Annotated in this window: 209 protein-coding genes, 4 tRNA genes, 5 pseudogenes and 5 other annotated features; of the genes and pseudogenes, 36 read left to right on the top strand and 182 right to left on the bottom strand. The window is 35.7% G+C overall.

The annotated features are described in order from the left end of the window. Positions 1-15: 15 nt before the first annotated feature. The 5 genes from EsVE80_RS04175 to EsVE80_RS04155 all read right to left on the bottom strand — a co-directional run bounded on the left by EsVE80_RS04175 (position 16) and on the right by EsVE80_RS04155 (position 5826). A complete protein-coding gene (locus tag EsVE80_RS04175; protein WP_173102577.1) occupies positions 16-825 on the bottom strand; it encodes a PTS mannose/fructose/sorbose transporter subunit IIC in 810 nt (269 codons plus the stop codon). A gap of 24 nt (positions 826-849) precedes the next feature. Continuing rightward, a complete protein-coding gene (locus EsVE80_RS04170; protein WP_173102576.1) occupies positions 850-1842 on the bottom strand; it encodes a mannose/fructose/sorbose PTS transporter subunit IIB in 993 nt (330 codons plus the stop codon). Positions 1843-1928: 86 nt separating this feature from the next. Further along, the gene (locus tag EsVE80_RS04165) at positions 1929-2420 is read right to left on the bottom strand and encodes a PTS system mannose/fructose/N-acetylgalactosamine-transporter subunit IIB (protein WP_173104118.1); all 492 of its coding nucleotides are present in this window, start codon (positions 2418-2420) and stop codon (positions 1929-1931) included. Between the two features lie 266 nt (positions 2421-2686). Further along, on the bottom strand, positions 2687-5512 hold the full coding sequence (locus tag EsVE80_RS04160) for a sigma-54-dependent transcriptional regulator (RefSeq protein ID WP_173102575.1): 2826 nt from the start codon (positions 5510-5512) through the stop codon (positions 2687-2689). Positions 5513-5652: 140 nt separating this feature from the next. Further along, positions 5653-5826 (bottom strand): hypothetical protein, encoded by a 174-nt coding sequence (locus EsVE80_RS04155; protein ID WP_173102574.1) that lies wholly within the window; start codon positions 5824-5826, stop codon positions 5653-5655. A gap of 199 nt (positions 5827-6025) precedes the next feature. On the opposite strand from EsVE80_RS04155, the gene EsVE80_RS04150 reads away from it, so the two are divergent. Next, positions 6026-6098 (top strand) — tRNA-Glu (locus EsVE80_RS04150). Between the two features lie 21 nt (positions 6099-6119). Here EsVE80_RS04150 and EsVE80_RS04145 read toward each other — a convergent pair. The 5 genes from EsVE80_RS04145 to rplU all read right to left on the bottom strand — a co-directional run bounded on the left by EsVE80_RS04145 (position 6120) and on the right by rplU (position 8065). Next, positions 6120-6674, bottom strand: coding sequence for a GNAT family N-acetyltransferase (locus EsVE80_RS04145; protein WP_173102573.1), 555 nt, complete (start codon positions 6672-6674; stop codon positions 6120-6122). A 77-nt stretch (positions 6675-6751) separates the two neighbouring features. Next, positions 6752-6955 carry a cold-shock protein gene (locus EsVE80_RS04140; protein ID WP_173102572.1) on the bottom strand — a complete coding sequence of 68 codons (204 nt, stop codon included), beginning with the start codon at positions 6953-6955 and terminating at the stop codon, positions 6752-6754. Between the two features lie 127 nt (positions 6956-7082). Continuing rightward, positions 7083-7376, bottom strand: a complete 294-nt coding sequence (gene rpmA, locus EsVE80_RS04135) for a 50S ribosomal protein L27 (RefSeq protein ID WP_016172551.1) — start codon at positions 7374-7376, stop codon at positions 7083-7085. Positions 7377-7388: 12 nt separating this feature from the next. Beyond that, the gene (locus EsVE80_RS04130) at positions 7389-7733 is read right to left on the bottom strand and encodes a ribosomal-processing cysteine protease Prp (RefSeq protein ID WP_173102571.1); all 345 of its coding nucleotides are present in this window, start codon (positions 7731-7733) and stop codon (positions 7389-7391) included. A gap of 23 nt (positions 7734-7756) precedes the next feature. Beyond that, complete coding sequence (gene rplU / locus EsVE80_RS04125; RefSeq protein WP_016172553.1) at positions 7757-8065, bottom strand: 50S ribosomal protein L21; 309 nt, start codon at positions 8063-8065, stop codon at positions 7757-7759. A 19-nt stretch (positions 8066-8084) separates the two neighbouring features. Then, positions 8085-8156 (bottom strand) — a sequence feature (ribosomal protein L21 leader region). A 157-nt stretch (positions 8157-8313) separates the two neighbouring features. On the opposite strand from rplU, the gene EsVE80_RS04120 reads away from it, so the two are divergent. Next, positions 8314-8967, top strand: a complete 654-nt coding sequence (locus tag EsVE80_RS04120; RefSeq protein WP_173102570.1) for a uracil-DNA glycosylase — start codon at positions 8314-8316, stop codon at positions 8965-8967. A gap of 61 nt (positions 8968-9028) precedes the next feature. On the opposite strand, the gene EsVE80_RS04115 is transcribed toward EsVE80_RS04120, so the two are convergent. Then, positions 9029-10072 (bottom strand): glycosyltransferase family 4 protein, encoded by a 1044-nt coding sequence (locus tag EsVE80_RS04115; protein ID WP_173102569.1) that lies wholly within the window; start codon positions 10070-10072, stop codon positions 9029-9031. A 277-nt stretch (positions 10073-10349) separates the two neighbouring features. Here EsVE80_RS04115 and EsVE80_RS04110 point away from each other — a divergent pair, with 277 nt between their 5' ends. The 3 genes from EsVE80_RS04110 (at position 10350) to EsVE80_RS04100 (ending at position 11727) form a co-directional block, all read left to right on the top strand. Then, entirely contained in the window at positions 10350-10997 is a 648-nt protein-coding gene (locus tag EsVE80_RS04110; protein ID WP_173102568.1) for a hypothetical protein, read from the top strand. Positions 10998-11060: 63 nt separating this feature from the next. Beyond that, positions 11061-11405 carry an iron-sulfur cluster biosynthesis family protein gene (locus EsVE80_RS04105; RefSeq protein WP_173102567.1) on the top strand — a complete coding sequence of 115 codons (345 nt, stop codon included), beginning with the start codon at positions 11061-11063 and terminating at the stop codon, positions 11403-11405. Positions 11406-11574: 169 nt separating this feature from the next. After that, complete coding sequence (locus EsVE80_RS04100) at positions 11575-11727, top strand: hypothetical protein (protein ID WP_173102566.1); 153 nt, start codon at positions 11575-11577, stop codon at positions 11725-11727. Positions 11728-11809: 82 nt separating this feature from the next. On the opposite strand, the gene EsVE80_RS04095 is transcribed toward EsVE80_RS04100, so the two are convergent. The 4 genes from EsVE80_RS04095 to EsVE80_RS04080 all read right to left on the bottom strand — a co-directional run bounded on the left by EsVE80_RS04095 (position 11810) and on the right by EsVE80_RS04080 (position 14083). Further along, positions 11810-11883 (bottom strand) — tRNA-Arg (locus EsVE80_RS04095). A 66-nt stretch (positions 11884-11949) separates the two neighbouring features. Further along, positions 11950-12777 carry an alpha/beta hydrolase gene (locus EsVE80_RS04090; RefSeq protein ID WP_173102565.1) on the bottom strand — a complete coding sequence of 276 codons (828 nt, stop codon included), beginning with the start codon at positions 12775-12777 and terminating at the stop codon, positions 11950-11952. A 58-nt stretch (positions 12778-12835) separates the two neighbouring features. Continuing rightward, positions 12836-13516, bottom strand: coding sequence for an O-methyltransferase (locus EsVE80_RS04085; protein ID WP_173102564.1), 681 nt, complete (start codon positions 13514-13516; stop codon positions 12836-12838). A gap of 57 nt (positions 13517-13573) precedes the next feature. After that, complete coding sequence (locus EsVE80_RS04080; RefSeq protein WP_173102563.1) at positions 13574-14083, bottom strand: signal peptidase I; 510 nt, start codon at positions 14081-14083, stop codon at positions 13574-13576. 339 nt (positions 14084-14422) lie between these two features. On the opposite strand from EsVE80_RS04080, the gene EsVE80_RS04075 reads away from it, so the two are divergent. Beyond that, on the top strand, positions 14423-16270 hold the full coding sequence (locus EsVE80_RS04075) for an ATP-binding protein (protein ID WP_232061268.1): 1848 nt from the start codon (positions 14423-14425) through the stop codon (positions 16268-16270). Between the two features lie 39 nt (positions 16271-16309). After that, positions 16310-16513: a binding site (T-box leader), on the top strand. Positions 16514-16588: 75 nt separating this feature from the next. After that, positions 16589-18025, top strand: coding sequence for a proline--tRNA ligase (gene proS / locus EsVE80_RS04070; RefSeq protein WP_173102562.1), 1437 nt, complete (start codon positions 16589-16591; stop codon positions 18023-18025). Between the two features lie 82 nt (positions 18026-18107). On the opposite strand, the gene EsVE80_RS04065 is transcribed toward proS, so the two are convergent. From EsVE80_RS04065 to EsVE80_RS04020, 10 genes are all read right to left on the bottom strand, one after another. Beyond that, on the bottom strand, positions 18108-19112 hold the full coding sequence (locus EsVE80_RS04065; RefSeq protein WP_173102561.1) for a lipoate--protein ligase: 1005 nt from the start codon (positions 19110-19112) through the stop codon (positions 18108-18110). Positions 19113-19164: 52 nt separating this feature from the next. Next, the gene (locus EsVE80_RS04060) at positions 19165-19902 is read right to left on the bottom strand and encodes an MBL fold metallo-hydrolase (protein ID WP_173102560.1); all 738 of its coding nucleotides are present in this window, start codon (positions 19900-19902) and stop codon (positions 19165-19167) included. Between the two features lie 196 nt (positions 19903-20098). After that, positions 20099-21181 (bottom strand): M42 family metallopeptidase, encoded by a 1083-nt coding sequence (locus tag EsVE80_RS04055; protein WP_173102559.1) that lies wholly within the window; start codon positions 21179-21181, stop codon positions 20099-20101. A gap of 99 nt (positions 21182-21280) precedes the next feature. Next, positions 21281-22540, bottom strand: a complete 1260-nt coding sequence (gene dltD / locus EsVE80_RS04050; protein ID WP_173104116.1) for a D-alanyl-lipoteichoic acid biosynthesis protein DltD — start codon at positions 22538-22540, stop codon at positions 21281-21283. 2 nt (positions 22541-22542) lie between these two features. Further along, the gene (gene dltC, locus EsVE80_RS04045; protein WP_173102558.1) at positions 22543-22779 is read right to left on the bottom strand and encodes a D-alanine--poly(phosphoribitol) ligase subunit DltC; all 237 of its coding nucleotides are present in this window, start codon (positions 22777-22779) and stop codon (positions 22543-22545) included. A 16-nt stretch (positions 22780-22795) separates the two neighbouring features. Next, the gene (dltB, locus tag EsVE80_RS04040) at positions 22796-23992 is read right to left on the bottom strand and encodes a D-alanyl-lipoteichoic acid biosynthesis protein DltB (protein WP_173102557.1); all 1197 of its coding nucleotides are present in this window, start codon (positions 23990-23992) and stop codon (positions 22796-22798) included. Further along, positions 23992-25503 (bottom strand): D-alanine--poly(phosphoribitol) ligase subunit DltA, encoded by a 1512-nt coding sequence (gene dltA, locus EsVE80_RS04035; RefSeq protein WP_173102556.1) that lies wholly within the window; start codon positions 25501-25503, stop codon positions 23992-23994. Before dltA ends, dltB begins: the two co-directional genes overlap by 1 nt. 13 nt (positions 25504-25516) lie before the next feature. Next, positions 25517-25666 (bottom strand): teichoic acid D-Ala incorporation-associated protein DltX, encoded by a 150-nt coding sequence (locus tag EsVE80_RS04030; protein ID WP_173102555.1) that lies wholly within the window; start codon positions 25664-25666, stop codon positions 25517-25519. Positions 25667-25982: 316 nt separating this feature from the next. After that, positions 25983-28031: an FtsX-like permease family protein gene (locus tag EsVE80_RS04025; RefSeq protein WP_173102554.1), complete on the bottom strand. Its 2049-nt coding sequence runs from the start codon at positions 28029-28031 to the stop codon at positions 25983-25985. Then, on the bottom strand, positions 28021-28788 hold the full coding sequence (locus tag EsVE80_RS04020; RefSeq protein ID WP_173102553.1) for an ABC transporter ATP-binding protein: 768 nt from the start codon (positions 28786-28788) through the stop codon (positions 28021-28023). The genes EsVE80_RS04025 and EsVE80_RS04020 overlap by 11 nt, the downstream gene beginning before the upstream one ends. Before the next feature lie 405 nt (positions 28789-29193). Between EsVE80_RS04020 and nrdD the strand changes: the two genes are divergently transcribed. Together nrdD and nrdG are read left to right on the top strand one after the other, a co-directional pair. Next, positions 29194-31383, top strand: a complete 2190-nt coding sequence (gene nrdD / locus EsVE80_RS04015) for an anaerobic ribonucleoside-triphosphate reductase (protein WP_173102552.1) — start codon at positions 29194-29196, stop codon at positions 31381-31383. A gap of 130 nt (positions 31384-31513) precedes the next feature. Next, complete coding sequence (nrdG, locus tag EsVE80_RS04010; RefSeq protein ID WP_173102551.1) at positions 31514-32116, top strand: anaerobic ribonucleoside-triphosphate reductase activating protein; 603 nt, start codon at positions 31514-31516, stop codon at positions 32114-32116. Between the two features lie 87 nt (positions 32117-32203). Here nrdG and dinB read toward each other — a convergent pair whose 3' ends face one another. From dinB to dnaX, 10 genes are all read right to left on the bottom strand, one after another. Beyond that, positions 32204-33322: a DNA polymerase IV gene (gene dinB, locus EsVE80_RS04005; RefSeq protein WP_173102550.1), complete on the bottom strand. Its 1119-nt coding sequence runs from the start codon at positions 33320-33322 to the stop codon at positions 32204-32206. 832 nt (positions 33323-34154) lie between these two features. Beyond that, complete coding sequence (gene rsmI, locus EsVE80_RS04000; protein WP_173102549.1) at positions 34155-35045, bottom strand: 16S rRNA (cytidine(1402)-2'-O)-methyltransferase; 891 nt, start codon at positions 35043-35045, stop codon at positions 34155-34157. 80 nt (positions 35046-35125) lie between these two features. Beyond that, the gene (locus EsVE80_RS03995) at positions 35126-35467 is read right to left on the bottom strand and encodes a DNA replication initiation control protein YabA (protein ID WP_173102548.1); all 342 of its coding nucleotides are present in this window, start codon (positions 35465-35467) and stop codon (positions 35126-35128) included. Further along, positions 35454-36335 (bottom strand): PSP1 domain-containing protein, encoded by an 882-nt coding sequence (locus tag EsVE80_RS03990; RefSeq protein ID WP_173102547.1) that lies wholly within the window; start codon positions 36333-36335, stop codon positions 35454-35456. Before EsVE80_RS03990 ends, EsVE80_RS03995 begins: the two co-directional genes overlap by 14 nt. A 52-nt stretch (positions 36336-36387) precedes the next feature. Next, the gene (gene holB, locus EsVE80_RS03985) at positions 36388-37326 is read right to left on the bottom strand and encodes a DNA polymerase III subunit delta' (protein WP_173102546.1); all 939 of its coding nucleotides are present in this window, start codon (positions 37324-37326) and stop codon (positions 36388-36390) included. Positions 37327-37338: 12 nt separating this feature from the next. Continuing rightward, entirely contained in the window at positions 37339-37668 is a 330-nt protein-coding gene (locus EsVE80_RS03980) for a cyclic-di-AMP receptor (RefSeq protein WP_173102545.1), read from the bottom strand. Positions 37669-37802: 134 nt separating this feature from the next. Continuing rightward, complete coding sequence (tmk, locus tag EsVE80_RS03975; protein ID WP_173102544.1) at positions 37803-38441, bottom strand: dTMP kinase; 639 nt, start codon at positions 38439-38441, stop codon at positions 37803-37805. A gap of 61 nt (positions 38442-38502) precedes the next feature. Beyond that, positions 38503-39099, bottom strand: a complete 597-nt coding sequence (recR, locus tag EsVE80_RS03970) for a recombination mediator RecR (RefSeq protein ID WP_173102543.1) — start codon at positions 39097-39099, stop codon at positions 38503-38505. A 42-nt stretch (positions 39100-39141) separates the two neighbouring features. Continuing rightward, positions 39142-39456: a YbaB/EbfC family nucleoid-associated protein gene (locus EsVE80_RS03965; RefSeq protein ID WP_173102542.1), complete on the bottom strand. Its 315-nt coding sequence runs from the start codon at positions 39454-39456 to the stop codon at positions 39142-39144. A 32-nt stretch (positions 39457-39488) separates the two neighbouring features. Then, positions 39489-41366 (bottom strand): DNA polymerase III subunit gamma/tau, encoded by a 1878-nt coding sequence (dnaX, locus tag EsVE80_RS03960; RefSeq protein WP_173102541.1) that lies wholly within the window; start codon positions 41364-41366, stop codon positions 39489-39491. Positions 41367-41573: 207 nt separating this feature from the next. On the opposite strand from dnaX, the gene EsVE80_RS03955 reads away from it, so the two are divergent. Genes EsVE80_RS03955 through EsVE80_RS03945 form a run of 3 tightly spaced genes read left to right on the top strand, consistent with a single transcriptional unit; the run spans position 41574 to position 44795 of the window. After that, the gene (locus EsVE80_RS03955) at positions 41574-42815 is read left to right on the top strand and encodes an SPFH domain-containing protein (RefSeq protein ID WP_173102540.1); all 1242 of its coding nucleotides are present in this window, start codon (positions 41574-41576) and stop codon (positions 42813-42815) included. 43 nt (positions 42816-42858) lie between these two features. Continuing rightward, the gene (locus tag EsVE80_RS03950; RefSeq protein ID WP_173102539.1) at positions 42859-43998 is read left to right on the top strand and encodes a TFIIB-type zinc ribbon-containing protein; all 1140 of its coding nucleotides are present in this window, start codon (positions 42859-42861) and stop codon (positions 43996-43998) included. Further along, positions 43995-44795, top strand: a complete 801-nt coding sequence (locus EsVE80_RS03945; protein ID WP_173102538.1) for a TPM domain-containing protein — start codon at positions 43995-43997, stop codon at positions 44793-44795. Before EsVE80_RS03950 ends, EsVE80_RS03945 begins: the two co-directional genes overlap by 4 nt. Before the next feature lie 43 nt (positions 44796-44838). On the opposite strand, the gene EsVE80_RS03940 is transcribed toward EsVE80_RS03945, so the two are convergent. The 7 genes from EsVE80_RS03940 to ptcA all read right to left on the bottom strand — a co-directional run bounded on the left by EsVE80_RS03940 (position 44839) and on the right by ptcA (position 52626). Further along, a complete protein-coding gene (locus EsVE80_RS03940) occupies positions 44839-45810 on the bottom strand; it encodes a pyridoxal-phosphate dependent enzyme (protein ID WP_173102537.1) in 972 nt (323 codons plus the stop codon). A gap of 143 nt (positions 45811-45953) precedes the next feature. Next, entirely contained in the window at positions 45954-46751 is a 798-nt protein-coding gene (locus tag EsVE80_RS03935) for a MurR/RpiR family transcriptional regulator (RefSeq protein ID WP_173102536.1), read from the bottom strand. A gap of 8 nt (positions 46752-46759) precedes the next feature. Further along, positions 46760-47857: an agmatine deiminase gene (gene aguA, locus EsVE80_RS03930; protein WP_173102535.1), complete on the bottom strand. Its 1098-nt coding sequence runs from the start codon at positions 47855-47857 to the stop codon at positions 46760-46762. A gap of 165 nt (positions 47858-48022) precedes the next feature. Continuing rightward, complete coding sequence (gene arcC, locus EsVE80_RS03925) at positions 48023-49009, bottom strand: carbamate kinase (protein ID WP_173104115.1); 987 nt, start codon at positions 49007-49009, stop codon at positions 48023-48025. Positions 49010-49011: 2 nt separating this feature from the next. Further along, positions 49012-50112 carry an agmatine deiminase gene (gene aguA, locus EsVE80_RS03920; protein WP_173102534.1) on the bottom strand — a complete coding sequence of 367 codons (1101 nt, stop codon included), beginning with the start codon at positions 50110-50112 and terminating at the stop codon, positions 49012-49014. Further along, a complete protein-coding gene (locus EsVE80_RS03915; RefSeq protein WP_173102533.1) occupies positions 50096-51487 on the bottom strand; it encodes an APC family permease in 1392 nt (463 codons plus the stop codon). The genes aguA (EsVE80_RS03920) and EsVE80_RS03915 overlap by 17 nt, the downstream gene beginning before the upstream one ends. 104 nt (positions 51488-51591) lie before the next feature. Further along, a complete protein-coding gene (gene ptcA, locus EsVE80_RS03910; RefSeq protein WP_173102532.1) occupies positions 51592-52626 on the bottom strand; it encodes a putrescine carbamoyltransferase in 1035 nt (344 codons plus the stop codon). A gap of 400 nt (positions 52627-53026) precedes the next feature. Between ptcA and EsVE80_RS03905 the strand changes: the two genes are divergently transcribed. Then, complete coding sequence (locus tag EsVE80_RS03905) at positions 53027-53728, top strand: MgtC/SapB family protein (protein ID WP_173102531.1); 702 nt, start codon at positions 53027-53029, stop codon at positions 53726-53728. A 63-nt stretch (positions 53729-53791) separates the two neighbouring features. Further along, positions 53792-54664, top strand: a complete 873-nt coding sequence (locus EsVE80_RS03900; RefSeq protein ID WP_173102530.1) for a helix-turn-helix domain-containing protein — start codon at positions 53792-53794, stop codon at positions 54662-54664. A gap of 68 nt (positions 54665-54732) precedes the next feature. Here the strand turns inward: EsVE80_RS03900 and EsVE80_RS03895 are convergent, their stop codons facing one another. The 4 genes from EsVE80_RS03895 to EsVE80_RS03880 all read right to left on the bottom strand — a co-directional run bounded on the left by EsVE80_RS03895 (position 54733) and on the right by EsVE80_RS03880 (position 58652). Continuing rightward, on the bottom strand, positions 54733-55941 hold the full coding sequence (locus EsVE80_RS03895; RefSeq protein ID WP_173102529.1) for a M20 family metallopeptidase: 1209 nt from the start codon (positions 55939-55941) through the stop codon (positions 54733-54735). A 90-nt stretch (positions 55942-56031) separates the two neighbouring features. Further along, a complete protein-coding gene (locus EsVE80_RS03890) occupies positions 56032-56874 on the bottom strand; it encodes a MetQ/NlpA family ABC transporter substrate-binding protein (RefSeq protein WP_173102528.1) in 843 nt (280 codons plus the stop codon). Between the two features lie 28 nt (positions 56875-56902). Next, positions 56903-57580 carry a methionine ABC transporter permease gene (locus tag EsVE80_RS03885; protein ID WP_173102527.1) on the bottom strand — a complete coding sequence of 226 codons (678 nt, stop codon included), beginning with the start codon at positions 57578-57580 and terminating at the stop codon, positions 56903-56905. Position 57581: 1 nt separating this feature from the next. Continuing rightward, the gene (locus tag EsVE80_RS03880; RefSeq protein ID WP_173102526.1) at positions 57582-58652 is read right to left on the bottom strand and encodes a methionine ABC transporter ATP-binding protein; all 1071 of its coding nucleotides are present in this window, start codon (positions 58650-58652) and stop codon (positions 57582-57584) included. Positions 58653-58780: 128 nt separating this feature from the next. Then, positions 58781-59018: a binding site (T-box leader), on the bottom strand. Between the two features lie 36 nt (positions 59019-59054). After that, positions 59055-59292, bottom strand: a binding site (T-box leader). A 267-nt stretch (positions 59293-59559) separates the two neighbouring features. On the opposite strand from EsVE80_RS03880, the gene EsVE80_RS03875 reads away from it, so the two are divergent. Continuing rightward, positions 59560-60669 carry an ABC transporter ATP-binding protein gene (locus tag EsVE80_RS03875; protein ID WP_173102525.1) on the top strand — a complete coding sequence of 370 codons (1110 nt, stop codon included), beginning with the start codon at positions 59560-59562 and terminating at the stop codon, positions 60667-60669. Between the two features lie 84 nt (positions 60670-60753). Here EsVE80_RS03875 and EsVE80_RS03870 read toward each other — a convergent pair whose 3' ends face one another. From EsVE80_RS03870 to EsVE80_RS03815, 12 genes are all read right to left on the bottom strand, one after another. Beyond that, positions 60754-62118, bottom strand: a complete 1365-nt coding sequence (locus EsVE80_RS03870) for a gluconokinase (RefSeq protein ID WP_173102524.1) — start codon at positions 62116-62118, stop codon at positions 60754-60756. A gap of 230 nt (positions 62119-62348) precedes the next feature. Continuing rightward, positions 62349-63641, bottom strand: coding sequence for a coiled-coil domain-containing protein (locus EsVE80_RS03865; protein ID WP_173102523.1), 1293 nt, complete (start codon positions 63639-63641; stop codon positions 62349-62351). A gap of 465 nt (positions 63642-64106) precedes the next feature. Beyond that, positions 64107-64577, bottom strand: coding sequence for a glutathione peroxidase (locus EsVE80_RS03860; RefSeq protein ID WP_173102522.1), 471 nt, complete (start codon positions 64575-64577; stop codon positions 64107-64109). Positions 64578-64778: 201 nt separating this feature from the next. Continuing rightward, positions 64779-65420, bottom strand: coding sequence for a bifunctional 2-keto-4-hydroxyglutarate aldolase/2-keto-3-deoxy-6-phosphogluconate aldolase (locus EsVE80_RS03855; RefSeq protein WP_173102521.1), 642 nt, complete (start codon positions 65418-65420; stop codon positions 64779-64781). Between the two features lie 8 nt (positions 65421-65428). After that, positions 65429-65971 carry a 6-phospho-3-hexuloisomerase gene (hxlB, locus tag EsVE80_RS03850; RefSeq protein ID WP_173102520.1) on the bottom strand — a complete coding sequence of 181 codons (543 nt, stop codon included), beginning with the start codon at positions 65969-65971 and terminating at the stop codon, positions 65429-65431. Beyond that, positions 65958-66593 (bottom strand): orotidine 5'-phosphate decarboxylase / HUMPS family protein, encoded by a 636-nt coding sequence (locus EsVE80_RS03845; RefSeq protein WP_173102519.1) that lies wholly within the window; start codon positions 66591-66593, stop codon positions 65958-65960. The genes hxlB and EsVE80_RS03845 overlap by 14 nt, the downstream gene beginning before the upstream one ends. Further along, positions 66594-67553 carry a sugar kinase gene (locus EsVE80_RS03840; protein WP_173102518.1) on the bottom strand — a complete coding sequence of 320 codons (960 nt, stop codon included), beginning with the start codon at positions 67551-67553 and terminating at the stop codon, positions 66594-66596. It lies immediately after the preceding gene. A 24-nt stretch (positions 67554-67577) separates the two neighbouring features. After that, entirely contained in the window at positions 67578-68849 is a 1272-nt protein-coding gene (locus EsVE80_RS03835; RefSeq protein WP_173102517.1) for a gluconate:proton symporter, read from the bottom strand. 12 nt (positions 68850-68861) lie between these two features. Beyond that, a complete protein-coding gene (locus EsVE80_RS03830) occupies positions 68862-69107 on the bottom strand; it encodes a hypothetical protein (protein ID WP_173102516.1) in 246 nt (81 codons plus the stop codon). Continuing rightward, positions 69104-69844 (bottom strand): sugar phosphate isomerase/epimerase family protein, encoded by a 741-nt coding sequence (locus tag EsVE80_RS03825; RefSeq protein ID WP_173102515.1) that lies wholly within the window; start codon positions 69842-69844, stop codon positions 69104-69106. Before EsVE80_RS03825 ends, EsVE80_RS03830 begins: the two co-directional genes overlap by 4 nt. A gap of 183 nt (positions 69845-70027) precedes the next feature. Further along, on the bottom strand, positions 70028-71014 hold the full coding sequence (locus EsVE80_RS03820) for a LacI family DNA-binding transcriptional regulator (protein ID WP_173102514.1): 987 nt from the start codon (positions 71012-71014) through the stop codon (positions 70028-70030). Between the two features lie 82 nt (positions 71015-71096). After that, entirely contained in the window at positions 71097-71411 is a 315-nt protein-coding gene (locus EsVE80_RS03815; RefSeq protein WP_173102513.1) for a DsrE family protein, read from the bottom strand. Positions 71412-71667: 256 nt separating this feature from the next. Between EsVE80_RS03815 and EsVE80_RS03810 the strand changes: the two genes are divergently transcribed. The 5 genes from EsVE80_RS03810 to EsVE80_RS03790 all read left to right on the top strand — a co-directional run bounded on the left by EsVE80_RS03810 (position 71668) and on the right by EsVE80_RS03790 (position 77595). Continuing rightward, complete coding sequence (locus tag EsVE80_RS03810; RefSeq protein ID WP_173102512.1) at positions 71668-72333, top strand: WxL domain-containing protein; 666 nt, start codon at positions 71668-71670, stop codon at positions 72331-72333. Next, positions 72320-73357 (top strand): DUF916 and DUF3324 domain-containing protein, encoded by a 1038-nt coding sequence (locus EsVE80_RS03805; protein WP_173102511.1) that lies wholly within the window; start codon positions 72320-72322, stop codon positions 73355-73357. The genes EsVE80_RS03810 and EsVE80_RS03805 overlap by 14 nt, the downstream gene beginning before the upstream one ends. A gap of 191 nt (positions 73358-73548) precedes the next feature. Continuing rightward, the gene (locus EsVE80_RS03800; protein WP_173102510.1) at positions 73549-73866 is read left to right on the top strand and encodes a hypothetical protein; all 318 of its coding nucleotides are present in this window, start codon (positions 73549-73551) and stop codon (positions 73864-73866) included. A 4-nt stretch (positions 73867-73870) separates the two neighbouring features. Beyond that, positions 73871-75982, top strand: coding sequence for a MucBP domain-containing protein (locus tag EsVE80_RS03795; protein ID WP_173102509.1), 2112 nt, complete (start codon positions 73871-73873; stop codon positions 75980-75982). Positions 75983-76116: 134 nt separating this feature from the next. Continuing rightward, positions 76117-77595, top strand: coding sequence for a helix-turn-helix domain-containing protein (locus EsVE80_RS03790; protein WP_173102508.1), 1479 nt, complete (start codon positions 76117-76119; stop codon positions 77593-77595). 25 nt (positions 77596-77620) lie between these two features. On the opposite strand, the gene EsVE80_RS03785 is transcribed toward EsVE80_RS03790, so the two are convergent. The 16 genes and pseudogenes from EsVE80_RS03785 to EsVE80_RS03710 all read right to left on the bottom strand — a co-directional run bounded on the left by EsVE80_RS03785 (position 77621) and on the right by EsVE80_RS03710 (position 96596). Then, positions 77621-78322: a hypothetical protein gene (locus EsVE80_RS03785; RefSeq protein WP_173102507.1), complete on the bottom strand. Its 702-nt coding sequence runs from the start codon at positions 78320-78322 to the stop codon at positions 77621-77623. Continuing rightward, entirely contained in the window at positions 78319-79170 is an 852-nt protein-coding gene (locus EsVE80_RS03780) for an ABC transporter ATP-binding protein (protein ID WP_173102506.1), read from the bottom strand. Before EsVE80_RS03780 ends, EsVE80_RS03785 begins: the two co-directional genes overlap by 4 nt. Positions 79171-79971: 801 nt before the next feature. Beyond that, entirely contained in the window at positions 79972-80247 is a 276-nt protein-coding gene (locus EsVE80_RS03775) for a hypothetical protein (RefSeq protein WP_173102505.1), read from the bottom strand. Positions 80248-80901: 654 nt separating this feature from the next. Next, positions 80902-81055, bottom strand: a pseudogene (locus EsVE80_RS14050) (DapH/DapD/GlmU-related protein); the annotation flags it as partial. Between the two features lie 342 nt (positions 81056-81397). Continuing rightward, positions 81398-81787, bottom strand: coding sequence for an RrF2 family transcriptional regulator (locus tag EsVE80_RS03765; RefSeq protein WP_173102503.1), 390 nt, complete (start codon positions 81785-81787; stop codon positions 81398-81400). Between the two features lie 848 nt (positions 81788-82635). Next, positions 82636-83367 carry a Qat anti-phage system TatD family nuclease QatD gene (gene qatD, locus EsVE80_RS03760; protein ID WP_173102502.1) on the bottom strand — a complete coding sequence of 244 codons (732 nt, stop codon included), beginning with the start codon at positions 83365-83367 and terminating at the stop codon, positions 82636-82638. Continuing rightward, on the bottom strand, positions 83354-84634 hold the full coding sequence (gene qatC / locus EsVE80_RS03755) for a Qat anti-phage system QueC-like protein QatC (RefSeq protein WP_173102501.1): 1281 nt from the start codon (positions 84632-84634) through the stop codon (positions 83354-83356). Before qatC ends, qatD begins: the two co-directional genes overlap by 14 nt. Next, complete coding sequence (locus tag EsVE80_RS03750) at positions 84627-85349, bottom strand: hypothetical protein (protein WP_173102500.1); 723 nt, start codon at positions 85347-85349, stop codon at positions 84627-84629. Before EsVE80_RS03750 ends, qatC begins: the two co-directional genes overlap by 8 nt. Further along, entirely contained in the window at positions 85350-87185 is a 1836-nt protein-coding gene (locus EsVE80_RS03745; RefSeq protein ID WP_173102499.1) for a KAP family P-loop NTPase fold protein, read from the bottom strand. A 742-nt stretch (positions 87186-87927) separates the two neighbouring features. After that, entirely contained in the window at positions 87928-89685 is a 1758-nt protein-coding gene (locus EsVE80_RS03740) for a DNA methyltransferase (RefSeq protein ID WP_332107355.1), read from the bottom strand. Next, positions 89676-91169, bottom strand: coding sequence for a recombinase family protein (locus EsVE80_RS03735; protein WP_081528343.1), 1494 nt, complete (start codon positions 91167-91169; stop codon positions 89676-89678). Before EsVE80_RS03735 ends, EsVE80_RS03740 begins: the two co-directional genes overlap by 10 nt. Then, positions 91162-92829, bottom strand: a complete 1668-nt coding sequence (locus EsVE80_RS03730) for a recombinase family protein (protein ID WP_173102497.1) — start codon at positions 92827-92829, stop codon at positions 91162-91164. Before EsVE80_RS03730 ends, EsVE80_RS03735 begins: the two co-directional genes overlap by 8 nt. Beyond that, entirely contained in the window at positions 92829-94493 is a 1665-nt protein-coding gene (locus tag EsVE80_RS03725; protein WP_081528341.1) for a recombinase family protein, read from the bottom strand. Before EsVE80_RS03725 ends, EsVE80_RS03730 begins: the two co-directional genes overlap by 1 nt. A gap of 98 nt (positions 94494-94591) precedes the next feature. Next, on the bottom strand, positions 94592-94747 hold the full coding sequence (locus tag EsVE80_RS03720) for a hypothetical protein (RefSeq protein ID WP_001035198.1): 156 nt from the start codon (positions 94745-94747) through the stop codon (positions 94592-94594). Between the two features lie 511 nt (positions 94748-95258). Continuing rightward, positions 95259-96107, bottom strand: coding sequence for a MerR family transcriptional regulator (locus EsVE80_RS03715; RefSeq protein WP_081528340.1), 849 nt, complete (start codon positions 96105-96107; stop codon positions 95259-95261). A 174-nt stretch (positions 96108-96281) separates the two neighbouring features. Beyond that, positions 96282-96596 carry a hypothetical protein gene (locus EsVE80_RS03710; RefSeq protein WP_221735475.1) on the bottom strand — a complete coding sequence of 105 codons (315 nt, stop codon included), beginning with the start codon at positions 96594-96596 and terminating at the stop codon, positions 96282-96284. A gap of 60 nt (positions 96597-96656) precedes the next feature. Between EsVE80_RS03710 and EsVE80_RS03705 the strand changes: the two genes are divergently transcribed. Next, positions 96657-97904, top strand: a complete 1248-nt coding sequence (locus tag EsVE80_RS03705; protein WP_000019067.1) for an ISL3 family transposase — start codon at positions 96657-96659, stop codon at positions 97902-97904. A 256-nt stretch (positions 97905-98160) separates the two neighbouring features. Here the strand turns inward: EsVE80_RS03705 and erm(B) are convergent, their stop codons facing one another. The 12 genes from erm(B) to EsVE80_RS03640 all read right to left on the bottom strand — a co-directional run bounded on the left by erm(B) (position 98161) and on the right by EsVE80_RS03640 (position 106270). Continuing rightward, positions 98161-98898, bottom strand: coding sequence for a 23S rRNA (adenine(2058)-N(6))-methyltransferase Erm(B) (gene erm(B), locus EsVE80_RS03700; protein WP_001038795.1), 738 nt, complete (start codon positions 98896-98898; stop codon positions 98161-98163). 124 nt (positions 98899-99022) lie between these two features. Beyond that, a complete protein-coding gene (locus tag EsVE80_RS03695; RefSeq protein ID WP_001814874.1) occupies positions 99023-99106 on the bottom strand; it encodes a 23S rRNA methyltransferase attenuation leader peptide in 84 nt (27 codons plus the stop codon). 48 nt (positions 99107-99154) lie between these two features. Continuing rightward, the gene (locus EsVE80_RS03690) at positions 99155-99322 is read right to left on the bottom strand and encodes an MLS leader peptide (RefSeq protein WP_000502600.1); all 168 of its coding nucleotides are present in this window, start codon (positions 99320-99322) and stop codon (positions 99155-99157) included. Further along, positions 99312-100574: a MobT family relaxase gene (mobT, locus tag EsVE80_RS03685; protein WP_016397615.1), complete on the bottom strand. Its 1263-nt coding sequence runs from the start codon at positions 100572-100574 to the stop codon at positions 99312-99314. The genes EsVE80_RS03690 and mobT overlap by 11 nt, the downstream gene beginning before the upstream one ends. Positions 100575-100751: 177 nt before the next feature. Then, positions 100752-102137 carry an FtsK/SpoIIIE domain-containing protein gene (locus EsVE80_RS03675; protein ID WP_000813488.1) on the bottom strand — a complete coding sequence of 462 codons (1386 nt, stop codon included), beginning with the start codon at positions 102135-102137 and terminating at the stop codon, positions 100752-100754. Between the two features lie 28 nt (positions 102138-102165). After that, positions 102166-102552 (bottom strand): YdcP family protein, encoded by a 387-nt coding sequence (locus EsVE80_RS03670; RefSeq protein ID WP_000985015.1) that lies wholly within the window; start codon positions 102550-102552, stop codon positions 102166-102168. 15 nt (positions 102553-102567) lie between these two features. After that, the gene (locus tag EsVE80_RS03665) at positions 102568-102882 is read right to left on the bottom strand and encodes a YdcP family protein (RefSeq protein WP_000420682.1); all 315 of its coding nucleotides are present in this window, start codon (positions 102880-102882) and stop codon (positions 102568-102570) included. A 452-nt stretch (positions 102883-103334) separates the two neighbouring features. Further along, positions 103335-103964, bottom strand: a complete 630-nt coding sequence (locus EsVE80_RS03660) for an ABC-2 transporter permease (RefSeq protein WP_081528338.1) — start codon at positions 103962-103964, stop codon at positions 103335-103337. Then, positions 103964-104812 (bottom strand): ABC transporter ATP-binding protein, encoded by an 849-nt coding sequence (locus tag EsVE80_RS03655; protein WP_081528337.1) that lies wholly within the window; start codon positions 104810-104812, stop codon positions 103964-103966. The genes EsVE80_RS03660 and EsVE80_RS03655 overlap by 1 nt, the downstream gene beginning before the upstream one ends. Next, positions 104805-105185 (bottom strand): GntR family transcriptional regulator, encoded by a 381-nt coding sequence (locus EsVE80_RS03650; protein ID WP_081528336.1) that lies wholly within the window; start codon positions 105183-105185, stop codon positions 104805-104807. The genes EsVE80_RS03655 and EsVE80_RS03650 overlap by 8 nt, the downstream gene beginning before the upstream one ends. 117 nt (positions 105186-105302) lie before the next feature. Beyond that, complete coding sequence (locus tag EsVE80_RS03645) at positions 105303-105716, bottom strand: RNA polymerase sigma factor (RefSeq protein WP_081528335.1); 414 nt, start codon at positions 105714-105716, stop codon at positions 105303-105305. Positions 105717-106009: 293 nt separating this feature from the next. Continuing rightward, entirely contained in the window at positions 106010-106270 is a 261-nt protein-coding gene (locus tag EsVE80_RS03640; protein WP_081528334.1) for a metalloregulator ArsR/SmtB family transcription factor, read from the bottom strand. Between the two features lie 331 nt (positions 106271-106601). Here EsVE80_RS03640 and EsVE80_RS03635 point away from each other — a divergent pair, with 331 nt between their 5' ends. Both EsVE80_RS03635 and EsVE80_RS03630 read left to right on the top strand, forming a co-directional pair. Continuing rightward, positions 106602-106961, top strand: coding sequence for a plasmid mobilization protein (locus tag EsVE80_RS03635; RefSeq protein ID WP_081528333.1), 360 nt, complete (start codon positions 106602-106604; stop codon positions 106959-106961). Then, complete coding sequence (locus tag EsVE80_RS03630; RefSeq protein WP_081528332.1) at positions 106962-108293, top strand: relaxase/mobilization nuclease domain-containing protein; 1332 nt, start codon at positions 106962-106964, stop codon at positions 108291-108293. It abuts the gene before it with no gap. A gap of 1 nt (position 108294) precedes the next feature. Here EsVE80_RS03630 and EsVE80_RS03625 read toward each other — a convergent pair whose 3' ends face one another. From EsVE80_RS03625 to EsVE80_RS03500, 27 genes and pseudogenes are all read right to left on the bottom strand, one after another. After that, complete coding sequence (locus EsVE80_RS03625; protein WP_049513415.1) at positions 108295-109548, bottom strand: DNA cytosine methyltransferase; 1254 nt, start codon at positions 109546-109548, stop codon at positions 108295-108297. Positions 109549-109578: 30 nt separating this feature from the next. After that, positions 109579-111462, bottom strand: a complete 1884-nt coding sequence (locus EsVE80_RS03620; protein ID WP_049513486.1) for an ATP-binding protein — start codon at positions 111460-111462, stop codon at positions 109579-109581. Positions 111463-111503: 41 nt separating this feature from the next. Beyond that, entirely contained in the window at positions 111504-112460 is a 957-nt protein-coding gene (locus EsVE80_RS03615; protein ID WP_049513413.1) for a HaeIII family restriction endonuclease, read from the bottom strand. 13 nt (positions 112461-112473) lie between these two features. Continuing rightward, positions 112474-113496, bottom strand: a complete 1023-nt coding sequence (locus tag EsVE80_RS03610; protein WP_001049189.1) for a DNA cytosine methyltransferase — start codon at positions 113494-113496, stop codon at positions 112474-112476. A gap of 1 nt (position 113497) precedes the next feature. Continuing rightward, positions 113498-113719, bottom strand: coding sequence for a helix-turn-helix domain-containing protein (locus EsVE80_RS03605; RefSeq protein ID WP_000033212.1), 222 nt, complete (start codon positions 113717-113719; stop codon positions 113498-113500). Positions 113720-113868: 149 nt separating this feature from the next. Further along, the gene (locus EsVE80_RS03600) at positions 113869-114528 is read right to left on the bottom strand and encodes a DNA-binding protein (protein ID WP_081528331.1); all 660 of its coding nucleotides are present in this window, start codon (positions 114526-114528) and stop codon (positions 113869-113871) included. A 52-nt stretch (positions 114529-114580) separates the two neighbouring features. After that, positions 114581-114868 (bottom strand): annotated as a pseudogene (locus EsVE80_RS14110) (helicase); the annotation flags it as partial. Positions 114869-114978: 110 nt separating this feature from the next. Further along, positions 114979-122971: pseudogene (locus EsVE80_RS03595) on the bottom strand (DEAD/DEAH box helicase family protein); the annotation flags it as partial. Between the two features lie 9 nt (positions 122972-122980). After that, positions 122981-123928 (bottom strand): DNA cytosine methyltransferase, encoded by a 948-nt coding sequence (locus tag EsVE80_RS03590; RefSeq protein WP_197090290.1) that lies wholly within the window; start codon positions 123926-123928, stop codon positions 122981-122983. Positions 123929-123983: 55 nt separating this feature from the next. Next, positions 123984-125690 (bottom strand): DNA topoisomerase 3, encoded by a 1707-nt coding sequence (locus EsVE80_RS03585; protein ID WP_081528329.1) that lies wholly within the window; start codon positions 125688-125690, stop codon positions 123984-123986. A 91-nt stretch (positions 125691-125781) separates the two neighbouring features. Next, positions 125782-127389: a CD1107 family mobile element protein gene (locus tag EsVE80_RS03580; RefSeq protein ID WP_173102496.1), complete on the bottom strand. Its 1608-nt coding sequence runs from the start codon at positions 127387-127389 to the stop codon at positions 125782-125784. Further along, a complete protein-coding gene (locus EsVE80_RS03575) occupies positions 127367-127597 on the bottom strand; it encodes a hypothetical protein (RefSeq protein WP_001901812.1) in 231 nt (76 codons plus the stop codon). The genes EsVE80_RS03580 and EsVE80_RS03575 overlap by 23 nt, the downstream gene beginning before the upstream one ends. 15 nt (positions 127598-127612) lie before the next feature. Further along, positions 127613-129694, bottom strand: coding sequence for a CHAP domain-containing protein (locus EsVE80_RS03570; RefSeq protein ID WP_081528327.1), 2082 nt, complete (start codon positions 129692-129694; stop codon positions 127613-127615). 6 nt (positions 129695-129700) lie between these two features. Next, a complete protein-coding gene (locus EsVE80_RS03565; RefSeq protein WP_001901813.1) occupies positions 129701-132133 on the bottom strand; it encodes a VirB4-like conjugal transfer ATPase, CD1110 family in 2433 nt (810 codons plus the stop codon). Then, complete coding sequence (locus EsVE80_RS03560; RefSeq protein ID WP_000542588.1) at positions 132036-132434, bottom strand: PrgI family protein; 399 nt, start codon at positions 132432-132434, stop codon at positions 132036-132038. Before EsVE80_RS03560 ends, EsVE80_RS03565 begins: the two co-directional genes overlap by 98 nt. 3 nt (positions 132435-132437) lie before the next feature. Then, positions 132438-132704: a hypothetical protein gene (locus EsVE80_RS03555; RefSeq protein ID WP_000573637.1), complete on the bottom strand. Its 267-nt coding sequence runs from the start codon at positions 132702-132704 to the stop codon at positions 132438-132440. 12 nt (positions 132705-132716) lie between these two features. Further along, positions 132717-133580, bottom strand: coding sequence for a VirB6/TrbL-like conjugal transfer protein, CD1112 family (locus EsVE80_RS03550; protein WP_081528326.1), 864 nt, complete (start codon positions 133578-133580; stop codon positions 132717-132719). Between the two features lie 12 nt (positions 133581-133592). Next, positions 133593-133676: pseudogene (locus EsVE80_RS03545) on the bottom strand (Maff2 family mobile element protein); the annotation flags it as partial. Positions 133677-133766: 90 nt separating this feature from the next. Then, the gene (locus EsVE80_RS03540) at positions 133767-135431 is read right to left on the bottom strand and encodes a recombinase family protein (protein WP_456298501.1); all 1665 of its coding nucleotides are present in this window, start codon (positions 135429-135431) and stop codon (positions 133767-133769) included. Positions 135432-135437: 6 nt separating this feature from the next. Further along, positions 135438-135635, bottom strand: coding sequence for a hypothetical protein (locus tag EsVE80_RS03535; RefSeq protein WP_173102494.1), 198 nt, complete (start codon positions 135633-135635; stop codon positions 135438-135440). A gap of 241 nt (positions 135636-135876) precedes the next feature. After that, complete coding sequence (locus EsVE80_RS03530) at positions 135877-137271, bottom strand: virulence-associated E family protein (protein WP_455326612.1); 1395 nt, start codon at positions 137269-137271, stop codon at positions 135877-135879. Continuing rightward, positions 137183-137827 (bottom strand): CHC2 zinc finger domain-containing protein, encoded by a 645-nt coding sequence (locus EsVE80_RS03525; RefSeq protein ID WP_117461919.1) that lies wholly within the window; start codon positions 137825-137827, stop codon positions 137183-137185. The genes EsVE80_RS03530 and EsVE80_RS03525 overlap by 89 nt, the downstream gene beginning before the upstream one ends. A gap of 64 nt (positions 137828-137891) precedes the next feature. After that, complete coding sequence (gene mobQ, locus EsVE80_RS03520) at positions 137892-139472, bottom strand: MobQ family relaxase (RefSeq protein WP_173102493.1); 1581 nt, start codon at positions 139470-139472, stop codon at positions 137892-137894. A gap of 194 nt (positions 139473-139666) precedes the next feature. Continuing rightward, positions 139667-140176 carry a hypothetical protein gene (locus tag EsVE80_RS03515; RefSeq protein WP_006873177.1) on the bottom strand — a complete coding sequence of 170 codons (510 nt, stop codon included), beginning with the start codon at positions 140174-140176 and terminating at the stop codon, positions 139667-139669. Between the two features lie 57 nt (positions 140177-140233). Continuing rightward, entirely contained in the window at positions 140234-140488 is a 255-nt protein-coding gene (locus EsVE80_RS03510; RefSeq protein ID WP_006575072.1) for a CPCC family cysteine-rich protein, read from the bottom strand. 311 nt (positions 140489-140799) lie between these two features. Beyond that, on the bottom strand, positions 140800-141096 hold the full coding sequence (locus EsVE80_RS03505; protein ID WP_009296086.1) for a DUF3847 domain-containing protein: 297 nt from the start codon (positions 141094-141096) through the stop codon (positions 140800-140802). Further along, positions 141089-141430, bottom strand: a complete 342-nt coding sequence (locus EsVE80_RS03500; RefSeq protein WP_054328106.1) for a DeoR family transcriptional regulator — start codon at positions 141428-141430, stop codon at positions 141089-141091. Before EsVE80_RS03500 ends, EsVE80_RS03505 begins: the two co-directional genes overlap by 8 nt. 668 nt (positions 141431-142098) lie before the next feature. Between EsVE80_RS03500 and EsVE80_RS03490 the strand changes: the two genes are divergently transcribed. After that, positions 142099-142905, top strand: coding sequence for a helix-turn-helix domain-containing protein (locus EsVE80_RS03490; protein ID WP_006873172.1), 807 nt, complete (start codon positions 142099-142101; stop codon positions 142903-142905). Positions 142906-142965: 60 nt separating this feature from the next. Here EsVE80_RS03490 and EsVE80_RS03485 read toward each other — a convergent pair whose 3' ends face one another. From EsVE80_RS03485 to EsVE80_RS03415, 15 genes and pseudogenes are all read right to left on the bottom strand, one after another. Continuing rightward, positions 142966-143550 (bottom strand): DUF3658 domain-containing protein, encoded by a 585-nt coding sequence (locus tag EsVE80_RS03485; protein WP_455326613.1) that lies wholly within the window; start codon positions 143548-143550, stop codon positions 142966-142968. 48 nt (positions 143551-143598) lie between these two features. Continuing rightward, positions 143599-144009: a fosfomycin resistance hydrolase FosXCC gene (gene fosXCC, locus EsVE80_RS03480; protein ID WP_024725385.1), complete on the bottom strand. Its 411-nt coding sequence runs from the start codon at positions 144007-144009 to the stop codon at positions 143599-143601. A gap of 120 nt (positions 144010-144129) precedes the next feature. Next, on the bottom strand, positions 144130-144558 hold the full coding sequence (locus EsVE80_RS03475; RefSeq protein WP_455326614.1) for a hypothetical protein: 429 nt from the start codon (positions 144556-144558) through the stop codon (positions 144130-144132). A 16-nt stretch (positions 144559-144574) separates the two neighbouring features. Then, positions 144575-144964, bottom strand: coding sequence for a TnpV protein (locus tag EsVE80_RS03470; protein ID WP_009296082.1), 390 nt, complete (start codon positions 144962-144964; stop codon positions 144575-144577). Next, a complete protein-coding gene (locus tag EsVE80_RS03465; protein WP_022742028.1) occupies positions 144924-145286 on the bottom strand; it encodes a helix-turn-helix domain-containing protein in 363 nt (120 codons plus the stop codon). Before EsVE80_RS03465 ends, EsVE80_RS03470 begins: the two co-directional genes overlap by 41 nt. A gap of 70 nt (positions 145287-145356) precedes the next feature. After that, positions 145357-145509, bottom strand: a pseudogene (locus EsVE80_RS03460) (Maff2 family mobile element protein); the annotation flags it as partial. Positions 145510-145512: 3 nt separating this feature from the next. Beyond that, complete coding sequence (locus tag EsVE80_RS03455) at positions 145513-145824, bottom strand: hypothetical protein (RefSeq protein WP_017645749.1); 312 nt, start codon at positions 145822-145824, stop codon at positions 145513-145515. A 313-nt stretch (positions 145825-146137) separates the two neighbouring features. Continuing rightward, positions 146138-146755: an SAP domain-containing protein gene (locus EsVE80_RS03450; protein ID WP_081528325.1), complete on the bottom strand. Its 618-nt coding sequence runs from the start codon at positions 146753-146755 to the stop codon at positions 146138-146140. A gap of 79 nt (positions 146756-146834) precedes the next feature. Continuing rightward, positions 146835-148616: a VirD4-like conjugal transfer protein, CD1115 family gene (locus EsVE80_RS03445; protein WP_081528324.1), complete on the bottom strand. Its 1782-nt coding sequence runs from the start codon at positions 148614-148616 to the stop codon at positions 146835-146837. Continuing rightward, on the bottom strand, positions 148613-149098 hold the full coding sequence (locus EsVE80_RS03440; protein ID WP_081528323.1) for a PcfB family protein: 486 nt from the start codon (positions 149096-149098) through the stop codon (positions 148613-148615). The genes EsVE80_RS03445 and EsVE80_RS03440 overlap by 4 nt, the downstream gene beginning before the upstream one ends. Beyond that, positions 149098-150135 carry a DUF6017 domain-containing protein gene (locus tag EsVE80_RS03435; protein ID WP_081528322.1) on the bottom strand — a complete coding sequence of 346 codons (1038 nt, stop codon included), beginning with the start codon at positions 150133-150135 and terminating at the stop codon, positions 149098-149100. Before EsVE80_RS03435 ends, EsVE80_RS03440 begins: the two co-directional genes overlap by 1 nt. A gap of 75 nt (positions 150136-150210) precedes the next feature. Next, positions 150211-150492 (bottom strand): CD1845 family protein, encoded by a 282-nt coding sequence (locus tag EsVE80_RS03430; RefSeq protein ID WP_102568195.1) that lies wholly within the window; start codon positions 150490-150492, stop codon positions 150211-150213. A 10-nt stretch (positions 150493-150502) separates the two neighbouring features. Then, positions 150503-151351 carry a KilA-N domain-containing protein gene (locus EsVE80_RS03425; protein WP_000048811.1) on the bottom strand — a complete coding sequence of 283 codons (849 nt, stop codon included), beginning with the start codon at positions 151349-151351 and terminating at the stop codon, positions 150503-150505. 59 nt (positions 151352-151410) lie between these two features. Next, positions 151411-152607, bottom strand: coding sequence for a type IIL restriction-modification enzyme MmeI (locus tag EsVE80_RS13830; protein ID WP_173102491.1), 1197 nt, complete (start codon positions 152605-152607; stop codon positions 151411-151413). A gap of 293 nt (positions 152608-152900) precedes the next feature. Continuing rightward, positions 152901-153764 (bottom strand): helix-turn-helix domain-containing protein, encoded by an 864-nt coding sequence (locus EsVE80_RS03415; protein WP_173102490.1) that lies wholly within the window; start codon positions 153762-153764, stop codon positions 152901-152903. 181 nt (positions 153765-153945) lie between these two features. On the opposite strand from EsVE80_RS03415, the gene EsVE80_RS03410 reads away from it, so the two are divergent. The 4 genes from EsVE80_RS03410 to EsVE80_RS03395 all read left to right on the top strand — a co-directional run bounded on the left by EsVE80_RS03410 (position 153946) and on the right by EsVE80_RS03395 (position 156961). Next, complete coding sequence (locus EsVE80_RS03410) at positions 153946-154296, top strand: hypothetical protein (RefSeq protein WP_173102489.1); 351 nt, start codon at positions 153946-153948, stop codon at positions 154294-154296. A 204-nt stretch (positions 154297-154500) separates the two neighbouring features. Continuing rightward, positions 154501-155346 carry a rolling circle replication-associated protein gene (locus EsVE80_RS03405; RefSeq protein WP_173102488.1) on the top strand — a complete coding sequence of 282 codons (846 nt, stop codon included), beginning with the start codon at positions 154501-154503 and terminating at the stop codon, positions 155344-155346. 21 nt (positions 155347-155367) lie between these two features. After that, complete coding sequence (locus EsVE80_RS03400) at positions 155368-155643, top strand: DNA-binding protein (protein WP_173102487.1); 276 nt, start codon at positions 155368-155370, stop codon at positions 155641-155643. Positions 155644-155737: 94 nt separating this feature from the next. Further along, positions 155738-156961 carry a tyrosine-type recombinase/integrase gene (locus EsVE80_RS03395; RefSeq protein WP_232061265.1) on the top strand — a complete coding sequence of 408 codons (1224 nt, stop codon included), beginning with the start codon at positions 155738-155740 and terminating at the stop codon, positions 156959-156961. 31 nt (positions 156962-156992) lie between these two features. Here EsVE80_RS03395 and EsVE80_RS03390 read toward each other — a convergent pair whose 3' ends face one another. From EsVE80_RS03390 to EsVE80_RS03315, 16 genes are all read right to left on the bottom strand, one after another. Continuing rightward, entirely contained in the window at positions 156993-157256 is a 264-nt protein-coding gene (locus EsVE80_RS03390) for a type B 50S ribosomal protein L31 (protein WP_173102486.1), read from the bottom strand. Positions 157257-157353: 97 nt separating this feature from the next. Beyond that, the gene (gene rho, locus EsVE80_RS03385; protein WP_173102485.1) at positions 157354-158652 is read right to left on the bottom strand and encodes a transcription termination factor Rho; all 1299 of its coding nucleotides are present in this window, start codon (positions 158650-158652) and stop codon (positions 157354-157356) included. Beyond that, on the bottom strand, positions 158649-159926 hold the full coding sequence (locus EsVE80_RS03380) for a UDP-N-acetylglucosamine 1-carboxyvinyltransferase (protein ID WP_173102484.1): 1278 nt from the start codon (positions 159924-159926) through the stop codon (positions 158649-158651). Before EsVE80_RS03380 ends, rho begins: the two co-directional genes overlap by 4 nt. Before the next feature lie 145 nt (positions 159927-160071). Then, positions 160072-162042 (bottom strand): N-acetylglucosamine-specific PTS transporter subunit IIBC, encoded by a 1971-nt coding sequence (gene nagE, locus EsVE80_RS03375; RefSeq protein WP_173102483.1) that lies wholly within the window; start codon positions 162040-162042, stop codon positions 160072-160074. A 2-nt stretch (positions 162043-162044) separates the two neighbouring features. Beyond that, on the bottom strand, positions 162045-162896 hold the full coding sequence (locus EsVE80_RS03370; RefSeq protein WP_173102482.1) for a PRD domain-containing protein: 852 nt from the start codon (positions 162894-162896) through the stop codon (positions 162045-162047). A gap of 304 nt (positions 162897-163200) precedes the next feature. Beyond that, complete coding sequence (locus tag EsVE80_RS03365) at positions 163201-164145, bottom strand: ROK family protein (protein WP_173102481.1); 945 nt, start codon at positions 164143-164145, stop codon at positions 163201-163203. Between the two features lie 4 nt (positions 164146-164149). Further along, positions 164150-164776 (bottom strand): YesL family protein, encoded by a 627-nt coding sequence (locus EsVE80_RS03360; protein WP_173102480.1) that lies wholly within the window; start codon positions 164774-164776, stop codon positions 164150-164152. An 84-nt stretch (positions 164777-164860) separates the two neighbouring features. Continuing rightward, complete coding sequence (locus tag EsVE80_RS03355) at positions 164861-166501, bottom strand: type 2 periplasmic-binding domain-containing protein (protein ID WP_173102479.1); 1641 nt, start codon at positions 166499-166501, stop codon at positions 164861-164863. Between the two features lie 12 nt (positions 166502-166513). Beyond that, complete coding sequence (locus EsVE80_RS03350) at positions 166514-167428, bottom strand: carbohydrate ABC transporter permease (RefSeq protein ID WP_016172678.1); 915 nt, start codon at positions 167426-167428, stop codon at positions 166514-166516. A 14-nt stretch (positions 167429-167442) separates the two neighbouring features. After that, positions 167443-168390, bottom strand: coding sequence for an ABC transporter permease (locus EsVE80_RS03345; protein ID WP_173102478.1), 948 nt, complete (start codon positions 168388-168390; stop codon positions 167443-167445). A 22-nt stretch (positions 168391-168412) separates the two neighbouring features. Next, positions 168413-169426 (bottom strand): LacI family DNA-binding transcriptional regulator, encoded by a 1014-nt coding sequence (locus EsVE80_RS03340; protein WP_173102477.1) that lies wholly within the window; start codon positions 169424-169426, stop codon positions 168413-168415. A gap of 267 nt (positions 169427-169693) precedes the next feature. Further along, entirely contained in the window at positions 169694-171814 is a 2121-nt protein-coding gene (locus EsVE80_RS03335; RefSeq protein ID WP_173102476.1) for a glycoside hydrolase family 3 N-terminal domain-containing protein, read from the bottom strand. A gap of 16 nt (positions 171815-171830) precedes the next feature. Further along, complete coding sequence (locus EsVE80_RS03330) at positions 171831-173255, bottom strand: 6-phospho-beta-glucosidase (protein ID WP_173102475.1); 1425 nt, start codon at positions 173253-173255, stop codon at positions 171831-171833. Between the two features lie 148 nt (positions 173256-173403). Then, a complete protein-coding gene (locus EsVE80_RS03325; RefSeq protein ID WP_173102474.1) occupies positions 173404-174147 on the bottom strand; it encodes a MurR/RpiR family transcriptional regulator in 744 nt (247 codons plus the stop codon). Positions 174148-174404: 257 nt separating this feature from the next. Continuing rightward, on the bottom strand, positions 174405-176204 hold the full coding sequence (locus EsVE80_RS03320; RefSeq protein WP_173102473.1) for an ABC transporter ATP-binding protein: 1800 nt from the start codon (positions 176202-176204) through the stop codon (positions 174405-174407). Next, a complete protein-coding gene (locus EsVE80_RS03315; protein ID WP_173102472.1) occupies positions 176185-177924 on the bottom strand; it encodes an ABC transporter ATP-binding protein in 1740 nt (579 codons plus the stop codon). Before EsVE80_RS03315 ends, EsVE80_RS03320 begins: the two co-directional genes overlap by 20 nt. A gap of 76 nt (positions 177925-178000) precedes the next feature. Between EsVE80_RS03315 and EsVE80_RS03310 the strand changes: the two genes are divergently transcribed. After that, positions 178001-178834, top strand: a complete 834-nt coding sequence (locus EsVE80_RS03310) for a MerR family transcriptional regulator (RefSeq protein ID WP_173102471.1) — start codon at positions 178001-178003, stop codon at positions 178832-178834. 139 nt (positions 178835-178973) lie between these two features. Here the strand turns inward: EsVE80_RS03310 and EsVE80_RS03305 are convergent, their stop codons facing one another. The 15 genes from EsVE80_RS03305 to EsVE80_RS03235 form a co-directional block, all read right to left on the bottom strand. Next, positions 178974-179843 (bottom strand): class II fructose-bisphosphate aldolase, encoded by an 870-nt coding sequence (locus tag EsVE80_RS03305; protein ID WP_173102470.1) that lies wholly within the window; start codon positions 179841-179843, stop codon positions 178974-178976. Between the two features lie 394 nt (positions 179844-180237). Next, positions 180238-181839, bottom strand: coding sequence for a CTP synthase (locus EsVE80_RS03300; protein WP_173102469.1), 1602 nt, complete (start codon positions 181837-181839; stop codon positions 180238-180240). Between the two features lie 240 nt (positions 181840-182079). Next, positions 182080-182850 carry a pyruvate formate-lyase-activating protein gene (pflA, locus tag EsVE80_RS03295; RefSeq protein ID WP_173104113.1) on the bottom strand — a complete coding sequence of 257 codons (771 nt, stop codon included), beginning with the start codon at positions 182848-182850 and terminating at the stop codon, positions 182080-182082. Between the two features lie 117 nt (positions 182851-182967). Beyond that, a complete protein-coding gene (pflB, locus tag EsVE80_RS03290) occupies positions 182968-185220 on the bottom strand; it encodes a formate C-acetyltransferase (protein ID WP_173102468.1) in 2253 nt (750 codons plus the stop codon). A 20-nt stretch (positions 185221-185240) separates the two neighbouring features. Beyond that, positions 185241-185927, bottom strand: coding sequence for an antiholin-like protein LrgB (gene lrgB / locus EsVE80_RS03285; RefSeq protein ID WP_173102467.1), 687 nt, complete (start codon positions 185925-185927; stop codon positions 185241-185243). 1 nt (position 185928) lies between these two features. After that, a complete protein-coding gene (lrgA, locus tag EsVE80_RS03280; protein ID WP_173102466.1) occupies positions 185929-186348 on the bottom strand; it encodes an antiholin-like murein hydrolase modulator LrgA in 420 nt (139 codons plus the stop codon). 142 nt (positions 186349-186490) lie between these two features. Next, positions 186491-187222, bottom strand: coding sequence for a LytR/AlgR family response regulator transcription factor (locus EsVE80_RS03275; RefSeq protein ID WP_173104112.1), 732 nt, complete (start codon positions 187220-187222; stop codon positions 186491-186493). Further along, positions 187222-188964, bottom strand: a complete 1743-nt coding sequence (locus EsVE80_RS03270) for a sensor histidine kinase (RefSeq protein WP_173102465.1) — start codon at positions 188962-188964, stop codon at positions 187222-187224. Before EsVE80_RS03270 ends, EsVE80_RS03275 begins: the two co-directional genes overlap by 1 nt. Before the next feature lie 159 nt (positions 188965-189123). Then, positions 189124-190464 carry a type I glutamate--ammonia ligase gene (gene glnA / locus EsVE80_RS03265; protein WP_173102464.1) on the bottom strand — a complete coding sequence of 447 codons (1341 nt, stop codon included), beginning with the start codon at positions 190462-190464 and terminating at the stop codon, positions 189124-189126. A gap of 41 nt (positions 190465-190505) precedes the next feature. Then, the gene (locus tag EsVE80_RS03260) at positions 190506-190883 is read right to left on the bottom strand and encodes a MerR family transcriptional regulator (RefSeq protein WP_173102463.1); all 378 of its coding nucleotides are present in this window, start codon (positions 190881-190883) and stop codon (positions 190506-190508) included. 164 nt (positions 190884-191047) lie between these two features. After that, on the bottom strand, positions 191048-192310 hold the full coding sequence (locus EsVE80_RS03255; RefSeq protein WP_173102462.1) for a methionine gamma-lyase family protein: 1263 nt from the start codon (positions 192308-192310) through the stop codon (positions 191048-191050). Then, positions 192294-193538, bottom strand: coding sequence for a GTPase HflX (gene hflX, locus EsVE80_RS03250; RefSeq protein WP_173102461.1), 1245 nt, complete (start codon positions 193536-193538; stop codon positions 192294-192296). The genes EsVE80_RS03255 and hflX overlap by 17 nt, the downstream gene beginning before the upstream one ends. Position 193539: 1 nt before the next feature. Then, entirely contained in the window at positions 193540-194463 is a 924-nt protein-coding gene (gene miaA / locus EsVE80_RS03245; RefSeq protein ID WP_173102460.1) for a tRNA (adenosine(37)-N6)-dimethylallyltransferase MiaA, read from the bottom strand. An 8-nt stretch (positions 194464-194471) separates the two neighbouring features. Then, entirely contained in the window at positions 194472-195218 is a 747-nt protein-coding gene (locus EsVE80_RS03240; RefSeq protein ID WP_173102459.1) for a glycerophosphodiester phosphodiesterase family protein, read from the bottom strand. A gap of 151 nt (positions 195219-195369) precedes the next feature. Next, positions 195370-195882, bottom strand: a complete 513-nt coding sequence (locus tag EsVE80_RS03235; RefSeq protein WP_408639872.1) for a hypothetical protein — start codon at positions 195880-195882, stop codon at positions 195370-195372. 268 nt (positions 195883-196150) lie between these two features. Between EsVE80_RS03235 and clpP the strand changes: the two genes are divergently transcribed. Continuing rightward, positions 196151-196732 carry an ATP-dependent Clp endopeptidase proteolytic subunit ClpP gene (clpP, locus tag EsVE80_RS03230; protein ID WP_173102457.1) on the top strand — a complete coding sequence of 194 codons (582 nt, stop codon included), beginning with the start codon at positions 196151-196153 and terminating at the stop codon, positions 196730-196732. A gap of 155 nt (positions 196733-196887) precedes the next feature. On the opposite strand, the gene EsVE80_RS03225 is transcribed toward clpP, so the two are convergent. From EsVE80_RS03225 to EsVE80_RS03210, 4 genes are all read right to left on the bottom strand, one after another. Continuing rightward, positions 196888-197826 (bottom strand): NADP-dependent oxidoreductase, encoded by a 939-nt coding sequence (locus EsVE80_RS03225; RefSeq protein ID WP_173102456.1) that lies wholly within the window; start codon positions 197824-197826, stop codon positions 196888-196890. Positions 197827-198007: 181 nt separating this feature from the next. After that, positions 198008-198496 (bottom strand): gamma carbonic anhydrase family protein, encoded by a 489-nt coding sequence (locus EsVE80_RS03220; RefSeq protein ID WP_173102455.1) that lies wholly within the window; start codon positions 198494-198496, stop codon positions 198008-198010. A 199-nt stretch (positions 198497-198695) separates the two neighbouring features. Next, positions 198696-200459, bottom strand: a complete 1764-nt coding sequence (locus tag EsVE80_RS03215) for an ABC transporter ATP-binding protein (RefSeq protein ID WP_173102454.1) — start codon at positions 200457-200459, stop codon at positions 198696-198698. Further along, positions 200456-202189, bottom strand: a complete 1734-nt coding sequence (locus EsVE80_RS03210) for an ABC transporter ATP-binding protein (RefSeq protein ID WP_173102453.1) — start codon at positions 202187-202189, stop codon at positions 200456-200458. The genes EsVE80_RS03215 and EsVE80_RS03210 overlap by 4 nt, the downstream gene beginning before the upstream one ends. Before the next feature lie 536 nt (positions 202190-202725). On the opposite strand from EsVE80_RS03210, the gene EsVE80_RS03205 reads away from it, so the two are divergent. Both EsVE80_RS03205 and rnjA read left to right on the top strand, forming a co-directional pair. After that, positions 202726-202938, top strand: coding sequence for a DNA-directed RNA polymerase subunit epsilon (locus EsVE80_RS03205; RefSeq protein ID WP_173102452.1), 213 nt, complete (start codon positions 202726-202728; stop codon positions 202936-202938). Between the two features lies 1 nt (position 202939). Continuing rightward, positions 202940-204616, top strand: a complete 1677-nt coding sequence (rnjA, locus tag EsVE80_RS03200) for a ribonuclease J1 (RefSeq protein WP_173102451.1) — start codon at positions 202940-202942, stop codon at positions 204614-204616. Positions 204617-204882: 266 nt separating this feature from the next. On the opposite strand, the gene EsVE80_RS03195 is transcribed toward rnjA, so the two are convergent. From EsVE80_RS03195 to ezrA, 11 genes are all read right to left on the bottom strand, one after another. Beyond that, complete coding sequence (locus tag EsVE80_RS03195) at positions 204883-205083, bottom strand: cold-shock protein (protein WP_016172708.1); 201 nt, start codon at positions 205081-205083, stop codon at positions 204883-204885. A 151-nt stretch (positions 205084-205234) separates the two neighbouring features. Further along, positions 205235-205912, bottom strand: coding sequence for a RadC family protein (radC, locus tag EsVE80_RS03190; protein WP_173102450.1), 678 nt, complete (start codon positions 205910-205912; stop codon positions 205235-205237). 57 nt (positions 205913-205969) lie between these two features. Beyond that, positions 205970-206626, bottom strand: coding sequence for an HAD family hydrolase (locus tag EsVE80_RS03185; RefSeq protein WP_173102449.1), 657 nt, complete (start codon positions 206624-206626; stop codon positions 205970-205972). Then, complete coding sequence (locus EsVE80_RS03180; protein WP_173102448.1) at positions 206616-207935, bottom strand: bifunctional folylpolyglutamate synthase/dihydrofolate synthase; 1320 nt, start codon at positions 207933-207935, stop codon at positions 206616-206618. Before EsVE80_RS03180 ends, EsVE80_RS03185 begins: the two co-directional genes overlap by 11 nt. Before the next feature lie 337 nt (positions 207936-208272). Beyond that, a complete protein-coding gene (locus EsVE80_RS03175; protein ID WP_173102447.1) occupies positions 208273-210912 on the bottom strand; it encodes a valine--tRNA ligase in 2640 nt (879 codons plus the stop codon). Positions 210913-210962: 50 nt separating this feature from the next. Then, positions 210963-211173 (bottom strand) — a binding site (T-box leader). 43 nt (positions 211174-211216) lie between these two features. Continuing rightward, complete coding sequence (tpx, locus tag EsVE80_RS03170) at positions 211217-211708, bottom strand: thiol peroxidase (RefSeq protein ID WP_173102446.1); 492 nt, start codon at positions 211706-211708, stop codon at positions 211217-211219. Positions 211709-211791: 83 nt separating this feature from the next. Next, the gene (locus EsVE80_RS03165) at positions 211792-212457 is read right to left on the bottom strand and encodes a redox-sensing transcriptional repressor Rex (RefSeq protein ID WP_173102445.1); all 666 of its coding nucleotides are present in this window, start codon (positions 212455-212457) and stop codon (positions 211792-211794) included. Positions 212458-212608: 151 nt separating this feature from the next. Beyond that, positions 212609-214189: a SpaH/EbpB family LPXTG-anchored major pilin gene (locus EsVE80_RS03160; RefSeq protein ID WP_173102444.1), complete on the bottom strand. Its 1581-nt coding sequence runs from the start codon at positions 214187-214189 to the stop codon at positions 212609-212611. Between the two features lie 346 nt (positions 214190-214535). Further along, positions 214536-215747: a tRNA uracil 4-sulfurtransferase ThiI gene (gene thiI, locus EsVE80_RS03155; RefSeq protein ID WP_173102443.1), complete on the bottom strand. Its 1212-nt coding sequence runs from the start codon at positions 215745-215747 to the stop codon at positions 214536-214538. Between the two features lie 17 nt (positions 215748-215764). Continuing rightward, the gene (locus EsVE80_RS03150) at positions 215765-216907 is read right to left on the bottom strand and encodes a cysteine desulfurase family protein (RefSeq protein ID WP_173102442.1); all 1143 of its coding nucleotides are present in this window, start codon (positions 216905-216907) and stop codon (positions 215765-215767) included. A 227-nt stretch (positions 216908-217134) separates the two neighbouring features. Beyond that, positions 217135-218859 (bottom strand): septation ring formation regulator EzrA, encoded by a 1725-nt coding sequence (ezrA, locus tag EsVE80_RS03145; protein ID WP_173102441.1) that lies wholly within the window; start codon positions 218857-218859, stop codon positions 217135-217137. A gap of 402 nt (positions 218860-219261) precedes the next feature. On the opposite strand from ezrA, the gene EsVE80_RS03140 reads away from it, so the two are divergent. Next, on the top strand, positions 219262-220611 hold the full coding sequence (locus tag EsVE80_RS03140) for an aspartate kinase (protein WP_173102440.1): 1350 nt from the start codon (positions 219262-219264) through the stop codon (positions 220609-220611). A 27-nt stretch (positions 220612-220638) separates the two neighbouring features. On the opposite strand, the gene EsVE80_RS03135 is transcribed toward EsVE80_RS03140, so the two are convergent. Then, positions 220639-221166 carry a pyrophosphohydrolase domain-containing protein gene (locus EsVE80_RS03135; protein WP_173102439.1) on the bottom strand — a complete coding sequence of 176 codons (528 nt, stop codon included), beginning with the start codon at positions 221164-221166 and terminating at the stop codon, positions 220639-220641. A 39-nt stretch (positions 221167-221205) separates the two neighbouring features. After that, entirely contained in the window at positions 221206-222045 is an 840-nt protein-coding gene (locus EsVE80_RS03130) for a Cof-type HAD-IIB family hydrolase (protein WP_173102438.1), read from the bottom strand. Between the two features lie 168 nt (positions 222046-222213). On the opposite strand from EsVE80_RS03130, the gene EsVE80_RS03125 reads away from it, so the two are divergent. After that, positions 222214-223182 (top strand): asparaginase, encoded by a 969-nt coding sequence (locus EsVE80_RS03125; protein ID WP_173102437.1) that lies wholly within the window; start codon positions 222214-222216, stop codon positions 223180-223182. Positions 223183-223327: 145 nt separating this feature from the next. On the opposite strand, the gene EsVE80_RS03120 is transcribed toward EsVE80_RS03125, so the two are convergent. From EsVE80_RS03120 to EsVE80_RS03095, 6 genes are all read right to left on the bottom strand, one after another. After that, positions 223328-224062: an acyl-ACP thioesterase domain-containing protein gene (locus tag EsVE80_RS03120; RefSeq protein WP_173102436.1), complete on the bottom strand. Its 735-nt coding sequence runs from the start codon at positions 224060-224062 to the stop codon at positions 223328-223330. Between the two features lie 88 nt (positions 224063-224150). Next, positions 224151-224987 carry a fructosamine kinase family protein gene (locus EsVE80_RS03115; RefSeq protein ID WP_173102435.1) on the bottom strand — a complete coding sequence of 279 codons (837 nt, stop codon included), beginning with the start codon at positions 224985-224987 and terminating at the stop codon, positions 224151-224153. Between the two features lie 17 nt (positions 224988-225004). After that, positions 225005-225787 (bottom strand): tyrosine-protein phosphatase, encoded by a 783-nt coding sequence (locus EsVE80_RS03110; RefSeq protein ID WP_173102434.1) that lies wholly within the window; start codon positions 225785-225787, stop codon positions 225005-225007. A gap of 229 nt (positions 225788-226016) precedes the next feature. Next, entirely contained in the window at positions 226017-227345 is a 1329-nt protein-coding gene (locus EsVE80_RS03105; protein WP_173102433.1) for a C1 family peptidase, read from the bottom strand. Positions 227346-227568: 223 nt separating this feature from the next. Beyond that, positions 227569-228573 carry an acyltransferase family protein gene (locus EsVE80_RS03100; protein WP_173102432.1) on the bottom strand — a complete coding sequence of 335 codons (1005 nt, stop codon included), beginning with the start codon at positions 228571-228573 and terminating at the stop codon, positions 227569-227571. 229 nt (positions 228574-228802) lie between these two features. Next, positions 228803-228876 (bottom strand) — tRNA-Asn (locus tag EsVE80_RS03095). 132 nt (positions 228877-229008) lie between these two features. Between EsVE80_RS03095 and EsVE80_RS03090 the strand changes: the two genes are divergently transcribed. Together EsVE80_RS03090 and EsVE80_RS03085 are read left to right on the top strand one after the other, a co-directional pair. Next, a complete protein-coding gene (locus EsVE80_RS03090) occupies positions 229009-230229 on the top strand; it encodes a serine hydrolase domain-containing protein (RefSeq protein ID WP_173102431.1) in 1221 nt (406 codons plus the stop codon). A gap of 196 nt (positions 230230-230425) precedes the next feature. Then, positions 230426-230498, top strand: a tRNA-Thr gene (locus EsVE80_RS03085). Positions 230499-230686: the final 188 nt, after the last annotated feature.

Raw genomic sequence — 230686 nt, 5'->3', positions numbered from 1 at the left:
TCTCCTCCTTCAAGATTAATAGTCGTTTAAGATGTCGCCTAATGGATCACCAGTATTACCGCCACCGCCATTACTTGAACCACCAGTTTCTTCTAAGTGTAAGTAAATCAAAGCGATAGAAATAGCTAATGCACCTAATGCGATCAACGTTAATTGTGAAATAGCTGCTACAACAAAACCAATAGCAAAGAATGGCCATACTTCACGTGTTGCCATCATATTGATAACCATTGCATAACCAACGGCTACAACCATACCACCACCAATTGCCATACCATCTGTTAACCAAGCAGGCATAGATTCTAGGAATCCACGAACTGTATCTGCAGGGATTAACAACAATGCAGCAGCAGGAATTGCGATACGTAAACCTTGCATTGCAATAGCAATTAATTGCCAAATTTCAATTTTACGATAGTTTCCTTCTTCAGCAGCACTGTCCATAATGTGAACAATTGGCACAGCTAAAGTACGAGCAATCATAGTTAAAAATAAACCAGCTACAGCTAGCGGAATAGCAACGGCAACAGCAGATGCAACTCCTGCTTTACCTTGTCCACCTAAAACTAAAATAATTGCGGATGCGACTGCTGCTAAAGCAGCATCTGGTGCAACAGCAGCACCAATATTTGCCCAACCTAGGGCGATCATTTGCAGTGAACCACCTAAGATGATTCCGACTTCTAAGTTACCAGTTACTAAACCGATCAACGTACATGCTACTAGTGGTTGGTGGAATTGCCATTGGTCTAAAATACCTTCCATACCAGCTAAGAAAGCTACGATGACCACTAAAATCATTTGGATTATGTTTAAATCGTGCATGATTAAGCCTCCTCTTTCTTATGTCTAATTGGCGTTTGCCAATTCAGTTTTTGCTTTTTTCAACAATTCGTCGAAGTTTTCTTTTGAGTTACTTGGCACTTTACGTACATCAAAGGTGATACCCTTTTCTTTTAGTGCATCAAAAGTTTTTACATCTTCTGAATTCATTGACAATACTTTGTTGACTTGAACTTTACCAACTGAATGGGCCATAGAACCAACGTTAACTTCTTTAATGTCAACGCCACCTTCAACAGCACGCAATAAATCTTCAGGGTTTTCAAACAACAACAACGCTTTTGTATTACCAAAACGTGGGTCTTTTGCCACTTCAATCATTTTATCGATTGGAATAACATTAGCCTTAACACCTGGAGGAGCAGCCTGTTCAATTAATTTCTTACGTAAATCATCTTTTGCTACTGCATCAGAAACAACGATAATACGATTAGGGCCAACCGCTTTTGTCCAAGCTGTCGCAACTTGTCCATGCAATAAACGTGAGTCAATTCGTGCCAAAACGAATTTAATATGACCGTCACCTAAAACTGTACCAGCAGGGATAGCACCAGTTGGTTGTGCTCCACCAGTTGCTACTGGAGCTGCTGTTTGTGGCTCTAATTCTTCTGGTTTAACCCGGACACCTTCCTTTGCAGTTTCAATGATATGAGCTGCAATTTCTTGTGCAGAGTTCATTGAAAAGCGTGAAGCATAAGCTTCAATGACCATTGGCAAGTTCATGCCGGCAACAATTGCCCATTTGTCTTTGTGTGCTTCAAACAAGTTATTGGCTTGGTTGAATGGAGTTCCACCCCAAAGATCGACCAAGAATAATACTTCATCTTGATCATCAAAAGAACTAATCGCTGCTTCCATTTTGGCTCTTACATCATCGGGACCTTCACTTGGCATTAACGTTACAGCTTTAACGTTTTCTTGTTCTCCGAAAATCATTGCGCCGGATTGCAAGATACCTTCAGCGAATTCTCCATGACTAGCCAGGATAATTCCTACCATCTGTATACCTCCTATTAACATTTTTGTTTTACTAATCGTCTAAATGATAAATAAATAATTTCTTAAAATGCGACGATTAAAACCAACTAGATAAAATTTTCTTTTTCCAACAATTCCATTAAGTAGACTTTACGATCTGCAGGTACCTTTCGCAACTCAAGTTCAATACCTTGAGAAGCAAGATATTGAAAAGATGCAACGTCAGCTTGATTTAAAGAAACAAAATTTGTCAACATCTTCTTTCCAACAGTAAATCGCATACCTCCGATATTGATTGACGTTAACTGAACTCCGCCACGAACCAGCCGTTCTGCAGCTTTAGGATCTGTAAACAGCAACATAACTTTTTGTCCGGCCAATAAATCTTCATGATAAAGCGTAATCATTTTATCAATACTAATTACATTGGACTTAATACCTGGTGGGGATGCCTCTTGTAACAAAAAACGACGCAACTGATCTTGGGCTACTTCATCTGATACAACTAAAATGCGCTCGATTCCACTTTGCTTTGACCAAGCTGTCGCAACCTGTCCGTGAATTAAACGATCATCAATGCGCGCTAAGCGAATATCAATGCTCACAAGCAACCCTCCTACTTAATAAAACAGAGCAGCAAAAATTTTAAATTCTGCTCACGCCAGAGTATTCACCTCCTGTGTCACTTATATATAAGCAAGATGCGTGCCAAATAAAAAAACGACACACAAATTTAAAGATCTTTAAATATAAAGAATTATTTATGAAATTGTGACACACTAAAAAACGACACACTTCAATACAGTGTGTCGTTTTTTAGTATTATTTCGTTTTATTTCCTTTTCAGGAGATACAGTAGTCTGGTTTAATTATTAATTCGTGTTTTAAGTACTTCTAAAACATAATATTCCTCAGCTGGCGGAATGCCTAAACGTAGCATTCGTCCAAATGATTGAATGTGGTTGTGCACTTGCTCATAAAGTGGTTCATTGGTCAATTGTTGAGATTCTAAGTTTGTTATCGCCAATGGTTGTTTTAATAGCACACGTTCTAACAGACCTGCCATATGCAAAGCCAAGTTTACTTCTAAGCCAAATTCAGCATCATTCAAGCCTACATCTTCTACCATATTTTTAACAAAACTCCAAATTGGTTGCGCAAGTTTCTCCCCATTGACAAACGTAAAGTTATCATTAATAAAATGCTTAATCAGTTCTACTGCTTTTTCTTCTTGCATAGCTTCATTTGGATAAGAAATCAACTGATCATGATCCAATAATAATCGATTTAAAATAGCTTTAACGTCTTGATTGATAAAACGATCTAAAGGAATAAAAGGTGCATTAATCTGCGGATCAACGATACCCGTTGCAGCAACTAAGTTATAATCCGTTTGAATCTGCGGTAATTGTTCTGGTAGCGTAACTACTGATTGGGTGAGTACTTGCAATTGTTTTTGATCTCCGCTTAAAGAACGTTGAATAATTTCTTTAATTCGTTGAGCAGTTCCCTCACCAGAAGCGCAAACTGCTAAAATCGCAGTTGGTTTCGTCGTTATACCCTTATTATTTTTCTGAGATGGGATTAAAGTGTAGCCACTAAATCGATGCAAAGATTCAAATAAGCTATCTAAATCCGTTCCTAAAACAGAAGCTTTTCGCACCGTTTCCAATACGATTGCTGTCGTTACCATATCAATAGTACGGACTTCGATACCAGTATTCTGGGTAATTTCGTTTCCGAAAGTGGCTAAAGACCCCATATCTACTAGTAACATCACCCCCGAACCATCATCTACTTCGGTAACAGCTCGGGCAACTTTCTCTAGTGCGACTTTTGGCGGCATATCAAGAGGCATATCCACAGCTTGTACTTGATCAATATCCAATAACTGTGTAACTACTTCAACCATGCTAGTTGCTGTACTATTTCCGTGAGCTGCCACAACTACACCAATTTTTCCCTCTTGTTGATTTGCTCGTAAAGAAATTAACAAAACTGCTAAATAATAGTCTTCGCTTTTTGGAATTTCAACATTAAAACTTTCACTAATGTAATGACGAATTTTTTGCGCAATTTCAAACTCCGCTGGAAAACCAGCTACCATTTGTCGAATATTATCATTTGTACTACGTTCTTCGCCATGTTCCAATTTTTTTAAAAATGAACTGATGTGCAAACTCATTGCATAAACAAAATTTTGCTGAAAAGCATATCCTAACTTTTCACGCACCATATCATAAATATGATTCGTTGTATCAATTACTCTTTGGTCGACAAATTCAGCCAGTTTATTATCTGCATTAAAGGCAAACCCGTGATTTTTATAAAATGATTTCAAATGAACATTAATATCTGTTGAAATAAAATGATTAATCGTTTCTTGGTCCAAACCATCAGCCTTAAGTAGTGCAGCTTTATCGCCGATAATATCATATAAGTTATAAGGTAACTCATACGTATCTTGCTGAATCAAAATTATTTGGTCATTTGGTGTAATCACAATTTTTGGATCTAATACTTTAGATAATTCATTTAAGACTTCTCGCTTATTTGCCAACAATAATAGTCCCGAACGAATTCCCTCTGGTAAATCATCAATCGTGATATTCATTTCTTCACTATTCATGTGATTTAAAAAACCACGCGCACAAACAAGCTGTACATTTGATTTTAACTGCCCAATATTACCATAACTAACACTACCAATTAAAGCCTTAACTACGTCTTCTGTTAAAGAAATCTGCCGATCAATACGACCGGCTTCTTGTGCGACCATCACCTTTACGAGATCAACTTTTTCGCTTGCTGGACGCTGATCAAAAGCTGGTAATTGGATATTAATTGGAATTCTACGGACAAAAGTATCTAATAATGAGGAACTGGGATCTTCTGTAGTTGCCCCTACAATTCGTACATCTGCTTTATGATTTTTACTACTCTCACCCAGACGAGAGAAAGTTCCGTGATCCATAAAATAAAAAACCATTTCTTGACCTTCTGGTGGTAAACGATGAATTTCATCAAGAAACAACATTCCACCGTCTGCTTGATCGATAATTCCGGTCTTGTCTTGTTCAGCTCCCGTAAAAGCACCTTTTACGTAACCAAACAAATGGCTCATTAAAAGTTCCGGATTGTTTGCATAATCTGCGCAATTAAAAACAATTAATTCTTTTTCTGACTCAATAACTTGACTGGTTACAGCAAAACGAAACATGGCGTGAGCAAAATACGTTTTACCAGAACCTGTAGGGCCTGTAATTAAGCAGTTTAAGCCTTTTGGTGGATATAATATAGCAGCTTTTGCTTGTTCCACTGCATTTTTCATACTACCATTAGAGCCAATAATGCGCGAAAAAATATCTCCTCGTCGTAATTCTGACGGGATAACCTGCTTTTTCTCACTAGGTGTATACTCTTTATAACTAGCTACATGTTCAATTTTAGGATATGACTCTTGGGTTATGTCATCTGCTTTTGATAAAGATTCTACTTGGGAAACAGTATAACGCACAGGGCGACCATCAATCTTGATTAAACGTCCCGCCCTTACTAACCGATTTAAATCTTTACTGACATTCGTTCGCTGCAATACAAGTCCTTCTGCCACCTCATTAGTGGTAAGCCCATTTTGAAGTGGGTCATTCATTGCAACAAACTGATAAACACGTTCAATTCTCTTAGTCATTGAATCTCCTCACCTTATTTGTGCTAGTGTGTCATCTGTGTTGCTTTATTATAACTTTTTTCCAATAAAGCGCAAACTAAAAAGCCATCTAAGAAAAAGAGTAACTTAAATGACTTTTCTATTATAGTTATCAATGATGATTAGATACCAAGATGCGGCATAGCTAAAATAAAGGAGCCGACAAAAATCAATAATGCTGCTAATTGAAACGTCTCAGATTGCGTTATCTTTTGTTTAGTAAAATGCTTTTTCACTAACGCAACGAAAAATAAAACAAAACCAAAGATAAAACTACCAACACCAATTAAACTCATTTCTTCACTCCTTTAAAACTAATAATATTTTCTTTAAATAATTTACGAAAGTAACTTACTTGCTTATTTCAGTCTAACAAAATTCTATTTTATCATCCGGTGTTTGACCTATCAGCAATCGAACAATTTTGTAAGATAAAGCAAGTGCTTTTACTTTACAGTAAGAAAAAAAGTGCTAAGATGAATAGCGTAATCCCATGACCTGTTAGTCAAGTGGTTTAAGACGCTGCGTTCTCAGCGCGGAGACACGGGTTCGAATCCCGTACAGGCTATATAAATAAAAGACTTGCGCTTTAAGGCAAGTCTTTTATTTTTGGATAAGGAATAAAATTATCTGGCTCACTTGATACTTCTTGTAATGTTTTTTGCAGCCATAAGATATCATACCATTGGGCAAATTTATAACCCAATTTAGGAAAAATACCAACTTGACGATAGCCGAGTTTTTCGTGAAACTTGATGCTAGCGCCATTTCCCGCAGTAATACAGGCTAATAGTTGAACAACATTTTGTTTTTGTAGCTCTACTTCTAATGCCTGATATAAACGTGTACCCAGCCCTCTGCTTTTAGCGTCTTTAGCTACATAAATCGTCACTTCACAACTCCAATCATAGGCTGGTCGTCCTTTATAAGCACCTGCATATGCATATCCTGTAAGTGTACTATCTTCTTTTTCTGCTACCAAATAAGGATAACGTGCTAACGTTTGTTCAATCCGTTTTTCAAAATCAGCTAAAGTGGGAACTTCATATTCAAATGTAATGGCTGTCTCTTTTACATAAGGCATATAAATTGCTAAAATTGCAGCGGCATCTTTCTTTGTTGCTATACGGATTTTTTCTGTCATAAGCGTCCTCTTTTTTACAGAGCGTAGCACAATCTATTTTGTTTCTGCAAGTCATTTTTGACATGCACTGTCAGTTTTTAATTGATCACTTTCACATGAATCGCCTTTTGCTGCCCCTTTTGATTGGTAACAACCTCATAACTTACCCTTTGTCCCACTAAAAGTACCTTATCTAAGGGTAAAACGATATCTTCTTGATAAACAAACATATCCTGCTTATGGTCGTTTACTAAAAAACCGTAGCCACCTTTTTCATTAAAAGATTTTACAGTGCCTTCCAATGAATCAACCTCTTTTCAAATAAACAATTCAAAACCACGAACTCTTTTACAAAATAGTTCGTGGTAAGATTTTTACAAAACAAAAAAAGTGTCGGCATTCATTCGAATACCGACACTTGATTTTTAATTAAGCTTCTTTCGCTACTGGGTAGACAGATACTTGTTTTTTGTCACGGCCTTTACGTTCGAAACGTACTACACCATCAACTTTAGCAAATAAAGTATCGTCGCCACCTTTACCCACGTTTACACCTGGATAAATTTTAGTACCGCGTTGGCGGTAAAGGATTGAGCCACCTGTAACAGTTTGACCGTCCGCACGTTTAGCGCCTAAACGTTTAGATTCTGAGTCACGACCGTTGGAAGTAGAACCGCCACCTTTTTTATGAGCGAAGAATTGCAAATTCATTTTCATCAACATGAGATGCACCTCCTATTTTTCTGTAATCGTATTAATTTGAATAAACTCACTATTTTCGGCTTCAATTGACTGTAAACCTAACAACAAATTTTCTAAAAGAATTTGTTCAATGTTAGTTTGCTCCTGAGTTAAACCTGATACGACATCCATTTTAAGATAGCCGCCTTCAGATTCGTTTGCTTCAACCTTGGGTGCAACCCCAGCTAAAGCATCAATGCCGTTAATGGTACTGATTGCTAGCGCAGAAACACCAGCACAAACAATGTCACTACCATATGGCCCAGCTTCGGCATGCCCTGTCAATGTGAAAGTAACAATCTGGCCAGAGTCATTGCGTTTGAATGTCCCTTTGATCATTAGTGCGACCTTTCTCGCAAGTATTAAGCGTTAATAGCGTCGATAACCACTTTAGTATATGGTTGACGATGACCTTGCTTGCGGTGAGAGTGTTTTTTAGGTTTATATTTGAAAGTAACAACTTTCTTTTGTTTACCGTGTTTTTCAACAGTTCCTTCAACCGTTGCGCCTGCAACAGTTGGAGCGCCAACTTTCGTTGATTCGCCACCTACTAAGATAACTTCGTCAAAAGTTACTTTGCCACCAGCTTCAACGTCTAATTTTTCAACGTATATTGCTTGACCAACTTCAACTTTAACTTGTTTACCACCAGTTTTGATAATTGCGTACATGCTCTAAAGCACCTCCTTATAATAGACTTAGACTCGCCATCCCAAGTGACATAATGTGCTTAATACTTGTTCTGAGCGGTTGTAGCTGTGGAGTCCACAATTACAACATTTATACTTTACCAAAAAACAGACATGACGTCAATTACTTTTCTTTTAAGTAAGAAAAAGTAATTTTTATTCCTCACACTAATCGTAATTTTTCATACTATTAAAGTAATAGCGTTATACTAAACACAGGAGGGATAGCGATGGAATATCCAAAAGATTTAGTAAAATTAACCAAAGCGCGCTCAAAGAATTACAATTTGGAAGGTTTTGTCACTGGACAAGGTCCTCTGAGACCAAAATTAATGATCGTCGGTGAGGCTCCTGGTCGTAAAGAAATCGAAAACTTTATCCCCTTTAGTGGTCAAGCAGGAAAAGAATTAATGGCTTGTCTTGCAAGTGTCGGATTAACAAGGAAAGATGTTTATATTACAAGTGCAGTTAGAAGTAGACCTTATGCTACGAAAGAACGAATAAATAAAAAAACTGATAAAAAAGAAATTATTTATCCCAATCGGACACCTTTAAAAAAAGAGATTCTCGCTCATGCGCCTCTTTTGGATTATGAAATAAAAAAAGTAAAACCAAAAATAATCGCACCGGTAGGAAATATCGGTCTCCAACGTTTATTAGGAAATAATTACGTCGTTAGTCAAACTCATGGACAAATAATTCACCATCCCATTCAAAAACTAAACGAAAAAATGACAGATTATATTTGGTCTGATTCAAACTACACAATCGTGCCGTTATTTCATCCAGCAGCCATTTTTTATAATCGCCAGTTAGAATCTCTAATAAAGAAAGATTGGCAAATCCTTGGAGAATTACTGCAACTAACTGCTGATAAAAGCTAAAAGCGCAATATCACGTTATAACAAGCTATTGTCAACTTGTTATAACGTGATATTTGCGCTTTTAAAGTTCCACTTTTTCAATTTTCTTTTTTAAAAGTCCTGTATAAAATTCATACCAAATTTCCCCTACATGGGCCTCAGAATAATAATTCGACGCATCATGGGCAAGACAAGCATATTTTTTTAATAACTCCTCATCATTTTGCAAAGCTTTAATATCGCAGTTCATCTCTTCAAAATCATCTGCTCCCAAGTAATAGCCAGAAATGACGGATTCATACAATTCCAAATTTCGAACCATCACTGGTGTTTGACAACTAAAAGACTCCAAAATACTCATTGGAAATAATTCATTATAAGAAGGCAGCAAGAAAATATCTGCCATATTATAGTAATTAACTAACTCACTGCGATCGATAATACCAGTGAAAACTAAGTTAGCCGGTGGATTTTCATAGACTTCTTTGTACTCATCATAACCATCTGTTATTTTGCCAAAAGAAAAGCCTCCCACCCATATAAACGTCACTTCAGGATTTTCATTAGCTAAGCGAATAAAATCATCGACACCTTTGCGCTTTTGAATCTGGCCAACACCGAGAACAATAAATTTATTTGGTTCAATTTGATGTTCTTTTCGTAATCTTTGCTTTTCTTCAGGTTTCATTTGATAAAATTCTTCTGCCGAAACAAAATTAGGAATATAAGTGATTTTTTCTTCTGGTATCCCAGCTTTCCTTAATTCTGGAATAAAACTGGGGTTCACTACTACTAATTTATCCATCCGACGATAAAAAGAAAGTACGTACCAATTAAAAATTTTTTGAATTGGCTTGGCCAAATGAATGCTTCCTTCCAAAGTTTCTGGTAAAAAATGAACATATCCCACAGTAACACCTCGTCTTCTTTTGAAAAAAGTCGACAAATAAAACTCTGGATTAATGGTATGGTAATGGGAAATATCTGATTTTTTATACGTATTAATCTGTATGTCAAAATCATCTTTAAAACGCGCCTTTAGCATCTTGATTAACTCATTATATGCACTTCCCACCCCTTGGCCTTTAACTGTGTCGGCCCGGGAAAACATGGTAATTTTTATCATAATAAAATCCCTTCAAATCTAATTTAAAAGCTCGCCTATACTATCTACCTACTTAGTTTCTAAGCGTAAACCTCTATTTGCAAAACAATAAATAAAATACGTGATTGCAACGTATTTTCCTAAAAAACAAAAAAATTATTTTTTAATCTAACCACAATTATAGCATATGCTTCTTTAGAATAAAATCAGCCCAAAGCCTGACTTCTCGCTTGCACTGATTTACACAAATGTTAAAATTTAATTAAAGAATAATTTTTCTAATGAAAAGAGGATGACAATGAAAAAGATACTGCTTCCCCTACTAATAACTACAGCTTTGTTATTATCTGGTTGCCAAGAAAAAACAAAAAATGATGTACCATCGACAACAAACACAAATAACACGGAAAAAACAACAGCCACTAGTATGGATAAAAATCCCGATTTATTAATTAATCAGGCGCAATATCAGCAATTAGCAGAAAATACGGGTGCTACTAAAGCCCAATTAGTTGGTACCAAAGAATACGATGTCACTTTAAAAGATACCAATTGGGAAAATGTAACGATTATCAGTGATGAATGTAAAATTATTAAAATCAAAGATTATAAAGATAAGAACAATAAGGAATACGAAGGTTATGTTCTAATCCATTTTACCATCGAAACTGGTGATACTGCGGTAAACATAGTTCCGGAAAAAGGAATTTTAACCACCAACACCAGCAGACCAACAATGGGGAATTTAGCTATGGATGAATTTGGCGGAGAGATTGCCGCAAATAAAACTGTGTCAGGAACAGCGGCCTACCCCTTAGAAAGGCTAACTGACGCTGATGACGTTACGCAGCTCGAATTAAAATTTACCGGTAAAAAAATTAAAACAACCTCCACAGATAAAGAATCCACCCATGACTATGATTTCATTTTAAGCAAGAATCGTTAGTAAAAGCATCCTATTTTTCATTTTCGCCGCTAATGCTTATACTAAAGACTAGGAGTTGATAACATGAAAATGAGCATTACAAATGAAGCTGCTCCATACCTAGCAGCAAAATTAGCCGACAATAATTCGTTTATATTAGCATTAAACGATGGATCAAATCAATTTTCATCAGCTCAAGGGTGCTGTATGATTGGCGATCGTTTTTTAATTAAGCCGATTAAAGAAAAAATCGTTCCTTTTATTATCCAACTACAAAATGATCACTATTCCATTTATACATCAAACTATGAAAAAAACTTTTTACCCACTAATATTATACTCGATCGTAATAAAAGTTATGGCAGTTTCGTTTTGCGTTCTGACGAAGGAATTTTAGATATGAACGTTACTTTTCAGCCGGCAGAATAAAAATTTCAATCCTGATATAGATAAACATTGCAGTTAAACTTTATGCCATGTTTATCTTTTTTATTTTTTAAAAGAGGAGTAATGTTCACTAAACCACAAGCAATATCTTCGAAATATAAGAGGTACCGATGATAACCTATTATTATATTAATCATTAGGAGGGATTACTATGAAAACGACAAAAGAAGAAATTTTAGCTCGTCGCATCGATGATTCCAAACAATCGCGTGAAAAAATCATAAAAAGCGCCTTAAAAGAAAACCCACCTAAAAGAAAAAATAAAGCGCTACGTTTTAAATTCACCCGCCGTACAGTCTACTAAACGAATATAAACAACTAACTGCTTATCAGAATATAAAACAAAGAAAAACCACTAGAAATTAATATTTCTAGTGGTTTTTTAGCGTCACAGGAGGGATTCGAACCCCCGACCGTCCGCTTAGAAGGCGGATGCTCTATCCGGCTGAGCTACTATGACATCAGCAACAAAATCAATTATAGAAAACTGACTAACTAATGTCAATCAGTTTTCTTAATAAACACGTTATTTTTTCTCTGACCATAAAAAATCTTGGACAAAATTTACAACAGTTGGGTGAATCACCAACTGACTATGCTTGGCATTTTCTGCCACAACGAATTCTTCATAACTTTGACTTTCGCCATAAATTAACCTTCCCGCTAAAAGACTTGTAACGGGTACTACTCCATCTGAATTGCCCTTGGTGACATTTCCGGCTATGCTAATAACATTTATCTCTTTTAATAGACGCTGCTTCTTACTTAGATAGCGCTGCAAAATCGCACTCCTAGCTTTTACTTTTGTTAAAGAGGTTGCCATTTCGTTATACTTCCATCCCACATCATTAAATGGTGTTCCTAAAAATAGAATTTTAGTCGGTTGAGGATCAACGGTAAGATGAACATACTCCAAATATTCTGTCAAAACCAAGCCGCCATTAGAATGTCCAAGAAAACTATACTTTTCAACGCCATAGCAATGTTGGACATATTCCATTGCCTTTTGAAACCATATCGCTTGCTGCGGAACTGTTTCTTCTGAACTATCAGCAAAACCAATTACAATAATAGGCCGAATATCTTTTTGTGACAGCTCCCCTTTAATGGTTAACTGTCCGTCTGTTTGAACTGTAATTTTCAAAACCTCAACAGCAGCTTTTTTTTGCAATTGAGCAATTAGTTTATCAAAACGATCAACAGTTGCACCAGTTCCTGGTACCATCACCAATGCTTCATTTTTCAACGTCATCGTCGCTTGGTTATTTTCTGCTTTTGCACTTAAATGAAAAGTATTCAATAAAAAGCCCAATAATCCCAACCATAAAACTCCCTTTAACCACTTATTTACCATAGTCAGATTTACCTCTTTTTAATACAAGGTAATCTATCTAACTTAAATGGAAATTAAACTATAACGAAATCGTTTCTTTTTCCTTAGTAATCAATAAAATACCATCGCCTAAAGGTACTAAAGTCGAAGTTAAATCTGGATGTGTCATCACTACATCTAAAAACTGATTCAATTTCCGGTGGATACTGCGATTTTTGCGGGGAATTTCTTCAATTGGATCTAAAATGGTACCTCCTTGGAAAACATCGTCTACCATTAAGACCCCACCAACTTTTAATAGACGTAAACATTCGGGTAAAAAGCTCAGATATTTTGACTTCGCGCTATCCATAAACATAAAGTCATAAGGACCTGTCAAAGTTGGTAAAATTGCAGCCGCATCACCTTCTAATAAAGTCACTTTTTCGGTCAAACCTAATTTTTCATAATTTATTTTTGCCTCTTTAATCATCAAATCAAATCGGTCAATCGTCGTAACGTGGCCCTCTCCTACAAATTGTGCCATCAAACTAGAAGAAAAACCAATTGCCGCACCAATTTCCAAAACTTCCTTTGGCTTTATTTGTCCTAACAAAAACTGTAAAAAAACTACTGTTTCGTGAGGAATTATTGGTACCCGTCTTTTATGGGCAATTTCTTCTAATTCTCCAATTGCACCAGCCAAAGGTTTTTGTTTTGTACGCATATATTCAACTAGTCGTGCATCCACAACTGGCCTATCCATCATTTCATTTAACATTTCTCCACCTCGCTTTTGTCATTATACGTAGGAACAAAAAAGTCCGCAACCTTTAAATTAATAGTTGCGAACTTGTCTATTATGTATCACTTGTTCTATCAAATGCCAAATTGTCGTAAATGTGATAAATCCAGCAATCAACCAAAATATTTGCTGCACTAAATCTAAAAGTTCCCGAGAAACAAAGTGTCCCAAATACGGTAAATGAATAATGGGCTGTCCAATTAAATTCCGACTGCTTACATACCCGATTTCCATTTGTTCATTTCCATCACCTTTTGTATAAAAAACTTGATTATCTTCTTTAGCAACCACTCTACGGGTTTGAATATTTTCACCTTGATTTACATAATAAGTAACCACTTCTCCAACGTAAATGTCTTCTGGTTCTATTTGACGAACAAAAATCAAGCTTCCTTTAGGGTAAGTCGGCTGCATGTCACTATCTTTTACAATTGAAACCGTCATTCCGAATAGATGTGGTAATAATGTAATCAACAAAGCCAGCGCCATTATAATTGTGACAATAACCGAACCAAATAGGCCCATTTGTTTAAAATTCGACATGTCCCCCTCCCTCATACAATTCTTTTTGTTTTCTAATTATAAAACGATTATATCACATATAAAAGATAGTTTAAAAGTAACTAACTCCATTTAAATCCTTTTTATTACCAAATAACTCTCTTTTTAATATAAACTAAAAAATAATTACCGTCGATTATTGACCTATCATTAAATAACATTTAAACTTAATTTAAACTGAAGAATATTGCCGACTAAGCATTCTATTAATTTTAAAAATACGCTGTTATTAAATAACAAAAAAACAATAATAGATATAAAGAAATAAACAAATAATTATTCTTTACCAGATCTTTTGAGCGGTGAAAGGACTTTAACATTATGAAAAGATTAAATAATGAAACCAAAAAGAAATATAATAAGAAAATGATTTGGATTCCTTATCTGCTTGTCATTGCCGTTTTCATTACAGTAGGGATCTTTTTTATTCATGCTTTAAATGCCCCATTCTCACAATCATCCATGGCAGAAATAAAAGACACTTGGGTCTATTACGCTAAAGATGATCCTGTTACTTTATTTAAAAGTCGTTATGTGAAACGCTTAAATAGCGTATCCGCAGGAGAAACAATGGTAATGGAACGAACAATGATTCGTAAAGTTTCCAACCCAACTTTATTAATTCAAGGAAATCATCAGTGGTTAAAAGTGACGGTCGACGGCAAAATCCTCTATCAGCATAGTTCCAAAACTGCAACACCGACTTTTTTAGGCAGAAAAAATCCAGGCAATATCATGACAGAAGTACAATTGCCTAAAAACTACGTGGGCAAAACCTTACGATTAGAAGTAAGTAGCCCATATAAAAACTACGCAGGTATTCCTGCTCGAGTATTCATTGGGGATTCAGACTCACTTTTATCTTATGTCGTCTCTGTTTCCTTACCACAAATTTTAATCTTAATTATTTGCACTTTTATCAGTTTAGCAATAATGATTTTTAGTGGCGCTGAATTAGTTAAGCGAAAAAACTTAAACTGGGAGTTAATTTTATTATCCTGTTTTGCTCTAACTATTGCATTAGAAGCTGCTGCAGGTGATATTCTAGCCGGATTACTGTTTAGCCCCTTAGTTAACTCGACTATGGCTTTGCTTTTAGCAATTTTTACTCCGATTTTCTTGATTTCTTATTATTGTTTAAAAATGAAGCAAAGCCAAAAATACTATCGCCTTTGGGTAATATTTCATATCAGCTTTGATTGTTTAATTTTACTTTGGGCTGTTTTAACCAAAATTGATTTACCTGAAGTAAAATTCTATATTGATGCTGCAAATATTTTTGGAACATTAGCGACAACTATTGCAGCGATCACAGAAGCCCATCAAAAAAATCGTTTTTTTGTCATTTGTACACCCTGGATTGTCTTGGTTGCAATGGCCCACTGTTTTATTTACATTACCAGTGTAGCCCAATCAAATTTTTACCTTGTTAATATTTCGGGTTTATTGTTCGCTATAATTTTACTAGTTATTTTTGTCTATACGCTTGTTGAAGGATTGACTGCTAGCGAGCAAAATAAGCGCCAAATGCATTTTTTAGAGTTAAAAACAGAGTTATTAGAGGATAATCATGAAACGATTATTCATCACCTACAAGAGTTAGAACAGCTACGCCAAGATTTCAAACAAAATCTATTACTCGTAAAAGACCTGAGCAGTGATGGTAATTTACCAGCAGTAAATGAATATTTAGAAAAGCTTTTAGAAGAAACTGATCAGTTAAATATTATTCGCAACTTTTCTGAGCATACTTTAACGAATTTGATTTTAAATCGTTATCAAAAAAATGCTCAACAAAAAAGTATTGCCATTAATTTTCTCGCCAATTTACCCCAAGATGTAAACGTGGCAGATGATGATTTAAGTCAAATTTTAATTCATCTTTTAGAACACGCTACCCGAGAGACTTACGCCATCCATGATCCTAAAAAACGAGAAATTAATTTACGGATTGAATACATGAATGAAAAGTTACAAATTAGCTGCACTCACACTGCTCATTATCATACTAATATTTTTGATCGCGGCATCACAACAAATTTTTCTCAAAAAGAAGAACTGGATCTTTTTGTCATTGAAAAAGTTGCAAAGAAATATCGCGGTCAACTAAAACAATTACAAGATGACTACAAAGATCAGATTACCTTATCTTTATCACTTATAACTTAGAATAATTTTAACTTGCAATTTTTAGTGTTTACTATTAGCATAGAGACAGTCGGATTAGTATTAAGATTATGGTTTAGAGAGCCAATGTTTTGCTGAAAATTTGGTACCCACTAATTTTTTGAACCTCCCGACAGTATTGATTATGAAAATAATCGGGTTAGGGCCCTTATCCTTGTTTTGAGTTGGACTGTTAAAACAGTCAATAAAGGTGGTACCGCGAAATTCACGCATTTCGTCCTTTTATAGGATGAGATGCGTTTTTTATTTTGTCTTTTATAAACAAAGTCAAAAAAAGTAATTTATTTAGGAGGAGACACTATGTCTGAACAAAAAAATGACTTCACTGAATGGTACTTAAAAACCATTCAACAAGCTGAATTAATGGCTTATTCGCCTGTACGTGGCTCAATTATTTTTCGCCCTGATGGTTTTGAATTGTGGGAACATATCCAAGAGGAATTCAATAAATTTTTGAAAACACAAGATATTCGTAATGCCTATTTCCCCATGTTAATTCCAAAAAGCTTCTTTATGAAAGAAGCAGATCACATTGAAGGATTTGCTCCTGAATTGCCTTGGGTAACAGAAGTTGGGGATGAAAAATTAGATGAACCGCTAGCGCTACGACCTACTTCTGAGACTATGATTGGTTCTGCTTTTTCTGATTGGATTAATTCGTATCGTGATCTGCCGTACGAAATCAATCAATGGGCGAATGTTTTTCGCTGGGAGAAGAAAACCTTACCTTTTTTACGCACTTCTGAGTTTTTATGGCAAGAAGGACATACCGCTCATGCAGATGAAGCGGATGCAAGAAAACGGACAATGGCTATTTTAGACGAATATGCGCGTTTAGCAGAAGAATTTTTAGCTATCCCTGTTTACAAAGGACAAAAGACACCTTCTGAACGTTTTGCCGGTGCTGTTGATACGTATTCAATTGAAGCGATGATGCAAGACGGCAAAGCTGTTCAAGCAGGTACTTCTCACTATTTGGGGACTAAATTTGCAGAAGCATTTGATATTACGTATTTGACAAAAGAAAACAAACATACTCACGTGCATACAACTTCTTGGGGCATGTCAACTCGCTTGTTGGGATCTTTAATTATGACTCACGGCGATGACAAGGGACTCGTTTTCCCACCAACTGTCGCACCAACGCAGATTGTTTTAATGCCAGTTGGTCCTTGGAAGAAAAATCCAGCTATTATGGAAAAATTAGATACATTATTTGCTGCCTTTAAACAAGCTGGCTACCGTGTCCGTCTAGACGATACGGATAATTCTCCAGGCTATAAATTCAATGAATGGGAATTAAAAGGCGCTTGCCTACGAATTGAATGTGGTCCTCGTGATTTAGAAAATGGGCACGTGATGGTAAAAGTACGAGATTTAGATGAAAAGAATACGGTGACTTTTGATAACTTAGATGCTTATGTAGCAGAACAATTAGCAATCATGCCAAAACGACTACTAGAAAAAGCAAAAGCTCGTAATAAAGCTAACGAACACTATGATATCAACACACTAGACGAATTGAAAATCCATATTGACAAATGTAATGAAGAAGGTACTACACCAGGCTTTGTTTTAGTTGGCTGGGATGGTAGCGAAGAGACAGAAGCAAAAATCAAAGAAGAAACTGGTTTTACTACTCGAAATATTCCCTTTGAAGTTCCAATGAAAAAAGAATTTGACTTAGTTAGCGGCAAACCAGCAAAACATACACTCTGGATTGCTCGCGCTTATTAACTAAATAGTTTTAAATAACGCTATAAATAAAGGTTCTAGGAAGAGTCGCCACGACTTTTTCCTAGAACCTTTAATGTTTTTATTAATAAAGTAGTTCTAAAAATTCTTCTTGGGTAATGTTACCAAAGTATTTTTTTACATCAATTTGTGTCACAGCTGTTTTTAGTGCTTCTTTTTCATACTTCACGCCTACAAGCGCTGCTTCAACGTCCTTAATATCACCCAAACCAAAGAAATCACCATAAATTTTAGCTTCTGTAATAACACCCTTTTGTACATTTAGTCGGACTTCAATGGAGCCAATTGCAAAGCGTTTTCGACGCTCTAAATCAAATTCTGGAGAACGACCATAGTTCCAATCCCAATTACGGTAATAGTCTTTTGAAATTTGATTAATTTTTTCCCAGTCATCAGCTGTTAATTCGTAAGTTTTTACATCTTTTATGTCATTTACACCAAAGATTTTCAATAAAATTTCTTGCCGGAAATCTTTCGTTGTCATATTTTGTTTATTTGCAGGTAAGAACGGCTTCACATTGGTTACGCGCGAACGAATAGATTTAATTCCTTTTGATTCAATCTTATCTTTACGCACCTTTAAAGCATTGACCACTTCATTAATGTCGCTATCAAACATAATCGTGCCGTGCGCAAACATTCTGCCATTAGTGGCATACATTGCATTCCCCGAGAATTTTTGATCTTCAATCACCAAGTCATTACGCCCTTTTAACTGAGCCCCTTTGACTCCCAGTTCTTGTAAAGCAGCCACAATCGGCTTAGTTAATTTTTCAAAATCTCTAAAGGAGTCGCCATCATCAGGCATGATAAAACTGAAATTTAAGTTCCCTAAATCATGATAAACAGCCCCACCACCACTTAAACGTCGCACAACGTGAATACCATGTTCATCTACATATTCTTGATTGATTTCTTCGATGGTATTTTGATTGCGCCCGATAATAATCGATGGTTCATTAATATAAAACAACAAGATGGGTTCCGTTAAGGGATACTCCTGAACCAAAAAATGTTCAATTGCTAAGTTTACTCTTGGGTCATTGTTTTCATTTGGTACAAAAATCACAGTACATCCTCCTATTCATTAACAACACGTTTTCTTTAAAACTATTCCATCCTTAAATCAATAATTCTTTACCTACTGCTGCTAATTCAACCGAGATGTTCTTCCCAGCTGCAACCTGTGCTTGTTCTTTTAGTAATTGCAAATCACCAAATTGAGGTAAGTGAGTCAAAACTAATTTTTTAACATGTGCATTTTTAGCAAAGGTTCCTGATTCTTGCGCTGTAAAATGTGCTTTATGATGTTCGTGGCCATTAAATAAGTATGTATCCGCTAAAAATAAGTCGGCATCTTTAGCGAATTCATTGAAATCTTCTAAATAACCAGAGTCACCAGTAAATACAAATATCTTACCTGTGTCATTTTCTAAAAAGCGCATTGCATAACACGTTACAGGATGAATCGTCTTCATAAATGTAACAGAAAACGGTCCCAATTCCAACTGTTTTGTTTCGTAATAAGGACGACCTTCAGAAACATTTGCCATCGTTAAATCATTAAAATGAAATTCATCTAAATCATGTCCATAAATTGGTAAAATTTTCTTATTTTCAGCTGGAAATAGTTGGAAATAATATTGCAAAACCCCTAAATCCGCAATATGATCATGATGATAATGAGAGAGGATAACAGCATCTAAATCAAGTGGATCTATTTTCTTCTCCAACTCAACTAAAGTTGTACTGCCACAATCCAATAACAAATTAAAATCATCAGTTTGCAGCAAGTAACCAGTTGTCCCTTGCCCTTTATACGGATAAGCTCCAAGGCAACCTAATACGGTTAATTTCATATTCTTCACACCTTCCTTTTCTTTATGCTAGCACAACCTTTTCTTTTCATAAAATAATAGTTATTTAACAGGCAACATCTTAGCATAAATTAGTTCTAGCAAATTAATAATACGATTACCAAAAAAGGCTTGACCAGCATCGCTGATAAGCCTTTTTAAACATTTCATCTAACAATTGAATAATATGCCATATAAATTAATAGGTTCGAATTTTTTTCACTGCTTCATCATCTAAACGACGAACGACTTCTGTAACTAACTTCACGGTATTTAAGTAATCGTCTTCGTGAATAATGGACGTATGAGAATGTAAGTAACGAACTGGTACTGTAATTGCGAGTGAAGGCACTCCATCACGAGTTAAATGCATTTGTCCTGCATCTGTTCCCCCACCGGTAATCACAGTATATTGGAAAGGAATAGCTAATTCTTCGGCAACATTTACAACGAAATTCAATAATTTCTTATGCGGTACCATCGACGCATCAAAAATCAAGACTTGAGGACCTGCACCTAATTTAGAATCAGCTTCTTTTGGTGTCATTCCTGGTGTATCGCCAGCAGTCCCTGTATCTAATGCAATAGCAATATCTGGATTCACCAAGTGGGTGCTTGTTCGTGCGCCTCTTAAACCAACTTCTTCCATAACATCACTGCCTGCAAATAGACAATTGGGATGGCCCTCTTTTGACAAATTTTCTAAAACTCTTAATGAAACAGCCGTACCGACACGGTTATCCCAAGCTTTTGCAAGTAGAAACTTCCCACCATTTAAACGTTCATATTCAATATAAGGAGTAATCATATCTCCTGGACGAATTCCCCACTCTTTTGCCTCAGCGAGACTTGTTGCACCAATATCAATAAACATATCTTTAATTTCATAAGGTTGTTTGCGCGCTTCTGGTGTTAAAACATGTGGTGGTTTACAACCAATCACACCACGAATTAGTTTACCTGCTTGGGTTTTAATTTCCACTTGCTGAGCCAACATAACCTGACTCCACCAACCACCTAATGTTTGAAATTCAATAAAACCCTGTTCGGTAATTTTTGTCACCATAAAGCCTACTTCATCCATATGACCCGAAATAAAAATTTTCGGCCCACCGCCTTCGCCTACGTGCTTAGCGATAACACTTCCTAGGCCATCAAAAGAAATGTCTTCGGCAAATGGGGCAGCATATTTTTTAAAAACTTCTCTTACTTCATCTTCATTCCCAGGCACGCCTCTCGCTTTGGTTAATTCAATTAGTAACTGCTCTTCATTTTTATCCATCTAGACTGCAACTCCTTGCATTATTTATTACGATTTTGATTATAACATGGCAGTTTATAAAAAACAGTAGCCCAGCCAAAGCCAAACTACTGTTTTAAATTATTTAATTGTCGCTGGATTTTGATTTTGCCAGTCTTGCGTGTAGAAATAATCAGCTATGTGATAAGTTGGCTGTGGCGTTCTTTTTTCCAAAAACGGTTGGATATATTGATCTGCTGCCAACCAACCACGCCATCCTAAGTGGATAGTATCCGTCATAAAATAAGGCTCATGATCTTTATTAGTAAAATCAGCAATCTGGTTAAATCCTTGAGAACGTAATTGATACGTAATTTTTTTGCTAAACTCTTGTAACATATGTTGCGATAAGCCTGTATATTCGCTCCATTTTCCATTAATTGGCGGAATAATGAAGAGAGCTTGTGTATTTTCTTTTGCCAATTGATTTAAAACTAATTGAAAATCCGAAAATTCTTTTGAATAACGATAATCCCACTTAGCTTGCGAAGCATTGAATTTAGTCAAACGTGGTTTAATCCGATGGGTATAAAAACCATTTTCAATACCAAAAGAATTATTTGCAGTTGCTTTTTGACCAATTTTTTTAGCTTGTTCATCTAATTTTTGATCATTGTAAACAGCTGGTAATTTTTTTTCTTGTTGTTCAATTTGGTTATTTTTCGACAACAAACCAATTTCACTAAAAAGTTCATCTTCCCGATTCAACATATTAATATGGAATCGTGCCACATCAACTTGTCTTTTTGTTGGTAATTTACCTTTAGCAATTTCCTTTAACATCAACTTCAATGTTTCATCATGATTGACTTTTTCATAGGCCAGCAATCGTTTCGCTAAATATTTATCAGTTTCAGAAACATTGTCTAACTTAGTGGCCCAAGTATAGGTTTGCAATTCAGAGAAATACGCGTCGAAATACGCCCGCTTTATTCCTCCTTTGACGAACCATTGGGGTGAGATAATAAAAACTACTTTTTTACCTTTTAGGTCACTACCAAATGATTGCATCATCATATACTGTGTTAAAGATTGTGTTCCTGGAGCACCTAGTAAAAAAGGCGTGTAATTTCGTTTGTATTTTTTAGCTAACACAGATGGATGAAATGGACTAATTCGACTTAGCTCTGAAGAACCAAAAAAGGGCACATACTCACCAGATTTTACGGCTTCATTTTTAATTGAATTTCCACGCAAAATATTACCGGACATCGAACTACTAGCTTGGGCCCATAAGCCTTTATCTTCATCATTAATCTTAAAAGGTGAAAAGAAAAATAGCGCTAGCAGGACCGCAGCTGCTATTACCGGCCCAAAAATAGCAAGAAGCTTTTTTTTCATCATTAATTCCCTTTTAGTTCCAAAACTTTAGCAATGATTTTATTTGGTGTGTCCCATTCTTCACGGTCAAATTCTGAAACAGGAACTTGAACATCTAATTGTCCTTCTAATTCTACTAATAATTGCACAGTAGCCATGGAGTCCATTAGTCCTTCATCAAATAAATTAACATCCAAATTTTCTTTTACTTCATCTGTTCCGGTAATTTCTTCTAAAATGTTCAATACTGTATCTTTCATTTTTCATTCTCCTCTTTTAAATTAATTTATCTAAAATTCCTGAAAAAATCATAAAGCTAAAACATACTGCCTGAAAGTTTAAAAAGATTGCCAATCCATGGGTAAACTTATTTGACGGCAAATTCTTATGTTTTTTCTTATAACGTAACCAGGCGTCGGTTAAACAAATCAGCGCTGCGTGGTATAAACCATAGACAATATAATACCAAGCTAGTCCGTGCCAGACTCCCATTATTAAGAAAAGGGCAAAATAACCAACATTTGAAGCAACGATGCGACTTTTGAATACTTTCTTTTTCAACAAAGTAAACATCAGACGCATATAAATATAGTCGCGAAACCAAAAAGACAACGTCATGTGCCAGCGATTCCAAAATTCTTTGATATTCCAAGCTAAAAATGGTTTATTAAAGTTCATTGGTGTTTCATAACCTAAAATATTACTGGTTCCAACAGCAAACAAACTATAGCCGGCAAAGTCAAAGAATAAATACATACTGTAAACATACATATAAGCAACTAACGGCCAGGAAATTCCACCATTGAGGATTGTCGCTCGTTCAATTGGCGGCAGTAAAACTGAACCAAAATAATAGCCAATAATAAACTTGTATAAAAAACCGATAAAAATACGGTGAATCCCCGTGCCCAAAAGATCTACATATTTTTCTGGTGTCGGTGGATTATCTAAGTCCTTATCAAAACGGCGGAAGCGATCAATTGGTCCTGAAGAGATGGTCGGAAAAAATAATAGAAACTGGATGTAATGCCAAACTTTATATGATTTAATCATCCCATCGCGTGTTTCCATAATCATTTGTACTGATTTAAAAGTCAAATATGAAATCCCTAAAAAACCTAAAATTGAACTGTGACCACCGTTAAAAAATGGCACAATTTTGGTGATCGCTAAAGGCAAAATTGCCAAGAATACAGCGGTATAAAAGACACTACTGCTATTTTTTTGCTGCCGATATAAAAAATACAGGTGGACCAATACTGTTTGCCAAATAACATAGCCAATCAGAGCAACTCCTTGATGCCAACTGGCACCACCAAAACTAATATATAAGAAAAACACCGTTACTAAACTTTGGTAAAAGGAAGGTCGTTTTCCTGCAATTAACATACTTAAAATCAGTGGCACAAACGCAATAAACAATAATAAAAAGTACTTCGGATCTGCATAAGGAATACTATGTGGAAAGACCATTAGCCGTTCACCTCATTTATCAGACCCTTACGATCAATTTTACCGTTGGCGGTACGAGGTAATTGTTCAACATAGACAAACCGTTGGGGAATCATGTAATCCATCACACCTTCAGCTAATTCAGCTTTAATTGCTTTTGTTAATTGAAACTCTTTAGCAAATTCATTTTCATTGGGAACTACAAATGCCACTAATTGTTGAACTTTATGATCTTGATACTTTGGTACCACAGTTGCTTGTTTTACTAAGGAAACTTGATTTAAATGGTGATCAACATCTTCCAATTCAATACGATAGCCATGTAGTTTCACCTGAAAATCAATTCGTCCTTCATACCGTAATAGACCATCATCAGGCAGGCTACCTGCATCTCCAGTTCGATAAGCCCAGTTACCATCTAATAAAAGGAAAGCCTGTGCCGTCTTTTCAGGATTATTCAAATAGCCTTTGGAAACACTCGGACCAGAAATTACAATTTCGCCAACTTTGCCAGCTGCTAATACTTGTAGGTCGTCCATGATGGTTACTTTTGTATCCTCTTTTACATATCCGATTGGCAAACGATCAACTTGTTCCAATAAAGTAGAAGTAATTTCAACACTTGAAATCGCGACAGTTGCTTCAGTTGGGCCGTAGGTATTGTAAATATGCGCTGCTGGAAAACGTTCCAATAAACTTCTGGCTGTTTTTTTTGTTAATTCTTCTCCACAAAAAATGAAAGTCGTTAAGCTAGGGATATTTTCCCCATTAAATTCTTTTTCCATTAGGCAAATATCCATAAACGAAGGGGTTGATACCCATACATCTAGTGCCAATTGGGGTAGTGTCGCAAAAAGTGCTTTAAAATCGTTAATAATTTCTTTTTTCAAAGGAACCAAAGAACCGCCTGAACACAAAGCAGGATAGACATCGAAAACAGATAAATCAAAAGAATAAGGCGCTTGTGATAAAAAGCGACTTTGTTTTGGCAAAATAAAATCTGTCAACGTCCAGTTTACAAAAGATAATAAATTTTCATGACTAATTTGTACTCCTTTTGGAACACCGGTTGTACCTGAGGTAAAAATTAAGTAGTAATTTTCATCTTTTTGAACACTTTCAAATTTTGGTAAGATCTGATTTTGGTAGAAAATTTCTTTTAATGCAACTGGGGACAAAACGTCACAAGTAATCGGAATATCGGGCCATTCTTCAACACTAATGATTAACGTAGGTTGTGCAACAGCTAAAATTAATTCTACACGATCATTTGGAGTATTCGCTTCAATAGGAATATACGCATGTCCTGCTTTACTAGCACCTAAAAATGCAACCAACATTTCGAATTCTAAGTCGCCGTAGACAACGATAGGGCCACGATCCATCAGTTTTTCGCTCAAAAAGGCAGCAAGCTGATCAGACCATTTTTTTAACTGACCATAGGTATATTCTTTTTCATCAATATAGGCAATGCGATTAGGTTCAGTTGCCCCCCAAGAATCAATTTGTTCAATAATATTTGTTACAGTCATCTGCTCTCACCTCTTAAAATTCGTTGTAAATAAATGTGCCGCCTTGAATATTTTTGTAATGATACAAATAGACTAAAATTAGCACGACACAGAAGTAAAAGAGCGTTTTTCCAATAAAAGTTAACCAATAGTGGGTATTTTCTTTATGTAACCAATTTTTCATTATCACTCTCTCCTTTTCCTTTGCAGTATAAATTGAATCAAGACTTTCTAACATTTCTTTGGCTTACATAGGATAAGAAAATCTAACACTTTCGTCACTTAAGGGCTTTCAATCAAATTACTTAGTTTACAAGCAGTCTAACATCATTTAGACGTCTATTTTTAACCTTTTAAATTAAGTAAATCTGCATTTTTTAATGTGTTACAAAGGCATAAAGATTTCCAAATGAAAAAGACAATGTTTTAAAATTACTGAAATCAAAATAATACGGCGAAATTTCAGTTTTTTTCTAAAACATTGTCTTTTCTAATTTATATTAATTTTCCCAGCTATGCAGAAAAAACTTAACAGTCAAAATATAAGCAAAAAAGTAAATGACGGCTACAATGCCACAAAACAGATAAGCTAACCAATAACTGCCATTTGTAACAAATTGCGACCAAGTGTAAATAGCAAAGCCAGCATGTCCGGTAATTAGCACAACCGGGGATGCAAAAATCCAAGCATTTCGATAGTAGAGATTGCGTTTCATTTGTTTCCGACTAACGCCTAGTTTCTGTAATAATAGATAATCTCTTCTGCCTTCTTCTACTTCTGAAAGTTGTCGCAGCATTAAAATTGCAGCTGTTGTAATGGAAGCAATCATCCCCAAAAAGATGGCAACATACATAAATATTCCTGCTTCTCGTGTAGCTCGTCTAACAATGGGATAGCGACTAGTATGATTTAAGCGAGAATAGTTTCCAGTAAAATCATGAACTGTTTTATTTTCTAATTCTTTTGTTGAAATGGTTCCTTTTAAACTTTTATTTTTATAAGTAAAGTCATAATAAATATCATTTCCCCAATCTGACTTTAATTCTTTTTCAACAATAGTAGCAAGTCTCTCCTCATCTTTTGCCTTCACATCAACCATTGCAATGGTAAATTCTACCCCTTGTATCAATTCAAATTGTTCATCCGGTACTACCAAAACTCCCGTGTCATACCGTAACAACGAGTCTCCTAACAAATCAGAATAAAAATGTTGTACCGTAAAATCAAGCCCATTTGGCAAGGTAAACTTTCGACTTAACTCGCTAACCCCGTTAAACACCACGTAATCATAATCAAATAAAACACCTTTATTTTTTGACAAGTTGTCAATGATTGGTAGTGTTGGATGTGCTTTTTGAAATTTTTGATAATCGCTATAACGCAACACATTCATCAAGTTAAGTTGTTCCACTTCTTCGCTGCTAAAAAGTTTTAAAGCAAACTGTGTTGCCGTTACTTTGTAGCGAAGGCTTTGGACATTTTTAATTTCCCCATCATTTTCTGCAATGATCTTTGTTAACTTCGGCAATTCATTACTGTGAACTTGAAAATCTACTGGTGTTTCGTTTTCACTTACTTTACTTTGGATGCTAACAAGTGAAATAGCTCCACCGATTAAAGCAAGTGCCAATGCTGTTAAAATAGTCAATAACGCCATAGAACGCCAATTTTTTAAGATAGAAACAATTGTACGACTACGCTCGTAATAATTTAAACCATGATAGTGAGATTTCTTTTTATCTAATAAATAAAAAATAGTTTTTATACCATAACGATAAAAAAGATAGGTGGCAATAATACATGTTAATAAAATTCCTCCTGGTAGCCAAAATAAAATCGTGAAACTTTGCGTCATCATTACAAAACGAAAAATTAAGGGACGAATAAAAAAAGCCGCTGTATAGGCTGCTATAATTAGCATCACACTGAAAAAACCCAATTTTAATTCATACGGTTTTGTCTTTAACTTTTGTAAATCCGATTGTTGTTTAGTAGCAAAAAGCCCATCTACTCTTTTTTTAGATAAAACGATAATATTTTGAAAAGCACTTAGAATAAAAACAAAGATAAAAACAGCCGCGGTCACTTGAACAGATTGCCATGAAAAAAAGAGGGTGCTATTGACATCGAGTGCCATCGCTTTTACCAGTATCATAGAAAAAAGTTTTGAAAAGATGACACCAGATCCGATTCCTAACAAAAAAGCTACTAAATTCAAAGTGAAAATTTCTGCTAAAGATTGAAAAATAATGCGGCGCCTTTTTAGACCAAAAAGTTGATAAAGTGCTACTTCTTGTTGGCGTCTAGCAATAAAAAAACGATTGGCACTTAAAACAAAAAAGACCAACATAATAATGACAAAAAAACTGCCTACATTTAAAATGTTTTCAATTTTTATATCTTGACTGGCTCTTTTGGTCAAAGGTTGATCATGGGTCATGGCATTAAATGAATAATAAATCATAACGGCCATTGTAATACTAATTAAGTACACGCCATAGTTCCTAGCTTGTTTAATAAAGCTACGCCACGTTAATTTATAAAGCATTGCGTCGTCCCCCACCGCCTAAAGTTGCCTGCATGTCAATTACCCGTTCAAAGAAATCCTGCCTAGAGCCTCGTTTAACAACTTCAGCAAAAAAAACACCATCTTTGATGAATAAAATACGATTACAATAACTCGCTGTATACGGATCATGGGTTACCATTAAAATCGTTTTATTTTCTTTTTGATTAATTTCACTCAAATAATAGAGTAATTCTGTCGCAGATTTTGAATCCAATGCTCCAGTCGGTTCATCGGCAAAAATAATTTTTGGTCGCACGACCAATGCTCTAGCAGCAGCAACTCGCTGCCGTTGACCTACTGATAATTCTTCTGGATAACGTTGCATAATTTCTTTTATTCCAAGTAAAGTTGTGGCGTGTTGCACACGTAGTTCAATCTCATCATCTTTAATGTGATCAATTGCTAAAGGTAAAATAATATTATCTTTAGCCGTTAACGTTGGTAATAAATTAAACTCTTGAAAAATAAAGCCTAGTTCTTTACGGCGAAAATCACTTAGTTGATCTTCTTTTAACGCTGTTAAATCATGGCCATCCACTGTTACACTACCAAAAGTAGGTAAAGCAATTGATGCTAAAATATTCATAAGCGTTGTTTTACCGGCCCCACTAGGACCCATAATACCTACAAACTCACCTTCATCCACACTAAAAGAAAGATTATCTAACACCTTCATTTGATTAAAGCGATTGCCATATGTTTTACTTAAATGTTTTACTTCAATTATTTTTTTCATTGGATAACCTCTAATAACAAGCCCGAAAAGAGTTTGTCTATTTTTATATTTACATGGTAGCATAAGCTGTTTTAAAAGCGCAGTTTTTAACTTAAGTCAGGAATAAAATTTAAACAAAATTTTTTATCTCATCTTATACTTTTTTATACAAAATTCAATTTTTTATAAATCCCAAAAGCCTATTGTTATCAGTTTTCAATTTTTTTACATATTTTTTATACACCATATATAGTGTTTTTTTGTTATAGATCAAAACGACACCACTATATATAGGTTGCATACGACTTGCTTTTCAGCTATCATATTATGTGAGTTCAGACACAAGTTAATGTCTGGTTAAAGCTAGCCTTTCGTAAAATAATTCACAGCAAAGGACTTGGTTTAAGAAATAAAGGAGTGAGCAAAATGATGGATTTAAAAAGTGATCAGGTAGCAAGTGAGGTTCAGCCACAGCTACAAACGATTAAAATCATTAAACGTGACGGTCGCCTAATGGACTTTGATGACCAAAAGATTTACGATGCATTGGTTAAAGCAAAACAGCAAATACACGGAGAATTATCACCGATTGATCATGAACGCCTATTAGAAATAGTCGAACGAATAGATGCCGAAATTGGGCAACGTTTTACCACAGATGTCAAAATCTATGAAATCCAAAATATTGTCGAACATATCCTTTTAGAAAAAGGTGAATATGAAATCGCTGAGGCTTATATTAACTACCGTACCCGCCGCGATTTTGATCGCAGCAAAGCGACTGATATTAATTTTACAATTGGTCGTTTAATCAATAAAGATCAAAGCGTTGTAAATGAAAATGCTAATAAAGACAGCAATGTTTTTAATACCCAGCGGGATTTAACAGCTGGTATTGTTGGTAAATCAATTGGATTAAAAATGTTACCCAAGCATGTCGCAAATGCTCATCAAAAAGGCGATATTCATTACCACGATTTGGATTATCATCCATATACACCAATGACAAATTGTTGTTTAATTGATTTTAAGGGTATGTTAAATGACGGTTTCAAAATTGGAAATGCCGAAGTCGAATCACCAAAGTCTATTCAAACAGCAACAGCCCAAATTTCACAAATCATTGCTAATGTAGCTTCTAGTCAATATGGTGGTTGTTCCGCTGATCGAACAGATGAATTATTAGCTCCTTTTGCTGAATTAAATTATCAAAAACATATGCAAGATGCCCACGAATGGATTGAAAGCCCTGACCGACGTGAAGAGTATGCCAAAGCAAAAACAAAAAAAGATATTTATGATGCGATGCAAAGTTTAGAATATGAAATTAACACACTATTTACTTCAAATGGACAAACACCTTTTACTTCTCTTGGTTTTGGTCTTGGAACAAGCTGGTTTGAAAGAGAAATTCAACGAGCTATTTTACAGATTCGCATTAATGGATTAGGCAGCGAAAAAAGAACTGCTATTTTTCCTAAATTAATTTTTTCAATTAAAAAAGGAATAAATTCTAATCCAACTGATCCAAATTACGATATTAAACAATTGGCTTTAGAATGTGCTACCAAGCGTATGTATCCAGATATTTTGAACTACGATAAAATTGTGGAATTAACCGGAAGTTTTAAAGTTCCAATGGGCTGCCGTTCTTTCCTACAAGGCTGGCAAGACGAAAACGGTCAAGAAGTAAATGTTGGCCGCATGAATTTAGGCGTTGTTACTTTAAACTTACCTCGTATTGCTTTAGAAGCTGCTGGTGATCAAGATAAATTTTGGACTCTTTTAGAAGAACGATTAGCCACCGTTAAAGATGCTTTAGTATATCGCGTTGAGCGTTGCAAAGAAGCCATTCCTGCCAATGCCCCAATTTTATATATGTATGGTGCCTTTGGGAAACGTTTAAGTCGTACTGATGCAGTAAATGAATTATTTAAAAATAAACGGGCAACTGTTTCTTTAGGTTATATTGGATTATATGAAGTTGCTGCTACTTTCTTTGGAGGAACTTGGGAAAATAATCCAACTGCCAAAGATTTTACGTTAAACATTGTCAAATCATTAAAAGCTCATGCAGATGACTGGGGTAACGAATACGGCTATCACTTTAGTGTCTATTCTACGCCAAGTGAAAGTTTAACTGATCGTTTTTGCCGTTTAGATACTGAAAAATTTGGTACGATTGAAAATGTTACAGATAAAGAATACTATACGAACAGTTTCCATTATGATGTCCGTAAAAACCCAACACCTTTTGAAAAATTAGATTTTGAAAAAGATTATCCAAAATATTGTTCGGGCGGATTTATTCATTATTGTGAATATCCAATGCTCCAACAAAATCCAAAAGCTTTAGAAGCTGTTTGGGATTACTCGTACGATAAAGTTGGGTATTTAGGTACGAATACGCCAATTGATCACTGCTATGAATGTGGTTTTGAAGGAGACTTCACGCCAACAGAACGTGGCTTTGAATGTCCGCAATGTGGCAACCACGATCCTAAAACCTGCGATGTGGTAAAACGGACCTGTGGATACTTGGGAAATCCGCAAGCACGACCAATGGTTCATGGGCGGCATAAAGAAATTTCTTCACGTGTGAAACACATGAAATGATGTCTTTGTATTCGTAATAGCTAAAAAAGCCCGAACGCAGTTAGCTGACGCTCGGGTTTTCTTGCCAGAAAAATGAAAAAACAACCTTGGCACACTTGCCAAGATGCAATATTAGAAAGAAGGCATTTTTATGCGTAATCCAAAACCCAAAGAATGGCAAGCTAGTATGTATAGTAAAAATTATATCGCAGATTATAAAGCGTTTAACTTCGTTGACGGTGAAGGTGTTCGTAACAGTTTGTATGTCAGTGGTTGTCTTTTTGCCTGTGAAGGATGCTTTAATAAAGCTGTCCAAAATTTCAACTATGGTACTCCTTTTACCAAAAAACTAGAAGATCAAATCATTACAGACTTGAGTCATGATTATGTTCAAGGACTAACACTATTAGGTGGCGAACCTTTTTTAAATACTCAAGTCTGCTTACAGGTAGTTAATCGGGTAAAAACAGAGTTTGGAGCGCAAAAAGATATTTGGAGTTGGTCTGGGTATACTTTTGAAGAACTGCTCCAAGAAACTGACGATAAATTAGAATTGCTAAATAAAATTGATATTCTAGTGGATGGACGTTTTGAACTGGCTAAACGTAATCTAAATCTTCAATTTCGTGGTAGCAGCAATCAACGGATTATTGATGTCAAAAAATCTTTAGCATTAGGAAAAGCTGTTATTTGGGATAAATGTCACGATGCAACAGAAAGTTTTGAACAAATAAAAAAGCAAGATTTAATCTAGCAATACTTTAAAAATACTAATTGATAAAAAAGACGAGGCAAATAGACATTTGCCTCGTCTTTTTTGCACGTACGTTCTATTTTTAAACTAACCTTCGTCTCCCCACAAAGGCAAAATCACATTTTCAAAAGTTATTGGATCTAAATTTGTCACTGTTACCCCTAAAAGACGGATGCCCTTTTCAATCCCACCCACTTCTTCCCAAATTAAACTTGCTTGAGAAAAGATAGTATGCTTATCGGCTAAATAAGTTGGGAATGTTTTTCTTTTAGTAACTGTTTCATAACCTGTATATCGAACTTTCAAAACAATAGTTTTACCGTGTTTCCCAACTCTTTTTAAAGAGTCGGCTACATTTTCAGATAACTGTCTAAGTTGTGATAATACTGCTTCTTCAGTTGCAAGAGGATTGCCATAGGTATGTTCTTTTCCCACCGACTTTCGTTCTCTTGTTACACAAACAGGTGAATCATGTATTCCCCGTACTTTCCGATATAAAGAATACCCCATTTTACCAAAGGATTGAATTAATTCCATTTCTGTTTTTTTAAATAAATCAGCTCCCGTAAAGATTCCCATTTCATGCATTTTCGGAACAGTTTTTTTCCCGACGCCATAAAATTTTTCAATTGGTAAGGCCTTTAAAAAAGTCACCGCATCTCGGGGTGGAATAACCGTAATTCCTTGTGGCTTCATAAAGTCAGAGGCTAATTTGGCTAAAAATTTGTTATAACTAACTCCCGCTGAACAAGTCAGTTGCAAATTTTCCCAGACATCGCGTTGAATCAATCGTGCAATTTTTACTGCCGAGACACTACTAACTTTGTTTTTTGTAACATCTAAATACGCTTCATCAATTGAAACTGGTTCAATAATATCGGTATACTTCAAAAATATACTGCGTACTTCTTTTGAAACTGCACGATACTTCTCGTGATTTCCTGGTACAAAAATAGCGTGTGGACACAATTCATAAGCCTTTTGTGCACTCATAGCAGAATGAATACCGTATTTACGTGCCTCATAATTAGCAGTAGTTACGACGCCTCTTCCCCCTGTATCACTGGGATGGCGAGCAATAACCAATGGATGTTTGGCTAATTCAGGATTGTCCCGTTCTTCAACAGAAGCAAAAAAAGCGTCCATGTCGATATGAATAATTTTACGACTCGTATCGTTTCTTAAAGGAAATTGTAACTCTGCCATATTCTCTCCTCGCATTCTTCTCTATTATACAAAGACAAACAAATGTTCGCAACTTTTCTTCATGCTATTTGAGAGTATATTGCCGCTAAATGCTTATATTTTATTCTTAAAAGATAAACATCAACAGATTTTGTTATGCTACAAAGAAATGATGAAGTCTTAGTTATGGCATGATTGCTACAAGAAAGAATAAGGACCACTCAAAGGAATTAAAACTTGAAGCTTTTCTTATTTATTTAGATGGATTGGATAGCCAAAGAAATGTCGTCAAAAAACTTCAAGACTGGATTAAGCTATATAATTCTCATGAAGCCTTCAAATCAGAAAGTGATGGAAGTGAACATGAGACAAACAAGAAAGCCGCACCCTAAAGGAAGACGCGCAAATTAGAATCCCTCAACTCGAAGAACAAGTAAAACACCAACAAAAGGAGATCAACCTGTTAAAAAGGGAGAGGATAAAAAACATAGAATAAGCGAAAGTCATACGAATCATTCGTAATAAATATCTTGAAAAAGGGTATCATGGGAGTAATTCAGAATTTTTATAACAGAATTGTTGAAACTGAACTGACACAAAGTATGTCTTGTGTTGAAAAATGTGTTGATAATGGACCGATGAGATATCACAATCTGTATTGCAAAACAAGCTAATCATTCCTGTATTTCAAATATAAAATATTCTTTATTTTGTATTTGAACCGCATAACCAACTAAGCAGTAATGCGGTTGTTGCGGCTTAGAAAAGTAAAAAAAACTACTCTTCAAGAAGCAAAGAGCAGCTCTAAAAATCATTCATTATTTCATTATCCTATTGACAGTTAGCCCTCCATTTATTCTACTGACTCATTAATTTCATGATAATCTTTATAAACGATTTGTTTCTTTACTTGATTATTTTGTGCAACCACTTTAATTGCTGCATTAGGTTTCATACCACTTTCAATTAAACTTTCCACTTGTTCTTTAAAAGTTAATGCTGGCCTTTCTATAGCTGCCTTTGTGGCATCATCGCTTTTGTTAAAGCCCGCTACAAGTAAGCAACATTCCCCTTTAACTGTATTTTCAGTTAAATACGTGGCCAATTCTTCCAAAGTTCCTCTCAAATACTCTTCATGTACTTTCGTCAACTCACGACATACTACTGCTTGACGACTACCAAAAACCTCAGCTAAATTCATTATGGTCTGTTTTAAACGATACGGTGACTCATAAAATATTAACGTTGCTGTCTCATTTTTCAAAGCAGTTAACACGTTACGCTGTTCACTTTTTTTGCGCGGTAAGAATCCATAAAAATAATTGGGTTGTGGTGTTAAGCCAGAAGCAATCAATGCTGTTAATCCCGCTGTAGGACCTGGTAACGCTACTACAGGAATTGCCGCTGCAATACACGCAACGACCAATTCATGTCCTGGATCGCTAATTGAAGGCATGCCTGCATCACTCACTTGAGCTACACTAACTCCTTGTTGTAACAAGTGAATTAATTCGGGCACCCGTTCTTTAAAGTTATGTTCATGTAAACTTTTTTGTGGTGTCTTAATTTCAAAGTGATTCAATAATTTTTGAGTATTTCGCGTATCCTCACTTGCAATCAATTGCACGGTTCTCAATGTTTCCACACCACGATAGGTCATATCTTGTAAATTACCAATTGGCGTTGGTACTAAATATAATGTCCCGTTTTCCGAGTTACCTTTAAAACTACTTTGCTTTTGCATGTACAATCCCCTTTTCATAAAGTGAAAAAGAATTGATAAGAAAGGTTACAAACGCTACCTCCCAATCAATTCTTTCACCCTTAGTTTTGACTTTCGCGATACAAGACTTCCAAACAAAAAACGCACTGTTCATCATTTTCTCTTCTTGCACCATAGGATTCACGACAAATATGAAAACCTTCTTCATAAATTTTTTCCAAATTCATGCGGGATTTAGACATGCCTTGTTTCACTTCTTCTGCAGCATTTTCTTCTTTTAACTCTTGTAGATATTCCCGTAATTTTTGGTTTTCCAACTCCAAAGTCGTATTTTTTTCAACAATTTCTTGTAACGCTGCTTTCATCGCCGTTAATTGTTGCAAAGAACTTTCTAAATCTAATTCTAAATTACTTAAACCATCATAAATATCACGTTTGTCCATGCTCACTAGCATCACCTGCTTTTTTTGCTTCATCGGCTGAGGTTTTTACTTTGTCTAACTGTTCTGCCTCAAATTCTTTTAGTTCATCATAATGATATTCCACCGGTGTTTCCCGTTGGAATAAACGGATTTTTACAACCCGATTTAATAAATTCAAACCGATAACTTTTCCTCTACCATCTGGCGTATCAATTTCTTTGCCATAATCAGGCAACTCACGTTTCGCCGCTTCGTATTCATCATTTTCGTATTTTAAACAACACATTAAGCGGCCACACAAACCAGAAATTTTGGTTGGATTTAAAGACAGCCCTTGATCTTTGGCCATTTTAATCGAAACAGGAATAAAATCTCCTAAAAAAGTAGTACAGCATAACGCTCTACCACAAGGGCCAATACCACCTAATAACTTAGCTTCATCACGAACGCCAATTTGGCGCAATTCAATTCTAGTTCGAAATTCACTAGCCAAATCTTTTACCAGTTCTCGAAAATCAATCCGTCCGTCAGCAGTAAAATAAAATATCATTTTACTACGGTCAAACGTATATTCCACAGACACTAGTTTCATTGCCAATTCATGGTGTCTTATCTTCTTTTTACCAATTACAAAAGCTGCCTTTGCGTCTTCTTCATTTTGAGCCGCCCGCTGCAACTCCGCACTCGTTGCACTATGTAAAATTGGCAGCACTTGATCTGGCAAATCGGTACTATCAATTTCCACTTTTGGAATGACAACTTCTGCCATTAGTTTCACTTGCTGGGATTCAACAATGACTTTTTCTTCATAACGATATGTCTGATTCTTAGCAGGTCGATAATAGTAAATATGACCTGCTTCTTTATAGCGAACGCCTACTACTTCCATTCTTTTCCCTCCTTTACTATAAAATTAAAATAGCAAACAATAGTAACTCTTTTTATGAAAGACGAACAATTCGTAAAACCAATTGTTCACATACATTTTGAAAGGCAACATTTGCTCTTAGTTTTTGTTCTGCTTGCAAAATTAATTCTAAAATTTCATTAGTCTTTTGCAACTGCAAGCTATTTGTAATTGTTTTTTCTCGTTGCTGACGAAAATAAAACAACAACATTTGTAATAGCGTAAACTGCTGGTCCTTTTCTTTAGCCAAAGGCAACAACTTCTTTTGAACAAAAATAAAAGCTTGTAAATCTGCTTTTTCAAGATAACGATGCCAAGTTAAAACAGCATCCTTAGCACTATTAAACCATTCATCTTGTGAGAATTCAATTGCTTTTTCATAGCTATTGGTAAGGCTTGCAAGTAATGCTGCACTTTTTGCGCCAACACCCTCATTTTTCAATTGTTCTTTGAAATTTTCTTTGGATAACGAAGTAAAATGAATGAGTTGACAACGCGATTGAATTGTCGGTAAAATTCGTCCCAAAGCGCTTGTCTCTAAAATAGCCAAAAGTCCCGGTTGTGGTTCTTCCAAAAACTTCAACAAACTATTTGCTGCGTTAACATTCATTTTTTCCGCTTCTGAAATAATAAAAATTTGTCGCTTCGATTCAAAACCTTTTTTACTAAATTCATTCTGTAGACGCCGCATTTGATCGACTTTAATCGTCTGTCCCTCTGGTTTTATTACCTGAACATTTGGATGCTCATTTAAACTAATCCGAGTACAATTATTGCAAGTGTTGCACGGTTCATTATCAACGACATTCGTACAAAAAAGGCGTTTGGCAAGCCACATACTCATTTGATGTTTACCAGTGCCGCTTTCCCCTTCAAAAAGATAAGCATGAGCCATACGCTCATGCTCCACACTTTTTTTCATTTGGGCAAAGACCAGAGGCTCATTTTCCAACAAAAATTCTCGCTCTGTCATTTTACTTGCTCCTTAATATTGATGGAAACCTTCTACTGGTAGTACAAAAACTGTTGCTCCCCCAACTTCCACTTCTACTGGATAAGGTACTTGCCCATCTAGTGAAATATCTAACGACATAGGTGTCGAAACATATTGCTTTCTTGATTGACAAGTTTTTTTAATTAGCTCAAGTGCTTCTTGCACACGCTCATCTTCAATCCCAATAATGAACGTACTGTTACCAGCTTTTAAAAATCCGCCAGTTGATGATAACTTTGTCGCACGAATATTATTATCAATAAATTCATTAGCCAAACGATTACTATCCTTATCCTGTACAATTGCCATAATTAATTTCATAAAATTGCCTCCTTTTAATGAGAAAGACTTTCCAAACTACTTCAACTACTAAGCTGAAACTTTATCAGCTTGAACAAACGCGTTCATCCAATAATTATATTTACACAAAAACATTGAACGCTTTGATATGCTTTTTAGAAAAATTGAGGATATGCTTCGGTAATAGCTGTAAAACTAGCATCTACGACATCTTGTAAACTCATACGTGCGTCAACTTTATGAATTCGAATCGGATCTTCTTCTGCTAGTTTCAAATAAGCATGCCGCACCCGTTGATGAAATTCCAAACTTTCAATTTCTAATCGGTCTGCTTCTCCCTGACGAGAATTCTCAATCCGTTTTAAACCAGTATCTGAATCAACATCCAGATAAAGTGTGAAGTCTGGTTTCAATCCTTCTGTTGCAAATTCGTTAATTTTGGCAATTTCAGGAATACCAATTCGACGCCCAGCACCTTGGTAAGCCAAAGAGCTATCCACAAAACGATCACAAATCACGATTTTACCAGCATTTAAAGCCGGCATAATAACCTCAACCAAATGTTGTCGTCTAGCTGCTGCATATAATAACGCTTCTGTACGATCATCCATTTCTTCATTACGAGGATCTAAAATAATTTTTCTAATCTTTTCGGCAATTTTTACACCGCCAGGTTCCCGTGTCTTAACAATGCCACGTTTGGCAATCAGCTGAATACGAGGAAATAATTCGTTGACAACACTCGTTTTACCCGCGCCGTCTGGTCCTTCAATCGTGATAAATAATCCGTTCACAAGTTTATCCTCCAATTATCTATTAACATTATTGTACAAAAAAAATCTAAATTTTAAAACTTTATAACTCACGGCGGCCTTCAACAGCTTTTAAAAGTGTTACTTCGTCGGCATATTCAATATCACTACCAACAGACAGACCGTGAGCCAACCGCGTTACTTTAATACCAGCCGGTTTAATTAACCGTGATAAATAAATAGCTGTCGCTTCTCCTTCAGTGGTAGCATTTGTTGCCAGGATTACTTCTTTTACTTCATCATCGTGTAATCGTTCTAATAGACTCGGCACATTAATATCTTCTGGCCCAGTCCCTTCCATTGGAGATAAAACACCGTGTAAAACATGGTACAAACCATGATATTCTCGCATTTTTTCCATAGCCATCACATCTTTTGGCTCTTCAACAACCAAAATTGTACTACGGTCGCGACTTTGATCTGAACAAATTGGACAGGGGTCTTCTTCTGTAATATTGCCGCAAATACTACAAAAATGTAGATCGCGTTTCACACTTAAAAGTGATTTAGCAAATTCATTTACAATCTCGTCTTTCATATCAATTGTATAAAAAGCTAGCCGCGTTGCGGTTTTTTGTCCAATTCCTGGCAGTTTCATGTAGCTGTCAATTAATTTGGCAATTGGTTCTGGATACTGCATAGACATTTCTCCTTAGCTAAAACTGCTGTGACATGTCATTTTCTAAAATCCTGGCATGCCTTTTGTATATTTACCTAAAGTTTGTTCAGTTTCTTTTTCAATTTTACTTAGTGCGTCATTTACTGCCATCATAACTAAATCTTGCAACATCTCACTGTCTTCAGGATCAATAACCTCTGGTACAACTTCTAGTCCAATCATCTTACGATCACCAGTAAACGTTGCTTGTACGTATTCATTTGTAGAAACACCAATAAATTCTTTTTCATTCAAAGCTGCTTGTGCTTTTGTCATTTCCTTTTGCATTTTTTGTACTTGTTTCATCATGCCTTGCATATTTCCCATGCCACGCATCATATTAACCACTCCTTCAGTTTTTAAAATTTAGATTAATCGTCAATTACTTTTACCACATCTGAGCCAAACAAAGCGACTGCCTTTTGTGCGGGGTCTTCTACTTCAGCTGGTTCTGGTGGTAGATGATTCAGTAAATCATCATCCAAAATACCAGTTTCTGTTATATCCACAGTAGGCTGGTTTGCTGGTGTCTTTTCATTGGTAATAGTTTTTTGCTTTTTTTCTTGCTTATTTTCTTTAGAAAGCTCATCTTGCACATCATCATCTAATAGACTACCATTTTTTTGGGCCGTAACGAACTCTCTTCTTAGCTCTTGCCAAGCAGCACTGGTTAAATAGACCGGTTGTGGCGCATAATCAGGAATCATCTTGCTTAAATTGTTGCCAATCAACTGACTCATTTCTTCATCTGCAATCGCTTTTTGGCAGATAATTTCATAATCAAAGGTCACAACGATTCCATTTGCACTAGCAGCCCTGACCTGACCTTGACGTAAAACGGCCTTTTTGGTAATTGGCAAACTCGCCAATAAATCTTCCCAGACATTTTGTGTTTGATGTAAATTATCTTTTGTCGCTGCTTTTAAAACTTGGAAGACTTGATTACGGGGAACGCGTAAATTGTTTTGCTGCCGATTGCGATTTTTTTCAAGTGCCTTTGGCGTTACTGGTTCTTGTTTTTGCACTGAACTTGTTTGAAGTTGCTTTATCTCTTGTGCCATTTGCTCAACTTTTTGCTTTAACGCTGTAATAACAGGATTATCCTTGCTTAACATTGCCTCTGAATTACTGGTATCAGCAACAGCTGAAGGGACAGGTACTATAGCTGTTTGCATTTCAGCTAATTTAACAATACAGACTTCCAAATAAATCGTCGGACTATTTGTAAAGCGTACCTCGTTTTGTGTTTCATTCAAAATTTTAATCCAAGCAAAGATGTGTTGACTACTTAGTTGCTGAGACAACTCTTTAAAAGCAGTAGTTAAGTGTCCTGATTTTTGTTGTAACAACTGTGGCGCTTTTTGGTATAGTAATAAATCGCGACAATAGACCAATAAATTTTCAAGTAAACGCCGTGCTTCTTTTCCTTCAGCTAAGATAGCAGCTAAATCTGTTAGCGCTGCCCCTGCGTCATGCTGGAAACAATGATCTAAAAGTTGATCCATCATTTCATACGTTAGACTGCCCGTGACGGTCATCACATCTGCCAAAGTAACTGTGCCATCGGCAAATGAAATTGCCTGATCTAACATCGACAAAGCATCGCGCATGCCCCCTTCTGCGGCTTGAGCAATAATTTCTAGCGCTTGCTCTTCATAAGGCTGATTGCTTTCTTCTAAGATATACTGCATTCGCCCCACAATAGCATGGGCGTCAATTCGTTTAAAATCAAATCGCTGGGTCCGAGAGATGATTGTTGCAGGAATTTTATGAGGTTCTGTAGTTGCTAAGATAAAAACAAGACTTTCTCTTGGTTCTTCTAGCGTTTTTAATAACGCATTGAAAGCTCCGCTAGAAAGCATATGAACTTCATCGATAATATAAACTTTGTATTTACCCTTGGTTGGGGAATAATTAGCACGTTCGGTTAAAAAGCGAATTTCGTCAACGCCATTATTACTTGCCGCATCGATTTCAATAACATCATCAAATTGACCATTGGTAATAGCACGGCAATTAGCACATTCATTACATGGCTCTCCATCACGACTGTTGGGACAATTGATAGCTTTAGCAAAAATTTTAGCTGCACTGGTCTTTCCTGTCCCTCGTGGCCCAGTAAATAAATATGCGTGGGAAATCTTTTGTTGACTGATCGCATTTTTTAAGGTTTGCGTAATCGCATCTTGTCCAACTACGTCATCAAAACGTTGTGAACGCCAAACACGATATAGGGCTTGATAGGCCATATTTTGCCTCACTCTCTTTAAATTCACTATCTTTCATTATACGCAATTTTTGTTAAAAAAACTAGTTTTGCTCTGTAGTTTTATCAATTCTAAAATCTTGTTTGCTCAAAGCAGGCAGTCTTTTGTTCCTATGCTATAATTTTATTATAAGTAGACACTTTTCCAACAGAAATAAGTGTCAACGACATAAAAAGGAGGATCTTCAATATGGGAATTATTAAAGCTGCAGCTGGAGCTGTAACAGGTGGTTTGGCCGACCAATGGCTTGAGGTAATCGAACCAGCTAATATGGGCGACAATACCGTTTTAACAAAAGGAATCCAAGTTAGAAAAGATGCCAAACGTAATGCTAATAAAAAAGGAACCAGCGACGTAATCACAGATGGCTCTGTCATTCATGTTTATCCAAATATGATGATGCTTTTAGTTGATGGCGGAAAAATCATCGATTATACCGCAGAAGAAGGTTATTATACTGTCAAAAATGATAGCGCTCCCTCTCTTTTTAACGGTTCTTTAAAGGATGCCGTTAAAGAAACATTTAGCCGCTTCAAGTTTGGTGGGACAACGCCTCAAAAGCAACAAGTTTTCTATATTAATTTACAAGAAATTAAGGGGATTAAATTTGGAACACCAGCGCCGTTAAATTATTTTGATAATTTTTACAATGCAGAATTATTTTTAAGAGCTCATGGAACTTACTCCATTAAAATTACTGATCCAATTTTATTTTATACCAACGCTATTCCTAAAAATAAAGATCAAGTGGAAATTGACGACATTAATGAACAATATTTGAATGAATTCTTAACTGCACTTCAAACAACTATTAACCAAATGTCAGCCGATGGTGTGCGCATTTCTTATGTCCCATCAAAAAGTATGGAACTAAGCAAATATATGGCAACTGTCTTAGATAACGACTGGAATACTTTGCGCGGAATAGAAATTGTTGCCGTAGCTGTTGCAAGTATATCTTATACGGATGATTCCACTAAATTAATTAATATGCGGAACGAAGGTGCCATGTTAGGCGATCCTAATATTCGCGAAGGATACGTGCAAGGATCAGTAGCACGTGGCATGGAATCAGCAGGTAAAAATGATGCTGGTGCAGCAACAGGATTCTTTGGTATGGGAATGGGTATGAATGCAAGTGGCGGCTATTTAAATCAAGCCAGTCAAAATAATCAGCAGCAAATAAACAATCAACAATTAAATAAACAAAATGAAAAAAGTGACAGTAAAGTTTGGTCTTGTCCGCAATGTGGCACGGAAAATACTGGTAAATTCTGTAGTAATTGTGGTACACCAAAACCAGCAGCTTCTGGACAAGTGGATTTAAAAATGAAATGTAGTGAATGTGGCACTATTGTCGACTTATCTAATGGAATTCCAAAATTCTGTCCAGAATGTGGAAAGCCATTTAAAGGCGTCCCAATTGACTAACTCATAAAGTTTTACAATATCTGAAAAAATAAGGAGTGACGCTATGGACGCCTTAACCCATAAATGTCCCAATTGTAATGGGGCATTAACTTTTAATCCAGATGATCAGCAGTTTCACTGCCCTTATTGTGGTAGTGTCTTTACTGTCGACGAACTAAGCGCCTTTGAGGCAAAACAAAAAAGTACGCTTGATATAGCAGAAAAGAAAACTGAGGTAAAAGATGTCTCTAATGCAACAGAGTCAAATAGTAGTACTGACACTGTGATAGATGATCTAGATACTTCAGAAGAAATAGGCGCTAAAAATATGGAACTATACCTTTGTCCCAATTGTGGTGCTGAAATTGTGACAGATGCTACTACTGCAGCAACTTATTGTTATTATTGCCATAATCCTGTCGTTCTACAAGGGCGCCTATCCGGTGAATTCTTACCAGACAAAGTTTTACCCTTTGCTATTAGTAAAGAAAAAGCTACTGCAGACTTTTTGAATTGGGCTCAAAAAAAATTCTTTGTACCAAAAGATTTTTTTTCAGCAAGTCAAGTAGAAAAGTTGACTGGTGTTTATTTTCCTTACTGGCAAGTTGACGCAAAAGGTAATGGCAGTTTGATGGGAAATGGTACTTCTATTCGAGTCTGGATTATAGGTGATATTGAATATACGGAAACAAAACAATATGCCATCAGTCGTAAGGGAAACCTCACTTTTAAGGGACTTGTAAAAAACGCGTTGACAAAAAACACACCACAAAAAATGGTTGCAAGCGTTCAACCGTTTCCACTTGAAAAAGCAGTAACATTTCAAAATCAATACCTTGCCGGCTTTCAAGCTGAAAAACGGGATATTGAATATGATACTTTAAAAGACGAGGTAATGGCAGAATTAGCTGATTACGGTGAGAAAAAATTGCAAGAAACAGTAGGTAGTTACGCAACATTTACTAAAACACAACACGATCTCAATTTAACAGAAACTAAGACTTCTTATTTGTTATTGCCAGTTTGGCTCGTTACCTATCGCAGTTCAGAGTCAACTGAAAAGATCTTTTATTATGCTATGAATGGACAGACTGGAAAAGTCAGCGGTATTTTGCCTATTAGTTACAAAAAATTGGGACTTGTATCGGCAGGTATCTTTTTAGGTCTATTCTTGTTGTTTTTATTAGGAGGGTATTTCCTATGAAAAACTTTTATAGCTGTTTTTCTTTCATTATTACTGCTTTCTTTTTTTTAATTGCGTTACCCGCTTATGGTGCACTAGAGAATGTAGAAGATCAAGCAAATGTCTTCCAAACAGAGCAACTAACTCAATTAAATCAAGAAGCTGAAAAATTAGAGGAAAAGATAAAAGGCGGTATTTACATTGTTACAACAGATACCAATGAGAAACAACCGCGTACCTTTGCCAACGAGTATTTACGTGACAAAGTAGGAAATAATCAAAACGGCGCCGTTTTTTTAATTGATCTAAACCAACGAGAAATGTATATTGCAACCTCAGGAAATATGATTGATTATTTAACTGATAGTCGTCGAGAAGCACTGTTTGATAAAGTCAGCTCTGAGATGAGTGGTGGTGATTATTACGCTGCAAGTAAGATATTTTTAGAACAGATGACAAACTATGTAGATGAAGGTGTTCCTGGGGGACATTATCGTATTGATGAAAAGACTGGTAAAATTTCGTATTATAAAACTATTACACTATTGGAAGGAATAATCGCCTTTGCTTTAGCTTTAGTAGGAAGTGTTGCTTTTTTCATTATTGTCAAATCGCGCTATCAACTAAAGTTAGGAACTTATAAATATCCTTTCCGGCAAAATACACAGCTGGAACTAACTGAAAATGAAAATCGCTTAATCAATTCCTTTGTCACTACAAGACGTATCCCTAAAAATAATCCGAGTAGTGGTGGTGGCGGCAGCAGTACCAATTCTAGCGGCGGTGGCACTTTTGGAGGTGGCGGTCGAGGCTTTTAAAAAATGAAAAGTAACGCTTAGTAATTACTAAGCGTTACTTTTTTTAAATAATTTCTTTAAAAACAGAAAAATCAATATTACCGCCAGAGACTACTGCAATCGTTTTTTTACCTTGTAATAAATGATCAATGTGCCCGCTTAAAATTGCGGCTGTACTTAAGGCTCCCGCCCCTTCTGCAATAACTTTTTCTTTTAAAGCTAAATAATGAATCGCTTGCTCAATCTCCTCTTCTTCTACTAGCACCGTTTCATCAATTCGCTCTTTTAATATCTCATAAGTCAATTCACCTGCTAATGCTACATCACAACCATCTGCTAATGTTTTCTGACTTCGATTTGCAATCAATTTTTGCTGCCAAATCGACGAAATCATACCGTGAACATGATAAGATTGTACTCCAATAATTTTGACTTCGGGCCGATAGGCTTTAACAGCTAGTGCAATCCCAGCAATTAAACCGCCGCCTCCAATAGGAACAATAATATTATCAACTTCTGGCAAGTCTTGTAACAATTCAATTCCTATTGTTCCTTGTCCTTGCATAACCGCACAATCATCAAAAGGCGAAACAAAGACTTCCCCACTTTTGGCTACTTCTGCTAGTGTTCTAGCTTTTGTTTCATCAAATGTTTCTCCAACTAGCTCCACCTTAGCACCATAATTTTCGGTTGCCAAAATCTTTGTTTTAGGAGCACTTTCAGGCATGAAAATTCGCGCATTTATCTTCAAAAGAGAGGCCGCCAAAGCTACTCCTTGTGCATGATTTCCAGCCGAACAAGCAATTACCCCACGTTTTTTTTCATCTGGTGTTAAAGTTGCTAATTTATTATAGGCTCCTCTAGCTTTAAAAGAACCAGTGCGTTGCAAATTTTCTAATTTCAAATAAATGTCACCTTGTTTTTTTTGCCCCAAAATATTACTAGGAGCCAACGGTGTATGAATCATTAATGGCTTTAGTCGCTCATAAGCTTTTAAAATACCGTAAAGCGCTTGGTTTTGTGTTTCTGAAATCATTTTTCCACCTTCTTGTTAGCGTTTTCAAACACATTAAAACATGAATTTAAATAAATAGCAATAACCTTGAAAAAACAAAAAAATAACAAGACATTCTAAAAAAGAAAGACTTGTTATCAATTTAGATATATGTAGTTCATAAATTAACGGAATATCAAATGATAGTTTTCACTGCCGCTAGCTTCAATAAACTGATATAAAATCAATTCCATCAAGGCCACCATAGAAATATGGGAGGTGATGTCCAAATGGTTTAAACTGATTTCGTCGGTAAATAAATAGAGATTTAAATCGCTAGAATTTTGTAAAAGATTATTATCTGCACCTGTAATCGAAACAATTAGAGGATGATTTTGATTTTTCATTTTACGCACGCACTCAATTAATTCCAAATCCTCCCCTTTATAACTAAAAATAAAAACAATATCATTCTTTTCAGCTTGTTGTTGGGCAATTGCTCGAGTTTGGTGATCTTCTGGAAAAATGACAAAAAAACCCGCTGTGTTATATAAATACTTAATATAGCGCATAATTTCTTTACTTAAACCTTTAGCAAAAAGAAAAATTTTAGGCCTTTTTTGCAATTGAGCTACAATTTGCGTTACTTTATCTGTATCCATAACCCGGACAGATTCTACCATATTTTTCAAATATTCTTCTCGATAGTCTTTTTGACTCACAACAAAAGGTGAGGAGTCAGGAATCGTCTTTTTATTTAGTAATGTATATTTTATAACTGTTGTAAATTCGCTAAAGCCAGAAAAGCCTAACTTCCGTACGAAGCGTAAAAAAGTTGTAGTCGAAACGAAACAATCATCAGCAACTTCGCGAATACTTTTATTTTTAATGCTGTCAAGATTTGTAATGACATAATCGAACAGCACTTGTTCATTTTTAGTCAATTCGGCAATATGACTGTTGACTATTTCAAAAAAATCCATCGTTTCTCTCACCTTTCATGCTGTGGTATTCCTTGAGCGATACAGTGAATATTTCCGCCACCAAGTAAAATTTCTCGGGCATTAACACCAATAACTTCATAACCAGGATAGAGTTTTTGCAGTAAACTTTTAGCTTTTTTATCGTTAGGGTCATCAAAAAGCGGAAAAACAATACCGTGATTTGCTGTATAATAACTAACATACGTCGCAGACAAGCGATCTCCGGCAAAACGTGGCAACATACCATTGACTGGGTCTACGCCTGCTGCCTCTTCATTAGTAATATACAAAGATTTCGGCAATTCTAATTTATGGATAGTAAACTTTCTACCTTTTGCGTCTTGTTGCTTTTGTAATACAGCTTCAGCTTCGCGTGTAATTTCATACATTGGGTCTTTAGGATCTTCACACCAAGTCAAAACGACTTCTCCTGGTCGAACAACATTTAACAAGTTATCTATGTCGCCATTTGTTTCATCTAGAAAAAAACCTCTTGGAAACCAAATAATTTTCTCAATCCCACAATATTCTTTTAGAATTTCTTCAATTGCTCGTTTTTTAAGCTGTGGGTTACGCCCTTCTGATAACAAGCATTCTTCTGTTGCAAAAAGCGTGCCCTCACCATCCGTATGGATTGAACAGCCTTCTAAAACAAAATCTTTCAATTGATAATAATCAATCCGTTCCAAATCACAAAGTTTACGAGCTAGTAAATCATCTTGATCCCAGGGGAAAAACAAACCATCTAAAAGCCCCCCCCATGCATTAAAGCGAAAATCTACGCCCCGTAATTTCCCCAGAGCGTTCATTACCAATACCGGTCCTGTATCTTTTAACCATGCATCATCGTTACTCATCTCTATGACGCGAATATGATTGGGCAGTTGATGCCGCGCATTTAAAAACTGTTGTCTTGAAACGAGTACAGTAACATTTTCAAAACGGCTAATAGCTTCAGCCACTTGCTGATAATTTTTTTGAGCAGGCTTTCCTCCTAATCGCCAATTATCTGATCGTTCTGGCCAAATTAAGTAACACTCTTTATGAGGTAACCATTCAGGTATTATTTGAAAACCATCTCGCCTTGGTGAAGTTTCTACTAACATCAAAGCTTCCTCCTTCATTCAACTGACTTCCAGTTGAGTTGTCTATCGTAATAACTGTTCTAACATCGCACTTTAAATATACCATAGCTGTAAATTAATTTTTATTTTTTGTCAGAAAAAACCGAACCAAATGGCTCGGCTTTTTCTTGCTAATATTTAAAACACTTAATGGGTAATGTAGTCTTTCAAATGACTCTTTTGCTCTAAACTTTGATTCCCATATATAATTGTACCTGCATCTTCTTTTAACAAAGCGTCTAAATTATCCAAAGAAGTAATCACTGCTCTGGCCTTCGGACGTGCTTTAACAAAAGCTAATGCAGCTTCAACTTTTGGTAACATGCTACCCGGGGCAAACTCACCAGCTGCTTTGTATTTTTCTAAAGTTTCAATATCTACGGTTGTAAGATTTTTTTGTTCCGGTGTATTAAAATGAACTGCAACATTTGGAACCCCAGTTAAAATAATTAATTCATCTGCATTGACAATTTCAGCAATTTTTTCAGAAGCAAAATCTTTATCAATTACTGCCTCTACTCCAACTAACCCTGCATCTGTAGTAATAACTGGAATCCCCCCGCCACCACCTGCGACAACTAAAATATCGGTTGCAAGTAGCGTTTTAATTGTTTGAGCTTCAACGATTCCGATTGGTTTAGGCGAAGCAACAACTTTGCGCCACCCACGTCCTGCATCTTCTTTATAAGTTGCTTCACTCATTTTCATTTCAGCTTCTGCTTTTTCTGCTGTCAAAAAAGGACCAACAGGTTTGGTTGGATTAACAAAACCTTCATCATCAGCTGCAACAATAACTTGCGTTAAAAGAGCTACAACAGGCTTTTTGAGACCTCGTTTTTTTAATTCATTGTCCAAAGCTTGTGTTAACCAATAACCAATGCTACCTTGTGTCATGGCAACACTAGTATCCAATGGCATTTCCGGATTTTCTTTTGACGCTGCTGCTTTTTGTTGCAATAACAAATTTCCTACTTGTGGACCATTGCCATGGGAAATAATCACTTTATACCCCGCTTCAATTAGACTCACTAAAGAAGTTGCAGTTTTTGCTAAGGCTTTTTGCTGTCCAGCAGCTGTTGGATCATCAGTTAAAATTGCGTTGCCACCTAAAGCTACGACAACTGTTTTTGTCATCATTATGCCTCCCCTTTTGGAATTTGTTGGGTGATACAATGAATGTTCCCGCCACCTAATAAAATTTCACGGGCATAAACGCCAACAATTTTACGATCTGGGTATAATTGTTGTAAAGTTTCTTTTGCTTTTTCATCCATTGGATCATCAAACAACGGATAAACAACACCGCCATTAGCAGTATAATAATTCACATAACTGGCTGCTAAACGGTCACCAACTTGACGTGGTAGAGTCCCGTCTACTGCATCAACTCCCCCACTTTCTTCTTCGTTAATTAGAATTGGTTTTGGTACATATAATTTTGTCACATTGATTTTACGACCTTTAGCGTCCGTTTCACTTTCTAAAATATCCAAACACTCTTTTGAAATTTCGTATTGTGGATCACTTTCATCATCTGTCCATGCTAAGGCGACTTCGCCAGGAGCGACAAAATTTGCAATATTATCTACATGACCATTCGTTTCATCTAAATAAATTCCACGTTTTAACCAAATTACTTTTTCGATATTTAGATATTCTTTTAAAATATTTTCAATTTGTTCTTTGGATAACTGTGGATTACGTCCTTCTGATAACAAACATTCTTCTGTTGTAATTAAAGTACCTTCGCCATCTACATGGATAGAACCGCCTTCTAAAACAAAATCATTTAAACGATAGCGATCTTTTCGTTCATTTTCACAAATTTTTTGAGCTACTTGATCGTCTTTATCCCAAGGGAAATATAAACCATCAACTAATCCTCCCCAAGCATTAAAAGTCCAATCAACGCCGCGGGTTTCGCCTTTGCCGTTTGTGACAAAAGTCGGACCACAATCTCGTACCCAAGAATCATCACTTGCGATTTCTACTACGCGAATATTTTCAGGTAACATATGGCGAGCATTGTTATATTGATCTAAATTGACACCCATTGTGACAGGTTCGAATTCAGCAATTGCTTTTGCCACCGCCACAAAAGCTTGTTGGGCAGGTTTACCACCATCCCGCCAGTTATCTGGACGTTGTGGCCATAACATATAAACTCCTTCATGGGGCGCAAACTCACCAGGCATTTTAAATCCATCTTGACGTGGTGAACTATCGATTGTTTTCATCTGTAATAACTCCTTTTTCATGTTTTTCTTTTGCTGAAAAGTGAATAACAATCTCGCCAATAACAAAAGCGATGATTGTACCAACTAAGACTGGAATTTTAGCATTCATTTCTGCAGCACTTGCATCCAGTGGCACAACAGAAAAAATTAAAGTAATGATTAACAAAATCATTGGAATAAATGTTATAACTTTCATTAGCCAGTTTGGACCAGGCACTTTAAAAGGACGCACAGCGTTGGGATCAACTTTGCGTAATTTTAAAAAGGCAGGGAACATCATAATATAAGAAAGTAACAACGCAACTACATTCAATGAGAAGAACGCCCAAAAGATATTTTCGTTTGGAATAAACGGCGCTGCGACAACTAAAATAGATGCAATCACACCATTTACAATCGAAGCACCTACTGGCATATCATTTTTAGGGTTTTCTTTGGCAAAAATTGCTGGCATATCCTGGTTTTTAGCCGCATACAATGCAACATAATTAACGCCAAGCGCCCAAGAAATTAAGTTTGCCGCTAATGTGTACATAAATAAAATACCAATAATCACGACAAATGGATTTAATCCGCCCACTAACAAAATAAAACTATCAATCAAACCGCCTGAAGCTGAAAGTTGATCGGCTGGTACAGCTGCTCCCATCCCAAATGCTGCAAATAGGTAGAAGAAAGCGATTAAAATACCACCATAAATAATAGCCTGTGGAATTTGTTTTTTAGGATTGTCCATGTCACTAGCTAAAGTAGTTACAACTTCAAAACCTAAAAAGTTAAATAAAATAACCGATAAAAAGCTTAAATTTTGAATATCAAATTTAGGTAATAGCGCAGCACCGGAAAAATCGTTGGCCATTCCTTTTGTAACCGCATGATAAATGCCTAAGATACCCAAACAAACCATAATCGCTACTTTGGCAAAGGCCGCTAGATTTAAAATCCATTTACTATCACTAACAGGGTAACAACTAATAATGGTTACAAACCAAATAAAAATTAATTGAATGAAAATTAAAACGGGTGTACTTAAATGTAATTGGAAAATTTGGCTTAAAACTTCTTGGAACAACACAGCTAAACTCGCCATCCAAATTGGAAAATTAATCCAATAAAACCAGGCTACGCGTGCCCCCCAGCGACGTCCATAGGCTTTTTTTACCCAATCGTAAATACCACCTTCATCATCGTAAGTTGTACCAAGTTCTGCTGAAATTAAACCATAAGGGAGGAAAAATAAAATTAATAATAACCCCCACCAGAAGAATTGCGAGGATCCAATTGCCGCAGCTGGCGCTGCTGATTCTACTACTAGAATAACCACAACGGCCATTAAGACCGCATCAAAAAGACGAAATTTTTTCTTTTCCTTCATAATTGTGCTCCTTTCAATGAGCCAAAATGAAAAACTGATGCAAACTTGACATCGTTACTAAAGATGACAAGTTTGCAATGACTTTTCAAATTTTAGAAAATTTTCTAGTCTTTACGTTCGAATTGACGTTTTGGTTGCAACATATATTGCAATTCTCCGTCAAATTTTGCTGCTAAAGCATCGTCAGCATAGTCCAAATATGGGTTTAAGAAGTATACTAACAATGCACGCATAGCTGTTAAACGATTTTCTGCTTCGTCTAAAACAATAGATTGTTTGCCATCCAACACTTCATCAGTCACTTCTTCCCCACGCGTTGCTGGTAAGCAATGTAAGAATTTCGCATGAGGTGCCGCTTTTGCCATTAAATCATCGTTTACTTGATATTTTGGATAAAAAACATTCATCCGTTCTTCTTCTGATAATTCTGCTTCATATAGACCATACCAAACATCTGTGTATACAAAGTCCGCATCTTTCAATGCTTCCTCAGCATTTTCTGTGATTAGAACACTACCACCTGATTTTTTAGCATTTTCTTTGCCGATTGCTAATGTTTCTTCTTTAATTTGGAAACCTTTAGGACCAAATTGCACAAAGTCCATTCCCATCTTAGTTGCCATAAACATAGTAGATACACAAACTTGTGTAGCATCCCCTACAAAAACGATTTTACAATCAGATAATTTTTTACCCGCAGGTAAATGTTCAGTCATTGTAATAATATCCCCTAATTCTTGGGTTGGATGGTTGTAATCACTCATACCATTAATAACAGGAATAGTAGCATCTTTTGCTAGCGCAACAACAGATTCATGTCGCTCTACGCGTGCCATTAAAATATCAACTAAGCGAGATAATACTCGGGCAGTATCCCCTAAGCTCTCATGTCCACCTAATTGAATTTGACCAGGTGCCAAATATTGGGCATGTCCACCAAGTTGTGTCATTGCTGTTTCAAAAGAAACACGCGTACGAGTTGAAGATTGTTCGAAAATCATTCCTAATGTTTTATTTTTAAGTAATAAAGGATAATGACCATGTTTAATACTATCTTTAATTTTTAAAGCTAATGCGATTAAATATTCAATTTCTTCTTTGGTAAATTCATTTGTGTCGATAAAATCTCTTTTTTGCATGGTATAACGCTCCTTTAGATAATTAATATGATTGTCTTTACTCGAGTAATGCTTTTGACATACTCAGCATAACGTTACACCAATAATTTAGAAAGGGGTTTCATCCTTTTAGAAAGCAGCTTGGCGCAAAGAAAACATGTTACATTTCCCGTAACATGTTACAGTACGTTAAAAAAGGTAATTTAAAAGGCTTTTGTATAAAATTGCAATGAAGTAGCGTTGCTTTTGTCCAAATTTTGAATTTTATTTGCGGAATTTTTAACAGAAGATTATAGTGGAAGAAAGGATGCTGTTTATTTTTTTAAGTATTTTTGAAATAATCTGCTACTATCTATTCTTTCAATACACATTAAAAAAATTCGAAATGAGAGCTGCTAAATATAATGAAAGGAGAGATTTTATGTTTCGTGTCAGTGTATGGGAAATTTTATGCCGTCTTGGTTTAGTGATTATAACCAGTGGTATTATCGGTTTTGATCGCGAACAAAAAAACCGCCCCGCTGGAATGCGAACCCATATCTTAGTTGGAATTGGCGCTTGTGTTATTGCCATGATGCAGCAAGAAATTGCTGCGCAAGCTGTTATTTTTGCTAGAAGCAACCCTCAAATTGCAACTGTTATTCGCGCAGATCAAGCCCGCTTAATTGCACAAGTCGTTAGTGGAATTGGTTTTTTAGGAGCAGGTACAATTGTTGTAACCCACCACTCTATTCGTGGATTGACCACCGCAGCTTCTTTATGGGCAACGGCTGGGCTTGGATTAGCAATCGGTATGGGCTATTACGCTATTGCATTATTAAGTTTTGTTGCTGTTATCGCCGTCTTGGTCCTATTGAAAAAAATTGTACATGTACCAACAAATAAAAATTTTCAAATTAAATACATTAATCCAGTTGAAGCCGAAATCTTTATTCATGATTTTTTTAAAGCACGAGGGATAAAAGCCATTACGACAGATTATTATGTTGACACGCAAGATGATGTAAAAGTTTTTCGAAAAAATTATGCTATTGCATTTATTAATGAAGAAACTTCAGCAGAAATTATTGATGGCTTAGCACAAAATAAAAATATTATTGCTGTTCGTGCGTTAGCAAAATAAACGTCTTGGCATTTTTTTAAGCACCTTGTAAAATAAAGACACTGAATGTAAAAGGAGCTTATTATGACGTTTGATAAAATTCAACAAATCTATCCAAATGCTCGTTTTAGCAATACACCACTAGATGATCCAAAATTTTATTGTCTTCGTTTGGATGAAGGCTTTGCCATTTTACTTGCACAAACATTAACAAGCAATGAACGCAATCTTTTACAGCTCTTGGCAAATCCTGTCAAAGAACCTGAAAATTCTACTTCTCACCGCTGGTATCGCATTTTATTCAAGGGAGATAAAACCCCAAATACTCACCAAGTTCGTATTTTGCAAGTAAAAATAAAAAGTGGCAAAGATTTTGAAAAAGAAACTTGGCAGCAAGCTGCAACTGACATCATTCAGGCCGTGGCAGATGCTTTTTGGCTCAGTCAAGATACCTTTATTTTGGTAGAAAATAAAGAAATTAGTAACTTTTCTACCAGCGAACTCTTTAGTATTTTTCAAGCTCTGGATAGTGACTTTAACTGTTACAGTCAAGTTTTTATTGGGAGTTTCCATCAATCGGATGAAAAATTAGCCCCAGATTTCCAGACAGAAAGACAAATATTTTTACAGCAAGCTCATCGTAACAATAGTCAGCAAAATTTCACCTTATCTAATTCGGCTATTGATTATTTTATTTTTGAGCCGATGCAAAAAGTAACACTTTTTAAAAATTTATTTGAATTATGGTTTAGCGATTCCGAAATGACTGCTATCTTAGAAGCTTTATGGCAGGCACAAGGCAATGTTAGTTCTGCTGCTAAAACCTTATTTTTACACCGAAACACGATTAGCTATCGTATTGATAAATTTCAAGAAGCCACAGGTTTAGACTTGAAAAAAATGGATGATTTAATGTTTTGTCACCTACTCATTTCCTCTTTTTCTGATATAAAATGAAATTGTAAACCTGTGCCAAAAAGTTTCTTGGCGCAGGTTTACAATTAGCCCACAATGGTACACAATATTTAGTTTCCTTTGGTTAAACTTTCTTTATGCTCGCGCTTGATTTTAGTCAATAGTTCAGGTTGTTCAAATAAGTCCAATGCCGTTTTAGCTAATAGTTCTGCAGCAATACCAATAGACGCCAACCCTTTCTCACTCTTAGCGGCGGCTTTAAATTCTTCAGAATGTCCCGCAATGTAATCATCAGAAATTGAAACAGTTGGTTGGATTGTTGGCACAACTTGACTGACATTTCCAACATCAGAAGATCCTAAACTTGTCCGTACGTGTGTTTCGATTTTTCCTGCTGGTATCTGAAGCTCTGCGACATGTTGAAAGAATAGTTCGTCAAAACTTGGGGTGACAATCACATCATCCACCGAATTTTGGAAAAGACCAAAGTCATAAGTTGCCCCTGTAACAAGTGCAGCAGCTTTCACAATATTTTCTACTTTTTGATAGACTTCATTTAATGTACCCCGATTTTTTGCCCGTAAATAAAAACGAGCTGCAGCGTATTCAGGAATAACATTAGCAGCAACACCACCATCAGTAATAATTCCGTGAATATTCACATCTTTTGGCAAGTACAATCGCAAGCTATTGATTCCATTAAAAACCTGTAACAGGGCTTCTAACGCACTAATTCCTTTTTCTGGGGCCCCTGCTGCATGGGCGGCGCGTCCATAAAATTTAATATCAACCGGATCATTTGCTAAAGAAGCGGTTGTTTTGCCATAACGATGTGCTGGGTGAACACACAAGGCGGCATCTACATCAGCAAAGAAACCTTCTCGTACAAAACTTCCCTTTGCTGAACCATTTTCTCCTCCTTCTTCACCAGGAGTACCGTAAACTCGTATTTCACCACCCAAGTCTGTAATTAAATCTTTTAATGCACTTGCTGCTAATACAGAATACGTGCCAAAAAGATTGTGCCCACAAGCATGCCCAATCCCCGGCAGCGCATCAAATTCAGCTAAAAAGGCAATCACTGGTCCTGGTTTACCAGTTAAAAAGCGAGCATCAAATCCTGTTCGGTGTCCAGCAACATCTTTTTTAACAGTAAAACCTTCTATTTCTAATTGCTTAATTAGTACATCTGAAGAATAAAATTCATAATTACTAACTTCAGGATGACGATGAATATCTAACGCAATTTCTTTATAAGTTGGTAAACTTGCCGCAATAAATTCTTCAATGTGTTGTGTTCTAGTAGTTGTAGTTGCCATACACTTCACTCCTTAATTTATAGATTATAAGCTAATCTTACTCATTCTAAAGTCAGTCTCATTTTTTCTTTTGTTAAAATATTAAGCTAATTATTTACGACCAAAAGTTTCCCAAGCTGGCACACTAGAGCCTTTAGACGTTTCAGCAATTACTTTTTCCGTTTCTTTTGTTTGATAAGCTGTCACAATTTTTTGATAAACTTTATTATTTGCATCTTCTTTTCGCGCTACAATAATATTGACATAAGGCCGTGCATTGTCGTCTACAGGTTCTAAGAAAATTGCATCTTTTGTTGGTGTAAATCCAGCATCTACGGCAACGCCACTATTAATAACAGAAATAGTAACATCTGATAATGCTCGAGCTGTTTGCGCAGCATCTAATTCCGTGATTTTTAAATCATTTTTGTTTTCCGTAATATCTGAAACTGTTGGTGTTTGTTTTTTAGCAGGATCTACTTTAATTAAACCCGCTGTTTGTAAAAGAAGTAACGCCCGTCCCCCATTTGTTACATCATTTGGAATTGCCACTTTCGCACCATCTTTTAAATTTTTTATATCTTTAATTTTGTCAGAGTAGATTCCCAGTGGTGCATTAACGGTATTGCCAATGGATACAAGATCAGTTTTATGTTCTTTATTGTAGTTATCTAGAAAAAACTGATGTTGAAAAGCATTTAAATCAATCGATTTATCCGCTAACGCTGCATTTGGTTGATTGTAGTCAGTAAATTTTACATATTCCAAATGAATACCTTCTTTTTTGAGACGCTCTTTCACATTATCCCAAACATCTGTATCTGAACCAATTACCCCCAATTTGACCGTCGTCTCTTTTGAGTTATCCTTTGCTTTGGCATTTCCTTTTGAACAGCCTGTGGCAACAAACAACAATGCAACTGCGATAAAGCCTACTTTGATTAATTTTTTCATTTTCTATTCCTCCAAATAAGTTCTTATTCTAATGAGTAATTTTTTTAATAATTTGATTACTTATAAATTGACTGATAAAAACCAAGATTAATATTAATAAGGTTGCGACAATCGTAACATCTGTTTGAAAGCGATTATAGCCTCGAGAAATAGCTAAATTTCCCAAGCCTCCAGCACCCACAGCTCCTGCCATTGTGGTTAGGCCAATCACGTTAATAATTGTTAATGCACTAACCCGGACAATTCCCGGTAATCCCTCTAACAAATACACGCGAAATATTATTCCCGCCGGACTCGTTCCCATCGCTTGCGCTGCTTCCACTACTCCTGGGTCAACTTCTAATAAGGCATTTTCAATTTGACGAGCAAAAAATGGAACTACTCCCACTACTAAAGGAACTAACGCTGCTTTTTCCCCAATCGTTGTTCCCACGACAAAGCGAGTTACCAAAGCTAAAAGAGACAACATAATAATGAAGGGAATAGAACGTACAATATTAATTAATTTATCGAAAATATTGTATAACGGGCGATTTTGTAAGATACCATTAGGACGACTTACTACTAAAACAACACCTAATAAAATTCCTAAAATACCGCCAACTAGCGCCGTCCAAAATGACATGTATAAAGTTTGTTTTGTAGCTTCAATAAACTCGTCTGGTATAGCAAAAACGTTTGGAAAATACTTTTCTACTACCTGCATTCTAAAAACCTCCATTCATAACTCTGGCGCTTTCTTCTGTATATTTTAAAACATTCGTGTAAACTCCTAGTCTTTGTAAATATTTTAAAGCCTGCCGGCGCTGATTTTCTTCACCAGCTAAAGTAACAACCAAACTTCCCAATGGTACATCTTGGATAATTTCCACGTTGCCATATAATATATTGGTCGTCACTTGATAGCGACTGTATAATTGAGCAATCAACGGTTCATTGGTCTGATCTCCTACATACGCCAATTCTACTAACCATTCGCTTTTTGTTAAGTGGCTAAACTTTGCACTATTCAAAATAGTTTCCAAAGCTTGGTCAATATGAGTAGCGGTTCGAATAAAGTCCCGGGTTAACGCTTGCTTTGGCTGGCTAAAAACTTGAATACAGCTCCCTTTTTCAATAATTTCACCTGCCTCCATGACAGCAACTTTGTTACAAATCTCTTTAACTACTTGCATTTCATGGGTGATTAAGATAATTGTTAAGTCCAATTTCTTATTTAAATCTTTTAATAAAGCTAAAATTTGGAGTGTAGTTTTTGGATCAAGGGCACTTGTAGCTTCATCACATAACAAAATATTCGGGTCGTTAGCTAACGCTCTGGCAATCGCCACACGCTGTTTTTGTCCCCCAGATAATTGAGCAGGATAGCTATTGGCTTTATCGCGAATTCCCACCAGATCTAATAGTTCGTTGACTTTTTCTTGACGTTCCTGTTTGGATTTTCCCGTATATTTTAGAGAAAATGCCACGTTTTCAAAAATCGTTCGACTATTCATTAAATTAAAATGTTGGAAAATCATCCCAATTTCTTTACGTTTTTCTCGTAATTTTTTATCTTTCAAGGTAGTTAGCTCTGTGCCATTAACTGTAACCGTGCCGCTGGTTGGGCGTTGCAATAAATTAATAACCCGTACTAAGGTACTTTTCCCTGCTCCAGAATAGCCGACAATTCCATAAACATCTCCTTTTTGGATATGCAAATTTACAGCGGAAACGGCGTGAACTACTTCATTTTTATCTTGCGAAAATGTCACCGAAATATTTTTTAAGTCAATCATATCTTTCCTCCTAAAAATCCGTTTTTTCGTCTTTTTAAAAGTATCACATTCGTTTTTGCCCCATTATTTTCATCCTTTCAAAAAAATTGCGATAAAAAAAGCATCCTCAAACAAAGAAATTTTCTTTGCTTGAGGACGCTTTTTGCGTGTTACCACCTCATTTTAGATTCAGTTCGCACTCAATCCCTCTTCAAGTACTAGCATACTCTAGCGCTTTAGCGGGCGCACCCGTTATTTTCTTACTTTTCAGCTCGAAAATAATTTACTCATAAGCCATTTTCAACAATTTCATTTTTACTTCTTTTCAGCTACCGAAGCTCTCTGTTAAAAAAATTCATTGTCTACTTACTTAATCATTGTAAGTAATATTAAAATAAAAAAATCCTTTTACAGATTAATCTGTAAAAGGACGAATGATCGTGTTACCACCTTAATTTGAAAGCAATGCTTTCCTCTGCCCAACATCTAATATTTATAGAGATTGGTGTTCCTTTTAACGGTGGAACGCTTCCGAAGCTGCCTACTTATCGACAAACTTTTTCTCCAAGGCCATTTTCAGTATTTTGTCCATAACACTTTCCACCAAGCAGTGTCTCTCTAAAATGTCCGCCAAACTTACTTTCCTCATCAACGAATACTATTTACTTGTTGAAATGAAGTTTACGCTAATCAAAATTTTTTGTCAATAAAAAAATAATTTTTTTGTTAACTGCTTTGACAGGCCATAAAAAAGGCTGAAAGTCGAACTTTAAAATCTAGCAGAACACTCCAACATTAAAATGAAACCATTTTCAAAAAAGTGCACAAAAAATAGGACTCCTTTTGTGCACTCTGACCTAACAAATAAAAACGGTTACATATATACTAGGTGCATAGCAAATAATAAAAAGAAAAAGAGGTAATAATCATGGTACAAATGGCTTTAAATCATGTCTATAAAAAATATGATAATGCGGAAAACTATTCCGTTACTGACTTTAATTTAAATATTGCAGATCGCGAATTCATTGTTTTTGTTGGACCTTCAGGTTGTGGTAAATCAACAACTTTACGGATGATTGCAGGTCTAGAAGATATTACAGAAGGTGAACTATCAATTGGCGACAAAGTGATGAATGATGTGGCGCCAAAAGATCGCGATATCGCCATGGTATTCCAAAACTACGCCCTATACCCACATATGACTGTATTTGATAACATGGCATTTGGTTTAAAATTGCGTAAATATGACAAAGCAGATATTAAAACACGTGTTGAAAACGCTGCTGAAATTTTAGGCTTAAAAGAATATTTAGACCGTAAGCCAGCTGCTCTATCTGGTGGTCAACGACAACGGGTTGCTTTAGGTCGTGCCATTGTTCGGGATGCCAAAGTCTTCTTAATGGATGAACCGTTGTCAAACTTAGATGCAAAATTACGGGTTGCCATGCGTGCTGAAATCGCAAAATTACACCAACGCTTAAACACAACGACAATTTATGTTACCCATGACCAAACTGAAGCTATGACAATGGCTGACCGAATTGTTATCATGAAAGATGGTTTTATTCAACAAATCGGAACACCTCAAGAAGTATATGATACACCAGTTAATGTCTTTGTTGCAGGTTTCATTGGCTCTCCTGCTATGAACTTCTTCAACGTTACATTAAATAACGGTGTAATTACAGACGGTTACGGCTTAAAATTACGTATTCCAGAAGGAAAAAATAAAATTTTAGTTGAAAAAGGTTATGAAGGCAAAGAAGTTATCTTTGGTATTCGTCCAGAAGATATTCACTCTGAGCAAGTCGCAATTGACGCTTCACCAGAAGCAACGGTTAACGCAGAAGTCGTTGTATCAGAATTACTTGGTGCAGAATCAATGTTGTATACAAAAACTGGTGAAACTGAATTTGTATCAAAAGTGGATGCTCGAGACTTCCATAAACCAGGTGAATTCATTGACCTTGCTTTCAATATCAATAAAGCACACTTCTTTGATAAAGATAGCGAAAATGTTATCAAATTACCTTAATTTTGTTCATTTCTTATTTTCCCATAAAAGCAAAAAACGTTCGCAAATGCGAGCGTTTTTTGTTTTCGTTTTTTTTAATCGTTTCTAAAAATAATTTTCAGCCAATTTTTCATAAATTACTTGCTCTTTTAGATTAGGTAAAAAATGTACTTCTTCTCTTTGCGATTGTATTTCCGTTTGAAAATATAAATAGTATAAACCAAAAATTGGTTCATTTTCTGGCGCATAAATACATTCTATACCAAAAATCGTGCTAGCTAACTGCGCAAGTTCAGTTGTTTGAAAAAAACCGCCACTAACTGATAATACTTGCTTTGGGGCCACTAAATTTATTAAACGGCGAATATTTAATAACATTCCTTCAATTACACTACGTATTAAATCTTCTCTTGTATGTTTTAATGTCAGACCTGAGAATCCCCCCTTGGCATTTTCATCCCAAATAGGCGCTCTTTCTCCATTTAAATAAGGTTCAAAACGTAAGCCACGGGCACCTATACTAGTTTTTTCGAGAATATTGGGTAATTGGCTGAAAAAAGTGTTTTGATCTTTTGCTAATTGGTTTGCTGTCCATTCCAGTAAAGCAGCTCCGTTATTAGTTGGTGCACCAAGTACAAAGTATTTTTCATTCAAATAGTAACAAAAATTTTGTTTATTTGGTTCTAATTGTACAGTGGTAGTAATTTGCCTTACCGCTGCACTAGTTCCAATTGTTAGACTAGCTGTTCTTTTCGTGCGATAAAAACTGGCATAAGCTGCTAGGGTTCCATCGCTAGCACCAACTGCAACTTTTATCTTTGGTGCAAAACCAAAGTGATTAATTTTATCTGTCTTCATAGGCAGTGTTTTCGTTGTGTCGACAATTTCAGCTAATTGATTTGGGTTAATTGCCAGATAAGATAGAATTTCTGTACTCCACGTTTTCTTTTCCAAATCATAATATCCTGTAGCTGAAGCACAAGCGCGATCAATAATAAATTTTCCAGTGAAATATTCTAACACTAGCTCTTTTAAGCCCGACCACTTCGTCACTTCTTGATATTTATTGGCTTCTTTAAAATAAAGTAGTTTCGCAAAAGGCGACATTGCATGAATTGGTGTGCCTGTTAGTTGATAAAAATGTTTCGCTAATTTTCTTTTAGAGAAATGGGCAATCGTTTTACCAGCCTGTAAGTCTGACCATAAAAAAACTTTTTGACTATTAGCAGGAAGTAAACTGTGCATCGCTGTACTAAAACTGATTATTGAAATTTTTTCACGTAAATTTTTGGGAATTAGAAAAATTCCTTTTTCTAATAAGGCAAGAATTTCTGAGGCATCCTGATATTTTGTCACCTCATCACCATATGTCCTTATTTTCAAGCTTGTTTCAAACAATAGTTTTTGATCACCAATTACTCCTAATTTCATTGCTGTGGTTCCAATATCGATTCCTAAAAATACAGCCAAATTTATCCACCTCTATTTTAGCTCACTTCATGTTATTCTTCTTATTCTAGCATAAGAGTGTTTTTCTCTAAAATAAAGTGACATTAAAAATGCGAACTATACCTGCTAACTTTTAGTCATAACTATTTTATTGCAGTCAAATCAATTTTTTTCATGTGAAAAGTTTATACTTTTTTTACAGAACAAAAAAAGACGTCGAAATATTATCGACGTCTTGAAGGTTCATTAAATTAACGATGAATATAAGTTAAGCCAGATGCGCTTAATGTTTCGATGTTTGGACCAGTTGGTGATGAGAAGCCCATACCACCTTGTGAAATTGTAATTGTGTTGTTGGCTGCATTGTATGATTCAACGTAAGCTACGTGACCATAAACTGGATCAGCATTCCAACTACCAACACTTTGGCCGCCAGCAAATACTACAACAGCACCAGCAGCAGGTGTTCCATCAACGCGATAACCATCAGCCGCTGCTGATGCGCCCCATTGTGCTCCATTGCCCCAATAAGTTCCTACCCAAGGTGCAACTTGTTTTACATACCACGTACATTGGCCTTGTGCATACATATTGCCTGAACCTGAATGGTCGATTCCACTACCTGAACCACCGCCCCAATTGTTGTCATCAGATTCATTGTTATTATTGATATCATTATCATTTGAGTTATTATTATCTGTTTGATTATTTTCAATAGGTTTATTTGTTTCAATAGAACCAGAGCCATTATTAACAGGCGTAGTATTGCTTTCTTGTTGTGCTTGTGCTGCTAATTGTTCTTGACGAGCTGCTTCTTTTGCTGCCGCAGCTTCTTTTGCTTCTTGTTCTTTCCGAATCCGAGCTGCTTCGGCTAGCGCTTGTGCTTTTTGTTTGTTTAATTTATCTTTATCACTTTTAGCAGTTGCTTCTTCAGCCGCTAAGTTCGCTTTTAAAACGTTTAATTCAGCTTGTTTATTCGCAATAGCATTTTTCTGAGTTTCTAACTCTTTTTGATTCGCAGCTAATGCGCTCACTTTTTCTTCATTTTCTTTAACTTTTGTCTCAACTGCTTGTTTATCGCGCTTTTGTTGAGCAACTAAATCATTATTAGCTTTAACAATTGTTGTCATTGCTTGAACACGACCAATAGCGTCTGATAATGAATCAGATTCAACCACCGCATCGATGAAGTTGGTACTTTGACCGTTCACTTGAACATCGCGAGCTTGTTTTTTTATTGCTTCTTCTCGTTTAGCAATTCGTACTTTTAACGTCGCAATTTTATCTTGTAATTTCATTGTTTCTTCATTTAATTTGGCTTGCTTATTTTCTAAGTCACTTACTTTTTCAGCAACTGCTGCAATTTCAGTTTCTAATGAACTAATTTGATTTGAAACATCAGCTTGTTGACCTTGTAAGCTGTTAATTTTTTGATCTTGTGCTTCAATTTTTTCATCAATAGTATCTGCAAAGGCTACATTACTTGGTACGGCTGCAAGTGTTAAGGAGCAAACTAATAATGCTGATAACAAACTCTTCTTCACGTAAAATTCCTCCGAATGGCGTCTTATTTTCTTATTTAATAAATAAAAATTACCGGTTAAAAAGTTCTTTTCTCTTTTAACGCTAAGAGCAGTTTAACATAGTGATATGTCAAACAAATAATAACTATGTTACAAAAATATTTCAAAGCAGCACGTTTTTTTACAAAAAGTAAAAATCTTATCAAAATAAGCTTTATATCTACATATTCAAATGTATTTATCTTAATTTTTGTTTTTTTTAAACAAAAAAAATTAATTTTATTTTTCTACACTTCTTATTTTTCTATATATACTAAAAAAGATTGTCTATACTCTTTACTTCTTATTTCAACTTTTATTTATACCTACCGTAAAAAATGACTTTAAAATTTATAGTAATATTAAAGATAATTTTCTAAACAAAACAGACTCCTAAAATAGAATTTACTCTACTTTAGGAGTCTGTTTTATTTTCATTTCTTAACATCAAAGTAATTGTGTAATTGTATCTGCAATTTTTTCCGGTGTTGTCGCAGAAGCAAAACGTTTTACAATATTGCCGTTACGATCTACCACAAATTTAGTAAAATTCCACTTAATTGCGGAACCGATACCTTTTTTTTCGGTTTTTAAGAATTGGTACAACGGTTCTGCATTTTCACCATTTACCTCAATTTTGGCAAATGTTTTAAATGTTGTATGGTAGCGTAATTGACAAAATTCTTGGATTTCAGCATTACTTCCAGGAGCTTGGTTACCAAACTGATTACAAGGAAAATCTAAAATTTCGAAACCTTTTGCTTGAAATTGCTGATATAAATTTTCAAGTCCTTCATATTGTGGTGTAAAGCCACATCCAGTCGCAGTATTTACAATGAGTAACACTTTACCACGATATGCTTCTAAAGAAACAGGGTTGCCAGTTGCATCTTTAACCGTATAATCGTAAATTGCCATTTTACCCCTCCTCATTTTTCTTACTCTAATTGTAATTTACTTTTCCTTTTTTGAACATTTTTATCAACTAATAGTAATAATAAACGTTGTTTTTTCCAAAAAAAAAGACGGAAAGTTAATGTCTCCATGTAACAACAATCAAATTTTTAAATTTGATTGTTGGGGGAAACTTACCAACTTTTCGTCTATAACGTATTCTTTTTATTTCGTTTCAAACCATCTTTTACTGTAGGCACTGGCCATTTTACTTACTTGCGTATAATCCTTTGTTGCAACACCTTGAAAGAGGTTACCCCCAACACCGACTAATAGCGCTCCCGCTTTTTTCCAAGTAAGAAGATTATCTAAATCAATTCCACCAGTTGGCATAATGTTAATTTGTGGTAGTGGCGCTTTAATACTCTTAATAAATGCTGGGTCAAAATTATTAGCTGGAAACAACTTCACGATTTCTGCCCCACTCATCATTGCTTGCTGCATTTCTGTTATTGTCATACAACCAGGTAGATATGGTACTTGATACAAGTTACATACTTGTGCTGTTTCTTGGTTAAAGGACGGACTTACAATAAATTCGGCTCCCGCTACAATTGCCATACGGGCTGTGATTGCATCAAGTACCGTTCCTGCACCAACAACCACACTTTTTTGTTCAATATATATTTCTTTAAGCTGTGCAATAACAATAGCTGCGTCAGGTATTGAAAAGGTTACTTCTAAGCCAAAGATACCTCCTGCAACGACTGCCCGTGCTGCATCTAATGCTTGTTGTTGTGTTTTCTCTCGGATGACTGCAACAATCCCTGTGTTTTCAAGACGAGCTAAAACTTCTCCTTTTTTCATCACAATTCCTACTCTACATTAACGTGTTCATGTAACGCATCTTCATTAGACGTGTCATCTCGTGCCGCTAATTTCAAAGTTAATGCGTCCAATGTAATGTGCACCGTTTGATCAAAAAGACTCGATAGTAGTTGCACAGACTTAATCCCTGCACCGGTTTTCGTTGCGCCAGGAACTACAATAACTTTATCAGCCAATTTAGCCAAAGGTGATGTAGCATCACTGGTTAAAACAACAATATCCAACCCTAATTTTTTTGCTGCTTGTGTATCCGCCACAATTCCTTTTGTTGTTCCTGAACCTGAGATGGCTACCCATGTATCGCCTTTTTGAATTGACGGCGTGATGGTTTCCCCCATGACAAAATCAGTATACCCAATATGCATTAAACGCATAGCGAATCCTTTTGCTTGAAAACCACTTCGTCCCGCACCGATGATAAAGATACGTTTATTTTTTTGAAATAAAGGTAAAACTTTTTCCAATTGTTTTTCATCAACCAACGTCATCACTTGATTAATTTCAGTCATTATTGTTTCAATTGTTTTCATTGTGAATAGCCTCCATAAACTCACTTACTGCTTTAATTGGATCTTGTGCTTTGACAATTTTGGAGCCAACAATTACTACTTCCAATAAATCTTGTTGTGCCAATTTTTTTACTTGTTCTAAATCAATTCCCCCAGCAATTGCCAATCGTTTAATCTCAGGAAATTTCCTATGAAATGCTGCTACACTGGCTGCAGCTTCCATTTTATCTTTACGATCAATCGAATGATGTAACGCATAAATTGCTTTTGGAAAATCTTTTATAGACGCAATTTTTTCATCACTTACTTCCAACAAATCAATCATCATTGTCTTATTTTCTTTTTGTGCAACTTCATAACAAGCAGCTATCGTGTCATAAGAGGCCGCGCCCATTACGGTAACAATATCACCCCCATAATGAAAAGCTTGATTAAACTCATACGCTCCTTCATCAATGGTTTTGCTATCGACTAATAAAGACGTTTGAGTCAATTTCTGGCGGATACGCTCAATCGCAACATTACCATAATCTTTCACTAAAGATGTGCCAATCTCTAAAATATCTGTTTTACCATTAAGTTGTTGCGCTAATTTCTCCGCTTCTTCTAACGAAATACGGTCAATTGCAGTTTGTAATTTCAATTATTTCACCTTCTGATTTTGTAAAAATTCATTCAATTGTTCAGGCGTGGGATAACCATCGTTGTCACCAGGAGATTGAACAGCCATCGCACCAATTGCATTGGCACGGACTACCGCATCTTTTAAATCTTCTCCTTCCATCAAAGCAGTGATTAGTCCAACAGCAAAACCATCTCCTGCCCCCACTGTGTCCACTACCTCTTCAACTTTAAAACCCGGAACTGTAAAACTCTCACCGCTTTTTACTTTGACATAAGCGCCTTCTGTTCCTAATTTCACGATTACCGTTTTTGTTGCAGACCCATTGTTTAAATAAAAGTCAGCAATTTTTTCCGGATCGCGACTGCCCATTAAAATTTCGCCTTCATTAATCCCAGGTAGAACAATTTCAGCATGAGAAGCTAGATCATTAATTGTATTTACCATTTCTTCTTTACTAGACCACAATTGCGGACGCAAGTTTGGATCAAAGGTTGTCCGAATTTGATTTTTTTCTAAAAGATCAATTAAATAGCGGAATGCTGCTTGCGCTTCAAGGGAAATAGCTGGAAAAATACCGGATAAATGCGCCATTTTCACTTCAGAAAAATCAATTTTATCCAATACTTCTTTTTCAAAATGAGCTGCTGCAGATCCTTTACGAAAATAGAAAATACTTGGATCGCCGTTACTTACTCTATCTTTTAATTGAAAGGCTGTCCAAAAATCTGCAGTTTCTGAAATATAGTCAGTCCCAATCTTATTTTCATGTAATTGATCAATAATAAACTCACCAAAGGGGTCTTTTCCCACTTGTGTAATATATTCACTACTGTGATTTAAACGAGCGACCCCTACAGCTACATTGACCTCTGCTCCTGCTAAAAATTTTTGAAAATGCAAAGCATCTTTTAAAGATTTATCAACTTCTTCTGACCCAAACAATGCAATAGGTTCACCAATTGTTAAAAATTCACTCATATTAAATTCCTCTTTTCTTTTATTTTAAAGTAAAATGTAAGCTGCAATTAAGTTTAAAACCGTCGCAGCCCATGCCCACGGCAGACCTGTTAATAAGAATGTTTTTGTATCTAGACCTGCATATTGAACTGACCATAAGTTCCAAGATTGCGTAATACAAGCAGACACACCCATCATTGAAGGGACCACAAGTAAACCGTATAAGAAATATTGATCAAACATCCCCGTTCCCACTAAAATTGCCGCCGTAGCAGCACCTGCACCATAAAGCATCAGCGGTCCACGGAAATAAGAAAGTGGTGCAATAACTGCTACAATAATAATTAGAGCCAGTTTACTATCTGGAATAATTTGTTGGAAAACACTCGTAAAGCCAGACATTGCATGAACTGCTGCAGATTGAAACATCGTCAAGACAAACAACATAATCAGCAAGCCAGCGATATCACTAATTGCATGTTTTGCAGTTTCATTCATCATCATGACAAATTTCGTATACTTTTTCATATTACCGGTTGCGGCAAAAGCAATAATCGTTGAAAGAAGCAAAGCTGGTACTGCATCCCATTTAGCAAAAATACTTAAAGCCACAGGTAATACTGGCAAAATATAGGTCCAGATTGGTACTTCTACAATTTCCTCTTCACTACTACTTTCAATAATTTCAGGCTTTCCGTTTCGTATTTTTTTTGCATTAAATAAAATAAATAATACTAAGATAACCATCTGAATCCCCATTGCGACAAAACCAAAGCGCTGATAATGAGGGCCCCAAGCTACTTTAGGGAAAAATACTTGAAATTGAACGAATAAAACATTGTTAACATACATAGCCGCACCAATTGCAATTGTAAAAACTGAAACCGCAATATTTCGTGGTACCCCAATAGAGAACATAATTGGAAATAAGATTACACCGACTGCAATTGCTGACCCAACACCATAAGAACTGGTGAATATTAAAGCGATTACAAAAGCAATTAAAATTGTTGCTAATACAGGACTTTTCTTTCCTACTTTTTCTGTTCGGCGGCTAATACTGCCTGCAATACCTGTATCTACTAGCACTCGTCCAAACCAAGAACCAAAAATAATATAAGCTGCTGTTTTTCCGTAATTTAAAACAGGTTCAGTAAAAATTTCTTTAATTGCTTGGTTAAAAGGAACCAAGCCAATAATCGTCCATAAAACTGCCATGACGAAGAAGCCAACGGTCAAGTTTCCGCCTTTCATGGCGTAAATGACAAAAACGATAAAGGTTAATGCAAGTAAAATTCCAGTTATTGCGCCACCCATTTTTTACGCCTCCTAATATTTGTTTAATTCACTTAAAATACGTTGATAATTTGAAACGGGTTTCTTATGGTCTTCGATAAAGAAATCATTTTCTAAATGATTAAATTTTTGAATTAAATAATAAGCTGTTAAGTAAGCAGCTAATGCCTCTTTGGCTGCCCCTTCCATGCTTTCTGTATTAATGTCTGGACGATTAATCGTGTCCATGAAATGATAAGCAAATTTTTCGGCATCTATTTTTGTTTGTTGTTCACTCATTTTACTTCCTCCTCTAAAAGTAATTTTGCTTCAAGGATTTCTTCATCAGTAGTAGTTGGATATTCAATAGCAATCGGAAGATTAGCTGGTAAAATACCTAGTACTTTGCGCCAATCAATAACACCGTGATCTAATCCTGTTGCTTGTGGTTGATCATTTTCATAACGAACATCTTTGACGTGAATGTAATGCACATATTCTGCTAATTCTTCAGCTGCTTTGACTTCATCTTGACCCACAAAACGCCAGTTGCCTAAATCATAGACATAACCAATACCTAAATCTGTTGCTTTTACAGCAGTCATATATTTTTTTATTGCTGCAATAGTCCCCGAGGTTTGGGTTTGATCATTTTCAATTGTAATTGCTACGCCCTTGTCAACAAGCGCTTTCATTTCTTTCAAATGTAGCTCACCTGTAAAATCTCCGATATTCCATTTAATCTGTTTAACACCCATACTATTTGCTTCGTCTATATATCTCTTTAATTTAGGATTTACTTCACCGTTAATATAGACTTCATCTGGTACACTATAAAATAATTCAAGTTGTAGACGTTCCGCTTCTTTTTTAATCAGCGGAATTTCTTTTGTGATATCTTTAAAATATTCTCTGCGGATTTCTACCGCTTGAAATCCTAGAGCAGCTATTTGTGCGAATAATTCATTTTGTTGAGCACCATTCTCAATTTTTTTTGCAAAAGCTAAGAAGTTAAGTACGATTTTATTTTTCTCCATAAAGCCCATCCTTTCAATTAGTTAACCGGTTTCTATATACAGATAGTAAACCGGTTTCTAAAAAATGTCAACGGTTACATTATTAAAAAACAACATTCAAAACTGAATAAAAAGAACAGCCTCTTAGAAACCGGTTTCTAAGAGGCTGTTTTCTTTGTCATCTTCTTTAAAAAAAAACTTAAATTAAACAGATTTGCGCCAACGAATTGTAGAAGGCACAATAATTTCTGTCACATTTTTGTTTCCATTCCGCAATATAGTTAGTAACTCTTCTGCTGCGATTTCTCCAATTTTTCGTGAAGGTTGTTCGATACTTGTAATACCTGGACCCACCAATTCTGTTAAACTCCAATCATCAAAACCTGTAATTCCTATTACATCGGGCATAGTAATCGTTTGATTAATCAAAATGGCTAAACTATCCATTAAAATGCGACCATTTGAAGCAAATAGTAGCTTTTTTTTTGGTTTCAGAAGAATCGCTTCAATCACACTTTTTAGTTCTTCTTTACTATTGGCTTCAATTACTTGAACTTGTTTACCCGCTTTTAAAACACTCTGAATAACCGTTTGCGAACGTACTTCCCGAGTGCTGACATTTTTTATCGGTTCACTAAGAACAAAAAAATCCTCATAACCTTTTTGCAAGGCTTTATTTACTACTTCTTTTGTAGCAGCAACATTGTTTGTCAAAACAGAAGTCCATTCTTCTGGTTCCGTTTGACGATCTACTAATAATAATGGAATATTAAATTTATTGATAAATTCATATTGTTCTGACTGACGTGAAGATGGCTGCAAAATAATTCCTTCAACACTCTGATCAAGTAATCGTTGTAGTAATTCTTTTTCCTTTGTAATCGAGTTACTTGCATCCATAATAATCATTTGATAGCCATTTTTTTCAAGAATTGACCCAATTCCTTTCAGTAATAATGAAGAATACATATTTGAGATATCCGCCACCACAACGCCTATCAAGTAACTGTGTTTTGATTTTAATGCTTGTGCTTGTTTACTTGGTCTATAACCAAGGCGTTTGATGACTTCTTCAATTCTTGCTTTGGTTTCTTTAGACATATTGCCGTAATTATGATTTAAAAAGCGCGAAATGGTCGTCTTTGATACCCCTGCTTCTTGGGCAACCTCATTGATGGTTATTTTTTTCATTTTCTTTCTCCAACTGTCTTTTTAGTTATTGTAGTGAACTTTACTTATAGTGACTAAGAGTTCATACGTCCCTACACTTCTATTATGGTTTGATATAAGTAAATCCAGCTTCTTGTAATTGAATTAAATCTAAAACTCCTGCAGATACAACTGTTACTCCCTCAGGAACTGCATTTTCCATTAAAAATGCTTTTAAAGCATTTTTACAAGCATGAAAGGAAACATTCGGATATTTGGAAATAAACTTTTGGGCATGTTCCAATTGATAGCTTTGAACTCCGCTGCCATTTGCCACTAAAACAATTTCAGCGTCTTGCACTAAGTTAAGTAAATTCTGAATATTTCGTGTTGCTTCTTGCCACTTTTCAACTTCATCTACATGAAATACAACTTTCATTTTAACTACTCCTTTTTAACAACGTTAAATCTATTATCCTTACTATACCACGTTCATTAACAAATCTTAAATACCTCTAATTTGCAACAAAAAAAGTGATGCATTTCACATTTTTTCCTGTATATTTCAATTTTTTTAAAGTACTTTTATTTTTTTTCTAAATATTGGAATTTTTTTGCTATTACGCTTTTATTTTTTGAATGTAAAAATATTAATAGGTCTAAAAAGACTAAAAAATTTAGGAGGAAAAGTTAAAATGAAAAAGAAAATTTTAGCATCACTTACTTTTAGTACTTTGATTTTATCTGTTGCTACACCAACAGTATTTGCCGCAGACAATACTCTCGTAACCAATGAGGCCGATGTGACACTACAACCAGGTTCTGGTACAAACGTAAAACCCGTTGTTGATCCTACAGGCGACACAGATGAAACACCAGAAACCGGCGCAACAGGTGCTCTTACGATTCCATTTGCTTCAAGTATTAGTTTTGGAAGTCAAGAAATACAACCCAATGATACTACCTACTATGCTCAAAACCAGCGACCTTTTGTTCAAGTAAATGATACTCGCGGTGATATGAAAGGTTGGACATTATCAGTTTCAGTTTCTGAATTTAAAGGTGCAAAAAATCAAAAGCCGTTAAAAGGTGCTCAATTAAGTTTTATGAATGGTAAAGTAGTGACACAAAAGAATACTTCCACTCCTCCAACCATTAGTTCAGAAAGAATTGATTTGAATCAATCCTTTCAACCGGTCATGGTTGCTGAAAAAGGACAAGGTGCTGGTGCCTGGGCGACATTATTTGAAGGAAAAAAAGGGCACAACGAAAAAGTAAAATTATTTGTACCACAAGCAGGCGTAGAAGCACAAGCCTATACTGCTAGTTTGACATGGGGATTAACCGATGCACCAATGTAATAACTTTAAAAGGTGGGCGCTTTTCAAGCCCATCTTTTTTCTTAGTTTTATCACCATCATCTGGTTTACTTTTCCTTCAAAAGTCATAGCATCTAAAAACTATGTAAGCTTTCAAGCTGAAGCCATTTTACCGGATAATCAACAATCTCAAGCAAGCTATTACGATTTAAAAGTAGTTGCGGGTAGTAAGCAAGCTTTGCAGTTGCGTTTGAAAAATACTAGTGAGAAAACAGTTACTGTAAAAATAGAAGCCAATAATGGATGTACCAATAAAAATGGCGCTTTAGATTATTCTGATCCTAATCAAAAACTTTTAGGCGGACCTACTTTCAAAGATATGATAAGCCCATCTCAAGTTGTAACACTGAAAAAAGGCGAAACAAAAAAAATATCTTTTCAGCTAACTATACCGAAAAAAGGGTTTAATGGTACGATTTTAGGTGGATTCTACCTTTATGAAATTGAAAAGAAAAATGATGAAAAAAAAGATGGACTTCAGTTGACCAATAAGTTTGCTTATACCATTGGTGTAAAGCTTATAGAAAACGAAGTCAACATCGCACCACAACTACTACTTGCCAAGGTGAAACCAGGACTTGATAACGGCTACCTTACGTTATTTGCAACATTAGAAAATCCCAAAGCTGTGTTGCTGAGCCGGCTCGACATGGATGCCTATGTTACCAAGAAAAATCAAAAAGACAAAATCCAAGAAGTAATAAAAAAAGTCTCTTTTGCTCCACGTTGTACTTTTAATTTACCTCTTTCATGGAAAAATACACCTTTAAAATCCGGAAACTATACTTTAACTGTTCTTTTACAAGATAGCTCTGGCAAAAAGTGGAAATTAGCCAAAGATTTTAAAATTGATCAAAAAGATGAAACATTAAATAAAAAAGCTGTTCGTGTTCCAAAAGAAAAAAGGTCTGTCTGGCTGTATGGTATTATTGCGATCTGCCTTATCGTAATATTTATTTTATTAGCTTACATCTTGAAGTTACGCCAAAAAAAAAGCTTGCCTTAGGAGAATAAAAATGAAAAAAAGAATAATAGTAAGTTTTGTCCTTGCTTATTTGCTGACAACAAAAGCAATAAAAGAAAGACGGTCTCACTCCTACTTTCTTTTCCTTGGTGTATGCTTTTTTATAGTGATGGCGCGATTAGTGTATATTTCTATCCTATTGAAAAGTAAAGATGAACATTAGGAGGATGATGATGAAAAAAATAATGATAACAAGTTGTCTTATAATACTTTTGACGCTATTTTCAATACCTGAAAATGCTTTAGCCAAAACAAATCAAGTTCAAAAAGACGCCACAATTACATTTTACTTTTCTTCGAAATCCAATCAGACCGTCTCTTTAAAAAAGGTCTATCTTGTTAAAAATCACGATTCAAATAGCGTATCAAAAAAAGCAACAGATTCACTACCACAGCTTAATTTAAACGACAATTTATGGTTTTCTTTATCGGGCCTGTTTCTTGTTGGAATACTGTTATTGGTAGTTTCTTTAAGAAGAAAAGAGGTTTAATATAATGAAAAACTCAGTGAAGCTGTATCTATTTTTATTAGGCGTCTTTATTAGTTTGAGTATCACTACCCCAGGGTATGCAACTAAATTGGTTACAAAGCTAACAAATCATACAAATTTGCATGACTATGGTTATTTTATACAATTGCCAGGATCTTATACACCAGCAGAAAATATCTTTATAATGCAACGCGGTGCTAAGACAACCGTTGATTCTTTTACAGGTTCTGCCACCAGTGAACAACTTATAGTTGATGCTAACACGCCTTCAAGTAGTGCAACGATTCATAATGTGGGCTGGTATAACGGTCATAGTGTATCGGTACATGTTTCACTTCATAAAAATCTCGACAATTTTGCTGGAGGCACGCTTTCTCTAGCAAAAGAATCTTTTTTAAATTTAACTATTGATGGCGATGTTGAGGTCTCTTATGAATTTTTTGATGAAACAAATACTCCATTAGCTATCACTACCACCGTTAATTGTAACCAATTAAATAAGCAGTTTTATTTTGGTGTAACGAATGTGTCCTTCAAAACACTTCATGCCTATGAGCCAACTAATATTTTTTCTAGAACTTGGCGCGATGACAAGGGTATTTATTGGGTAACCTATCATAATGAAGTAGACGGTGCTGCTACAGGTGATACAAAACAGCAACTAGAAATCGTGACACAGCCAACAAAAAGTATTCGTTTTATTTATCATAATAATACAAGAAATCCAGTCAATGTTCCCTATCACCCTCAATTTATTGCTAAACCTGAATTTGGAGCGGCATATGCTAATTCTCTGATTTTAGATAAACCAGAATCTGTTCTAACACTTTCGTCGCAACAAATCATTCCAAAAGTACCAGATAATCAGAAACCAAATAAGTTAGCACTTTACTTTGATTTAACCAATATATTGCAGTCACAACAATATCATTTTGAAAATATTAGAATAGATAATTTTGATGGTGAAGATGTAACGAGTCTTTTTACTTCACAATTACAGGGTAATACTCTTGTAGTAACAGCCAATAATCCAACTGATTCCCGTCTTTGTGAAACTACTTTATCTTATCATGTGAATTTTAAGTGGCAACGTTATAAACATCCTGTATCGGATCGTTTTATTGAAAATAATAAGTTATCTCTTTTTTATGCAATAAGAACAGAAATTCAAAATAGTGAACGCGCGTTTGATACTACCACATCAGCTCATTTGGCTATCAATTACCAAGGAAAAGTCCATGTCACTTTTGTTGATGAAAATAATCATTCTCTGCAAAATACTCTAGTTAAGTCCGGCATTTTAACACAGACTTTTGATGTTTCAAAACTTTATCCAGAAATTCCAAACTATATACCAATCAAAAACACAGTTACGGAAGATTCTGGTATCTATACCTTGGATACTCCAACAATTACTCATCGTTATCAAAGAAGTATGATTTTAAGTTTAAAAAATCTCGGGGATACTTTATTAGTTTCCCGCTTTAATAACCAAAGTTTACTACATATTTGGTTCAAACATGAAGCAGGTAAAAATATTAAACTTATGGCAAAACTTCAGAATAAAAAGATAGTAATCAAGCAATACACTGCTGCTCAAAGTGACGTTCAAGATAATGTTTATTTTGATGTACCCAAAAATTGGCTAAATAAGAAAGTTAGTTTTTATTTGGAAGATGATTTAGAAAATATTTCTAATATAGAGCAAAGAACGTTGATTAAAGAAGAAAAACCAACGTTAATCGTGCCTGATAACCTTTCTTTTGGAAATCAAGAAGTTCCTCCTACAGACAGATTTATAAAGCTGTCTAATAATCCTTTGCTCCATATTAAAGATGACAGCCAGTTGGATAAGGGAACATGGAGAATCAAAGTTAAACTCAAAAAAGAAATGACTTCCAAAGACGGTCAACTACTAAAACACGCGCTTTATCTTAACGATGAAAAAACGCAAAATAAAAAGATAATGAATAACGAAGAACAACTTGTCGCTTCTGGTAATGGCAATAAAATAATAAACTTAACAAAACTATTAGAGTTAAAACTATCACCATCTAATTCGTCAGGAAGTTATCAAGGAGAAATTATTTGGTCTTTAGAAGATGCACCTTTATAAAGGAATGAAAAAACTTGTCATAGTAAAAACTATGACAAGTTTTTTTAAGCAAATTTTTTTATCTCATATTTGATTAGCGTATAATAAAAGTAACGAAACCTTAAATTGATATTATTAAAGATGGAGGTGCTTTCATGCAGACTTTCTTAACAAAAACCTCGCAGAAAAAAATACGGATGTTTAATTTTTTACTAGAAGAAAAGAAATGGCGCACTATAAAAGAAATACAAGATTTGCTTGAACTATCAGCAAAATCAATTATTCTCTACGCAGAAGAATTAGAACATTTGTTTAAGAAATATAATGGCCAAATTGAATTAAAAAATGAAAATAATCAACGTTTTTTTCTTTTTAAGGAAGAAGATTTTCCAATTTATAATATTTATTTACACTACTACTATCAGTCTTACAACTATTACTTAATTGATTTTATTTATCATAATCCATATAAAAATTTAGAAGACTTTGCTGATAAACAGTTTACTAGCGTCTCTACTGTTTTTCGCTACGCTAAATTGCTTGTTCCTTATTTTAAACGTTGTAAAATAAAGTTTCATCCATTTGCATTAGAACTTGATGCCAACGAGGCAAATATACGTGCTTTCTTTTATTACTTTTATTGGAATTCTACTAGACGCGGTGGCTGGCCGTTCAAGAGCTCGCAGAAAAAAATATTAAAGTATGTTTCACAGTTTGAAAAAGTCTACAAAATATCCTTGCTTTCTTTACAAAAACGTATATTCAGTTACTGGTTAGCAATCATTTTAGATCGTTTTACCATTTATCCAGTTAAATTGGATACTCATACTGAGAAGATTGCTGCGGCAGATGAAAATTTTTCATTAGTAAATATTTGGCTCTCCCAATGTGATCTTGTTTTTCCAATTCCTGAGCAATTGTTTTTATACCAAGTTCTTTATTCCTTTGGAGTAATTGATGGAAATCGTCTATATGAGAAAAGTCATGCAAAAGCACATCAACTAAATAACAGTACATCTTATGCAGCAGTAACAAACTTGCAACGAGTCATACAAGACGACTTCCAATTCAAACTGGATACAAAGGATTCGGAGTTACTCTTTAATTTCATTGCCTTTCATGAGCGTAGCCAGTTGTTTTTCGGAAATACAGATGTTTTTTTCAATTACTCGTTTATAAAAAAATTGCAACGACAACAAAAAGAAGTGGCACACATTATTTTAGATTTTTATCGGCACTTACAACTTGTTGCACCAGAAAATGTACGACAGCTATTAAAAAACAAAGAGCAGTTATTTCTAAGCTATTATTATATTTTAGATTATTATGACTTACCGCTCAAAAAGCAAGAACCTATAAAAATCCTAATAGCTGACGATTTACATCATACACATCGACTTTGGCTGATGAACAAAGTTAAAAATTACTTTGGCAATGCTTATCCGTTATCCTTTTATGATTATGAACTAGATGTCTCTCGTGCAGATTTAGTAATCTCAAATTATTATTTTGATACGGACCAAACACCACTTTTACTTATGAAAAACTTTCCAACCGAAAGAAACTGGCGCACATTAGAAAAATTACTTTATAAAATTAGTCACAAAAAACAAGCTGAACAGACGTATAAATAAAACGTACTTCAGCTTGTTTTTTACTTTAAAAATCATTTCTTTTAATTTTGAAGAAGCATAGAATATAAAGTAGAACTGTTAACACCAGAGAAATAGAAAAGTCAGACCACGTTATACCATCAACAGCAATAAAACTCAACAAATAAAATGGTGTTCGAAATAAAATTACAAGACCTAACTGAGGTGCTACTAAACTAGTCACAATCGGAAAAATGAAAAGTAGTAATAAATTTATCATCGTCAACGTAACGCCCTCTAAACCAAAATACAAAAATAAAAAGAGCGCTACTGCTAAATAGAACGTCGGTATAAGTAAATACGATATTGCAACGGGTAGTATTTCACTAATCTCTCCATTCACTTGAAATACCATACCGTAGCCAATACATACACTACCAAATAAAAGTGTTGCTATGACCCCAAGAATTAAAGTAGTGGCAATCAAGGAAACTAAGTAGAATATTCTGCCTTGAGAAGATTTGAAAAAATAATTATAGATTTTTGTCCCCTGATCTTCCACCAAAAAATGAACAGCCGTAATAGGAAGTAATAAACTAAAAATAAATGTAGTGGCAGAGACTACTTCCTCAATATCAGGATGATCTCCGATTAAAACACTTAAAATGGGCAAAACTAAACTCAGCAGTAAAAAGACAATTAAATACTTTAAGGCAAATGAAATTACCCGTCGTTTCGTATCTTCTCTAATCAAATTTTGTAGTTTCATCGAGTTCCTCCTTGTCCATCAGCTAATTCAAAATACGCATCAGTTAGACTTTCATGATATTTTCTTATTTCCACAGGAATAATCTCTTGCCGAACTAATTCTCTTATTGCCATTTTTCTATCTCGTTCTTCAATTATCAAAGTATTAGGCCCAAGCTCTTTAAATGAACGATATTGTTGCAATATCTCCTTACCATCAAGCTGTTGATTTTCTGTAAAAATAAACTGAAAACACAAACTACTTTCATTTTTTAAATCTAAATGCCGGACAATTTCACCATTTCTAATAAAATAAACGCGATCACATAGTTTTTCTAAATCGTCTAAAATATGGCTTGAAATAACAATCGTAATCTTCATTTTTTCCGCTAACATTTTCAAAGTTTTAATTGTTTGTTTGACACCATCTGGGTCTAGGCCATTCATTGGCTCATCTAAAATTAGTAACTCACTTTTATTTATTAAAGCCAATCCCATTCCCAGTCTTTGTTTCATCCCCAATGAAAAAGATTTGACCTTCTTTTTCTTATATTCTGTCATATCAAATATCTTCTCAATAAAGTTGAAGTCATAAGAATCTTCAACCATTGAAGCAAAATACTGCAAGTTTTCTCTCGCCGTTTTATTCGGAAAAAATTTCGGTCCGTCAATTAACATTCCAACGTTATTTTTCTGTTGAACTTCTCCTTCAAAATTAACAATTAATCCACTCATAATTTTCATAGTTGTTGTTTTACCTGCTCCATTAGGTCCTACTAAACCCACAATTTCACCAGGGTTTGCTTCAAGATTAATATTTTCTAAAATAAGTTTATTGTTGATTTTTTTTGAAACTCCTATTAATTTCATTTTTTCTCTCCTTATTTATTTTCTTTTCTTTTTTTTCACAATAAATAAACAACGGAATCAGACAAAGTTGAAACAGTGCGCCAAAAATTCCTAAAAATAACATACATCTTGCTCCTTTCATCGATAGCAAGATGCTAACAGCATTATGAACAAAACGTAATGGTAAAAAAATTCTTATTTTCAGAAAAAAATTAGAAATGCTAAATCTTTGATTTCTATTCATCAAAAAAACGTTTGACTAACCATAGTTTATTATAAAATAATTGTATAAAATCAACAAAAAAAATGTCAATTATCAACGAAATTGACATTTATATTTTTATATCGTTATATCTTCATCGTCGTTAAAACCATTCTATATCTTTTTTAAGAGTAACACTCTAGAAAAAATTTTATAGATTATCCAAAACCTTTTTTGTTTTCTTATTGTAACCAAATTTTTCTATGTTCTATTTATAGAAATTTGCTTTAATAAAAAAGAACAACATTATCCTTTTAAAAAAGGCAAAACAACTCTAATGCATTAGTAAATCAACATCTAATAAAGTTAGAATTATTCCTCTTTAAGCCAATAGTACAAGCCTAGATTCTCTTCTGGTAATATTTGACAAGCGTTTAGTTAAAGAGCATAAAATATTATACAGTCTAAAAACTCCGGTAAAATGTGATGAAAAAGGGCAAAAAGTAGGATCAAAAAACACTTACTAGTAACTTTTTAAGGTGAAATCCAACTAACTTCCAAGTTTTCTCTGCAATGAAGTTTAGATTCAATCTGCAACTTACATAGTAAAGAGAGCAAACTCAATAATGTTCATGCTCTAATTTATTTACCCCACAAGTTCCAAAATTCATCTCACGTATGAAGTCATTGTCTGAATTACACATTTCAAGTTTTAAATTGTTTTCGAGATTATCACTATCTAGCTCTCTTTGTTGTGCTACACCTGCTCCGATTATTCTTGAGACCACCATTTTGATGGCCCAAGCTACATCACTACTCGTTTCAACACTCTGAATAACTGCCACTGCTTTATAAGCAACCACACTCAGACCAGCCTTTAGGAATATGGAAGACATTTCTAACTCAATATGAATATTTCCGCTTTTTTTAGCAACTCTATCTCAAACCCGTTTTTGTACTTGCATGGGCTTTGGCATTCCTTCATTTGAAAAGTCGGTACCAGAAGAATCACTCTCTTAAAAATCATCTTTCCACTAGATTTCAGCCGTTTTTTTAATACCTTAATTGTACTTTCAGGATTTGGAAGATACATTACCATAATGACACCCAAAGGCTCAACTGAATAATCCAGCTGATACATCTCAGTAGTGATAAATTGAATATTTTTTATCTTTTTTTCAACTTGTACCTTCTGTACAGAAAGAACCGCTTGCTTTTATCGAAGTTGACAATTTCTACTCATTCACCGAACAACTTGTTCAAAAAAACTATTCCCGTTCTACAAGCGCCATCCAAAATTCACATATCTTTTTATTTCAGCATGAGAAAATAGTAATTGGGTAAAAAGCATTACTGCTAGTTTTCATTCACCTACTCTTTTTAAACAAAGAACTACTTTTCTTTAGCAACAAAATTATTGATTATTTCTGCTAATTCTTTACTATCTTTATTTACATCTAGTGACAAAAGATACGCCCGATTAGTTTTAAAAAAATCTGGAGTCAATTTTGAAAAATCAAGTGTTTCAAGAACGCGAATTGCTTCTTCGTTAAAGCGGTATTTAATGACTTTGGCAGGATTCCCCCCAACTATTGCATATGGGGGAACGTCTTTGGTCACTATGCTACCTGCAGCAATAACCGCTCCTTGACCAATCGCTACGCCGGAGACAATAATCGCGTTAGCTCCAATCCATACATCATCTGCAACATCGATTCCTCCTTTAGCTTTCACATCAGCTTCATAACTGACAAAAAAAGCATCATATGGAAAGCTTAAAAATCGCGAGTAATCATGTTCTCCTCCCATTAAAAAAGTAACACCATCCGCAATTGAACAAAAATTTCCAATGCTTAATTTTTCGTTATCAGCTCCCCAAGAACGTATGGTTAGTTCACCATATGTATAATTACCAACAGTTACTTTATCGATTGGAAATTGGTAATCTTTCACAGTCGTTGTATTATGAAAATTTTTACTTCGCCATATTTTTTCAAATTCTTTAAAATCCATGTCTTGATCCATATTATTTACTCCTTATAAAATTTATAAGCCCTTCAAGTCAGATAACTTTTTGTTTTTTAGTTCTTCCCACATAGCGGTTTGTACTTCTTGCAGTGTTTGCTGGATAGGGCAATCAGTAGGTGATTCTACTAAACAAATCAAAGACTCTGGCATACCTTCAATTGCTTGAATAACATCAAAAAAGGTAATCGTTTCAATTGACTTATTCAAACGATAACCACCTTTTACACCAGAAACAGAAGCGATTAAACCGGCTTTGGATAATTGGGTTAAAATTTTTGATAAATAAGAAGGTGAAACATCAAATTTATCCGAGAGTTCATTAATACTCAGATATTCTTTATTGGTGCTATTCTGAACTAAATAGGTTACTACGTGTAATCCCATATTCGTTGCCTTAGTAAATTTCATTGATTTACTCCCTTCTAATTAAAGATAAACAAAGTCTATAATATCTTTTATTAAATATCTTGTCAATGTTTACAATTCTCCCACCAAAACAATAGCCCCAATACTAAAAAAAGGCATTCGAAACTATTCCAGTAAACAAAAATAAAAAAAGATGCTTTTCAATATAATTACAAAGTACCTAAATGCCTTCCTCATATATAATGGATTTGAACAATTTGATTATCTCTGAACTAAAAACTACTTTCTAGTGATATTTGCTAGCTAAAAATAATATAAATACACTACATCTCAAAAAATCAAAAGAGTAATAAATCTCCCACACATTTGATCGAGAAGTTCAAAAACAAAAAAGCAGACTATCCCTATCAGATAGTCTGCTAAACGTTGGTATATCAGCGTTTTTCTTATTCTGCAGCGTTTGCGTCTTTGAGACCGTATTGAGAGCTGGATTGCTTTCTGGTGGTACCTGATAGGTAGAAAACAGGGTAAGTACGGTATTCTTGCGGAATTATAAAATCTAATGAACCCCAGTAAAATTTGATTGAGAAGGTCAAAAGTATGGTCAAAAAATACTCGTCAGTATATTAATTTTACTTGGTCAACTCTATTATTTCAGCATTTCTAGACTGATCAATAGAGATTACAAATCTCATTTTGATTTATATCCAGCCATTTGTTTTTTTTACGAGGACTCGCGCGCTTTTTTATAGGCAGATTGACCAGAATGCTGTGTAGGTTAGTCATAGGTCTTCGCATCTTGAATTTGTCGTTTAATTTTGTGGACAGTCCCGTATTTAACTACTTTATAGATTGTTTGAATCGACCAACCAATCGAAATAATGTATGAATCATACTTCCAGTAATTTTCTTTGATTTACCATTAATTGTTTGACAAAATCATCTAAATTTACATGTAGTTTTGATGCAATCGTTTTTGTAACGTCCAATAAATACTCTGATAAATATGTTGATTCATTACTAAAGGCAAATGGAAAATCAGATTCTAATAATATCCTTTCCAAAGGAACTTTCTGAACAACTGATAGAGTACTTGAAGATGAGAGCATGCTCTTGTTAATTGAAAAATAGCATCCTAAATCTAATAATTTTTCTAGTTGCTTAATATCTCCACTAAACCAATGCAATATTTTTTTGCTATTTGGATATTTCATTATCATGTCTGTAATCAAATTTTCTGATTTTCTTGAATGGATAGTTAAAACTTTATTAGGCATTTCATCACAAAGCCATAAAATATTCTCAAAAATCTCTATTTGTCTTGATAAACTTGCCTTGTATCGGTTACTTCCATCAATCCCTATCTCACCTATATATCTTGCTTTTGTCAATTGGATTTCAAATTTGTTTAGTTGATTCGGAAACTGCCCAACTAACTCGGGATGATATCCTAGAGCATGTTTCAAGTATTTTGATTCAGGAATTATTACCTTATTTTTTTCGAATAGAGAAGGTAAATTAGAAACGGCGATTGTATAAATCTGCTGTTCATTAATATTTTTAATGAAATTTTTTCTATTTTTAGCTAAATCAACATGACAATGAGTATCAAGATATTTCATTTTTTTCAACCTCATATATCAATTGTTGAATTTCTTTCATTCCAACAGAATAAACTCTAGCATAATCTTTGATGTTAGATCCAACCGGTCCCGAATATTGTACTCTAGCCAATAAATTGGAATTATTATATTTATTTTCTGAGATTCGCAAAGCATTGAAAGTCTCTTTACCAATCTTATTTTCATAATTTTTGTATCGGTACGGCGTGCTATCCTGTATCCCTGACGCCAATATTGATGCTCTTCTTATAGTGCAGGGCACACAATATCCACAATGAATAGGCTCAGAAAAACCACTCCATCTTCCTTGTTCTGGATGCGAACACGACATAGTATTTTGAATATTTTTTTCTAAAAAAACTAAATCACTACAATGAGTAATCATTTCCCCCTTCGTACTGAATTGGTAAGGATTATTAATCGTTATATTTATCCCAATCGAAGAAAGAAGTTCTCCAAATAATTTTATATAATGCGGGTGAGTTGTTCTTGTACTGCTACTTCCATTTCTAGAATAATATAAGGGGACATTCAGGGATACAAAACCATTTTCTGGTATTGTCAGACAACCTCCTTCTGGAACTAATGCAATAGCGTGCGAGAAAAACATAAATGATCTACTTCTCGTGGTTGGTTCATCTTCTCCGGTTAATGATTTAAGTGCCGCTGAATAAAATGAAACAAAATTGTCTGTACTCAGAGATTCAAAACGTTCACATAAATTATGAATTAAGAGTTCTTGATAACTTTTTGTTCCTTTACTACCGCCTCCATAATGACTCACAAAAATAGGATTAGGGTTTCTAGAAGAATTTAAAATATCAATAGCACCTATAAATGAATCCAAACCTCCGGAAAACATACATACATGCTTATTGTCAGCTTTTATATTTTTTTCAAGTAACTTAGTCTCCTGAATATTTAAATCTCTTTGAGAGAATTCAAATTCCCACTTGTCGCCAGTCAAGAAGTCTAAAATTTCTTGTAGTGTTGCTTTTACACTATTCCAACAATCTGGAAGTAGAACTGGGATATTCATTTGAATTTTACGCGTCCATGAATCTAAGGCGCTATTTCTAGGAATACGTCTATCTGCGGCATAGACAAAGTCTGAAATATATAACAAGTCCAAACGTATTTCATTAATTGACACATTTGATAAGCGTAAAATACCTTCAAAAAAAGTATCACGATAAGAATCGGATGCTTTCATATCTATCATAAATTCAAAATTATTTGAAGAAACCGAACCAATATTCTCATTCATAATTTCCACCTACTATCTCCATCGTTGCATTAAAAACTTGATTCACTATTGATCTTGGTTCCTGATTTAACTCTGAATTCTTCAACAGTACATAAATTTTAGCATCCACAAAATCTCGTAAGTCCTGTTCTTTTGCTGCAAGTCTTGATGGATCATCTACAAATTTTTCAACACCATATCCTAAATCCTTCAATAGTAAGCCTGTAATGTAATTTACGAAATACTCACATAGTAAATCATCAAATACTTCCCCAGATATACTATCTAATTGTTCTATACCTAATCCCGACTCCTCAACAACCATGTAGAATGAGGACATTGTATCTAGTGTTGCTTGCCTTGCAACTGATTCTTCTTTTGTACTTCCTTTAGGAGAAATTTGTCCTGCCAGCTCACTGATAATCTCTACTAAAGATTTTCCTTCAGATGAAATACGAAAATTACTCAAAGTTTGTAAGAGGCCCACAGTATTAATATGGTTAAACAAATCAACTAATCCGATGAAGCCAGCCTTCCCCCCCGTTGCTGAATTAGCAAGAGAAGCATGTCCACCGCTAGCTTTAACAAACTTTCCAAATAGTCTTGACGTATTTCCCCCAGTACTATTTAAAAACTTTCCAAATTCTGTTTTTGCATTTTGCCAGCTATTATCATCGAAATCATCTGGTAACAGCGGATTCTTTTCCGGTCCCGTAAATGACGAAGATGTTCCCATCTATTTCACCTCTGATTTTTCTATTGCTTTATCAAGCTCTCCATTTTTATTTCTCCATGATTGAATTATTTTTATAACTCGGTTATCGGGATGACTTTCCAACAAGTACTGGAAAATCACTGGTCCAGCACCGATATTTATCTTTTCTCCATCTAAGCTATTTAAGAAGAAAATTGTTTCATCCAAAATATCAATATTGCTTGTTACCCAAATAAAGAATGATTTAAATTGAGAAAAGTTGTATTTTCCATTATTTATTTTGATATCACTAGAAAGTATTTTTGAAATTTCAACCCTATCAAAAAGAGATAACTGATCTTTGCTTTTAACAGCTGCTTCGAGAGTTGCTGAGCCTCCTGAAGTAAGCATTTGTAACGTTTTTTGAGCGTCTTTACTTAAGTTCAAAGACGAAAGTTTAACAGGATTTCGAAGAGAATCTCTAGTGAAAAATAGATACCCTCTCAAATCTTTATCATTTAAAGATGGATTTATTTTTAACCACTTTTCACTCCAGTCATCTTGGAAAAAGGTCATCAATGCATTTTCATCTTCCTTGCCCACACCATTCTCCAAAAACGAAAACTCATTAACAATACCATTTGATGATTTCCCTGCTAAAATTGTGATTTGCTCATATGCGGCAGGCTTGAAATACTCAACCAGCATAATTTTTGTCAATACATTCCTATTTAATTCGATACCATAAGACTTGGCCATAATTTCACGCATTCTCATAGAGTTTAAAAATCTCTTACATTGTCGAGGATTACCATTTAACCCAACGGCTAACAACCCAGCAAGCTGTTGAGCAGTACTATAAATCCCTGATAATACGTTATAGTAATCTTCTTCTGAAAATTCACTGATTGCATTACTTAATGTAAAATCAAGTATATTGTTTCTTCGTTTTTTATTAATGGTATCGAAAATAGACATGCTCTTTCCAATATCAAATGTATCTTCCAATAAAAGGCAAAAAACGTAAAATTCGACTTCATTAGAATCTAGTTGAGGTATCTTAATTGGATATTGGACAAGTTTTTCTAGATACTCTTTACCAATATCTATCTGGTTACCTTTTATCTCGGAGAATTTTCTTTCTACAGAATAAGAAATATGACGCTCATCCGCTCCAATTATAAAAATAGTATTTCCAGTAAAAACAAAAAGTCTCATAGCTTCTAAAGTTTCAATGATTGTATCTGGACTGCACCGATCCAACTCATCAATAAAAATTACCAATTTATCAATTTTGCTATCCTCTAATAATTCTGCAAAATTCTCTTGAAATAACTTTAAATCTTCCCTTAACTCAGTAAGATTCAACTCTTCACGAATGCTATTCACTGTTTTTTCAATCTGAGATTCCGGTATGTCTTCGCCCGTAATTTCTTTAAACTTGGAAGCAACTTGATCAACGATTATACCTATTCCACCAGTATTTATTAAATCTACAGAATATTTAATTCCTTTGCTCATTAGTTTGAGCTTATCAACACTTCGAAATAATCCCTTTAAAACTTGCTTTCCTTTACTAGTTAATGTTGCGTTTTTCTCAATGGTATCCAAAATACTTTCTAGTAATACAGTTTTAGCATCTTCATACCCTTCAAACATCCATCCATTAAAATTAAGGGTTACAATCTTTTCTTGATCATTTTGATCATTAAGATTTCTAATCGCCATTTTTATTAGACTTGATTTCCCAGAACCCCAGTCACCATATACCCCAATTGTTGCTGGAAGTAACTTATCATTATCGATCAGATTCGTTAATAAATTTGTTAGGTGTCCAAAATTTAAATAGTCAATTTCAGTTTCACTATCTTTCCACATTGCATGTCTCACCTTCTTGATTATTAATAATAATTATATCACGAACTTTCGTTATAATTGCATAACAGAAAATAGTTTATTTATAGAGTGGGAATAAAGAGCAACATTATATGGATGGAGAATCCCTTGACATCAGCATTCTTCAATATCTAAAGTGCTTGATTTTCATTAAATATAAGATGGTTCCCTACCATTTTCCCTACCAAAAAACCCTTGTCAGATTAACGACTGACAAGGGCTTTTTCTTTTGTTCACTACTTTTTAAGACCTGGTTAGACTCCCTATTTTTTGAATTCTTTTAGAAAAGCTTTAATGTCGACGGATTTCGTCTATACAATCAACAAAAATTTTACTTGTTTTTATACTATTTGAAAGCAACGGTGTCAACTTTTACAAAGAAACAGGTACAAATATACTCGACTAATAAAGCCACTGAGACGCGTATTGATTCATTATTGATTCTTCAATTCTTTCTCAGTATCGAAAACCAACTTTTTTATTTGCTCTAATTCGTCAATGCTATCATTATTTTTCAAATTTTTCCTATTCCTCTAAGGCGTTTTTTAATCAGATTATTCTGTCATTCAAAATAATCGTCTTCGAATATGTCGAAAAATAAATCTTCAAAATTAAAATTTGTAATTCGACCGCATAACTATAAAGATTATTGTTCATTTTCGAATTGTAACAGTTTATCTGTAATACCTTACGTATTATTAATACTAATCAACTCAAACTTGTACTAAAATTTCTCTATTTCACGTCTATATAGTTTTAATAAGTATTCAAAACGGTCTTCGTCAGAATTGAACGGCTGTTTTCTATATAATTTTTCAACCTCTCTATCTAATTTATTATGAGCCTTCCTCAAATCTGGGGGCATAAGTTTTGAATATAAATCTTTTATTTTTTCTCCTATTTTAAAATATTTTTCTCTAATAGTAAGAACATTATCAACTAAATTTGCTACCGTTTCTTCTTGCGTTTTATTTGTTTCTGGAAAAACAAAAGTGTTATATACCAAAGTATTTGAATAACTATAATCACTTTTTAGTCTTCCTACTGTAACTTTCATCCAACACATGTGCATTCGCGATTCAAGAATTCCAAAAATGTATTTATCCGCATTAGGCAACTGGAAAGTTTTATTTGTTGCAATTGTAGGATACTTCTCAAATATTATTGGAACATATTCTCGATTACCTGATGTCACGATTGGGATAACTAAGAAATCACCATCTAAAACTCTATCACTATATAAAAGAGTTGGTGTATCTACCATTTGATTTGCAAGTATATCTTTACTATTTTTTCTATCACTTTTGACTTTGTTTAGTCTCTCTAAAACTTCGTTTGTTGAGTTTATCAAAGATGGTTTAGCATCTTTAAGATAAAGTACATATCGCTTAAAATTATTTGTTAATTCTTTAGCACCTATTAATGGTCTCATGTATTCTTTCGTCCATGGTATTTTTCTTATAAACTCTTGGTACTCTTTTTCTTTGAACATTAATGCTGTTCCTGTCGACATATTGGAACCATAGATCATATCGGGTTTCCCCGAAATCTGTTTGTACATAGCAGTTAATTTAACTGATTTCATCGGTAAAAGATACTCATTAATATTTGACACTTCCACAAGTTGTGCCTCTGCTTTTAACGAACTGTACTTATATAATTTTCTCTGCTTCTTTTTGATTTTACTAAAGCCTGTAATAATAACGTGAACTTTTGCACCGTTATTATCCCATTCAAAGGTTTGATGAGCAAAATTAATATTAAATCCCTTATTAAATAATTCAGAAAATAAATTTATGGCTTGTGTTCCTTGAGCAATAGAATTAGTCGATACAAAAGCTGTTTCGATTAAAGGATTATATTCCATCATTTTACTTGCTTTTATAAACCATCCAGAAACGTAATCTAAATTTGATATACCTTTCCATTTAGGAGCGACAGACTTTAATTCTTTTTGATTATCAACTGATTTCGCATTATGCCCAATAAAGGGTGGATTTCCTAAAATATAGCTTAATTTTGTTACTGGTACTATATCTTTCCAATCTACTTTTAAAGCATTGTCTACATATATATTAGCTCCAGCATGTAAGGGTAGCCTTACAAAATATTGCCCAAATTTATTTGAAGCTTCCATGTTCATTAAATGATCGATTAACCATAAACCTAATTTAGCTATTGAAGCAGCGTAAGGTTGTAACTCAACTCCATAAAATTGACTGACTTCTACTATTATTCTGTCTTCAATAGTTAATAAAGTATCTTGATATTCTGCACCCATTGTTCCTCTGTTATCCTGTTTCCATTCCTGAATAAGTACTTCACTAACAACTTCATGCTCTAGCCTCCTCAATTCTCTATAAGCTAACATTAGAAAATTTCCAGATCCCTCTCGTGTCAAGCGACTGACACAAAATATATTGTCTATTTTTAGATAGCAAAAAGAGAGTGATTTCTCACTCCCTCTTGCGTCTATTTCCATATGATTTTTTGAACTATACTGCCTTCACAGATAACCGACTCAACATACTTTTCCATAAGTTCTCGTGTAAGTTCATTATCTGTTACTACTTCTGTTTCGTTAGAAGATAGTTTTATCTTTTCTTCTAGCTTACTAATTTCATTATCTATCTGATTTTTACTTTCTACAAACTTAACTTTCGTCATTTTCCCAAGTTTATATTTTTCAAAATCAGACATCTTTTTTGCCTGAAGCTTTTCTATCTTTTTCTCTATATCTTTAATGCTTATTTTTTCTTTGAGCTTTACTTCTACTTCACCATATTTCTCTTTAATAAGCGAAAGCACCTGTTCCTCTAATTTATCAACTCTTGAGTTTTTATGTTCAACATTATTACACTTGCAGATCCTACAATGAAAATACTTGTGTATTCTCATGCTTCCATCCGGTCGTTTAAACTTTGATTGAGTAAGTCCCAGAATATGGTTACAAGTAGGACATCTTGCGAAGCCTTGTAATGGGGAATGCTTTCTCCATGTATAGTCAGTATTTTTCCCTTTTAAGAAACTATTATTTTCTTTGATAGCTTGAACCCTTTCAAACTCTTCTCTTGAAACGATAGCTTCATGGTGGTCATAAACTCTACCCCATTCTTCTTTAGGATTAAATTTAAAACTACCAGGAGTCAATACCGACTTTTCTTGCATATTGAAGACATAAGTGCCTGTGTAATTTTCATTGGATAAAATATCTACCACTGTACCATTTGTCCATGTTGGTGCATCTCTTGTATCTGATGATACTATGTTATATTCATAATCCATATTTGTAAGTTCTTTTTTACGTTCGTTTGGTGTTGGTATATTCTCTTCATTCATAACTGCTGCAATCTTTCTTGATGCAAGTCCTGTAAGTGCTAAGTCATATACCTTCCTCACAATCCAAGCTGTCTTATCATCAATAATGATGTTGTGCTTATCATCTGGATCTTTCATATAACCAAATGCTGGACTCCATGCAAGAAACTTTCCTTGCTTCTTAAGTTCTGTAGTAACTGTCTTTACTTTCTGCGAAATATCTTTTGTATAAAAGTCATATAGCAAACCTTTAAACTGAATATCAAGGTCTGTTCCATTCCCTTTTTCCTTATCACTATCATAGCCATCATTAATCGCAATAAATCTAATACCAAGAAAAGGAAATATATTCTCCAGATAATCACCGAGCGAAATATAATCCCTCATAAATCTCGATAAGTCTTTTACAATTATGGCATTGATTTTACCATTCTTAACTCCTTCTAGCATTCTTTGAAAAGATGGTCTTTTCTCATTTGTACCTGTATATCCGTCATCAATGTATTCTTCTCTTTGAAAACTTTTAAATTCATCATTTCTATCAAGAAAATCATTCAGGAAATACCTTTGATTGATGATACTTTCGCTCTCATCTTTCTTCATCTGATCTTCTACAGATAATCTAATGTAAAGTGCAATTTTACTCAATATTAACACCTCCCATCAAACTATCCATATTAAATTTAAAGATTATTTCAAAGTTATGATTGCCATAGACAATTATCTTTTCCACTAAGCTATGAATTAAATCAGATGGTAATTTTTCAACCTTTTTTGCCGAAAATACGTCCTTAATCCACTTAATAGATATTTTCTTATCCCTTTCAAGGTCTTTTACAACCTTTTCAATAGCAATAACTTCATTATTGATTGTTGCAATATGGCTAAGAGTAATCTCTCTTTTAAGGCTATATACTTCCCTATCAATCTTGCCTAAGCTATATTCTTCATAAGCTTTTTGAATTAGGAATTCTTCCTTCTCTGTCTTAATTTTAAGCTTTGAAATATCTTCGTTTAGCTTATCTATACTTTCAAAAAACCTAGCAGACACTCTTTCTATTAGCTTTGCCTTGCTTGTAGCCTTAGTAATAAACTTTGCTACCTTTTCAGACATTGCCTTATCAAGCTCTCTTTCCATAATAAATACTCCTACTTCGTTATCTATCTTGCCTGTGCAAGTATCGTTTTGAAAAGAGTAATAAAGCCTATCATGGTTTGTCCCGTAAATTCTGGTTCTTCGATAAAGTTCCTTACCTGTTGCATTATTAAAAATCAAGCCCTTATATCTATTCTCATAATCTCTTTCAAAGTTATGCATCTCTGCACCAAAAGCATTGTTCTTTAATCTATTTGCTCGCCCTTGCAGCACTTTTTCAAAGTCTTCTTTTGAGATAATAGGTTCATGAGCATTTTCATATATAATATGCTGGCTTTCATCTACAAATTGTTGCTTCATTCCTTTTGCAAGATTTTGTTGCTTAACGCCTTGCACCAAAGTTCCTGTATAAGTTCTATTAGTAAGCATTTTGGAAATAGTACCTTTATTCCACTGCGGATCACCATCCCGTCTATAAATTCTACCTGTTTTGTAATAGACCATTCCTGTAGCATAACCCATAGTATTAAAGTGTTTTGCAACCTCATATTGGCTTTTCCCTCCAAGTGTTAGTCGGAACATTTCTTCAACAATGAATCGAACATTCTCATCAACTTCTAACTTCTGTCCCTCTTTTAATTTCACTACCTTATATCCATAGGGCGGAACAGAACCAATAAAATATCCATTTCTTGCCCTATTATGTTTGCTTGTCTTTATCTTTACAGAAATGTCTTTAGCATACATATCATTGACGATATTCTTAAGAGTTACTTCAAATGACTTCTTTGAGTCTAAATCCTTAACGGTATCAACCTTATCATTAACAGAAATAAACCTTACTCCCAAGAACGGAAATACCTTGTCTATGAGTCTTCCCATCTCAAGATATTCTCTTCCAAGTCTTGATAAGTCCCTTATGATAATACAATTAATTCTTCTTTCACGAATATCTTGCATCATTTCCTGGAACTGTGGTCTTTCAAAATTTGTCCCACTATATTCATAGTCTGTGTAAATATTTACGACTTTGATATTTTCCTTTAAAGCATACTCTTTACAACAAAGCACCTGTGTTTCGATAGACGATGATTTCTCACGCCATTCTTCTTTTCTTTCACTGGATAATCTTGTATATACTCCTGCTTTATAGAATACTTTTTGTGCTTGTTCTTCGTTTTTTCTTATATATCTTTTGGAAGTCCTTGCCATTAACAAACACCTCCAACTGCAAGCTTAGGTTCAACTCTTTCTAAATGCTCACCAAATAACTTGCCCATTGATATTAGTCTTGCATTATGTGTATCCTTAGCTTCGACCTTATCACTATCTACAATCGCTTGAAGCAGATTCACTGTTTCAATATTGTTGAAGACAAAGTTAATTGCATTATCCTCTCCAATCTCAATACGATCTATAAAAGACACTAAAGACAATCGATTCAGTTCACCATTTTCAGGATTAGGAACTATCTCAGAAACGAAACTACCTTTATCGTTTATCTTCATTTTCAGTTCATCTACGATATTTTGCTTTGTAATAATTTGTTTCTCAATTTCTCTAATCTTGATAAGATAATTTTTTCTAAATCGTTCAAATTCCTCAGTCGTAATAAGTTCTTCTTCTAAATCCATGTAAAGAGATTGTCTAAGTCTTTCATGCTTTCTTTTTTCTGCATATAATGACTCAAAATCAACTTTTAATTTAAACTTTGACACATCTATTTCGCTAACTTTTTTAAGCAGTTCATTGTACTTAGATAGATATTCATTTAATGCATGAATAGTTGCATGAGTAACATAGTCTTCTTTTACACTATGTCTTGAACACTCTCCAGCATTGTTATATTCAGAGCAAATGTAGAAAATCTTATCTCTTACTTTTCGCCTAATCATAGGACTTTCACAATCTTTGCAATAAAGCATACCTGATAATATATATGGCTTATCTTTAGACTGTTTCACATCACGAAGTAGCATTTTGTTTGCAAGTGCAAAGATGGATTTTGATACTATGCTTTCATGAGCATTTTCTATTGTTATCCAGTCTTCTTTGGAAACATCGACTTCGTGCTTTGATTTATAATTTAACTTTGTGGTTTTTCCTTGTTCCAGGACACCAATATAAACCTTATTTGAAATAATACGGTTTACCATCTTAGCATCCCACTTTGCTTTTTTCACAACAAAACCAGTATTGAAGTTATCACCATTATTTTCTTTGTGCTTTGATGGTGTAACTGTTCCAATACTGTTTAGAAAGTCGGCAATAGCCTTTGAGGAATAACCCTCTATTTTCATATTAAATATTCGCTCAATGATATGAGCTACTTCTGTATCAACTACAAGCTGATGTTTGTTCTTATCATCTTTCTTATATCCAAAAGGAGCAAATGATCCAATAAACTCGCCATTCTTCCTTTTCACCTCTTTTGATGATTTCACTTTCATAGAAATATCTCGACAATAACTGTCATTGATAAAATTTCTAATTGGAAGTATTAAATGTGTATCACTAACATCTGCATTATCACTATCATAGTTATCATTTACAGATATGAAGCGAATACCTTTTTCAGGAAATATCTTTTGCAGATACTTCCCAGACTCAATATAATCTCTACCAAAACGAGATAAGTCTTTTACCATAATGATAGAAAACTTTCCTTTATTCAGGTCATCAATCATATTCTTGAAATTTGGACGCTCAAAATTAGAACCACTATATCCATCATCTACATATTCATAAGATAGATCTATGTTCTTTTCTTTAGCGTAAGATTTGATTATTTGTCTTTGATTTGAAATAGAGTTACTTTCATTACTGTCCCCATCTTCTCTTGAAAGACGAAGATACATACACGCAGTATTTCTCATAACAATCCTCCTAAAATGATATTTTGGCAAATAGTCATTTCGGAAGATTACTTCTACCACCTATATTTTACCGCACCCTATTTCTCTTTGTCAGCCCCTCAAATTCTGACACAAGATTTACATAGATACATCTCAACAATATCAAGTAAATCAAGCTTTTCACTTTCGCTCGTAGAGTAGGTTATTTTCTTAGAATAATCATCGGCTATTTGCTTCTTATCCTTATCTTTCTTAACTTCTTTTTTCTTATTCATAGTCTTAACCTCACTATTTTTATAATAAGTTTTATGACATTGGTAGGTGCATTGGCTGCTACATTGGAATCTCACCACCGCCCCTTATTAAGACGAGCCGGCTTAAACTATTGAAGTATCATTATCACCATTCGTATCACAGAGATAGATTGCCACACCTATCCTTTATGTATTCCTATTTATCGCTCTTTTTCTTTTATCCTTGGCACTTACCAGTATTCATTTAAACCAATTTCTCAGCAGAAAAGTCTTGGCGTAGGTCATAATTCTCCACAAATGGATAACGTCCCACCTTGGTCTATTCAGTTGTCAAAGATCAATTAGCTTTCTGCTATGTAGGATTCTTTGCTTAATAACGGAATAGATTTTCTCTTCTACCTCAAAAGCAAAAAGGATAAATTTCCCCCTACACTTTAATAGTGAAAATTTATCCCTCTTGGTAACCAGATTTATGAAATTTTAAAAAAAAGAAAAGCACCCACTATTTACAAGTAGATACTTTTCAATACCATTAACATTTAATTTCTAAGTACTTATCATTTGCTACGATTAGTTTCTTATAATAATCATCATAGCTTTTACTAAATTTTCTAATAAGTGGAATCGCAATTTCATAATACTTGTTGTCTTTCATAAAGTTTTGTAATTTATCTTGAATTTGCTTCATTAGGCTCTTTTGATATTCTTCACTGTTTTTATATTCTTCATATTGAGAAATAGTATTATCATTTTCTTTTAGCCATTTTTCAACATTTTCAATAGCGTTAATTTTATCTTTATTAACTTTTTTTAGTATCTGCATATCAAAAGTAGAACTTATCTTTTCAATATAATTTTGCTCATCCTTACTTAACTGAAATAATGGTAAATTATCTAAGTAATCTACATATTTTTCAAATGCTTCTTCCTCATCTTTTCCTAATGATTCATTTAAAAATGGTTGATATGCTGCAAATAACATTTGTCCAAAATATCCTGGAAATAATCTCTCTAATCTTTCGTAGATTGATTCCTCTGCTTCAATCAATTTAATTTTTTCATTTATAAGTTCCTGATTTTCACCTTTAACTACAAGTTCAAGGACTTCTTTTCTTTTCTCTTCAACATCTAATTGATGTTGCTTTCTTCTTAAAACAGATGATAATGCACTAATGCCAGTGGTTAGATACCCTTCTATTTCAGTTACACTAATTCCAAGTTTTCTAAATAAAGATATTTGAATTAAAACCTCTAAATCATTCTCGCTGTAATCTCTATAACCGTTTTCAGTTTTTTGAGGATTTATAAGTCCTTTCTCCTCATAATATTCAATTGCTTTTCTTGTTAAACCTGTTTTGTTTTGAATTTCATTTCTTAACATGGTTTGCCACCTCCTTTAATTAAAAGATAGCACTGTCCCCAACGGACAGGTCAAGCAAAAAACTTACTCGTATTTTTTTCTTTTTTATAGCCAAATAAATTAATCTTATTATCGGAATACATATCATACAAAAGACTACAAGCGATGGAATTTTAGGCATATTAATCACCTCCACTAAAACAACTTAAATTTAGCAATTATAAATAAAACAATTGCAACGATAAAAAGAATACATGCTCTTTTTACTGAAAACCCATAAATTTTTTCAGGATTTCTTTTATCATATTTTATTTGCTTTAAGTCTCCTACTTTCGTATTCATAGAAACCTGTATTCTGTTACTAGATATATATTGTTTACCATCAACTAAGTACATAAAATTTGCCCATTTGGAATTTCCTTTTTTCACAGCCTCCGGATTTGGTTGCCATATAGATACAACCTCTGCTTTTACATAATCTGTATTACTTTTATACAAAAAAGAGGACATTTGCTGTCCCCTCGTTATACAATCAATTCACCACAAAAATCATGAAAGAAGGTTAAACAAATGTCCCATAATGATTCTATCCTAAATATTCTTGGAATTAAAGATAAAAATATTAAAATTATTTCTGTTGAAGAAGCTGAACACAACAACGATTCTGTTAAAGAGTATATAACGCTAATAACAGCTACTCTTTCTTATCCGATTAATCGTTGTCGTAACTGTGGCTTTCCCACAGTTAATAAGGATGGCTTTCGCAAAACTCATGTACGACTGGCAAGTTTAAATGGGAGAAGATATGAACTAGAGCTTCGTAAACAACGCTATAAATGTAAATCATGCCATACTACTTTTGGTGCTATTACTAATTTAACCAAAGAAAATCAAACCTTATCCAGTGATCTCAAAAATCAAATCATGCTTTTAGCTCGTAAAGGCTTATCTGGTCAGCTTATTGCTGAAATGTGTCACTGCTCTCCTAGCAGTGTTCGTCGAACAATCTTAGAGCGCATGGAACCACACTATCGTGTGGCTAAGTTGCCTAAGCATCTATGTTTTGACGAGTTTCGTTCAATTAAGTCTGTGATGTCCTTTATCTGTTGTGACGCTGAAACCCACCAAATTGTCACAAAGTTACAGGATCGTCTATCACCTACCATTGTTGATTATTTTGAAAGTCGTTATTCAAAAGCCGAACGCGAATGCGTTCAATCAGTTGTAATTGATTTAAATGCTCAATATCAAAGTTTTATCTATCGCCTTTTCCCTAATGCCAATATCATTATTGATCGCTTCCACCTTGTACAATTAGCTGGTCGCGCTTTGGACAATTGTCGTATCTCTATCCTAAAGCAACTTGATAAACAGAGCCAAGAATATAAAATTATGAAGTCACATTGGAAGCTATTCCATAAAAAAGCTGAAGATCTTCACCCTGAAGAAGTAGTTTTTCTTCGCGGCGTTAAACAATATATGACTCGCCAAAATGCTGTTGATCTCATTACTAGTAAATTTTCCAAGTTCGCTGAAGTATACCAAACTTACCAAGATATCACGAAAGCCCTAAACGAGCGCAATAGTGAATTACTAGAGTCAACCATCTTAGACTACCAAAAAACCAATACAGAAATGGATACTGCTATTCAAACCCTTCGTCAAAACAGAAAATATGTCTTAAATAGCGCTAAATTTGAATACTCTAATGGTCCTTTAGAAGGCATCAATCGCAAAATCAAAACCCTAAAACGAACTTGTTATGGTTTTGCCAATCAAAAATTTTTCTTTTTAAGAATCGATTGTATTTTTTCGTAAAAAAATACCCCCTACATTTTCGTAGGAAGTATTTTTAGTCAACCATACCAGTTGACAGATATCCCACTTAGGACATTTTCCTACAAGGGGTCCCGAGCGCTTAGTGGGAATTTGTACCCCTTATCGATACAAATTCCCCGTAGGCGCTAGGGACCTCTTTAGCTTCTTGGAAGCTGTCAGTAGTATATCTAATAATTTATCTCCATTCCCTTTAGTAACGTGTAACTTTCCAAATTTAAAAAAGCGACTCATAGAATTATTTCCTCCCGTTAAATAATAGATAACTATTAAAAATAGACAATACTTGCTCATAAGTAATGGTACTTAAATTGTTTACTTTGGCGTGTTTCATTGCTTGATGAAACTGATTTTTAGTAAACAGTTGACGATATTCTCGATTGACCCATTTTGAAACAAAGTACGTATATAGCTTCCAATATTTATCTGGAACATCTGTGGTATGGCGGGTAAGTTTTATTAAGACACTGTTTACTTTTGGTTTAGGATGAAAGCATTCCGCTGGCAGCTTAAGCAATTGCTGAATCGAGACTTGAGTGTGCAAGAGCAACCCTAGTGTTCGGTGAATATCCAAGGTACGCTTGTAGAATCCTTCTTCAACAATCAGATAGATGTCAGACGCACGGCTTTCAAAAACCACTTTTTTAATAATTTGTGTGCTTAAATGGTAAGGAATATTCCCAACAATTTTATACCTCTGTTTGTTAGGGAATTGAAACTGTAGAATATCTTGGTGAATTAAAGTGACACGAGTATTCAGTTTTAATTTTTCTGACGATAAGTTGAATAGATGACTGTCTAATTCAATAGACGTTACCTGTTTACTTATTTTAGCCAGTTTCGTCGTTAAATGCCCTTTACCTGTTCCAATTTCGTAAACGGTATCGGTTTCTTTTAAATTCAATTGTTTTATTATTTGGTTGAGTACTTTTTCACTCGTTAAAAAGTTTTGAGAATATTTTATATTTTTGTTCATGTAATCTCTCCTGAAGTGATTACATCTATAAACAAATACAGAAGTTAAACGATTTGTTTGTAATTTTAGTTATCTGTTTAAAAAGTCATAAGATTAGTCACTGGTAGGAATTAATCTAACGTATTTATTTATCTGCGTAATCACTGTTTTTAGTCTGTTTCAAAACAGTAGATGTTTTATCTACATTACGCATTTGGAATACCAACATGACGAATCCCTCCTTCTTAATTACAAATTTTTAGCATCTAATTTAACTTCAATTCCTATTATACAAAATTTTAAGATAATGCACTATCAACACACTCTTAAGTTTGCTTCTAAGTCTTATTTCCATAACTTCTTTTACGTTTCCGCCATTCTTTGCTGTTTCGATTTTTATGATATGGTGCAAGTCAGCACGAACACGAACCGTCTTATCTCCCATTATATCTTTTTTTTGGATATCTGTCAACTGGTATGGTTGACAGATATCCTTTTTTTGTTGTTATCACGTCCTGTTCTTTTACTGACTGTTGCTTCAAAATCTGCTTGTGTCGGTCTGTCAGTTTCGCATGGTCGAGAATGTCTTTTACAACCTGCGTCTGGTTGATTTCATCAAGTTTAATCGCAACCTTTAAGGTCGGGGCAACTTGATGAGATAGCCAGTTCAGCGTCCTTTGGAAGGAGTAAGGCTCTGGTTTTGTGGTTAGTTTTAATCGTTCACGATTGTTCCCAATAAACCAAGCCCATTCTTCATTCAGTTTCCAATCAGAACGAGGTTTGGAATCGTCTTTATCTACAAAACGGATATACCGATTGATAATTTTAAAGGCGGTATGCTCTGGATTGTCATAGACGAGTAAATCACGGACTGCATAATAGGCACGCTCATTTTTCAATCGAATCTCAAAACGGTTTTTTACTTCTGCGTCTTCAATGGGAATATCATTTTTCTTGTACTGCTCGTAGTCCTTTTCATAGATACAGAAATAAACTTCACTTTGTAATGAACCGATATAGAGGGTGTTTCCCATACATTCCTTTTCCTCTTTGCGTACCAGTTCGCCACTGCGATAGCTTTTAAAACTGCGGAAGACGGATATACATTCTTCCTGTTGGCACTTTTCAGTGAGTACAGGGATATTTAAAATCCCTGTCTTATCGTTAATGGCAAGGTCAAGGCGTTTCATCACACCGCCAGCCACCAAAACGTCCATAAAGAACTCATACCAGCTTCTTTGTTGTGCCAGAAGATAGCTTTCAAATTGTCTGCACCCACGACCTTTCAATTCCACCAGAACTCCTTTGTCCAGTTCATGGGAGCAAAGGACGAATATGTCGCCTAAAGCATAATGCTCTGAATAAGAATAGAAACCATAGTCCTCATGAAGAAAATAGGACAGTTTCAGTTGTAAGATGTTTTCGACCACCTGCTGTACGTCTGTTGTCGGAAAGCGAATTCTTACATAATCAAACAGCATTTCAAGGGGAGCGTCGGGATTGAAGCGTTCCAGAGCTTCCCAAAGGGACTGCTGTAAATCCTCTGATGGCTTGACTTTTCCTGTTTCAATATCGCTTAGATACTGCCTTGTAATACCAGTCGCAACAGCTAAACGGTTTTGAGATAGTCCATAAGCCAAGCGTTTTTCTTTTAAATGCTGTAACCAAGTTTGTTCATTCAGTAAAAATCCCTCCAATCAAAAAGGCGTATGTCAACTTTTAAAGCCCATTTGACATACGCTGAAATTTTGTAAATCCCTTGTAACCAAAGGATTTTCTAATGTTTTTTTGACTGTTTCCTGTCGATTTGTACCCCCCTGTTAGATACGGGGGGTTAAGTGCTGGCGTGGCTATTGCCACACCAGCCAGCAAGATCAGTCCACACCTGCGACTTCCGCTTCGCACGTCGCCTGCGTGGACTGTCTGCTGTTGGATAACTTTTTAATTTCCTCCAAGAAATCATATCCTTTTGGTACAAGGGGAGTATAAAACTCTGATATGACACTTGTTCCTACATCAACATAGCCACGACCTTTGATTCGCTTTAAGAAGAAATCCTTTTGTACGTCACTGCCAAACATCATGCCATAGCCCATTTCAGACATACGACCTAAAGCCACTCTGAAATTAAACTGATCACGGATTCCGTCGCCTAAATATTTTGCGTCTGGACGTTGACAAGCCAGTATTAGAAAGAAGCCAGCTTGACGACCTAACATGACAATCTGTTTCAGCTTATTCATAACTGCGGTGTTTTCTTTTGTTCCCAGCATTTCCATGAAAGCGACGTATTCATCAAAGATTAAGAAGTGTGCCGGGAGACCTAAGTAAGCATAATTTTTGCCAGTCTTATAGTTCTTCATCTGCTTCATTTCCTCACTACGTTTCATCATTTCTTCATAGAATGTTTCAATGCAAGAAAGCAAGTCTTCTTTTCTATAGTAGACATTTGCCATCACAGAACCTAAGTCCGCAAGGTCAGCATTTTTCGGGTCAAGAATATACAGTTTTGAATCTGTATGAAGCAAGGCTTCAATCAGTGTCAGTATAAAGTAAGTTTTACCGCCACCTGTACCACCAGCAATCAACATATGAGGGAGCTTATCATATTCCCACCATACGTTTTTCATTAAGCGAAGTTTACCATCTTTAGCTTCTACTTCATCAATAGAAATACGACTGGCTATGGTGTCATAGAGCAAAGTATATTCCACATAGGAATCCTTTAACTCTTTATCCGTCAGCTCACAGTACAAGCCACTCTCTAATTTCTTTTCCAAGTGTAAGAGTTGGTCTTGATATTTTCCCAGCGTGATTTCCACCCGTATCTGTATCAAGCCATTTTTAAGTCGATAATACATTTTAGGGAAGTAGGTTATCTTTTCCTTTGTACGACCAGCACTATCTTTAAAGAAACCCTCTGTTTTGACCTGTTCAGATTCATACCACTTGTTTTCAAGTATCATCTTTGCCAGTTTTTGACGGTGGTAAAGTTGTTTAACCGTATCATAGCGAACCCGTTTGAATACAAACGCTACCAGCAAGCAGATAAGAATTGCGACACTGAAACTGATAATTAAATAGGGAATGTCAATCTTATCTGCTTGTGATAGGTTAAAATCCTGCCAGTTGATCTGCTGGATTGTCTTCACATGAAACAGTCCGACAACCAGCAGGAAAACAGGCAGGAGTGACGCTATCGTAAAATGAAAGACTAAATCTTTACCAGATGGGCGAATCCTTTTACCACGCTGTTTCATGCGAAAAAGTCTCCTTTCTACCTAGCGACTATTTGTCTTGTGTCGGTTCTTTCTTTGCTTGTGGTTGAGCTTTGAATGAACTAGAATCCTTTGTCAGCACAATATCGTCTGCCTTGATATACCAGTCAACATCTGCTCCTTGATAGGTGGCAGTAGCAACGGTGTCCGCAATGGGATTGATAAGTTCCACCCGTGCGTTATAATCAAACTCTTTCAAAGGCACGCTGGCAGGAATACTTACTTGAATCATGCGTCCTTGTCCTTTGGATTTTAAGTCATAGGTACGTTCCTTGATTTCATCTGAAACCGACCCGTCTTCATTTTGGATTCTCACTTCACGACGTAGAGCAGAGAATTTCAATTCTCCAAAAGTCGTGTCTTTATCTAATACAATGCCATTTGCTAATCTCATCATTTTTCCTCTCTTTCTTTATTCTTTTATCATGTCGTCAGCATGTAAAAGGTAATTTGTAAAACCACGAGTGCCGATTTTGTAGCCCTCTGCGGTAATACGTGGATTGACTAACTTCACACGTTCCTCAAAGCCGAAATGTTTTTCGCCAGCTTCAGCAGGAAGCACCACCACAATATCATCTGCTCTTTGAACATCAGAATAGAGATTATAGCTTCTTGATAAGACAGTTAGCCGTCCGTTGATTCTTCGCTGAACGACTTTATCCTCGCCAGCAAATTCTAAATTGCCGAATGTTTTTTCCATGTTGGGAATCACAAATTTAAGTTCCATATTTTTACCTATCCTTTCTTTTTTATTGGCTGAATGAATGTTTGATGGTCTTAAAGAGTGGGGAACGACCTTTTGATTCTTGATTTTTTGTTTTCATAAGTTCACTTCCTTTCAAAATCGGGTAAAAAAATAGACACCTCATTTTTTGAAGTGTCTACCTATTAAATATTCAAATTTTATTGGAAGTATCTTTATATCTTCACTTTTCAAGGATAAATCGTCGTATCAAAGCTCATTCATAAGTAGTAAATTAGTAGTAAATTGAGTGGTTTTGACCTTGATAAAGTGTGATAAGTCCAGTTTTTATGCGGATAACTAGATTTTTATGCTATTTTTAAGCATAAAACTTTTACTTAAGTCCGCTAAACCTAATACTAAAAATATAATAGCAGCTATATAAAAAAATTGTTTTTCCATCTCTACCACCTAACTACAAATTAAATAATTTATAACTAGTATTCTTTTTTCTCCATAATCATAACGGACAATTTTACTGCAACCCCTATGATTAATATGCTTACAACTAAAATTCCTAAGCAAATCATTGATATAGAATTCTTACTAAAAATCTCCATTAGTTCTGCAAGAAAATCCGACTTTTCTTTTAACAGTGTTGATAAAGCAAATATTAAGAAATAAGTGATTACCATAATGAGTCTACCCTTTTCAGCACCATATTTAAGAATAAATGGTAATTGAATGGCAGACATAAGTATACTAGCAGCTAATGTAATTAAAGCAATAAACACTATATTATCCAATGACATTTGATTTTTTGTCATCAACAGTACAAAAATGCAGATTGAACCGACCAAACCAAAGGCAAATGCAAAGAAAAGCTTGCTCAACACATAACTGCTCTTTTTTATTGGCATCGAAAATGCAAACTGTTCGAAATTTGATTTTGTATCATAACCAAAGGCGATTGCAGTAAGTATGAGCGGAATCATTGCACATATTAACGGAACCATAAACAATTCATTTTCATAAATTCCATATACAGCCAGTGCAATACTGATAGTAACCGTTAATAATAATGTCTTTTTTAAAGTAGCTATATCTTTCAAAATTAATGCTATCATTATTGTCTCACTCCTTTCACAAAGTAAATCATAATATCCTCAATTGACGGTTTTTGTAACTTGATACCATCAGGTACAAGACTCTTTTTAACAAGTAACTCTTGCCCAAAAGAATGTATTCTTCTTCCTACAATGGCTTCTTCATCAAAGTTATTTACTTCTTCATTGGATAAAGTACATATACCGTAGTTTTCTTTTAACTCATCTTTTGTTTCCATAAATAAGATTTTTCCATTGTGAATAAAAGCAATGTAATCTGCCACTTTTTCTAAGTCAGATAAAATATGGGAAGAAATAAGAATTGTATGATTTTCATCTTGCATAAAATCTAATAACAAATCCAAGATTTCCTCTCTTACAATTGGATCAAGCCCACTTGTTGCTTCATCTAAAATCAAAAGTTCAGCATTGTGAGATAAAGCAACAGCCATTGAAAGTTTCATTTTCATACCACGAGAATAATTTTTAATCATCTTTTTATGTGGTAAATTGAATTTTTCAACGAATCCATAAAACTGCTTTTTATCCCATTTTGAATAAACTCTATAACAAAACTTTTCAACATCGATTAATGTCATTTCTTCCGGCACTAACAAATCATCAAATACCACTCCAAGTTTATCTTTCAGTTCAACACTATTAGGATTTTCCTCATCTAAAAGTCTTATATCGCCAGAGTCTTTTCTTAAAAGCCCAAGTAACAATTTTATAGTTGTACTTTTACCAGCTCCATTCTGTCCGATATATCCAACTATTGTTCCTTTCGGAATAGTAAGATTTACCGGTCCTAGTTTAAAACTGTCAAATGTTTTTACTAAATCTTTAATTTCAATAGCATATTTACTCATATTCACCCTCCACATAACTCTTTAACATTTCTATCAATTCATCACTGGATACATCTGCAATTTCTGAAAGTTCAACTACTTCTTGAAGCTTCGATTCAATTTTCTTTAAGTATTCTTCTCGAATTAGTTCTTTATTTTGTGCTGCAACAAAATTACCTTTTCCTTGTACCGAATTTATAAACCCGTCTAACTCTAATTCATCAAAAGCTCTTTTTGCAGTTAACATGCTTACTCTTAATTCTTTCGCTAAGAATCTTATCGAAGGTAGTTGTTCTCCCACTTTCAAATCTCCAGAAATGATTTGTGCTTTAATTTGATTTTTTATTTGCAGATATATTGGATCATCACTGGAATTATTTATCTGTATATTCATCCTCAACCCCCTACTGTTATTTGTGTTTTAACTGTTATTATTATAGCATAACAGTTAAAACATTTCAATATCTAAAAAGAAGCAGACAAAATTTTCTTTGCCCGCTTCTTCTCATTACTACCTAAAGTCTTTCAGCAATTCTCTTAACTTGTCCAATATCTTATTTCTTCTCTTTATGAGAGCTGGATGAGATATTTTTTTCGTTTCAGCTACCGAACGAATAGTTTCATCATTAAAATAAAGTCTATCAATTATTTCTCTTTCTTCATCATTTAATTTTGATAGTGCATCTCGCACTGCCTCTATCATCATTTGTGTCTGAACAATCTTATCTACATCAAATCCCTCATCAACGATACTATCTTCAAAATGCCCATCATGGTCAAAAGAAGAAAATAAAAGCAGTTGATTTTTTCGATCTATCTGCTTCAAGTAATTCTCATGATTTTTCTCTTGCCAATAGACTTTATAAATCTCCTCGCTAACTTTGATCTTCTTTCCGTTTACAAACAAGAAATATTCTTTATTCATTCTTCGTCCTCCTTTTCGTTTCAAAATCTTGTTTGAAGACAAAAAAGGAGGACTACGGCATGATGTCACACCGAGTCCTCGCAAATGAACAAAAACAGTTCTACTATTTAATTTATTAAGTTTAGAATTAGGTAAAGGATAAATGCAATAAGGAAAATTTTCCGCACAAAAAATTATGAATCCCTTTTATTAAATCGTGCGTAACCCATCCCATGCACATCATCCTCCTAATTAACAGTTAAATCTTCATCTCCTTGTAATTGCTAATTTTAGAAAGCTTATTTATGCGAATTTTATTTTTGAAATCTATCAAACCAAGTTGAAGCTTCCTGAATACCATTTCGATTTAGGCTATAAAAAATAAAATTCTTATATTTTCTTTCTGTAACCATATCTACTTTTTTTAGTATCGCTAAATGATACGAAATTTTTGAATTTGGTAGAGCAAATTTTTCTGCAATATCCCCTGCAGATAACTCTCCATTATTCAATTCATTTAATATATCCAGTCTTATCGGATCGGATAGAGCTTTAAACTTATCATAATAATCCATTAGCTTAGCCTTTCCATAATCTATTTCAAATTTTTTCAAAATAATTATAACATCACCACAAGGATGAACTCAATAACTATTTCAATTTTTTTAGAAATAGTTTCTTAAATACGCTGACATTAACTTCTATACTTGGTATAATTAAGACACAAACTCATATCTCGCTTAACGCTTGTTTTACAAATCATTCTTATGTAGCAAGCACAGTAAGTGTGTACCCACTTACGAAAAATCGATGAAGCAGCCCCTCGTGGAGTTGCTTCTTTTTTTATCAATTTTAGCTTGTTAGGGAGTACCCTAAGACCCCATTTTTTGAAAGGAAGTAACAGACATGGCAAATAGAATTAGAAATGTTCAGCTGAAAATAAACTTAACAGAAGAAGAAAAAGCACTCTTTGAAAAGAAAATGAAGATGTCAAAGTGTAAGACCATGAACCATTTTCTAAGAAAAGTAGTATCTGAATCAGATATTTATGTTGTCGATTTAGAACCATTTAGAGATATACAAGGATTACTTTTTAGATATGCAAGTAGCGTCAACCAAATTGCTAAACGAGTTAATTCTACTGGTGTTATCTATAGCGATGACATCAAATATATACAATCCCACATTGAACATCTATCAAAAGAAATATGGCAAATACATTCCCTACTACTTAATAAAACTACTAACAAAGGAGATGAGGTTTAAATGGCAATCACAAAAATACATCCAATAAAATCAACACTTAACCTCGCTATTGCCTATATAACAAATGAAGAAAAGACAGACGAAAAAATATTGGTAAGCACAAATAAGTGCTTTGCTTCTACTGCCCATGCTGCTTTTATGAAGACTAGAGAAGATAATAAAGTTAATGGAACAGTACTTGCAAGACACCTTATTCAGTCATTTATGCCTGGTGAAGCAACGCCCGAAATGGCACATCAAATCGGTCTTGAACTGTGTAAAAAGATATTAAAGGACGAATATGAATTTGTACTATCTACTCACATAGATAAAGGGCATATCCACAATCACATCATATTCAATAATGTAAATATGGTTACAGGCAAGTGCTATCAATCCAACAAGAGAAGCTATCATCAAATTAGGTATCAAAGTGATAAACTATGCAAAGAAAACAACCTATCTGTTATTGATGAGTTCTACGAAACTTATAGGAAGAAATATAAAACTAATGGTAAGTCATGGTATGAAAATGACCAACTTAAGAAAGGTACTTCTTGGAAAAGTAGACTTCAATTTGATATAGATAGAGCTATTAAACAATCCAAAGATTGGGCTGATTTTATAAAGAGAATGGCTACCCTTAATTATGAAATCAAATATGGAAAACATATTGCATTTAAGCACAAGGACAAAGAAAGATTTACAAGAGCTAAGACTATTGGAGAAGATTATACTGAGGATAGATTAAAAGAGCGTATCTTAGATAATGCTAATCAAAGAACCTATGCTGTTAAAAAACGTATCGGAAATATAATTGATATTGAGAATAATGAAAAGATAAAATCAAGTAAAGGCTATGAGTATTGGGCTACAAAACATAATTTGAAAACTGCAGCCGATACTGTACTTTTGATGCGTGAAAAAAGATTTAAGTCTATCTCCCAGCTGGATGAATACATTAAAGAGAGTGCATTAAAAAGACAAGATTTACAGGATCAAATCAAAGTTGTTGATAACAAAATTTCAACTCTATCAAATATTATGGAACAAGTTCATACCGTAAAATTGTATCGTCAAATCTATTTAGAATATAAGAAAGATCCATCTGATAAGGCTTTTTCTGAAGAACATAAATCAGAAATAACGCTCTATGAAAATGCCCTTTCAGACCTAAAAAAATCTTACTCAAAACTTCCAAACTCCAAGGATATTTTGAAAGAGCTTGATTCATTGCATGAAAAAAAGAATACCCTGATGCAAGAGTATTCTTCTTCAAAATCCGATATGAAAGAACTATATCAAATCAGAAAAAATTATGAAAAATATATGGGTAAGGAGATTGAAAGGTAATTCATTCTCCTTTTTCTCCTCTCAAAAAATCTATAACGGCCATTGCAATTTTTTTAGATAAAATTGGTGGAACAGCATTGCCTATCTGTTTAAATGCAGCTGTTCGTGAATGTTCAAAATAAAAATCATCTGGAAATCCTTGTATTCTAGCTGCTTCTCTTACTGTAATTGAACGATTCTGTCTTAAATCTGGATGAATATAGTAATGTCCATCTTTCGCTATATGAGCAACAACTGTATGACTAACAGAGCCATAATCCAAAGCTTTATATCTATCTAAAAAAGATGTTGTATTAGAATGCGTTTGTAGTTCTTCAGGTATATCGATATACCTTAAATTCTTACCTTTTTTCTTAGCTCTTAGTACCAATTTATATATCTTCAAATCATTTTCATTATGAGGTCTTGCAGCATGTTGTGTTAAAATATCATCTTTTTTACGAATATATTTTTCAACGAACTGACTCGAAACATCACAACGATACTTATGAGAACTTCCTCCAGACTTTATACTTGGCAAGTCCTCAAACAATTCTTTTATAGTTGGAGCAGCCTCAACATATTCAGCCAAACTGTCAAAAAATGAGTTATCGAACACTAAATCTTTTCGATGTCCGACAAGTATTAAACGTTCTCTTTTTTGTACTACACCATAATTACTTGCATCTACTATTTGATAATCTACCTCATATCCGCACTTATCAAATTCGCAAATTATTTTTGGCAAGAGTAACTCTCCTGATAAATCTTTAAAAGAAAGCAACCCTTTAACATTTTCAAAAACAAAGAACTTTGGTTTATATTTATCCAGAAAATCTAAATAATGTTTATACAGATAAATTCTTTTATCTGTAGATTTTTTCGACTTGTTATTGGCTCTACCGATTGTAGAGTATGCCTGACACGGTGGTCCACCAATAATACCATCTAACTCATTATTGCCTAATCTTTGGTCAATAAATTCAAAAATCGAAGGTATAGTATCTTTACTTATTTCCTTATTCAATATATCTTTAGTTAGATTTCTTGGTATAATCGAGTACAAATCATCTCTCGAGATTTTTCCTTGAATATATTCAAAATATGGAGATAGGTTATTTTCTTTTTTTAAATAGTAATATATGTTTCTTAATTCTAAAGAAGAGCAAGCATCTTTGTCCATTTCTATATGACAAATAAAATTATAATAGTCTTTATACCTAAAGCCTTCGGTTAATCCACCTGCTCCCGAAAACACATCTACTATATTGAGCATAACCACACCTCCTTTCAAGTTGTTTTATCACTATACTTCTTTATCTGGTTTATAAATGCTCTCAATCTCTTTATACCTAGTTATATAATCTTTATTATATTGCTTTGCCTGCTGCAGTAAATCTGAATACGATTTAATATAGAGTTTGCCTGTATCTTCCAAAGACGAATAAAAATCTGTCGTCTCATCGTCCATCACAAAACTATCTGAAATCAAAAATGTTTTAACACCGTTTGCAATACTCTCTTTATGATTTTTCAGCAAAAATCTTTCGTATTCCCTTGCTTGTCTAATTTCTTTTAACGAAATTTTTATTCTTGGTCTCTTTAATTCAATTATTATCAATTCGCCATTTACTAAATTGCAAAGAAAATCTAGTCTTCTATTTTTTTCTTCAAGTTCTGTATCTGGAAAATTTTCTTTTAATATCTTCTTGAAGGTAACTTCTCGTTCAAATGTTGTAATCCTTGGATCCAATATCCATGGAAATTTTTCTAAGAAAGGTTGAATAACTTTTGTTTCACTTGCATCATTTCTTACATACTTTTCGAACTGTTCAATTGCCTTAATACGTCCGATTGATATTTTAGCCAACTCTTTAGATTCTATATATTCCCAATCTGTAGTAATTTTTTCCACTTTATCAACCGTTAAATCTTCATCATCTAACTCGGCAATATAATTTTGAAAACTTTCAAATTTATATAATGTTTTCATGCTATCTAAGATTCGTTTCAACGAGTCAATATTATCAGTTTCTATCGAGTTAGCAATTAAAGTATCTTTAACTTTATTTATACTAGATATTTCGAGTTTTGACATTCCTTCAAAAAAATCTTCAGGAAGTTGCAACTGTTCTTCTTTCTTATCTTTTCTCTTTTTTCTCCAAGAATTTGAAACTTTAGATACTAATTTATTAAGATATTGTTTTAATTTAGCTGTATCTTCATCCGCTTCCCATAAAATGTTTTTTCTATCTGTGGATATAAAATCAGCTTCATTTGAATCATCAATAAAATCTATATTAAAATATCCAGTAACATATCCATTAAACGTATCATTCGCTCTGTCATCAAAAAAATCATTCTCAGCAGCAAGTTTATTTCTTACATAAATGTAAAAACCTGCTTCCGATTTGTTCAATGGTGTTTTTTTTGTAAAAATTTTACCTGAAACATTATGAGATTTCAACCATTCAAACCATTCTGTTTGACTTAACTCGCTTTCAAAATCATCTGGGAAATTCCAGTCAAATTCTTTATCTAATTTCTCAAAATATATGGATTTAGTTATTTCAATGCGTCTATCCGATGTTAAATCAACTAACTCCACTTTAAAATCAGAATCATAGAACGAAAATCTTTTTGATAAATTATATGCCAGAGTGTCTATATCCATAATATTTTTTTGAGTTATCTCTTTAATAATTACTTGTGTTTGATGTAGCTCATCTGTTTTTTCATTTTCATATAATGCCTTTGGCTTATATTCATCCTTGATTTCAGCCTTAAGTTCATCGTAGTTCATACTAAAGGCGTTTTTTATTCCTTCTTTTATCGAATGAACTTCAATTGTGTTTGCTATTCCAAATACTGCTAATTTCCCAAGTCCCTTTTTACCGGTTACTTTTCTGCCTTTAATTTTAGATAATCCAGTTCCCTCGGCTTTTCTTCTATTTCTACCAATTTTCAAGAAATTTTCATTCAATTCCTCGTGATTCATTCCAATTCCATCATCTGTAACTGTAACAATTTTATTATTGTAATCTATTTCTATTACAACATTTTCAGCATCTGCATCATATGAGTTAGAAATAAGTTCAGCAATTACTGGGGGAAATTTGCTATACAACTTAATACCTAGATGATCAATTGTATTCTTATCAAATTTTATTTTAAATCCACTATTTTCCATAATATTACATCTGATAAAACTATCAGACCCTCCTAGCATTCCTATTTCCATCTACAATCTATCGATATAATTGTTGTAGGCATACCTATAATTTGTATATCAAACTTCAAACTTGATTCAACCTTAGTCGAAGCATTATGAATTCTGAAACTAAATTGCCAACCGCCATCAAGGTATAGTTCCAATGTATTCTTACTGTCTGGTTTATATTCCAAGCTAACAATCCTTGTTGGAAGTGTTGATATTGGCAATTCAACACTTCTTTTACGCTTTTTACCCTGTCTATTCAACGTTCCTCTCAAATTGTAGCTTTGAATTTGAGTTATCTTTTTATTATCAATCCCAATTACTTTATAAAAATCAAATTCTCCGAGCAAATACTCAACCATCAATCTAGGAATATCTTTACTAAACAAGCAATTTTGTCTCTCCAGTTCCCCTTTAAATGCATTTAATAAAGGAACATATACATCGTCTTCTTTGTTAGGTAATTCACTCCACTTAGAACCCTTTTGTTTTTCAGAATCAAGATATTCAAATATTGGTTTAATATCTTTCCAATATTGTTCAGAACAATCTATTCCATACCACTTTTTTCCAAAATCTAAATTTTTAGATAATCTACTATGTTTTACAGCAAAATGGTTGTGTTTTACGCTAAGACCAATTTCCCACTCAATACCTCGTCTAATAATCAGTACATCTCTTACATCGCCTTCTTTACCTTTATCATCTGATTGAATTTTCAATTCCAACTCATCTAATCCATCATCTAAAATCAACGGTTCAAGTTCAAATATAGTATTTACTCCAGCTAATGCACTAATCTTGTATATAGCTTTTTCAGAATCGGTTAAAGTATTCCATGCACGTTCTGCAGCATAAAAACTACTGTTTTTTTCTATCTTTGCCGGACGAACTTTTGATATTTCTTCAAACAATGTAGTTAAATAAGAAAACTCATATGCCCTTCCTTGATTATTACTTTTTTCACTCATAGATTACCTCCGCCTAATTATCTGTGCCTGTTTTTAAGAGACTCAAATTTGAACTAGAATTACGCAAAGCTTCTAAAATTGACTCAGCCATAACATACGCTAAGTTCACAGGAACAGCATTACCAATCATTTTATATGCATCGTTCAAATTCGTATAATAGAATTTAAAATTATCTGGGAATCCTTGTATTCTTGCACACTCTCTCACGGTTAATCTTCTATATAGTGCTTCCTTACCAGGTTCAAATATATTTTTATTTTTTTCTACTTTAGGCATAACTGGTGCTTGCGGATGTAGTTGACACTGTCTACCAGATGCCTGGACCGTAAATGCCTGTTCATCCCATTGTCTAACTCTATTTCTACTCATAAATATTGGCGAATAGGCACCAATAAAGTATTCATGATTCAAAACTTTACAGTTATCACCATTTGTCTTATTTTTTTCTAATGCTGGAATTGCCGAATCTTTTAAATCAAATATCGCATCTTTAAAAGTCAACTTTGACTCGTATGGTTTAGGTGGTTCAAATTTGATGTTTAAATCCTTTCTAAATCCAACATAGAAAACTCTTTTTCTATCTTGAGGAACACCATAATCACTAGCATTTAACAAATGAATGAAAACATCGTAACCAGCTTCCTCAAATTGAGAAACAATATTTTCAACAGCACTATTATGCCTTTTCGCCATCATGCCCTTAACATTTTCTGCTAAGAAGAACTTCGGCTTTTTATCTTTCAAAATGCGTATGTACTGATAAAATAATTGTCCTCTAGGATCATCAATCCCCTTTAATGACCCTGCCTCACTCCAAGACTGGCATGGCGGACCTCCGATAATACCATCACATTCAGGAAACATCTCTGAAGGAATACCACAAATATCTCCCTTAATAAGTTTTGTATCATGATTTTTTTCATATGTTTCCCAAATTGTTTTATCGTATTCATTAGCAGCTACAACATTAAACCCTGCTTTTTCAAAGCCTAAGTCTAATCCTCCCGCTCCTGAAAACAAGCTAATTAAATTCATTTTATATTTCCTCCGAAGAATCATTAACACATTCTACAATCTCTGAAATATCACATTCCAATACATTACAGATTCTTAGTAACACGTCAGTTGTGACATTATCACCATTTTTAATTTTATAGAATGTACTTTTACTCACTTTTGCTTTTTTCATAAGTTCAGTATTTTTCATATCTTTATCTATCAATTTTTTAAACAATTTTTTATAGCTGAATTTTGACATGACTAACCTCCAGTCATTTTCTTGTTAAAATCATATCGCTTCTATTATACCACAAAACTAGTACTTATAGTACACTTTTATTCCCTTTTCTCGAACTAGTTTTGCAAAAAAAAATAATCGGTGCAGCCCGAAGACTACACCGACATATCTTATCTCTCAGTTTCCTTTAGAGATTCTTTCTTTTCTACAGGTTTTGCTTTTTCTTCAGCCTTATATTTCTTTATTGCTCCAAGTACCGATTCTTTCTTTTCTTCTTGCTTCTTCATCTGTTCCTTTGCTTTTAAAAGCTTAGACGATAGTATTCTAACATTAGTATGTTCCTTTCCGTTATCGTCAATGGATGTTCTTACCTGACCAAAAATCTTTACAAAGTCACCTTGCTTAAAATTCTTTGGTATATCTCCCTTATCTCCATAAGCCGAACAATTTATATAAGTCTTATTTCCCTCATCATCTTTTGACACAACCGAGAAATTAACTACTTTAAAGGCTTCTCCATTTTTGTTTTCTCTTTCAATTGTTTCAATCTCACCTACGACATTCCCAACAATGTTCACCAGATTATTATCTTCTTTTTCAATTGCTGCACTTTCTTTAATCTGTCCATTTTCTCTAAGTTCATCAATCAAATAATCAAACTCATCATTAAGTAAGCTCATACTGTCATTATCCATATACTCCTGGTACAACCTATCCAAGGCATTTTTATCATTGATACCTTTTTCAAAACTAATTAGTGCCTTTGCAAAATCTTCGTGTTTTTCGTTTGCCATTTGTTCTAGTGTATTTCTCATTTCTTTGTAGTTCATAATATACCTCCATTTTTCTACTAAAAATGAAAAGGAGCTTGTAATAAGCCCCTTAACGTTCATCGTGTTCTTTTGATTTATTTTCTCGTGTTTCTGCTTGTTTTTCTTGTGACTGATATGACTTAATTTGCCCTAAAATAGATGGTTTTTCTTTGCTTTCTGCCCTTGCATTAAGATTATCCTCTACATCATAAGTAGTTTCAAAATAGTCACTATCTCTAAAGTCATTATCGTATCTATCTGGCACACCATCATTGTCCAAATCTTCTGCAAGCGGATCATAGATATTACCATCGTCATCTCTTTCAAGACCTAATGCTTTTTTAAGGTCATTATCATCAATAGATACAAACTCTCCAAAGTCTCCATATTCCATTTCTTGTTTTAGAAATTCCAATGCCTTTTCTTCACTTCCAAGGTCTTTGAGATAATCAATCTTTGTGATTGATTCTCCATTGATATATTGAGTAGCTGTAAAATCTTCTAAGCTAATTTCATATTGGATTTCATGCTTTTCATCTGGTGTAGTAGTATATGCAATTCCAATATGAGCAAGGTCAGGAAATAGATTATTAAAATTCTCATAGGTATAACTATCATCTTCATATTCCCTTTTGCAAAAATCTACAATAGCCCTCTTTACATCTTCAAGTAATGGATTAGGATTTTCTTTTTCTTCTACTTCTCCCATATCAAGTAGCTTGTTTAATTCTGTAAGCCTTAATACTTTTGTCTTTAGTTCATCTGCTTTTTCAAAAGGCTTTATTACTTCTTCTTTTGCATTTTCCAGTTGTTCCTTTGTGCTAACGAGTTTTTCTTCAAGACGATTTAACCTTTCAGGTATTTTATCAATAGCATTGTCTAATCTTGTAATATTACCATCTGAACTTGTACCAAGCTCTCCTGAATGGTTTGTAGCACCTTTTAAAGTGAAATTATGCTCATTGGTGAAGAAGTTATAGCTTACCTCTAAATCCATATTTCGATACTGTCCGATAACCTTACTTTCATTAAGTTTTACAGTTTTAATCGCTTCTAAAAGCTTTTCTCCAGCTATCTTTTTATCTCGAATTATCTCGCCATTAATCGTGATAGAAGTGAATTTATTTTCACCACTTCCTTGTGGTTCAACATTTTCTATATCTCTTTTCACTGCTTCAATTAGCTTTTCTGTTCTTGCAATTTCTTCCGGGTAGGTTTTCACCACCTTGTCCTCTAATCTGTAACGGTTGGACTTATAGTTTGCTTCCAACATTTTAAGTTTTGTAACTTCATTATCTAAATCCATCTTTTCTTTTATCTTTGGATCACCAGTAGCAAGTGCTTTAATCTCAGCATAGTTCAAACTACTTTCATCTACATCTTCTGCAACACGAACAGGTGTCTTTGAAGTCATAATCTGTGAAATAAATTTCTGCTTATTCTCTATTGTCTGCCACAAGTAGCTGTCAAATGTATTCTCTGTAACATAACGATAGATACTAACTTCCTTATTTTCATTGCCTTGGCGAACAATTCTACCACTTCTCTGCTCAAGGTCAGCAGGTCTCCATGGTACATCTAAATCGTGCATTGCAATTAGTTTATTTTGCACATTTGTACCAGCACCCATTTTCTGAGTAGAACCCATTAAAATACGAATTTCTCCATTTCTTACCTTTGCAAAGAGTTCATCTTTTTGCTTATCAGTATTGGCTTCATGTATAAAGGCAATTTCTTCCTTTCGTATTCCTAAATCTACAAGTTTATCCCTAATATCATCATAGATATTAAAGCTGCCATCACCTTTAGGTGTAGACATATCTGAAAATAGAAGTTGTGTTGATTTTTCTTCTTTTGTCTTATCCCAAATAGAAAATACATTTTTAACACATACATTAACCTTTGAGTTTTCATCATCTGGAAGTAAAGGATTGATTAAACGCTGATCTAAGGCAAGTTTCTTACCATCATTAGTAATCTTAAGCATATTATCTTCTTCAGGCTCTACGGACTTATTACGCACCTTATCAGCCCTTTCAGACAAGCTCTTTAGTATTTCTTTTTGTTCTTCACTTGGCTCAGTCTTAATGACCTTAAAATGAGCTTCTGGAACAGGAAGATTGAGCATATCTGCAGTTTGAATATCCGCTACTTCCTTAAACATACTCATAAGCTCAGGTAGGTTATAAAACTTAGAGAAACGAGTCTTCACTCTGTAGCCTGTTCCCTCTGGAGATAACTCGAAAGCAGATTGTGTTTCTCCAAAGGTTGATGCCCATGAATCAAAATGCTCTAATCCATTCTTTTTTAAAGTGTCGTACTGTAAATATCTTTGCATAGTATAAAGCTCTGTCATTGAATTCGATACTGGAGTACCTGTAGCAAATACAATTCCTTTGCCACCAGTCATTTCATCCATGTATCGACATTTCATAAACATATCCGATGATTTAAAAGCTTCAGATTGCCCAATACCTGCAACATTTCTCATTTTTGTATAAAGATATAGGTTCTTATAATTATGAGCTTCATCAACAATCAGCTTATCTACGCCAAGCTCTTCAAAAGTAATAACATCATCCTTTTTGAAATCATCATTTAACTTTTCAAGTCTTGTTTCTAGTTTTTTTCTGGTCTTTTGAAGCTCTTTTACTGTAAAATTTTGATTTCTGTCATGCTTATACTCTTCTACATAATTGATAATCTCATCAATCTGGTCTTGAATGTGCTTTTGTTGATATTCCTTAGACATTGGAATTTTTTCAAACTGACTATGCCCAATAATAACTGCATCATATTCACCTGTTGCAATTTTCCCTATAAATCTCTTTCGATTCTTTGGCTCAAAGTCTTTTTTATCAGCCACCATAATATTAGCTGATGGGTATAGTTGCATAAATTCACGACCAATTTGCCCTGTAAGATGATTTGGCACAACAAATAATGACTTAGTACACATTCCAAGTTTCTTTGCTTCCATTGAGCTTGCCACCATTTCAAAAGTCTTGCCGGCTCCTACTACATGGGCAAGCAAGCTATTACCACCATAAAGTATTCTTGCAATTGCGTTCTTTTGATGTGGGCGAAGCGAAATATCTGTACTCATTCCATCAAAACTTAAATTAGATCCGTCATATTCTCGATTACGAATAGAATTAAATTTTTCATTATAGGCTTTTACAAGTCTATTTCTTCTATCCTGATCGTTAAATATCCAATTCTTAAACTCTTCTTTTATAAGCTCTTGTTTCTGTCCTGCAAGCATAGTTTCTTTTTTATTTAGTACCGAAGTCTTTGAACCATCTAGATTAATAATTTGGTCAAACACCTTTGTTTCTTTTAGGTTTAAAGCATCTTCAATAAGCTTATAGGCACTTACTCTGTTTGTGCCATAAGTCATTTCTGCTAGGTCATTTCCCCTGTCTTTGCTCTTACCCTCAACATTCCATTCACTGGTTAAATGTGAAAATTTGACTTTAATATCCCATCTTGCATATCCTGGAGTTTTTAATGTTTCAAATATGAATCTTTCAATATCTTTAGGTGGAATCCATGTTGCACCAAGCCTTACATTGATTTCACTGGCTTCAAGTTCTTTTGGCATTACTCTTTGAAGTTCTGCTTTTTGATATTCCAGTCTGCTTAGTTCGTTTACAAGTGTTTCCCTTTCGTTTTCACTTTCTTCTGAAAGTATTCGTTCTGCTTGTCGCAACCTATTGATATAGCTATCTACAACACCTATTTTTTCTCTAATATTTCCACTTAAGTATTCATCTTTCGTTACATAGGTATACTTAAAGGAGTTAGTTTCATCGCTACAAGCAAATGGTAAATCCCCATCTCCCAAGTCAAAAGAAAGCTTCTGATTAAAACTAACATTCTCTTCCCTAATGTTTAAAAAGATTTCTCCTCTAAGTTCTTCTATAAGAGTGTTTCTATCCTTATCCGTTAGATTTGTCATGTAATCAAAATCTACATAACCTTTTTGTGAAATAGATAGTACCAATGCTTCAAGTGAAGAATCCACATGGTCAATAACTTTCGCTTTTGTGATAGTTCGTTTAGAAAAAATATCGCCTTTTGCCTTGAAGTTTTCTTCTTCATCAAGTATCTCGATAGAAGATACCAGTGGGAAGTTACTATCCTCTCTTAAAGCTCTGGTGTTACTTAAATTATTAACAAAACCATGTTTCTTAGAAAAGTTATCATAAACAGCGTTTAATTTATCCTGAGACTCTTTAATTTCAGCTTCACTAAAATCTTCTTTTTGCTTGTATATTACATCCTTTAGTGCGTCATTTAATTCGAGATAATCCTTAATCTTTTCCTTGTTTTTGTCCGATACTTCTTTCTTAACAAAAAGTGAATTTTCCCTGTAATATACCTCCTCATCTATGATTGCGTAGGAAAAGTTTTTTACATCATCTGTTGCTGGGATTGCTGTTACTTCATCATCTAATAACTCTATCTCTTCATACTTCGCATCTTTTGATATTCTTTCACCTGCAGCTTCAATACGATCTTTTAAAGAAGACGTATTTATTTCATGAGGTAAAAATGCTATTGGCTCACAAGTAAGAGTTTTTCCAAATCTTCCACTTACTTCTCTCATGTTTCCAAGAACTTGTTCTGGATGGTCTACAAAATATTTATTATATACAAGACCATTTTCATCTTCCGCTAAATGAACCCAGTCATCATCACGCTCAAGTACACTATCTCTTTTCTTCAGGAATATAATATCTGAAGTTACTTCTGTACCGGCAACACCCTTAAAGGTATCGTTAGGAAGTCTTATTGCACCTAAAAATTCTGCTCTTGCATTTATATATTTACGGATACTTTCGTCTTTCTTATCCATAGTTCCAGATGATGTGACAAATGCTATAACACCACCATTTCTCACCTTATCAATAGATTTAGCAAAGAAATAGTCATGAATTAGAAAGTTATTACGATTGTATTCCCTATCATTAACCTTAAATTCGCCAAACGGAACATTACCAATTGCTACATCAAAGAAGTTATTTGAAAAACTTGTCTCTTCAAAGCCTTTAACTTGCACATCACTTTCAGGATAAAGAAGTTTTGCAATTCTACCACTAACAGAATCAAGCTCAATGCCATAAAACTTTGACTTGCTCATTTCATCTGGAAGATTACCGATAAAATTACCTACGCCCATCGATGGTTCTAAAATATTTCCATTCTTAAATCCCATTTCTGAAAGTGTCTTATATACTCCATCAATTATAATTTTAGGCGTATAAAAAGCTGTTAATGTAGATTCCTTAGCAGTCTCATATTCTGGTAATGTTAAGTTTTCTTTTAAGAAAGCTCTTGCTTCTTTCCATTGACCGTCTTTACTTTCATCAAAGACATCAGATAGTCCACCCCAACCTACATATTTTGCTAAAACTTCCTGAGCTGTAATATCAAGCTCTAGTTCTCCGCTCTCCACTCTGTTAAGCATAGAGATTGCTTCAAGATTATTGTTTAACCTCTCACTTGGCGACAACTTTTCAGGTAGTGTTTCTTTTGTGATTTTAAAGTTTGAAGCTTTTGTCTTTTCACTAATTCTTGTTGTTTCTTCTAAACCGAAAAGTCTATCTAAATCGCTATCTTGTCTGTAGGCAATAACTTCTGAACCTGTAATCATTCCGCCAAGATATTCCACATTATCCTTTATGGTTACTGTCTTTAGACCCTTTCCCGTGTCATCAAATCTTGTAATGGTAAAGTCCTTATTCTTATATTGAACTTCATCTCCAACCATAAGTTTTGGTCTATCAAAAGAGATTTTTTCTAAAAGCTCCTTATCATCAGCAAAACTCACAATCGGCATCATAAAGTTACCTTTTCTAAGTGGTGCAAGTCTTAAATCATTCTTTTGTAAAATGTTATTAAAAGTAATCTCTGAATCAATCCTATATGCTTCGTGATCCATATATACAGTTTTTCCGATGGATAAATCAAGGGGCTTTTCATTGATATTATCTACATTACTATCCGCTTGGTTTAGATAATCAAAAAGTGTTTCCTGCCTTGTTTGTGGCTCTTTCATTTGCGTATTTTCAGCTTCTTTTTCATCTAAAGCATATTCAGAAATTTCAAGAGCCTTATATTTTCCGCTATCAATGAGCTTATCGACTTTCGTACTTTCCTTAAAAGTAGTGCCACGATGAAGTGGATACTCTATTCTTTCAACTTTCACTTTTCTTCCAGTCTCTTCAAGGCTGATGGCAAAGCTATCTTGTTTACTTGCAAGTATAAATTCATTGCCGACTTTAACTGCTACTTTCTCATTCTGATTGTTATATGCGTAATCTTTAAGACTATCAACAAACTCACTCATCGTAACAAAGTCAATGTTATCCTTAAATTCTTCAATTTGACTTATGCTTACTTCATCATTCATTAGATAACCTTTAAGCACATTAAACTTAGCAAGTTCAATGTCTAACTCTTTCAGATATTTTATCTTTTCTGATGTAACACCATCCAGACCTTTGTTCCAATCATCAATAAGCCATTTTAAATGTTCCATCTTCCATACAGGAAGTTTAGGATCTGCAATCTCAGTAATTTCATTTCCATAAAAGTCATACTCTTTTATAGCACTCATAATCTGTTCTAATTGTTCAAAATTAAAATCATCAATCCCAATGTTTGTTCCTTGAAGAGCTTCTTCTAATTTACTAGTGGCAAGTCTGCTAATTGCAACATCTCTTGGGACTTCGTATTCTTCCATAATAGAGCCAACTTCTTCAGCAAAATTAGGACTTAATTCTTCTTCAAATTCATCTGTTATTTTACTGGTAGCTTCTTTAGGAATTACCTCATTTTCAAAACTAAGTTCTCCATTAAATACCATTTGAAGTTCATGTTCATCCATCTGCTTTTTTAATTCTCTGTCTTTAAGCTCTCTAAAAGTCTTTGGGAAATCTTCTAAAATAAGTCTTTGAGCATTTAGTTCTTCAAGCTCACGGATGTTAAAATATCCCCACTCTGGTTCAATTCCTAAAGCAAGACCAAATGCATCTCCTGTTTCCCTATCATATTCCGTCATATACCATGTCCAATTGCTTCTAAATGGAATGATATATGCTGCATGAACCTGAGTATCTGCCAGATCAGTGTGTTCTTGGTCATAAAGTTTTGGAACACGCTCAAGCATTTCATCAGTCATTAAATTGTATGGATCTTCTTTAGAATAGAAAAAGGAAGCATTTTCTGCTCCCTCGTTTGTTTTTTCAATGCTATTTTCTAAGCTTCCACTATTTCCTTGATTGTCATCTCTTTCAAGGCTGAAATCATTGCCTTGTATTTTGGATTCGTTTCGCTCTCTATTTTCCAAGCTTCCATCATATTCGGCTTTTCCTTCCTCATAAAGTCTATGGCTCTCTTTTGAACTTCCATCAAGTGTTTCACTAGGCTCTTCTCTTTGTAAAGGTCTATTAGCATTTGATAGTGTTTCTCCTCGCTGCTCTCTGTTAGAAAGTCCAATCTCATCACTGCGTAAATTGGATTCGGAAATTCTTCCATGAATTTCTTCTCTTCCTCCAGTTTGTTCAAAGTCTTCTCCTTGATTATCAAAATTATCTCGTCTGTATTCTCCAGCTCTGAAAATTCGGTTTCCGTCATTATCATCTCTTTCGTCATTTGATCGAATAGCATTCGCCATACCTCCTAATTCTTTATTATTTTCATTAAGCTTATTATAATCGGCACCTATACTCTTTGTCAGGTCTCTACCCACAGATAAATTTCTTGTTCTAACCATCGTAGCTTCAATAATATTGCTACAAGCATTGGAAATACAGTTACCAACACTCATTAAAGAAATTCTATCTAGGTACTTAAAATTTTCTTGTAAGTTATCCATTGGAATATGATAATCCAGATTAAATCTATTTGAAATTGCAAAGCTAATAGAATTTCTCATAAAATTTATAAATGAGTTTCTATCTTCATCAGCAATCCTCAGATTATTTGCAAGCTCATATATGCTTTCATCTGCGTATATTCTGCTAAGAGAATATAGATTCTCTGATAGGTTTTCACTTGAATCATACCCTTGCAGCTCAATCATATCTTTTAATGCATTTTCATGCTTTTCTCTATCAAAAGACCATAGTTCCACTTCATTAACATTTCTATCCATCGATACCGTCTGACTAATATCGAAGATATATCCTACCTTTTGGAAAGCATTACTGTCATTTAGAATAGGTATCCCTTTTTGCCCTCTCATAACAGTTCGATTAAATCTTTCTCTCCACATATCAAAGCTTGCACAAGCAGTTGCATTGGGATTTTTATCATAGATACTAAGTTGACTTAAAAAGTCATATCTTTGATTATTTCCAATGACCTTTAAGAGTTTTAGATATTCTCTTTCACTATCTAAAACATCTCTTTTTACAAGCTCAATTATGTTGTAAAAATCATTCGTCCTCATCTTTACCTCCTAGTTCTTCAAAATTTCTCTTAATATTGCTTCTAACACATTCACGACAATGCTATTTCCAGCTTGTTTATATAGTATTGACGATAATTTCCCTTTTCTTCCTGGATAAATAGCTTTTAGCCTATTAAAGTTTTCATCATCAAATCCCATAAGTCTAAAACACTCTCGCTCAGTTAAATATCTATATTTACCATTACTTAAATCAATAATTCCTGAGTTAGGAATACGCACTTGCTTGGTGGAAATGGTGTAGGCAAACTTATCTATCACTTTAAGTCTTCCTCTAAAATTATTATTCTTAGGTTTTCCTCTTATATATCGAAGCATTGACTCTTGCCTTACTTCATAAAGATTTGAAGCGTCTTTCTCAAGAAATTCAGATATATCCCTTGCTTGTGTTTTTTCGAGCTTGGCAAAATCAAAAGAATTATTCCCCAAGATGCTTACAACAAAGATACGCTCTCTTTTCTGTGGTATTCCAAACTCCATAGCATTTAGAATTTCATATTTGTTCTCATATCCTAGTCTCTCCATTTCTTTTAAGTAATGAAAAAAGGAAGTTCTCAAATTTCTATCGAGAACTCCCTTTACATTTTCCCAAAGCACAACCTTGGGCTTTATATTCATTTCTTCTATTATTCGTATTGTTTCAAAAAGAAGACTACTTCTTGTACCGCTACCTTTTGTGCCACCTTTCTTTAAGCCACTTCGACTAAAATCTTGACATGGACTACCATGCATTAGTAAATCTATTTTTTCATCTGGCGGATGATAATCTACTATACTCTTAGGCTCAAATTCTTCGCCATAAAGTGCATTATAACTTTTAACACAATTCTTATCTATCTCTACATAATCCACCGTCTTATGAGATATTTTTTGCCTTATTAAAGCTTTTCTAATGGCACCTATACCACCAAACAGTTCTAATACATTTAGCTCATCTATTTTAATCACCTCCAATAAAATAAGGGAACAAGATTAGCTCTCATTCCCCCAAAAATTATTTACGATATATCCCTACTGTTTCTCTTATTTCATTCTCAATACATTTTAAGAAATCATCCTTATTCGCCTTTCCATTAGCAATATCAGATAGTTTCATTTCCCATTCAGCAGTAGTTTCTGCCGATTTAAGAGTATCTGAAACAATAGTCACCAAACTAATTCCTTTATTGGTTGCAATTAGATTCTTTTTATCTCTTTCGATAAAACCTTTGAAAATCAAGTTTTCAATAATACCTGCACGAGTTGCCGGTGTACCAAGTCCTTTTCTTTCTACCTCAATGCCTTTTTCTAAGGCGTCATTACCCGCTACTTCCATAGCCTTTAAAAGTGTATCTTCCGTAAAATGCTTAGGTGGTGATGTATATTTCTCTTTTACTTCTTTATTTCTTATCTCAAATACTTCGCCTACCTTTACACCTGGTAGTAATGTATCTTCAGTTTTCTTAGTTTTATATTCTTTTAAATACTTAGTGAATCCCTCATCAATAATCACTTTGCCACTACTACTAAATTCAAAACCATCAAACTCAGCAACAATTTTTGTAGTATTTTCTACTAAAGGGTATCCAACACTTGCGTGAAGTTTATTTGTTATAAGTCTATATACCTTTGCTTCACTTTCTGGAAGAGTTGAAATATCTTCTTTTAATGAGCTGATTGTTGGTATAATCGCATGGTGATCCGTAACTTTTTTAGAATTAAACACTATCTTAATTCTTTCAGTATCAAAGTCATTCTTGCCTAAGATATTATTAATGACGCTTGTAATCATATCTTCAGTCAGGCATCTACTATCAGTTCTTGGATATGTTATAAACTTCTTCTCATAAAGACTTTGAGCATAATCAAGTGTCTGTTTCGCACTATATCCAAAATACTTGTTGCATTCTCTTTGAAGTGTTGTAAGGTCAAAAGGTAACTCAGGTTTTGTTATCTTTTCTTTTTGAAAGACATCAGTAATTTCTATGGAATTACCTACTAAATTGATAAGCTGCTCTGTGGTAGTCTTGTCATCAATTCTGTCTGTAGAAAGTGAAAATTTATCTAAAGAAAGCTCAACTGTATAATATTTTTCTTTCTTGAAATTACTGATTTCATCATCCCTATTTACAATCATTGCAAGTGTAGGTGTTTGTACTCTTCCCACACTATAATTTTGCTTATACAGGCAAGAATAAAGCCTACTAATATTCATCCCGACTAGCCAATCTGCAATCGCTCTTGCCTTGGCGGATTCAAATAAATCATCGTAGTAACTTCCATCTTTTAAGTTATTGAAACCATCTTTAATTGCACTATCTTCCATTGATGAAATCCAAAGTCGTTTCATCTTCTTTTTACAATTTGCTTGATTATAGACAAGTCTAAAAATGCTTTCTCCTTCACGACCAGCATCACAAGCATTTATTACATTCTCTATTTCTTTATCATTCAATAGTTTCTTCAAGACACTAAATTGTTTCTTAGTAGATTTTGAAACCTCATACTTATACTCACTTGGAACAATCGGTAAATCTTCCATATTCCACTTAGCATACTTTTCATCATAGCTATCGGGATTTGCCATCTGAATCAGATGACCTACGCACCATGATACCCTATATCCACTTCCCTCATAGTATCCATCTTTCTTTTTTGTAGCTCCTATCACCTTTGCAATTGATATAGCTACACTTGGTTTTTCTGCAATAACTAAATCCATATTATCTCCAATCTTTCAAATAAAATAAGGCGAAAGATAATACTCCCTCGCCTTTAACTTGCACCCAAAATCATATAATTTATGATGCATTTTATTCTTCATCTTCTTCGATTTCTTCAACCTCTATTTCTGATGTTTCTTCACTTTCATCAGCTTCTGAGAAAAAATCATCGTCATCATCTTCTAATGCTTCAAGTTCTTCATTCTCTTTCTTTTTAACAACCTTAAAGTAATAACCTGCACCTAATGCTCCAGCTACTACAAGAATCAGAATTAAGTATGTTCCCATATTACTACTTTCATATTTTTTCACTGGTTTAGGCTCTTCTTTTATTTGATCTTCCTTTACAATCTCCTTTTGTGTTTCTTTCTTTTCAACCATATTTAACAAATCATCTTCTGAAACTTCTGTTAAAAGCATTACATTCTCGCTATCTTCATCATGATTAATGATTAGATGAAAAGTCTTTCCATTTTTAGTTGTAAAAGTTACAAACTGTCTTGCGTCTGCTGAATACATATCCGTAGACTTATTATCTTTACCATCGTTGTGGTGAATTGGATAATCTTTGTTTGCATTATCCTTATTCTCTGTAACGGTTCCTCTTGCTTTTGACGGTGCTGACGCTACTCCTTTATTGGTATTTGCTGACTTGCTTGTTCCATCCATAGAAGACGTATCTCCATTACTTGAAGTTTGTTTAGGTGTTAGCTTATTCGGATAACGTATTTCCTGTCTCTCCTCTTTTTTATCCGACTTAGTTTCTACCTTATTTTCTATTTTAGATGTTGGCGTTGAAGCATTACCAGAAGCATCGCTACCTTTTCCTGTATTTATAGGTGTGCTTGGAATAAATTTGCTAAAAGATTCGTTATTTTTCGGTACTGGATTTGAGATAGTTGAATTAGAATTAGTCCCTATCTTATTCATAGAATTGAGCTTTTCCTGTAGTTCCTTAGTCTTCTTTTCTAACTCTTCAATAGATTTTTTAAGCTCAATATTTTCTTTCGATGAATCAACAGAGTCCTTGTCCTTTTTGATTTTCTTTTCCAAAGCTTCAATTTCATCTTCAAGATTTTTGATTTTATCTTTTTGCTTATCACTTAACTTATCTTTATCCTTAAGTTCCTTGCTAAGATTATCTACCTTTTCTTTTAAGTCCTTAGACTCCTTATCCATCTTATCTAAATCATTTTTAGTAATATCAGTTTGAGTTGATGAATCTTTCTTAGGCTCTTCTGTTTGAGTGGCTTTATCCTGTTTTGCTTCATCAGACTTCTTTTCTTTATCTTTATCATTTTCAGTCTGAGTTGCTTCATCTTTTACAATCTTTTCTACCTTACGGATAATCTCATCTTTCCCATCGCCTTTTACTCCATAATAAAGAAAATCATCAATGAATTTCATATCGTCAGGTAACATTGGCAAATCACCACTATCAAGGATTTGTCCTTTATCTGCCTTTACAACTTCTTCCTTAAATACTTTCTCGTCTGAAAATACATACTTAATCTTTACTTCAAATTTCTCTTCCGTTTCTGCAAGAGCTTCAATCGGATTAAGCATTGAAAGTACAGTTCCATCTTTTGCAAATACAATCTGCTTATTTACAGTCATCACACCTATAATTGAAACCAAAAGTAACGCTGCTCCAATAAGTGCGGCCAATACTTTCTTATTCTTCAATTTGCTTTTCATTACTATATTTCTCCTTTTCTTTTTTCTCTTTGAACATCTTCACTAATTCTTCAAGAGTGATATTGTTCTCTCTACAAATCACTACATACTCCTGGTCTAATAGTTCATCTTTACGAATAAATAAAGGCTCTAAATCTTTATCGATCTGAACCTTCTTATCTAATAACTTTTGAATTTTTTTATTAACAGTATTCAGTTCCCTATTCACATTTTCCACTCCCTTCTATCTTTGTACGTTTGGTGGAAATCCAAATCCTACTGGATGGTGTTTACAGAATGTTGCAATCCAATCATCTAAGGTTGTTACCCTAACTACTCCGATATTATCCATTACCTTACCATCACCAATATAAATTCCGACATGACCATAAGTAAGTCCGGCTTGTCCACCACTACTGCTACTTTCAACTGCTACAAGCATTCCTACTTTTAACTTTGATCTATCAGAAGTAAATGTATGGTTTCGGTACATATCATTAGCATTACCTCCGATATATCCAAGACCTGCATTTTGATAAACCTGAGAAACCCACATTGCACACCAACCTGCTCCAGGTGATGGAGTAATATATGCTGCATTTACAATTTTCTTTTGAACATCAGACGATGCTTCGTATTCTTTTCCTCCACCTATGCCACCATTTGCAGTAATGAGATTCGTGTTGCCAAACATTTCGCCCATATTCCCCTGTGCAAGGAATAGTGCTTCATAATGCTTTAAATTGTCTGGATACTTAACGAAGACTTCTCGAACCACGCTATCCATTTCTCTTTTACTTAAAGTAACAATGAGCTTTCTATACTCATAAGGTTCTTCATGGCTCTCGGTATATTCGTTCCCCTCTTCATCAGTGTAAGTTCCAGTTACAGTCTTATACCTTATCTCTATTTCCTCTTTATAATCGACATGGTACATAGTCTTAAATAAGTCATCTAAAATATTACTAACTTCAGATAAACTCTTTACTTCACCATATCTTGAAGTGATATAGGATAAAAGTTCATGAACATTATGACCAATATCTCCATTTTTTCTTACGATATATTCATCGTATCTGGGATTATTCTTTTCTACATTTTCAAGCTCGCTATATAAGTCATTCTCCTTGTTTGAAAAACTTTGGTTAATCTCAGTTAAAACATTTGGTCTTGATAAATATGATGTTGTTAAAACACTGCTCGTAGAATTAGCAAATCCACCCATTGTCATGCTTGCAAAGTTAAATACAAAAGTTCCAAAAATAATTATGGCAGCTACTACTATTGCTGCCACTTTTGCTTTTCTTATGATGAAGTCTTTAGATACCTTGAATGTATCCATCAGTGTCTTTTTAACTCTATCTCTAATTCTTGTCTTCTTTTGTTTATAGATAGCTGACTTCATCTGTTTCTTCTTTTGAAACTTCTTATAAGCATTTGCTTTTTTATATTGGTCGGTCTTCTCAACCTCGTCCATGCTCTTTCTAAACTCAAGCTTGGACTTTCTACTTTTGATTTTCCTATTGCTCTTTTCTAAATCATATATCTTCTTACTTTTTCTCTTATCCGAATAATTTTTTACGCCATGAATAAGTTTAGAGGAACTTCCTAAGCCTTTTTCAGCAGCTTCAACAGATGCATTTTCATCACTACCAGATGATAGATAAGCACTTGTAACCTCACCAAGTTTTGCGGCTCCAATCACACTTCCACCGACTAAGGTTTCTTTGTTATACCTTTTATAAAGCTGATTTTTCTTTTCCCTATCTCTGATGACTTCTTTACCAGTTTTAGAAGCTTTAGTGTTATCTTCCTTTTTCTTATCCATCTCTTTTCTTGTAAAGAGCTTATCAGAATAGTTCTTTCTTTTAAGTGACCTTTTCTGCTTTTCATGAAGTTTGGATTTTTTATTACCTAAAGGCTCATATGATACATCGCTATCTCTAAAATCATTATCATATCTATCAATAACACCATCACCATCTTGGTCTTTTGCTAAAGGATCATAGATACGATTTTCTTTAACCTCTGTTTGATAATCTGACTTGGCTACTTCGGCTTGAAAACTGTTACTTCGAATATTTCTTTTTATAGCATTTTTGCTCTTGTTACTTGTTTCTATTTCACTAGTAATATCCGTTCTTTTACTTATCTTCTCATGAATTTTATCTTGAAACCTGTTTTCTTCTTTAACTACCTTATCCCTGTAATCATCTCCAGTTTTTCTTTTATAATCTAGGACATCATCTGTTTCAGATTTTGTGATGATTTTCTCTTCTCTTGCCCTTAACTTTTCATTCAAATCTCGCTTTCTTTTTTTACTCATAAGACGCTACCTCACTTCTTCAGGTTTTGTAGTCATCTTTTGATATAGGATTGTGTCTTTAGGGAAGTTATCTACAAATGGAACAATGGTGTTTCCAAAGAAAATCAAACCTTCACCTGCTCTTGAATTGGTAACGAATTTTTCCTGATCCTTTGAGATTTTAAGCTTTACAACAAGCCAATCTCTATCACCTGTTGCTTGATTAAGCATTAGAATAAAATCCGTATTGTCAAAAATATTTTCAATTTCTTTACTTGCAAGTAGATCTTTGACATTTTGTGTAATTCCTGTTGGAATGCCGCCCCATTTTCTAAATCTCTTCCAAATTTCAACAGAATACTGAGAAGTTTGCTCGTCTTTTAAAAGCAAGTGAAACTCGTCAATGTAGTATCTTGTGCTTTTTCCTGTGTTTCTATTTTGCGACACCTTATTCCACACCTGATCTTGAATAACAAGCATTCCTATCTTTTTAAGCTGTGTTCCAAGTTCTTTAATATCAAAGCAAATGAGCTGCTTGTTTAAGTCAACATTTGACCTGTGATTAAAGACATTAAGACTTCCTGAAACATAGATTTCCATTTCTGTTGCAAGTTTCTTTCCCACCTTTTCTTCTTGCCCTCTTAACATATTGTAAAGGTCTTGAAGTATAGGCATATTCTCTGGAACTGGATTTTCAAAATATTTCTCGTAAATCTTAGGTAAGCACCTATCTATAACAGACTTTTCTTCTGCTGTAAGTCCACTACCACCAACCACAAGTTCAAGCATAGACATAATAAAATTTGCCTTATCCTTAAGTGGTGCATCTCCATCTCCATAATTCATATTTATATCTAGGGGATTAAGATAGTCTTTACTCTTTGCACTAACCTTTATGACTTCTCCCTTAAACTGTTTAACAAGATTGCCATATTCACCCTCTGGATCACAGATAATGACATCATCATCGGTTGTAAGAATAGCATTTGCCATTTCACGCTTTGCAGAAAATGACTTACCAGAACCAGGCGTACCTAAAATTAAGCCATTTGGATTTTTAAGCATTTTTCTATCAGCCATAATAAGATTATGGCTTAAGGCATTTAATCCATAGTACAAGCTATTTGATGAGTTTATGAAAAGCTCCTCTGTTGTAAATGGTAAAAAGACTGCTGTAGATGATGAGGTTAACCCTCTATCTATTTCAATCTTATTTACGCCAAGAGGTAATACACTGATAAAACCTTGTTCTTGACTATGATCTAAGCGTTTAATCTTACAATTATGCTTACTTGCAATAGATGAAATCTGAGAAATAGTCGTATCTAGCTTTTGTACTGTCTTTGCAAAATTCATAAAGACAATCGTTACGATAAACATACGCTCATCTCTTGTCTGAAGGTCTTTTAAAAGCATCTTGATATTATCACCATAGGTAATTAAATCACTTGGCAATATGTCCATGTCATAGCCACTTCTAACTGCCTTTTTATTTTCCTCAATCTTCATCTTATCAATATCTGTATTTTTTCTTTTCACCATCTTAATCGCTTCTGTCTGTTCAACTGCCTTGATATGAAAAGAAATATTGATGTTATCATCTATATCTAAAAATTCTGCAAGCATTCTATCCGACAGCTCGCTTGCAAGTATTTGAAGATGACTAACAGCTCCAATATATTTTCCAAACTTAAAATACTTACTTGGTACAAAATTAAAAGAATCTGGTGCAATAACAGTCTTTGTACTTTCTCTTGGTTTTAAGTCTTTATAGGAAAAAGAAAAGAGCTTATCTGGATTTAAAATATCATGCAATACCTTTAATCTTTCTTCTCCAGTTAAGCCCTCAGCACGAACTCCCATACTCTTTAGATTTGATAATATATCAATCTCAAGTCGCTCAAGTTTTGCAGTCGCTTGCTCCAAACTATCCGCTTCAACTCCAAAGGTGATATACTTCGATTTCTTTAAACCATTATTTCCCTTTGCAAGCTGACTTTTTAACATCTCACGAAACTCTAATCGAATATCATCATAACCATCATTTTTATCCGGTATCTGAATAGCTGCTTTTAATTCATTATTTCTTCCAAGCTGATTGATATATGAAAACTCAATATCTACACTTGGATCAAAAGAGTTTAAGACATTCGCAAATTGATTGAAAATCAAATCCTTATCTTCTTCTAAGGCAAGCTGATAGTTTATATCCTGAAATGCAATACACTTATTATAGTGCTTTTCATCAAGCTGGCATATTCCACTTTTTAGCATTCTCAGATAAGGTATTGTGTCTTCAACAGTATATCTCTTAGGCTCTTTCTTAAATATTAAGTCGATTAGAGAAGCTTTTTTCTTCTGCTTAGTCAGCTTTTCTTTTTTCAGGTTTCTTTTGTTTTCCTTTAATACCTTTTGATTTTTTTCTAATTGAATTTGCTGTAATTTTCTTTTCTTGTTCAAGGTAAACCTCCTTTCTCACTCGCTTCTGTGGTTGATAAAACTTGTGTAGATATATGTGCTTAAAATATTTCTCAAAGGTAAGTCCATCTTTTTCAAATAGTGTTACAAAGAAGATTGGAAGCGTTGATACAATTAAAAACAGTATCGCTATATCATTTGGCATAAACTTTCTCATAAATAAATAGACTGGTATACCAACCAGTCCAGCAAGTGTAAATCCAATTAATTGTCTTCTTGTAAGGTTAAAGGCTACCTTTGTTTTTACCTTTTTTAAATCTTTGGGAATTGGTACATAGCCCATAGCTTACCTCCCATCTTCTTTTTCCTTTGAAAATGCTTCAAAATGTTCATAGCATGAAGCAACTTCATTTCTCATCTCTTCTAATTCTGACTCAATGAATGCATTTTTCTGCTCTTGATAACAAAGAATAGATTTCACATCATCTCTTGTACTTTTTACTTCATCTTCTAAATTCTTTAATTTGTTCCTGTTAAAAATCGAGATAGCAAATGCTCCAATTCCTACTGCAATAATTGAAACAGGAAACAACTTTTTCTTTACTTCTATCATTAAAAATCCTCCTTAATGTGCGTTTAATACACTCTTTGCAAGCGTTCCACTCTTTAGCATCATTAGACCAAGAAGTAATGCATAGCCTAATATCATAAAGGTACTTGCATGAATGTCCGTTATCTTTATCGTCTTTACTAAAACTGCATAAATACCCAAGCATATAATCAAGAATAAGCCTTGAAGCCCAATAGCAAATAGACCTTTGATATAGTTTGTTCCAATTTGTCCCCACTCCTTATTTCCCATAGTGGCAAATGGAATTGCTGAAACTGAACAGTAAACATATATCTCAAACATTCTGCCATAGACAACTAGCATTATGACTACCGACATAACCTGTATTGCAACTTTAACAAGCGAGGTTTCAAAGAGTATCATCACCAGTTCTCCAAGTCCTTTGTCTTTTAATCCCTCAACCATCTGAACAATTTGATCACCTGAAACGGCAGCAGAAGTATTGATTACTCCTGCCGCCTGATTTACAAGGTGTTGTGCAACATCAAATACTGCCATTGAGAATGTAAAGGCATGAGATACTAGCCATACCGCTATCCACATCTTTATCATGTATTTAAAAAACTCAAAGGTATCTGTATCGTGCATATTATTCTTTTGCATAACCATATTTATCAGTTCAATACATAAAACTGCTGTAATGATTAAACCTGCAATTGGAATAATGACACTATCATTGATACTCTTAATAAAGTTAAATACCTCTGAGTTCCATCCCATTGGTGTCTTGCCTATATCGGTTGCTACTGCTCCGACTTTATCATTAATGTCGATAAACATTGACTCAAGATTTGCTTGGATACCTCCGAGAAGAAGCTCTTTAAAAAATTCCTCTATCTTATCGAAAATACCAAACATAAGCTACTCTCCTTACTTCAATACATTTGAAAGTAATGGGATTAGTTTTAAGCCGATTAGAACGATGCCTCCACCAGCCATTAGCTGTTTTATCCCCAATTAGGTGTAAAACTCTGCTCGATGGCGGGCGGCGGCGTACAAAAAATCTATATGGTGTTTTTAAGAGAACCGTCCCGGTAGGACAGGTCAGGCAGTGACCTGTTCCACCTCTGGGATGGGTTTGAGATTAAAATGAATTTCGATAGAAATGTGTCTTGTTTTATCTTCGTCAATGCGCTCATGCACGACGATTTCTTTGATTAAGCGGTTAAGGGTGGCTGCGTCCAGCTCTGTGATGTTGGCATATTCCTGAATGGCTTCCACCCATTGTTTTGCGTCATTGGCAAGCTGGGCTTCATCGGACAGCCGCTTCCTGCCCTCGGACACTTTTGCTTTAAGCTCCGTCTGCTCGGTCTGTGTCTTTTCCAGCATGGTGTTGAAATTCTGCTCACTGATACGCCCTGCAATCATATCCTCATAAAGCCGCATGACCATTTTATCCAGAACCTCAATCCGTTCCTCGTCCCTTGTAAGGGAGCGTTCCATTGCTTCCCGCTGTTCCCGCTGCTCGGCTTCACAGGTATTAGTCAGGCGGTCGGCAACCGCTTTCCCGTCCATCAGGGCAGCTCTGGCACATTCCCTGATTTTCCGCAGCACATGGCTGCAAAGGGTGTCATAGTCAATCCGGTGCTGGGTGCAGTGGTTCTTTCCAAAGGCATTGTAGGTCTTGCAGGAATAAATCTGCTGGGGATGTTTTGCGTTTGTGTAGCGTATCGTCAGCGACTTCCCACACTCGCCGCATTTTATCAATCCGGCAAACAGGCTGATTTCATTGGTCTGCCCCGGACGCTGGCGGGATTTCAGCTTGTTCTGCACAATGTCAAAGCTCATGCGGTCAATCAGCGGTTCATGCTGTCCCTCCACCACAATCCAGTCCTCCGGCTTCTTTTCCCCAATCGTGCCGATTTTGAAACGGTAGTCTTTTTTCTGGGAAGCAATCGCCCCGGTGTAGACGGGATTCATCAAAAGGTCTTTGATAACGGAGAAGTCCCACATATACCGTCCTTTTTCTGGGTCTTTCTTTTCCCATTTGGTGCGGGTATTGCGAAGCCCCCGTTCCCGGTTCCACCATGTGGGGCAGGGGATTTTTTCTTCCTCCAGCCGTCTGCGGATATAGTTCGGACCATGACCGTTCAGGGCATATCCGAAAATCAGTCGCACAATCGGGGCGGTTTCCTCGTCAATGAGCAGATGGTTTTTGTCCTCCGGGTCTTTCCGATACCCAAACGGGGCAAGACACCCGGTAAACTGTCCTTTCTGCGCTTTCAGAAGATAAGAGGAATGGACTTTCTTGGAAATATCCTTGCTGTACATCTCGTTCAGGATATTCTTGAACGGGGCAATATCGTTGTTATCCCGCAGGGTGTCGATACCGTCATTCATGGCGATATAGCGGACACCGTTTCTTGGGAAAAAGTCCTCAATCAAATGCCCGGTTTGCAGATAGTTCCGCCCCAGTCGGCTGAGGTCTTTCGTGATGACAAGGTTGATTTGCCTGCGCTCAATGGCTCTCAACATTCTCTGTAAATCAGGACGCTCCATATTAAGACCTGTGAAGCCATCGTCCTGATAGACTGCCACAACCTCCCATCCCTGCTTTTCGCAGTATTTTTCCAGCATATCACGCTGGTTTGCGATACTGGCACTTTCGCCTTGCAGGTCATCGTCCTTTGACAGCCTGCAATAGACCGCTGCACGATACCCTCCGGCAAGTGCCGAACCGATTGTTCTGTATTCCATTTCGTTCATCATAGCCATTTACCCACACAATCCAGACGGTATCTGGCTCTTTTGAACCTCATCTTCATTATAGCTCATATCTTTCCTTTTAGCAAGATATTCTTTCGTATTTGTCTTACCGTATTTCTGGGAAATCAGGCTGACGAACACATCGGTTGCGTCCAGCTCCCCGTCAAACATCGTTGTAACATGAATCTCTGTTTTGTTTTTTGCCATAGGCAGTTATCCTCCATACATGAAAATAGCCAGACAGAGGGTGTCGGCAACGAAGTCCGGCAACGGGCTTCAAAAGACCTTGCAAACAATCTCAATCTGGCGATGGTTACTATTTATACTTTTCTTTTATTTTTCTGTTGTTTTGGTTGTCATAGGGGAGAAAAGCCGATAGTTTCGGGATTTTCCCCGGCAACCGGCTCGGCAACGGGATAGCAACAGGGGGTGCAACGGGCTGCCATTTTCAGAACGGAAGCTCCATCTGTTCTGTGACCTCCACAAAACCGTCCATCGTTTTTTCAGACGGGTTGCCGGAGTCCGTTGCCGGGTTTTCACGCTCCCAGCCCTTTTGTCTGCCATATTCGGAAAACATTCTTGGGTTCGGGAAGTACCGCCAGCCAGAAATGCACTGGTTCATAATCTCGTTGATTTCCCGGATTTCCCATTGCTTCGGCTCGTCAAAGGCATGGTTCAAGGCTTCCTTATAGAGCTGCTTGGAGCAGACCATGCTCCCGGTGTACCTATCAAGATACGCCTGTATCATTCCGGCTTTGGTGTCCTCCGGCATAAAATCCCGCTGGTGTTCTTTCAGATACCGCTGCATGTCGGGGCTGAAAGCCAGCTTGAACCTGCCGCTTCGGTAAATCTCCATCGCTTCCGCCCACATCTGCTCGATATAGGCTCTGGAAGCGGCTTCGTCCTCCAAAATGTGAACCTCGGCTTGCTCCGGGTACACCATGACGGGGATAAAGCGGCGGTTGCCGGAACGGTCAAGGGGCAGGAAGTCAAGGGCATTGGAAGTGCCGCCAAACACGCACTGACGGGGGCGGTCTGCTGGGTGGGTTTCATAGGGTATCTTGTAAACCTCTTTCTGCCGGCTTAAAAATGACTTGATTTCCTCAATGCTCTTGGCGTTTGCGGTTGCCATCATTTCCGACATTTCGATAATCCAGTGACCTTGCAGCTTACGGTACACATTGTCATCGTCCAGCTTCCGCAAATCATCGGAGAACCACTCGTCCCGGACTGCCAGCAGACGGAAGAAGGTGGACTTTCCAGCCCCCTGACCGCCTACCAGACAAAGCATGATTTCAAACTTGCACCCCGGCTGAAAGGCTCGTGAGATTGCACCCAGCAGGAACAGCTTCAACGCTTCATAGGTGTAATCGTCTGCGTCAGCCCCCAGAAAGTGCCGCAGACAGAAACGGATTCGTTCTGTCCCGTCCCACACAAGGGCACTTAGGTAGTCCCGGATGGGATGGTACTTGTTTTCATTCGCCACAATCCCGATGGCATTATCAATCTTTTTCTCATTGGTAAGCCCATAGGTTTCTTCCAGATAGAGAAGCAGATACTTCATATCCGTATCGTTCAGGGCTGTGCTTTCTCTGTGAAAACCGATGGGCTTTATGATGTCCTTGCGGTCGGTCAGGATGTTGTATGCGATAGCCCCGGAAAGCAGAGGGTCACGCTGGAATACGGTCAGGCAGTTCCGTATGCTCTGGCGGACACCGCCTTTCTCGGTGGTTTCCAGCCCCGCCTTGATTTCCTCAATGCTCTGGGGCGGCTGCATGGCGTTCATGGTGTTTTTTAGTTCTTGCTGCGTCTGCGGCTGCAAGCTCTGCCATTCGCTGTTCAAGCTGTATCACATCCTTTCCGTAGTCCGCAATCAAAGCCGCTTTTTCCTCTGTCTCCCCGAACAGCAGCACATCCAGCAGATATTCCACATGGGCTTGCTTTTGTAAGGCTTCCACAAACCGGGGATGAAAGGCTTCCTCTGGGGAGTGCGGGGCATATTCCGTTCTCCATGCCCGAAGCAGGTGGAGATAATCGGCAAGGATACGGAAGCAGCGGTTCTTTGCTTCCTGAAACTGTTCCTCCGGGGATTTCTGCCGGGGCTTGGGCTTTTTTGCCTTTCCCGGCGGTTTCCAGTCCTCATAGGAAAGCCCAAAGTCATTTGCCAGTTGTACGGCGGCTTCTTTCTTTGCCAGCCCATACAGGGCGGCGGCAAAATCAATCACATCCCCATCCGCACCGCAGCCGAAGCAGTGGTAACGCCGATCCAGCTTCATGCTTGGGGTTTTATCATTATGGAACGGGCAGCAAGCCATCCCGTTCCGACCTACATGGATTCCATAATGCTCCGCAGCCTGTCTTGTTGTGACGGACTGCTTCACAGCTTCAAATACATTCAAATCTATCCCTCCTTGAAAACAAAAAAGCACCTGACATTCTCTGATTGAAAATGGCAAGTGCCTGTTAAAGTTCCATATCCTGTTGTTTGTGTTTCGTCTGTGCCGGGACAGTTCTTTGTGCTTTTTTCTCGTCAGCCTTATCCTGCAAGACTTCCTTGATAGGCTGCTTCTTGGGCGGCTCTTTGCTTTCTTCTGTGCCGGGTGTAGCTTTCCGTACCCAGTAGCGGATGTCCCGCAACTTCTTCAAATCAGCCTGTACCTCGGTCAAAGGTTCTTTCAGCTCTGCGATTTCGCTGAGAAGTTTTTCCTGCTCCTCTTGCAGCTCCTTTTGGGTACTGTCCTTATCGTCTGGGTGCTTGGCAAGGTAGGCGGCGGCTTTCGCATACCGGGCAACCTCCGGGTGTTCCTGTTTGAATTTCTCCTTTGTTTTCTTAAAAAATATCTTCTGGTACTTCTCATAGACAGGCTTACATTCCTTGCAGGCTGTCTGGCTGGCAAGAATCCCGTCAATCACTTTGCTGCGGGCTTCCTTTGGCTTCATCTGATTGCGGTAATCTGCGGCTGATTTCCCGGAAGATTCCAGAAATGCTTCTAAGTCCTCCACAGTGGAAAGCCCCTTTTGCCGAAGATAGGACAGGGCTTCGCTGACTGCCTTTAAGTCCTGTGAAGTCCCCCGGTTCTGTCCAGCCCTTGTCCAGTCCTTCCGTTCTTCCTTTCGTATCTCCATGTACTTCATCAGCAGATTGGGAAGAAGTGTCGCTTCCTCCGCCGCCTTTTGTGCAAGCAGCTCTTTCCGTTTTTCTCCCAGCTCGGTAATCCAGCCTTTGAGGTTTTGGATAAGCTGCCGGATGGACTTCATCAGACTGTTGGCGGCTCTGATTTCCCGGTTCAGGTTTCCGATATTCGTCTGGATACCACGCTTTTCCATCTGCCGGACAGCAGCCCCCTCATGGACAGTGGGGACAATATCAAGCCCCTGTCTGGCATAGGAACGCAAGTCCACACGCTCCGGACGGTCATTGGCTTCCAGATAGCGGTTCTGGATGACCTCCCATTCATGCCGCCAGATTTCGCAATACTTCTGGTCGTTCCAATCCACCGTATCCTCCTTGTGGCTTTTCCATCTGCCGGACGGAAGTTTTATCCGTTCCCCGTTTTCGTCAAGGTCATAAACCTTGCGGCTCTTGGGAAGCCATTTTCCATGTTCGTCCATTGCCCTCATAGTGAGCATGACATGGGCGTGGGGATTGTGTCCCGGCGGATGGGGGTCATGGATGGCAAAGTCAGCAATCATGCCTTTGGAAACAAACTGCTTCTGGCAAAACTCCCGGACAAGGACAGCATACTGGTCGGGCGGTATCTCTCTGGGGATGGTAAGCACCCACCGCCTTGCAAGCTGGGAGTTCCATTGTTTTTCCACCGCTTCGGCGGCGTTCCACAAAGTATTGCGGTCTGCATATTCCTGTGGGGCATTAGGTGGGAGCAGGATTTCATTGTGGACGATACCACGCTTTTCCGGGTAGTGCTTCACTTGCTGGTCATATTCACAGAACAGTTTTTCGCCACTCTGGTAAGCAGCGGCGGCAACCGCAGACTGCCGCTGACTGCGCTGAACAATCGTGATTTCGTTGTGTGGACAGGGCATTTCGTGTCCCTCCTTTCGCTAATTGGTGGACGGGGTGGCGTTTTACCACCTCATTTTGGGCAGAAAAAAAGCAGGAAACCTTTCTTTCAGATTTCCTGCTCGGTGTGCCGCTGTGTGGGCGGCGGGTATTTAGTTGTAAAAGTTCGGGACAAGTTGACCCGATGTGAAGCTGACGAACTGGAATTTATTTGTTGTTATTTTCTATCAATCCCCAAAACATCATAGTATTCATCACTATACTCAATGCCACTATTGTCAAAGCGAGATTGCAGTTCTTTTACATAGTCATAAGGGTTATCAATAGGGGAAATTTCTAATTCTGTTTCAAGATAACTTAATGTCGCTTTCTGTTCCTCTGTGCGGATTGCTTCTTCCTCTTTGAGGTGTTTTTCAAATTTGTCTTTGTCCATCCAAATAATCTGCTCAATAGGATTAGTAGAACCACAAGCAAGAATAAGTCTCATAAAATCCTCAAAGGTTCTTGCCAGTGGATAAACAAAAACATCTGCACAAGTATCAGGATTGCAGGCAAAAACCATTTCCCCATACGGCTCAATAAAGCAATACATAATACTTCCTTCAAAACCTATTGCCTTTGCATTGGTCGGATAGCAGAAGTAAGAATAAATATCTTCAACTTGTTCAAGACAAATCAAAGAGCCATTTATATTCAGTTCTTTGTATTGGTCAAAAAGTGTTTCCATTTTATCACACTCCTTTACAACTTCTAATTTTTCAGTTCTACAAGTTGGAAGTTGTCGCTATGAAATTTCTTTTTCATCATCTCTTGGTGGTCGGACATAACATAACATTTCTTTTTCACAAGCACCAAATTTTGAGAAATTGGATTTCGCTTCTTTTAGCGTTATTCCATGATTAGAGTCGCTTGGTTCGTTATCAGAAGCAATGAACGGGTCATTCTCCCAAAAACAAACGGGGCAAATATACCCACAATCTTCATTTGCCGGAACATTATAGGTAAAATATCCGCAGCAAGGACATTGGTATTTTTTCATATAAACCTCACGTTTAAGCCTTGACCTCAAATTCCTGATTTATTTCTGACTTTATTATACTTCATCGATTATCGAAAAGATAGCATATTTTATGAAACTTGTCGGCTGGGAACAGCTTGCACCGCAAGGTGTCCCCAACAGGCAAGTCCACAAAAGGGTAGCTGGCTGCAGCCAGCGCAGGGGAAGTGTAGCGTCCCCTGTTTGATTTGGAGCAGACCATGACTGCGGAAAATCACAGCTCTCCGGCGAGGAGCCTTCGGAGAACGCAATGCACCAACCTCTGGGTGGTGTATAATTGCGCCCTTAGTAAACTAAGGGGTTTCCGGCTTCTCCCGTTCCAGCATTTTTTTCAATAGTTCCTGCGTGTCCTGCCTGTGAAAAATGAGTTTCAACAACAGCATGACATCATCATCTGTTAGGCGTTCCGGCTCTTGCAGAAAACTTTCCAGCATACCGCCACGAGTGCAGAGCCGGTGCGTCCGTTCCTTTCGGGTAAGCTGCTTTAACTGGTGCTGCAATGCCTTTTCATCATTGATGGCTTTCCGCAGTTTCTTTTCGCTTTTCTCCAGCTCCCGGTTGAGCTTTTCCAGCTTCGAGGTATCAGGCAAGGGCAGCGTCCTCCTTTCCCGGTATCAGCACATAAATCCTATTCGGTTCTCCCACGCCCTGACGCACCCGCATGATAAGTCCGGCGTTTTCCAGTTCATTCAGAGAACGCTTGACCGTCATGGGACTGCGGGACAGGACTGCGGCAATGGCTGTGACAGGGAAGCAGACAAACAGGATTCCGTTCTCGTCCTCCTGCTCTTTGGATAGCATAGCGTCCAGCATCCGGCAGTACATGACCTTTGCGGTGCTGCTGACTGGAAATCCTGTCAACGCTCTGGGAAATGGCATACAGGGCGGCAATGGTGTGTCTATCGTCATAAATTCAAAATTCATTCGGTGTGTTCCTCCTTTTTCTTTGATCGTTTGGATAAATAACGGGGGCAGTCAATCACAACCGCCCGGAAGCTCTGCTTGCACCCATGCTGGCATTTCCGGCATAATTCGTTGTAAGTGACACGCCCCCGGTCATTGAGGTAAAAGGAAAGCTCATGCTTCCTCTTTTTGCTCATTCTCGGCATATTGTATTTCCTCCCGTTTTAGTGTATGGTTTCGGGGCGATTTTCGGCAAAATTACGGTCATAGAGCCGATTAAAATCTCCCGAAGTATCAGCGATAGGGTAGACTATCCCCCTATCAGATTGTCGTGTTTCGGTATCATTTCGGTGTCAGTTCGCCAGTTCTCCCCGGTGTCGTTCCTCCCCTGAATCTCACAGCGGCGTATCGCTCCCTTTGGTACGCTCGTTTCGGTCAGGGTTCCTCCACATCCCTGCCAAAAGTCATGGCGCTACATCGCCGGGGAAGCATATCCCACACAGGCTGGTCATTCGATTGGAATAATCCATCGATGAACTACCTGTATCATAGAACATTTTTGTGCCCTGTGCCGTATGTCCACAAAGTAGGAATTAGGGGTAAAAATCAGAAATTTCCACGATTGCGGAAAGTGTGATATAATCCAGATAAGCGGCAGCAATGAAACCATTGGAAAGGAGCGTGCGCCCATGAAAGGAGCAACAAGCATACAGGAACGCCTTTGGGAACTCCGCAAGGACAAAGGCTTAAATCTGGAAGAACTATCAAAGCTGACAGGCATTTCCAAATCAGCTCTTGGAAGTTATGAAAAAGAGGATTTTAAGGAAATCAATCATGGCAACCTTATCACGCTGGCAGACTTCTATGGGGTCTCTGTTGATTATCTACTGTGCCGGATAGAGAACAGGGAGCAGATCAACACACCATTGACGGAGTTGCATTTGAATGATGAGATGGTGGCACTGCTGAAAAGCGGTCGGATTAACAACCGTCTGCTCTGTGAGCTTGCTACACATAAAGATTTTATCAAGTTTCTTGCAGACATTGAGATTTATGTGGACGGGATTGCTACCATGCAGATTCAAAACCTCAATGCACTTGTCGATACCGTCCGGCATGAAATCATTGAACGGTATCGCCCAGGCGAAGATGACCCGCATTTGAAAGTGCTGCAAGCCGCCCATATCAGTGATGATGAGTATTTCAGTCACATGGTTCTGGATGACCTCAACCTGATTATCCGGGATATTCGGGAAGCCCACAAAAAGGACAGTGAGAGTGCGCCCCAGACCACCGTTGCCGATGAATTGAAAGAAAATCTCGAAGCAGTCGAAAATTTCAAGGGCAGCCGGGATGAAAAGCTGGTTGTCCTTTACTGCAAGCAGCTCGGTATCAACTATAAAAATCTGTCAGACGAAGAATTTCGCTGGCTGATTCGGATTCTCAAAAAATCAAAGAAAATGGGAACGCCTATCAGCCAGAGGAAAAAACGGTAAAAAAACCGCTGTTGCATGGTTGGGGTGCCTTCCATGTAGCAGCGGTTCTTGCTGTGGTTATTATTTCATTCGTTTTCTTAATATCCGGCGATAATTTGTTTCTCCCTTTGGTGCGTCCTGTATAATTTCCAACACACCATCTTCAAGCATTTTATCAATGCGATTAGAAATCCATACATCACTAATTCCAAGTTGATATTTTCCTAAAACATTACCTATAACAATAGCCATTTTGAATTGCTCTGGCTGTTCCGCAATTTCACGAAGAATGAAACTATCATATATATCTTCTGAAACACTTTGCAATTTACCATTTAGCATTGCACGCAAAGGTGCATTTTCATTTTGAAGTTGATTCCATTTCATAGCACAAGCTGAAAGAAATACAGGCTTAGCTTTTTCTTGTAGAGTTATATATTTTCCCCATTCGCCAGGAGAAACCTCACCCCATGCTATTTTGGATGTCATAGTATTTTCTTTTCCATATTCCCAGGCAGGTAACTTAACCAAATAAATTGTTGTCTGACAGTTTAATGGTCGAAGTTGTTTCATAAGCCAGTACATACCGCAAAGTTCATCCGGATTATAGCTATACCAAATACGAACTTCTTCTCCAGCTACATATCGTTCAATAACCGAAGACAATGTAATATAATTATAATTAACAATACTTCTGATTAGTTACTATTAAATTTAATCTGTTGGTTCTTTTTGGTAGCGAAGAAGTCTTGTTTCCAATGTTCCAGTGTGGAGTTCGAAAAGATGATTATCATAGTCATAAAAATATATTGAATTCCCCTCTCCTATAACCCTTTTTCTCCCAGCTTTTATCTCTAAACCAAGGTTTTCTATTCTCTTAAGGTACATTTCATAATCCGATTCATCTATTTTAAATGCTATATGATTATAGCTTTTTTCCATTTCCTCTCCTTCCATAACTGCAATCCAAAGGTCGTTTATCAAGAAAAATTTTTCTTTGGATATAGAAAACTTTTTGTCTTCGCTTGAATAAATTTCTTTGGCTTCAAAAATTTCTTTAAAAAATTTTGTGGCTTTATCTAGGTCTTTGACAATAAAAGTAATATGACTAATTCCATATATCAACTTTCCCACCCCCAAAATATAAATAGTCTCTACTTCACATAATTCTACTGTTGTTCACTAACTTATTTTCTATTATATCTCAAAATCAAAAGATTTACCTCTGATTTAATGTTATGAGTTTTACTCAATTCTTATTGTGTCAAACTCATTTTTTTGTAATATGTAACTATTTTTTACCCTAATTTTCTGTATTTTTTCTTCAACCTGATAGTCTAAATCCTCTACAAACCAGACAGACAGCATTTTCTTGAGAACATTTTTCCGCTGTTCGCCAATTCCATTATCAGAAATATCTCCCACACTAAGAGCCATATCAAAACAATAAACATCACTGCTCTTGCCTCCCAATGGAATAGCATTCTCCCAAGCAATATGTTCTTGTTCCTGTGCTTGAATTTGTGCTTCTTTCATTTCATCTGAAGATGGAACACTCCCATCTTCGTGCCTCATAAAGACCGAAACTGCACTTCCTCTATACTTTCCCTTACCGTAAGTTTGGGCAATTTTCAAACTTCCACAGGCACTTTCACCAAATACAATTTCAATCATCTTATATACCTCCGATTTAATTACTCCCGTATGAATAAATTATATCATGCAAAACAATTTCTTCTGCCCGGTTGTGAATGTTATTACAACGCTGCACCCATTCCATTTGTTGAGTTCGCTTCAATTCCTCTGTCACGCCCTCGGTGGCTTTCATCTGCTCCATGATAGTGTCTAACCGTTCCTGTGCCTGTTCGTTCAGGTCTGCAAGATATGTCCACAATTCTCCGGTCAGTATCAATGTATTCAATCTGGCTGGGTGGACTTCCCTTAAATATTCCCGGTGCATCCGTCCGTACTTTCCGATAGGGCGGTGTTCCTCCGGCAGTTTCAAGTCCGGGATGTAGTAATCTCCGACAAGGATATAATCAATTCCGTTTTCCGTTATTCTTGGTTTCAATTCTCTCATGTTCCTTACCTCCTGTGGAAGCAGGCTCGTCTGGTACTAACTCAATCACATCGGTAATCTCACAATTCAGCGTTTCGCAGATACGGGCTAATGTATCCATGCTGATGTGCTTTCCCTCTTTGCTCATGTTGGCAATCATATTTGTTGTCATACCAGCAGCAAGCCTTAAATCCTCTTTCCTCATATCACGCTCTAACAGTGTGTGCCAGAGTGGTTTATAGCTGATGTGCATATTGTTTTCCTGCCTTTCTATCCATACCACCGGGGCGGCTGCCCCGGCAGGAACTTTTCTCTTATTATAGCACCAATCTTGTGAAATCAAAATTTATTCTTGTATCCTGCCGCTGATACCGTCTGGATTGGTTTTCCTTTCTTTTTTGTTCCCTTTAATTAGCCATGAACTGCTTAATGCCCTGAGATTTTGCTCCAGGGTTATCATTACCATATCCCTCCATAAGGTTAATAACACCCCATGCTCCAAGACCAGCACCTACTGCCATTACCAAAATCTTTAATACATTAACTGCTTGTACGAAAAAATCCATTATTTATTCCTCCTCGTTTTCTTCTTTCTTTTCAATTTTGTTCATAGACATAACTACAAAATTCTTATATGTCTTTCCATTTTTAGTTCGTTTGTTGAAGTAACCATACACATGAATGAAATCACCTTCTGAAAATTCCTTAGCCACGTCAGATTTATTGCCATAGGCTGCACAGTTGATATACTCTCTACCTTTTCCATATCCTTTCGAAAGAGCAAAATTTACAACTTGAACCTCTTCATCACCTCTTGTAAAAGTTCCAAAAGTAGGTTTTTTTAACAGATTGGCATTGATATTAATCATTTCTTTATCCATTTTTTCCTCCAATTAAAAAAGCGACTGAAAAGTTAATTTCAATCACCAAGTATTTGTATATTTAGTTATCTATTAGGTAGGGCTTCTTATCCTTATCATCTTTTCTCCTTTACTTTCTGTAACATATTTAAGGGAACTAGCATTTTGTCGTGTATATATTAGTGAGAGGCATTTGAAATACTAGTTAGCAACTCTTGCGAGTTTTCCCTATTTATTGATCGCAATATAAATTGAAAATAGGCATGAAAAAAAACGATAGATTTTTTATTTCTATCGTCTTTAATACTTTATATTCAGTTCGACAAACTAGGATTTATTTATGATACTCCTCTATTTTATCTCCATATTCGTTTAGGAGTTGTCTCGAATAAATTTTTTCATTTTTTGAGTCTCTAACTTCTTTCCATATAATAGCAGCAACTTTTAACTTGTTAGAATAATAGTTGCTAAATTCATCTGAGCAAAAGTCCTTTAGGAATTGATTCCATTGACAAGCTGAATTATCATACTTAGCGTAGTCTGACTCGCCATAATATACTTTGAGCATATCTTGAATTGTAAAGTTTAAGTTATTTTCTGTTTTCACTTTTCTCCATGCCGTTGCCATATCGGCATTGAACTTAAATGGACTAACACCCGTTACTGCAGAAAAATAGTCCCTAAATTTTTGATTAAAGGAAAAAGCACATTCAAGTAATGGTGTACATAATGTTACAACTTCTGTTTGATTTTTGTTTCCATTTCTCTGAGATTTCTCTATTCTATTTCCCATAAAATATTGTTCTATGATATGATTCAGTTCTTGCTTTGTACTTCTATATTCTAATCCAAGTGACTTGCAAATTTTTGAAAGTTCCTCTCTGTACCAATAATATCTAGAAAATTCTTCAAATGACTTTATATCTCTGAAATCAGGTCTACCGTTCTTCAAATAGCCACACCCCCATAAATTCAAATTTATCTTATTATACCAAATATACCCACGCCACATAAAGCTATAAAAGAAAATATTACAATCTTGTAATTACTGTATTTCTATTAAACTTAACTTTTCCTTTTCTCTTGATATAGTCTTCAATATCAAACACATTCTTTTTATCATAGTCCTCAAGGAGCTTGTAATTCTTGTGCTTTGTAATATCAAATTTATCTGACAAAAATGGTCTGACACCTCGAAGCTGAAAAATACACTTGCTACCATCCATAACTGTTATCTCGTCTTGGCTCATCAATTCTTTTCCTGTCTTTTGGTAATTCAGTCCATAGCTATTAGCATTAGATCTTGTTTCCGATGTGTTATACAGATCTATGGTTTCTTTACCCAGTGTTTCAGACAGTTCTTTAAGTGTTGTCTTTTCCTTTCCACCAAGAAATAAAGTGCTATCGCAGTTGCCTACAATCGTATCTGCATTATCCTTGTAAATTGCCTTTAGCTGAGATTGTGCTTGTAATATGATACTTGCTGAAATCTCTCTACTTCTGATTGTTGCAATCAATTTCTCGAACTTCGGAATTAAGCCGATGTTTGCAAACTCATCAAGTAAGCACCTTACATGAACGGGTAATCTTCCTCCATACTCGTCATCTGCCTTATCACAAAGTAGGTTAAATAGCTGTGAGTACATAATAGATACAACAAAATTGAAGGTATCATCTGTATCAGAGATAATAACAAAAAGTGCTGTCTTTCTATCTCCAAGTGTATCAAGTTCAAGTTCATCTTCTTTCATTAAGTCCCGTAGTTCTTGAATATCAAATGGAGCAAGCCTTGCACCACATGAAATAAGAATAGACTTTGCTGTTTTTCCCGCAGCCAATTTGTACTTTTTATATTGCTTTACTGCAAAGTGCGTAGGCTCTTTCTTTTCCAATGCTTCAAATAGCCTATCAATAGGATTCATATATGTTTCATCATCTTCCCTGACTTCTGAAGCATCTATCATATCAAGGAGTGTTGCAAAGTTCTTTTCTTCTCTTGGAGCTTCATAGAAGATGTAGCCAATAAGAGCAGTATAGTAGAGTTTTTCGGCTTTCACCCAAAAATCTTCGCCTGCTTTTTCACCCTCTCCCTTGGTATTTGCAATAATTGTCTGTACCAGTTTCAATATATCTTTTTCACTTCTAAGGTAGGCGAATGGATTATACTTCATACTCTTTTTGAAGTTGATGGTATTTAAGATTTTTATCTCATAACCGTTATCTTCAAGCATCTTACCACATTCAATGACTATCGTTCCCTTAGGATCTGTAACACAATAGCTACTGTGCATTTGCATTAGGTTCGGTTTTACATAAAATCTCGTCTTTCCGGAGCCTGAACCACCTATAACCAAAACATTTTTATTTCTTGCATACTTTGGATTTGCCGGTCTGCCATTCATGGTTAATCGCTCAGTTTGAGTAAGCAAGATATTATTTTGAAACTTTTCATCCATATACGGCTCTATATCTTTTCTCGTTCCCCATCTTGCTGAGCCATACTCTTTCCCCTGTCTGAACTTTTTTGCGTTTTTACCTTTGGTATAGACAATAAATTTAATTAAAGCTGCTACTCCCACGCCCATTAAAATATCAGCCACATGAATACTTGGCAGTAAGCTCATGGTGTTAAGTTCCAATATTCCTTGAAAGATTTTATCTATCACATCGCCGCCAGTATAGGCTCGTACATGATGAGAAAAGATATTGCCTACATAGAAAAATGCAAGATAGGGAATGTTCTGTTTTAGAAACTTTGCCTTATCTTGCACTTTGAATAAGCCTTTGATGTCTTTTAGTATCTTATCTATCATAGGCTCTGCTCCTTTTGTTTATTCTTGACTTTATCCTTAGAAATAGTATTTTTAGCTAGTTCTTTAAATTTCTTTATGTTCTTGTGAATTGACTCCTTATTTTTTTCTTTTTTCTCAATATTTGATAGCACATTTTGAAAAGCTTTATTCATAACTTTTGTATCTTTTGCTTGGAAGAATACTGAATGTGTCCCAGTCTCCTTATCTTTCATCACTGAGAATTTAACACCATGTTTATTCAATTCTTTTTTTAGTTCTTTTAATTCACCATCTTTAACATTGATTTCTTCAAGCTGACCTTTCTTAACCATATCTTTGAGTTTGACTTCATTTCCCTCAGCCTTGATAAGTTTATCTAAGCCACCATGTTGTTTTGATCTCTGTTGTAACTTCTTTACTTGGCTTAAGATTTCTTGATATGTTGCCTTTAAGACATTAACTTCAATATTAACTACTCTATTAGAAATTTCTTCATTTATCATTAGTAACCTCCTTCCCTCATATCATAACTAACAAGTGCTGTATAATAGGCATCCATATTGCTTGGTGCATTATATGCTGCCGTTAAGATAAATGCTCTTACATTTCTTATTTTTGATTCGTTCTCTGATAAAGCATTTACAAGATACTCCATATGCGAAGAATCTAATTCTCTAAATCTCTCTTGAACAACATATGCTGGTAATTTCGTTTGATTTATTGTGACTGTATCTTCCGCATTTAATACCATAACATCAGCTAAAACTTTAATTATTTCATCAAAGGTTTTAGCAATAATCTTATTGCCCAGTTTCATATGTTCGTTGTATCCTGTGCTTTCTCTTAATTCTTCTAAACAAGATTTATATGATTTTATTTGTTTACGTCCTTCCTCCATTCCGTCCCCTGAATAAAACAGATCTCTTTCATAGATGGGTAGGTGGGAGGACTTCTCTGTAGAAATATCTGAAGTAATCTTTGATGAATTATTTGTAGTAATCTCTGGTAATGGTTCATGCAAGTTGCCATAATGCACTGGTAGATTTTCATCAAATGCATCGGTGCTAAATGCCTCATTGCATTGGTTGATTTTGCCCTCTTCCATTGGTGCATTTTGCCCTAATGCATTAGGCATAGCACTTTTACTTACTTGTTCTAATATTTTTCTTTCTTTCTCTTGTTTTCTTTGATTTAGTTCAAGATAAAGTTCTTCTAATTTCTTGTCATTTATTGTGTACCACTTCGTTTTATCTCTAGGATCTTTATTATAGTTTCCAACTAAAAGATAGCCCGCTTTTTCAAGCTTAGAAAAAGTTCTCTTTACTGTATCAACACTTAAATAATCAAAATCTTTTTCTTGCCATGCTCGTATGGAGTTATATGTCCAATACTTGCCATCATGATAATTGTTACCAGACTTCTTATTTATCTCAATCCAGTAATTTATTTGTTGAAGCACAAGAGCTTCATTTAAGCCTAATTCTCTGGCTAATGCTTTATTAGCCAGTATAGGTTGTTCATCAAATAAATACATACTCATATCATCGCCTCCTTTCTCTGAAATTTAGGCATAGAAAAAGACGATAGATTTATATTCCATCGTCTTAACTCTCTCTTATATTTCCTTTAATGTATCTTTCGCTACTTCAAGATATGCTGTGATCCAAAGTGCAATTTTAGGTAGCCCATAAGGACTGATCAAGAATGCCAGTAGTAATGCTGCTATTCCTGTTGCCATATCTTTTTGTATAAAGCAAGCTACTGCTCCAATAAATACTAGGAAAGATATTATACCTAAAATCATTCCACTAACTTTTATAATAAATTTTAGAAAAGCAATTAGTATCAACAAGATCAATATTATTGGAAATAAGATAATTTTCAATGCCCATCTCATAACAACCTCTCTATTTCTTTGATTTATCCTCTAAACTCTTAATACCTGTATTGTTCAACTTTTCAATTGACATCAGCTGAGTTCTGGCAAGCTTTCTAAGTTCTATCATTCTTTCTTTTTGATCCATACCTTTACCAATAAGAATTGCATTATAGCTTTCCATATTTGCAAGAACAAGTAATTCATTCAGACTTGCATAGTCTCTCATATTACCCTTTAACTCAGGATTTTCTTCACGCCACTGTTTAGCTCTCTTGTTAAACAAGGCTACATTGAGCATATCTGCTTCACTTGCATACTTGTAAGACAACTGTTCGTTGGTAAGATCTTTTAAGAGATATTCTTTGATTGCGTCTGTATGAATTTTGTAGTTAATCTTGGAAATTTCTCTATTCAAATTCCAACCTAATGATAGCTTAGAGTTTTCATCTGACTTAAGTCTTTTGTAATCCTGAATTACATACATCTTAAATTCAGCAGAAATCCATGAAGCAAATTCAAAGGCAATATCTGTATGTGCAAATGCACCACCGTATCTTCCTCCTTTTGAGATAATTCCGATTGCGTCTGTTTTTTCTACCCATTTCTTAGGGGACAGTGTAAAGGAATTATATCCAGCTTCCGATTTAATTCGGTCGAATTCGACCGAATTGAAATTCATGTTGTTTAAGCTTTCCCATAAACCAAGAAATTCAATTGTATCTTTTCTTCTCATCCAATTTTTAATTACATCACTTGGTTCATCGCTTTTATATCTAGCAATATCCGTTAGACTTATATAGTCGTTTTGAAAGTCTTCAGTATAAATTTGAATAGCAAATCCTTTTGCTTCAATCGTCTCTTTTTTCACCTTAGACATATGAGTTCCTCCTTTATGCTGATGTACTGTTTACAACATTTATTTTCATAATAACTGCTCTAAACAGCACACCAACGATTCATTTTTTTGATTTTAAACTTTGGTAGAAGCTCTAAAACCCTTGTATTTACTTGACTATTTGCCTGTGTCATTATTATGACACGAAACCCACAGGCAGGATCCAAGAATGTTAAATTAGATATTTTTTTATGAAACTCGTTTAACTTATTTAATTTCCCTATTTTTAAATTACATATATTTTGAAATTCGGTATTTAAATCATCAAGGAAAAGTGAGTCTAATACCTTCATTATATTAACTTCAGAAGTAAAGTGCGCACCTAAATCACGCCTTCTTTTGACATCCATCGCACCTTCAAACATAGAACCAAAAATAATAGGACTAATTTGGCTCCAATCTAGTTGCGATATTTCTAATAACATATTTCTTATTTCCTTATTTAGCCTGATTCCTGTAGGTATCTGTACATCGAACAATCCACCATTTATATATCGAAAGTCCTCTAAATCTCCTTGTTGGTACCTTTCATTTTCTGGAGTATTTAATACTATAAATAGTGAACCCAATTTATCAACAATATCTGATCCATCTTCTTTAGTATGTTTCAAAATATAGCTTCTATACTGACCTTCTTCGAAAATTCCAGTATAATCAGCAAACATACAAAAAACAATTCTTGTCATTAATAGTTCAGTAGCATTACGTGGATAATTTTTTTCGCGAAGCATTATATGTAATGTTTCGAGTAAATTCGCCGCTTTAACATTTACTGGGCTCTGTGGTGTTGTAATCCTTATCTCTTTACCTTTTAAAAAATCAAAAACTCCAATATGAGAAGTGAGTTCTTTCACAGGAAATGTAATTTCTGATCCAGTGTCCAAGTCTGATATTTTTATTATTTCAAAATCACAAAGCATCACATATCTAGGTACATCATTTTCTCCTAATTTCATAACATAGTTATAAGCTTGAGACTTAGCTTTGTCGAGAGATTTTCCTTTACTTTTCATTTCAATTAGAAGTATGCCATTAAGTAAATGATCAACATATTGCTGATGTTTGCCAGCTTTAACTCGCCATTCAAATCCGGCATTAACTTTTCTCGGATTAATATGAAACACCTTTTCCAAAAAGTCTTTAATCCAAGATTGAGCTTGTTGTCTTTCGTCTGAATCATTTTGATGATCTTCTACAAATTTGTAGGCATCGTTGATAGTCGTGTCATCTACAACCATTTTTATCTCCTTTTGCGTGTATTATTCTAGTTCTTTTTTTCAATACTACCTCTATCTAATTAACTAATACTTTATAACTATTTTTTTAAATATTAATTATTCTATAGTCATATACGCCTAACTATTTAGCAATCTAAATACTATTTTTCGAAAGATTAAATTTTTTCTTTCCGTTGTACTTCTTAGCATAATCTATAGTCCAGTGTGTCAAATTTCTATATTGACCATTTTGTCATCGTTTTTCCGACGTTAATAACAATCGAACTAAAAAATCACTTATAGCAAGAAATTTACTATTTTCCAAACCAATTCTCAACCTGATTTCCACTAACTTCCCCATACAACTTAATTAACGCCGGACGCAACATCTGAACCGTCTCCACCAACTCTTCCCCACCAAACAATCCTGTAAACGTCCTACCTGTCAACTCTTCAGACAAATGATTAAGTAAGTGAACAGTCTGTTGATTGTCAGAAAGTATATTGATTAAGTTCCCAATCAAATATTTATTTTCAAAATTACTATTCGCAAAAAAATCGTACTTATCGACTTCCTGCTTAACCAGTTTAATCATATCATCTTTTTTTTCATAATTAAATTCGCCGGCTACATCCATATATTCGATGATTCCATTCGTAATAACGGTGACTGCCTCATCTTTCCTCTGTCTAGATAATTCATCGGCAATCGGTAAATTTTTTATATGATCACGTACCATTTTTTTAATTTCTTCTTTAATGACTTCTTGTTGCAGTTCATAAAAATAATCATCCATAAACTCCTCACATGGATAACCAACTTCATTTTCCCAGGCAGGATTTTTAAACTCCCCAGTGTAAAACTCTTCTTTGATTGCTTTCACAACTTTCGGATGTTCTTGCACAATCCTGTTCTGCCCTTTTAACCGCAAGTAGTCCGCAATATATTCTTCAATCTCACCAAAATAAAACCAGCCTACAGGTTTTCCACTAATACTAGACAATTGATTAATCACGTTTTCAGGAGCTAGCGCATAGCCTTGAACATAGGAGCTAATCGTTGGTTTCTTTACACCCAAGCGATTGCCTAACTCCGTAAAGGACAAATTCATACTCTCTTTTATTTCCTTAATTCGCTGTCCCACTTTCACTTTATCAGGTTGTAATAAACCAAACATCGTTTATTTCCTCCTCATCATTTTTACTTATTATATCACTCGTATAAAATTTCGTATACACTTTTTGATAAAATCACTTGACTTCGTATAAACAAACGTATAAAATAGAAATCATAGATGGCCGTCTATATTTTTTTAAATCAATCGTATAAATTATCGTATATACAAAAGGAGGGCTATTATGCCAATCAAAATCAATGATCTCACTTTACCAAAAGAAAAACTCGAAAAAGAATACCAAGTCGTCAATGTTACTCGCTGGCAGAAAGATGGGGAAATTCTAGGTTGGAGCTATGAATGTATCCTACCAAAACTCCGCTACGAGAAAATCAGTGTCAAAGTCAAATCTGAAAATCCTATAATCACTCCGGAAGAACTTACCCAACAAGGCTTAGCCATGGTTACATTTATCAATTTAGTGATTTCGCCTTGGGGGCGCTCCAACGGTCAATTCGTTAGCTATGGCTTATCGGCCACGGCAGATGCGGCAACTTTGATTCCAAAAAAACAAGGTAACACTACGCAAAACTAATTTTCCTATGGGTTTGTTGGGTGGTTAGGACGAAACGGCGGGGCAGCGCCCTAGAGCCGCTTCTGTCCGTTAAGACCGCCCAATAAATCCATAGGCTGGAAGGACTGCTTTGCAGGACTTCCCCTTAACTTGATTTATAGAACAACATCAGGCGAAAAATGATGGTTCTTTGACAACTGAATATACATCAAGGAGTGATGATTTTTGAAAGCTTATAATCAGAAAATCATTGAGACTCCCACGTACCTTGAAATTTATGATTATGAAGCAATCATTACTCCTAAACAAAAAACAGGAAATATTGAAACCAATCCAAAACGAAAAAAAGAATTAGCTTGGCTTTATGAAGAAGAAAATCCAACTAGCGATAAAAGAAAAAACTATGATGAACTATCCGCTCAAGGGCAATACGACAGCTTAAAACGAAAACAAAAATACTATCAAAATATGCGTTTTGAAATTGCCCGACTCGTGGATATGAACTTTGACAATCAGACGAAATTCTTAACCCTCACTTTCAGAGAAAACATTCAAGACATTGCCTATGCGAATAATGAATTTAAAAAATTTATCAAACGACTAAACTACGAACTCTATCACACAAAAAAAGCAAATCTAAAATACCTAGCCACGTGGGAAAAACAAGAACGAGGTGCCATCCATTATCACATCATCCTGTTTGACTTTCCTTTTATCTCCATCAATCGTCTTACTACTATCTGGGGACATGGATTTATCAAAATCAACAAGATTGATGTGGATAGTATCGAAAATCGTGGACGCTATATTAGTAAATACTTCGATAAAGACTTGGATTTGAAAGAGCATAAAAAAAAGGCGTTCTTCAAATCGCGCAACCTCAAAGTGCCCAACGTCACAAAGCAACTCGTGGATCAACCTTTTGATACCACAAATCAAGACGTACTTTATACCAATGAGTATCTCGTAAGACGTCCGATATTTTACAGTGCGATAAATGAAGGTGGAAATCCTGAACAAGGGATGGATTTTCAAGAAAGCATTGTTCGCTATACAAAAATAAAAAAATGAATCTCGAAAGTAGGTAAAAATATGACTGTTACTGTACCGATTGAATTTAATCAAGAAATAATTGAAGAACTTGTTCAATTAACGAAGCAAAAAATTGAGGAAGAAAATGCACAATACCCAAACTTAAACGAGTTACCACCCTATCCGACGAGGAAACAATTAAAACAACAACTAAAGATTGGCGATACACGCCTCAATAATTGGATTGATCATGGGTTGAAAGTCATTCCTTTTGGTAAAGAAACCCGCTTTGATCGTGAAGATGTAAAACTTTATTTAGACAGTCTAAAAATCTAACCTTGACTTACTTGTTTTCGCTGACTATGATACCGATAAGAAAGGAGAAAACCTTCTCTTTGATATACTGGCGAGTGAATCAAGGGAGAAATTTATGATAAAGAAATATAAAAAGAAAAATGGCACAATCGCTTATATGTTTAAAGCATATCTCGGCATTGATCCGGTTACAGGAAAAAAGAAATACACCACCAAACGTGGTTTTAAATCACCGCAAGAAGCTAAGAAGGCTTATAATCGCTTGATGGTACAAGTAGAAGAAAATGATGTGGTGACCAATTCACAACGTCTTTTTTCAGAACTGGCAGATGAATGGTTTGAGCAATATAAAAACACGGTTCGTGAAAGTACCTATGTCGCCCAAAAATTGGCTTATAAAAAGCACATCTTTCCTCTTTTTGGAAATTTGAAAATCTCGAGAATTTCAATTCCTTATTGTCAAAAACAGGTAAACCACTGGTATAGCTATTACAAAAAATATTCCAACTTGATTGGTTTAACTTCATCTGTTTTCAAGTATGCTCTGAGTTTACGGCTCATCCGAAGTAATCCCATGGATGCTGTGATTCGTCCTAAACGTAAGAAACAGATTGACGAAGAGCGCTATTCTGCACCCTACTATGAAAAGGAAGAACTATTGGAATTCCTTGAAATTGCCAAAAACTATCCTGATCCGATTTATCCGATTTTTCGGATCTTAGCTTTTACCGGGTTACGAAAAGGTGAACTTTTAGCCTTACGTTGGAAAGACATTGATTTTGAGAAAAGCACACTCTCTGTTAAACAAACCCTAGCCACATGTGACAAATGGGAAATTAAATTTCAAGTCCCAAAAACAGAAAAAAGTCTTCGAACAATTTCGATAGACTCTGAAACCTTACAAGTAATAAAGCGATGGCAATTAAAGCAAAAAGAATATTTTCTAAAAATGGGAATTAAACCAACAAAGAATGGTGAACAGCTCCTATTTGTATCAGAAGAAAATAAGCCACTTTATTTAGACTATGTAAATCACAACTTGAAAATCATCATAAATGAAAATAACTTAAAACGTATCACACCTCATGGTTTTCGTCATACCCATTGTAGTCTGCTATTTGAATCCGGAGCTTCTCTTAAAGAAGTTCAAGTTCGGTTAGGACATACAGATATTAAAACGACTATGGATATCTACACCCATGTCACAAAAAAACAGACGGAAGAAACGGCAAATCGTTTTGCGGATTTCATGAGTTCCACAGAGGAAAAACAAGGAAGTTTGCAGAAGGTCAAAAGTATGGTCAAAAGCGAAAAAAAGCAGACTATCCCTATCAGATAGTCTGCTAAACGTTGATATATCAGCGTTTTTCTTATTGTGCAGCGTTTGCGTCTTTGAGACCGTATTTTTTGTTGAAACGGTCCACACGTCCGTCTGCTTGTGTGAATTTTTGACGACCAGTGTAAAATGGATGTGAGTCAGATGTAACTTCGACCCGAATTACAGGGTATGTGTTACCATCTTCCCATTCAACTGTTTCTTGTGAAGTTTTAGTAGAACCTGACAAGAATTTGAAACCTGTAGTTGAGTCCATGAATACAACTGGATGGTAATCTGGATGGATTTCTGCTTTCATTTACTTTCGCTCCTTTGCCCTGGTTCATTTGCTGCGCCAGAGTTATTTGTCTAATTTACAACAAGAATATACTATCATGTTTTAAACATAGATGCAATTATCTTTTTACATTTCTTCGCGGTGTTTTTTTACCAAAGGAAACTTCTTTAAAAGTGCTAAAGAGGGCTTGGTTATTTTTCGTTTTTTTCAAAAATTGAACAAACTGATCGGTGTACTCAAGAGAATCTCCTATCATATTATTACGTAGTTTCCATGTCTCTTCTAATTGTTCATCTTTCATCAGCAATTCTTCTTTACGGGTACCTGATTTTTTAATGTCAATCGCTGGGAAGATACGGCGTTCAGCAAGTTCCCGTGAAAGATGCAACTCCATGTTCCCAGTTCCTTTGAATTCTTCGTAAATAACATCGTCCATGCGACTACCCGTATCTACTAAAGCAGTTGCCAGAATCGTTAAACTACCACCTTCTTCAATATTACGCGCGGCCCCAAAGAATTTTTTTGGTTTATACAAAGCAGCAGGGTCAATCCCCCCACTTAATGTACGGCCGCTTGGCGGTACTACTAAATTATAAGCTCGAGCTAAACGGGTAATAGAGTCCATCAAAATTACAACATCTCGTTTATCTTCCACTAAACGCATTGCCCGTTCTAAAACAAGTTCGGAAACCCGCGTATGGTTTTGTGGTTGTAAGTCAAAAGTTGACGAAACAACATCTCCTTTTACGCTGCGTTCTAAGTCCGTTACTTCTTCTGGGCGTTCATCAATTAAGAGCACAATTAATTCTACATCGGGGTAATTATCGGTAATACCATTGGCAATTTCTTTTAAGATACTGGTTTTTCCTGCTTTTGGTGGTGCAACAATCAAACCACGTTGTCCAAAGCCAACTGGCGCAAAAATATCAATCATTCGGGTTGCCAAACGTCCCAGTTTAGTCTCTAATTTTATTTGTCGATCTGGATAAAGCGGTGTCAAAGCAGGGAAATGCGGGCGCTCTTTTGCATCTTCCGGGTCTTTCCCATTAACACTTTCCACATGCATCAACCCATAATAACGCTCAGATTCTTTTGGTGGTCTAGCTTTTCCGGCAACTTTGTCCCCATTTCTAAGACCAAAACGACGAATTTGCGAAGAGGAAATATAAATATCTTCTGCACTAGGGCCGTAGTTGATTGGACGTAAAAACCCATAACCGTCTTGACCAACGATATCCAAAACCCCTTCCATGTAAAAGAAGCCCTGCTTTTCTGCCTGTGCACGAATGACAGCTAAAGACAATTCTTTTTTATTCATTTGGCTATAATAAGGAATTTTGAATTGTTTTGCGTATTGATAAATATCTTTTAGCGTGCTATTTTCTAGCTCCGCCATCGTTAAATAGTCTTTTTTCATGCAAGATCCTCACGTTCTGTTTCTAGCATTTGAATATCAGCGCCTAAAGCAGTTAATTTGTCTACGATATGGTCATAGCCGCGTAAAATATATTCAACATTGGTAATTGTGGTGGTGCCTTCTGCCATTAGTCCGGCAATAACTAAGCAAGCTCCTGCTCTTAAATCTGAGGCAATAACTTCTGCACCATGTAATTTTTGAGGTCCATTTAAAATCATCATATTTCCTTCTATTTGTGCATCAGCACCCATACGGACTAGTTCAGGTATGTGATTGATTCGTTTGGAATAAATTGTGTCGATAATTTCAGAAGTACCATTGGCTTTTATTAGTAGTGGTGTAATTGGTTGTTGCAAATCCGTTGCAAAACCAGGGTAGGGATACGTTTTGATGTGGACAGGATTTAATTTTTCAACGGGGAAAACTTCAATGGTATCTTCACTAATTTCCATTGGCACACCTAGCTCTTCTAATTTTGCAATATAGCTTTCTAAGTGTTCATAGATAACATTGTGAACTTTTATCCCATTGCCACATGCAGCAGCAAGAGCCAAATATGTTCCGGCCTCAATACGATCTGGAATAATAGAATGACGACATCCATGTAATTCATCTACACCATCAATTCTAATTTCATTGGTACCAGCACCACGAATTTTTGCCCCCATATTATTAAGAAGGGTTGCAACATCAATAATTTCTGGTTCTCTTGCGGCATTTTCAATAATTGTTCGTCCTTTGGCTTTCACCGCGGCTAACATTACGTTGATTGTTGCGCCGATTGAGACGACATCCATAAAGATGCGTTCACCCTTTAACTCTTTATTTTCATTTCTTAAATACATTGCACCATGTTCATTGGTAACTTTCGCTCCTAAAGCTTCAAAACCTTTGACATGTAAGTCAATTGGACGAGGTCCCAAATAACAACCACCAGGTAATCCAACAACAGCTTCCCCAAATTTGCCTAGCAAAGCCCCCATAAAATAATAAGAAGCACGCAAACTGTTAATTTTTCCACTTGGCATTGGTATGGAAACAATCTCAGTTGGATCAATAGTCATGGTGTTACTTTCAAATTTTACTTTGACTCCCATAATTTCTAAAATTTCCATCAAGGAATGGACATCATTGATATCGGGCACACCTTCTAAAACAACAGGTGAGTCAGCTAAAATTGCAGCAGGTATTAGTGCAACAGCACTGTTTTTGGCTCCGCTAATTGTTACTTCCCCTTGAAGCTTGCGGCCACCATTAATGATGATTTTTTTCATAAAAAGCCACCTATTCTTAATTTATTCATACTTGCTAATTTTAACACAGAGCCAGTCTTTGCAAAAGAGCGGAACAATACTGCATAGAAATAATTAAAAAAAGAGAGATTGAGTAAACTCAATCTCTCTTTTGCATAAGCAATACTCATTTGCTTTCTATAGTACCAATAACTTCATTTGCCTTCACCACTTGAGAGGTTACATTTAAATGAGCCAATTCATTACTATTAGTGCAAACAACCATAATGTCTGTATCTTTGCCACTAGCAGTTATTTTTGCTAAATCCATTTTAGCTAACATTTGTCCACGTCCAACTTTTTGTCCTTCTGTTACAAAAACAGTAAATGGTTCTCCTTTTAAACTAACTGTATCAATTCCCATATGCACTAAAATTTCTAAACCATTATCTGCTTTTATCCCTACTGCATGTTTTGTTGGAAAGACACTCGTAATCGTACCAGCTACTGGTGTAAATACACCATCTTCTGTTGGCGTAACTGCAAATCCTTCACCCATCATTTTTTGTGAAAAAACATCATCGCTTACTAAAGTAATATCTTTAACTGTCCCATCACTGATAGCAAAAACATCTTGCTTTTTAATAATCGCTTTTACATTTGCTACTTCATCCTTAACAGCTGTCGATGTTTTTACGCCACCATGATGTAGACGAGTCATTTCATCTGCTACAAATTGTACTTCTGTCCCGACAATTACTTGAATATTATTATTATCAATTACTTTCACACCTGGCATTCCTGTTCGTTTGATTTTTCCTTGATCAACAGTTCCAGTATCTTTTACTTGTAAACGTAAACGAGTTGTACAATTATCAATTGAGGTAACATTTGACGCACCACCTAATGCGTTATAGATTTGGTTAGCGAGTACTGCAAACTTATCATCTCCTGCAGCCACAAATTGATCTATATCTTCTGTCGCTTCTTCTTCATCTTCTTCACGACCAGGTGTCATCAAATTGAATTTTTTAATCACAAACATAAATGTTACATAGTAAACAACTGCCATAATCAACCCTAAAACAATTAACATATATGGCTTATTTGCGATTGGTACGCGTAAACTTAAGAAGAAATCAATAAAACCCGCGCTAAAGTTAAAGCCAGCAGTCCAATGAAATGCCGCAGCAATAAACATTGAAATTCCTGTTAGAGCGGCATGAACAACATACAAAGGCCAGGCAACAAACATAAATGAAAATTCTAACGGCTCTGTAACACCTGTAAAAAATGAAGCAAAAGCAGCTGCAACCATTAATGAAGCTGTAACTTTTTTCTTTTCAGGTTTTGCACATTGATAAATAGCTAATGCCCCTGCTGGTAATCCAAACATCATGACTGGGAAAAATCCAGCTTGATACATACCAGTGATACCTTTTGTTCCCTCACTTGCCCAGAATTTACCAATATCGTCAATTCCAGCTAAGTTAAACCAGAATACATTATTTAGTGCATGGTGTAATCCAGTTGGAATTAACAAGCGATTAAAGAAACCATATAACCCTGCTCCTAGCGGTCCCATACTTGAAATCATTTCACCAAAAGCAACCAATGCGTTATAAACTGGTGGCCAAATAAATATTAATAATGCAGAAATAATGGCCATTAATCCAGCAGTCACTATTGGAACAGCACGTTTGCCGCTGAAAAAGGATAACGCCATTGGTAATTTGACACCGCTAAAGCGGTTGTACATTGCTGCAGCTACTAAACCTGCTAAAATTCCAATAAATACATTCTTATTATTAATTGCACCAAAAGCCACATTAACCTTTTCAACATCTACTTTAGTAAATAGAGCAACTGCTGCACTATTTACTAATGTCATTGGTGTTAAAAACGCAACCAAACCAGCTAATGCTGCGGCACCATCTTTATCTTTTGACATACCATAAGCTAAACCGACAGCAAATAAAATTCCTAAATTATCTAATATAGTACCGCCTGCTTTAATTAAGAAGGCTGCTAAAATATTATTTCCACCCCAACCACTTGGATCAATCCAATACCCTATCCCCATAAAAAGTGCAGCTACGGGTAAAGTTGCTACAGGTAACATCAAAGAACGACCAATTCGTTGTAAATATGCTTTCATTATTAATTCTCCTCTTCTTTATAGGCTACGCGTTTCAATCTTTCAATATGAATTGCAATATAGCCTAATTCTTCACTAGAAGTTGCTAACTGATACTGTTTAATTAGCATCACCCGGACCTTCTTTGCAATTTCATAACTCTCAGGATACTTTTCACGTACCATTTCAACAATTTCATCATCTAAAACAGCATATTGTTGCTTTTGATAACGCTGTAATAATAAACGTAAATGATTGGCTAGACGCGAGTAATTCAGTGCCATTGCTTCTGTGTATAAATCAATTTGTAGTTCTTTAGCAATAAGATTCATAATTTCTGAAACAATCGTAACTTCCCGGATACTACGATGATTATTTCTTTCACCATTTCGTGCACTATGCAAATGGATAGCTATATAGCCTGCTTCATCATAACTATATGGAATTTTAAGTTCACTGCTTAAATAATCTACAGCCCACTGTGCAATCCCAAACTCCTCTTTGTGCAATACTTCAATTTCTTTAAGTAATTTATTGCGGACAATAATTCCATTACTAATATTTTCTGCACTAAATGCCAAATGATCTGTTAAAGCAATTAAGACATGCTCATTTAGTTTCTCCATTAATACCATTTCTGCATGATTGATGATATGTTCTGCGGCAAATAAAAACTTCTCATCAATTTGATTTAACAGATTTTGTAATTTCATCTGAGAGTCAGGTTCCATAATAAACATTCGCTCGACTTCTTTTGCGAAAACGAGATCATTTCGCTTCTTGTTAAAACCGATTCCTTTTCCAATTGCAACTTTTTCTTGACCGTCGTCATCGATTAAAACTGCATTTTGATTTAATAACTTTTTAACTTTCATGGTTCACCTCTGCAGATTTAGAAAGTATTGTGTAACTAATGAAATAAAATAGACGTGAAAAAACCGACTTCAAACTACCGCTTGAAGCAAGTTTTTCCACGCCTAGTATTATCTAGTCACATGAAATAATATTATTTACATTCGTCATTATAAAGAAAACGTTCGCAAAGGTCAATACCAATTTTTAAAAAAATTCGCAATTCTTAAAAAAATAAAGGAGGTAACTGATAAAAACAACTATTGCAATTCCATAAATGTTGTTGTTTTCTTGTATTTTTTAAGCACTCTAAGGCTAATGGAGCAATTAAATAACCTGTTTTTTCGTCACTTGCCGATGAATTTGATAGACAGCACCAATCATACCGGCATCATTTTGTAATTTAGCCGGACGTACAGCTGCGATTGTTTGATCTTTTAAATAATAAATTGACTCATGTCGGTTCATTACTTCACTTAGTCTCATTTGGAAGCGTTCATTAAACTCCTTATTGGAGCTGATGCCACCGCCAAATAAAATCACTTCTGGATCAAAACAGCTGATTAAATTTAGCATTCCGACTGCTAAATCGGTTAAAAACTGATCGACAATTTTTAGCGCTAGTGTTTCGCCTGCTGCTTCTTTGGCAAAGATTTCCCGTGCATCCCAAATATCTATAGCATTCTTATCGGCTGCTTTTTGCGCTAAATTATATTGATAACAAAGCCCACCAACTGTTGCTGCACGCTTATTCCATGACACCTCTTCAATATCGCCAATCTTTGGTAGAGTATCTATAATACTCCAGCCAAATTCACCAGCCATGCCATGCGCTCCGCGGTATACTTCTCCATTAATAACAATACCGCCACCAATACCTGTACCCAATACAATACACAAATAATTATCCAAACCAATAGCATTGCCGATCCAACGTTCTGCGATTGCTGCAGCATTCGCATCATTTTCAATTGAAACCGCAAGACCGGTACGTCGTTCTAACTCAACTTTGATATTGGCACCATAAAAAGGTTTTATCGCACCGGCAGTCTGCATATAGCCATCTTTTTGAATAATACCTGGTGCACTAATTCCAATACCATCCATTTTTTTATAGTGTTCTTGCGCTTTTTCAACAATTGCTACTAATTCATCTAAGAACTCGGCTAAATCATAATTTGTCGGAATTGCAGCTTTTTCTAGAATATTTCCTGTTTCATCTAACACACCGTATTTCACAGTTGTTCCACCAATATCAAACCCTACGTACATATTCTCAACTTCCCTCTTTCATATTCTCGTATTGACTAAAAACTTTTAGGAGTAATTTTGCATTAATAAAAAATACTGACCCAAATCCAATAAAGAGCCAAGCAAATAGTAACTTGGGTAAATATACCGGCAATAAAAACAACCCGCCCACCGTTACAAAAAATAAAAGAATACTGATTGGTAAATGTTTTAACGATAAAATCATAGCGTTTGTAACAGTTGCGGCCAATGTATTTTCAAAACGGGCAATTAGCGGAAAAAGATATAAACTCAGCAAAATAATAAATGTAAGCCCCACCATGACCATATAATAAGCAACTTTATTTCCCACAATGAGATAACGGAAATACGGTAAAGCAAAAAGCATACCACCAACTATCGCGATTATCAGTAGCCACATTTTGGTAGCTGGGAAAAAATTTTGTTTGAATTGGTGCCAGTACGTTTTATATAAAACACCTTCTTTATGTTCGGTTAATTTATAAGCAGTCCCATATGCCGCACTGATTGCCGCACCGATCGTAAAAAGTGGCAAACAAGAAATAATAAAAATAACATTTAATAGCAATACTTGATAGAGCCCTTGCATACCGCCATAGATTAGGCCATCTGTACGAAATACTTTTTGCATGATACTTCCTCCTTGTTTTTGTCACAGATTACTTGGTTACTTGTTCTATGTATAGAAGAAGCAAAACTGCTTCTCCTAGAAAAATTACATGTCTAATTTTTTCTTATTTTCTTCAATCTTATCGTTACGAACTTTATTTACATCATTAATCTTATTATCTTTTTGGAAATCTTCGTATTTAGTTAACAAACCGTCTAGTTCTTTGTCATCTTTTGCCCGCAACATACCTACAAGAGTTGTGCTCCAATTTGTTTGGATTGCACTTAAAGCTCGCGCTTCTTGACTACCCGCATCAGGGCCAATATTTTCTGTTAAAAATTGTGAAGTTAATTTCCCTTCACCCCATTGTTGCATTTGTTTCACTGCATCGACGTATGAATCATCATTCATTGCTTTAAAGCGGTCATGACCAAATTGAATGAACTCACCCATGCGGTACTCCAATTGCCATTTTTCAGGATCATCTTGTTGAATCTTACGTGCTTCATCGGTCCATTTTACTTTATCGCCTTCTTTAGTATAGGTTTGTCCTTCAATCCCAAAGTTTGTTAACATTTCACCTTCATCACTTAAAAGATAAGTGAACACTTGCATTGCTTTAGCAGGATCTTTGCAGTTTTTACCAATGTAGTTAATCATCCAACCAGAAATACCAGCTTGTGTTAATGTTGCTTTATTACCTTGGGTACTTTGAATGCCGTCAATTGCAATATACTCGCTGTCTGGATTTGCAGCTTTAAAGGTTTGTAATGGAATCCCTTGGTTTACAAATGAACCAATCATAACAGCACCATATTTACCAGTTTGTAATTTTTCTTTGAATTTATCGCCATCATCTGTGAAAGTATCATCAGAAATATTGCCATCTTGGTGAACTTGACGGAAAGCTTTCACCCATTTAATATAATCAGAATCTAAATTACGGTCATAGTATTTGCCATCTTTTGTATAAGGGACACCTAGCATATCTTGCACAACGCTATCCATAGAGCCATTTGAAGAACCATCTTTAGCAAAATCATTAAACCCAAACGGAATTAAATCTGGAAATTGTGCTTTAATCTTCTTCATACCGGCCACAAAGCCTTCTGGTGTTGTGAAGTCGGGTTTTCCAATTGCTTCATAGACATCTTTTCTAATAATAAATGCATCTCGGGCAAAAATATCACCACTATCAAAGTCTTGTTGCGTATTGGAATAATCAGGATAGCCATAAGATTTTCCATCGGACAATTTATACCAATTTAAAGTTTCTTGACGGGCTACTTTATTAAAATATGGATCATATTTTTTCGCTAAGTCTTGTAATGGTAATGCCCAAGAATTTGCTTTACGCGCTACTTGTGAGTTGGAGTCAAAGATCGTCACAATGTCTGGCATATCTCCGCCAGCAAAGTACGTATTTAATTTAGTGTCATCACCAGTAATGAATTTGATATCGACATTTAAATCTTCTTTGACTTTTTTAGTTACCATATCTTTACCAAATTCTGTATTCCACCAATCAGCGTTTACGTACCAAGTTAATTTGGTCGCTTCTTTTTTGGTATCTAATTTCCAGGCTGGTGTATTTTCATCTGGTTTATATCGGTCTTCAATGGAGGGGAGATCCACCTTTTTTTCTGCTGTTGATTCATCTTTTTTACTACCACAGGCTCCTAATGCTAAGACTGCGCTTGCCAGTGCCAAAGTCCCTACGATTTTTTTGCTTGAAAACTTAAACATTTATTACTCCTCCTATTCTTTTACTGCCCCAAGCATCATGCCTGAGATAAAATGTTTTTGTAGCAATGGATAAATAATTAAAATCGGAACGGTCGTGACTACGATAGTTGCCAATTGTACCCCCTTAGATGTTGTGCTAATTTCGACCGCCGCATTTAAGCCTTGTTGGGATGCTGCTTGTGATTGCGTAATAATTTCGTATAATTTCATTTGCAAAGGATATAATGCTTTATCCGTTACGTATAATTTAGCTGTCATAAAGTCATTCCACTGCCAAACCCCGTGAAAAAGGGCAATTGTTGCTAATGCAGGTTTAGATAAAGGCACAAAGATTTTCAAAAATACGCCCCAATCACTTGCTCCATCAATCTTAGCTGACTCTTCCAAAGATGTTGGTACATCTCTAAAAAAGTTCATCAAAATAATAACATCGTAATAAGAAAGTAGGGCTGGGATAATGTAGACCCAAAAAGTATTTAATAGCCCTAAAGATTTAATCAATAAGTATGTTGGAATCATCCCACCAGAAAAGAACATGGTGATAATTCCCATTGTGGAATACAATCCCCGACCTTTTAAATTTCGTTTTGATAAAGCATAAGCCATAATGGCACAAAATGCGGTATGCGCTAAAACACCAATTACTGTCTTTCCCACTGAAATAATTAACGCTTGCCAAATGGAAGCATCGCCTAAAACCTTGCGATAATTATCAAATGAGATTTCTGAAGGCCAGAAAACGAAATCCCCCTTTGCCAATGCATCACTTGAGGCAAAAGATGACGCTACGATATTCCAAACCGGCACGATAATAATGATTGTAAAAACGAGTAGGAGTAAAACATTAACAAAGTTGAAGATTTTACTGTCTTTATCTTGTACAACGTTACTTTTGGGTTTAGCCAGTGACAAACTTCTTTTTTCCATTACGTTTCCTCCTTTTACAAGACCGATTGATTATCGTTTAATTTTTTCGTAACAATATTGGTTGCAGCTAACAAAATAACTGAAATAATTGAGATTCCAAGCCCCACGGCTGTTGCATAAGAAAAGTCTCCTTGCATTAAACCAACACGATAAACGTAAGAATTAATGACTTCTGCTTTAGGCTGATTTTGAGAATTCATCAAAACTAAAGTTTGATCTAAATTCGAATTGAATAAACCGCTTACACTTAAGATTAAATTTAACGAAATGATATTGCGAATCATGGGAATCGTAATACTCCAAATTTGACGTAGTCGTGAAGCACCATCCATTTTGGCAGCCTCATAATACGTTGGATCAATACGCGCCATCGTGGCCAAATATAAAATTGTTCCCCATCCAGCTTCTTTCCAAACATCTGATAAAGAAGCAATCCACCAATATTTACCAACGTCTAGCATGTGATTTTGCTTCGTCTGGATACCGATGAAGTTTAACAACTCATTAATCATCCCGTTTGAAGAAAACCAGGTAATAATCATCCCACCTAAAATAATCCATGATAAAAAGTGTGGTAGATAAGAAATTGTTTGAATCACCCGCTTAAAGACACTGTCTCGTAATTCATAAATCATCACGGCGATAATAATCGGTAAGACAAATCCAAAGGCTAGTTTCAATGCGCTAATGCCCAATGTATTCACAACTGATTGCCAAAAGTACTTATCTTCCATAATGATTTTGAAATTTTCAAATCCCACCCACTGCGCACTGTCAATGGTGTCAATTACGGTGTAATTTTTAAAGGCAATCACTAAGCCGTAAATAGGAATAAAACTAAAAATAATCATATAAACAATCCCAGGAATTGCCATCGACTGTAATTGCCATTGGTGTACAAAATCTCGCCACCACTTTTTAAAACGTACCCCTAGGGTTGGTTTGGCTTTTGCTTCCAACATACTTTCCTCCTAATTTCTAATCTTATTTTTGCAACTCGACTGCTGTTGTCGTTTCACCGCGGATTAAACGACAATCTAAAATTTTATTCTCGCCAGCTTTATCACCGGCAATTAAAGCCAAAAGCTCTATCACTGCTTCTTTTCCTTGTGTTCTAATCGGGTTTTGAACAGTAGTTACTCGCGGCTTGAAATAGCGTAATAACTCGATATCATCAAAACCAATTACACTAAAATCAGTAGGAACTTGCAGATTGTTTGCTTCCACCGCTTTAATGACACCAATTGCACTTAAATCATTACCGGCAATCCATGCTGTCGGCCAGTCCTTTTTGTCGGTTGTCTTTAAATAGTGATCGATATTTTCAAAACTCGCTTTTTCTTCAAATAATCCAGGGATAATCCAAGTATCATTTACAGTTAGCTCGGCGGCGCGCATCGCTTGAATATAACCTAAGTAACGCTCATCACTGTCATAAACGCCAGGATGTCCCGGCAAAAAACCGATTTTTTGATGTCCTTTTGCAATCAACTCTTTTGTAGCGAGTCTTCCTGCTTTACGAGAAGCAAAAACAATACTGCTGATACTACGATCATTGATTTGTCGATCCATAAATACAGCATTAATTCTTTCTGATTGAATTGTACTGAGCGCCTCATCATCAATTAAATCTTCAAAACCGATAAAACCATCCACCATATTCCCTAACAGATGTGAAGTTAAAACTTGTTTATCAGAAGAGATAATGACATTCACCCCGTAGTGATGTTTTTCTGCTTCTTTTACAATCGCTTCTATCAAAGTGCTAAAGTAAGGACCAATAATGGTATGCGTATAAAAACCAATCATTTTTGTGCGCTTTGCTTTCAAATTTTTCCCCATCAAATTGGGGGTATAATGAAGTTTTTTTGCTGCTGCAATAACTTTTTCTTTTGTCTTTGGTTTCACCACGTCAACGTCGTTTAACGCTTTTGAAACAGTTGCAATAGAAACGTTAGCTTCTTTTGCGACTTCCCGAATTGTGACCCTCTCCTTCATAACTCCTCCCAAATAAAAACGTTTTTATTTTATTTAAATAAAAAAGAATGTGTTACTTTTTACATTCATATCATAAATAAAAACGTTTTCAAAAACAATAGTTTACAGTCGAGTTGGTTTTCGTTTCAACTTTTGGAAAAAAATGTCAAAATGGTACCTGTTGTACCACTGATAGGTTTAAAGTTATGAAATAAATCTTACCAAGCTTTTAAGTCAAGCTTGGTAAGATTATTTAATTTTAGACAAAGCGTTACTTTTAAAACAGATTTAAAGCAGTTGCAACTGTACCTTGTCCACAATTTCAGTTGCACTAGTGGCTAAAAACAGCTGAATTTTACCTGGGTCTGAGTACCTTTGCAAGTTTTCATGAACGTAAGCAAAATCTTTAGGTGAAAGAACAAATGAAATTGTTTTTGACTCTCCTGCTTCAAGATAGACTTGTTTCCACTTTAATAATTCGATTTTAGGACGAATCATTTCAGTCACCTCATCTTGAAAATAAACTTGTGGCAAGGCAAAACCAGGAATTTGTGAGTCATTGCCAACGGTAAAACGAAGTGTTGCTTTTTCTCCTTTTGCAAGACTACTTTGTGATAAAGAAAAATCGCTAAAGGCAAAACGACTATAAGATAAACCATGGCCAAAAGCATATAACGGTCCATTTTCCTCATCCAAGTAGCGCGAAATATATTTCTCTTGACCATTGGCTTTAGTTTTGGGACGTCCTGTCGACATCTCCTGATAAGAATATGGTAGTTGACCGACACTGCGGGGAAAACTCATTGGTAAATGCCCACTGAAGTTTTCCTCTCCGCTTAATAGCGCAGCTAATGCAGAACCCATCTCACTGCCTAAAAACCAGCCTGAAATAATTGCTGCTGTTTTTGCTGCTTCTTGTGTTAAAACAAGTGGTCGTCCACTAAATGTAATTAAAATCGTAGCCGGATTATTTTGGGCGGCCACAGCCACTAATTTTTGTTCAACCCCAGACAATTCCAAATTTGCACGACTAGCCGCTTCTCCAGCCTCATCACTGGTTTCACCAACAGCTAAAAGTACTTTATCAGCTTCTTTTACAGCCGTTATAACAGTTTGCCAATCTTTTTGATTATCGTCAATTTCCATCACTACAATTTGAGGAAATTTAGCTGTCATTCCGTCTGCAAGACTGACAGCTTTTTGTCTATCCCCAATCCATGACCAAGCTCCCAAAACGTCTTGGGTCGTTCCCTTGGTCCCAATTAATAAAATTTTCTCTGACTTTTTAAGAGGTAAGACTCCTTCATTTTTTAAAAGAACTGCCGAACGAAGAGCTGCTTTATAGGCTAATTTTCTTAATTTGGTTTTATCAACCTGCGTTTTTAAACCACGATACGGATTCTCAAACAAGCCTAAATCATTTTTTAAATTTAATACCCGTAATACAGCTTCATCTAGTTGTTCTGTAAGATTTTCAGCGAGAATGATTTCAGCTAGCTCTTGCAAGTAGCAATCGGTCATCATATCAATATCAATCCCCGCTGTGAAAGCTTTGTAACTTGCTTGATGGGGATTTTCAGCTACACGATGCTGCATTAATTCCCCAATTGCTGCCCAGTCTGAAATAAGAACCCCTTTAAAACCTAATTCATGCCGCAAAACATTTTGAATGAGCTTTTTATTGGCAGTAACAGGAATGCCTTTGAAACTATTAAAAGACGTCATCACCATTTTGACACCACTAGCTATCGCACCTTCAAAAGCAGGTAAATAATTTTGATACATTTCAACATCCGAGATATCCACAGTATTGTAATCGCGACCGCCTTCAGCGGCTCCATAACCAATAAAATGTTTCACACAAGCGGCAATATGATTTTCTTCAATAGCAAGATTATCCCCTTGATAGCCCCGAACATAACTTTCTGTTAACACTTTAGAAAGTCTAGGGTCTTCTCCATTACTTTCTAAAACTCGGCCCCAACGTGGATCTTTAACATAATCTGCCATAGGTGAAAAAGTTACGTGAACCCCTTCTGTCGCTGCTTCAGCACCTGTAGCAGCAGCTACTTTTTCAATCATAGCCGCATCAAAACTAGCTGCTAAAGCCAGTGGAATCGGAAAGATTGTTTCATAGCCATGAATAACATCTGCCATAAAAATTAACGGAATCTTATGACGACTATTTGCCAAATAATCTCTTTGAATTTTTTCAACTTCATCGCGACGATGCGTCCCTAAAACAGAGCCAATCTGATAAAGCTGCTCGTTATTCATTGACCACTGTGACATTGGACCCGTGATTTCTCCTGGATTACCAAAAAAATCAGGCGTGACTTGGACCAACTGTCCCACTTTTTCTGCCAAAGTTAAATCAGCTAAAATTTCTTTAAGCTTTGTTTTTTCCATACTTACTCCTCTTAAACTAGTTTTCTTGAATCAGCTTTTGATACCAAGCAAAAGAATCTTTTTTCAAACGTTTCAAAGTCCCATTGCCTGCATTGTCTTTGTCAACATAAATAAAACCATAACGTTTTTCCATTTCACCTGAACCAAAGCTGACTAAATCAATTACTCCCCAAGGCGTATACCCCATTAAATCTACCCCATCCACATTTACTGCCAATGCCATTTGATCGATATGTTTTTGTAAATAATCAATACGATAAGGATCATGAATCTTCCCATCTTCTAATTTATCGTACGCACCAAAGCCATTTTCTACAATAAAAAGTGGCAGATTATATCGTTCATAAACGATATTTAATGTGTAGCGTAAACCGACAGGATCAATTTGCCAACCCCAATCACTTGCTGAGACATATGGATTTAAAATCACTTTAGCTTCTGGAAATTCTGTAATTTCATCGCCTGCTACGTCTGGTAGCGTGGTAACTGCACCTGACATATAATAGCTAAAGCCAATATAGTCAACGGTCCCTTCTTTTAACGCTTGCCGTTCTTCTTGTGTGATTTCAATCTCATACCCCTTTTGTTCCCAATATTTTTGGGCATAAGCTGGAATAATCCCCCGAGCATGAATATCCGAATAAAAGAAACGACGATCCATCACTTTCACTGAAGCCATTAAATCACTTGGATTACATGAATAGGGATAAACGGGTACATAAGCCATCATGCAGCCAATTTGAAAATCAGGATTAATTTCATGGCCCAACTTGACAACTTTAGCGCTGGCAATTAGTTCATTTAAGCCAGCTTGAAATGTTAAGGCTTCTTTATTGTCCCCTTCTTCGAATAATAAAGCTGAATTAGTCCATGTATGTAGCGTATGTTGGCCATCTGCTTGATTGTTGATTTCATTAAAGGTCATCCAATACTTCACTTTGTCTTTGTAACGTGTCATGACGGTTTTAGCATAGTGAACAAAAAAATCAATGAGCTTTTTATTCGTAAAACCACCGTATTCTTCGTATAAGTGATACGGAATTTCAAAATGCGATAGTGTGATTACCGGTTCAATATTATTTTTTAACAGTTCATCAAATAAATCATCGTAAAATTGTAGCCCTGCTTCATTTGGTTTTTCTTCATCCCCATTTGGAAAAATCCGCGTCCAGTTAATGGATGTACGAAACGCCTTTAAACCTAACTCTTTGAATAGCGCAATATCTTCTTTATAGTGATGATAAAAATCAATCGCTTCATGGTTAGGATAATTTTTTCCTTCAATAATTCCTTTTGTAATTTCTCGCGCTACGCCGTTTGCACCAGCTGTCATAACATCAGCAGTACTAACACCTTTTTTATCAACATTCCAAGCACCTTCAACTTGATGGGCAGCGACTGCTCCACCCCATAAAAAATCTTTTGGAAATTTATTTGCCATTCCTTGTCACCTCATTTTCTTAATTACGTTTAGTATAATTGGCATCGTTTTATTCCTCAATAAACATTAGAAACTCTGGCATCAGAATCAGTAAAAAGAAAAAAACACCATCCTGGTACCGCTTGTACCACATGGTGTTTTTGGTAACTTATTTTTGGTGTACTTCATCCTCTTGCCTTTGTAAACGTTCTGCCAACTGCTCAATCAAGAAGATACAAGGGATTTGGCTCGTTAAATCTTCATGTTTTTTTACTCGCCTTACATCGACATGATAATCCAAAACATAATCTGACATCCGCCCCAGAGTAGAGTTGATATCCGAAGTAATAGCAATTGTTAAAAAATCATCTTTATTGCGAAAACCATTGGCCACTTCTACGACTTCATTTGTCATTCCTGAAACAGATAGTGTTACTAAAATATTATCACTGGTATTTTGTAATTTGGACATAATAGGATAAGTAGGATCAATTAAAGGATAGCTATTATATCCAATGGATGCAAAGCGTCGTGCAGCATATTCACAAATTGATCCAGAAGCACCAATTCCAAAAAAGATAATATTTTCACAGTATTGGATTTTCTCTACGATTTGATTTAACTTACTTTCAATATCTCGTGGAAAACGCTCACGACTTAAAATAGTCAATGCCTCTTCAAAACCTTCACTTTTAGCTGCTTGCACACTAAATTGACTACGAAATTCAGTAAAACTCTCATAGCCTAACTTTCGAATCAGCCGCATAACAGAAGATGCTGAAGTATGGGATTCCTGTGCGATATCTCGAACCCGCATATAAGGAATTTTATCAGCATTGCTACTCATATAATGGTAAATTGCCTGATCTGTATCAGATAGTACGTTAAAATCAATGTTGCCAAAAAAACTCATCTTTTATCCTCCTAGAGCTGCCGACTTTTTGAGCACGCTTTCTTGACTATTCTACCTAAAAAAAGAAAAATCACCAATAGAAAAAAGATTACCGCTAAAATTACTCAGCTTATTTCTCAGAAAAGCTAGTGGATAAATCACTGGCTTATAAAGAGGTTGTAAGTATAATTTACATTATTTTTGCTAAAATAGAATTTTTTACTACACCAAAGAGCACAACAGCCTTAGCAGATTGTGCTCTTTAGTAGTAATTATAATTAACTTGCAAACTGACTATTATAAAGATTGGCGTAAAAATCGCCTTTTTTCATTAGACTAGCGTGACTACCTTGCTCGATAATAGCTCCATCTTTCATCACCAAAATCAAATCTGCATTTTTGATAGTTGATAGGCGGTGGGCAATCACAAAACTCGTACGCTCAGCCGTTAAACGGTCCATTGCCTGTTGAATCATCTCTTCGGTACGGGTATCGACGCTTGAAGTTGCCTCGTCCAAAATCAACAGTTGCGGATTGGCAAGAATTGCTCGCGCAATCGTCAAGAGCTGTTGTTGTCCTTGAGAGATTTGACTGCCATCGGTTGAAATTATCGTGTCATAACCTTTTGGCAATGTCAAAATAAAGTGGTGACATTGCGCTGCTTTTGCCGCAGCAATAATTTCAGTGCGACTCGCATTTGGTTGTCCATAAGCAATATTAGCTGCCACTGTTCCTTCAAAGAGCCATGTGTCTTGCAAAACCATACCAAACTTTTGGCGAATCTCGCCCCTTGCAAAATGACGAATATTTTTACCGTCAACTTCAATTTGTCCTTTACTTAATTCGTAAAAACGCATCAATAAATTAATCATGGTCGTTTTACCTGCGCCAGTTGGTCCTACAATAGCTACCATTTGCTTTGGTTTTACAGTGAAATTGACATCTTCCATTAACAATTTGCCTTTTTCATAGCCAAAAGAAACGTGTTTGAAACTTACTTTTCCACGTATTTGGGCTGGTAGGGTAGCATTTAGTTCATTTTCCTTTTCGCAAGGTAAATCAAGAATTTCAAAGATTCGCTCCAAAGCGGCAAAGGCACTTTGCAAACTGTTGATTACATAGGATACTTGTGTAATCGGTTCTGATACTTGATTTACATATTGTAAATAAGCTTGAACTAAACCGATTGATAACTGACCGTTAATAACCATTAGCCCACCGACAACTGCACTGGTCACAAAGCCAAGCTGGTTAATTAGTCGAATCAAGGGATTAATAGCAAAACTGACAAATTGAGCTTTTTTAAAAGCCTGAAATTGGGCTTCGTTTAATTTGTCTAAGTCTGATTCTATTTGCTGCTGGCGGTTATATGCTTTAATAACCAAATTTCCTGAATATGTTTCCTCGGCCTTTGTTCCAACATAACCTATAGTTGTCTGATTTTCCGAAAAATAATCTTGATTTTTCTGGGCTAAAAAATTCGTTAGCGCTAAACTAAGCAACAAAATGATAACGATACCAAAGGTCAGTAATGGACTAAGATAAATCATTAAGCCTACCCCGATGATAATGGATAAGATTGCTGAAATCATCTGCATCAGTCCTACTTGTAAAACTTCAGATACTTTATCCAAATCAAGAGTTGTCCGTGTCAATATGTCACCTGTTTTGTACTGGTCAAAAAATTTGATCGGCAAATGATTCAACTTTTGTGTCAATTGTTTTCGTAAGCGTAATGTTAATGTTTCTGCTACGCTTGCCATTGTGTATTCTTGCAAAAGAGAAAATAGCGCAATACCACACCATACTAAAAATAATAATAAGACTGGCTGCCACAACACCCGTCTTAAATTGGCTGTTGTTATTTCACCCGCACGTAATAAAGCAACAATGGCATCTAGCCCCCAGCCTAAAATTAAAGGTGTAATTGCCATTAATGTTGCAAAGAAAATGGCAGAAATAACAATCACTACAAAACGGCGCTTTTGTTCTAATAATAAACGAAATAGCCGCTGACCCGTTTTTTTGAAATCTTGTGGCATTTCGCGATCTTTGATATCAACCTGCTTTGTGCTCATGTTTTTCCTCCACTCCTTGGGATTTGGCAAATTCTTGATAAACGCTGCAAGTTGTAATTAACGTCTCATGTGTACCTTGACCCACAATTTTACCTTCATCTAATACGATAATTTGGTCCGCATCCTTAATAGTGGAAAGGCGTTGTGCTACAATCACAATTGCTGCATCTTTTAAATACGTTTTTAAAGCTTGTCGTAATTTAGCATCGGTTTGATAATCCAGCGCCGAAAAACTGTCATCAAAGAAATATAGTGCTGCTGGTTTAATCAATGCCCGTGCAATACTTAGGCGTTGTTTTTGTCCACCAGAAAAGTTGTTTCCTTTTTGGGAAATTTGGGCCTCATACTTTTGTGGTAAAGAAGTGATAAAGTCAGCAGCTTGGGCAACTTCAGCAGCTTTAGCCACTTGCTCTTTTGTTGCCTCAGGATTTCCAAAAAGAAAATTATCAAAAATCGTACCACTAAATAGAAAAGCTTTTTGTGGTACATAACTGATTTTTTGTCGCAATGCTTCTTGAGTGACATTTTTAATCGGCACCCCGCCAAAGAGGATTTCACCTTCAGCCGTATCTTTAAAGCGCAATAGTGCTTTTGCAATTGTACTTTTACCAGAGCCTGTTCCACCAACAATTGCCGTTACGCCTTTAAAAATATCAAAGGTGATATCAGATAAAACAGGCTCTTGTGCACCACTATATGTGAAATCAACCTTTTTAAAAGAAACAATCGGTTTATTATCTGCCAGCACAAATTCGGCTATATCACCATCCCTGATCTCTTCTTTTTTGGCTAACACTTCTCCAATCCGTTCCAAAGAAGCTAAGGCTTTTGGTATCATCACAATTACCATTGCAGCCATAGTCAAAAACCATAAACTTAAAACCGTATATTCACTAATTGCAGTTAAACTTCCGATTGGCACCATACCTTTCATCACAAAAACACCACCAAAAGCTAAAACAGCGGTCATACCTAAACCCATCACTAAATTTACCGTTGGATTTAACGCTGCGAAAAGTTTATTAACCCTAATCATTACTTCTGCATAACTGCTAAAAGTTTGATCCGTTCTTTTTTTCTCATCCTTTGTTTTGTTAAACGCACGAATCACCCGCACACCGGTATAAAATTCACCCAAAATCTGCATCATTTTATCCATTCGTTGCTGCATGACATCTGCTAAAGGAATAGCTTTTTTAATAACCAGCAATGCTACAAATGAAAATAAAGTAATCGAAGCAATGGGAATCCAAATAAACTGCCACGAAATCATCCCTGTCAAAACAATTGACGCCAAACAAATAAGGGGTGCTGGCACAATCATCTGAAAAACCATCATTAAAATTTGTTGAATATTGGTAATATCACTTGTCGTTCGGGCCAAAAGTGTTGGCGTCCCAAATGCATCCAAATCTGCTAAGGACAATTTCTGGGTTTTAGCTACTAATTTTTTTCTCAAAAAATAACCAAACCGACCAGCTAAAACAGCAGAGTAATAACTTGCGGCAATCGCAACTACTCCTGTGATAAGGGCGATTGCTAACATCAACAGGCCGTTTTTCCAAATTGCTCCTTGGTTTTGTGTCAAAATACCTTCATCAATAATTTCAGCGACATAATAAGGAATCAACAATGTTCCAACTGCTTGTGCTACCATTAAAATGAAGGTGACAAAGAACATCTTGTGATACTCTTTAAAAAAGATTTTAAATAATTTCATCTTTTTTCCCTCCTTCTCCTATGGTAGGATAAACTGTAACGTAACGTTACAGTCAAGGCAGAAAGGAAACTTTTTGATGAAAAAATATTTAACTGTTAGTGAAATGGCAAATTATGCCGGTGTCAGCCGCCGAACGTTAATTTATTATGATCAAATAAACCTCTTCAAACCTGCAAAAATTGGTGCAAACGGTTATCGCTATTACGGTATTGAACAGTATTTTGAACTGGACGTTATCTTACTTTTGAAAAATCTTGATGTTTCACTTGATGAAATTGATACTTTTTTGAAAAATAGAAACGTTACTGCCGTTTTAGCTGGTTTCAAACGACAAAAAGAAAAAGTCGACGAGGAGATAAATAAACTTAAACGCCTTCGTAATTCCCTTGATAGTTATATTACACGCTATACTACCTTAGAAAATTTCGATTTAAAATCAATCACATATACCTACAGAGAAGCTGAGTATTTTGTCGTCTCAGATATTATCGAAAACTTTGATGACATTGATGTTCTGCAAGTCTATGGGCGCTTTTATAATTCTGTTGACAGCAGCGATCTTTTTAGTGGCTATCCAATTGGTTTTTTAGTAGACGGTGCTGCGTTTTATGAAGAAAATTTTCATGCTGCCCCTTATCGTGCCTTAGTTAAAATTCCAACTGAACGCTTAGCTCATTACGAGAAACAGCGCATCTTACAGCGACCAGCTGGTTATTATGTTTCTGGTTTTATGAAAGATGAAATTCATTATATTAATATTTTTAACAATCGCTTTCGTAATTACTTAAAAGATAATAATTTAGTTTTAAATGGCTATATTTGGGAATTACTTTGGCAAGATGAAGCAGCCTCGGAAAAACCTGAAGATCAGATTTTTGAAGTCCTAATTCCCGTTAGACCAGCTAATTAAGCATATCCAAACAAATAAACCGATATTCACTGCCAAAATAAAACCTCGTTAAAATCAGCTGATTCTAACGAGGTTTTTTGTCATTTAAAAAGAAAAAACTTCAGACCAATTTGATCTGAAGTTTAAAAGTTTAATATAATTAAGCTTTGTTAGCTGAACCGAACCAGTCAATGTGTTCTTCAGCATCTTTAACGATAGCAGCTTTACCTGGTGCTAATAATTTACGAGGGTCAAAGCCTTTACCTTCTTTATCTTTGCCAGCTTCGATGTATTCACGAGTTGCTTTAGCAAATGATAATTGGAATTCAGTATTAACGTTAACTTTAGAAACACCCATTGAGATAGCTTTTTGGATTTGTTCTTTTGGAATACCTGAACCGCCGTGTAATACTAATGGTACATCATGACCAACAGCATCTGCGATTTCTTGTAAATGGTCAAATGCAAGACCTTGCCAGTTTTCTGGGTAAACACCGTGGATGTTACCAATACCACATGCCAAGTAGTCAATACCTGTAGCAACCATTTGTTTACATTCTTCAATGTCAGCTAATTCGCCAGCACCGATAATGCCGTCTTCTTCCCCACCAATTGAACCAACTTCACATTCAACTGAGATACCTTTAGCGTGTGCTTTTGCCACAACGTCTTTAGCTAATTTCAAGTTTTCTTCAAATGGTAAATGAGAACCATCAAACATAACTGAAGTATAGCCAGCTTCGATACATGCTAAAGCAGCTTCATAGTCACCATGGTCTAAGTGAATTGCAACTGGAACTGTAATATTCATTGATTCAACTAAGTCGTTGATCATATTAACAGCTAATTTGTAACCACCCATGTATTTTGCTGCACCCATTGAAGTTTGGATTAAAACAGGGGCTTTTTTAGCTTCTGCTGCTTCCAAAATTGCTTGAGTCCATTCTAAGTTATTTGTGTTGTAACCGCCGACAGCGTAACCACCTTTACGGGCTGCTTTTAGAAATTCTGCTGCTGATACTACTGGCATAAAAAATTCCTCCTAAGTTTTGATAAACTTTATTTGTTAGGCATATCCTAACCAACGCTACCATTTTAGCAAATATTTCTGGCTATTACCACTAAAATGGCAGATTAATTCTTTCATAAAAAGATTGCACAAATTTAAATAGCGACTGTTTTCAAATATTTTTCTGAAAAACTTCGGTACACTCCCCTTTGCAATTGCTTTTCTAATTTAAAAGATAACACAACTAATTATTCTGTTCTGCAAATTATTTCACAGACTTTTTTTGTCATCTCCTATAATGCAGGAACAAAAAACTGAAACTAAAATATACTATTGCAACTTTTCGCTAAAGTCACCGTATATCTTTTGTTTCAGTTTTTCATTAAAACTTCGTCTCTAACTGCTTACTATCTGCTTATTGATTTTCTAAAGCTGCGCCAACAAACGCTTTAATTAATTGTTGCGGACGAGTTGGTCGTGAAATTAATTCTGGGTGAAATTGACAGCCGACAAAGAACTTCTTGTCTGGTATTTCTACGATTTCTACTAATCGGTTATCTGGCGAAACGCCTGAGAAAATAAGGCCTTCTGCTTCAAACATTTCACGATATTTATTATTAAATTCATACCGATGACGATGGCGTTCTTGTACAACTTCTGCATTTTGATATGCCGCTGCTGTTTTTGTTCCTTTTTTCAGTTTACATGGATATAAACCTAAACGCAAAGTACCTCCCATATTTTCTATATTTTCTTGATCTGCCATTAAATCAATAATGTTATTCGGCGTATCTGGATCCGTTTCAGCTGAATTCGCATCTTTTAATCCAACTACATTACGGGCAAATTCTACACATGCCATTTGCATACCTAAACAGATACCTAAAAATGGCACATCGTTTTCCCGCGCATATCGAATCGCTTCAATCTTACCTTCTACCCCGCGATCACCAAAACCACCAGGAACCAAAATACCATCGGCATCTTTTAATACTTCTGCAACATTCTCTTTATTTACGTCAGCCGATTGGATCCAATCAATGGCAATATCCGAATCAAAAGCAAAGCCGGCGTGTTTTAATGCTTCAACTACAGAAATATATGCATCTGGTAATTCAACATACTTACCAACCAAAGCAATTCGCGTTGTTTTCTTCAAGTTAAGAACTTTCTCTTCTAATGCACGCCATTCTGTCATATCAGCTTCTGGTACATCTAATTTCAAGTGTTCACAAACAATTTGATCCATTTTTTGTGCCTGTAATGCTAATGGAATAGAATACAAGGTTTCGACGTCCCGAGATTCAATTACTGCTTCTGGTGCTACGTCACAAAATTGTGCCAATTTATTTTTTGTACTTTGTGATACAGGCAGTTCAGTCCGGACAACCAAAATATTTGGTTGAATTCCTAAACCACGTAGTTCTTTTACACTATGTTGGGTTGGCTTTGTTTTCATTTCTCCAGCTGCTTTTAAATATGGAATTAAAGTAGTGTGAATGTACATCACATTATCAGAGCCAACATCAGCTTTCATTTGACGTAACGCTTCTAGGAATGGTAGTGATTCGATATCGCCTACGGTCCCGCCGACTTCTGTAATAATAACATCAGAATCAGTTAACTTTGCCGCGCGCATAATCTTTTCTTTAATTTCATTGGTAATATGAGGAATAACTTGAACTGTTGCTCCTAAGTATTCTCCCTTACGTTCTTTGCGTAAAACTTCAGAATAGATTTTACCCGTAGTAACATTGGAGTATTTGTTTAAGTTAATATCAATAAAACGTTCGTAGTGACCCAGATCTAAATCTGTTTCAGCCCCATCATCAGTTACAAAAACTTCTCCATGTTGGTAAGGACTCATCGTACCAGGATCGACATTAATGTAAGGATCAAATTTTTGAATCGTTACCTTTAAACCACGATTTTTCAATAAGCGTCCTAGTGATGCTGCCACAATACCTTTACCAATCGACGACACTACGCCGCCGGTTACAAAAATATATTTTGTCATTAATTAAAAACTCCCTCTATATTTTTTCGCAGGAAAAGCTTCTGTAAAATAAAAGAAGCTCCCTATCCAAAATGAATAGGGAGCATATTTTCCAGAACTTTGACCCTAAGTAATTAGGGTGCCCAAGTAGGATATTACAATCTCTAGTTTCTTTTGTCAACTGCCGATTCTTTATAAAGGGGTTTCAAATTAAGAAAGTCTTTAACTTTCTTTTTGAATACTTCTTATGGCTTGATCGTTTTAGGCCAAAGCTAATTTTTTTCTTTGATATTCTTTATAGTCTGCAACATGTAGTAATCGCTCTGCATTTTCTACTCTTTGAGGTGTTGGTGGTTGAATATCTTTCAAAGGATAACGCAGGCCTAAATTTTGCCACTTGTATTTGCCCATGGTGTGATAAGGTAGAATTTCAACCTTATCGACATTTTCCAAGGTCTTAATAAAACTATCCAAGCGTATCAGATATTCGTCGTAATCGCTACGATGCGGAACCAAAACATGACGAATCCATACGGGTTTTTGTATTTCCGATAAATACTTAGCCATCTCTAAAATAGGCGTATTGGCTTGTTTCGTTAGTTTTTTATGGGCATCATTGTCGATATGTTTAATATCAAACAGTAATAAATCGGTGTATGTCATTAAGGTATTGAATTTTGAAAAGAAAGGTTCTTCTCTTGTAAACGGTTGGCCACAGGTATCAATTGTTGTATGCACCCCTGCAGCTTTTGCTTTTTTGAATAAATCAATAAGAAAATCAATTTGCAACAACGGTTCCCCACCGCTTACAGTGATCCCGCCTTTTTCACCCCAAAATTCTTGATACTTTAATGCTTCTTCTAAAACATCGTCTGCTGTACGCTCTGTCCCACTTCCTATTTTCCAAGTATCGGGATTATGGCAAAATTCACACCGCATTCTACAGCCTTGGGTAAAAACAATAAAACGAATGCCTGGTCCATCAACGGAACCAAAACTTTCAGTTGAATGAATACGACCTGTCACAGTCATGTCGATGACTTCCTTTCGTAAATGAAATCCTTGAAATGTTTTTTGGAAAAAATACTCTAAAACAAAAGCAGCGGATAGTTTCCCATCCGCCACCTGGTATTGCTTTTGAATTTAACCTTACATAGATTCGTGCATTGTCCGCGCAATTACGTCATCTTGTTGTTCTTTCGTTAACTTGATGAAGTTTACGGCATAACCAGATACCCGAATAGTTAATTGTGGGTATTTTTCTGGATGTGCTTGTGCATCTAATAATGTATCGCGATTGAAGACGTTAATATTTAAGTGGTGACCACCTTTTGTTGCATAACCGTCTAACATTGTTGCCAAGTTTTCTTCTTGCGTTGCTTCGTCACGACCTAATGCTTTTGGCACAATAGAGAATGTATTTGAAATACCATCTAATGAATAGTCGTAAGGAATTTTCGCTACAGAAGATAAGCTTGCTAGCGCACCATGCGTGTCGCGACCGTGCATTGGGTTTGCACCTGGCGCAAATGGTTGGCCAGCACGACGACCGTCTGGTGTATTCCCTGTTTTCTTCCCATAAACCACGTTTGATGTAATGGTAAGAATAGAAGTTGTATGTTTTGCATCACGGTATGTTTTGTTACGTTTCACTTTTGTCATGAAGGTCTTCAATAAGTTCACAGCGATTTCATCTACCCGATCATCGTTGTTTCCATATTTTGGATAGTCGCCTTCAATAACGTAATCTTCTACGATCCCATTTTCATCACGAACTGTTTTTACTTTGGCATATTTAATAGCTGATAAAGAGTCCACAGCTACTGAGAACCCAGCGATCCCTGTTGCCATTGTCCGTAAGATATCAGTATCTTGTAAGGCCATTTCAATTCGCTCGTAGGAATATTTATCATGCATGTAGTGAATGATGTTTAATGTATTTAGATACAATTCTGTAATCCAATCCATCATGGCATCATATTTTGTCAATACTTCGTCATATTCCAAGTATTCAGATGTAATCGGTTGATATTTTGGTCCAACTTGGGCTTTTGATTTTTCGTCTACCCCACCGTTGATTGCGTATAACAATGTTTTAGCCAAGTTTGCACGGGCACCGAAGAATTGCATTTGTTTCCCAATCCGCATAGCAGATACACAACAAGCAATTCCGTAGTCATCGCCCCAATGTGGACGCATAACATCATCGTTTTCATATTGAATCGCTGATGTTTGGATACTCATTTTCGCACAGAAAGTTTTAAAATTGTGTGGTAAACGAGTAGACCATAAAACAGTCAAGTTTGGTTCTGGCGCAGGCCCTAAGTTTGATAATGTGTGTAAGAAACGGAAGCTGTTTTTAGTTACCATATGGCGACCATCTTCTCCTACACCACCAATTGATTCGGTTACCCAAGTTGGGTCACCAGAAAATAGCGCGTTGTATTCAGGTGTTCGAGCAAATTTTACAAGACGCAATTTCATTACGAAATGATCGACAATTTCTTGTGCTTCTTCTTCTGTCAAAACGCCGTTTTGTAAATCGCGTTCCACATAAATATCTAAGAAAGTAGATGTCCGGCCAAGTGACATTGCCGCACCATTTTGTTCTTTAATAGCTGCTAAGTAACCAAGGTATAACCATTGGAAAGCTTCTTTTGCGTTTGTCGCAGGTTGTGAAATATCAAAACCGTAAATGTTGCCTAGTTCTTTTAATTCTGCTAAAGCACGAATTTGTTCACTTAATTCTTCTCGTTGACGGATAATGTCTTCTGACATTGTACCGTTGCCACAATTCGCTAAATCTTTTTGTTTTTCTTTAATTAAGAAGTCTACCCCGTATAATGCTACACGACGGTAGTCACCGATGATACGTCCACGACCGTATGCATCTGGTAAACCTGTGATGACACCAGAACGACGGGCAGCACGCATTTCAGGCGTATAAGCGTCAAATACACCTTGGTTATGGGTTTTACGATAGTCACGGAAGATATGTGAAATTTCAGGATCAATTTCAAAACCGTATTCTTCAGCGGCTTGTTCTGACATCCGGATTCCACCAAAAGGTTGTAAACCCCGCTTGAATGGTTTATCTGTTTGGAAACCAACTACTGTTTCTAAGTCTTTATTTAAATAACCTGGGCCATGAGAAGTGATTGTAGAAACCACTTTTGTGTCCATGTCTAAAACGCCACCGTTGTCGCGTTCTTGTTTGTTTAATTCCATTACTTGATCCCAAAGTTTAGTGGTAGCTTCTGTAGGACCTGCTAGAAATTCATCAGTGCCGTCAAATTGTGTGTAGTTTGCTTGGATAAAATCACGTACGTTTACTTCATTTTGCCAAGCTTTGCCTTTAAATCCGTTCCACGCATTTGTTTGTAACCCTACTATTTTTTCCATTTGTCATACTCCTTTATTTTCTAAATAATTCCCATTACACTCGCAACAATCGGAACCACTACAGCAGTTGTAATTCCGACAACAACAACCGAGATACTAGCCATTGCTGTTTCTGTTTCTCCCATTTCCATACTAACAGCAACACCTAGCGCATGTCCGGCGGCTCCCAAAGCTAATCCTTTAGCAATTGGATTTTTAACTTTAATCCATTTCAACGCAATTGCACCTAAGGCATAAACTAAAACGCCATTAAAAATAACCGAAAAAGCGGTGATTGACGCAATGCCCCCCACTGAAGTCGCTACCGGAACAGCGATTGCTGTTGTTGCAGCTTGAGGAAGTAACGATGCAATTAATTGGGGGTGCATCTGGATTATGTAACCAGCTAAAATTACTGAACCTGCTGAAACGACAGACCCAATGGTAATTGCTACCATAATTTCCATAAAATATTTTTTTAAAATATCACGCTTTTTATACAATGGGATAGCAAAAGCGATTGTTGCTGGCTCTAAAAAAAACATGATGATTTTCCCGCCTTCATTGTAGTCATCATAACTGATTCCAGTGGCTTCCAAAATCAAAACACCCAAAATCATGGCAACAAATAGCGGGGTAAACAAGAAGAAACCGTTGCTTTTCTTAAATAGAAATGTTCCAATTCCAAAAACGACTAGCGAAATAATAATACCAACATATGGTGTCATATTAAGAAGCCTCCTTTAAACCTTTGTTCAGTGTTTTTTCTTCATCTACTTGAGTATGACGATCTTTAATACCTAACAGTAAACTTGATCCCCAGCCTGTTGCCGCCATTAACGCTAAAGTTGCAATTAAGATAACAACTAAAATTTGAATTCCAGAACTTTTCATAATACCTAAAGAATTGACTAGCGAAATACCAGAAGGAACAAATAAGAATGTAATAACACTTGAAAGACTATTGGCTAACCCTTCAACTTGTTCTAATTTGACAATTCCCATACACAAAGCGCCAAACAAAAGTAACATACCGATTAGGGAAGGTGGAATTGCAATTGGTAATACTTTAGCAATTCCATTTGAAATGAGCATAACGAGTGCAAATACGAACGCTTGTTGTAAGAATGAATAAACTTTTTTTTCCATGTTTTTCGCTCCTTTGTTTTGTTTACACGTTTAGTATACAAAAATCCTTATTTTTGTTACCGCTTTCTTCACAAGTTGCGTAATATTGAGCATGAAATACAAAAAAAGACACTTGACTTACAACAAGTGTCTTTTTATCTTCTTATTCTAAGTTTAAACGTGATTTAAATGCTTTTAAATACGATCGGCTAACAGGAACTTTTTCTCCATTCTCCATCGTAACTTGTAACGTATGGTTGAACCAAGGTTGAATTTCTTTTACCTTTGTTACATTAATAATAAAACTTCGATGTGTCTTAATAAAAAGTGCTGGTGGTAATTTTTGTTCAATCCCACTCAATGTACCCGTAGTCACGTAACATTTTTCATCTGTAAAAACACTAATATTGCGCTCATCTACCGAGACCATTTGGACTGTTTCTGGATGAATTAAAAAAATACGATCGTCACTGTGAATGGGAAAAGTAGACCATTGCTCGGTATTTTGATTTTGAGCGACTACCTCTTGGTTTCTAATTATTTGTTTTCTTGCCTTATTAATAATTTCCATCACTCTTTTTTCTTCAAACGGCTTTAATAAATAGTCACTGGCATTGACTTGGAAGGCTTGCAGCGCATAATCATCATAGGCCGTAGCAAATACCAAATAAGGTGGTTCACTGAGTGTAACAAGTTTTTCTGCTAATTCAAAGCCACTTTCATCAGTTAAATGAATATCCAAAAACAAAATGTCTGGTTTATGTTCCATCATTTTGGTCATAGCTTCCATAATACTTTCTGCTTGCGCAACACTACTTACAGCAGGATGTTGACTTACTAAATAATTCAATTCTTCTCTTGCTAAAAGTTCATCATCAACCAAAAGTACATGCATCAATTTTCTCCTCCTTTAAATTCTAAAGGCAACTCTAATGTAAAAACAGCACCGCCATTTTCTTTATTTCGTACCTTCAATTTTCCATTTTCTCCATACAAGCTCTGTAAACGTTGGCTTAGATTTTCTAATGCTGTTCCTGTTCCTCTCTCAGAAATAACAGCTTTTTTTCCTAATTGATCTAATAATTCTGATTTAATTCCCACGCCATTATCTGAAACTTGTAAAATTAAGGTATTGTTTTGACTTGTGATCATTACAGCGACTACATTATTTTCCTTCCGATTGGCAAAAGCATGTTTAATCGCATTTTCCACCAAAATTTGTACCGCATAAGGTGGAATTAAGGCCGAATTCAACATTTCATTATTTTCAACTACAATTTGATACCGATTAGGAAAACGCGCTTGCTCCAATTCCAAGTATGCTGCTAAATGTTGTAATTCCTGACTCAAAAGAATTTTTGTTTGCCGTGCTCCTGTTAAATTCCCCCGAAAATATGTGCTTAACTGTAATAACAAACTACGTGCCTGATCAGTATCTCTGCGCATTAAAGCTGAAATTGTGTTAATAGCATTAAAGAAAAAATGTGGGTTAACTTGAGCTTGTAACGATTTAATTTCGGCATCTTTTAAGAGTTGACTTCTTTCTTCTGCTTCCCCAAGTTCAATTTGAGAAGAAAAAATCGTTGCTAAACCTTCTGCCAACTCTTCTTCCACATACGTTAATTTTGTTTCATCAGTAAAGTACATTTTTAGTGTTCCTACCACTTTTTCATGAGCAAAAAGAGGGATGACAATCGCTGCTGCTAAGGGACAATTGGGATTTTTACAACCAATTTGTTCTTTGCTATGGGCAATCAACATGTTACCTGACTGCAAAACTTTTTTTGAAAGTTCTGTAATCACTTCAATTTCTGGAATATGATGATCACTTCCTGCACCTACATGCGCTAAAATTTGATGCTTATCGGTGATACTAATTGCAGCTAATTTTGTATAGCGTTGAATAATTTCGGCTGCCGCTTGGCTTGACTCCCGTTTTAAACCTGCTCGAAAATACGGTAATGTTTGGGCAGCTAAATTTAATACATCATGTGTTTGCACTGCTTTGGCTTGTTCTTCTTGTTTTAATGTAATATTAATAATCGACATGAAAATAAATGTCCCAATTCCATTAACCATAATCATTGGTCCAGCAATCATTTGTGCTAACGCTGTCCCACTAAAAAAAGCCACAAAAGCCATTTGAATCGATTCCATCAAAATTCCAACTAGCGCATAGACCCAAGCTTTGTTTTGCCACTGCCTTTTAATTAAAAGTAGTCGGATTAATCCTGAAATAAGCCCAATTAAAAACGAAGAAAAGATATAAAAACTACCTTGGCCGTTTCCTTGAAAAAAACGATGAATCCCTGCAATTCCCCCCACGGTAGCGCCAACACTTGGACCTCCCACAAGTCCTGTGACACTAATTACGAGAGTACGGGCATTGGCAATGGAGGTATTTTCAGAAATATGGGTTAAAAAATTACTTGGTACAATCTTATTTCCAGAAATCTCAATTCCAGTAAAATTGGTTAAAATAGCAAACAAGCTAAAAATGATAATCAAGATAACTTTGGAGGAAATTTGTTTGCGGTTTTCCAATATACGCTTAAAATAGGAAACATTTACTAGCAAAAAGGCTAATAAAATGATTAATCCCACACGCTCCATCATCAAAATAAATAAATCCAACATCTGTATATCCTCTTTATCTTTCTATTTTCCTAATAGTAGTGTCGAAGGGCCTTTGTTGTCAATTCTCAATTAATTAAAATAGTTATGCTTCACTATTTTAGTTGAAATACAAAACAAACCGCCTTAAGCCGTAGCTCAAAGCGGTTTGTTTTCCTGTTTTTAGTACAACTCTAAATATTGTTCTCTTTCCCATTCTGAAACAGTTTGACGGAAAGACGCCCATTCCAAGCGTTTTGCTTCTACAAAGTTTTGATAAATATGATTTCCCAATGCAGCAATCATTACTTCATCTTTCCGTAATTCTTTAATGGCATTGTGTAAAGTTGAAGGCAAGTCTTTAATTTGAGCTTCTTCCCTTTCTGCTTCATTCATAACATAAATATTACGATCAACTGCTGGTGGCGGGGTTAATTCGCGACGGATACCATCAAGACCAGCTTCTAATAAAACAGCCATCGTTAAATATGGATTAGCTGAAGGATCCACTGACCGTAATTCCAGACGCGTTGATAAGCCGCGAGATTCAGGCACCCGAATTAATGGTGAACGATTGCGACCTGACCATGCCACATACACCGGTGCTTCATAGCCTGGGACAAGACGTTTATATGAATTTACAATCGGGTTGCAAACAGCTGTATAAGCCCGAGCGTGTTCAATCAATCCCCCTAAGAAATAATAAGCAGTTTGACTTAAGCCCATTTCACCTGATTCATCGTAAAAGGCATTTTCTTTTCCTTTAAATAATGACATATTACAATGCATACCAGAACCATTTATACCAAAAAGTGGTTTTGGCATGAACGTTGCGTGTAACCCGTGTTTGCGGGCAATTGTTTTAACTACTAATTTAAAAGTTTGGATATTATCACACGCATCCACAACATCTGCATATTTAAAGTCGATTTCATGTTGACCAGGAGCAACTTCATGATGGGACGCTTCTACTTCAAAGCCTAAACTTTCTAATTCCAACACAATATCACGGCGACAGTTTTCACCCAAATCTGTTGGTGCAAAATCAAAATAACCACCTGCATCGTTTAATTCCGTTGTAATTTCGCCATCCTCATCTAATTTGAATAAGAAGAATTCAGGTTCTGGCCCTAAGTTGAAAGAAGTAAAGCCTAATTGCTTCATATTTTCCATCGCACGTTTTAAATTACCACGCGGATCGCCAGCAAACGGTGTTCCATCAGGATTATAAATATCACAAATCAAACGCGCTACTTTACCATGTTCACTTTCCCAAGGGAAGATCATCCAAGTCGATAAATCTGGATACAGATACATATCACTTTCTTCAATGCGAACAAACCCTTCAATAGAAGAACCATCAAACATCATTTTATTATCTAAAACTTTTTCCAGTTGACTAACCGGTACCTCAACATTCTTGATTGTACCCATGATGTCTGTGAACATTAGTCGTAAGAAACGAACATTTTCTTCTTCAACAATACGTTTGATATCTTTTGCTGTGTAATTTACGCGAGGCATATAATCCCACCCTTAGTTATTTTTTTATTTTCAAACAATGCCTACATTCGTGGACCTTGTTTAAATGGTTTTTGTTGTGTTAAACCACCTTGGCTTAGGAGTTCATCATAAAAAATTTGTCTAACATCTTGGTCAGTCAGTGGCTTTTTATTTTTAGCAATTTTTTCTTGTTGTTTTTGTAGCTCATAGGCATGTTTTATCCCCGCCATATTCAATCCCTCAGACAAGTAATCTTTGATTTCAAGTAAAATATCAACATCATTCAAAGAATACATACGCCGGTTTCCTTCGCTTCTTTCAGGATGAATAAGATCTTGTTCTTCGTAGTACCGAATTTGTCGCGCAGTAAGATCCGTTAGCTTCATCACCGTTCCAATAGGAAAAACAGACATCGATCGGCGCAACTCTTTTTCTCGCATGAAACTACTCCTTTCCAGATGTTTTTTTAACTTGAGACAACTATACCAATCTCGTTTTCGAAAGTCAAGGGCATATGTTAGGTTTTCTTACATAAACAATATTTTTTCTAAAAAACAAAAAGAACCTTGCAACAACAAGGTTCAATAGGGCTAAAAAAACGAAATTATTTTTTGTTCGAATAAAAAACAGCATTAACAGCGTTTGATACAGCTATTTTAACATGCTCATAAGTTAGACCACCTTGGACATACAAAGAAAATGGCTCTCGCAGCGGACCATCTGCGCTTAATTCGATACTAGCACCTTGAACAAAAGTTCCTGCCGCCATAATAATATCATCCTCGTATCCTGGCATGTAAGAAGGTACAGGTGCGACAAAAGCATCAACTGGTGAAAAATGTTGAACCGCTTGTGCAAAGGTAATCATCGCTTCTTTTTCTTTAAGTTCAACTAATTGAATTAAATCTGTTCTCGGGTCATCCCACTTAGGAGTCGAAGCAATATGATACTCCGCCAATAACGCCGACGTAAAAACTGCTCCTTGGATAGCTTGACTAACAACATGTGGTGCTAAGAAGAATCCTTGTAACATTTCGTAGACATTTCCTAACATCGCACCACCTTCAGCTCCTACACCTGGTGTTGTTAGACGATAGGCACATTTTTCGATTAAATCTTTTTGTCCAACTATGTAGCCGCCAGTTTTGGCAATACCACCACCAGGATTTTTAATCAACGAGCCCGCCATTAAATCAGCTCCTACTTGGGTTGGTTCCATTAATTCAGCAAATTCGCCATAACAATTATCCACAAAAATAATCATTTCCGGGGCAATCGATTTAACAAAATCACACATCTCTTTAATTTTAGCTATAGTAAAAGAAGGCCGTGAGGCATATCCACGAGAACGTTGAATAGCTATAACCTTAGTTTTTTGATTCATTTTGGCTTTCACAGCCTCAAAATCAACTTCGCCAGTAGACGTTAGCTCTGCTTGGTTATAGGAAATATTGTATTCTTTCATAGAACCAATTCCATTTCCAGCTAAGCCAATAACTTCAAGTAATGTATCGTAAGGTGTTCCGGTAATATAAAGTAATTCATCACCCGGACGCAAAACACCAAACAAAGCTGTTGCAATCGCATGAGTACCCGAAACAATTTGAGGTCGTACGAGTGCTGCCTCTGCACCAAAAGTTTCCGCATAAACTGCTTCTAACGCATCGCGCCCCATGTCATCATTACCATATCCAGTCGAGGGTAAAAAATGAGTTTCTGAAATATGTTGCTTTGAAAATGCCCGTAAAACTTTATTTTGGTTACTTAAAGCAATTTGCCGCAGCTCTTCTTGGCGGGGGGCGATTTTTTGATCTACTCTTTCAATCGCAGCTACTAAAGATTGATCAAATTCATCTGTCCAATTCATCTTCCATTCTCCTTATCAAACTGGCCTCAGGTAATGCAAAACCTTTTACCAAATATTTTTCTGTTTCTGGCAAAAATTCTTCTCGGACCAACAATGTCTCACTTTTTAATTGTGCTAACAATTTCCCTTCACTTTGTTTTAAGGATACGTTATATGGTTCTAAATGTTCCATTAACTGTAGTCGGACTGCTGCAGTTAACTCGGCTTTACTGCGACTACTTTTAGCTGAAATTAACACATTGGGAAACAAAGTTGGCACAAATTGTGTTGTATCAATTTTATCAGCTTTGTTATAAACAGTTAGAATTGGTGTCTTATCAAAATCAAGTTCTTTCATTAAGTCTAAAACCGTTTGCTCCTGTTGGGGACGATCAGGTGAGCTGGCATCCACAACATGCACTAACAAGTCCATATCACGACTTTCTTCAAGCGTAGAATGAAACGCATCAATTAACTGTGTTGGCAGATCTTGAATAAAACCAACTGTATCGGTTAGAGTAACTTCAAAGCCTTCTGGCAATTTCCAACGCTTTGTTAGAGGATCTAATGTTGCAAAAAGCTCATCTTGTTCATAAGTTTTCGCTTCAGTTAAAACATTCATTATCGTCGATTTTCCAGCATTCGTGTAGCCGATTAAACCAATTTGAAAGCGATTGTTTTTTCTTCTTTGGCGAGTACGTTCGCGATGTGCGGCTACATCTTTTAGTTCACGTTTAATCGCCGTTATTTTGTTGCGAATATGACGACGATCAGTCTCCAATTTGGTTTCTCCAGGACCTCTTGTACCAATCCCACCTCCCAAACGAGACAAGTATTTTCCTTGTCCTACTAAACGGGGTAATAAATATTCTAACTGCGCCAATTCAACTTGTAATTTTCCCGCTTTAGAGCGCGCTCGCAAAGCAAAGATATCTAAAATTAATTGGACACGATCAATAACTGGTACTGCTACAAAATCACCAATAGTTTGACTTTGACGAGGAGTTAGTTCATGGTTAAAAATTACTAAATCTGCTTCATAACTTTCAACTAAATTTTTTAATTCCGTCAACTTCCCTTTGCCGATAATTGTTTGACGATCCACTTGAGGGCGTTTTTGAATTAAAGAAAAACAAACTTCTCCTTTAGCAGTTTTGGTTAGTCCTTTTAATTCTTGCATGGATTCACCGAAATTTTTCCAAGTTTCTTCGGTCTCTACCCCTACTAAAATAACTTTTTCCTGCTCCATACTATTCCTCCAGCCATACTTGTATTTTTTGCTGCAAGACTTCACTTGCCTCTGGTTGCGTAACCAAATCCACCCAAGTACTTACTTCCATCCGATTGCGAAACCACGTTAATTGCCGTTTCGCGTATCGTCTTGAATCTAGTTTTATTGCTTCTTTGACTTCATCAAGGCTACTTTCTCCTTTAAAATAAGGAAAAAATTCTCGATAACCAATTCCTTTTGCGGCTTGTACCTTTTCATAATTTTGTAAAAGTGTCGCTTCTTTTTCTAGTCCTGCGGCAAACATCAATTCGACACGCTGATTGATACGATTGTATAGTACTTCCCGTTGTGTATCTAAAACAATTAAAAAGTCATCATATAATTTTTGGGGTTCTTCTTTAGGTTTTACAATACTGTGTCCAGATAAATCAAATACCTCTAGTGCTCGTACAACTTTTCGTTCGTTATTAAAATGTATCTTTTCTGCTGCTAAAGGATCTTTTTCCAAAAGTAATTGCCATAAGGCCTCTTTTCCCTGTGCCTTGGCATACTCATGATATTTTTCTCGTAGTTTTTCTCCTGCTTGCCCAAATTCTTCAGCTGCTCCTAATTTATAATCATACAAAAGAGCTTGAATATAAAGTCCTGTTCCCCCAACAACAATGGGTAATTTTCCCTTTGCAGTGATGGTCGCAATTTTTTTTCGCGCTGCTTTTTGAAAATCAGCAACTGAATACTCCGCCGTAAAATCACAGATATCAATTAGATGATGGGGAATACCTGCGGCTTCATCTTTGCTTACTTTGGCTGTACCAATATCTAACTGACGATAGACCTGTAATGAATCACCACTAATAATTTCACCATTAAATTTTTGTGCCAGTTTAATACTCAAGGCTGTTTTTCCGACCCCAGTTGGACCTGCAATGACTAATACTTTCATCTTTCCCCTCATTTACTTCCCTTATTTCTCGCATTTTTTACATATTGCTGTATTTTTTCTGGAAAGTTAGTGATAATTCCCGTTGTCTGCAATGCAACACATTCTCTAACTAATTCCTCGTCGTCAATCGTCCAGGGACGAACAGCTAACGGCAAGTCAGGTAATGTTGCTTTATTTTTTAAAACCCAGTCGATTTTAGGATGAATTCCTTCAATATACGGACGGTCCAACGCTTGAAGCACCTTTTTATCGCTAGTGCTTAAAATTAAATCTAGTTGCGTATCTGGTTCTAATTGATGAATGATATCCAACGAAGCTATGTTAAAACTACAATACCAGTGTTGAAAAGGCCAATTCCGGCTGGTCATCAACGCCGCAGTTTTCATCTCTATTTCAGGATAATGATAATGATCTGTTTTTAACTCAATAGTCAGTACTCCGCGAAAATTCCGCATAACCAATAAATCTAATACTTCCTTTAAAGTTGGTACTTTCGTATTTTGATAACTTTCAGAAAACCAACTCCCGGCATTTAGTTTTTTTATTTCAGCCAGTGTTTTTTCTCGGATCAAACCTTTACCATTCGTTGTTCGTTCTACATCTTCATCATGCATCACAATTAGGTGACCGTCTTTTGACAAATGAACATCTAACTCAATCACGTCACTGTCTACTCGCACTGCTTCTGCAAAAGATGGGAGCGTATTTTCTGGCCGATTGCCACTGGCACCGCGATGGGCTACGATTTGTGTCATCACCGTTTCCTCCTTATCTTTTTCTTCATTAGTAATTGTACCACTTCTATCTTTATTTTATGAACTTTACGTCTAAGCCTTAACGTTTCATTTGATTAAAAAAGATGGGAAGAAATCCCTCCAGGGCTCCTCCCATCTTTTCAAAAAAATATTATGCGCTAAAATACGTCAAAGTCTCATCTGAAAGATGTTTTAACGCTGCCTTTCTTTCATTGATAAGCTCTGTCAAATCATCAGAAAAATGCTCCATAATCACGCGTCCGCCTTTATAAGCATAACCACCAACTTTAATCGTTTCATCTGGCGACAAAATAACTTTACGCTGCGCAATATTTTTGAAAAATTCCTCTAAGATATAGTTTGGTAAGTAAAAATTATTTTGAGCGGCAAATGATTGCAAATACGCATAGTCGTCAATTGTGATATAGCAATCATCAAAAGCATCAAAACTGACATATTCTGCCATTAGCACACTACGTTTTTGTAAAATTTCATTTATTTTTTTGTTTAATTGAATCAAAGTTTCAATCTCTTTGACTTTATGTTCCAAAGTACGTCGTCGTTGTTCTTTTTTTTCGTCATAACGGATTCGCAAATTAAAAGCAATTGTGACAATCAAAGCACCTACTAAGACTCCAAAAAAACCGGCTGCTGCTACTGCTATCATATTTTTCCTCCTTGCAAGTTCTCCTGTCTTTTATTTTAGCATAAATTCTATTAGATTCGCATTTTTTACCTGCTTTTATCCACGGCTTTGTTATCTATTTTAGCCATTTTTTCTATCTGAAAAAAATTTACAGATTCGTTGAGTTTTTCATTTGACCTATTTTGACCTATTAGTTATACTTCTTTTTAGAGGTTATCGCTTAAATGTGCTAAACTTGAGACGTACAAAATTTAACGTCGATTTGATTAAAGGAGGACTTTACATTATGAATTTAATTCCAACAGTCATTGAACAATCATCCCGCGGCGAAAGAGCGTATGACATCTACTCACGTTTATTAAAAGACCGCATTATCATGCTAAGCGGTCAAGTTACTGACGACTTAGCAAATTCAATCATCGCCCAATTATTATTCTTGGACGCACAAGATTCTGAAAAAGATATCTATGTATATATTAATTCACCAGGTGGTAGCGTAACAGCTGGGATGGCAATTTACGATACAATGAACTTTGTTAAAGCTGATGTGCAAACAATTGTTATGGGGATGGCTGCTTCAATGGGTTCATTTTTACTAACAGCCGGTGAAAAAGGGAAACGATTCGCTTTACCTAATGCTGAAATCATGATTCACCAACCTCTAGGTGGCGCGCAAGGTCAAGCAACTGAAATTGAAATTGCAGCTCGCCATATTTTACAAACCCGTGATCGTTTGAACCATATCTTAGCTGAACGTACTGGTCAACCATTGGAAGTTATCGAAAAAGACACTGACCGCGATAACTTTATGACTGCTGAACAAGCGAAAGCATATGGCTTAATTGATGAAATTATGGTAACAAAATAATTTAGCCCAAGCTAAAAAAGAATTGAGACGAAAGTCTCAATTCTTTTTTTACGCTATTTTTTATTATCATCTTCACTAAATTCTTCAATTCAGAAAATGACGAACACATTCTACTTTAATTTCAAAAATAGCTAAATTAAAGATTACTTTTTCATTTAGCTTTTTGCGATGACAATTTTACCAGCAGCAGGATGGCCTGCGATTTTTTCATGCGCATAAATCACACTTTCTAATTCAAAGGGCAATATTTCAGCAATATTCACAAATAAATTGCCCTTAGCAAAAACATTTAGTAAATACGCAAAAGCTCTTTGATCTTGGTAATCCTTTTTAGGAACAAAACGTAAATACGTACCATCTTTACGCTCTATTTCTGTTGGTAATTCATTTAAAGCGACGTAAGTTCCTCCTGGTTTTAAAATTTTTAAACCAATTGCACCGCTTTTACTCCCTTTTGTTGCATCAATGACAATGTCTGCTTGCTCAAAGAATACTTTACCAGAATCCTCTGTATCATATGCACTAAATTCATCTGCTCCCCAGCTTTTTATCTTTTCTTCATTTCTCTTAGACGCACTGGCAAGAACACGATTTTTATTTTGATGTAAAAGTTGTACTAATAAAGAACCAACACCACCAGAAGCTCCTAGGACCATTACTGTTTGACTGCTATTGACGTGTAAAAGTTGAAACAATAAATTATAGGCAGTAATTCCCGTAGTGACTAGACTCGCTGCTTGAGCAAAACTCAACTTTGCAGGAATTTTTGCTGCTTTTTTAGTGGGCAAAACAACCTCTTGTCCATACGCCCCGCTAACGGGATGTATGACTACACGATCACCCACAGAAAAATCTGTTTCACCAGGGAAAATTTCTGTCACAATACCAGCTGCATCATTGCCCATCACGTAAGGAAACTTCAAACTGCGAAATTCTTGTTGTTCTCCGCGGCGCAATGAAACGTCGTATGGATTAATCGCAAAAGCATGGATTGCTACTCGTATATGTCCTGAAGTAACTTCTCTTGGTTGAGCTGTAATTGTTTGAAATACTTTATTTGGCTCACCATAACCAGTTATAGCAAAACGTTCCATCAAAAATTCCTCCTTTTTTACATTTTTCTAAAGTGTACCGAGTAAAGAAAAAAAGCGCAACAATTTGCGCTTTGGCTACTTTTACAGCGAAGAAAAATATCATGTCAGGTAAACCACAATAAAAATATTCACGTAGTTTTTGGAGACTGAATTTTTATCTCTTAGTAAAAATAAGTTAGATTTACTTTGTTACTTCTGGGTATTTTCCTTCCAGAAACTCTTGTCCTAATTGACAATAATGGGTGATATTGGCTTTATTTTTAGCAATTTCTGTTGGAGTTAAAGGTCGAATAACTTTTGCTGGCCGCCCAAAAGCTAAGACATTGGGGGGAATTACCATTCCTTGTGTTACAAGAGAACCAGCACCAATTAAACTATTTTCACCGATAACAGCGTGATTTAATACAATCGAGCTCATACCAATGAGCGCTCCTTGTTCAATTTTGCAGCCATGAAGCATACATTGATGTCCAACTGTCACATCATTAGCAATTTCTGTTGGGGCATCATGATCCACATGAATAATCGTACCATCTTGAATATTTGTCCGATTCCCAATTTTAATAAAATTACTATCGCCCCGAATCACACTATTAAACCAGATGGTTACCTCTTTTCCGAGTGTTACATCTCCCAGTACAACAGCATTTTTTGCGATGAAATTTTTCATACTTTTCCCTCTTTTTCTTCAATCTGCACCTACATTGTAGCACAGAAAGACAAATCAACAGCTTGGTGTTAATTGATAATTTTTAAATTTCTAGTGGATAGGTACCACTTTTTTAGTTGTTTTTTTGTGGATAAAAATTCTTTTTTATTCTAAAAAAAAGCCAAGACAAGATAACTTTTGTCTTGGCTTCTTTAAAATTTTAATCGTAATCGCCATCTTCAGCAAACTGACTTTGATAAAGTTTATTATAAAAACCACCTTCAGCTAATAAACTTTCATGTGTTCCTTTTTCAATAATGGAGCCTTGGTTCATTACTAAAATTAAATCCGCATCTCGAATAGTAGATAGACGGTGGGCGATGACAAAACTCGTACGTCCTTCCATGACTTTGTCCATTGCTTTTTGAATCAATGCTTCTAGACGTGTATCAACAGAACTTGTAGCTTCATCTAAAATTAAAATTTTAGGATTGGAAATAACAGCTCGTGCAATCGTCAAAAGTTGTTTTTGTCCCAAAGAAACATTATTCCCTTCAGCATTAATCATCATATCATAGCCATCTGGCATCGTCCGAATGAAATGATCAACATTCGCAGTTTTGGCTGCATCAACTATTTCGTAGTCCGTTGCATCTAATTTCCCAAAACGGATATTTTCTCCAATGGTTCCTTCATAAAGCCAGGCATCTTGCAAGACCATACCAAAAACCGAACGTACATCGCTACGCTTCATTTTTTTCGTATCGATACCATCAATTTTAATCGCTCCAGAATCTACATCATAAAAACGCATTAATAGATTAATTAACGTTGTTTTTCCCGCTCCTGTTGGTCCGACAATCGCCACTGTTTGTCCTGCTTTTACACTAAAATTTAAGTCTTTAATCAATGGTTTATTGGCAGTGTAGCTAAATGAAACATGATCAAACTCCACATCTCCTAAAACAACTTCTGGTAATGGGATATCAGCCTCATTTAATACCTCTTCTGCTTCATCTAAAATTTCAAAAACACGCGTTGAAGCAGCAGATGCACTTTGTAAAACAGAAGATAGTTGCGTGATATTCCCTAGAGGTTGACTAATTTGCCAAATATATTGAATAAAAGCTTGTAATTGTCCGACAACGATAACACCACCAATGACGTAATAACTACCTAAAACCGCCATTACAATATAAGTAATATAAGCAGTTAAGGAAACAAGTGGCATCATAAGACCTGAAATAAAGGAAGCTTTAAAGCCAAAATCTTTTAACCGATGATTAACCGTCTTAAAGCCTGCTAATGTTTCTTTTTCCCGCCCGTATACTTTTAAGACACTAAAACCGGTCATATTTTCTTGGACATAGCCGTTTAAATCCCCTAAAGCATTTTGCATTCCTTGGAAATATTTTTGCGAAACTTTTACGATTCCTCGTGAAATCAGCATAGAAGCAGGAATCATAATGATAGATAACAATGCCATCGGAATATTAATGTAAAACATCATCGCCAGTGCCATAATAATCCCTAAAATCGCATTGACAATCCCAATCAAAGCCTGTTGCATTGCACCACTCACTGCATCCACATCATTAGTAACCCGAGATAAAATATTTCCTTGTTGGTTTTTATCAAAATAAGATACTGGTAACCGATTAATTTTTTCATCAATATCTTGTCGCAAATCATACATAGCACTTTGGACCACATTGGTTATTAAGAGACCTGATAGCAATTGCGCGATACAATATCCCACGCCAACGGCCGTAATCCAAATTAAACATTTAAACACATACTCAAAATTAATTTTTTCACCGGCTGCAATATTTCTAGCAACTTCGGTTGTTGGTAAGCCTGCAACATAAGGCATTGCCGCATTTAAAGCCACTGTCAATACCACAAAAAATAGTACTAAAAAGACCGTAATTTTATAAGGACTCAAATAACGAGCCAAACGTTTTAAAGAAGAAAATGATTTCATTGTGCCAATTCCTCCTCTGATAACTGAGAAGCCGCAATATCATAGTAAATACTGCAATTTTTCAGAAGTTCTCGGTGCGTCCCCATTCCCACAACATTACCTTCGTCTAAAACAATAATTTTATCTGCATGCATAATTGTTCCTACTCGTTGTGCGACAATTAAAACGGTGGAATGCGTTGTTTCTTTTTTCAAACGTGCTCGCAATTTAGCATCTGTTTGATAATCCAAAGCTGAAAAACTATCATCAAAAATATAAATTTCAGGATCACGAATAATTGCACGAGCAATTGCCAAACGTTGCTTTTGACCACCAGAAAAATTCGCACCACCTTCTGAAAGTAATGCATCAAAACCTTTTGGTGTTTGACTGATGAAATCAGCAGCTTGAGCGATATCTACCGCGCGTTGCATGTCTGCTTGCGTAGCATTCAATTTTCCGTAACGCAAGTTTTCTGCAATTGTTCCGGTAAATAAAAGCGCCTTTTGCGGAATGTAGCCAATTTTTTCTCGCAAATTTTTTAAACGGTAATCTTTTACGTTAACACCATCAATTAAAACTTCCCCTTCACTCACATCGTAAAAACGTGGTATTAATTGAATAAGTGTAGATTTCCCTGAACCGGTACTCCCGATAAAAGCAACCGTCTCGCCTGGTTGTGCGGTAAAGCTAACATTACGAATAATCGGGCTTTGGGCATGTCCAGGATAAGCAAACGTAACATTTTTAAACTCGACATAACCTTTTGTAGCTGTTTCAGTAACGCCGTCTTCTTTTTCGATAAGTTCAGACGTTGCATCAAGTGCTTCTTGAATACGTCTTGCTGAAACAGCGGCTCGTGGGTACATCATAAAAACAGAGGCAAATAACATAAAAGAAAATAAGGCATGGAAAATATACTCAATAAATGCAATCAAATCGCCAATTTGTAAATTTCCTTGATCAATTTTAATTGTGCCATTCCAAATAATTAAAACCATTACAATATTGAATAAGAAGAAAAATCCTGGTTGCGCTACTGCCATTAAGCGAAATAAACTCTTAGAACTTGAAGCATATGCCTTGTTGACTTTTTCAAAACGCTTTTCCTCAAATTTTTCATTAACAAAAGCGCGTATGACACGCAAACCTGATAAGTTTTCTCGCAAAATTGCGTTAATTCTGTCCAAATTTCCTTGTTGTTTCGTCGATAAGGGATCAGAAAACTTGGCAATTGCAATCACGGCCAAAAGTAAAATCGGCAATGCCAAAAGTACATACCAACTTAATGATGGACTCGTTCGAAAAATCATATACAAGCTCACAATAAACATCATGGGTGTCATAAAGCCCGTTCGCAAAATATTTTGCATAAAAAGCATTATTTGATAAGCATCATTTGTAACGCGAGTAATCAAAGAAGAGACACCAATTTGTTCGTATTCGTAATGAGAATATCCTTGTATTCTTTCAAATAAATCATCGCGAATATCCGCCGTAATATTGGTCGTAATTCGCGTAGTGAAGTAGCCTAAAAGAATATTCATTACTACTCCTAAGACTGTAATAACAACCATTAAAAGCCCTAACTGTTGCACTTGACTAAAGCTTTTAGCTGGAATAGCCGCATCAATCATCCGTGCCAATATAGTTGGTAAACCTAACTCAATGATAATAAAACCAAAGACACAAATGAAATCAAAAAATAATAGTTTTTTGTAGCGCATTGTATAATGCCACATCAATTTCATCTTTTTTCCCCCTTTATTAAAATGAAGACAGGCTTCTGCCTGTAAACGCGTAAAATTAAAAAGCTAAATGATAGAAAAATGGACACCCTTTTAAAAATTCTCAAAGGGTGTACCTGAGCATGAATAAATTTTCGCATTACCTTCACTATACCACAGTAAAATTTTTAATTGTAGCCAAAATAACCAGAAATTTCCCCAATGTAATCCCTTTACACCATTTGACTTTTCTATACTTATTGAAAGATCTATGCTAAAATATCATTAATTGGGCGCAAAAACGCCAAAGGAACGGTTGAATTAAAAAATAAGCGGAAAGTAAAGACGAGACTTTCTCTTTTTGAAAATCGTCTGATTTTCAAAAAGCATCTAAAATTTAGCGGAGAATTTGCTGATAGTAAAAAGTTATTTGTTTCATGTAGGGCAAAAATTTTTTATCAAAGTAACTCCCCTGTTTTTTGGTTGCTCTAATTCTCGTATTTGCCATCATCTAGATGCCATTTTTATACCGTTTAATTAATAATAAAGGAGTCAAACAGATGATTTACAAAGTTTACTATCAAGAAACAAAAGTACGTAACCCAAAAAGAGAGCAAACATTATCAATTTACGTAGAGGCAGCCGATGAAGTCACTGCCCGCGCACTAGTTGAAGAACATACCCCATACAACATCGAATTTATTCAAGGACTAGATGATAGTCATTTAGCCTACGAAAAAGAAAATGCCGACTTCAAATTAACGGAGTTTTAAAATGAAACTCTCTTTAAAAAACAACGAAACCGGCGTCTTCGGAATCGGTGGTCTCGGTGAGATTGGAAAAAACTGTTATGGGGTACAATTCCAAGATGAAATCATCATTATTGATGCCGGAATTAAATTTCCAGAAGATGAGCTGCTTGGGATTGACTATGTCATTTCCGATTATAGTTACATCGTGCAAAACTTACCGAAAGTTAAAGCACTTGTAATTACTCACGGTCACGAAGATCACATTGGGGGAATCCCCTACCTATTACGCCAAGCTAATATTCCAATTTATGCTGGGCCATTGGCACTGGCTTTAATTACCAATAAATTGGATGAACATGGTTTATTGCGGGATGCCGAGCTTCATGAAATCAATGAAGATTCAATTATTCGCTTCCGTAAAACTTCTGTTAGTTTTTTCCGCACGACACACAGTATTCCAGACGCTTTAGGAATTGTGGTAAAAACACCATCTGGCAACATTGTACAAACCGGAGACTTTAAGTTTGATTTCACCCCGGTTGGTGAACCAGCCAATTTACACAAAATGGCACGTATTGGTGAAGAAGGGGTTTTGTGTCTTTTATCAGACAGTACCAATGCTGAAATTCCAACTTTTACTAAATCAGAAAAAATTATTGGCGCGTCAATTTTAAAAATATTTGAAAAAATAGAAGGCCGCATTATTTTTGCTTCTTTTGCTTCGAATATTTTCCGACTACAACAAGCAGCAGATGCCGCTGTTGCAACCGGAAGGAAAATCGCAGTATTTGGCCGTAGTATGGAAAATGCTATGATTAATGGTCAAAAATTAGGCTATATAAAAGTTCCTGATGGGACTTTTATTGACGCACATGAAGTAAATCGCTTGCCAGCAAATGAAGTTTTAATTTTATGTACTGGCTCACAAGGTGAACCGATGGCAGCTTTAAGTCGAATTGCCAACGGAACTCATCGTCAAATTCAAATTCAACCAGACGACACAGTTATCTTTTCAAGTTCACCAATTCCAGGGAATACAACGAGCGTTAACCACTTGATTAACTTGTTAATGGAAGCTGGCGCAGAAGTAATACATGGCAAAATCAATAATATTCATACTTCTGGTCACGGTGGCCAAGAAGAACAAAAATTGATGTTACGGTTAATGAAACCAAAATACTTTATGCCTATTCACGGAGAGTATCGGATGTTAAAAATCCATACACAACTAGCTCAAGATACAGGTGTACCAAAAGAAAACTGTTTCTTAATGGAAAACGGCGATATGTTAGCATTAACGGCGAATAGCGCTCGCATTTGTGGTCATTTCAATGCTGGTGATGTCTATGTTGACGGTAGTGGGATCGGTGATATTGGAAATGTGGTCTTACGAGATCGCCACATTTTATCCGAAGAAGGGTTGGTCTTAGCTGTCGCAACTGTCGATATTGCGAAAAAAGAAATTCTAGCTGGTCCAGATATTTTATCCCGCGGTTTTGTCTACATGCGTGAATCTGGTGAAATGATTAATGAAGGTCAAACATTGCTTTTTAAAGCTTTAAGAGAAGCTATGAATCAGCCAGACTGCAACGAATTCAAATTAAGAGAAGCAATGTCTAATGCATTGCAACCTTACTTATTTGAAAAAACTGAGCGTCATCCGATGATTCTATCCATGATTATGACACCGGAAAATTAATCTTCAGTAAAGACTACGGCACATTTTAATAATAGAAATACTCAAACATTAAGAAAGTATGGAAACTTAGACTGGTTTCACGTTTTCCTTAATTGTTTGAGTATTTTTATTTAGATAAAAAATGACGTAAGATTTTTATAAAAAAATTTGTTCCATCACGTGACCTTTTAACTATGAAATTTGATAAATCTACCTTTACTCACTCTTATTCCTAATCAAAAAATCCCCAGAATAAATTCTGAGGATAAAATGCCGATATAAAAAGTCTAAGCTTTTTCGACGTTAGTAGCTTGAGGGCCGCGGTCTGATTCTTCAACGTCGAAAGTCACTGCTTGACCTTCTTCTAATGTTTTAAAACCGTCGCCTTGAATTGCAGAGAAATGTACGAATACATCGCTGCCGTCTTCACGTGAAATGAAGCCAAATCCTTTTTCTGCGTTAAACCATTTTACTGTACCATGTTCCATGGGTGAAAACCTCCTTGTGCTTTGCACGAATTAATGTGTAACGTTGTTGGCAAAGAATAGAGGTGACCCAAATGTTTCAACTTCTATCGCTAAACCGCTAAACAAAATTACACTAATATTTTACACTTGCCCGATTTTTTTTGCAAGTCTACTAATTCCATAACCCTTCTTCTCGTAAGCTGATGTATTCGCTACCACCGATCACCAAATGGTCCAATAATTCAATACCCATAATTTCCCCACATTCTCTTAATCTTTTAGTAAAAACGATATCATTATGAGAAGGTGTCGGACTACCAGAAGGATGATTGTGACAAATTACAATTCGCTCAGCAGCAATTTTTACTGCTGTTTTGAAAATTTCTCTAGGATGTGCAATCGATTGATTTAATGAACCAATAAAAATCGTCTTTTTTTGTAAAATTTGATTTTTCGTATTCAAATAAATACACAATAAATGCTCCTGCTCATAATCTTTCATTTCATCGGCTAACATACACCCCAACTCATAACTAGAAGAGACATATCCTATTTTCGATTGCGAAGCCTGGCTAATCCGACATCCTAATTCAATTGCGGCTAAAAGTTCAGCTGCCTTTGCTTCACCGATTCCTGCAATCTTTGTTAATTCTTGTAACTCGGCCCTCTTAAATTGATACAAATCACCAAAGTAATGCAATATTTCTGCAGCAAGATCACCAGCAGTCGCTTTTTTCGAGCCTGTTCGTAAAATGATAGCTAATAGTTCTTGTTCTGAAAGTACCTTGGTACCTTTTTCCTTTAATCGTTCTCTAGGTCGCATACTTACAGGCAATACTTTTGTTTTCATCAAAAAACCCCTTTGCGCTCTTTTAAATAAAGTACGCAAAGGCGTTCTAATTCATTTTTAGCTCAAATAATTTTTTACTTCGTGCAAAGAAGGTAGCACAGCTAAAGTTTTTGCTGCCAATGCTTCATCAGGAGGCAACAAATCTGGTATCATAATTACCGGTATTTCAGCTTGAAATGCGGCTAAAACGCCATTTTGTGAGTCTTCTAAAACTAAAGTTTCTGACTTTTTTGTTCCAAGGATAGCACGAGCAGCTAGAAATATCGCAGGATCAGGTTTGGCACGCGGTACGTCTTCACAAGAAACAATCTTAGAAAAATGTTTTGTTAAATCTGCTCTAGCCAGTAATTCATCAATTACTTTGCGTTGATTGCTAGAAGCGATAATCCAATCGATTTTAGCCGCTTGTAAATAAGCTAAAAGCTCCATTACCCCTGGCTTTAATGCTGCCATTCCCTTGGTAAACATATCTCTTGTATTTTCATAAGACGCTGCAATAAATGCTGTCACTTTTGCTTCCCCAAATTTTCCATCAAACATTTCATGGTATCTTTCGATTACTTCTTCATCAGAAATACCCAGCAACTCAAGATAAAGTGTTTTATCATAAGGTATTCCAAAATCATCTGCTGCTGCTTGCGCTCCAGCATAATAAAGTTGTTCTGTATCAAAAATCAATCCGTCCATATCAAAAATGACACCTTTAACCTGCATGTGAACCTCCCATTTCTAGTAATAAACTTCTTACCTCTGACACAAAATACAACGAGCCTGTTACAAGTAATAAAGATTCATCGTCCATTTTTTCCAAAATTTCAGCTAAACCAAATTGCCATAAAGAAACAATTGACACGCGTTTTTCATCTACATTAACAAAATCATCGTCTAATTTGATTGCCCGGGGATAATCAAAAGTCGTTAGATAGATGTGCGCATTTTTTAGTTTCAATAATTCTTCTAACATTTCCGCAACATTTTTTGTCTCTAAAGCAGAAAACAATATATGCAGTTTGCGACCTTTGAATTCATTTTGAACAGATTCCACCAAGCGATACATTGCATGCGTATTATGGGCTCCATCTAAAATGATTAAAGGTTCTGTGCTAAGCCGTTCCATCCGAGCAGGCCAAAACGTTTGTTGTAAGGCTTTTTTAATCTCTTTTTCCCGCCAATTAATCTTATTTAATTCGCAATATAATTCAAATAATTGAATAGCAATACCTGCATTTTCTGGTTGATGTTGTCCTATTAACGTTGTTTTTAAGTTTTTTAATTTTCCGTTTTGATTACGAAAATCAAACCATTCACCCCAATTATCATCTGGATGCAAATAAGTGACCTCGTATTCTTTACCAAAGCGATAGATTTTTGCTTTATTTTTTGTGGCGCAATCTGCAATCACACCTAAGGCATTATCTGCAATATTGCCAGTTACTATCGGGATGTTGGGCTTAATTATTCCTGCTTTTTGCGCCGCAATCTCTTCTAAAGTGTTGCCTAGTATTTCGGTATGATCGTAACCAATCGTTGTAATCGCTGTTAGCATTGGTTCTACAATATTAGTAGAATCTAATAGTCCGCCCAAGCCTACTTCAATAAGTGCAACATCAACTTTATCAACAAAGTAATCCAATGCCAAAACTGTTAAAACTTCAAACTCTGTAATGCCACTAACTGCTTCTTGCTGATCCAATTTTTCGACCAACGGCTGATATTTATTTACTAACGTGACTAGTTCTTCATCTGTGATAAATTTCCCATTAACGGCAATTCTTTCGTGGAAACTTTCAATATATGGTGAAGTGAAAGTGCCAACGACAATCCCTGCTTCTTGTAACATTTCTCTTAAATAGCTAACGGTTGATCCTTTCCCATTCGTACCGGCAATATGAATTGTTGGTACTTTTTTTTCAGGATGATCAACTAAAGCCAATAATGCTTTAACGCGCTCTAACCCCGGTCTTGAGCCAAAAGGTTTGCGGCTATGAATCCATTCAATTGCTTTACTTCCAGTTTCTACCATTTCTTTCCACCTCACTGCTTCATTATAACAAACTCCTAGGTAAAGAAAAAAACAAATAGTTGAAATAAAAAATTACTACATAATTTTAGTCGCAAATTATCATAGTCTAACTTTTTGTCTCATCCATAACGAAATTTAACTTCATATAAATAGAGGATAAAGACCTCGATATAGTCTTTACCCTCTATTATTAGCTTATTTTACTCCTCAATGCCATTTTAGTCATTTGGTTTTTCATAAGACTACTAACCCAACTACCTCCAACAAAATTTTCTTATCTAGCTTATTGCAAAAGCTGAATTTTCGTTTCAAGCTTATCTTTATTGTACAACGCTCTTTACTTGATGGTCCGCAATTGTTCAATCCGTTCACGAACCGCCTTTTGTTTGTCTAAATAATCAGCTTCTTTTGCGCGTTCTTCTGCTACGACTGCTTCTGGGGCATTGGCAACAAAACGTTCATTTGCAAGTTTACCTTGTACACGTTTTACCTCACTGTCCCATTTTGCCAATTCTTTTTCTAATCGTTGTAATTCTTCGTCGATATTGATTAGACCTGCTAGTGGCAAGTAAATGTTAGCACCAGTTAGCACCGCTGACATCGCAAGTTCAGGTGCCTCCATTTTCCCTGAGATTACTAATTCTTCAGGATTACAGAAGCGTTCAATATAATTTTTATTGGCAACTAGAAATTCATCAATTTCAGCATCGGTCGTCTGAATTAACAATGTAATTGGTTTAGATAACGGTGTATTTACCTCAGCACGAATATTTCGGACTGCACGAATCAATTCAATTAAAAATTCCATACCTTTCACAGCTGCCGCATCGTCAAATTCTGGCTGAACAACTGGATATGATGCTGTTACTAGTGAAGTTCCTTCATGGGGCAATTTACTCCAAATTTCTTCAGTAACAAATGGCATAATTGGATGTAACAGGCGTAAAATTTGATCAAGCGTATAGACTAAGACACTTTTATTCATTTGTTTGGAACTTTCATCTTCGCCGTATAAAACTTCTTTACTCATTTCAATATACCAATCACAAAAATCATCCCAAATGAAGTTATATAATTGACGTCCTGCTTCGCCAAATTCAAAACGGTCAAACAAGTCTGTTACTTTTTCAACAGTCTCATTTAAGCGCGTTAAAATCCAGCGATCTGCCACTGTTTTTTCACCTGTCAGATTAATATCTGCCACCGTCATTTTCTCTACATTCATCAAAACAAAGCGCGAAGCATTCCAAATTTTATTGATAAAGTTCCAGGCTGCGTCCATTTTTTCATAACTAAACCGCACGTCTTGACCAGGAGCAGAACCATTTGATAAAAACCACCGCAGCGCGTCAGCACCGTATTTGTCAATGACATCCATCGGATCAATCCCGTTACCCAGTGATTTACTCATCTTCCGCCCTTGTTCGTCACGAATTAGACCATGAATTAAAACGTTGTTAAATGGACGTTCATCAGTAAATTCCAAACTTTGGAAAATCATCCGGCTAACCCAGAAAAAGATAATATCATAGCCAGTAACTAATGTGTTAGTCGGGAAATACCGTTTATAGTCTTCACTAGCCGTATCTGGCCAACCCATTGTGGAAAATGGCCACAAAGCTGAAGAGAACCACGTATCCAACACATCCGGATCTTGAACCCAGTTTTCGCTATCGCTAGGGGCTTGCATACCAACATACATTTCCCCTGTTTCTTTATGGTACCAAGCCGGAATTTGATGGCCCCACCATAGTTGTCTAGAAATTACCCAGTCATGAACATTCTCCATCCAACGTAAGAACGTTTGATTAAAGCGAGGTGGATAAAATTCGACCGCATTCTCCGTTGCTTGATTTTCAATTGCTTCTTTCGCTAACGGCGCCATCTTTACAAACCATTGTGTTGATAAGCGGGGTTCCACCACTACACCTGTTCGTTCAGAATGTCCAACATTATGGTTCATTTTTTCAATTTTAACCAAACGTCCAATTTCTTCTAAGTCTGAAACGATCAATTTTCTTGCGGCAAATCGATCCATTCCTGCATATTTGCCTGCCAAATCATTCATCGTGCCGTCATCGTTCATGACATTTATCCGCGGAAGATCATGACGATTTCCAACCTCAAAGTCATTTGGGTCATGGGCTGGCGTAATTTTTACCACCCCTGTTCCAAATTCACGATCAACGTATTCATCAGCAATAATTGGAATTTCTTTATTAACTAATGGCAAAATAACTTTTTTACCAATATATTGTTGATATCGTTCATCTTCTGGATGAACGGCAAGTGCTGTATCTCCCAACATGGTTTCTGGACGAGTTGTTGCAATTTCCAATTCACCTGTACCATCACTTAATGGATAGGTCATGTGGTAAAAAGCACCTTCAATATCTTTATGGATAACTTCAATATCTGATAAGGCAGTCCGGGCTTGCGGGTCCCAATTGATAATATATTCACCACGATAAATTAAATCTTTTTCGTATAAAGTAACAAAAACTTTACGAACAGCTTCTGATAAACCTTCATCTAAAGTAAATCGTTCCCGCGAGTAATCTAACGATAGGCCCATTTTAGCCCACTGCTGACGAATATGATCTGCATATTCATCTTTCCATTCCCAAACGTTGTCAACGAATTTTTCACGGCCTAAATCATAACGCGAAATACCTTGTTCCCGTAACTTTTCTTCTACCTTTGCTTGCGTTGCAATACCGGCATGGTCCATTCCTGGTAACCACAATGTATCAAAACCTTGCATCCGCTTTTGACGAATAATCATGTCTTGTAAAGTAGTATCCCAAGCATGACCTAAGTGCAATTTTCCGGTAACATTGGGTGGTGGAATCACAATAGAATAAGGTTTGGCCTTTTTATCCCCACTTGGTTTAAATAAATCTTCATCTAACCATTTTTGATAACGGCCAGCTTCCACTTCTTGTGGATTGTATTTTGTCGATAGATTATCAGACATTTAGTTTCCTCCTTAAATTTTGAAATAAAAAAGTCCCAAGATGCCAAGCATCTTAGGACGTAAATTTACGCGGTACCACCTAATTTGTAGATTATTCTACCTCTTAAGCGTGAGGTAACGATCACGAAACGTTTGATTATACTAAAATTTCCAATCAAAGACTCCCAAGCTACTTTCACAAAACTTACGTGGAAATCTTCCAGCTACGATTTCCTCTCTTAAACGCAGTCTTCTGTTACTCCTCTTGTTCAACGTCTTGGCTTATTCTACAATGAAGAATATCAAAGTGTCAAATCAGAATTTTTCAAATCAAACTTTTAGCAACTGTCAAAGCCTGCTCATAATCCGGCTCTTGACTAATTTCTGGTACAATTTCCCGATATTGAATTATACCCTTTTTATCCAAAACAAAAATAACGCGGGCATAGTGCCCTGTAGCTGGAACTAGCAAATGATAGCTTTCATCTAGGGTATTGCCCGGATCGTGAAGCATTACCATATCGACGCCTTCTTGACCACACCATGTAGCTTGTTGTGTTTTTGTGTTATTTGAAACAGTAATAAAATTAATCTCTTTTATTTGACTTGCTTCCATATTAAAACGTTTAGTTTGAATTGCACAAACGCGAGTATCAATATCTGGCACAATACTTATAATAGTTGGCTTATCTAGAAAATCAGCCAGTTGGTGTTTTTTATCTTTTAAGTCAGCTAAAGTAAACGTTGGGGCTTTCTCGCCAACTGCTGGTTGCACGCCCGGTAATGTTACGGGCTGTCCTTTTTTAGTTAATTCCATTTCATCTGCTCCTTTACTGATGATGCAAAATTCATTATTACATTCAGTATAGATAAGGATGAATAAAAAACCAAAGATACTGCTTAGCTGTTTGCCACAGTCATTTTATCTTGATACGTTTGATCAAAGAAAATCAACGTCTGTAATTCTGTTGTTAAATCAATGTATTGAACATGAACATGATTCGGGACCTCGACACGATCTGGCGCAAAATTTAAAATTGCCGTAATGCCAGCGTTTACAATTACATTGACTGCTTCTTGAGAAAACTGACTTGGTACCGTTGAAATGGCAACTGTTACACATTTTTCTTTTGCAATAGTGTCAAATTCAGCCATACTGTGAATTTTGTGCCCGTCAATGACTTGCCCGACTAAATCAGGATTATTATCAAAAACGGCAACAATATTTAAATTGCTATTGCGGCGAAAATTATTGTTTGCTAATGCCTTACCAAGATTGCCAAATCCCACTAATGCAATTCTTTTTTCTTCATTTGTATCTAAAATACTATTAAAGACTTCAATCAAGTAACTAACGTCGTAGCCATATCCACTTCGGCCTAATTCACCTAGATGAGAAAAGTCTCGCCGAATAGTAGCAGAAGGAACTTGAGTTATTTCTGCAAACTCTTTTGATTTAATTCGTTTGATACCGGAGTCTTGTAACATATTTAAATAGCGTAGATATAACGGCAGGCGCTTCGCTGTTGCCTTAGGTATTTTTTTTAACTTACTATCTTCGACCATAATCGGCTCCTTTGTTCGTTTTTTCACATAGTTAGTGTATCATGCCCCTACCATCCTAGCAAGTTATTTTGTTAGCGAAAACAATTTCTAACATTCTTTTTTACGCGAAAAAAGGAAAGCCGCAGCCTTCCTTTTTACAAATTATTAATTCTTATACTTCTTCGTTCACTTTAGATTTACGGTACCAGATGAATGCACCTGCCATCAATGCGGCACCTACTGCTAGGAATGCGATGATACCAGTGCCACCAGTTGAAGGTAAAAGACCTTTTTTAACGTTATCTACAGTTTTTGATGGAATTAACGTTGCACCTTCAGCTGTATCAGGAGCGATTGTAAATTGTACAGGAGCATCTAATTTAATATAGTCAGTAGGAGCTACTGTTTCGTGCAAGTCATAATTACCATATTCTAAACCTTCTACATTAATCTCACCATTTTCATCTGTTACTAATTCAGTAGAGCCAGTCGCATCTAACACATATTTGGTACCACTTTTCGTGAATTTCAAAGCATTATCTGCAGCAGCTCCACGTTTCGTAATCACAAATTTTGCACCAGCTAATTTTGCTTTTGTATTTTGATCTTCTTTGATAAATTTATAACCACCATAAATTAATTTTGGTGCTTCATACGGATATGTTTGGTTCCCAACCTTTACAGTTATCTTATTACCAAATTCTTGATATTCTTCTGCTGCGTCTGTTACTACCATTTTATAAGAAGCAGTAAAAGTTTGGCCTGCTAATGCTTGTACAGCAGCTTCGTTAACTTTAAAGTCAACTGTAAAGCCACCATCAGTATTTTTAACGATTTCATAGTGAGTTCCTGGTACTAAGGCATTACCTGTTGTAGGTGTAATTGTTACTGCTGAGTTAATTCCAGCAGCCGGTACAACTAATTCTAACCCAGCTGAAGGTGTATCAGTAAACCCATATGAAATGTTATCTTTGATTTTAGCTGGAATAGTGAATTTAAAAGTAAAGTCATGCTCTTTTCCTACTTCAGTCCCATAGATATGTTCTGCTTTGTTAGCTCCTTCATCTTTAACAACTTGTAATCCGTCTGTTTTCAAATCCTTACCATCTGTAAATGTTACATCTTTTGGATACAAATGTGCCGTTGTTAAATATTTACCGTCTTTATTTGTCAATGGTAATGAAACAATTAATGGCGCTGCATGTGTGCTCACATTATCTGGAATTGTTGTTTCAATAAACATATACACGCTATGCTTGTCTCCAGTTTTATATGCTAAGCCATTAAACTTGGCAATTCCATCTTCGCCATCGACTTTGGCAGTAGTAACTTCATCTCCAACTTTAGATCCCATCTTAGTTAACGATTCATAGGTTTTCTCGCCAATTTTAATGCTAGAACCTTTTTCGATTTCTGCAGCAACTTCTTGTGCCTTTGTAATAGCTGCAGCTGCATCAGCAACTTCTTTATCTTTAATTAAGCCATAAACAAAATCAGTGATATTGTATGCTGTAAAACCAGCGCCATTTAAGCCTTTACCCTTAAATTCCATTAATTCTCCAGTATTTTCCGTTAATTTTGGCATTGAATCAAATTCTTTTTTGTGGAGAACCATATTAATTGTACTAGGTTCAGTATCAGAAACCGCTGGCGGCGCTCCCTCTTCAGCCCCTCCAGAAATTCCACCAACAAACAATGGTACTAACATCGTAATAATTGCCAACAGTCCAAACAACTTCGATTTGTGTTTCATTTTGTTTCCCTCCCTCTTTCTTTTAGCTAGACTTCATCTTTTTATTTAGGATTTCTAACCTAAATTAATCATATCAGAGGATTTTAAGGGGAGCAAAATTTAGTAAAATGACTATTTAGCAGCCAGTTCGTATCCTTGTGTGTTTTTTTACAAAGAAAAAAAGAGGTTATACACCTCTTTCATCATTTTCTAATTGTTATTTAATTTTATACAAATTTCATTTTAGGCAAAATCAAGGAAAAATATTTATAACTTTGATTGAAAATTCTACTATTTTTGCCGTAATATCACTCAAAGTTGGGCAAGCAAAAAAGCAAGTCAAGCCTTTTCTTTTCGTATTTTTTATCTATAACAAATCTGCGAATTCTGCTTCTTTTTCATTTGTTGCATTTGGCGTGATTACTTCAATTTTAAGTCCGTTCAATGCGCGGAGAATCATACCATCAATATCTAATGAATTCTCATAATGATGCACCTTGTCTAAATTTGGACGCGTTTTTGGTTGTGGCGGCGCAAAAATGGTACAGCAGTCTTCAAAAGGTTGAATTGCAAGTTCAAATGTGTCTATTGCTTGCGCTATTTCAATAATTTCTAATTTATCCATTGTTACAACTGGTCGAATAATCGGCGTAGTAGAAACTTCATTTATAGCCACCATACTTTGTAAGGTTTGAGAAGCAACTTGTCCTAACGATTCCCCATTAATAATAACTAATCCTTTACGTACCGCACGAATTGCATCTGTTAAACGTAGCATCATCCGCCGCGTTAAAGTCATCCAGTAACCTTGTGGGACTTTTTTCTTAATTTCTTCTTGAATCTCAGTAAAAGGTACTTCGATAAATTGAATATTACCGACATAAGGTGTTAATTTTTCAGTTAAATCTTTAGCTTTTTGCAAGGCTTGTTCACTAGTATAAGGCGGACTCGCAAAATGTACTGCTTCAATCTCCACACCACGTTTCATAGCAAGATAGCCCGCAACAGGAGAATCAATCCCACCAGAGAGCATCAGCATCCCTTTACCACTGGTTCCAACCGGCAATCCACCAGCACCTTTGATAGTTTCATAGGACAAGTAGACACCATCTAATCGAATTTCTACGCGCAAATTAATATCTGGCATTTTCATTTGCACTTTAATATCAGGATATAGTGAAAAAACATAACTCCCCAATGTTTGATTTAACTCATTGCTTGTCAATTCAAAATCATGGTCAGAACGTTTAGCATTAATTTTAAAGGTTTCACTACCAGTATATGCGGACGCCATTATTTGGGCGATACCTACTTTAATTGCTTCAAGATTTTTTTCAACTCGTAAGCTAGGTGAAAAATTTTGGATACCAAAAACTTTTTGTAGCCGTTCGATCACAAGCTGACTGTCTTCCCCATTTAACAAAATATGCATGCGGTCACGCTGTGCATCAATTTTTAATTGAGGAAAAGCTACTAACGCCCCTTTAACATTGTCTGCTAGTTGCCTAATAAAGCTGCCGCGGTTCTTCCCTTTAGTAGAAAGTTCGCCATACCGCACCATAATTTCTGTATAATTCACATTAAAACTCCTGTCTGTTAATTGATTTTACTGAATTTTTGATAAAGTTGATGGAAGACGATTAAAAATTGTTCCACTTCTGCCATCGTATTATTTTCATCTAGACTAACTCGAATTGCGGTGGTTGCTAGATTAGCAGGTATATTCATCGCATGAAGAGTACTGCTTTCAACATGTTTTCGACTTGAGCAAGCACTTGTAGTCGAAACGTAAATTTGTTTTTCTTCTAACGCATGAACTAAGACCTCACCACGAATATCTTTAATGCCAAAACATAAAATATGTGGCGCGTAATCTTCTTGACCACTAAAAATTGTCACTTTCTCATATTCTGCTAAGGCGTCAAATAAATACTTACGTAATGTCGCCACATGATTAGGTCGCTCTGCTTTTTTTTCCAAAGTTAAGCGTAATGCTTTAGCCGTTGCCACAATCCCGGCTACATTTTCCGTGCCGCTACGTTGATTATTTTCTTGACCACCACCGGTTAATAAAGGGGCAATCCGTCGTCCCTTACGCCAAAAGATAAAACCAACGCCACGAGGACCGTGAAATTTATGCGCAGAAAAAGTCGCAAAATCTACCCTTGATGTCAGCCATTTTTCTTGTGAAACTTTTCCAATAGCTTGTACAGCGTCTACATGAAAATGAATTTTCGGATACTCCTTTAAGACTTCACTAATTGCACCAATTGGCTGTATAGCTCCAACTTCATTATTCACTGCCATAACAGACACCAAGATAGTATCTTTCCGGATTAATTCTTTTAATTTTTTCACATCAACCAAGCCATCTTTTCCAACGGGCGCAATACTCACTTCAAAACCATTTTCAGCTAATTGGGCTGCCGTTTCACTCACCGCTGGATGCTCCACACTGGAAATAATAATATGCCGTCCAAAATCTTTTTTATCAATTGCTGTCCCTTTTAAAACCCAGTTATCCCCTTCTGTACCACCAGAGGTAAAGTATATTTCATTTGCTTCTACTGTTAATAATTCCGCAATTTGCTTACGTGCTTGGTGAAGCAAGCGATTGGCTTGATTACCTAAATCGTGAAGACTAGAAGGATTTCCAACAATCCGTTGACTGGTCTTCATATATGCATCTAGTGCAAGTGGGGCAATATTTGTCGTTGCACTGTTGTCAAAATATATCATGAAAAAAACATCCCTTCTCAAATTCTTTCCTATTATAAACGGACATTGCATTGGTTTCAAGGTAACGTACTTTATCTTTTTTAAAGTGACTTTCATTTATTAAGAACATAAGCTATATACGGTTTAAGGTAATACAAATATTTACTTTTATTTCCTATCTGCTGTTGGAAAATATTGTTCATTTTAACATAAAAAAAGCGAGCCCAGTAGACTCGCTTTTGACTAGTTTATACTAAATCACGGTTTTTAAAGTAGAAATTTTCAATTCGTTTAAAGGCACCAGGCTCAACACGTTCTAATGCTGCTCCAATTTCATCTAGAGCATCTTGATAACGATACTCTTTATTAAACAATTCTAAAGCACCTTCAATCGCTGCTTTAATTTCTGCATGAGAATGACGATATCTGTTGGCATACTGCATCATTTGTTCTGTTAAAGCCGCAGCATCAACCAAATCATGAGTATGGGCATCTAAGTCTTTAATATCGGCTTCACAATTTTTCATGATTTTATTAACTTCTTCCATATTAACGCGGATTTTATTTAGTGCTTTGCCTAAATCTTCAACCCGATCTGTTGCCATAAAGAATGATTCCAAATAATCATTAGGTAAACCTGGTAAGCGTTGTTTTTCAACAAAACGTTTCAAATTGCGTAATTGAAATTCAAATTGTTCCACTTTTTCTTGGGCAATTTTTTCACCCTTACGTAATTCACGTAATTCATGATCAATTTCAACTTGTTGATTTTCCAAGTCATCTAAAATTTTATACGCATCTTTATAGAAAGCTTGAATTTCAGAAAATGGAATTTCATGAGCTTCCATTTTTGGTTCTAAATCTTTGTTACGACGGGTCAATTCGTCAATTTCAGTTTGAAAGCCACGAACGCGACCTAGTTCATTATGATTTAAAGTATAAGTTTGAGCGGTATGATCAATTTCAATCATCAATTGATGATTGTTGCGATGTGCATGAGTAATATAATCAGCAATCACTGGTTTGTTTTTCACTACGTAACGTCGTGCATTAATTTCTCTTTCCATGACAGTATATAATGAATCAATACCACTAGCTGTATCACGATTGGCAACTTCAACTGTATCTACTTCAGTCTTTTCTAAATCTCCCATTGAAGTTTCAACACGTTTTTTCACGCGATCGATTTCAGCTTGGAAATTTTCTTCTGGAAAAACATAATGATCTTCTAAAAGTTTTTTATAACCATCTTGAATTTCTTTTAGCTGATCAGGAAAAGTTTTATTCAACTCTTCATAAGCTGCTGGAATTCGTTTCATGCGATCATCTAACTCATACGTGTGTTGTTCAGCACTTTCCAATACTTCCCGCGCTTCAACTGGATCACCAGATGTATTTAATGTAACAAATTGGGTAAATTCAATTTCGATGTTCTTAATTTGCTTTTGTAATTCAGAGTAAGCAGGACCGAATTCTTCCCCGTGCTCCCGCAATTTTTTCTTCAAGTCTTCGTAGATATCTAATGCTTTTTGTACTTCTAAAGAATTACGTTCTTCGCTTTCGCGCAATTCTTTTAAGCCATCACGAATCTCTGCAACTTCTTTTTCCATTGTATCCATGGTTTGTTCTGCATCAACAATCGCATTTTTAGCTTTGAAAAATCGAAATGTTTCATTTAAACTCTCAACTTCAAAAATTTGACTTTCAAGCTCGGCAAATGAAGAAGTAGAGATATCATTCCATTTTTGGCTCCACTCACGGAAAGTATTTTGGCTTTGGCCAACGAGATGCATCTTCTTAACATCATCAACTTCTTCTAAGACCGGCAAATCAAATAGATGCTCCCTGCGATCTTCCAGTGTTTGCAATCTTTCCTGATTTTTCTTTCTCATGAAATAACTAATCAGATACAAGATCGCTGCTACAACGATGATGGCGATGACTATTCCAATGACTACATTACTACTTCCCATTGATGGTTCCTCCACTTTCAAAAATAAATATCAGTATTCTATGCTGCCAATCAGCTTTTTTTATCTAACAAATACTATTTTTCTTCTATTAGTATAGAAATTTATTTATCGGTCCACAAGACGTCTACGCTAGATTATAACACAAAGAAAAAAGAGTAGCACTAAAGAATAGCAAAATCTTTACAATTTTTTTCAGAAGGTTATTTTCACAAGCAAGCTAAAAAAAACTTTTTATAATCTATTAGAAAGCTTTTATTAAATCTTATCTTGTGCTGTTTTTAATAGTAATCCTTGCTTTTTTTTTAAGATTTTTGTACCCTTATAAGAAATAATCTTGACGTTATGAAATAAAATTCAGCTTTATAGCTGTAGATAAAAAACGATAAAAAAGGAGATACTATTGTGAAAGTAGTGAAATTTGGCGGAAGCTCTCTTGCTTCAGCAGCGCAAGTGCAAAAAGTCATTGATATTATTATCAACGATCCAAAAAGAAAATTCGTGGTAGTATCTGCTCCAGGTAAACGGGATAAAGAAGATACAAAAGTCACAGATCATTTGATTGCATTTTACGAAGCTAAAATAAAAAATCAGGATCTCACTGGTATAACTGCTACCATTACTGCTCGTTATAGTGATATTGCTACAGCTTTTAATGTGGATAGTAAAATAATGGAAGATATTAGCAAACATTTGAACAAACTATCTGAGCTTCCAGTTGAAGGAAATGACTTTTTAAAAGATACAATTGTTGCCAGCGGAGAAGACAATAATGCGAAATTAATTGCTGGTATTTTACAAGCTAAAGGAATAAATGCTCGTTATGTAAATCCAAAAGATTTTGGCATTATTGTTTCCAGTGAACCTGGAAATGCGCGGATCTTATTTAAAGCTTATCAAAAAATGAAAAAATGGGCAGATACAGAAGAAATCCTCATTATCCCTGGATTTTTTGGATATACTGAGTGCGGTCAAGTCTGTACCTTTTCCCGAGGGGGATCTGATATCACCGGTTCTATCGTGGCAGCGGGCGTGAAAGCTGAATTATACGAAAACTTTACAGATGTTGACGGGATTTACGCAGCTCATCCTGGCTATATTCATAAACCGGAAATTATTAAAGAACTAACTTACCGCGAAATGCGAGAATTAGCTTATGCTGGTTTTACTGTTTTTCATGATGAAGCTTTAATGCCTTCTTATCGCGCAAAAATACCCGTAGTCATCAAAAATACAAATAATCCCCACTGTCCCGGGACTAAAATTACGACAACGCGTGATGCGCTAGATAATCCAGTGGTGGGTATTGCCAGTGATGAAGGCTTTACGATGATTTATATCAGCAAATATCTCATGAATAGAGAGATTGGTTTTACCCGCCGTATCTTAAGTATTTTAGAAGATTTCGGTTTGAGTTACGAACACATGCCTTCTGGAATTGATGATATTTCAATTGTTTTACGCGCCAATCAACTGAACAAAACACTAGAAGAAGAGCTTTTGCGCACTATTGCCTATGAGATTGATCCTGATGAACTTCGGATTACGCACGATCTTTCTATGATTATGGTGGTTGGAGAAGGCATGCGTCAACGGGTTGGTTGTACGGCTGAAAGTACAGCAGCCCTAGCTCGCAAAAAAATCAATCTGGAAATGATTAACCAAGGTTCTTCTGAGGTCAGCATTATGTTTGGCATTCACAAAGAGCAAGAAAAACTAGCAATTCGTACGCTTTATTATACGTTCTTTGATTAATGAAGCAAAAACGTAGTCAAACTGGAACTAATTTCCAAGTTTGGCTACGTTTTTTTGTCGATTCAATTCTGCTTTAATCTTTTTTTCAGGTGCATATTTTTCTTGCCAACTAGCTGGCTTTAAGACTTTATTGGTAAGTGGATCATAATGGGGTTTTCCATCGGGAAAAAGCTTACTCATGTTGGCTTTGTGCACAATTTCCAGCACGGGTGCAGGATCGATGTTCATCAGTGCAAAAGAGCCATACGTTAAATAAAGTAAGTCTGCTAAGGCATCCACTTGTCCTACCAAATGATCTGATTTTATTTGATGATTATGTGTGCTTTTTTTCAACACTTTGTCTTTTGCCGCATCAAGTGCTTCATGCAGCTTTACAACAGATTGTTCAAATTCAACAGTAGTGTCTGTACTTTCATATATAAATTCAACCAATTCTTCAATTTTGAAGCCAGCTCGAAAAATTGCTTCTTTAGATTGAAAAGCTGTTGGTTCATTAGGAATTCGCGGATCAAAAATCTGATGAAATTCATTTGCCATTTCAATTGGTTTTTTCATAGCTTATATTGCCCCCTTGCTTGTACAATTGATATTTACTTACGAAATAATATGATAATATCGTAATGCTTGTGCAATACCGTTGTGATTGTTCGTATCTGTTACATAGTCGGCTGCTTCTTTAGTCATCCGCTTGGCATTTCCCATAGCCACACCCACGCCTACGCCTTTAATCATCGAAATATCATTATAATGGTCGCCAAAAACCATTGCCTCAGAGACTGCGATACCTTTATGCTGTAAGAACACTTCGATTCCTTTTAATTTCGATCCACCCTTTGGTACAATATCGACTGAAAAAGAATTCGAGCGATGAAAGCCACAGTCTGGCAGCTCACGTTTTAAGAGTTCTGTTTCAGATTCAGGACTTAACATCATGCACTGGTAGATCGGTTGATTTAGAATTGTCATTTTTTCATAGTGATCATCTTTTTTATAAAAACTTATGGCTTGCATAATATTTTGCATGGTTTTAACGGGAAAGTTTCTTGGGATAAAACGCGCGAAACGTTGGACGATAGCTGACTGTCCCAATCGCATCAAACGGCTGCCTGACACAAGACTTCGTGTGCCAAAATTAATCGAACGATTATGGGCATCGGCAAAACGTGTTACTTGTTCTAAAACTTCAGGCTTAAAAGACTGTGCATAAATTGTCTGCTTAGATGTATAAACTAACTGCCCATTATACGTTACAAACATATCCAAACCAACGTCGCCTAATAGTTCTTTTACTTTTGCTGGATCACGTCCTGTCGCCACGCCAACATAGATGTTTTTTGCTTGTGCTTTTTTTATGGCTTCCTTACTGCTTGCTAAGACCTTGCCATTGTCTGCTAATAGTGTGCCATCAATATCAAAAAAAATTGCTTTAATCATCTTTTTTTCCTTTTCATTTTGCTACGTTTTAGTTTACCACACTGATTCAAAATTGCACGAATTCTAAAATAGGAAAATCTATTTTCCGACTAGTTTATCTGAATACAATCAGCTACAATAAACACTGTACATCGTTTATTACGATTTAAAGTAAGGAAGGAAAATACGATGAAGAAATTACTTGTTTTGCATACAGGGGGCACGATTGCCATGAAAGAAGACCATTTAACTGGTGGTGTTAGTCCTGATGTAGCCAATCCTTTAATGGATGCCAATTTGGAAATTCCTGCTGACGTTGAGTTGGTGGTCGAAGATATTTTTAATTTACCTAGCCCTCATGTAACACCAACTGAGATGTTACAATTAAAAGTCCGAATTCAAGATGCTAAACTTAGCGGTTGTGATGGTGTCGTTATCACCCATGGTACCGATACATTAGAAGAAACTGCTTTTTTCCTAGATACTACGATTGGACATTTACTACCGATCGTATTAACTGGAGCAATGCGTTCAAGCAATGAACTTGGAAGCGACGGTCTCTACAATTTTGTCACAGCTATTCGTGTTGCTGCATGCGAAGAAGCAATAGATAAAGGCGTATTAGTGGTGATGAATGACGAAATTCACTCAGCCCGATATGTGACTAAAACGCATACTACCAATGTTGCTACTTTTAGAACACCAACACTCGGACCGATTGGCTTGGTGACAAAGAGTCGGATTATTTTTATGCAAGAAGTGTTACCTACTACACATATAGATGTTGATAGCGTTGACGGTATGATTCCCATCGTTAAGGCCTACGCTGGAATGCATGGTGAGTTATTTGAAGCACTCTCCCAAAGCAATATTGATGGTTTAGTTATTGAAGCTCTTGGCGCAGGTAATTTGCCGCCAGATACCCTTCCACCTCTCAAAAAGTTATTGGCTCAATCTGTTCCTATTATTTTAGTTTCCCGCTGTTTTAATGGTATCGCCGAAGCAGTGTATGACTACGAAGGTGGCGGTGCACAATTACAAAAAATGGGAATTATATTTGCTAATAGTATCAATTCCCAAAAAGCACGCTTAAAACTATTGATTGCCAAAAATCGCCAACTTACAATTGCTGAGTTAAAAACATTTATTGAAAACTAATATTGTAACTGTTAGAAAATAATTTTTGCTAATAATTTATTTAGGTACCGCCGCAATAAAGCTTCACTAAATAACTACATTTCTAATAACGTTAAAAAAATGAGCAACAGATTTTTCTGCATGCTCATTTTTTGTCATTTCATTTTTATTTTAATAGCCAAGTAATGTTGGCTTCACAATAAAGTTGATCCCCAATTTTAATTTCATGACGACTTTTAATTGAATCAGTTTTAAGGATTTCGTAATGACTCATTACTTCATTGCCGTACTCCACTTCTTTATCAAAGCGGATATTTACTTCTTTGGGGACATGCGTGGTCAAAAAATCAAAGCCTAACACATCGATCATCCAGTTAAAATACATGGCATTGTTAACGTGTTGATTGCTATCAATATCGTAAAATCTAACCCGATACGGAAGACTTTCCCCTTCTTCTATTTTTTCAATAGTTGGAAAGCGTTTAATCCTTTTAATTTTTTCACTTTCGAATGGGGCAATAATCTCCTCTGGAACACTGGTCATTTTTCTATTTTGTATATCCATTAAAACAAAGACAGATTCAATTTTTAATAATTCATTGCCTTTTTTATCGTGGAACCAAAAATTTCGGTAACAAAAATATTTATTGTACTCCATTGCCTGCGTTGTAATTTGGATTATCTCGCCAACTTTTGGTAAACGTTGAATAGTAAAATGATAATTGGTAATCACCCACGTCAAGCCAAATTGATGAATAAATTCCGTACTACGATTTAATGCATCACTTTGTTCCTCAGATGTCTTGATCGCAATTCCTATCATTGCTGGAAATGTCATTGTTTGATTTACATCACACTCATAATAGCTAACTTCATGCGTGCGCGTATATTTTACAGCCACAAAAAAATCCTCCTAAACTAAACATATAATACTACTGTACAGTATTTTTTAAATTTATTTTCTATCGAATACCAGTCTGATAATACTTTTAACTAAACTGGCTTAAAATCTCATCCACTTGTGCGCCATAGCTCTCCCCAAACTGGTTTAAATGAACAAGTAAATAGTACAATTGATATACTGGTTGCCGCTGTTGCCATCCCGATTCTAATGGAAATAAATCTTCATAGGTAGTCATAAATTCTTGCCGAAAACCACCAAAAAGTTGCGACATGGCAATATCCATTTCCCGATCCCCGTAAGAAACGGCCGGATCGATTAAAACCGGTTTACCATTAGTGTCAAAGAAATAATTACCACTCCAAAAATCGCCATGCAACAAGCTAGGGATAACTTGTCTATCTTGCCAAGAATGATAAATTCTCTCTTTCAAACGTAAATACAGCTCTTCTCGTTTTGGGTTCCAGACATTGTGTAATTTGGCCAACTCTACCTGTACGTCCAATCGACAGGTCAGAAAATAGCTCACCCAGTTATTCGTCTGCGCATTAACTTGTGGTAAAACACCAATGTAATTATCCTCGTAAAAACCAAATAATTCATGTGTATGATGATGAATCATGCTTAAAGCCGCAGCTAGTTCTTCTTGATTTCCTTCACCTGGTTCAATCCATTCCATAACCAAATATGAACCCTCTGCAGTTTGACCCCAATTATATACTTGGGGAACTCGGACAAAATCAGTTAGCTCTTTTAACCCATTAACTTCTGATTGAAAAAAAGTTTGCTCGACACCCGGATGAAATTTCAAAAAATAATTATTCTCAGCCGTAATAATCCGATAAGACTGATTGACATCTCCGCCGGCAATTGGAATTGCTTTTCCATCCAAGGCCAATGAATCTAAGATTTCTTTTGGCAGCATCCTCATCGCCTCCTTTTTTATTTGGTTAAATACAATTTTTGTAAGTCTTTGATTTCTTGCTCAGAAAAACCTAAACCTGTCTTCACATAATTTTTTAAACTACCATAATGTTCTTTAGCAGCCCGATAACTTTCATTTAAATAAGCGGCATCGGCTTTCATTAAATCTTTAACACCTGCTACTAGTAAGTCTGATGCTCCTTGTTCTTTAGCTTTTGTTACCATATATTCTGTCTGCTCATTTAGATAGCGATTCGTAGCTAGGTAGTCAGCCATAATTGTTTGATGATCTACTTCCAATATATCTAATAATAATGCCGCTCCAAATCCAGTTCGATCTTTTCCAGCAGTACAGTGAAATAAGACACTCGTATTATCTTTATCATTTTCTAACAAAATCTGTAAAAATTTGCGATAAGCTAATTTTGCATGTTCATCTTCAATAAAATGACGATAGACGTTAATCATTTGGGATTCAGCCGTCATTCCTTGCTCTAACTGCTTCAATAATTCCTGCGGTGAAATAGAAACTTTTGTTTCATCGTGACCAAAGACCGGTAAAAAATAAGCTTTTGATTCAGAAATTATTTTATCCGGAGCTTCTGTAGCTTCACTTGGTGACCGAAAATCAATCACTTTTTTCACACCGTACTCTTCCAGCTTTACTTGATCATGTTTCGATAATTCAGACAGACTCGCACTGCGCACGACTTTATTCATCCGTACAATCCCATTATTAGCGATATAACCACCTAAATCGCGAACATTTGCGGCCTTTTCCAATTGAATAATTTGTTCCATTTTTCTGCCTCCTCTAAAGGCAAGGCTCCCCTTGCATCTACTTATTAAAAAGTATAACAGAAAAATCAATGTGACGTATTTATTTTCCTTTTTGGGAACAATTTCCTACACACGATTACTATACGTACTGCCAATTTTTTTGGCGAACTAAAAAGACTTATGATTGCAATTGATAGTAGCAATCATAAGTCTATTCGCCAAACTAATCTTGTGACAACATCCTTTAGAATTATGCCAAAGCGCCCATTGGGTCCCATGGAGCTAAAACAGTCGGTGCTTTTTCATATGCAGCTAATTGTTCTGGTGTTAATAAGTCTTTTCGGACAACAATTTGATAAGTATATTCGTCCATCCATTCATCACTCATAACAAAGAAACCTTTTGTCCCAACTTTTTCGCCCCAGCTATTTTCGACTTTCCATTTAGTTGATTTTCCATCTACTAAATCAACTCCAGTTAAGACCATTGCATGGGTCATTAAGCTTTCTCCGTAATCCAAACGTTCAGCTTTTGTCATTGTAAAATCAATATCAAACAAATCATTCATATCATAAGCATCTAAAGCCATAATCCCGGAATCACGAGTAGAAGATTGACCCACATCGCAACCAAACCAGACAGACTCCCCTTGTTCTAATTGGGCAATCGCTAGTTTTTTGAAAGTATCCATATCAACGTTCAAATATTTTACTTCTTTACCCGCAACTACATTTCCCAACATTTCAACAGTATAAGACTGATTATAAGGTTTATCCGTTGTTGGAGCGTTGATGATGCTGACGTAATCATTTAAGTTAATTCCCACATATTTTTCATAAAAACTTTGTGGGGTCAAATTTTGATCCAAATGATAATTTTTTTCTTCATCTCGGTATTCAAAATCAAATGTTTCTGGTGGAGTTCCTAAAGAAATCGCCAAAAAGTTATAGACTTCTTCTAGCATATTTTCTTTTTCACTTTGAATTTCTGACGTAGATTTACCACTAGCCACTAAATTGCGTAAAGTCACAGCATCCTTGCGAAGTTTTTTATTTAAGTAATTGTTTAAGTCTCGAGAATTAGAGGAATTGCTGCTTTCAGGCATAGCAGTTTTCGGAACGACACCATATTTTTCGAAAATGGAAACAATCATATCCCATTGACCACCATCTTGCTGCGGTGTTTGTAAAAGAAAAGCAACTTTACGGCTAGTCAAATCTTCTGTAGCTGTTGCTAAAATATTTTCATAAAAGTAATTTGCTTTTTCGTATTTATCCCAGAAAAAAGTATAATTTTGAGATAATTCAAAATCTTTTAGATTGAACACATTCAACATTTTATGACGAAACGTATTCAAAGCGGCAAACATCCAGCAACGACCAGATTGCATTTGATTCGCTACCTTACCAGTAGCAAGATCTACAGAAAAAACTGGTACATTATTTACATGTGCAACCATATTCTCCGCTGAAGCACTGATCCCATTTTTTACCACACCACGTTGTAGTGCAGTTTGCTTATTATTTTCTTTAAAAGTAGCAGCAAATTTAGCTGTTAATTCTCTTTTTATTGCTGACATTTTCTCCATCCTCTCAATTGAAATAACATACTTTTTCATTCTACTCCTGACAATTGAAAATTACAACAGATGTGAAAATTCTGACAAATCATTTTTAAGCAAAAAATAGTAAAAATAGCAACTTTCTTTATCCTTAAATGCCCAATTAAGTAAGTCTATTATTTTACGGTCTTCGTCATTTATGATTTGGCAATAAATCGTCAACAACTTTCACCATAGCTTTTTATTCCAAGATACTCGTCGCTTTTTTTCGTATTTTCTTTTGCATAACTATTTTTAATTTAAGGTAAAATAGCTGCCATTTCGGAGAGGCGAAGAAAAAGGTCAAAAAGATACTAAATATCAATATGCCAATAAAACCTGCGATTCCCAAATCAAAGTTGGCAATTTTTAATGCTCGCAAACCTTTTACAATAAATCCCTGTAACAAATAAACTGTTAATGTATTTTTTCCCAAATCAGTATAAAAAGTTCTTTGTCTTGGAACCAATAAAAGAAAAGACAAAATTCCTATAAAGCCCAATATCATTACTAACAAACGAATAAAAGCACCCAATTGTGGATCACTTAAAAAATCCTCGTAAGGCTTTGAGCCAAAAACTAAATACTTATTAAAGTTTTCAAATTGATTGATAAAAGCAAAGATACTGCCAAAACCAACTAGTGCAAAAGAATAGCGATGTTGCTGCCGTATTGTAACCAGCTTTTCCCAGGAAAAATAATGTCCAATTAAAAAGAAAGGTAAAAAAACAAATGTACGTTGCATCGCAAAATTGCGATCAATAAATGGCAAATATCCTACAATCAATGCTACTCCCATGCTAAGGGTAAGTGCCAGCCAAGTAGGAAGTCTTTTTAACAAATTCAATGCACATTGCCAACAAAAAAGGCTAACTAAAAACCACAACGACCAATTTGGAACAAGAACATTCCATGAAAAATTATCTTCTAAACCAATTAGCGCATAATAACTGGAATAAACCAATTGAAAAATAACATAAGGGAGCAGTGTTTTTTTCACTACTTTTCTTATTTTCCCTTTTTGTAATCCTTTAGAAAAATAACCCGCAATCAAAATGAAAGCTGGCATATGAAACATAAAGATAAAATAATAAAGATTGTGATAGCCCTGCCAATCTTCAATAAAAGGTTCTAGTAAATGACTAAAGACAACTAACACCATCAAAATGAACTTAGCATTATCAAAAAAGGCCATGCGTTGTTTCATAACTATCTCCTTTTCTTTTATTCTCTTAATTGTAATCAAAAAGCGAGTAATTGCACAATTAATAAGATAGCAGAGAAAGCTTAAAGTTATCTTCAATTTGCTTTTCATTTACTTAACAAGTGTTTTACAAGTATAAAGAAAAAAATTTTCCAAGCTTTTTTCTTTATACTTCCTTTTAAAAAATATTTTCTTACAAAAAAAGCCCTCGATTAAAAAATCGAGAGCTTAACTCCGGCAGTAGGACTCGAACCTACGACATCATGATTAACAGTCATGCGCTACTACCAACTGAGCTATGCCGGAATACTGTAACAATATGATAGCAATTCTTTTAAATTTGTGCAAGATTATTTTAAAATTTTTCTCTAGTTTTTTTTAATACTTTCTTTTTCAAAAAAATACGAGTAAAATAAGTTGAATTTTGGAGGTAATATTATGCGCGGACGTCATTTTAAAAACAAGAAAAAAAGATTTAACTTTGCATTCTTTTTATTAATACTTATCTTAGGGGGAAGTTATTGGTTATATGGCAATCATCGTACACTCTTTTTTGCAACAGCAAGTACTACAGAGAATACCGAAGTAACACAAAACACTACGGAAAATTCAAATGATGAGAATAATTCGTCAACTAGTACAATTGTAACGGCCTTATCTGCGGACAAATATCAAAATTTAAATAAAGATATTCTAGCTCCTGTGGCCAATCCATTTGATAACACCTTAAAATTAGGGAATTTTGTCGGCACCGCTCTCATTATAAAAAATGGGAACATTATCTTACAACAAGGATATGGCTACCAAGATTTTGCTAACCAAAAACGTAATAGTGTAAACTCACTTTATCAGATTGGTTCTGTGCAAAAGAGCCTAACTGCAACGTTGATTTATAAACAAATTGAGGCTGGTCGTTTAACACTTGATACAACGTTGAATCAATTTTTCCCTCAGATTTTTGGTAGTGAAAACATCACGATTCGTCAAATGTTACATATGACGTCTGGTCTTACGTTATCTGAGATTCCTTTAACTGTGACAAACGAAGCTGCTGTTGTAAATTTTGCTGTCCAAAATGCTCAATTACAAACTAGTGGTCACTTTCTTTATTCGCCGGTCAATTATGTCTTATTAGCTGGTATTTTGCGCCAAATTACCCATACTAGTTATGCTCAACTCGTTTACAATACTTTTAAAGTACAATTGGGACTAAGAAAATTAGTTGAATATCCTGATTGGTATCAAAATTTACACCATACTATATCTTATGGTGGTAAGGATGCAACAGACTATAACAAAGTTGTTACAGAAAAAACAGGACAATTTGTCCGTGAGCTGGGGACTGGAAATCTTGGCATGACTGCTGGTGATTTGTATTGGTATTATCACCAACTATTATCAGGCAAATTAGTAGCACCAGAAGTCTTGCACGCTGCCTGGCAAAGAGAAACTACAGCCACTTATAATGGTGGTCAATACGACAAAGGTCTCTACCTTCGTGCAAATGGCATAATTGCTTCACAACATTGTATGGTACTCATTAGTAAAGATGCTGCGAACGCTGTTTTCTTACTAAGCAACCACGGAAATGTTTTAAATCAAACAAAGTTGATTTCAACACTTTATAGTCAATTAACTAATGTTACTACAAAATTTTAGAAATAAGTCCTTACTAAAATAAAACCAAAATTTTCGGTTATAATTGCTAAAGTTTTGGTTTTATTTTTTATAAAAAAATACGATCTTAATAATGAGATCCTACAACTATTTCTGTAAAATTTGTCTTTAAAAAACATTGACTTTATAATTTAGCTTCGCTATAATACTTCTTGTGCTTGAAATAAATAGTCTTAATGCCGCCTTAGCTCAGCTGGTAGAGCACCACCATGGTAAGGTGGGGGTCGCCGGTTCAAGCCCGGCAGGTGGCTCTTTTGAACCTTGATAATTCAAGGTTCTTTTTTTATTTATTAAAATCTACTGATAGTTTTGATGATGCTCATAAATGAGGCAACTCACCCAAATAAATCTAAATAAAAAAAATCATGTTAGCTTTTATACAAGCGTTTTCTTTGTTTAATGGATACTTCTCTTGCATAATTATATTAGTATAATTATG

The organism is Enterococcus saigonensis, from assembly GCF_011397115.1.
In the GTDB taxonomy this organism is placed as follows: Bacteria; Bacillota; Bacilli; order Lactobacillales; family Enterococcaceae; genus Enterococcus_C; species Enterococcus_C saigonensis.
The sequence above is the reverse complement of the archived record's forward strand: the minus strand, read 5'-3'. Positions and strand labels throughout refer to the sequence as shown.

What these genes read in the sequence shown, in the direction of transcription:
- EsVE80_RS03965 (WP_173102542.1), bottom strand. Translation starts at nt 39,456, where the DNA reads ATGATGCGTGGCATGGGAAATATGCAAGGCATGATGAAACAAGTACAA.
- EsVE80_RS03330 (WP_173102475.1), bottom strand. Translation starts at nt 173,255, where the DNA reads ATGGCAAATAAATTTCCAAAAGATTTTTTATGGGGTGGAGCAGTCGCT.
- EsVE80_RS03900 (WP_173102530.1), top strand. Translation starts at nt 53,792, where the DNA reads ATGACGTTTGATAAAATTCAACAAATCTATCCAAATGCTCGTTTTAGC.
- EsVE80_RS03370 (WP_173102482.1), bottom strand. Translation starts at nt 162,896, where the DNA reads ATGAAAGTTAAAAAGTTATTAAATCAAAATGCAGTTTTAATCGATGAC.
- EsVE80_RS03860 (WP_173102522.1), bottom strand. Translation starts at nt 64,577, where the DNA reads ATGGCAATTTACGATTATACGGTTAAAGATGCAACTGGCAACCCTGTT.
- EsVE80_RS03110 (WP_173102434.1), bottom strand. Translation starts at nt 225,787, where the DNA reads ATGGAACAAATTATTCAATTGGAAAAGGCCGCAAATGTTCGCGATTTA.
- EsVE80_RS03765 (WP_173102503.1), bottom strand. Translation starts at nt 81,787, where the DNA reads ATGAAATTTACTAAGGCAACGAATATGGGATTACACGTAGTAACCTAT.
- EsVE80_RS03455 (WP_017645749.1), bottom strand. Translation starts at nt 145,824, where the DNA reads ATGGATAAAGAAATGATTAATATCAATGCCAATCTGTTAAAAAAACCT.
- EsVE80_RS03390 (WP_173102486.1), bottom strand. Translation starts at nt 157,256, where the DNA reads ATGAAAGCAGAAATCCATCCAGATTACCATCCAGTTGTATTCATGGAC.
- EsVE80_RS03750 (WP_173102500.1), bottom strand. Translation starts at nt 85,349, where the DNA reads ATGGGAACATCTTCGTCATTTACGGGACCGGAAAAGAATCCGCTGTTA.
- EsVE80_RS04155 (WP_173102574.1), bottom strand. Translation starts at nt 5,826, where the DNA reads ATGAGTTTAATTGGTGTTGGTAGTTTTATCTTTGGTTTTGTTTTATTT.
- EsVE80_RS03600 (WP_081528331.1), bottom strand. Translation starts at nt 114,528, where the DNA reads ATGAACTACAAAGAAATGAGAAATACACTAGAACAAATGGCAAACGAA.
- mobQ (WP_173102493.1), bottom strand. Translation starts at nt 139,472, where the DNA reads ATGCCCTGTCCACACAACGAAATCACGATTGTTCAGCGCAGTCAGCGG.
- qatC (WP_173102501.1), bottom strand. Translation starts at nt 84,634, where the DNA reads ATGAATGAGAATATTGGTTCGGTTTCTTCAAATAATTTTGAATTTATG.
- EsVE80_RS03950 (WP_173102539.1), top strand. Translation starts at nt 42,859, where the DNA reads ATGGACGCCTTAACCCATAAATGTCCCAATTGTAATGGGGCATTAACT.
- EsVE80_RS03500 (WP_054328106.1), bottom strand. Translation starts at nt 141,430, where the DNA reads ATGAATTTTGAATTTATGACGATAGACACACCATTGCCGCCCTGTATG.
- EsVE80_RS04055 (WP_173102559.1), bottom strand. Translation starts at nt 21,181, where the DNA reads ATGGATAAAAATGAAGAGCAGTTACTAATTGAATTAACCAAAGCGAGA.
- EsVE80_RS03475 (WP_455326614.1), bottom strand. Translation starts at nt 144,558, where the DNA reads ATGATTGAAATTGTATTTGGTGAAAGTGCCTGTGGAAGTTTGAAAATT.
- EsVE80_RS03890 (WP_173102528.1), bottom strand. Translation starts at nt 56,874, where the DNA reads ATGAAAAAATTAATCAAAGTAGGCTTTATCGCAGTTGCATTGTTGTTT.
- EsVE80_RS03705 (WP_000019067.1), top strand. Translation starts at nt 96,657, where the DNA reads ATGTCCCATAATGATTCTATCCTAAATATTCTTGGAATTAAAGATAAA.
- EsVE80_RS03835 (WP_173102517.1), bottom strand. Translation starts at nt 68,849, where the DNA reads ATGGGTGGCGCAATAACTGGAATTTTACTTGCATTAACCTTTATCGTT.
- EsVE80_RS03670 (WP_000985015.1), bottom strand. Translation starts at nt 102,552, where the DNA reads ATGATGAGATTAGCAAATGGCATTGTATTAGATAAAGACACGACTTTT.
- EsVE80_RS04100 (WP_173102566.1), top strand. Translation starts at nt 11,575, where the DNA reads ATGAAAACGACAAAAGAAGAAATTTTAGCTCGTCGCATCGATGATTCC.
- EsVE80_RS03380 (WP_173102484.1), bottom strand. Translation starts at nt 159,926, where the DNA reads ATGAAAAAAATCATCATTAATGGTGGCCGCAAGCTTCAAGGGGAAGTA.
- proS (WP_173102562.1), top strand. Translation starts at nt 16,589, where the DNA reads ATGTCTGAACAAAAAAATGACTTCACTGAATGGTACTTAAAAACCATT.
- hflX (WP_173102461.1), bottom strand. Translation starts at nt 193,538, where the DNA reads ATGGAGCAGGAAAAAGTTATTTTAGTAGGGGTAGAGACCGAAGAAACT.
- EsVE80_RS03560 (WP_000542588.1), bottom strand. Translation starts at nt 132,434, where the DNA reads ATGGGCTATGTACCAATTCCCAAAGATTTAAAAAAGGTAAAAACAAAG.
- EsVE80_RS03210 (WP_173102453.1), bottom strand. Translation starts at nt 202,189, where the DNA reads ATGAAATTGATGTGGCATTATACAATGCGCTACAAAAAACTATTATTT.
- EsVE80_RS03625 (WP_049513415.1), bottom strand. Translation starts at nt 109,548, where the DNA reads ATGCTCAATATAGTAGATGTGTTTTCGGGAGCAGGTGGATTAACCGAA.
- EsVE80_RS03535 (WP_173102494.1), bottom strand. Translation starts at nt 135,635, where the DNA reads ATGGCAAAAAACAAAACAGAGATTCATGTTACAACGATGTTTGACGGG.
- EsVE80_RS04025 (WP_173102554.1), bottom strand. Translation starts at nt 28,031, where the DNA reads ATGCTTTATAAATTAACGTGGCGTAGCTTTATTAAACAAGCTAGGAAC.
- EsVE80_RS03130 (WP_173102438.1), bottom strand. Translation starts at nt 222,045, where the DNA reads ATGATTAAAGCAATTTTTTTTGATATTGATGGCACACTATTAGCAGAC.
- EsVE80_RS03275 (WP_173104112.1), bottom strand. Translation starts at nt 187,222, where the DNA reads ATGCATGTACTTTTGGTTGATGATGAACTTTTAGCAAGAGAAGAATTG.
- EsVE80_RS04170 (WP_173102576.1), bottom strand. Translation starts at nt 1,842, where the DNA reads ATGGTAGGAATTATCCTGGCTAGTCATGGAGAATTCGCTGAAGGTATC.
- EsVE80_RS03665 (WP_000420682.1), bottom strand. Translation starts at nt 102,882, where the DNA reads ATGGAACTTAAATTTGTGATTCCCAACATGGAAAAAACATTCGGCAAT.
- EsVE80_RS03540 (WP_456298501.1), bottom strand. Translation starts at nt 135,431, where the DNA reads ATGATGAACGAAATGGAATACAGAACAATCGGTTCGGCACTTGCCGGA.
- EsVE80_RS03795 (WP_173102509.1), top strand. Translation starts at nt 73,871, where the DNA reads ATGAAAAACTCAGTGAAGCTGTATCTATTTTTATTAGGCGTCTTTATT.
- EsVE80_RS03875 (WP_173102525.1), top strand. Translation starts at nt 59,560, where the DNA reads ATGGTACAAATGGCTTTAAATCATGTCTATAAAAAATATGATAATGCG.
- EsVE80_RS04080 (WP_173102563.1), bottom strand. Translation starts at nt 14,083, where the DNA reads ATGTCGAATTTTAAACAAATGGGCCTATTTGGTTCGGTTATTGTCACA.
- EsVE80_RS03940 (WP_173102537.1), bottom strand. Translation starts at nt 45,810, where the DNA reads ATGATTTCAGAAACACAAAACCAAGCGCTTTACGGTATTTTAAAAGCT.
- EsVE80_RS03825 (WP_173102515.1), bottom strand. Translation starts at nt 69,844, where the DNA reads ATGGAGAAAAATAAAATCGTACTTAACTTCTTAGCTTTTGCAAAAAAA.
- EsVE80_RS03360 (WP_173102480.1), bottom strand. Translation starts at nt 164,776, where the DNA reads ATGCAAAAAGTATTTCGTACAGATGGCCTAATCTATGGCGGTATGCAA.
- EsVE80_RS03365 (WP_173102481.1), bottom strand. Translation starts at nt 164,145, where the DNA reads ATGTACGTAGGGTTTGATATTGGTGGAACAACTGTGAAATACGGTGTG.
- dltB (WP_173102557.1), bottom strand. Translation starts at nt 23,992, where the DNA reads ATGGTCTTTCCACATAGTATTCCTTATGCAGATCCGAAGTACTTTTTA.
- EsVE80_RS03715 (WP_081528340.1), bottom strand. Translation starts at nt 96,107, where the DNA reads ATGTTAAGAAATGAAATTCAAAACAAAACAGGTTTAACAAGAAAAGCA.
- EsVE80_RS03785 (WP_173102507.1), bottom strand. Translation starts at nt 78,322, where the DNA reads ATGAAACTACAAAATTTGATTAGAGAAGATACGAAACGACGGGTAATT.
- nrdG (WP_173102551.1), top strand. Translation starts at nt 31,514, where the DNA reads ATGCGTAATCCAAAACCCAAAGAATGGCAAGCTAGTATGTATAGTAAA.
- EsVE80_RS03315 (WP_173102472.1), bottom strand. Translation starts at nt 177,924, where the DNA reads ATGAAATTATTTAAAATCTTTTTTAAAGAGTATCACAAGATGTTCTTT.
- EsVE80_RS04105 (WP_173102567.1), top strand. Translation starts at nt 11,061, where the DNA reads ATGAAAATGAGCATTACAAATGAAGCTGCTCCATACCTAGCAGCAAAA.
- EsVE80_RS03615 (WP_049513413.1), bottom strand. Translation starts at nt 112,460, where the DNA reads ATGAGTGAAAAAAGTAATAATCAAGGAAGGGCATATGAGTTTTCTTAT.
- EsVE80_RS03775 (WP_173102505.1), bottom strand. Translation starts at nt 80,247, where the DNA reads ATGTCTTCCATATTCCTAAAGGCTGGTCTGAGTGTGGTTGCTTATAAA.
- EsVE80_RS03645 (WP_081528335.1), bottom strand. Translation starts at nt 105,716, where the DNA reads ATGAATAAAGAATATTTCTTGTTTGTAAACGGAAAGAAGATCAAAGTT.
- EsVE80_RS03395 (WP_232061265.1), top strand. Translation starts at nt 155,738, where the DNA reads ATGATAAAGAAATATAAAAAGAAAAATGGCACAATCGCTTATATGTTT.
- EsVE80_RS03880 (WP_173102526.1), bottom strand. Translation starts at nt 58,652, where the DNA reads ATGATTGACTTAAAAAATATTTCGGTGACATTTTCGCAAGATAAAAAT.
- EsVE80_RS03695 (WP_001814874.1), bottom strand. Translation starts at nt 99,106, where the DNA reads ATGTTGGTATTCCAAATGCGTAATGTAGATAAAACATCTACTGTTTTG.
- EsVE80_RS03300 (WP_173102469.1), bottom strand. Translation starts at nt 181,839, where the DNA reads ATGACAAAATATATTTTTGTAACCGGCGGCGTAGTGTCGTCGATTGGT.
- EsVE80_RS04075 (WP_232061268.1), top strand. Translation starts at nt 14,423, where the DNA reads ATGAAAAGATTAAATAATGAAACCAAAAAGAAATATAATAAGAAAATG.
- EsVE80_RS03660 (WP_081528338.1), bottom strand. Translation starts at nt 103,964, where the DNA reads ATGATAGCATTAATTTTGAAAGATATAGCTACTTTAAAAAAGACATTA.
- EsVE80_RS03105 (WP_173102433.1), bottom strand. Translation starts at nt 227,345, where the DNA reads ATGTCAGCAATAAAAAGAGAATTAACAGCTAAATTTGCTGCTACTTTT.
- EsVE80_RS03580 (WP_173102496.1), bottom strand. Translation starts at nt 127,389, where the DNA reads ATGAAAAGCAAATTGAAGAATAAGAAAGTATTGGCCGCACTTATTGGA.
- EsVE80_RS03415 (WP_173102490.1), bottom strand. Translation starts at nt 153,764, where the DNA reads ATGTTTGGTTTATTACAACCTGATAAAGTGAAAGTGGGACAGCGAATT.
- pflB (WP_173102468.1), bottom strand. Translation starts at nt 185,220, where the DNA reads ATGGAAAAAATAGTAGGGTTACAAACAAATGCGTGGAACGGATTTAAA.
- aguA (WP_173102534.1), bottom strand. Translation starts at nt 50,112, where the DNA reads ATGAAAACAATCGATAGTTCACCACGTCAAGATGGATTTAAAATGCCT.
- EsVE80_RS03550 (WP_081528326.1), bottom strand. Translation starts at nt 133,580, where the DNA reads ATGTTTGGTATTTTCGATAAGATAGAGGAATTTTTTAAAGAGCTTCTT.
- EsVE80_RS03690 (WP_000502600.1), bottom strand. Translation starts at nt 99,322, where the DNA reads ATGGGAGATAAGACGGTTCGTGTTCGTGCTGACTTGCACCATATCATA.
- EsVE80_RS03400 (WP_173102487.1), top strand. Translation starts at nt 155,368, where the DNA reads ATGACTGTTACTGTACCGATTGAATTTAATCAAGAAATAATTGAAGAA.
- miaA (WP_173102460.1), bottom strand. Translation starts at nt 194,463, where the DNA reads ATGAAAGTATTAGTCATTGCAGGTCCAACTGGGGTCGGAAAAACAGCC.
- rho (WP_173102485.1), bottom strand. Translation starts at nt 158,652, where the DNA reads ATGAAAAAAGACTATTTAACGATGGCGGAGCTAGAAAATAGCACGCTA.
- EsVE80_RS04120 (WP_173102570.1), top strand. Translation starts at nt 8,314, where the DNA reads ATGGAATATCCAAAAGATTTAGTAAAATTAACCAAAGCGCGCTCAAAG.
- EsVE80_RS03640 (WP_081528334.1), bottom strand. Translation starts at nt 106,270, where the DNA reads ATGGATTATTATGATAAGTTTAAAGCTCTATCCGATCCGATAAGACTG.
- EsVE80_RS03165 (WP_173102445.1), bottom strand. Translation starts at nt 212,457, where the DNA reads ATGGTCGAAGATAGTAAGTTAAAAAAAATACCTAAGGCAACAGCGAAG.
- EsVE80_RS03895 (WP_173102529.1), bottom strand. Translation starts at nt 55,941, where the DNA reads ATGGCAACTACAACTACTAGAACACAACACATTGAAGAATTTATTGCG.
- ptcA (WP_173102532.1), bottom strand. Translation starts at nt 52,626, where the DNA reads ATGCAAAAAAGAGATTTTATCGACACAAATGAATTTACCAAAGAAGAA.
- EsVE80_RS03855 (WP_173102521.1), bottom strand. Translation starts at nt 65,420, where the DNA reads ATGAAAAAAGGAGAAGTTTTAGCTCGTCTTGAAAACACAGGGATTGTT.
- dinB (WP_173102550.1), bottom strand. Translation starts at nt 33,322, where the DNA reads ATGGCAGAGTTACAATTTCCTTTAAGAAACGATACGAGTCGTAAAATT.
- EsVE80_RS03780 (WP_173102506.1), bottom strand. Translation starts at nt 79,170, where the DNA reads ATGAAATTAATAGGAGTTTCAAAAAAAATCAACAATAAACTTATTTTA.
- arcC (WP_173104115.1), bottom strand. Translation starts at nt 49,009, where the DNA reads ATGACAAAAACAGTTGTCGTAGCTTTAGGTGGCAACGCAATTTTAACT.
- pflA (WP_173104113.1), bottom strand. Translation starts at nt 182,850, where the DNA reads ATGACTGTGACAGGTCGTATTCATTCAACTGAAAGTTTTGGTTCCGTT.
- EsVE80_RS04030 (WP_173102555.1), bottom strand. Translation starts at nt 25,666, where the DNA reads ATGAAAAATTGGTTACATAAAGAAAATACCCACTATTGGTTAACTTTT.
- EsVE80_RS03720 (WP_001035198.1), bottom strand. Translation starts at nt 94,747, where the DNA reads ATGAATAAGAAAAAAGAAGTTAAGAAAGATAAGGATAAGAAGCAAATA.
- EsVE80_RS03270 (WP_173102465.1), bottom strand. Translation starts at nt 188,964, where the DNA reads ATGTTGGATTTATTTATTTTGATGATGGAGCGTGTGGGATTAATCATT.
- EsVE80_RS03225 (WP_173102456.1), bottom strand. Translation starts at nt 197,826, where the DNA reads ATGGAACGTTTTGCTATAACTGGTTATGGTGAGCCAAATAAAGTATTT.
- EsVE80_RS03635 (WP_081528333.1), top strand. Translation starts at nt 106,602, where the DNA reads ATGGCAAATAGAATTAGAAATGTTCAGCTGAAAATAAACTTAACAGAA.
- EsVE80_RS04175 (WP_173102577.1), bottom strand. Translation starts at nt 825, where the DNA reads ATGCACGATTTAAACATAATCCAAATGATTTTAGTGGTCATCGTAGCT.
- EsVE80_RS03840 (WP_173102518.1), bottom strand. Translation starts at nt 67,553, where the DNA reads ATGAGTGAATTTTTAACAATTGGTGAACCTATTGCATTGTTTGGGTCA.
- EsVE80_RS03125 (WP_173102437.1), top strand. Translation starts at nt 222,214, where the DNA reads ATGAAGAAATTACTTGTTTTGCATACAGGGGGCACGATTGCCATGAAA.
- EsVE80_RS03350 (WP_016172678.1), bottom strand. Translation starts at nt 167,428, where the DNA reads ATGGAAAAAAGAAGTTTGTCACTGGCTAAACCCAAAAGTAACGTTGTA.
- EsVE80_RS03355 (WP_173102479.1), bottom strand. Translation starts at nt 166,501, where the DNA reads ATGTTTAAGTTTTCAAGCAAAAAAATCGTAGGGACTTTGGCACTGGCA.
- EsVE80_RS03800 (WP_173102510.1), top strand. Translation starts at nt 73,549, where the DNA reads ATGAAAAAAATAATGATAACAAGTTGTCTTATAATACTTTTGACGCTA.
- EsVE80_RS03610 (WP_001049189.1), bottom strand. Translation starts at nt 113,496, where the DNA reads ATGAATTTAATTAGCTTGTTTTCAGGAGCGGGAGGATTAGACTTAGGC.
- EsVE80_RS03905 (WP_173102531.1), top strand. Translation starts at nt 53,027, where the DNA reads ATGTTTCGTGTCAGTGTATGGGAAATTTTATGCCGTCTTGGTTTAGTG.
- EsVE80_RS03585 (WP_081528329.1), bottom strand. Translation starts at nt 125,690, where the DNA reads ATGGATTTAGTTATTGCAGAAAAACCAAGTGTAGCTATATCAATTGCA.
- EsVE80_RS03255 (WP_173102462.1), bottom strand. Translation starts at nt 192,310, where the DNA reads ATGAATTGGACAGATGAATTTGATCAATCTTTAGTAGCTGCGATTGAA.
- EsVE80_RS03310 (WP_173102471.1), top strand. Translation starts at nt 178,001, where the DNA reads ATGAAAAAATATTTAACTGTTAGTGAAATGGCAAATTATGCCGGTGTC.
- EsVE80_RS03510 (WP_006575072.1), bottom strand. Translation starts at nt 140,488, where the DNA reads ATGAAAAAATACCAATGTCCTTGCTGCGGATATTTTACCTATAATGTT.
- EsVE80_RS03935 (WP_173102536.1), bottom strand. Translation starts at nt 46,751, where the DNA reads ATGGATTTTTTTGAAATAGTCAACAGTCATATTGCCGAATTGACTAAA.
- EsVE80_RS03710 (WP_221735475.1), bottom strand. Translation starts at nt 96,596, where the DNA reads ATGTCCTCTTTTTTGTATAAAAGTAATACAGATTATGTAAAAGCAGAG.
- EsVE80_RS03205 (WP_173102452.1), top strand. Translation starts at nt 202,726, where the DNA reads ATGATTTACAAAGTTTACTATCAAGAAACAAAAGTACGTAACCCAAAA.
- dltA (WP_173102556.1), bottom strand. Translation starts at nt 25,503, where the DNA reads ATGACTGTAACAAATATTATTGAACAAATTGATTCTTGGGGGGCAACT.
- EsVE80_RS04090 (WP_173102565.1), bottom strand. Translation starts at nt 12,777, where the DNA reads ATGGTAAATAAGTGGTTAAAGGGAGTTTTATGGTTGGGATTATTGGGC.
- EsVE80_RS03515 (WP_006873177.1), bottom strand. Translation starts at nt 140,176, where the DNA reads ATGGAAACACTTTTTGACCAATACAAAGAACTGAATATAAATGGCTCT.
- EsVE80_RS03995 (WP_173102548.1), bottom strand. Translation starts at nt 35,467, where the DNA reads ATGGACAAACGTGATATTTATGATGGTTTAAGTAATTTAGAATTAGAT.
- EsVE80_RS03435 (WP_081528322.1), bottom strand. Translation starts at nt 150,135, where the DNA reads ATGAGTATGTATTTATTTGATGAACAACCTATACTGGCTAATAAAGCA.
- EsVE80_RS03160 (WP_173102444.1), bottom strand. Translation starts at nt 214,189, where the DNA reads ATGAAACACAAATCGAAGTTGTTTGGACTGTTGGCAATTATTACGATG.
- EsVE80_RS03305 (WP_173102470.1), bottom strand. Translation starts at nt 179,843, where the DNA reads ATGCCAGTAGTATCAGCAGCAGAATTTCTAAAAGCAGCCCGTAAAGGT.
- EsVE80_RS04160 (WP_173102575.1), bottom strand. Translation starts at nt 5,512, where the DNA reads ATGACTAAGAGAATTGAACGTGTTTATCAGTTTGTTGCAATGAATGAC.
- EsVE80_RS03790 (WP_173102508.1), top strand. Translation starts at nt 76,117, where the DNA reads ATGCAGACTTTCTTAACAAAAACCTCGCAGAAAAAAATACGGATGTTT.
- EsVE80_RS03945 (WP_173102538.1), top strand. Translation starts at nt 43,995, where the DNA reads ATGAAAAACTTTTATAGCTGTTTTTCTTTCATTATTACTGCTTTCTTT.
- EsVE80_RS03730 (WP_173102497.1), bottom strand. Translation starts at nt 92,829, where the DNA reads ATGGCAAGGACTTCCAAAAGATATATAAGAAAAAACGAAGAACAAGCA.
- dnaX (WP_173102541.1), bottom strand. Translation starts at nt 41,366, where the DNA reads ATGGCCTATCAAGCCCTATATCGTGTTTGGCGTTCACAACGTTTTGAT.
- tpx (WP_173102446.1), bottom strand. Translation starts at nt 211,708, where the DNA reads ATGGAATTAACTAAAAAAGGACAGCCCGTAACATTACCGGGCGTGCAA.
- hxlB (WP_173102520.1), bottom strand. Translation starts at nt 65,971, where the DNA reads ATGAAAACAATTGAAACAATAATGACTGAAATTAATCAAGTGATGACG.
- ezrA (WP_173102441.1), bottom strand. Translation starts at nt 218,859, where the DNA reads ATGGGAAGTAGTAATGTAGTCATTGGAATAGTCATCGCCATCATCGTT.
- lrgA (WP_173102466.1), bottom strand. Translation starts at nt 186,348, where the DNA reads ATGGAAAAAAAAGTTTATTCATTCTTACAACAAGCGTTCGTATTTGCA.
- EsVE80_RS03135 (WP_173102439.1), bottom strand. Translation starts at nt 221,166, where the DNA reads ATGAAAAAACCAATTGAAATGGCAAATGAATTTCATCAGATTTTTGAT.
- EsVE80_RS13830 (WP_173102491.1), bottom strand. Translation starts at nt 152,607, where the DNA reads ATGGTTGTAGATGACACGACTATCAACGATGCCTACAAATTTGTAGAA.
- EsVE80_RS04145 (WP_173102573.1), bottom strand. Translation starts at nt 6,674, where the DNA reads ATGACAGAAAAAATCCGTATAGCAACAAAGAAAGATGCCGCTGCAATT.
- rpmA (WP_016172551.1), bottom strand. Translation starts at nt 7,376, where the DNA reads ATGTTGATGAAAATGAATTTGCAATTCTTCGCTCATAAAAAAGGTGGC.
- EsVE80_RS04020 (WP_173102553.1), bottom strand. Translation starts at nt 28,788, where the DNA reads ATGAAAAAAATAATTGAAGTAAAACATTTAAGTAAAACATATGGCAAT.
- EsVE80_RS03620 (WP_049513486.1), bottom strand. Translation starts at nt 111,462, where the DNA reads ATGGAAAATAGTGGATTTAAAATAAAATTTGATAAGAATACAATTGAT.
- rplU (WP_016172553.1), bottom strand. Translation starts at nt 8,065, where the DNA reads ATGTACGCAATTATCAAAACTGGTGGTAAACAAGTTAAAGTTGAAGTT.
- EsVE80_RS04115 (WP_173102569.1), bottom strand. Translation starts at nt 10,072, where the DNA reads ATGATAAAAATTACCATGTTTTCCCGGGCCGACACAGTTAAAGGCCAA.
- EsVE80_RS04085 (WP_173102564.1), bottom strand. Translation starts at nt 13,516, where the DNA reads ATGTTAAATGAAATGATGGATAGGCCAGTTGTGGATGCACGACTAGTT.
- aguA (WP_173102535.1), bottom strand. Translation starts at nt 47,857, where the DNA reads ATGTTAGTAGAAACTTCACCAAGGCGAGATGGTTTTCAAATAATACCT.
- EsVE80_RS03915 (WP_173102533.1), bottom strand. Translation starts at nt 51,487, where the DNA reads ATGAAGGAAAAGAAAAAATTTCGTCTTTTTGATGCGGTCTTAATGGCC.
- EsVE80_RS03195 (WP_016172708.1), bottom strand. Translation starts at nt 205,083, where the DNA reads ATGGAACATGGTACAGTAAAATGGTTTAACGCAGAAAAAGGATTTGGC.
- EsVE80_RS03555 (WP_000573637.1), bottom strand. Translation starts at nt 132,704, where the DNA reads ATGATAGAAGTAAAGAAAAAGTTGTTTCCTGTTTCAATTATTGCAGTA.
- EsVE80_RS03220 (WP_173102455.1), bottom strand. Translation starts at nt 198,496, where the DNA reads ATGAAAAATTTCATCGCAAAAAATGCTGTTGTACTGGGAGATGTAACA.
- dltD (WP_173104116.1), bottom strand. Translation starts at nt 22,540, where the DNA reads ATGAAAAAAAAGCTTCTTGCTATTTTTGGGCCGGTAATAGCAGCTGCG.
- EsVE80_RS03830 (WP_173102516.1), bottom strand. Translation starts at nt 69,107, where the DNA reads ATGAGTGAACAACAAACAAAAATAGATGCCGAAAAATTTGCTTATCAT.
- EsVE80_RS03490 (WP_006873172.1), top strand. Translation starts at nt 142,099, where the DNA reads ATGAAAGGAGCAACAAGCATACAGGAACGCCTTTGGGAACTCCGCAAG.
- rnjA (WP_173102451.1), top strand. Translation starts at nt 202,940, where the DNA reads ATGAAACTCTCTTTAAAAAACAACGAAACCGGCGTCTTCGGAATCGGT.
- EsVE80_RS03820 (WP_173102514.1), bottom strand. Translation starts at nt 71,014, where the DNA reads ATGAAAAAAATAACCATCAATGAGGTTGCCCAAGAAGCAGGGGTATCA.
- EsVE80_RS03990 (WP_173102547.1), bottom strand. Translation starts at nt 36,335, where the DNA reads ATGGAAGTAGTAGGCGTTCGCTATAAAGAAGCAGGTCATATTTACTAT.
- clpP (WP_173102457.1), top strand. Translation starts at nt 196,151, where the DNA reads ATGAATTTAATTCCAACAGTCATTGAACAATCATCCCGCGGCGAAAGA.
- EsVE80_RS03810 (WP_173102512.1), top strand. Translation starts at nt 71,668, where the DNA reads ATGAAAAAGAAAATTTTAGCATCACTTACTTTTAGTACTTTGATTTTA.
- lrgB (WP_173102467.1), bottom strand. Translation starts at nt 185,927, where the DNA reads ATGACACCATATGTTGGTATTATTATTTCGCTAGTCGTTTTTGGAATT.
- EsVE80_RS03430 (WP_102568195.1), bottom strand. Translation starts at nt 150,492, where the DNA reads ATGAGATGGGCATTGAAAATTATCTTATTTCCAATAATATTGATCTTG.
- EsVE80_RS03470 (WP_009296082.1), bottom strand. Translation starts at nt 144,964, where the DNA reads ATGAGAGAATTGAAACCAAGAATAACGGAAAACGGAATTGATTATATC.
- EsVE80_RS03655 (WP_081528337.1), bottom strand. Translation starts at nt 104,812, where the DNA reads ATGAGTAAATATGCTATTGAAATTAAAGATTTAGTAAAAACATTTGAC.
- EsVE80_RS03425 (WP_000048811.1), bottom strand. Translation starts at nt 151,351, where the DNA reads ATGTCTAAGGTGAAAAAAGAGACGATTGAAGCAAAAGGATTTGCTATT.
- EsVE80_RS03180 (WP_173102448.1), bottom strand. Translation starts at nt 207,935, where the DNA reads ATGGTAGAAACTGGAAGTAAAGCAATTGAATGGATTCATAGCCGCAAA.
- glnA (WP_173102464.1), bottom strand. Translation starts at nt 190,464, where the DNA reads ATGCCTCGCGTAAATTACACAGCAAAAGATATCAAACGTATTGTTGAA.
- EsVE80_RS03440 (WP_081528323.1), bottom strand. Translation starts at nt 149,098, where the DNA reads ATGATAAATGAAGAAATTTCTAATAGAGTAGTTAATATTGAAGTTAAT.
- EsVE80_RS03240 (WP_173102459.1), bottom strand. Translation starts at nt 195,218, where the DNA reads ATGACACAAATCGTAGCCCATCGCGGTGCCAGTGGCAATCGGCCAGAA.
- EsVE80_RS03175 (WP_173102447.1), bottom strand. Translation starts at nt 210,912, where the DNA reads ATGTCTGATAATCTATCGACAAAATACAATCCACAAGAAGTGGAAGCT.
- EsVE80_RS03260 (WP_173102463.1), bottom strand. Translation starts at nt 190,883, where the DNA reads ATGCGAGAAAAAGAGTTGCGCCGATCGATGTCTGTTTTTCCTATTGGA.
- rsmI (WP_173102549.1), bottom strand. Translation starts at nt 35,045, where the DNA reads ATGCAAAAGCAAAGTAGTTTTAAAGGTAACTCGGAAAACGGGACATTA.
- EsVE80_RS03345 (WP_173102478.1), bottom strand. Translation starts at nt 168,390, where the DNA reads ATGTTGGAAGCAAAAGCCAAACCAACCCTAGGGGTACGTTTTAAAAAG.
- EsVE80_RS03885 (WP_173102527.1), bottom strand. Translation starts at nt 57,580, where the DNA reads ATGCAGGTAGTAGAAAAGTATTTTCCAAACGTTTTTGCTATACCAGAC.
- EsVE80_RS03570 (WP_081528327.1), bottom strand. Translation starts at nt 129,694, where the DNA reads ATGAGTAAAAAAAGAAAGCGAGATTTGAATGAAAAGTTAAGGGCAAGA.
- EsVE80_RS03340 (WP_173102477.1), bottom strand. Translation starts at nt 169,426, where the DNA reads ATGAAGGAGAGGGTCACAATTCGGGAAGTCGCAAAAGAAGCTAACGTT.
- EsVE80_RS03150 (WP_173102442.1), bottom strand. Translation starts at nt 216,907, where the DNA reads ATGATATATTTTGACAACAGTGCAACGACAAATATTGCCCCACTTGCA.
- EsVE80_RS03100 (WP_173102432.1), bottom strand. Translation starts at nt 228,573, where the DNA reads ATGAAACAACGCATGGCCTTTTTTGATAATGCTAAGTTCATTTTGATG.
- EsVE80_RS03675 (WP_000813488.1), bottom strand. Translation starts at nt 102,137, where the DNA reads ATGAAACAGCGTGGTAAAAGGATTCGCCCATCTGGTAAAGATTTAGTC.
- recR (WP_173102543.1), bottom strand. Translation starts at nt 39,099, where the DNA reads ATGCAGTATCCAGAACCAATTGCCAAATTAATTGACAGCTACATGAAA.
- nrdD (WP_173102552.1), top strand. Translation starts at nt 29,194, where the DNA reads ATGATGGATTTAAAAAGTGATCAGGTAGCAAGTGAGGTTCAGCCACAG.
- EsVE80_RS03325 (WP_173102474.1), bottom strand. Translation starts at nt 174,147, where the DNA reads ATGAGTTTTTTTGGCAACATTGATTTTAACGTACTATCTGATACAGAT.
- EsVE80_RS03650 (WP_081528336.1), bottom strand. Translation starts at nt 105,185, where the DNA reads ATGAATATACAGATAAATAATTCCAGTGATGATCCAATATATCTGCAA.
- holB (WP_173102546.1), bottom strand. Translation starts at nt 37,326, where the DNA reads ATGACAGAGCGAGAATTTTTGTTGGAAAATGAGCCTCTGGTCTTTGCC.
- EsVE80_RS03725 (WP_081528341.1), bottom strand. Translation starts at nt 94,493, where the DNA reads ATGAGAAATACTGCGTGTATGTATCTTCGTCTTTCAAGAGAAGATGGG.
- dltC (WP_173102558.1), bottom strand. Translation starts at nt 22,779, where the DNA reads ATGAAAGATACAGTATTGAACATTTTAGAAGAAATTACCGGAACAGAT.
- EsVE80_RS03335 (WP_173102476.1), bottom strand. Translation starts at nt 171,814, where the DNA reads ATGGAAAAAACAAAGCTTAAAGAAATTTTAGCTGATTTAACTTTGGCA.
- EsVE80_RS03185 (WP_173102449.1), bottom strand. Translation starts at nt 206,626, where the DNA reads ATGCAGGTTAAAGGTGTCATTTTTGATATGGACGGATTGATTTTTGAT.
- EsVE80_RS03745 (WP_173102499.1), bottom strand. Translation starts at nt 87,185, where the DNA reads ATGTGGAAAGATAGTGAAACTGAAATTGACTATTTAAATTTTGGACAC.
- EsVE80_RS04110 (WP_173102568.1), top strand. Translation starts at nt 10,350, where the DNA reads ATGAAAAAGATACTGCTTCCCCTACTAATAACTACAGCTTTGTTATTA.
- EsVE80_RS03410 (WP_173102489.1), top strand. Translation starts at nt 153,946, where the DNA reads ATGCCAATCAAAATCAATGATCTCACTTTACCAAAAGAAAAACTCGAA.
- nagE (WP_173102483.1), bottom strand. Translation starts at nt 162,042, where the DNA reads ATGAAAGCATATTTACAACGAATTGGTCGTTCTTTGATGTTACCTGTA.
- EsVE80_RS03215 (WP_173102454.1), bottom strand. Translation starts at nt 200,459, where the DNA reads ATGAAATCATTTTCTTCTTTAAAACGTTTGGCTCGTTATTTGAGTCCT.
- EsVE80_RS03445 (WP_081528324.1), bottom strand. Translation starts at nt 148,616, where the DNA reads ATGATAGATAAGATACTAAAAGACATCAAAGGCTTATTCAAAGTGCAA.
- EsVE80_RS04060 (WP_173102560.1), bottom strand. Translation starts at nt 19,902, where the DNA reads ATGAAATTAACCGTATTAGGTTGCCTTGGAGCTTATCCGTATAAAGGG.
- EsVE80_RS03955 (WP_173102540.1), top strand. Translation starts at nt 41,574, where the DNA reads ATGGGAATTATTAAAGCTGCAGCTGGAGCTGTAACAGGTGGTTTGGCC.
- EsVE80_RS03090 (WP_173102431.1), top strand. Translation starts at nt 229,009, where the DNA reads ATGCGCGGACGTCATTTTAAAAACAAGAAAAAAAGATTTAACTTTGCA.
- EsVE80_RS03605 (WP_000033212.1), bottom strand. Translation starts at nt 113,719, where the DNA reads ATGTCAAAATTCAGCTATAAAAAATTGTTTAAAAAATTGATAGATAAA.
- EsVE80_RS03630 (WP_081528332.1), top strand. Translation starts at nt 106,962, where the DNA reads ATGGCAATCACAAAAATACATCCAATAAAATCAACACTTAACCTCGCT.
- EsVE80_RS03115 (WP_173102435.1), bottom strand. Translation starts at nt 224,987, where the DNA reads ATGCTGCCAAAAGAAATCTTAGATTCATTGGCCTTGGATGGAAAAGCA.
- EsVE80_RS03740 (WP_332107355.1), bottom strand. Translation starts at nt 89,685, where the DNA reads ATGGAAATAGACGCAAGAGGGAGTGAGAAATCACTCTCTTTTTGCTAT.
- EsVE80_RS03980 (WP_173102545.1), bottom strand. Translation starts at nt 37,668, where the DNA reads ATGAAATTAATTATGGCAATTGTACAGGATAAGGATAGTAATCGTTTG.
- EsVE80_RS03815 (WP_173102513.1), bottom strand. Translation starts at nt 71,411, where the DNA reads ATGAAAGTTGTATTTCATGTAGATGAAGTTGAAAAGTGGCAAGAAGCA.
- qatD (WP_173102502.1), bottom strand. Translation starts at nt 83,367, where the DNA reads ATGAAATATCTTGATACTCATTGTCATGTTGATTTAGCTAAAAATAGA.
- EsVE80_RS03805 (WP_173102511.1), top strand. Translation starts at nt 72,320, where the DNA reads ATGCACCAATGTAATAACTTTAAAAGGTGGGCGCTTTTCAAGCCCATC.
- EsVE80_RS04130 (WP_173102571.1), bottom strand. Translation starts at nt 7,733, where the DNA reads ATGATCAAAGGGACATTCAAACGCAATGACTCTGGCCAGATTGTTACT.
- radC (WP_173102450.1), bottom strand. Translation starts at nt 205,912, where the DNA reads ATGAAAACAAAAGTATTGCCTGTAAGTATGCGACCTAGAGAACGATTA.
- EsVE80_RS03320 (WP_173102473.1), bottom strand. Translation starts at nt 176,204, where the DNA reads ATGAGCACAAAGCAGGTTGATATCAAAGATCGCGAAATGCCACAAGAT.